The following is a 230,686-nucleotide window of genomic DNA, read 5'->3' as shown; positions in this document are numbered from 1 at the left end:
TGCTGCTGTGCTGGGGTCAGGTGTCATGGGTTCAGCCATTGCAGCTCACTTGGCTAACACAGGGATTCCAACCTTAATGCTTGACATCGTACCAAAGGAACTGACGGAAAAAGAAGAGAAACAAGGTCTGACACTGGAAGACAGGAAGGTGCGCAACCGTATAGCTGAAGACAGCAAGAAAGCACTGTTAAAACAAAAACCAAGTCCAATTACAACGAAGAAAAGCCTGGAACTGATTACGACAGGTAACATGGATGACGATATGGAAAAGTTATCGGAAGCAGACTGGATAATTGAAGTCGTCGTGGAAAATCTGGACATTAAGAAAAAAGTATATGCCAAAGTGGATGAACACCGTAAAGAAGGTGCGATTGTCAGCTCAAACACATCAGGTATTTCTGTAGAGGCGATGGCTGAAGGCCGATCCGAGGATTTCCGCAAACATTTTCTCGGCACACACTTTTTCAACCCGCCCCGTTACTTGAAACTGCTTGAGGTGATCCCTGCAAAAGACACGGATGCGCAAGTACTTACATTTATGAAAACCTTTGCAGAAGATACGTTAGGAAAAGGTGTCGTGGAAGCAAAAGATACACCGAACTTTATTGCAAACCGGATTGGAACTTACGGCCTTCTTGTTACTGTAAGGGAAATGCTGAAAGGAAATTACAGTGTAGGAGAAGTGGATTCTGTGACAGGTCCAATGATCGGCCGTCCGAAAAGTGCTACTTTCCGCACCCTTGATGTAGTTGGTCTGGATACGTTTGTCCATGTCGCGAAAAATGTATTTGACCAGGTGGAAGGGGCAGAAAAGGAAGTATTTGATGTGCCGGAATTCATGAAAACGATGAATGAAAAAGGCTGGCTCGGGGCCAAGAGCGGGCAAGGGTTTTTCCTGAAGAAAAAAGGAAAAGACGGCAGTGTTATTTACGAACTGAATCCGGAAACACTGGAATATGAAGACCGCAAAAAACTGAAAACAAATGCAACAGAAACAGCCAAACAGGAAAAAGGATCAAAGCGTAAATTAAAAACACTGGTATCAGCAAAAGGCGACAGAGCCGGAGATCTAGTCTGGTCTGTTATTAAACCTGCATTAATATACTCCGCAGAGCTTACAGGAGAAATTGCAGATGATATTCTTTCCATCGACAAGGCAATGAAATGGGGATTCGGCTGGGAAATGGGTCCATTTGAATCCTGGGATGCCATCGGTCTGAAGGAATCAGTGAAACGCATGCAGGAAGAAGGAGAAACCGTACCTGAATGGGTGCGGAACATGCTTGAAGCAGGCAATGAATCTTTTTATAAACGGGAAGATGGCAAAGTATATTACTATGATCAGGGTGAATATAAACAACAGCAGTTCAATCCGAAAGAAATCAACCTGAAACGCTTAAAAGATACAAAAGGTGTCATTAAAAAGAATGCAGGTGCCAGCATGGTTGATCTGGGAGACGGGGTTGCAGCGCTTGAATTCCACTCCAAGAGCAATGCGATCGGTCTGGACACCATGCAGATGATTAATTTTGCCATTGAAGAAGTGGATAAAAATTATGAAGGGTTAGTGATTGGAAACCAAGGTAAGAACTTCTGTGTGGGTGCCAACCTGGCATTAATGTTAATGGAAGCACAAGATGACAATTTCTTTGAGCTGGATATGGTTGTCCGTCAATTCCAAAACATGTCGATGAACATTAAGTATTCCAATAAACCGGTAGTAGCCGCTCCCTTTAATATGACACTGGGCGGCGGTGCGGAAGTTTCCCTGCCGGCAGCAGCAATCCAGGCATCCCCGGAAACATACATGGGACTGGTTGAGTTTGGTGTTGGTTTAATACCGGGCGGCGGCGGAACAAAGGAACTCTACCTGAAAGAACTACGCAATCTGCCGCAGGGCATTGATTTTGATTTGACCAAAGTAGCCAATGATGTTTTTGAAAAAGTAGCTATGGCGAAAGTTTCCACGTCAGCGGAAGAAGCCCGGGAAAATGGCTTCCTGGACTCGGGGGATGCCATCAGTAAAAATGCAGATCATCTGCTGCATGATGCAAAGGAAAAGGTATTGGCCCTGGCTAGAGCCGGCTACGTGGCACCGCAAAGGGAAAAAATCCCGGTTGTCGGAGACGCGGGCTATGCAGCCATGCTGCTTGGTGCAAAGTCACTTCAATTCAGCGGCTATGCGTCTGACCATGATGTGAAAATAGCAGAAAAGTTAGCATATGTATTATCAGGCGGACGTATTAAAGAAGGATCCGTTATCGATGAACAGGCAATGCTTGATCTGGAAAGAGAAGCGTTTCTGAGTTTGATAGGTGAACCGCTCACACAGCAAAGGATGCAGCACATGCTGCTGAAAGGAAAACCATTACGCAATTAAAAGAAGAGGGGGAAGAAATGTGAAGGAAGCAGTAATTGTTGCAGGTGCAAGAACCCCTGTAGGCAAAGCCAATAAAGGGTCGCTCGCAAATACAAGACCGGATGATTTGGCCGCATTGACCATTAAAGAAACATTGAAGCGGGCAGATAATTATGATGGAAATATTGATGACGTGATTATTGGCTCTGCCATGCCGGAAGCAGAACAAGGTATGAACATGGCACGCAATATTGCCGGACTTGCAGGACTTAAAAATGATGTACCGGGAATTACGATTAACCGCTATTGTTCCTCCGGGCTGCAAAGTATTGCTTTTGCAGCGGAGCGGATTATGGTTGGAGCCAGTGATACAATCATAGCCGGTGGAGCAGAGTCAATGAGCCTGATCCCGATGGGCGGGCATGTAATTAAACCAAATCCAAAGCTGGTACAGGATGCTCCCGGTTATTATATGGGGATGGGACACACGGCTGAAGAAGTGGCAAACCGTTTTAATATTTCAAGGGAAGATCAGGACAGATTTGCTGCGCAAAGTCATCAGCGTGCGGCAAAAGCAATAGAAGAAGGTAAATTCAAGGATGAAATTGTACCTGTCGAAGTAACGCAGCGCTTCATTGGAGAGAAAAATAAGGTAGAAGAGAAAACATCTCTCTTTGAGATGGACGAAGGGGTACGTGCAAATACAACACCGGAAATCCTGGCAAAACTGCGCCCGGCATTTCATGCAAAAGGTTCAGTAACTGCAGGGAATTCCTCCCAAATGAGTGACGGGGCCGGGACAGTACTGGTCATGGACAGGGAAAAAGCGGAAAGCGAGGGGCTGACGCCACTTGTGAAATTCCGCTCCTTTGCAGTAGCTGGTGTAGAACCGGAAATCATGGGCGTGGGGCCTGTGGAAGCTATACCAAAAGCATTGAAAATTGCCGGCCTTGATTTATCGGATGTTGGTTTATTCGAGCTTAACGAGGCGTTTGCTTCCCAATCTGTCCGTGTCATTGAAGCATTAGACCTGGATACGACTAAAGTTAATGTCAATGGCGGAGCAATTGCGCTTGGCCACCCGCTCGGCATGACCGGGACAAAGTTGACACTGACACTGATTAATGAAATGAAGCGCCGCAGCGAGCAGTTTGGTGTTGTAACCATGTGTATTGGCGGAGGCATGGGTGCTGCCGGTGTCTTTGAATTACTATAAATCTGAGGGTTAAGCAATAACAGCATGAAAGAATAGTAATCTCCAAAACTACTTCCATTGGAAAGGAAAGATGAACATGAGTGAAACAAAAGACAAATTATTTAAAGGTGGAGGCTTCCTTGTTGAGGACTTAACCGGTGAGGACGTTATTACACCGGAGGATTTTTCAGAAGAACACCATATGATTGCCAAAACAACGGAAGACTTTGTGACAGGAGAAGTCCTGCCTAAGGTGGACAATCTGGAAAATCATGAATTCGAGCATTCGGTGGATTTATTGAAAAAAGCCGGGGAACTCGGATTGCTCGGGGCTGATGTGCCGGAAGAATATGGCGGACTTGGACTCGACAAAATCAGCTCCTCTTTAATTACCGAGAAATTTTCCCGCGCAGGCGGCTTTTCCGTAACCCACGGAGCGCACGTTGGGATCGGTTCCCTGCCAATCGTGTTTTTCGGAAATGAAGAGCAAAAACAAAAATATTTGCCGAAATTGGCAACAGGGGAACTCCTGGCAGCATATGCACTGACTGAGCCGAGTTCGGGTTCGGATGCAATGAGTGCCAAAACAACCGCTAAACTAAATGAAGCAGGCACCCACTATATATTAAACGGGGAAAAACAATGGATTACCAACTCTGCTTTTGCAGATGTGTTTATCGTTTATGCAAAAATAGATGGGGAGCATTTCACCGCATTTATCGTGGAACGTGGATTCCCGGGTGTTTCCACAGGGCCGGAAGAAAAGAAAATGGGAATTAAGAGTTCGTCCACCCGGACATTGGTGCTTGAGGATGCGGAAGTCCCTGTTGAAAATCTGCTTGGTGAAAAAGGCCGCGGTCATATCATTGCATTTAATATTCTAAACGTGGGACGCTATAAGCTTGCGATCGGTGGTGTCGGCGGAGCAAAACGGGGAATTGAACTGGCCAGTAAATATGTAAATGAGCGCAAACAGTTTGACACACCAATTTCCAGTTTTTCTTTAACACAGGAAAAGCTCGGCACCATGGCAGCGGAGACTTATGCTAATGAGAGTTCAGTTTACCGTACAGTCGGCCTGTTCGAACAGCGTATGGGTTCCTTAACAGAGGAACAATTAAAAGATGGCCGTGAAGTAGCCAAGGCGATTGCCGAGTACCAAATCGAGTGTTCCATGAATAAATATATGGCGACAGAACTGCTTGACTATGTAGCAGACGAAGCTGTGCAAATGCACGGCGGCTACGGTTTCATGCAGGAATATGAGGTGGAGCGCATGTATCGCGATTCCCGCATTAACCGTATTTTTGAAGGAACAAATGAAATCAACCGTCTGATTGTGCCCGGTACATTGCTGAAAAAAGCAATGAAGGGCGAACTTCCGTTATTCCAGAAAGCACAAAGCCTGCAGGAAGAAATTATGATGATGATGCCTGAAGAAGTAGGAACAGAGGCGCTGGAGCAGGAAAAACATTTACTCACCAATGCGAAGAAAATTGTTCTGCTTGGAGCGGGACTGGCAGCACAGAAGTATATGAAGGAAATCGAAAACGAACAGGAAATTCTGGCCAACTTGGCAGATATGGTGGCAGAAGTATATAACATGGAAGCAGCCATCCTGCGTACAGAAAAGGCAATCAGCAAATCCGGGGAAGAGAAGAACAAACAGAAACTTCTGTATACCCAAGTATATGCACAAGAAGCATTTAACCGGATTGAAGCAGACGCAAAAGAAATTCTTATTGCTGTGGAAGAAGGCGACTCACTGAGAATGATGCTTTCCTCCCTGCGCAAGCTGACACGTCATACACCAACAAATGTTATTGCCAAGAAGCGTGAAATTGCTGCGAAGATTATTGAAGAAGAAAAGTATGTAGTTTGATAGAAAAAATATTAATCAATAGTTCCAGCAATAAGGTAAAATAAATTACAAACACCACCGTTCAGGTTGAATCTATAGGTTCCAACCTATCAAAAAGATAAAAAATGACTGACAAGTTGCAGGTTAATTTGTCAGTCATTTTTTATTGAGGCGGGAAAAATGGAATCCATTTATAAGTGTAAGTAGCCTTCCTATTGGAGAGAGAGCATTTTTCCTGATAAGCAAATGTTTAATATGCATCATCAGGGGAATTTAAAGAATAGCCAAGAAAATATATGGAAGGAGTTTTTTCATTGGGTATGACAGCAGAAAAACAAGGGAAGGCAAAAACAGGGTTGATTGTTGCGGGAGTAATTGCAGGAGCATCTTCATTAGTTCTTCTAAATAGCAATGCACGCGAAAAAGTAAAAGATACTTCCAGGAACATGAAGGATTCCATAAACAAATATACAACAACAATTAAAGAAGATCCAAAGGGTACTAAGAAAGCGGTTATCAATCGTATACAAAATGCAACAGATATTTCCAAAGAAGCAATCAATAAAATACAGGCGATATTGGATACACAGGGTAAAGAGATTAAAGACACAACTCAACATGTTGTTGAGGAATCAAAAGATGTGGTGTCTTCCGCGAAAGACGCACAAGGTGAATTAGCCGATGTCAAAGAGAGTGCAGTGGAGGCAAAAGATGAATTATTATCTGCCAAGGACGACGTAAAGTCTAAAGTTGATTCCAACAGCAAGGAGAAACAAAAGCCAGCTACCGACCATACGATTACAAAGACACCAGTCAATTAAACATTTCTAAGACTGTGGAAGGATCTGTTCATTTATGAAACAGAATTTTTCAGCCAGCTGCCTGTGAAGATCACCTGTGTCCTCCAGCTCCTGCTCCCATTATGACCTTATGAATTTCCTTTATGTACACTGAATTGAATGGAAGAATGAATAGCTGCTAACTGATGGGTGCTTTTCTTTAATAAGAAAAAGCACCCTTTATTGTTGAATTTAGAGGTAGTTCAGCAAAAGTTTTCACGCTTCCTGCTTCTGTCTCTTTTATTTATTCATGAAGCAGTTTTAACACCATTTCTAAAAGTGAATTTGTAGCCTTCCCTCCATCCACTTTGCTATAATGAACTTGGATGAGACAAAGGAGGTTCGTTGTTATGGCACTGCAATTTTACTGGTACCCTAAATGCGGTACATGCAGGAATGCGAAAAAATGGCTGGATGAACATGATATTGCATATGAAAGCATACATATTGTGGAGAACCCGCCGTCCCAAAGTGAGTTTGAAGCTTTTATCGAAAAAAGCGGGCTGCCTGCCAAAAAGTTTTTTAATACGAGCGGGAAAAAGTATAGAGAATTAAATATAAAGGATAAAATAAAAGATGCCGGGACAGAAGAAATGGCACAAATACTGGCATCTGACGGCATGCTGATCAAACGGCCGATTGTTACTGACGGGGAGAAGGTAACTGTCGGTTTTAAAGAGGAAACATTTGAGGAAACATGGCTGTAAAAAAGACTGGATAATCGGCTGATTAATTAGTATAGTTGAATTACGATTAATTATTGGAGGGATTAATATGAGTTTACCGAAGGACTTATTATATTCCAAGGAACATGAATGGGTAAAAAAAGAAGGGAACAAAGTACGTATCGGGATCACGGACTTTGCTCAGGATGAGCTTGGGGACATTGTATTTGTTGAACTTCCGGAAGTGGGTGATGAGCTCGAATTGAACGAACCGTTCGGAAGCGTGGAGTCCGTGAAAACAGTTTCCGAATTGTATGCACCAGTCAGTGGAAAAGTCGTGGAAGTCAATGAAGAGCTGGAGGACAGCCCTGAATATGTAAATGAGTCACCATACGAAAATGCCTGGATGGTTGTTGTAGAACTGGCCGATGAATCCGAACTGGATGATCTGCTGTCAGCGGAAGGCTATGAAGAAGAAATAAGTGAATAATTAATCCATCTGTAATCCGGCTGACGTATATGTGTCAGCCTTGTTTTTATTATTTATTTTAGTAGAGGTGCTATAACAGCATGATGCATGCGCCGGAAAAAATTATTATTGTGGAAGGATTGACAGATAAAAGAGAGCTCGATAAAGTAATTGCCGAGGAGCTTACGATTATCTGCACGAACGGCACACTTGGTGTGGAAAGATTTGAAGAGCTTCTGGATGAATATGAACTGGATCATAAAGAGGTTTATATTTTCACGGATGAAGATGAGCCGGGGATACAGCTCCGGAAACAGCTGGCAAGGGAGCTTCCGCATGCGGAGCATATTTATGTGAGCAGTGAGTACCGGGAAGTTGCCACAACCCCCGGACATGTTTTGGCAGCAGCACTTTTAGGTAAACACATAAAAGTGGATCCTTTTTTTCTGATTGACAGAGAATGAGAGAAACCTATTAAAAGCAAAGGTGATATTTTTGAAACAGGCAACATTAGAGCAACTGGAACAGAATGATTACTTATTATATATTTATACCCCTTTTTGCGGCACCTGTAATTTAGCCAGAACCATGCTGGAAAAAATTGAATCTGTCCATCAGGAGGATATTTTTTATGAAATGAACGCCTCTTTTTACCCGGAATTCATGCAGGAGAAAAAGATTGAAAGTGTCCCGTGTCTGCTTATAAAAAGAGATGGCAGGATACAGGAAAAAATATATACTTTTTATTCGATCCCCAATATTTATACCTATTTATATGAGTACAGACCGGAAATGTTTACGGGGAAATAAGCAGCTATGGTGAATGATCCATAGCTGTTTGATTTTTTAAATAGTGAGGTAGACGGCTGCAAATTGCAGTGAGATAAAATTATTAGATGAAAAATAAGGGGAAATGGGATGAATCAAAATCGCAGTGATTCTGTTTTCATTGATGCCCTGCTGGCATATATCGATATTGACATTACGAAAGGGTATCTTTACTCCTGAAGCTTCACTTTTTACACCGGCAATAATTCCTAATTGACACTTGGCACATAAAGTGCTATGATACTAGTTATTAATCAAATAAATCTTTATCTCTTATCCTGAGCGGTGGAGGGGCTGGCCCTGTGAACCCGCGGCAACCTTCAAATCCTGTATTTGAAAGGTGCCAATTCCTGCAAAGCAATTGCTTTGACAGATGAGAGAACGTAAAGGCCGATGATTGCGTCTTTCTGTTCTCTTGCAGAAAGGCGTTTTTGATTTTCGGAAGAGATAAGTTAGGGGGATTACTGTGATATCTATCGAAGGGTTGAGTAAGATATTTACCTCAGATAAGAAAAAAATAACGGCTGTAGATGATTTGACCCTATCGATTAATGAAGGTGAAATCTTTGGTGTCATCGGCTACAGCGGGGCGGGAAAAAGTACGTTTGTCCGGCTGCTTAATCGTCTGGAGGAACCGACCGGCGGCCGAGTAGTCATGGGCGAAAAGGAAATTACTACATTAAACAGTAAAGCGCTGCGACTTACCAGGCAGGATATTGGAATGATTTTTCAGCATTTTAATCTGCTCTGGTCACGGACAGTGGAGGATAATATTGCTTTTCCGCTTGAAATAGCGGGAATTTCCAAAACAAAACGAAAGGAAAAAGTGCAGAACCTGATCAATTTGGTTGGCCTTTCCGGCAGGGAAAAAGCATATCCTTCCCAGCTGAGCGGCGGGCAAAAGCAACGGGTTGGCATTGCAAGGGCCTTGGCAAATGACCCAAAAGTCTTGCTGTGTGATGAGGCTACTTCTGCGCTTGATCCGGAAACAACCAACTCCATCCTGGATTTGCTTGTGGATATTAATGAGAAGCTTGGATTAACCATTATATTAATTACCCACGAAATGCATGTCATTCGCAAAATCTGCAATCGGGTGGCCGTAATGGAAAGTGGGAAAATTGTGGAGCAAGGTGATGTACTGGATGTTTTCTCCAAACCAAAGCAGCTGGTGACAAAGAAATTTGTGGAGCAAGTCATGGGGACGAATGATGAAGATGACAGTATGGATTATTTGCTTCAAACGTATGAAGAGGGAAAAATCGTCCGGCTTCATTTTGTAGGGGAAATTACCAATCAAGCCTTGATCAGCCAGCTTGCAAAACAATTTGAAATTGAGATTAATATCCTGCAGGGGAAAATTGCCCAAACCCAGGCTGGTGCCTATGGAACATTAATTGTGCAGCTCGAAGGAAATGAAGAGGAAATAAATAAAGCTACCAGCTTTATTCAGGATGAAACCTCTGTGGAAATGGAGGGATTCGGAAATGGGTGATTTCTTTTCCAATCTGGATACACAGGATTTAATCGAGGCTACGTATGAAACATTCTATATGACAATAGTTTCTCTGGCAGGCACACTTATTTTGGGAATTATGCTTGGTCTGCTGTTATATATGACCGATAAAGACGGGATTTGGCAAAACAAATACTTAAATCTTATTACGGCCGCCGTTGTAAACGTATTTCGGGCCATTCCATTCATCATTTTGATATTATTATTATTTCCATTTACCAACTTACTGGTTGGAACACTCCGCGGGCCGACAGCTGCCCTGCCGGCTTTAATTATCGCATCGGCCCCTTTTTACGGGCGGCTTGTGGAAATTGCCCTAAAAGAAGTGGATAAAGGTGTCATTGAGGCAGCAAAATCAATGGGAGCAAAAACAAGGACGATTATTTTTAAGGTGCTGCTTCCGGAATCCATGCCGGCACTTGTCTCGGGCCTCACGGTCACAGCCATCGCTTTAATCGGCTACACAGCTATGGCCGGTGCCATCGGGGCAGGCGGACTTGGAAACTATGCTTATTACTTTGGATTCCAGCGCAGGGATTGGGACATTGTGCTTGTATCCACAGTTCTCATCGTAATCATCGTATTTCTGTTCCAGTTTATCGGTGATTACATTACGAAAAAACTGGATAAACGATAATGAATAATTAGGTATAATCCTATTTATAATAAAAACAACATCAAAGGAGAAGAATAATCATGAAAAAATTACTAGTATTTTTATCTGTTTTATTTGTTTTCTTATTAACTGCCTGTGGAACAGATTCTGATAATGATACAACGGAAAACGACACAGCAGGTGATGCAGAAACAACTGAGGATGCAGCAGAAGAATCCGAACCAGTGGAAATTACAATAGGCGCTTCGAGTACACCGCATTCGGAGATATTACAGGAGGCGCAGCCGCTGCTTGAAGAAGAAGGTATTACGTTAAATATTGAAGAATATCAGGACTATGTTTTCCCGAATGATGACCTTGCAAACGGGGACCTGGATGCGAACTATTTTCAGCACATCCCATTTTTAGAACAGACGATCAGTGATACAGGGTATGAACTGGATTATATTGATGGCATTCATGTGGAACCGATGGGTGTGTATTCCCAGGGCATTGAAAGTGTGGAAGACATTCCTGACGGTGCAGAAGTAATCATCAGCAATTCTGTGGCAGACCATGGCCGTATTTTGGCATTATTTGAATCAGAAGGACTAATTACACTTCCGGAGGGTGCTGATCCTGAGGAACTTTCCCTGGACGATATTGAAGACAATCCGAAGAATTTAACTTTCTCTCCGGATGTAGACCCTGCATTCCTGCCAGAACAATATTTCGCTGAAGAGGATGCATTGGTTGCCATTAATACCAACTATGCAATTGATGCTGATCTTAACCCGCTGGAGGATGCTTTGTTCATTGAAGGGGAAGATTCTCCATACGTGAATGTAATCGGTGTGCGTGCTGAGGACATGGAGAATGAAGCTTTGAATAAGCTTGTGGAAGTCTTGCAATCCGAGGAAATCCAGAACTTTATTTTGGAAAACTATGATGGGGCTGTTGTTCCGGTTGGCGGAAGCAATTAAATCTGCAAAATTTAAGCATTATACACCATATGCGAGCAAATAGTCAAATGTTAGTGAATGAGTATAACAGTAAATGTTCCATTCAATGATATGTTTGGTAATCGTGTCAAATCCGTTTAAATCCACATTGTAAAGGGAATCGTCCTTATGATAACCTTGATATTGTCATAAAACGAAAGGATGGTTCACTATTCATAGTGGCATACGCGTGAATCACACGCAGGAAATGGAAAAGGCAATGCAGCAGTCCCATAAAATGGGGTTTGCAGAGTATGAAAGAAAATTGGAAAACCGCCTTGACGTGGAAAAAAGAAGAGAGAAAGAATATGAAGCATGTAAACATTTAACCACTGATATTGATAGTCAAATTCACAGATAATAATTGACAAAAAACTGATGCTCCCCCGATGGAGCATCAGTTTTTTTGTTGCTTTGAAAGGAGTTTGTTTGCTTCTTTGTGTGCCGCGTGGGTTTCCAATTTATTTTCTGACCCGCCTGCGTTAGTAATGAAATAATTGAGAATGATGAAAGATAATTAAAATATACAGACAGACATTTATCACATCATCAGTATATTTATCTAATGCGATCCTCCGTATCCGCATCAAAGAAATGCGCGTTTGTCATGTCAAATGCCAGGTTCACTTGCTTGCCTCCTGAAACGTCGGTGCGGGAATCAACCCGGGCTACAAAATCCTGCTCATCTATTTTGGAATAGAGATAGGATTCCGCTCCCATTAATTCTGCCACATCAATGGTTGCTGTGACGGTTGATCCAGGATTTGCTTCGAGAAATTCGGTATCATCATGGATATCCTCCGGGCGGACACCTAAAATAAGATCTTTCCCTTCGTATTTCTGATCCTTTAATAACTTCAATTTGTCCTCTGGAACTTTAATTTTTACATTACCCAGATCAAAGAGACCCTCTGTCAGTTTACCTGAGAAAAAGTTCATGGAAGGGGATCCGATAAATCCGCCGACAAATACATTTTCCGGCGCATCATATACTTCTTTCGGCGCACCGACCTGCTGGATAATGCCGTCTTTCATTACTACTAGTCTGGTGGCCATCGTCATTGCTTCCGTCTGGTCATGTGTTACATAGATCGTTGTAGTCTGCAGGCGCTGGTGAAGCTTTTGAATCTCTGCACGCATTTGTACACGCAATTTGGCATCCAGGTTGGACAATGGTTCATCCATTAAAAATACTTTTGCATCGCGCACGATGGCTCTTCCCAAAGCGACACGCTGGCGCTGCCCGCCGGAAAGCGCTTTTGGTTTACGGTCCAGGTATTCTTTTAATCCTAAAATTTCCGCTGCATTATCCACCCGTTCTTTAATTTCGTCTTTTTTAAATTTACGGAGCTTGAGACCAAAAGCCATATTGTCGTAAACATTCATATGCGGGTACAGCGCATAGTTCTGGAAAACCATTGCGATATCCCGGTCTTTCGGTGCCACCTGGTTCATTTTTTTATCGTCAATATAAAATTCACCTTCCGTAATTTCCTCCAGACCGGCAATCATTCTCAGCGTAGTGGATTTACCACAACCGGATGGACCGACAAATACAATAAATTCCTTATCCTGAATATGTAAATTGAAATCATCCACAGCCAGTACATCTTTGTCATACACTTTTTTAATATTTTCCAATCGTAATTCAGCCATTCTTTTCCCCCATCTCTTTACATGTTATATTCATTGTATAGAAATGAGGAATCTATGAAAATGGTAAACATGCACAAAGCTGCGATTATTCTTTGTGCATGTTGGCAAGTAATGCTAAATATACCGTGAAAGCCTGATGGAACTCGCGGACATCCATGCCGGTTTTTTCCTGAAATTTGTCCAGTCTGTACTGAAGGGTATTCCGGTGCATGTATAATTCTTTCGCTGTAAGTGTGATGTTTAAATTACAGCGGATAAAAGTTTGTAATGTATGAAGGAAATCTTCCTCATCCGCAAATTCTTTTAATACAGAGGCCGCGAGCGAGTGTTTAAAACTGTCTTCTGTCTGGTCTATTAACATAAAAGGAACAGCTTCCGCATAAGTTATTACAGACTTACTTGTATAGGCGAATATGCTTTTTGCACCCTGTATTATGGAGGTATAGTAATCTTTTACGTTGTATAAATCATCCATATAGGCACCGACAAAGAAATGAATCGCACCATTTAAATCACTCATTAAAATATCAATAATCTGTTCGTAGGAAATTCTTTCGTCCGGGTGTGATTTTAACTCATCCACCATTATTCCCTCATGTTCATTTTCCCAGAGAATTGGCACAGGTTCAGGAAATAATTCATGGATCGCCGTTTTAAAAGCATGGGCGGAAATCTGATTTTTTTTGATGGAAAAATAAACAAAGCGGAACTGAGCTTGTCTTGTCATGTCAATAGCCGGCTCATTCTCATCGTGATGCAGGATGTTCAGCCATTTCTTTTCTGCTGTAGTTGGAACAGGTATTCTGTTGTTATATGGTGATAAAAAAGCTGTAAGCAATTTGATGTCTTTTGCCGTTAATTCCTTTTTCTCTATTCCGATTATTTCCCCGCTGTCTGTCAGAAACCATTGATAGGAACCAGACAATTCCGATTTTTTTTCATTGCAGCTTACCAGGGAGGGAAAGATCTTTTGAAGGTGATTTATCATGTTTGGCAACCTCATTTCTTTGAACTTTATGCTTGCTTGAACAGGAAAATAATGTATTTCCCTTCTTGCTATACATGGCATCCTCAGTTTGTTATAGTTGATGGGAGCAAAGACGTAATTCGGAGGAGGGTTATATATGCCTAATATTTATGATAGTGCATATGATTTGGAAAAAGCAATCCGAGAGAGCGATGAATTTGATAATTTGAAAAAGGCATATGATGCGGTCATGAATGATCCGGAAGCAAAACAGATGTTTGACCGCTTTCGCCATATCCAAATGAACCTGCAGGAAAAACAAATGCAGGGCGAAGATATTTCAGAGGAGGAAGTGGATCAGGCCAGACAGGTTGTGGAACTGGTACAGCAGCATGAAGGTATTTCGAAACTGATGGAAGAAGAGCAGCGTTTGAACATGGTCATTAACGATATAAGCCGTATTATTACCAAACCGCTGGAAGAATTGTACGGGACAGATGAACAGAACATGTAAGTAGTGTTTACATAGAGACTCGCAGGGAAAAGACTGCGGGTTTTATTGATTTTTTTTCCAATTTTATATTGTGAATAGTAACTGACAAGGCTTGGAGTTTTTTTCTGAGTCTTTTTTATTTTGATGTTTAGTGATAAGAAAACACCATAAATAGATAAAACCTTCAGATAAAAAGGTTTTTCTGGATATGGTGAATCTGTTATATTTTCATTTAGGATTACTCCCCGTTAAGTCCTCACCATACAGGTAATTGCGATTAACTTTGATTTGTTTAAACAGACAAAACGTTCCCATACATCTCATCATTTATATGAAGATCAAGAACAATTCCAATTGACGAATGTAATGGAGTTTCATTTCCTTGAAATGGGAAAGTTAATAAAGCATTGGAAAAAGGATAAACTGGATCCATGGAACAATACACTTGCAAAATGGCTCTTGCTGCTTGGCAATGGGAAGGTCTATGAAGTTATATATGATGCAGCGCAGCGTGAGGCGGAATTGCGAATACAGGAAGCAGAGCATAAAGCAGAGGAAAAAGCACAGCAAAAGATAAAGGAAACGGAACGAAAAGCAGAAAGAAAAGCAGAAAGAAAAGTAGAACAAAGAGCAGAAAACATTGATCGTCGGCTGTTGGAAAAAGGCATGGAGATTAAAAACGTTGCAGAGGCCACCGGACTGGAAGAGAATAAAGTGAGAGAAATACACCGGGATGTGCAGAACTAACACCTGCATCACATATATTGAAAGAAGCATGTTCGACCGGGAGCATGCTTCTTTTTTCTGTATCAAAACGCATTATTGAAGGCTTCCGCTAAAATTAGGCAGAAAAAATACATCCTGTAAAATTTCTTTAAGCAGGATTCTCGCAATAGATGTCGAATTATGTAAATGAGGTCACTTTATATAAGGGGGAACAGCTATGAGTCTTGTGTCATTTGAAAGTAAAAATAATATCTCATACATTCATTTCAACCGTCCGGAACGGTACAATGCATTGAATAAAGAAATGCTGAAAGAGCTGCTGAAAGCGGTTGAAAAAGCTGAACAAAATGAAGATCAGATTTTAATACTTTCCGGTGAAGGTAATGCTTTTTGTGCAGGTGGCGACATTTCCATGATGAAGGATTTTTCCGAGAAAAAGTTTTTTGATGAGGTTATGGATACTATTGGAAAAATTGCTTTGAAGTTATATAGGTTGCCAAAAATTGTTGTTTCGGCGATCCAAGGTTCAGCTGTCGGGCTTGGACTCAGCCTGGCACTCTGTGCTGATTACGTTATTGCGCAAAATGATGCCAAGCTCGGCATGTTGTTTATCGGCATTGGATTGGCCCCGGATGGAGGAGGACACTTCTGGCTGCAGGAACGCATTGGCACGCAAAAAGCAAAAGCATTCACCTGGGGGTTGAAACAGGTAGAAGGTGCAAAAGCAAAACAAATGGGTCTTGTGGATATGATTACGGATGAAAAAGTAGGGGATTTTGCCAAGGGGTTTGCTGATAAACTGCTGACTACACCAATTATAGCCATGCTGAAAACAAAGCAAATTTATCATGCTGCAAAAGAAAAAGATTTGATCTACTATTTGGAAGAAGAGAAAAAGGCACAGTGGGAACTGCGGGGCACGGAAGATCATAAAGAAGGCGTTGCGGCTTTTCTTGAGAAGCGGAAGCCGGTATTTAAAGGAAAATAGGAGTGAGAAAAAAAACGAAACTAGTGTTTGATCCGATTAACTGGGTTGAATATCAAACAGTGCTAACAAAAAAACAATCCGGCAGAATGGACAGTTGCTTAATCATTCCGCTGGATTTTTTTAGATCATTCATGTACGATATTTCCTTCTTTTGACAGCTTTTCAGGGCGAACCAATTCAGTTATAGCACTAGCGCTGGTTTGCTGCGTATCAGTAATAACACTAGCACTGGTTTGTTGCGTATTCTCTGGGCTTTCTTTTCCTTCATCAATTTCTTCCGAAGTCGTAAATTGAAAAGAGCGTTCCGTCTCTTTCAGTTCAGCAATGGTGACCGAATATTCCTGTTTTGTATCGTCACTTTCAACATTTTGATGATTAACATCAATTCCGCCGCGCTTTAGTACCATATCAGTTATTTCCACTTGGTTTAATCCATCCTGTCTATGTCCAGCAACAATCACGACATACGTTTTGTCATCGACAAGGAATACTTTATTCTGTTCCTCCGTTTCATTCCTATCCAGCCATTTTTGAAGACGGTCCGGTGCCTGCTTTGGATCAATCACCTGGAAGTGGACAGGTATAGATTTTTGCTCCGTTAAAAAGCCTGATTCAAGTCCAGATCCTCTGATGATATCGTTAAAATGTTGGACGCTAAGGTTTCGATTTTCCTGTCCTGTTTCGTTTGAATAGAGGCCGTTCTGTATGGTTTCCAAGTCTTTTTTCAAGTTTTGCAAGTATCGTAGTTCCGCGTCGGTTAATGTACTACTATCAGCAAATTGGTTTATAGGATGGTATGCAAAAATGGACATATGACTAAAGATTTCTCTATCAACAAAATGGCCGCCGGCATCCAATACGAGATCCGTCTGTTCCAGATTCTTTTCGACCTGCAGCAGGGCCTGTTCCAAATCGTTTCCTTCCAGCTCATGTTCCAGTACTGAATCCAGGGAACGCCTTGCTGCCTCCAATTTAGAATAAAACTGGTTCAAAAAAGATTCAAACTGACGTTGACTTTCCTGCTTACTTTGATATAACTGCACACCTGTGATGATGAGTGCCATAGAAAGGATAATCAACAAATAGGTTTTTATTTTCCCAAATAATCCTTTTTTCATTGCCAACACCTTATATAAAACAAACTTTAATCCCCGGGAAAAATTCCCCTTAGACATTCTATTCGACGTGAAACTACTAAATTCCTTCCCGTGCAAAAAGATATTCTGAAACTGTTTTACTGCTTCACTCTTGCCATAAACAAATAACCGATAATCGCCAGCAGCCGCATCTTATCCTCTTTGGAAAGGTTATCTGATAATTCGACAATATCATTTTGTATATCTCTGAATATGTTTGTGTACTCATGAGGAAACTTTCCATTATAAAAGTACGCCCATTGATTTCCTTTTTCATCATCCCAGCTGAAACTCCCGGAAAAACCGGATGCTTGAATCGATAGGAGCGGTTCTCCCTGCTCGTTAAACAATTTGCCTTTAATCTGAAATAGAGATTTCAGTTCCTCCTGTATGTAGATGCCAATGTCTTTTTTTTCCTGGTTAAATATGGTCAGTTTCGTTTGCTTCAGCCACCCATTTTTTCGGAAAGTAAACAGGGTTTCTCCCTTGTTGGATATAAAACCATAAGTTAACGGCAGGAATTCGAGCAATGCTTCGTAAAAAATCTGAAAAGGGTAAATCCACCATGGAATATCCAGTGGTTTCACCGCACCAATAAAGTTACCGTTTTTCTCAAAAATAAGTAATCCTGGTGTGAAAGATACATCTTTTTTTATTACTGCATGATTCGTTTCCAGTAAGTCCTGCTTTGAATTGGGAATTTCCACATCTTTTACTTTCTTATAATGGGAACGGCTCTTCATGATAATGGAGAAAATCAATCCAAGCGGTATGAGGAAAAACAACATTTCCAGCCATTCACGTGATGTTGCCGGTGTCTGAAATATTAACCATAATAAGATAATCAGTATAATGAATCCCAAGAAAAAATATCCCATCTTTTCCCTTCGTTTGTACATTTTTGCGATCAAATTATATCCCCCACTCTGCATATATTTGTAACTTGTTTGAACTGTTTTTGATGGCGATCTAAACATAACAGGGGTAGCGAGCTTAAGTATATGTAATTTAATTAAATGCCAGGTTTACCGCGTTTTAAAAAAGAAATTATAGAATGATCATAACACCGGCGAACAGGAAGAGAATATGTAATGCGATAAGTATGTACTTTTTTCTCTCTTTTCCCATGCCGGCAAAAAGAAAGCCCAAAAGAGGGATCAAAATGATTCCCAATATAAAAAGAAATCCTAAAAACCCACTTATATACTGTTCCAAGAATAAGCCTGCAGCATACCAAATCAAAAATAGCAGGAGGAGCAGGAAAGAGAACTGATGCATTTTTTTCCCGAAGTCCTTTACCCAATCTTCGGCTACCCGAAAATAAAAGTCTTCTTTGTTTTTATTGCCATGATTAACATCAAATGCAGATACCAGCCTCTGCCCATTCTTTGATTGGGCAGGTATTTTGCCTTTAGATAAATCATCATTCAGATTATGATATTGTACAAGATTTTCTTCATATTGTTTCAGGATCATGCTGATATTGACATTTGTTTTGCTTTCTTTTAACTCAGACCCTTTGGACTTAAGCAGAGAGTATAGGGAAAATCGGGTTATGACCATGTGAATTCGTGATAATAGTTTTTGTAACACTTATAAATACCTCTCTTTATGCAAGATAAAAAATGGTGGCTCAAGTTGAATAGTTAAACAGTGGCCTACGGAGATGGGAATATGATGAGTTAAATAGAATTAGATTTTGATAGCCATACCCATTCGCTAATGTAGTATTGTCCCAAGCTCACGAAACCATCCCGAAGTCACAGGGAATACATTTCCATTCTTTGCAACTTCGGGATAGTGTTGTTCATTGACTTACCTGTGAAATAAGATCAATTTGGCTTCCGGTGATACGCAGCGATGGGTTCTTTCGGTGTGGCCTTCTTCCTCTAACCGGGCTTGCCCGATTTCTTTTGCTTCCTGATCATTTTTTGCCGTAAAAGATTCATCCAGCAATTTTTCCCCCGATTGATCAAATACTGTTAAAGCATATGTTCTTTGCATGTTTTTTCCTCCCTGAAGTTCTGTCAATTCAATGTGATTCCCTGATGCAGAAGTATTTCATTCTGATTCTATCGTACATATATTTTCGGAAAATGAAAAGTGAAATGGAGCCGCAGCCGAGATATAAGAGTTTTTAAGATTAAAAGTAATTTATTTTTAACCAAATGTTAAAAATATTTGACATAAGGTAAAAAATACATTACTTTATATACAAAGGAGGTTATACAGTTGCCTTTGAAAGAAACAGGTACACTTCAAAATCGCATTGCGGTGCTTCGGGCGGAAAAAAAATGGTCGCAAAAAGTAGTGGCAGACAAATTGGGAGTCAGCAGACAAACAATTATTTCGATGGAAAACAATCGATATAATCCGTCTTTGAAATTAGCTTTTGAAGTAGCGAATCTATTTGAGAAGGACATCAATGATGTTTTTCAGTACATTACAGAGGGATGTGAGGAATGATGGAAATGATAAAAATTATTACGTATATCATTTTTGTGGCAGTATTCTTATTTTCTCTTTTCATCAGTTTTAAATTCAGTTTTGGTGAGGAAGGAAAGGATGAACGCGGACAGCAAATTCTCAACCAGGCGTATATGATGGTATTCCCTATTTTTCCAATTGCCTGGCTGCTGACGGAATTGTATTCTGATTTCATTTCCACAATAGATTATGAAGCTTATAGAATGATCATGTGGATTATTGTAGTCGCAATATTTATTGTACATGGAATGGCAATTTTAATACTGAAACGACGGAGCTGAGTCTGTTAAAAAATCCGTGATGAATCTTAGTGAATTCTCTTTTTGCCATGAAGGAAATCGCAAGTGCGAAAGGGGAGATGAAAGGCAACAAGATCGTCCAGCCGGTAAAATAATGGATTGGTGCCGGAAATGCAATAACACCAAAAGTGATCGTTAGCCGCAGCTTTTTTTTATCCCGCATATAGTTAATGAGAGTCCAACCACCATCATTAGACGAAAATAAAACCGTCTGCCAATTCATGAGCGCTGCACTTGCCTGATTCTATTCCAATTTATACGGAGTGTAAGGGAATTTTTACCGTGAGACAAATACATGAAACTATTTTCTCGGACATACGTAACAAAGAGCAGGGGGAGGAGATTGAAAATGACACTACTATTGGAAAATGTAACAAAAAGATTTGGGAAACACACTGCAGTTAACCATCTTTCGCTTAAAATTCCAGAAAAGGAAATGTTCGGATTTTTAGGCGGGAATGGGGCAGGTAAAACCACGACCTTCCGAATGATTTTAGGGTTGCTGGACGCAACGGAAGGCAGCATAACATGGAACGGCGAGCCAATCAATTATGATAAAAGCCATGTTATCGGGTATTTGCCTGAGGAACGGGGATTGTATCCGAAATTAACGGTAAAAGAGCAGCTGATTTATCTTGGTAAATTAAGAGGAATGAATAAGAATGATGTACTGACAGAGCTGGACAGCTGGCTGGAACGGTTTAAAGTGCCGGAATACTTAAATAAAAAGGTGGAAGAATTATCGAAAGGAAACCAGCAAAAAATCCAGTTTATTTCCGCTGTGATACATAAACCGGAATTGCTCATTTTGGATGAGCCGTTTTCCGGGCTGGATCCGATCAATGTGGAAATGCTGAAAGAGGCAGTGGTCGATTTGAAAGAGCAGGGCACTTCGATTGTATTTTCTTCGCATCAGATGGATCATGTAGAGGAAATGTGCAAGCATTTATGTATTTTACATAAGGGCAGTCCGGTGGTACAGGGGTCATTGCGTGAGGTCAAAGAATCTTTTGGAAAGAAAAACCTTGTTGTTCATGCAGCTTTTCCACTGGAATTTCTTCGTGATTATCGTGGTGTCGTCTCTTATAAAAAGACAACGGAAGGATGCGAGCTTCAAATAGAAAATGAAGAGGTTTCCCAGGAAATATTTGCAGCATTGCAGGGAAAAGGGTTCATCCGTAAATTTGATTTGGAAGAACCATCATTAAATGATATTTTCATTGAGAAAGTAGGTGCTTCCTATGAATAAATTTTGGATCATCATGTCTCATACATATATGTCCAGGGTGAAATCAAAATCGTTTGTCATCAGTACAGTGATAACTTTATTATTTATCGTTGGGCTGGCTAATTTTCAGTCGATCATAGAAATTTTTGCGGATGAAAGTGATGACAGGATTGCTGTAATGGATGAATCGAATGAACTGCTTGAACCATTCAGCCGGCAGGTGGAAGCTTCAGGTGAATCCGTTGAAATGGTTTCCTTTGACGGAACGGAGGAAGAGGCTAAAGACATGGTGCAGGAAGGTGAATTTGATGCACTCATGACATTAACATTAAATGATGAAGAAATGCCGGAAGCAACCTATTATGCTAACAGCATTTCAGGGAATGGAAATCAAACTATGCTGGAGATGCAGCTTCAACAACTAAAAGTGGCGATGGCGACCCAGCAGTCCGGAATTGATGCCGAGACATTGGCTGCAATCCAGGCGCCTGCAGCATTTCAGACTGTTGCACTTGATGAAGGTTCCAGAACAGAGGAAGAACTGAGCCAGGCAAGAGGAATTGTCTATATTATGCTGTTTCTCCTTTATATGGCTGTCATTGTCTATGGTCAGATGATCGCAACTGACGTGGCAACGGAGAAGTCATCCAGAGTGATGGAAATTCTTGTTTCTAGCGCGCCGCCGGTTACGCATATGTTTGCAAAAATCATGGGTGTAGCAATGCTTGGCCTGACACAGGTTGTGCTGTTTGTCGGTGTCGGTTATGCACTCATTGCCTCTAAACAGGATGAATTGACCGGCGGGTTTTTTGAAGTGTTTGGCATTCAGGATACTTCCATATCCATCTATATTTTTGCCATCGTATTTTTCATATTGGGTTATTTCCTGTATGCTACCATGGCCGCTATGCTTGGGTCATTGGTCAGCAGGGTGGAGGATGTGCAGCAATTGCTCATGCCGATGATTTTCCTGATACTAATCGCCTTTTTCATTGCGATGTTTGGCATCGGTGTACCGGATTCCACCTTTGTTACGATCAGTTCCTATATTCCATTCTTTACGCCTATGGTAATGTTTCTGCGGGTTGGCATGCTGGATATACCGGCATGGGAAGTGGCACTGTCGATTGGTATATTAATTGGAACGATTGTCGTGCTGGGACTTATCGGTGCACGTGTATACAAAGGCGGTGTTCTGATGTATGGAAAATCATCCTCTTTGAAAGACTTTAGAAAAGCAATGGCTCTGTCTAAAAAGGATAAATAGAATGCTATGGAGGTATGGGATGAAAAACAATAGAAGTGCAGACGTAGATAAATTCATGGAAGAATTGCCCGCAGATATAAAAGAATTGGCCGAAAAGCTGCGGTATATTATCCATGAAGCGGATGACAATCTGAAAGAGGAAATAAAATGGAGAAAGCCCTGTTTTAGCAAGGGTGGCACAGACATATGCTACCTGCAGACAGCAAAAAAACATGTGAATCTTGGGTTTTATTTCGGGGCGAGCCTTCAGGATGAAGGTAACCTTCTTGAAGGAGAAGGCAAAAAAATGCGCCATATACGGGTCAGGAAACCGGAAGAAATTCAACCTGATAAGTTTACCGCTTTGATTCAGGAAGCAATTGCATATAAAAGCTGAGGTAGTCAATAATAGTCCGGTTCTTGATTGAATCGGGCTATTATTTTTGAGTTCTGATTGAAATTACATATTTAATATAAATGTTGGTGTCCAAATACAACATCCCGGGTATGATCATGTTGCTTTTCGTTTAATGAGGTACCCGATACGCCATCTCCATGCCCTTATTATTCTTATTGCTAAATATTGCAGCTGACGGCCGAATTCATAACATTGCTCCGAACTTCCCCGGCACCATGATTAAACTGGTATTCCCGGAAGATAGAACGTGCATTCTGTTCCGGGGTTTGCTAAAATAGAACACAATCATATCGTGTACGGGAGGCAGGCTTATGACAAAACAAATTTCCTTTATTCACGCGGCTGACCTGCATTTGGACAGTCCTTTCCGTGGTTTGGCGCATACACCTGATTCTATTTTTGAAGATATCCGGGAGAGTACGTTTAAAGCTTTCGGCAAGCTGGTGGATACAGCGATTGAGATGCAAGTGGATTTTGTATTGATCACCGGTGATTTATTTGATAATGAAAAACAGAGCTTAAAAGCACAGGTCCGGCTTAGAAGAGGATTTGAAAAACTGGACCAGCGTGGTATTTACGTTTATCTCTCATACGGGAACCATGATTATATAAAAGGAAATGTGCATCCTGTAACTTATCCGGATAATGTTTTTATTTTTCCTGGAGAAGATATCAGTTATTTCCCTTATGAAAAAAATGGAGAGATACTTGCTGCAATTTACGGGTTCAGCTATGAAAAACGTGCTGTCACAAGCAACAAAGCAGCTGAATTTTACATACAGGATGAGGACATTCCTTTTCATATTGCCATGCTGCATGGAAGTGTGGAAAGCAATACCGAGCATGATACATATGCCCCTTTTCAAACGCGTGAACTATTAGAGAAAGGCTTTCATTACTGGGCACTTGGCCATATTCACAAGCGGCAGACACTGACAGCTGATCCGCCTGTAATATATCCCGGAAATATTCAGGGAAGAAACCGGAAAGAAACAGGGGAGAAGGGGTGTTATCATGTTGTAATGACAGAAAATGAGGTGTCCATGGAATTTATTCCTTTACAGGCCATTCAATTTCTTTCTGTTGAAATAGATGTGAGCAGCTTAAAGGAAATTCATCAGCTTGAAAAGACTATTCATGACAAACTGAATAAAATGAAGCTTACGCAGCCTATGCTCGTTGATTTAAGCCTTTGCAGCAATAATTCCCTGCTCCGGAAATGGGAAAATGACGGCCTGGTGGAAGAAATTATAGAATTGATAAATGATGTAACGGTTTATGATAAAAATTGGCTTTTCATTTTTAGACACCGCAACCGGATAAATGACATTTCAGAAAGCATATGGAAGGAAGATCAATTTTTTGTTGAACTGCACCGCCAATTTTCGGAGACTGCTGTTCAGCCTTTTCTGAAAGAGTTATATCATCACAGGCGGGCAAGGAAATATGCAGCACAGCTGACAGAGGATGAGGAACAGGAAATTAAACATAAAGCAGAACAGTTATTAATGCATGAACTGCTGAAGGAATGAGGTGAAATAGATGAGAATAATAAGCGCCACTATCTATGGATTCGGAAAATGGATTGATTATACTATTGATTTTCACCCGGAAGGATACACCTGTATTTACGGGGAAAATGAATCGGGCAAATCCACACTTCATCAGTTTGTACTCTTTATGCTGTTTGGACTCCCCCCGAAACAGCGCCAATTTTACCGGCCTAAAACAAGCGGGAAATTGGGTGGAAGATTGACCGTGGAAGTTGCCGGGGAAGGAACTTTTATTATTGAACGGATGGATGAAGTGAATAACGGTGCGGCCGTCTGTTATACAAATGATGGGAAGGCCTATGATGAAGACTGGCTGCAGGCCAGGTTAAAAGGGATAACGAAGAAAACGTATCAGTCCATTTTTTCTTTTTCTTCCACTGATCTGCACATGATTCACAATATGAAAGAGGATGATCTTGCAGAAGTGCTTTTAGGAATCGGCATGACCGGTTCTAATGCAATTTATGCGGCTGAAAAAAGACTGGATGACCAAACAGGGGAACTATATAAGCCAAAGGGAACAAAACCGCTGATCAATAAGCAATTAACCACACTCGACAACTTACATACTCAGCTTCGCCAGGCGAAGGATACCGAGGATACGTACAAGGGATTAAAGGAAAATCAAACCTATCTTCAAAAAGAAATTTCGGAGTATCAGGAAAGGATCGGCAAGGAAAGAAAAGCGTTAAAAATGATAGAAAAAGAGCAGCAGGCACTTCCCTATATAAAGGAATATTTGATGACAAAGGAAAAACTGAGAGCATTTCCACATGCCCTGTATTTCCCGGAACAAGGAATACCTAGACTGGAGAAAATTAAAGATAAATTGCTTCCGTTAAGAAGTGAGCAAAGTATTTTACAGGAAAACCAGCACAAAGTTGAGCAGAAAATGAAGACATTACAGCAGCAAGTGGACGAATTCCCGTGGGATCAGGTCAACGAATTACTGCAAAAGAAAGGTTCCTGGGAACTGCGGAATAAAGAATTTAAACAGCATGAGGAAAGTATTCAGAAAGTAAATATAAAAATAAAACATGAAATGGATCTGCTTGATGTTGCTGTCAGTTATGAGGAGCTTGAAGAATTGCATTTGCCTTTTCACATCGAAAGAGCGTGGCAGGACCTGAAAGAGAGCAATGAAACATTCAGGCTGGAAAGAGAAAAAACGGAGCAGGAAATAGAAGAATTGGATAGACAGGAGCAGTTTGTAAAACAGGAAAAGACACAATTGGAAGCTGAAATATTACCGGAACACCATCAAAGGGAGCTGCAGGAAAAAATACGGAGTTTTCAGGAACAAAGCCTGGCAATAAAGTGGAAGAAAAATGCTGTACACCAAAAAGCCCAGCTGGAGAAAAAGCAAAAACGGGCAAATGGGATGTTGACAGGAAGCATATCAGCTGGACTTGTTGCCGGCATAACAGGATTTTTTCTTGATACACCTATGCTGTATTTCTTGATGATGACATTTTTTGTATTCGGCATCATCATATGGTATAGCGAAAGAAAATCCAGTGAGACAATGGCTGCAATGCTTCAGCAGGATATGCGCGAAATACAGACACAGAATATCACAGCTGAAGAAGTGGAAGAAGCAGCGCAGCTTTTATCCCGCAATGATAATCTGCTGTTTGACTGGAGAGCTTTGGAAGATCAGGAGAAAAACCTGAATCTTCAGCGGATCAAATGGGAAGAAAAAAGGAATTTTATGAACGAAAGATATAATAGATTGCAAGAGCAAATAGATGCACAAATGGATAAATATCCATTTCTTGCACATTTGGAAATACGTTTCTGGCCGGAAATGTATCACCGCTTAAAGCATATTGTTCAGCTCAGCCGGGATAAACAGAACATCAGACAGGAAATGACGAAAATAACAGAGGAGAATATGCATTTTCAGGAAGCATTGAATACTTATTTCGATTGCGATAAAAAGCTGCCATTGGAGACAATGTTGGAAAAACTTGAAGAAAATCGGGAAAGTTCGATAAATAAGCAAAAGCAGATTGCTTACTTCAAAGACCAGCTGCAAGAAAATGCACAGTCACAGGATAGATTGAAACGCCAATTGCAATTTTATGAAAATGAAAGGACTGCTTTATTGGATAGCGCAGCAGTTTCTACAGAGGATGACTTTTATGAAAAAGCAAAACAGATGGAGGAACAAGCCAAATATAAGAAAGAAAAATGGAAAGCAATAGAACAGTTAAATCGCATTTTACCGGAGGCAGACCGGGAGAGACTTTTACATGACGTCCCGGAGGAAAGCTCTTTAATAGACAGGAAGCATCGTACGAACACAGCAGTGGAAAAACTGGAAGCCTCATTGGAGCAAAAACGTAATGAATTGGCCCGGATTGAGGCAGAATTGGCACAGCTGGAAGCCTCGGAAAGCTACTCGTCTCTCATGCATCAAGTGGAAATGGAGAAGGAAGAACTGAACCATCTTGCAAAAAAATGGGCTGTATTAAAAACGGCGAAAGAGATGCTTTTGGAAACAAAAAGAAATTACAGGGATAAGTATCTTCATAAAGTAATGAACAAGACGACGGATTATTTTGCAAAATTGACAGGCGGCAGCTACACGAAGGTATTTGCGCCTGACAGGCAAAATTCCTTTTATGTTGTGGCAAGTGACCTTTCTAGATACCATGTAAATGAATTATCCAGAGGGACCATTGACCAGCTCTATGTTTCATTAAGATTGGCTATCAGTGATATTATGAGCAAAGAATACCGCATTCCATTTATTATCGACGATGCCTTCATTCATTTTGACGGGGTCCGGACAAAGCGAATGATGGAATTGCTGCATGACATATCAGGGTCCCGGCAGATGATTGTTTTTACCTGCAAAAAGGAGATAGCAAACTTGGCACCGCCTTCGCAAACAATTCAGCTGGAATTAGTGAGAGAAAAAGAAGTGCTTTCAGCAAAACAGTAACTGTTCAAGGAATACCGTTCGCATAAATGGAAAAATAATGATAAACTAATTCCATATTATTATTGCACTTGGAGGGAGTCCATTGCCGGAAAACAACGTGACTCAGGACTGGGAAAAATATGATGAAACCCTGGATAAATTTATACAGGTGATTGCCAAAAATATGAATTTATACGGTATTACTTCTTCTGTAGGGAGATTATACGGTGTATTATATTTTGCTGATGAGCCTATGACGTTGGATGATATGCGGGATGCGCTTGTTATGAGCAAAACGAGTATGTCTACCGGTGTCAGAACTTTAGGGGATATGAAAATGGTGGAACCGGCGTATAAAAAGGGAGTAAGAAAAGACCTCTATCGTTCGGAGGAAGACTGGTACAAATCGTTTACCTCTTTATTTGGAAATCGCTGGAAAAACCATACGGAATCCAATATAGACGAAGCCGAAGAAGCGATGGAGGAATTGAAAAGGATTTATTCGGAAACAGCAGATGAAACATTAAAAGAAAAAATATCCAGTGATATGGAAAAGCTGCGTAATGCAAAAAACTATTATGAATGGCTAATGAAATTTATCCGGGTAGTGGAGTCCGGGGAAATTTTTGAATATATCCCTAAAAATGAACAGTAAAAGCAGATTGGTTCCTGCGCAGGGATAGGCACACAGTGAGTTCCAAATACTGTCGTTGGGAGAGATTTCAGCACAGTCCTAAATCCTAACGTTAGGGCGAGGATTCAGCACTGCCCAGGGCCAATCTTATATATATATACAAAGATTGTTTGTTATCCAAGGGGGAGAAACATGAAAAAAGGAATAGGCAATATGGGCGTTGGGGATGCGTTTGATGATTTTATGCTGATTAAAGAGGTTTCCAGGGGAGTAACCAGTAACGGGAAACCTTTTTTGACTTTAATTTTGCGGGATGCCACCGGGGAAATAGAGGCTAAACTGTGGGACGCAACCAAAGAGGACGAAACCTTGTTTGTACCGGAGCAGATTATAAAAATAAGTGGGGAAATCAATCAATTCCGCGGAAAATCACAGCTGAAAATTATGTCGGTAAGGTTAGCTCAGCCTACAGATAATGTCTATGTTACCGACTTCGTGGAAAAAGCGCCTGTTGAGAAACAATTTTTAACGGAAAGACTGACAGAAGCCATTTTTGAAATGAAAAATCCTGCGCTCCAGCGGATTGTAAGAGCTTTTATTAAGAAGTATCAGGAAGCACTATTAACATACCCGGCAGCAGCCAAAAATCATCATGAATATGCTTCCGGTCTGGCTCATCACATTGTCAGTATGCTTGCCATTGCAAAAGAGCTGCATAAGCTGTATCCCGAGCTCAATAAAGATCTGCTGTACGCCGGGATTATCCTGCATGACCTTGGTAAAATAAAAGAGCTGTCCGGCGTGATTACCACTTCTTATACGGTGGAGGGAAAATTATTAGGTCACATACCGATGATGGTGGAAGAGATTGGTGTCATGGCAAAGGAGCTTCAGATTGAAGGAGAAGAAGTAATGGTATTACAGCATCTTGTGCTCAGCCACCACGGGAAGGCAGAATGGGGAAGTCCGACTCCTCCGCTCATAAAGGAAGCAGAATTGCTTCACCTTATTGATCTGATCGATGCGAAAATGAATATGCTGAACAGGGCATTGGATAAAGTGAAACCGGGAGAATTTACGGAGAGAATGTTTGCGATGGACAATCGGGCATTTTACAAGCCATTATTCGAGGAAAATTAAGGAGACGTCATTTTTTCTTTTTCTTGTTCATATACTCGTATTGGGAATAATGGACAAGGGAGGCAAAAAAGTGATTCTTGGTATACCTTGGTGGGTTTTTATGATGATACTTTTTATTTTCTTAAGCGGATTTATGGCATATCGTGCGATGAGGGCAGAACAAAAACTGGAACAGCAATTTATTGAAAAAGAGGGCCGAATTTACATGGAACGGATAGAGGCAGAAAGAGAAGAAAGAAAAAGACAAACTTCAGTATAATAGAATTTCCTTTCCGGAAGATGGTTTCATCAGTTATTTTTATACCGTCCATGAAGCAATATAGGGTAACCTCGGTTAAACAAAAACAAGGCTAATATAATGATTTATATTAGCCTTGTTTTATCAGTGCCTTCTTCCTTATCCTTGTGATTCATCTTCCGCTTCATCAGCTTCTTCCTGTTCAAACATATCTTCAAATTCACTGATTTTTACTTCCACGTTGGACTCCTGAATTAAGTTATTAATTTTTTCCTGTGCTTCCATTGGATCCATTCTCTCGTTAAGCAGCTGACGGCGAATTTCTTCTTCCATGTCTTCCAGTTCGCCAATATCTTCTTCGGATTCGCGAATATCATTTACTTTAATGATATGAAAGCCGTGCTGGGTAGCAACAGGATCACTAATTTCTCCCTCTTCCATACTAAAAGCAGCATCTTCAAATTCCGGAACCATCATTCCTGTAGAAAAGTAACCCAGGTTTCCGCCATCTTCCGCATTGGATTCATCTGTCGAGTATTCGCTTGCGAGTTCATCAAAATCGTCTCCATCGTTCAGCCTGTCCAGCACTTCATTTGCTGTTTCTTCATCATCAACCAATATATGCTGGGCCTCGATTTCGGTGTTCATACGGTCATATCTTTCCTGGATATCTTCATCGGTTATTTCAATATCTTCGGAAATAGCCTGCTCTTGTAATAAGCTAAGCCGAAGCACTTCACGCAATTGATCTTCGTCCTGGATTCCCTGCTGCATCATCCACATTTCAAACTGTTCACCCAATTGCTCCCGCATGGATTCAAGCTCTTCTTCTACTTCATCTTCGTCTATTTCATAATTATCTTCGAGTACCTGAATGGTAACCAATTCATTCAGTACTGCTTCTCCATTCCGGTTTTTTAATTCTTCATAAAACGCTTCTTTTGTAATATCTCCTGCATCACTTTCTACAACCAGTTCAGAATCTGAATCGGCACAGGCTGCCAATGTTAATATTCCTGCTGCCAGGGCTGCAGTAATTGCTGTTTTTTTCATCCATGTACACTCCTATACTTTTGCTCGGGTTTGTCACTATGGTTAAATATAACATATTTTGCTGTAAAAATAACAGTCCTTTGTGCATTAATATGAAAATTTGTATATCCGCAACTAAACTGTAACATTTAGTATTCTGACATATGCATTGACTAATAAAATGACAATCATAATATTTGTTACACGAAAAATTTTATTCTGCTTGGCAGCTTCCATTTCCGTTTTGGTGCAAAAGGAATGTGCTAATGAATTAAAGATGAATAATACGAAAAATGCATAAATGATAAATGACCAGCTCATTGTAATCCCCCCTAAAAAAACGGATAGCTATACATTTATTTTATAAATACCATATTCCTAACTTTATCAAAAGATTATCAATATGAACAGTGTCAATATGGTTTTTTTAATACAAGTACTTTTTTTCCGTTCATTTTAGTGAAGCAGGTAAATATAACTTTTTTTGTTTGTGTTAATCTCGTATAATTGATATAAGGTGTTACTAAAGCTGAAAGAGAGGTATTTTACATTGAAAGAACCAAAAGATGAGACAGCTTCCTTTCATGTACAATTACTTTCTAAAATACTCAATTTGGATGACTATCCTGTTGTTAAGTTAATTATCGAAAATAATTTGTCCAAAGAAGAATCTGAGGAATTATTTCTGCTCTTGAACAAGCTGAATGATCAGTATGAAAGACAAAAGGAGGAAGGATTTCTTGATTTCACCCCTTTACTTGTAGAATATGCAGGAATGCTGAACGAAAAACTTGATCCGGATAATACAATAGCTGCACTGCGCCAGGAAGGGCATTACCCTGATTTAATGCGGGAATTCAGTAAAATTATTGACATGGACAAAAGAAAAAGCCAACGAAGATCGTGAAAAGGCAATCACTTCTTTGTTGGCATTTTTATGCTCCCATATGTTCTTTCCTCTTCTATTTTTCCTCCACTTTCATTTCCTTAAACAACAACTCAATACGGCGGTGGAAATCAATAATGTCTTCCAGCCGCTCTTCTATCGTCTTGATTTCCTCTGAAGAATAGGCTGATTTATTTTCATCAATAGAAAGGTTAATTTCTTTTAATGACTGCTTTTGATGACTGGTAGCATCTACCCATCTGCTGATATAGGAATTCATAAAAGCCTTAAACAACTGGGAATTTGCCTGGTAGTGGTCCTTTCTTACGCCTTTTTTCCATATCCTGGTCACCAGATTTAAATCCGACAGGCTGCGAATGTTTGTACTCATTGATGTCTTGCTTTTCCCCAAAGCAGATGCCATTTCATCCAGTGTAAGGGCTTTTTCCGAGATATATAAATATGCAAATAATCGTGCTTCTGATGGAGATAAATCAAACATTTCCAGCGTTTTTGCAAACTCCTGCATGATTTTATCTGTAAGCTGTTCTGTCCGAGGTTGCTTCATAGTATCACCCTAACTGTTGTTAATTCAAGGTTACACTAAATTTAAAGTTATTAAAAATGGATAGTTGGGGAGTAAATGGGAGATATTATGTGTTAATAAAAGCATAAGTCGTATAATTTTCATACAGAATAAACTGTACATAAAATTTATACTAAAATAATAGATTTTAACGTTTGAATTGTACAGATAAAAAGTTTATAGTATTGGAGTAGGTCAAACGGTACGGACTTTAATATTGAATTATATATAAAAACAGCTACAAGTACGTTTACATGCTTTTTGACTGAGTATATGATACTGGGAATAAAGCCATATTTTGAAGGGGTGAGAAATTTGTCGATCATTGAAGCGAAGAACCTGTCCAAGGTCTTCGGTAAAAACACAAAACAGGCAGTAGAACTATTGGGTAAAGGCTTATCCAAAGAGGAAATACTAAAAGAAACAGGCTGCACTGTCGGGGTAAACCGTGCAACATTTTCTGTTGACCCGGGAGAAGTTTTTGTTATTATGGGCTTGTCAGGAAGCGGAAAATCCACATTGGTCCGGTTAATCAACCGGCTGATTGAACCAACGGAAGGAAGTATCCTGATTGAAGGAGATAACCTGGCAACGATGGACAAGAAAGAGCTTCGTAATGTACGAAGAGATAAGCTGGGTATGGTTTTTCAAAAGTTTGCATTGTTTCCGCACCGTACCATTCTGGAAAATGCTGAATTTGGTTTGGAAATCCAAAATGTACCCAAAGAAGAACGCAGAAAAAAAGCGACAGAAGCATTGGAATTAGTTGGTTTAGGTGGATATTTGAATCAAAAGCCAAGTCAGCTTTCCGGGGGAATGCAGCAGCGTGTTGGCCTTGCCCGGGCGCTTACAAATGATCCGGAAGTACTTTTGATGGACGAAGCCTTTTCTGCATTGGATCCACTAATTCGCAAAGATATGCAGGATGAGCTGATGGATCTGCAGGCGAAAATGCAAAAAACGATTGTATTTATTACACATGACCTGGATGAAGCATTAAGAATAGGTGACAGGATTGCACTGATGAAAGATGGATCCATTGTACAAATCGGAACGCCTGAAGAAATTCTGGTACATCCGAAAAATGATTATGTGGAAAAATTCGTAGAAGATATTGATCGTTCCAAAGTATTAACGGCACAGCATATTATGAAGCGTCCTGAAACGGTTAATATTGAAAAGCATGGCCCTCGTGTGGCATTGGAACGCATGAGGGAAGAAGGGTTGTCAGGCATGTATGTGGTGGACAGCAAACGGAATTTAAAGGGATATGTTACAGCTGACGATGCTTCTAATGCAAGAAAGAACAATATTAACGATTTAAAAGAAATATTAACGAATAATATACCGAAAGTAGATAAAGACACATCATTAAACGACATTTTTGATCTGATCCATGATGCACCAATGCCGGTAGCTGTTGTGGAAGAAGGAAAACTGATTGGAATTATTGTACGGGGTGCTGTTCTGGCTGCACTATCCAGTGATAGTGAGGTGAATATGGAAAATGCTTGATAATATGTTGGAATTTATACCGAGTATACCACTTTCAGAATGGACCACCAGAGCTACAGATTGGATTACAGATAAATTTGCTATATTATTTGATCCAATCAAAGAACACTTTGGTAATTTTATGGAATTTACCTCTGAGGCTTTACTTGCGGTACCAGCTGTTTTAATTATACTTTTAGTTGCTGTAATTTCGTTTTTTATTACAGGGAGGAAATTTGGACTTGCGGCATTTTCCATTGTCGGTCTGTGGTTAATATATAATCAGGGCTTATGGGAACATTTAATGAGCACCTTTACACTGGTATTATTGGCCAGTTTATTATCTGTCATTATAGGTGTTCCGATTGGCATACTAATGTCGAAAAGCAGAATTGCCGAGGCTATTTTTACGCCAATTCTTGATTTCATGCAGACGATGCCTGCATTTGTTTATTTAATTCCGGCAGTTGCGTTTTTCGGTATCGGAATGGTGCCGGGGGTGTTTGCATCCTTGATTTTTGCGACACCGCCAACGGTTCGTTTTACGAATTTGGGAATTCGCCAGGTTTCAAAGGAATTGGTCGAAGCTTCCGAAGCATTTGGAAGCACCGGCGCACAGAAATTGTTTAAGGTTCAGCTGCCAATGGCCAGAGCAACAATCATGGCTGGTATTAACCAGACAGTAATGCTTGCTTTATCCATGGTAGTTATCGCCTCTATGATTGGTGCACCGGGTCTGGGAAGAGAAGTCCTGTCGGCACTCCAGCGTGCACAGGTTGGACCCGGGTTTGTTGCAGGTGTGGGTATTGTTATTCTTGCAATAATTATTGATCGAATTACACAGAATATGAACAAGGATAAGAATGCTTAACATTGTTGGTATCTTTTCTTGAACAAGAAAAGTTTCCATATAAATATAATTTAGGAAAAGGGGAGTTCATATTTATGTTTAAACAATGGAAACGTCTCGGCCTTGCTGCCGGACTTTCATTAACATTATTTGCTGCGGCCTGTGGTGGCGGAGCAGAAGATGACACAGGAGATAATGGAGACACAGCAGGTGACGATGGTGAAGCCACTGGTAATGGCGGTGAAATCGAATTAGTTTATGTTGAGTGGGATACAGAAGTTGCGTCCACGCACGTCATTGGTAAAGTTTTGGAAGACCAGGGTTTTGATGTTACTTTGACCCCGCTTGATAATGCTGTCATGTGGGAAGCTGTAGCAACCGGTGAAGCAGATGCCATGGTAGCAGCCTGGCTGCCGGCAACACATGAAGCGCAGTACGAAGAATATGGAGATCAAGTGGATGAATTGGGTGTAAACCTGGAAGGTGCAAAAATTGGTTTAGTTGTGCCTGAATACATGGATGTAGATTCCATTGCGGATTTGGATCAGGAAGCCGGTCAAATTATTACAGGAATTGAGCCTGGTGCCGGTGTAGTAGCAGCTTCAGAACAAACACTTGAAGATTATGATAATATGGCGGATTGGGAAGTACAAACATCTTCCAGTGGTGCAATGGCTACAGAACTTGGAACAGCTATCGGCAATGAAGAAGAAATTGTTGTTACGGGCTGGTCCCCACATTGGAAATTTGCTGCCTACGACTTGAAGTACCTGGAAGATCCTGAAGGAACTTTTGGGGAGGCAGAAACCATTGAAACGATGGCGCGTGAAGGGTTGGCAGAAGACATGCCAGAAGCATATTCTATTCTAGAGAACTTTTATTGGGAAAGTGAAGCAATGGAAGAAGTAATGCTTGAAATCTCTGAAGGAACTTCCCCTGAAGATGCAGCAGCAGCTTGGGTGGAAGAAAATCAGGATGTAGTGGATGAATGGGTTCAATAAGTAAAAATTTGGAGAGGCTGATACAAATTGTATCAGCCTTTTCTCTTGCACAAAAAAGTTATAAACGCAAGTGTATTTGCAAGTGTGGCGGGCGAGGAACAGCAGTACCGCGGTCCCAAATGTTTATGATGGGGAGGAAATACTGTACCGCAGTCCAAAAGAATTAAATTTGAACAAATACAAAAAAATGAGCGAATACGTGTTTTCTAAGGTAAAATAAATTTTATTCCGGGTAGGAAATTATTACTTTCAGCAAAAAAGCCTTCTCATATAGAGAAAGCTTCATTTTTACTGACTTTTAACTTTTTCTTCAAGTTCTTTTAAACTGGTTTCAATCTGAGCCAGGTAGTTATGGATATTTTCCTGATGGGGTTCCACTGTTTCTTTCCAATCCATCACGGTTTTTTTCATTTCCTGTGTTAAATCTTTAACAAGGATACTTCCTTCCTTTGATGTTTTAAAAAGCTGATCTTTAAGACGCTGGCTGTCCTCTTTCAGGTTATTGACCAGTACTTTCCACTCTGCCCCTTGACCCTTTACCCGGTTTCTCATGTCTCTGCCGGAAGCCGGAGTTGTCAATAATGTAGCGGCTACTGCTAATGAACTTCCGGCCAGAAAGCCAAGGAACAATGATTTCCCTTTTGACATAAAGTTTTAACCCCTTTCACTTCTTTTCTATACCTTTTCCTCATTTAGAGGTAGTATCAAACGTTATTTGTATTTTAGAATAAATTGGCAGGCGGAAGCTTTCGCAGAACTATATCTTATACCTTGTTTATCTTCTTGTCTGCAAAAAAAGAAAGCCTCTGACAAACAGGTGCCAGAGGATGCAATTTCTTTCGTTTACACAATTTCGATTGGACGAGATCTTTTTAGTATCCCTTGCACTATTGGATAAACAACGGCCATGATGAGGGTGTTTACTGCCGCAGCAGGTAAAACAACACCAATAAATAATGCAATAAATCCGCCTTCCATTAAACCTACAATGAACAATGCAATGCTCAGGAAGATGGAACCACTGACCATTGTTCCTACGGCTGTCAATACCGGTGCGCTGATATGGCCTTTTACTTTATTTCTGATTAATAAAAATAAAGCAAAGAACACTAGTGCTGTAATCGGCTTATCAATGAAGTTAGCAATTTGTCCCCCAGGTGCAGCAGTTGTTAAAGCGGAAATCACTCCCGTGGCAAGTGCCAGAATAACAACATATTTCAACTTAGGAAATAATATAATACCTAAAAACATCATTGCCAAAATCATATCCGGTTTTACTCCGAATAAAATAGGCGGTACTACAGCATGCAGCACGGCACCAATACCTACCAGCAGTGACAAAATGACCAAAATTCTCGTATTCATTTTTTACCTCTCCTCTTCTGGCTATACTCGTCTTTTTTCCCGCTCTTTGGCAAAAGAACGGAAGATTCGTTTTCCAACTGTACACTCATTGTCAGCTGCGAAAACTTATCATTATTATAACAGATCATGGACGGAATAAAAAGGTTTATTCAAATTTTTATAAGAAAAGAAAGAAAATTTGCTGATTTACTCCTCTGAAGGAAATATTAATGATATCCAAGCGTTTTTTACTTAACTCGCCTACTAATTTCTTCAGCCATTTCCTGTAATTTTTCCGATGTGTAATCATCATTATGTGTCACCCAATTAGATGAATATCCATCCCCATCACCATAGCGCGGTATGATATGAATGTGGAGATGAAATACGGATTGATCTGCCGGTGCTTCATTATTATTTAATAAATTCATGCCAATTGGTTTATATGTTTCTTTTACAGCATTTGCAATTACCGGAATTCTTGCAAATAACTCTCTGGCCACTTCCGGAGGGGTTTCGTAAATATTTTTCGTATGTGTTTTGGGAATCACCAATGTATGACCTTTTGTAACCTGGCTAAGGTCAAGAAAAGCATAAACATGCTCGTCCTCATACACTTTTGCGGAAGGTAAATCTCCATTAATGATCTTGCAAAATATACAGTCTTCATGCGCCATTATTATCACAGCTCCCTATCAGTTTGCCTTCATTGTATATAGGAATCACAGATAAAGTAAAGTATTCTGTATCTTTATGTGTTTTCATGTAAAGTAAAAATGAATATAGGCCAAAACAAAACAGGACTGGCCCTGACGGACCAGCCTGTGGTGAAAAGCGGAGATGAGGGAAATAATCTAATGTGGGGACTTCGTAATGCATATGATTAAAAAGCTTTTACGCAATTTAACCTAATGATTACAAAAACCTTTTTGCCGGTAACCCATTTCGGTGAGTCATCTTCCGCCAAAAGGGTTTTATTGCATTAGATTGTTTTCTGAAACACCTTTCATGTGATTTACAAAACTTATATTAGAATATCGATCACTAACACCTCATTTGTGTAAAATTACACGAAAGTTCATTAGTTCCGATCGCTAACACCTCATTTTGTGTTTGACACTTTTGGTGTATCTCCGCTTTTCATTAACTAGTCTGTATCTTTTGCTGCAAAAATATACATGAGGAAGTGAAAAAAATGTCGTTTCCCGTCTTACGGTTTAGTTGGGATTTTCTTTTTAGTAATGGTAAAATTAATTACAAAGAAAGAGGTGTACTGTCTTGGAACCATTATTACATATAGAAAACCTGCATGGAGGATACACACATAAGAATGTTTTACATGGGATTTCCTTTGATGTAAATCCCAAAGAAATTGTTGGTTTAATTGGTTTAAACGGTGCAGGGAAGAGTACGACCATTAAGCATGTCATCGGGTTAATGCATGCCAAGAAAGGAAAAGTAGCTGTTAATGGACAAACCTTTCAGGAAAACCGTGAATATTACCGTTCACAAATTGGCTATATTCCGGAAATGCCTATCTTATATGATGAGTTAACCCTATATGAACATCTTCGTTTGACTGCAATGGCTTATGGGATTCCGGAGGATGCATTTGAGAAGAGGGTGGATATCTTAGCAAAGGAATTCCGTATGGAGAAAAGGCTGCACTGGTTTCCTGTTCATTTTTCCAAAGGAATGCGGCAAAAGGTAATGATTATGTGTGCTTTTTTAATTGAACCTCCATTATATATAGTTGATGAACCATTTGTCGGGCTGGACCCATTAGGCATCCAATCTTATTTGCAAATGATGGGTGAGATGAAAAATAATGGCTCCGGTGTATTGATGTCAACGCATATTCTGGCAACAGCGGAACGGTATTGTGACCGATTTGTTATTTTGCACGAAGGAAAAATCCGGGCTATGGGGACCCTGCAGGAATTACGTGAAAGCTTCCATATGCCTGAAGCTGCCCTTGACGATCTTTATGTGGAGCTGACAAAGGAAGAAGATAGCCATGTTTGATTCCCATGCTTTTTATAAAAAAAGGATTTCTGCTCATTTAAAAGAGACAAGCAGATATTTACGTTATATTTTTAACGGACATCTTGTAGTAGCCATGTTCTTTTTCATTGCAGTGGCGGCATATTACTACCAGCAAGCCTTGACCGGACTGCCGGAAGATTTTCCAACCTCCATGATTATTGGCATTGCTTTTGGTCTGGCCGCAAGCTATAGTCCCGTCCGTACATTATTAAAAGAGCCGGATCTGGTTTTTCTAATCGCGGCAGAAAGTAAAATGAATGCCTATTTCCGGAATTCACTTATATACAGTTTCCTCATTCAGCTGTACGTTATTTTACTGATAGCTGCAGCGCTCGGACCACTATACTTGGCTTCTTTTCCCGAACGTGCAGGTAATGTATATTTGCTGACGGTTGCAGTTTTGCTTATTTTTAAACTTGGCAATTTAATTGCAAATTGGTGGATGTTAAAAGTAAGAGATCCGCGAGTGAGGCAGCTTGAGATGGGTTTTCGAATCGTGCTGAATGTGGCTGTGTTTTATTTTGTTGTAAATGGTGATATGCTTTTGGCCGGAATAACAACAGTATTTTTTGCGGCTGTATTTCTTTACGATTTATCCTTGGCCGGAAAGCAGACGGGTGTTAACTGGAGTCTGCTCGTGGAAAAGGATAATCAGCGAATGCAGGCATTTTACCGGCTTGCCAATATGTTTGCGGATGTACCGCATTTAAGGTCGCCAATTAAGAAACGGGCATGGCTTGTCTCGCTTTTCGGTAACTTACCCCTCATGAAAAAACATACATATGACTATTTATACCGGCTTACTTTTATTCGCAGCGGGGATTATCTCGGCATGTATTTCCGCTTAATACTCATTGGGCTGATCGCGATTTATTTTATTCCAAACGTGCCTTTGAAAGTGCTGCTTGGTGTTTTGTTTTTGTATTTGAGCAGTTTTCAGATGATGAGTCTGTACAAGCATCATCGCACCATTATATGGCTGGATCTTTATCCGGTTGATCCCAATATACGTAAAAAATCGCTGATTAATTTGCTGTTTCAATTAACTTTGATTCAAGCTGTCCTATTTTCGCTGCTGTTTTTAGTGATGCAATTGTATATGTTTTTTGCAATTATGCTCGTTTCGGGGATCATTTTTAATTATGTATTTATTCATGGGTATGTAAGACGAAAGCTTGCGTAGCCATGATGATAACCAGCATTAAAAATTTTTTCTAAAACCCTTCAAGTTAAGTCTTGAAGGGTTTGTCTTTATGAGGATAATCGCGGGTCCGCCAGCAGGCGTTCAATTTCTTCCTTATGGTGTGTTTCATCGGAAATTAAATCTTCCAATTTTACGACGAGTTCGGTGTATCCTAATGCATCTGCCTGTTGTTTCCGTTTTTCGTACCGCTCAATTGTATCTGATTCTGATTTTAATGTTGCTTCCAGCAAATCCTTCACCTCAGTTGGCTGGGGTACTTCAGCAGGTGTTGTTGTCGGTGTGCCTCCAAGTGACTTGATTTTTTCCGATAAATACAAAGCATGCCCCAGTTCATCCGTTATTTCCTCTTCAAAAAAAGGTTTCAGTGCAGACCGGTATAAACCGGACACGACAGAAGCGCTGTACGTATATTGAATTACGGCACCATATTCATGTGCCAGATCTTCATTAAGCCCATCAATTAATTTCTGTACTTCTTTATCCATTGTTAAAACCTGCCTTTATCATTTATTCTATTCATATAGATGTTTATTCCCTGTTATTGAAATTTAAAACGGGGATGCAGCAGGAGAACCGTCCCGTTGTTTCAGGAGGAGATGGAAATGAGATTTAATCGGAATTATTGGATCATATCAATTTTGCTTATGGTTGTTTTATTGGTAATTGGTGTGTGGGTTGTACGGATTTTGGGCGGGAATATGCCCTATATTGATGTGTGGACCAGGGGGCCGGTGGAACTGCTTAGTGATACAGTTATTTACACTATTTTCCGGAATATTACGGAGTTGGGTTCCCAATGGTTTCTCGTACCATTTGTCATTACAGCCGGGATTATTATATGGATTGTTTATAAAGATTGGCTTCCCGCTTTCATATTTTCCGGTGGCACATTACTCTCCCATGGACTGAATTTATTGATTAAACATCTTGTGGAAAGAGAACGGCCGCGCATTCTTGAAGCTGCCAATGCGGAAGGTCACAGTTTCCCCTCCGGACACGCGATGATATCTATGGTCTGTTATGGATTATTGGCTTATTTTATTGTAAATAGAATAGCTTCTGCAAAGTTAAAATTGGCTGTGCAAATCTTTTTTTCAATACTCATTTTTTTAATTGGGATAAGCCGTTATATCATAAACGTTCATTTTCTTACAGATATTATTTCGGGATTCGTCATCGGGTTTCTGTTGCTTGTCGGTCTTATCTACCTGTATGAATCACTTCGCAGGCGTAAGTCTCGGTCCGGGGACTGAGATGAAAACAATCTTCAGTTGGTTCCTCTATAATTAATCAGCAAGTAAAATAAAAGTATGTTTCATCGAGGGGGCCGCTATGAGGAGAGATGTCCATACCAAATCAAATGAAAGCAAAGCTTCTGTCTTTAAATCCGCAATTATTTGCTTTTGTTTTTTTAGCGCATTATTTACGCTTTCGTCACCTGGATATATTATATATATTTTATCGCAAATGATCATCATGATTAGTGGTATAATTATTACACTCATTGCATTATTTAACCTTAAATACAAAAAGATACTAGCTTTTCATAAAGGGTGAAAAAATTGAGGAGACTTATCCGTTATTTCCTGGCGATATTTTTAATTGTAATTGGAATTATGCTGGTGCTTACTAATTTGAATTTAGTCAATTATGATTTCGGCACTGCTTGGGCATATATTTACCCCATATTTTTTGTTGCCATTGGCTTGAAATGGCTGTTTGATTATTTGAGAAAAAAAGGTGGTACCTGGGTGTTTGGGTCTTTTTTTCTCATCTTTGGAATACTGCTGCTGCTTGACCGTTTTGATATCATTTCGTTTGTGTTTCGCGACGTTTTGAAGTTATGGCCATTATTAATCATTTATATTGGTTTTATGATTTTCGGAATTACATCGAACAGAGTGATTATAGTGGGAAATAATAAAGGAAAGAAAAAATATTACAGCCCCAATAAATCATTTGTTGGATCCCATGAATATAATACACCTAATTGGAAAGTGGAGCCGATTAATCTGAGCAATATGGCCGGGGATTTCTATTTTGATTTTACAAAGGCATATATTCCGGAAGAAGAAATTCCTGTGATGATCAGCTCAATTGCAGGGGATGTAAACATTATTATGCCGGAAAATGTAGACTTCCGAGTAAGTGCATCAGTGAAAGCGGGAGAGATTGATGTGGCGGGTCAACATGTTGATGGAATTCATCGATCACTTGAATTTGAAACAGTAAACTACGAAAACGCTATACAAAAAATTGACTTTATCATTAAATTAAAAGCCGGATCGATTCGGATTGACCAGGCATAAAGGGGATTAAAATGAAGAGAAGGTTTTCAAGTATACGATTTCTGTTTATCCGTTCCCATTTAAATGGATGGTTTATTACAACGGTTACCATATTGGCGATTCTTTTAACTGTTTACGTACTATTTAGTCCTGGATGGCTGACGGCCGGAAGTATCTTTTTATTTATATCATTATATATTGTTTTGGGAATCATCATTGCTATATATACAGGTTTTACCACAAGCGGCAACTTGAAAACAAAGATGGATGGTATTTCTGTTGTAATAAAACATTTCGCAAATGGCAATTACAATTCCAGGCTGAGTTATGTGGAGGACAGTGATGAGATTACCAGAATCGGGGATGAGCTGAACGAACTGGGGGAAAAACTGGGGGAGCAGGTGAAATCACTGCAGCGAATGGCAGATGAAAAATCTGAATTGGCAAAAACTGCTCACAAATCAGCAGTAATTGAGGAAAGGCAGCGATTGGCCCGTGATTTGCATGATGCTGTAAGCCAGCAGCTGTTTGCCCTGACGATGATGTCGGAAGCGGCATTGAAGCAAATAGACAGAAGCCCTGAAAAAGCAAAAAAGCAACTAACGGAAGTGGTTAAAGCAGGAGCACAAACGCAAACAGAAATGCGTGCACTGCTGTTGCATCTGAGACCTGTACAATTATCCGGCGATTCATTGCAGACAGGGATACAAAAGCTCGTTGAAGAATTGAAACAAAAAAGCCGGATTGAATTCCAGCTGGCGCTTGAAGCAAATCTGATGCTCTCCGAAACAGTGGAGGAACATGTATTTCGGATTGTGCAGGAAGCACTTTCAAATATTTTGCGTCATGCCAATGCAACTACGGTAAAAATTGAAATTTTCGCCAGGTCCAGGGAGTTGTTTGTGCATATACGCGATAATGGCAAAGGGTTTGATCTGGAAGAGGATTCGGAGAAAAAAACTTCTTACGGCCTGAAAACAATGCGGGAAAGAACGGAGGAACTGGGGGGCAGATTCACCATTCGTACAAATATTGATGAGGGTACGTATATTGACATTCGAATACCAATGTAAAAAATAGGGAGTGGGGTAAATGGTGCGGGTAATTGTTGTGGATGACCATGAAGTGGTACGGAAAGGAATTATAGCATATCTGGAAACAGATGATGAGATTGATGTAGTTGGGGAAGCATCAAGCGGAAATGATGGAGCAGCTTTGATTATTGAAAAAAAACCTGAGGTTGTACTAATGGATTTGATTATGGAAAATGGCACCGGCATTGAAGCAACAAAGCAGGTAATTGAAGATTACCCGGAATGTAAAATTATTATCCTTACAAGCTATTATGATGATGAACAGGTATTCCCGGCCATTGAAGCAGGTGCGTTCAGTTATATTTTGAAAACCTCATCAGCTACTGAAATTGCTGATGCCATTAAAAAAGCAGCTTCTGGAGAAAATGTCATTGAACCGAAAGTAGCAGGAAAAATGATGACTAATTTCCGGCGGCAAAAAAGAAAGCTTCATGAGGATTTAACGGAAAGAGAGCTGGAGGTACTCATATGTATCGGCAATGGAATGACAAACCAGGAAATCAGTGAAAAGCTGTACATTGGCATTAAAACAGTGAAAACACATGTGAGCAATATTTTATCCAAACTGGAAGTCCATGACCGGACACAGGCAGCTGTGTACGCCCATAAAAACCAGCTGATAGGATGAATGGCAAGCGGAAACGAAAAAAAACTCTTTATTTACTAATCGTAACCTTGTATAATAAAAATTGTGTTTGGAGCTTGTCCAAATAAATATAACAATAATATCGGACAGGCCTTTTGTTTTCTCACCAAATTGTTTGTATAATACTAATGTATACTTTAGAGAGGAATCTTCCATATGTCGAATTTGACAAAACGGGCAGAAAACCTGTTAATGCTGATTTGGGCACAGGCATTTATTGCATTGGCAGGCAGTTTGTTTTATTCGGAGGTTTTGGGCTACATCCCTTGTGAGCTGTGCTGGGTACAGCGGATATTCATGTATCCGCTTGTCGTCATTTATGGTGCAGCCATGTTTAAAAAAGAAATATCTGTCGCATTACCCGGGTTAATTTTAAGCGGAATTGGCATGCTTGTATCCATTTACCACTATCTGGTGCAAAAACTCCCTGTGCTTCAATCTGCAGGTGATGCATGCGGACTTGTCCCATGTAATTTCGAGTATGTGAATTATTTTGGATTTATTACTATCCCATTTTTAGCGGGTACTGCATTTATCGTTATCTTTATTTTACATCTGTTTCTGTTGAAAGAGCAAAGGAGGAAGGGCTAATGCAAAAAAAAGTGTTAATCTTCATTGGAGTAATCGTTTTATTATTCGGGGCTTTATATTTTGTTGTTACTTACCAAAACAATCAGGCAATGGAAAGCAATGATAACCCATATGGTACAACAGACTTGGAGCAGCCGACTGTTGACCTGCTCGGGGACCCAAATTATGATAATATCATTTTGCCGGATGAACTCAGTGAACAAGTTGATGGAGGAGAAGAAGTGACAGTTTATTTCTTTAGTCCAACCTGTCAGTTCTGCTTAGATACAACGCCTTACCTGAAACCACTGGCGGAAGAGAATGATGTGGATATGAAACAATTCAATTTACTGGAATTCGGACAGGAAGGAAATCGCTATGCGATAGAATCCACCCCGACACTAATTCATTATGAAGATGGAGAAGAGGTTGCCCGGATTGTTGGGCAGCGTCCTGAAGAAGAATTTCAGTCATTCTTTGATGAATACGTCAATGATTAATAGAGCGGAAATAAAAAGCCATCAGCTGTGCGGGAGCTGATGGCTTTTATGAATGCAGAATAGCATCCAGCCATAAATTATTCGTACAACTACATGACTCACAAAAGATGATTACGCAATCGTCTGTGATTCCGGAACATTGTCAGAATAGTTAAGTCTGTTTCAAATTCATTCCGTTTCTTCCTCGTCCTCAACCAGCATCTTATATGCAGTGATAAATGGTCTGTCTGCAAAATAGGCAGGCGGTTTAGTTGCCTGGTCTTTATGAGCCTTTTTAAATTGCTCGGATTCCTTCCAGTTTTCAAAATCGCTGACAGATCTCCACTGTGTCATGACCACGTATGTATTTCCCTTTTGGGGTCTTAAAAAGCGGAAAGCCTGGAATCCCGGCATATTGTCTACTGCATTTTTCCGGTTTTTAAATCTATCTTCAAACGGTGCTTTTCCATCGTCGGTTACAGGTATATTGTTCATCACCACATAACCTTCTTCCTGCAATTTTCCTGTTTGAATCAGTACTTCATATCCGCGTCCAGCTGAAAATACATTTTTATTTACACCTTCATAATAAGCAAGTGCCCCGCTGGAACTCGTCATTAAATAAAATTCAATCTCCTGATGCTTATCTCTCAGTTTTTTCAAAAATTCTGCAGTACCGTTAGTCATAAAGGCTTTCATGTAAAAAAAACTCCCTTCCATTTATAATAGTACCCGAGAGAAGCAGGGTTTAGTCAAATGATAACATAATTCCCTAAAACTTTATGTATCTCGCAATCTATCGTATAATAATAATGGACATTGTGTAGAGGTGAACACAAAAGCATGAAAAAAAATTTTAGCATATCGAAGAAAATGAAATGGTTGCTATATAGTATTAGCGCAGTACTGCTATTGGGTTTTATCGGTTTTTCTTTCATTTTATTTGGCGGCAGGTTGGTGGTTGATGAAGAGCGTCTTATATTGGACGCTGCCACAACATTGGAAACAAGAGAGGGAGAAGTGATTGGAAAACTATATAACGAGAACCGGACACTCCTTCCTATTGATCAGATTCCCGAACATGTTCAAGAGGCTTTTATTGCTATTGAAGACAGACGGTTTTATGATCACGCAGGCGTTGATTTTAAATCGGTTGTAAGGGCGGTGGCCCGGGACCTGATAGCGATGGAAAAGAAAGAAGGTGCCAGTACCATTACGCAGCAGGCTGCCAAAAACCTGTTTTTAACTAATGAAAAAACCTGGATGCGTAAAACAAAGGAAGTCATGGCAGCTATATATCTCGAACAGCAATATTCCAAAGATCATATTCTTGAATTATATTTAAATGAAATTTATTTTGGGAATGGTCTATATGGAGTGGAAGCTGCCTCCAATTACTTCTTTTCTAAACCGTCAAGAGATTTAACTATTGCAGAAGGAGCCATGCTGGCAGGACTCGCTAAAGCTCCCAACGGCTATTCGCCAATTGAATATCCGGAAAAAGCACTTGAAAGAAGAAATGTGGTACTTCATTCCATGGAAAGCACCGGGATGATTTCTGCGGAAGAAAAGTTACAAGAACAAAATAAATCACTTGGATTAAATGTGCAAAACAGGCAAGAAATGCCATGGCTGAATAGTTATATAGATCTTGTTGTCCAGGAAGCGCGCGGAGTGCATGACCTATCATTGGAAGAATTGCGCCGCGGCGGGTATCGAATTATAGTAAATATGGATGAAATAGCACAAAAAGCGGCATATGACCAGTTCCAGAATGAGGAATATTTCCCAGGCAATACAGAAGGGGTCGAAGGTGCTTTCATTATGATGGAGCAGGAAACAGGCAGAATTGTGTCAGCTATTGGCGGAAGGGATTACCAGCAGGGTGACTTGAATAGGGTGACCGTAAACAGGCAGCCCGGTTCCACCATAAAACCGATTGCTGTCTACGGGCCTGCCATGATGCACAGCGATCAATTTACCCCTTACACACTTATACCGGATCAGTTAACGGAATATGATGGTTATAGTGCGGCAAATGTTACAAATACTTATGATGGGGCAATAACATTATATGAAGCCATTGTAGATTCAAAAAATGCTCCATCTGTATGGCTGTTGGATCAAATTGGGATTCCGTATGCCAAAAAGTTTTTGCAAGAAATGAACATTACTTTGGAAGATGATGGCTTGGCGATTGCTTTAGGCGGATTATCGGAAGGGATTACACCACAGCAATTGATGGAAAGTTATTCGGGTTTTTCCAAACACGGTGAGGTGATTGATTCTTATACAATAGAAAGGATATACAATAAAGAGGATGAACTGCTTTTTCAGGCAAATCCAAAGACAAAGGAAGTATTTACGCCCCAGGTAGCCTGGAATATGACGGAAATTTTGATGGAAACTGTTAAAAAAGGAACAGCCTCTGCGGGAAACTATGAAAAGGCCCTGGCCGGAAAAACCGGTTCCACCCAGCATCCTTTTGTGGAAGGCAAAACGAAAGATGCCTGGTTTGCGGGGTATACGCCGGAATATGTTGCAGCTTCATGGGTGGGGTACGACAGATCAGATGAAGAACATTATCTGACAGGCGGGAGTGAATATCCTACAAGGCTGACAAAAGCAATTTTAACGGAAATGGATAAACAGCAGCCCTTGGCAGACAATTTTACAAAACCTGGTAATGTGACAGCTCTACCTGAACCGATTCAACTCCCGGAAGTAACAGAACTAGAAGCAACGTATGCATTTGGAAGCCTTTCCCTTATACAGGGCGTATTAAAATGGCAGGGTTCTGAGGATGATCGGATAGTTTACCGGATTTATGAGGAAAGGGATGGAATTGATAAACGAATAGGAGAAGTTGAAGGGGACACAGAGTTCATTTTAGATCAGGCATTGTTTAATTTGGAAAGCTATTATGTGGTGCCATTCAATCCATTAACCAAAGAGGAAGGACAAAGATCCCCCTCCGTTTCTTTTGCAGGGTAAAGGAAAGCATTCCAGATGTTTTCAGAAGTGTTTCATTTGCCTATAATAAGTATAGTAAAGCCGTTAAAAAATGAGGCAAATTCATGACAATCTTTTTACTATCCTATACAACTGTGAAATTAAAAGATATAGTTAGAAATGGTTGAGAACAACTTAAAGGGTGAAAACATGGTGAAAAAGTTAAATGATACGATACTAAAAGCGTATAATGGGGAGAAGACGGACTATACCCCTGCATGGTTTATGCGTCAGGCCGGGAGATCCCAGCCGGAATACAGAGAGCTGAAGGAAAAATACTCCCTGTTTGAGATCACACATCAGCCGGAGCTTTGTGCTTATGTTACCCGCCTTCCTGTGGAACAATATAACGTTGATGCAGCGATTTTATATAAAGATATTATGTCTCCGCTGCCTGCGATAGGAATCGATGTGGAAATCAAATCAGGAATTGGCCCGGTGATTCATAACCCGATTGAAACGATGCGTGATGTGGAAATGTTAGGGAAAATTATTCCGGAAAATGACGTTCCCTACGTATTGGATACGATCCGTATATTAACGGAGGAACAGCTGGATGTACCGCTGATAGGATTTACCGGTGCACCATTTACATTAGCAAGTTATATGATTGAAGGCGGTCCCTCCAAAAATTACAGCAAAACCAAGGCTTTAATGTATCGTGATCCGGCAACTTGGTTTGCATTGATGGATAAGCTCGCAGACATGAGCATTACCTATGTAAAAGCCCAGATTAAAGCCGGCGCAAAAGCCATCCAGGTTTTTGATTCATGGGCAGGTGCTTTGAATACTGCGGACTATCGTACCTTTATTAAACCGATTATGAATAGAATTTTTACAAAACTGAAAGAGGAAAATGTACCCCTTATTTTATTTGGCGTAGGAGCAAGGCATCTTTTAATGGAATGGAATGATCTGCCGGTAGATGTCATTGGGCTGGATTGGCGCACTTCCATTACCGAGGCTCGTCAAATGGGAGTATCGAAAGTGCTTCAGGGCAATTTGGACCCGGCTATTTTATTAGCAGACTGGGATACAATTGAAACCCGAACCAAAGATATACTGAATGAAGGGGAATCACAGGGGAAATATGTATTTAATCTGGGACATGGCGTTACACCGGATATCAAACCTGCTACTTTAAAAAAGCTAACTGCTTTGATTCACGCTCATTCTAAACAGCAATAATCTACAAAAGAGGTGCTTTAATATGGAAAAAAGAAAAATTGGACTACTTGTAATGGCTTATGGTACACCGTACAAAGAAGAGGATATTGAACCATACTATACGCATATCCGTCATGGAAGAAAACCCGAGCCGGATGCACTTCAGGATTTAAAGGACCGCTATAAGGCAATAGGTGGTATTTCTCCATTGGCTAGAATAACAGAAGAACAGGCATATGCTTTGGAAAAAAGTGTGAATGATGCACAAGATGAAATTGAATTTAAAGTTTATATTGGATTAAAACATATCACGCCATTTATTGAAGATGCAGTGCAGAGTATGGCGAAGGATGGCATTAAAGAAGCAGTATCCATTGTACTTGCACCGCATTACTCCACTTTCAGTGTGAAATCATACAACGGACGGGCACAGGAAGAAGCCCAAAAGCATGGAATCAATATCGTATCAGTGGAAAGCTGGTATAATGAACCCGGCTTTATTAAGTTCTGGGCAGATAACATTCGGGAAATTTATGCCAGCATGGATGAAGCAGAGCGGGATAAAGCAGTGCTTATTGTCTCCGCACACAGTCTTCCTGAAAAGATTCTAAAAGACGGTGACCCTTATCCGCAGCAGCTCGAAGAAACTGCAAAATTAATAGCCGAAGAGGCCGGCGTGGAAAATTATGAAATAGGCTGGCAAAGTGAAGGAAACACACCGGATCCATGGCTCGGACCGGACGTCCAGGATTTAACCCGGGATCTTTTTGAACAGGAAGGCTATACATCTTTTGTATATGCGCCTGTAGGATTTGTGGCCGACCATTTAGAAGTTTTATATGACAATGATTATGAGTGTAAAGTGGTATGTGACGATGTAGGGGCAAATTACTACCGTCCGGAAATGCCAAATGCGGAGGCGCAATTTATTGATACCTTGAAAGATGTTGTATTAAGAAAAGTAAAGAGTGAGGCTTAATGGCAAAAAATAAAAATATAGTCATTGCAGGCGGCGGAATAACCGGTTTATCCGCTGCCTACTATTTGCAAAAGCAAATCAAAGAAAAAAATCTTCCCTTTACAGTACAGTTACTAGAGGCAAGTGACCGCTTAGGCGGGAAAATTAAAACTAAAAAAAAGGACGACTACATCATTGAACAAGGACCGGATTCCTTTTTGGCCAGGAAAGAGCCTGCAGTAAAGCTTGCAAAAGAACTTGGCCTGGAGGACGATCTAATTCGGAATGGAACAGGCCAGTCCTATATTTTAGTTCGAAATAAACTGCATAAAATGCCGAGTGGTGCGTTTATGGGAATTCCAACACAGGCTAAACCATTTCTCTTTTCAGGAATTTTATCCATGAAAGGGAAACTGAGAGCAGGTGCGGATTATGTCCTCCCAAAAGGAAGAGCAGTAAGTGACCAGTCACTGGGAGGTTTTTTCCGCCGCCGGTTTGGTAATGAGCTGGTGGAAAATCTGATTGAACCGTTATTATCGGGAATTTATGCAGGGGATATTGATGACATGAGCCTGATGGCTACATTTCCAAACTTTTACAATTTGGAACAAAAGCACAGGAGTCTCATCAAAGGTTTGCAGGAAACGATGCCTCCCCCGAAAAAAACAGGAGGCAAAAAGCCCGGCATGTTTTTTTCTTTTAAAGAGGGTCTCGAAGTATTCGTAAAAGAAATAGAAAAAAAGCTGGATAACGTAAAAGTAAATGTAAATACTGCCGTGGATCATATTGAGAAAAAGGGCAATTTCTATCATTTGCTTTTAAGCAATGGCGAAGCAGCAAAAGCAGATGCGATTATCATGGCAACCCCGCATTACACGCTGCCAAAAATATTCAGCCAATATGAATTTTTGAAGACATTAAATGAAATTCCTTCCACTTCAGTGGCAAACGTTGCGATGGCTTTTGACAAATCTGCCATTAAAAAGGATATTGACGGCACGGGATTTGTGGTTTCCAGAAATAGTGATTACCGAATAACTGCATGCACATGGACGCATAAAAAATGGCCTTCTACCACTCCGGATGGAAAAGTGCTGCTGCGTGCGTATGTCGGAAGGCCAAATGATCAGGAAGTGGTCAATTATTCAGATGAAGAAATCACGGATATCGTGTTGAAGGACTTACGAAAAACGATGAAAATTAAGAAAAAGCCTGAATTCAGTGTTGTTTCAAGGTGGAAGAACGCCATGCCGCAATATACTGTCGGCCATAATGAACGTATTTCCGCGATACGTGAGGAAGCAGCACGCTCCATCCCGGGAGTATTTCTAACAGGAAGTTCTTATGAAGGAGTAGGCATTCCGGATTGTATTGGCCAGGGGGAACAGACTGTCCGGGAGGTTTTGGCGTATTTACTGTAAAGTATTGAAGAAGAAGTTTTCATTGATATAACCATGTTCAAAGTCTGGTAAACTATAATCATATTGCAACATAAAAGGCATGTGAAACCTGATGGTTTTACATGCCTTTTTCTGTACCTGTTCCGTCCGGTTTTGGCTCTTAAATTTTACATAGACGGGAGTGGATGAAGAGGATGGAAGAACAGGAACTTTTTTTGTTTGCAACATAAGCGTCCGAACAGGAGAAAAACACACCGAACGGAACGAAAACCCAATTGTTTCTAATATAGCTGCCTCCAAGGATGTGTTTAAGCTGCCTTTCTAAGTCCCTGCTTCTGTCTTTCACATCAGGTGTCTTCTTTATTGGTTATTGCCGGCTTCCATGTATTTAACAACCAAGACAAATGAAGGTTCATTTTTAAAAGGTATAGAACCGTGTGTATATACTACCTGTATTTTTATTTTTAAAATGAAACAATATCGTATGTTTGGCCGTACTATAGTCAGGAGGTTAAAAGAATGAAGCGATTTATTACCGGATTGATATTGATATTTTTGTTATTTATTACAGCTGCATGTTCCGATGAAGAATCCTTTTCCATTGATCAAGTTGCTATTAATGCACAGATAGCAGAGGATGGAGTAATCCATGTTCAGGAGCTTTTTACATATACCTTTCAAGGTTCATATGAGGGTATGACCCGTACCATAGACTCAGATGTTTCTAATTTTAATGCGTATCTTGCGGAAGGCAATGATCCGTCTATTTCAACAGATCGTCTGGAAGCATTGGAGGTTGAAGAAGAAGATGGGGCATATTTAATTTATTCTGATTCAGCAGATGAAACAAAGAAGGTGGTTTACAGCTATCAGGTGGAAGGTTCAGTGAAAAAATTTGCAGATGTAGCAGAGCTGGAATATGCTTTTTTTGATGAATCAAATGAAACAGATTTAAATAATGTGGAAATTACCATTCAACCACCATCAATGAATGTGACAGAGAATACACATTACTTTCTGCATGAGGATGAAACAGGGAACATTACCGCAGCGGAAAACGGTATTCAATACACCAATTCAGTATTACATGCCGGGGAAAATTCCGTCATTCGCTTCATCTTCCCAGCAGAACAACTCAATAATATGGAACTGGATAATGATAAAGAGATGGAAGAGGTAATTTTGGCGGAAGAGCATGATTTGGCGGAACGGAAAGAAAATCTTGAAGTAAATATGGAAAAAGCTGTTCCAATCATTTTTGTGCTGCTTGTGGCAACTGTAACTGCCGCCATAATTTTACTAATAATACATCCAAACCGCTATCGTGGTGATAAGAGCCAGGATAAAATGCTCAGGCTGCTTGAAAAAACTGATCCGTTATTTGTAAAATATCTTCACGGGTATTTACAACTACCCCATGATAGTTTTATTTCTGCATTGTTTTCATTAAAACAACGGGGCATTGTAAGTCTTGAGGAAGTTCCTTCAAAAATAAAAGAAGAGGATAATACATTCCGTTTTACCTGGGTGAAAGAAGATGCCAGGGTGGATATGGCTGATTCGTATTTAAAAGCCTGGTTATTTACGGAAAATGATAGGCGCGGTGACTATTTTCTGCTGGAAACGCTGATTGACCATAAAGATGAACCGGATGAGGTAAAGGAAGAAAAAGCAGAGCAATTTCAAACTAATTTCGATAAATGGTCCGGTTTAGTAAAGGGAAAAGAAGGTTTTCAGGGGTTTCGCCATACTTTTAAAGGATTCGCGTTATTTTCCATCCCTTTGATCGTCAGCTCATTTGGCTTATTTTACTACTTTACCACTATTGATACACTAAGCCCGACAGAACAATGGGCCATGCCTGCTGTTTTGGGTGTAATGGCGGTTATAGCACTTTTATTCAGCCGTAATAAATGGGTATTGACAGGCTATTATTTTCTGGCCCTGATGATGTCTGCAGTTGGATTTACAATGACAAATGCAGTAATTTTAACATTAATTTTTTATTTTGTTTCACTCATTTCAATACTTATTGTTCCTGAATACTACTGGAATAAAGATATTAAAAGGTTGAAATATGCTATGAAAACAGCATACTCTTTATTTAAAAATAAACATTACCCAATTGGATCTGATCAAAGTAAGATCGAACGAAGGCTCGAATATGCAATTATTTTGGGAACAGGAAAATACTACGCAGAACAACTGGGGGAAGGCGAGGATTTTTCCCATTTAAAGGCAATAAATCCTTTATTATATAATCCTGTTTATGCTGCAACAGCTTTCAGTACAAATAATCTCATCTTATATACCGACGCAGCTGCATCTTCCGGCAGTTCAAATACTGCATCCCCGACCGGGGGCGGGGGAGCGGGTGCTTTTTAACACGCTAAAAGCAGAGGAATCCGGGCTGGAAAGCAGGTTTGGGAAAGCCGAAAACTTTAAATTTTCAAGTATATAAATTACTAACGCAGCAGATGAAGAGCGGATTTTAAAAAACCAGAAAGGGGGGCTGCACCCTATCTGGTTTTTTTGTGCATGGGACAAGCATGGAATTTCAGCAGAGGAAGCTGCTTCGCACAAGCTAAAATTTTAAATTTAAAATAAAGAACTGACATATTTGGCCCGCCGTTCTGCAAATCATTCGGTGCAGCACCCGCTGGCACATTAACATGAAGCGTATCCAGGAGAAGACTGCCGGAGTCTTTCAAGGCTCACTTCAATAAAAAATGAGTGAACGCGGATTTTTGAATGGATATATTTAAAAATAAGTATAAACTTCCAGCTTACGAAAGATAAGACATCAGTAAAGCTTAAATGCTAAAGTCACTTATAGCTTTTTTCCAGTTCATCAACAAGGGACCCTACGAAATCAACTGCTTGCTTTATTGTCTCCGTATTTGTCATGTCCACGCCTGCCTTTTTAATCAGATCAAGTGGTTTCATTGTGCCGCCCGCGCTTAACACTTCAAGCCAGCGGTCGACTGCAGGCTGCCCTTCTGTGCGGATTTTTTGGGCCACGGCGGTAGATACTGTCAGACCCGCCGAATAGGTGTATGGATACAGTCCCATATAATAATGCGGCTGACGCATCCATGTCAGTCCTGCTCCTTCATCGAATGTAACTGCATCCCCCCAGAAGTCTTCCAGTGCTTCTCTTTTTTGTCCGGTCAAAACAGATTCAGTTAAAGGTGTACCTTCTTCTGCCAGTGTATACACTCTCCGCTGGAATTCCCCTTCCAATAAATGGGTAACAAAATTATGGTAATAGGTGCCCAGAAGCTGTGACACAATCCAGCGTTTCATTCTTGGGTCCTCGGTCTTTTCGGTTAAATGATTGGCCAGCAGCAGTTCATTGAGGGTTGATGGTGCCTCCACAAAATAGGTGGAAGGGCGTGTATTCGCCAGTGTCTGTTTCTTTCCAGCCAGATAAAAATGTCCTGCATGGCCCAGTTCATGTGCTAAAACAAATGCACCGCGCATGGTATCGGTCCAGGTGATCAGGATATATGGATGGATGCCATAAGGACTTGAACAGAATGCGCCGGTTGCTTTTCCGACATTATCAGCGTAATCCACCCAGCGTTCATTTATGGCCCGCTTCATTATTTCTGTATAATCCGGGCCCATGACCTTGAGAGCCTCCAATATTGTGGAAGTTGCTTCTTCGTATGTTGTTACAGGGTTGAACTCCGGATCAATTGGTGCTTTCAAATCGGAATAATGCAGCGCTTCCAATCCAAGTTTCTCTTTCTTCAGTTTTGCATAACGTCTCATGTGCGGGGCAAGTGCCTGCTGAAGAACGTCTAATTGGTTGTAATACATTTCCTTTGTTACCTGTTGCGGATGGAGAAGCATGTCTGTAACAGAATCATAGGATCTGAGGCGTGACATCGTTATTTGCTTGGTTACCTCTGTTGCGTAATTTGCTGCGATTGTATTTTTATATTGGTTTAATGTTTTTGTAAAAGATTTATAGGCGTTGCGCCGCAGGGTTGTATCTGACGTTAATTCATAGCGGTCTTCATATAATGCGGCTGACATAGGATGTTCTTTTCCGTCTTTATCTGTAATCGGGTTAAATTCCATGTCTGAAGATTTGCTCCGGTTATAAATCATATATGGTGCATCATGAACCTCTTCCAGTGCGGCTAAAGTTTCTTCCACATCCGGCGCCAGTGTATGTTTCTTTTTCTCCAAAGCTTCCTGAAGCACTTTATCATAGTTTTTTAAATTCGGTTCCTCATTCATAAACTGTTTTATTTTCTCTTCCGGAATTTCCAGTAATTCTGTTTGAACAAAGGATAATTTTGTGCCGATTCCTGCCAGTGCAGCCGCTACTTTTGCAGCATCACGCTGATTGCCGGGATCACTTCCATCACTGCTCGCCCGTAAACTGGCATAAGCGGAAACCCGAGTAAGGCGCTGCTGATATGCTTCCAGAGCTGTCAGACAGTTCAGCAGCTCATCCGCACCGGAAGCCATCCTTCCTTTATATTGCTCGACTAGATAGATCTCTTGCTGCAGGTTATGTAATTCTTCATTCCAAGCATTTTCTGATGCAAATAAATCTGTCAAATCCCAGGTTTGCTCTTCTGGCACATCGGAGCGACGCCATCTTTTTACGGTGGACATAACCATTCCCCTTTCGCTTAATTATTTCGAAACTCAAATAATTATATCATTCCATTGAATTTAATCCAAAAAGAAAACAGCTATTATAAAACAGCTGTTTAAAGTTTGGACATAATATAACAGTTCAGGCTATAAAATGGTAACTACAAAGAAGGCTTATCTTGCAGGGTGATCACATTCATCACAGAGATTGCCGTAGCAATCAGCTTTTTCATGCATCTCATGGCCGCATTTGGTACATTTTTTCTTAGGCAGATTTCTAAAGAATTCAACAATGTTAACCATTTGTCAATCCTCCTCGTTGTGTTTGATTAATAACATTGTATTATAACAGATTTATTTTTGCAACCCTGTTTTATAACATTTTATCAAAAAAATAATAACAACTATTTTTTCTTTTAACTCATCACCGCTTTCTGGCAAGGAATGAGAGGATTTTTACGTCAATCGTCCACTCATCCCAGCTATCTGGCAATGAACGAGAGGATTTTTACGTCATTCGTTCACTCATCACCGCTTTCTAGCAATGAACGAGAGGATCTTTACGTCATTCGTCCACTCATCCAGCTATCTGGCAATGAACGAGAGGATTTTTACGTCAATCGTCCACTCATCCCGGCTTTCTGGCAACGAACGAGAAGATTCTTACGTCATTCGTTCACTCTTCCCCGCTTTCTGGCAACGAACGAGAAGATTCTTACGTCATTCGTTCACTCATCCCCGCTTTCTGGCAACGAACGAGAAGATTCTTACGTCATTCGTTCACTCATCACGCCTATCTGGCAACGAACGAGAGGATTTTTACGTCAATCGTCCACTCATCAGCATGATCTGGCAAGGAATGAGAGGATTTTTACCTCATTCGTCCACTCATCACGCCTTTCTGGCAACGAACGAGTGGATTTTTACCTCATTCATCCACTCATCAGCATGATCTGGCAAGGAACGAGAGGATTTTTACGTCATCACCGCTTTCTGGCAACTTACATACCATACATTTTCCCTTCAGAATAAAAAATAACCAATCACTCCCCTTCTTAATAGCCTTGCTTATAAGGAAATGATAAGATACAGGAACAATAAGTTTTACAGGAGGAAGAGTCCGTGGAATATGATGTCGTTGTCATTGGTGGCGGACCATCCGATTAATGGCAGCCATTGCTGCAGCAGAGCATGGTGCAAACACATTGCTATTGGAAAAAGGAAAAAAGCTTGGCAAGAAGCTTGCCATATCTGGAGGCGGCAGATGCAACGTGACTAACCGTCTGCCCAAGGACGAAATAATTAAGCATATCCCTGGAAATGGCCGGTTTTTATACAGTGCTTTTTCCGTGTTCAATAATGAAGATAGTATTGCTTTTTTTGAAGATTAAGGTGTAGAGCTGAAGGAAGAAGACTATGGACGCATGTTTCCTGTTTCCAATTCGGCAAAATCTGTCGTTGATGCGTTGATACACAGGCTGGATCACTCCTGGTAACAGTGCAAATGAATACAAAGGTGGAAGCTGTGCACGATGACCAACATGTTCATACTGTGATACTTTCCACTAAAGAAAAAATAAACACAAAAGCAATTGTCATTGCAGCAGGGGGAAAAGCTGTGCCGTATACCGGATCTACCGGGGATGGCTATGCATGGGCCAAAAAAGCAGGCCATACCATTACCGAGTTATACCCAACCGAAGTGCCGCTCATCTCAAAGGAGAAGTTTATGCAAAGAAAAGATTTACAGGGACTCTCTTTACGCGATACAAGGACTCTCTTTACGCATGGCACTGTCAGTAATTAATCAAAAAAATAAGCCTATCATCACCCACCGCATAGATATGATACTGTTTATAAACACAAAAGTATTGAGGAGGAAGGAAACATGAAGCTTACTGTAGTCGGTTTCTGGGGAGGGTACCCTGCAAAAAACGGGGCCACTTCCTGTTACTTACTGGAAAAAGATGATTTTTCTTTCATCATTGACGCGGGGAGCAGCTCATTATCAAAATTGCAAAATTACTTGTCTCCGGCAAATCTGGATGCTGTCATCATTTCCCATTATCATCAGGATCATATTGCAGACATCGGTGTGCTGCAATATGCCAGGCTGGTTAACTATTATGTAACAGGGGATCAAAAAGTGCTCCCTGTTTATGGACATAAAGAGGATCGTGCAGGTTTTCAATCCTTAACCCATAAATATACAAAAGGAGTTGCTTTTGACCCCGACAGTCGTCTGGAGCTGGGACCATTTTCAATTACTTTTCTAAAGACAAAACACCCTGTACCATGCTATGGTATGCGGATTACGGACGGGGAAAAAACGATTGTCTATACAGCTGACACTTCCTATAAAGAAGAGTGGATTGATTTTGCTGCAGGTGCAGATTTACTCATTGCCGATTGTAATTTTTATGCAGGAGGAAATGCATCACAGGCGGGACATATGACGAGTGAGGAAGGCGGAAAAATTGCGGCCGCGTCTGCTGTTAAAGAGTTAATGCTCAGTCACTTGCCGCAATTCGGCAATCGTCAGCAATTAATAGAAGAAGCCAAACAATTTTTTCAAGGAAAAATCAGGCTGGCAGAAGAAGGTTTGGTGTGGACTTAAAGCTGTAACTTTTGATTAGAAAAATCTTTTACATTACAATTAAATAGAGGATAATACTAGGAGGTAAGTGAAAAATGAAATTTATTGATAATCATGGTATTACTGATCCACGAATTAACCTGGCCATTGAAGAATATATTTTGCAAAACTTTGGTGAGAAAGATACATATCTGCTGTTTTACGTAAATGAACCTTCCATCATTATTGGCCGAAATCAGAATACAATTGAGGAGATTAACACAGAATATGTCGATGAAAATAATATAAAAGTGGTTCGACGTCTATCAGGCGGAGGCGCTGTATACCATGATGAGGGCAACTTAAATTTCAGCTTTATAACAAAAGATGATGGAGAGAGCTTCCAAAACTTTGCGAAATTCACAAAGCCGATGGTGGAGGCATTAAATAAATATGGTGTGCCGGCAGAAATGCAGGGAAGAAACGATCTTGCAGTGGAAGGCAGAAAGATTTCCGGAAATGCCATGTTTTCCACAAAAGGGCGTATGTTCAGCCATGGAACGCTAATGCTTGATTCAGAGATAGAAAACGTCGTTTCCGCTTTAAAAGTAAGGAAGGAAAAAATCGAGTCTAAAGGAATAAAATCGATTCGCAGCCGGGTAGCTAATATTTCTGAATATCTTGAAGAAAAAATTACAATGCAGGAATTTAAGGAACTTATTTTGCGCCATGTATTTGATGTGGAAGATACTGCAGATGTGCCGAGATATGAATTAACGGAGGAAGATTGGAAAAACATCCACAAAATATCCGAGGAACGATACCAAAAATGGGACTGGAATTACGGAAAGTCGCCTGATTTCAACATTCAGGAATCCCATAAATTTGACGCAGGTTTAGTTGATGTTCGTTTGGATGTGAAGAAAGGGATCATCGAAAACTGTAAAATATACGGTGATTTCTTTGGCATTGGGGAAGTAAAGGTGATAGAAGACAAATTAAAAGGTGTGCGCCATAACCGTGAGGCGATCGAGGAAGCGTTGGCAGATGTCGATGTACCGCACTATCTCGGGAAAATCTCCAGGGAAGATTTTATTAACTTAATCTATTAATTTCTCATCAGACTGTCTATATTGGCAGTCTGATTTTTAATGTTGTGCAGCCTGCGGAGATGTCAGCAAAAATCAATAAGGATTGAATTTTATAATTAAGCATGAAATAATTAACATTACTATACCTATAGTATTACTATGGTTAAATAATTCAAACAGGAGGGAGTTCATTAATGATGACAAAAATGTTAGAGCTTGAAACGAAAGAAGATAGAATGGAGCTTCTGTCCCAAACAGCAGCATCTTTTGTTGAGCGTGCGAAGAAGCATGATGAAAACGCAACTTTTCCTTTTGAAAATTTTGAAGACCTGCATTCGATTGGTTACCCGTCACTATCCATTCCAAAAAAATATGGCGGAGGGGGCATCCCGCTGGATGAATTATTGACTTACCAGCAAATTATCGGAAAAGCGGATGGTTCCACAGCATTATCCATCGGCTGGCACATGGGGATAATGAAACACCTTGGGGAAAACGAGGTCTGGAAGGAGGAAACATATGCAGCTGTAGCGAAAGATGTGATCGAAAACGGCGCCCTGCTTAATAATGCAGCGACGGAACCGGCAACAGGAAGCCCAACCCGGGGAGGCAGACCGGGAACGAGTGCTATACAAGAAGAAAACGGCTGGATAATCAACGGCCGGAAAACATTTACTACAATGGCTCCGGTTCTTCAATACTTTGTTGTCAGCGCATCTATAGAAGGGACGGAGGATGTTGGCAGTTTTCTTGTTAATCGGGACCAGGCAGGAGTGAGCGTGGAAGAAACATGGGACTCCATTGCCATGCGCGGGAGCGGCAGTCATGACCTTATTTTGGAAAATGTGAAGGTGGAAAAAAATGACCTGGCAGAAATGCTGTCATCAAAGAAAAGGACCCCTGCCGGCTGGCTTCTTCATATTCCTGCTTGCTATCTGGGGATTGCGCAGGCCGCCCAAAAAGAAGCAGTGGAATTTGCCATGAATTATTCTCCAAACAGTATTTTAGGTACTATTTCCGAATTACCCAATGTGAAAAAGAAAATGGGAGACGTCGAGCTTCTTCTTATGGAATCCAGGCATTTTCTTTATTCTGTTGCAAAAAAATGGGATGTAAGCAGTGAAGATATACGGAAAACAATGGGCGCGGAGCTGGGAGCTGTTAAACTGTCTGTCACCAATAAAGCGGTGGAGGCTGTGGATCTTGCTATGAGAATTGTCGGTGCGCGGAGCTTGTCTCAACAAAGCAATCTCCAGCGTTACTATCGCGACGTGCGGGCTGGTCTTCACAATCCGCCGATGGATGATATGACAATCATGCAGCTTGCTGATCAATCCATTAAAAGCTTGCAGTAAGAAGGGGGATAAATTTTTAAACAAGAAGTAAGTACAAAATATGCAGCGTAAAGATTTCCGGAAGAAATAAAAGTCTGTTCTGGTTAGAGTCTTTTGATCCAGCTGCCAGTATCTAGTGTGATGAGTAAACGAACGAAAGATGCGATTCTATTCGTGCACTCATCACCTCAATGAGTAACGGAATGAAGGTGTTTTTTCTATGCTGATGCCTCGACAATTGCAGAAAAATTTCTATAGAATCATAGGAAATGTGACAACGCTTCCACTTGAATATTAAAGTCTGGTAATTTATAATAGAATGGCAGCAAAGAAATGAATGATTATTCATTCATAGGAGGTCAAAGTATGAATCTAAGTGATCAATTGGCTGTTACTGCAGGAAAAATGCCTGAAAAAGCAGCTTATATTTTCCAGGACAAAGAAACCAGCTATCAGGAATTGGAAGGTGCAGTAAGAAAGTTTGCTTCCCGCATGAAAGAATTGGGCTATAAAAAAGGAGACCATATTGCCCTGGTTGTGGGGAATAGCCCGTATTTTGTCATCAGTCTCTATGGTGCACTGCGGTTGGGACTTGTCGTCATTCCGATTAACCCATTGTACACGGCAAATGAAATGACGTTTATTTTAAGAAATGGTGATGTAAAAGCAGTCATCACGATGGATGTATTACTTGAAAAATTTGAAGGCATCAAAGAAGAATTGCCGGATATAAACCATTACATATCCTGTGAATCCGGCAGCAATGAAAAATTTGAAAAAAGTACGCTTCACCCAAAATTGAGATCGTTTACACAATTGGTTCAGGAAGGCAGCACGGACTTTAAAGGGCCGGATTTGATGGATGATGACTTAGCACTTATTCTGTATACTTCAGGCACTACCGGAAGGCCGAAAGGTGCGATGCTCTCCCATAAAAATCTGTACTCCAACGCCAAGGATGTAGCAGACTATCTGGCTATCAGCGGAGAAGATAAAGTCATTGCGGCATTGCCGATGTTCCATGTATTTTGTTTAACCGTAGCATTGAATGCCCCGCTGATGAATGGGGGAACCGTCGTAATTCTGCCGAAATTTTCCCCGCAGGAAGTATTCCGTCTGACGAAAGAATATGGTACTACTGTGTTTGCCGGGGTTCCTACCATGTATAATTATCTGCTGCAAAGCGGGCAAGAGAATACGGATATATTCTCGGATATGCGTTTGTTTATTTCCGGCGGCGCATCTATGCCGGTAGCATTATTGAAAGCATTTGAACAAACCTTTAACGTGCAGGTCCAGGAAGGCTACGGACTGTCCGAAGCCTCTCCGGTAACTTGTTTTAACCCGCTGGACCGTCCGCGGAAACCGGGTTCCATCGGCAGGAGCATCGTTAATGTGGAGAACAAAGTCGTCGATGAATTCGGTGAAGAAGTCGAGACCGGGGAAGTGGGGGAATTAATTGTACGGGGACCGAATGTTATGCTCGGTTATTATAAATTGCCGGAAGAAACAGCAATGACATTAAAAGATGGCTGGCTGTATACAGGAGATATGGCTCGTATGGATGATGAAGGATATTTTTATATTGTTGACAGAAAAAAAGACTTAATTTTAGTTGGCGGATACAATGTGTATCCAAGGGAAGTGGAAGAAGTTCTGTACTCTCATCCGAATGTCAGTGAGGTGGCGGTAATAGGCGCTGCCCATGAAGAAGCCGGGGAGGTTGTCATAAGCTTTGTTGTTACCGATAATCCGCAATTAACCGAAGAAAATTTAATAGACTATTGTAAAGAACAGCTGGTAAATTATAAAGTCCCGTCAAAAATAGAATTTTTGGATGAATTGCCGAAAAATACGACAGGAAAAATACTCAGAAAAAATCTTCGGGACAAAGTAACAAATTAAAGTAATGAACATATATTGACTTTAGACATAATCTGGGGAGGTTGCTCCCCGATTTTTTTTGAAAAAATGCAGATTTGGAATGAAAGATCGCTTTCCAAAATAAAATAATTCTCTGCAGAAAGGTATGATTCATAAGATAAAAAGCCAGACTATACATAAAAGGAGTGTGCTTGTAATGAATGAGAAAAAAGAAAATCCGGAATTGGCTACATTCACTTTATTGAACCCTGACTTTTCTGTTTCGGGAACTAAACAAACAGAAGACGCAAAGAAAGACAGTAAGCAGAACATAAAATAATGTAAAATATTCAATAAAATTTAATTTTCTACTATCTTTTTATATGAAGTTTTGGTAAATTAGTAGATAGCTACTTTCTTTCATTGCTTAAAAATGAAAGGATGGATGAAATGTTTTACGATTTATATGATACAGCTCCGGAAATCACTCCCGAAACAATGGCTGTGATTACACAACGGGATAGAAATGGCAATATAGCATCACAGGTTTTTGAAGAAGAGACGGATTATGTTGTCCATCGTTCCCCAACCAAAGTGATTGAACAAGCCTGCAAATTTTTTGGGTCCAGTTTGAAGGGAAGACAGGAAGGCACCCGGGATGTTTGCGGGATCAATTACAAATCTCCAATTGCCATTGATCCCTTGAGCGGTATGTATTTCTTTCCCACCACATCCCCGGTAAACACCTCGTGCTCATGGATCGCTCATTCCCATATTGAACATGTACGTAAAGCAGGTAAAGGCACGGAAATTATTTTTAAAAATGCCCAGCAGGTATTCCTGCAAATTTCTTATGGATCGATTCAAAACCAGATACAGCGGACGGCACAATTTCGCTACATTCTCGACCACCGTATCAGGTATTTGAAGAAACATGCCGGCGGGGTGGTAGCAGAGCCTTTTGCATAAGTTCCAGCAAAATTTCCTCCACCTTTTTTCTGATGGCCGGATTAAAAAAGTTCCGTTTTTCTTCCAATCCATTACAGACTAATAAATAGGTGGTGAAAGAATCGTTTTTATGCAGTCTTACAACTTGCATGCTTTTTTGCATCATGATTTTCCTCAATTGTTTTCGTTCATCAGCTGCAATAAACAGCATTCTTTCCAATAACTGCCGGAAGTGTTCCTTAATTTTAAATGGGCCGGCTTTCACATGCTTCATGTCCTGCTCGATGACAACCATTGCCATGGATAAAAAAAGAAAACGAAGCGCAACCCTTGAATCATTCTCCTGAAGATACCGCATAGTTTATTCCCTCCAAATCAGGAACAAATGTTCTCTTTTCTTTATTATATGCAAAACCAACGGAAAAATACAATAGAAAAATTATACAGCGGTGAAAAGAAAGTAGCTGTTCCGTTGTTTTGACTAGGCATACATGAAGGTTTGGATTAAAATAAAAATAACTGTATTATCCGGCCGATGAAAGGAACTTAAAATACATCTTGCAATTGCTACATTCAAAAACACGGTTGACAGTTGACGTAAAAGGACGGCAAATGGAACATGGAAAGTCTCCCATTTGTTTATTTGCGCCGCCTCTAAATAGTAAGGAGTTTTCGCTACATGTATGTAATGACCATCCAGCTTTCTGATTGGAAAACCATGCTTAGAAGCAATGATTTTGACGAATATATCATGGAATTGTTGAACTCTTATGAGTCACTAGGACCATTGCCTGGTTTTTTGCTGCCATTTATTGAAGCATTTCTTCCGTTCCTGCCGCTGGTTGTTTTTGTTATTGCGAACGCTGCTGCCTACGGTCTGCTGGAAGGATTTATCTTGTCCTGGACAGGTGCCTCTGTTGGAGCCGTGATGGTATTTTTAATAATCCGCAGGCTTGGGAACAGACGAATATTTAAGAAAATCCGGAATAATAAGCAGGTTGGAAAAGTCACGTCCTGGGTGGAGAGACATGGGTTCGGACCACTGTTTCTGCTTCTGTGTTTTCCGTTTTCACCATCTGCTGTGATTAATGTTGTCGCAGGATTATCAAAAATCAGTATACAGCAATTTGTCCTGGCTGTGTTTTTGGGAAAGGCAGTCATGATTTTTTCCATTTCTTATATCGGTTCAAGTATTATGGAATTTGCACAGCATCCGGTTCGAACCATTGTCGTTGGGTTATGCATTTTATTATTCTGGGTGATTGGCAAATATATTGAGAAAAGGCTGGGGAAAAAGTCGTCAATCAAGGGCGGGACCAAGCTTAAGGAGGATTAAACAGCCAATAAAAAGGGTAGAATGATTTTTGGAGGAAGATTATCATGAAAAAAATTAACTACCCAAGATTGGTTTTAGTTATCGGCTTTGCATTGGTGCTTGCTTTTATACTGAGAGCAGCCATATTTGCAAATTACTCTGTTGTTGGAGAATCGATGCAGCCGACCTTAAATGATGGAAATTTATTAATCGTAAATAAAGTGATTTACGACCTGCAGGAGGCGGAACGATTTGATGTGGTCGTATTTCACGCAAACGAACAAGACGACTATGTGAAAAGAGTCATCGGAACACCGGGTGATCGAATTGAATATAGGAACGATAAGTTATATGTAAACGGTGAATATGTAGAAGAGGAATTTTTGGAGTCATATAAATTAGCAAGCAGCTCTGTCCCTTTTACAGAAGATTTCACGCTGGAGGAACTAACAGGTGAAACAGAAGTGCCTGATGGAAAACTATTCGTTCTTGGAGATAACCGGCAGGATAGTCTGGACAGCAGGTCATTCGGTTTTATTGATCAGGAGACTGTGGTAGGGAAAGTCGGCATGACATATTGGCCGCTCCCAAAGGCAAGTCTTACATTGGGTAAATAGCTATGGAGAAGCTTCCATCTTTGGTAAAATAGAAGATGGAAGCTTTTTTCTTCAGGATAAAAGGATTATGATTTTATATAAAATGAAATAAAAACAACAGATGTAGCCGCGTCCGGCCTATACGCTGCTGAAAGGGCGCTTACATCTTTGTAATGAATGGAGGAGTCAGCATGGGAGTCCGATTTCTGATTGGCAGGGCCGGAACCGGAAAAAGCGGAAGAATATTGGATGAAATTAAAGAAAAATTGTTTGAGGATCCGCAGGGACCTGCCATTTTTTATATAGTACCGGATCAAATGACGTTCCAGCAGGAATACACGCTGTTTCGCGATGAACATATAACAGGAAGCATCCGCGGGCAGGTAGTCAGTTTTTCCCGGCTGGCGTGGCGGGTACTGCAGGAAACTGGCGGGAGTACCAGACAGTTTATCAGTTCTGTTGGAACACAGATGATGCTGCGGAAAATCATTGAGGAGAAAACCGGAGACTGGCTTACTTTTGGAAAAGCCATTGAGAAGCAGGGATTTCTGCAGCAGCTGGAAAACATTATTACCGAGTTTAAACGCTATAATGTGACACCTGAATTGCTTTATGCCCAAATGGAAGAAATTGATAAGTTTGTACATAAAGATCCAAAGGAGATCGCACTGTTAAATAAACTGACTGATCTGTTGTATATCTATGAAAAGTCACTTTATGCTCTCCAGGAAAACTATATTGACAGTGAAGATCAACTGGAGTTGCTGGCCGAAAAGATTGAAGTGTCCAATGTACTGAAAGATGCGGAAATTTATCTAGACGGATTTCATAGTTTTACTCCAAGGGAACTGCTTGTCATCGAAGCATTAATGAAAAAATGCAAGCGTATTACTATCAGTCTTACATTGGATCAAGCCAGCGGGCCTGCAGCAGCCTCAGAACTTGACCTGTTTTACAAGACGGCTGAAACATATGATATCCTTACCCAAATTGCTGAGGAAAATGGCATTCGGGTTGAGGAAACGGTTGTTTTGGATACTAAAAATGGGAGATTTAAAGAACGTCCCTACTTTGCGCATTTGGAACAACATTTTAACACGCTGCCCTCTCCAAAGTATGAAGGAGATGTACCCATCCGGATTGCAGAGGCGGTACATCCCCGGGCAGAAGTGGAAGGAGCGGCACAGGAAATTATCCGGCTCGTCCGGGATGAAAATTATCGCTTTCAGGATATTGCACTTCTTATCAGGCAAACAGATACGTATAATGATTTAATTTCCACGATATTTGCCGACTATGATATCCCGGTGTTTATTGATGAAAAACGCACGATGATCAATCATTCACTCATTGAATTTATTCGTTCCGCCTTGGATATTGTAGAGGGGAATTGGCGGTATGATGCTATTTTCAGGGTACTGAAAACAGGATTTATTCCAGCCTCGGACAAGCAATACCCGCTTACAAATGACGCCATTGATGAACTGGAGAATTATGTCCTCGAATATGGCATACTTTCCAGGGAAAGGTGGATAGGAGAGGAAGAATGGAAATTCCAGCGTTTCCGCGGCTTTGAACAAAAAGGCCAGACAGATGCAGAGATGGAAATGCAGAAGAAAATTAATAAATACCGTAAGCAGGTAGTGGAGGCACTCTTCGATTTTGATGAAGCTATCCGAAATGCCGGTACGGTGAAAGCGTTTTGTGAAATAACATATTTGCTGCTTGAATCTCTGGGAGTGCCCGACCGCTTGGAAAAAATGCGAACGTTATATGATGACCAGGGGGAAATTGAAAAAGGCCGGGAACAGGAGCAGGTATGGGATGCTATTATTCAGCTGTTGGATGAAATGGTGGAAATGGCCGGCGAGGAAAAAATGACACTGGCAACCTTTCGCTCTACATTGGATGCCGGATTTGAAGCATTAAAATTTGCCCATGTGCCGCCAAGTATGGATCAAGTGATTGTAGGAACCATTGATCGTTCCCGGATCAGCGGTATAAAAGTTGCCCTGCTGCTTGGGGTTAATGAAGGTATCTGGCCGATGAAACCGCCTGCTGACGGAATTATTAATGAGGAGGAGAGAGAGCTTCTGGGAGAACATGGGCTGAAACTGGCGGAAAGCAGCAGACAGCAGCTGCTGGATGACTGGTTTTATATGTATACCGCTTTTACAGCCGCCAGGGACCAGCTTTGGATCAGCTATCCTTTGAGTGATGAGGAAGGAAATGCAAAAATGCCGTCCCAGCTTATTAAGCGGATGGAAGATTTATTCCCGGTCTGCTGTGACCATATGTTATTGCAGGATCCTGAAGAATTAGTGGATGCGGATCAATTTATTACAACTCCATTGAAAACAAGATCCGCCCTGACGGCACAGTTAGCAAGATACAGAAAAGGCTACCCGGTGAAGGAAATATGGTGGCATGTATTAAACTGGTACGTGGAAAACCATCCGAAACCCAGCACAACCTATAGAATCCTGCAAAGCTTATTTTATCAGAACAGGCCGGAGGATTTATCGGAGGATACGGCAGAAAAATTGTATCCAAAACAGGTAAACGCCAGTGTGTCCAGACTTGAAACGTACTATCGCTGTTCCTATCAGCATTTTGCAAAATACAGTCTGCGGCTGGAGGAGCGTAAGACGTATAAACTGGATGCGCCGGATATTGGTCAGCTCTTTCATGAAGCATTAAAAACAATTACCGAGTGGATTCAGGAGGAAAACAGGGATTTTGCGGCACTGTCCAAGCAGGAAACAGATCAATATGCGAAAAAGGCGGTTTCTCAGCTTTCTCCTGTCCTGCAGCACCAAATCTTACACAGTTCCAATCGTTATAAATATATTCAGCAAAAATTGCAGCAGGTGATAGCCAGAGCGGCTTTTGTATTAAGTGAGCAGGCAAGGCAGAGCCGATTTTCACCCATCGGTCTTGAACTGGGATTCGGAAAAAATCAAACGCTTGACGCGCGGACCCTGCCGTTGCCAAATGGGTTTGAACTTGTGCTTGGCGGACGGATTGACCGGGTGGATAAAGCGCTGAATACAGATCCGCTGCTATTAAGAATTATCGACTATAAATCAAGCTCCAAAGGGCTGAACCTTGTGGAAGTGTACTATGGACTGGCCCTGCAGATGCTGACATATCTGGACGTTGTTCTTTCCCAATCGGAAAAATGGCTCGGTGTGAAGGCCACTCCCGCAGGCGTGTTGTATTTCCATGTGCATAATCCGATGATCTCCGGAAATGATAGATTAAATGAAGAAAAAATAGAAAGAGAGATTTTTAAGAAGTTTAAAATGGACGGGCTGCTTTTGTCTGATGAGGAAGCAGTAAAAATGATGGACACCAAGCTGGAACAGGGATACAGCCAAATTGTGCCTGCAGCCATTAAAAAAGCGGGAGGATTTTATAATTCCAAAATTGCAGATGAGGAAACCTTTGAAAAACTGCAATCCCATGTGCAAAATCTGATGGTGGAAGCAGGCGTGGATATTACCGGCGGGCGTGTTCATTTAAACCCTTATAAACATAAACAGCATATTGCCTGTACTTTTTGCCCGTTCCATTCCGTCTGTCAATTTGATCCGTCATTGGAAGAAAATAATTACCATCATTTATCGGACATGAAAGATGAGGAGATTTTAAGAAGAATAGCTGAAGGGAGGGAAAGCTGATGGTTAAATGGACAAAGGAACAGGAAGCAGCCATTTATACATCAGGAAAGGATGTGCTTGTTGCAGCCGCAGCAGGGTCCGGAAAAACAGCTGTACTCGTGGAGAGAATCATTCAGAAACTATTAAATAAAGAAAATCCCGTGGATATTGATAGCTTGCTTGTCGTGACATTTACCAATGCTGCTGCCCAGGAAATGCGCAATCGGGTAGGAGCAGCTTTGGAGGAAGCGGTCGCAGCCGACCCGTCATCCATCCATTTGAAAAAGCAGCTATCCCTTCTCCAGCGCGCTTCGATATCCACCTTGCATTCCTTTTGCCTGGATGTGGTGAAGCAGCATGCTTATTTATTGGATTTAGACCCTTCATTTCGTATTGCCAACGAAATGGAGGCAGATTTGCTGAAACAGGAAGTCATGGAAGAACTCTTTGAAAAATGGTACGGTGAAGAGAATATAGAAGAAGGATTTTTTGCTGTCGTGGATCGCTTTTCCAATGACCGCAGCGATGAGGCTGTGGAAAAGTTAATTCTGTCACTGTATCATTTTGCAATTCAGAATCCGCAGCCGGATGCCTGGCTGGATGAACTGGTGACAGCGTACAATATTAATGAAGACTGGCACGAATCGCAGCTGGCATGGTTAGAAGTTATTAAAAGAGAAGTGAAAAGCCAATTTGCTGCTGTACAGGATGAAATGCAGCTGGCTATGGATATAGCAAAGGAAGCAGATGGTCCATCTCAGTATATAGACACCATCCAAAAAGATTTTGAGGCTTTGCAGGTTGCTTTGGATCTTCTTGATAACTGGGATGATTTACAGGAATTTATGTCTTCCAGCACATTTGTCCGATTATCCGGCAAAAAAATGGAATGTGACGAAGAAAAGAAAGCAAAGGTAAAAAATCTGAGAGAAAGCTATAAAAAACGCTGGAATAAAGTGAAGGACCAATGGTTTAAACGGAATCTGGCCAGCCATGTTAAAGATATGCAGGAAATGGCTCCGGTTGTAAAAAAGCTGACAGAGCTTGTGAAAACCTTTAAAGATCGATTTACACAAATAAAAAAAGAAAAAGCCATCGTGGACTTTTCTGATCTGGAACATTACTGCCTTTCACTGTTTTTGGATGAAACTTCAACAAGTGATAAACTATTGCCATCTAAAGTTGCCCGCTACTATCAGAATAAATTCAGTGAATTATTGATTGATGAATACCAGGATACGAATCTGGTGCAGGAGACACTTTTAACCTTAATCAGTGATCGGACCGGTCCGGGAAACATGTTTATGGTCGGAGATGTGAAACAGAGTATTTATCGTTTTCGTCATGCGGAACCAAAATTATTTATCCAAAAGTACAGAAACTTTGCTGAAGAGACAAGTCCGGCAGAAAGAATTGATTTGGCAAGTAATTTTCGCAGCAGGGAGCATGTATTGGCAGGGGCAAATTATATTTTCCGGCAAATTTTCGATCAAGAGCTGGGGGAAATCGACTATGATAAAAATGCCGAATTAATATACGGAAATAAAATGTATGACGACCTGCCTTATGCCAAGCCAAACCCGGAACTGGTCATCATTGACAGAGAAGCGGAAGAAAGTCCGGCCGTTTCAGAGGATGAAGAGGATTATCAGGATTTGGAAAAGGCACAGCTGGAAGCCCGTGTTTTCGCAGAAAAAATAAAGTCCTGGATCGGTCAAAAAGATGGAAAACCGCTGCAGGTCATGGATAAAGCAACCGGAACACAGCGGGACTTCCAGTACCGGGATGCGGTCATATTACTCCGGGCGATGAGTAATTGGGGACCGGTAATCGTAGATGAGCTGAAAAAACAGGGTATTCCTGTTTATGCAGAGCTCTCTACCGGGTATTTTCAAGCGATCGAAGTGAAGGTAATGATCAGTTTTCTAAAAGTCATAGACAATCCAAGACAGGATATTCCGCTTGCCTCCGTATTGCGTTCTCCGATTGCAGGGTTAAATGAAGACGAACTGGCAGCAGTCCGTCTGGCAGACAAAGGCGCTTATTATTATGAAGCCGTAAAAAAATATACGGAGACCAACCGTGATGATACTGCGAATAAAATTGATGATTTCCTGGAAAAATTGGAGAAGTTCCGATTCTCCTCAAGGCAGGGTGCGTTATCGGAACTAATCTGGAATATTTATATGGAGACAGGTTATTATGATTTTGTCGGCGGGATGCCGGGAGGGCGTCAGCGCCAGGCCAACCTGAGGGCACTTTACGACCGGGCAAGGACATATGAAGAAACCTCATTCCGCGGATTGTTCCGTTTCCTGCGGTTTATAGAACGGATGGAGGAAAATGATGATGACCTCGGTGCGGCAAGAGCTTTGAGCGAACAGGAAGATGTCGTCAGAATCATGACTATTCATAAAAGTAAAGGCTTGGAATTCCCGGTTGTTATTTTAGGAGCCATGGACAAACAGTTTAATATGATGGACTTAAATCAGCAATATTTGCTCCATAAGGAAATGGGGTTTGCTTCCAAGTATATCGATCCTGTAAAACGCATTACGTATCCGACGCTGTTTTTCCATGCGTTAAAACAGGAGAAGATAAGAGAGCTTTTGTCGGAGGAAATGCGTGTTTTATATGTAGCATTAACAAGGGCAAAAGAAAAACTCGTCATGGTTGGAAACGTTAATTCACTGGAAAATAAACTGAAAAAATGGGAAAGAATGATGGATCATGCAGAATGGGTGCTGCCGGCACATTTCAGGATGGAATCCAAAACTTATCTGGATTGGGTAGGACCGGCCTTGATCCGTCATAAAGACAACAGCATACTGCGCAGGGAAGAAGAATTGATTTCAGGTTTAAATGATATCAATTTGGATCCATCCAAATGGGAGGTCTCCATTATGCACGGCAGTGAGCTTGCCAATTTGGAAGCAACCCATAAAGAAAAACATGAAAACTTACGGGATGCTATTTTGTATTGGAAAAAGGCACCAGTTTCTGATGAAACCCTGGAAACAGAGGTGGATAAACGGCTATCCTTTGAATATGCTTCAAAAGAAGCGACAAGACTCAGGGCAAAACAAACGGTAACCGAGATAAAAAGACAGCGGGAAATCAAGGATGAATATGCAGCAGATCAGCTAGTTCAGCAATATAGGACGCCCATTGTAAAACGGCCGAATTTTATGCAGAAGGAAAAAACCATTACGTCGGCGGAAAAAGGAACAGCAATGCATACGGTCATGCAGCATATACCGCTGGAGAAAGTCTTAAATGAAGAAGAAATTGCAGCATTTGTGGAGACGTTAGCAGATAAAGAAATATTAACGGAAGAACAGGCGTCGATTATCGATGTTTCTGCAATAGCCTCATTTTATGCTACACCAATAGCCGAATATATAAGAAAGGCCGGACCTGTATATCGTGAAGTTCCTTTCAGTCTTACCATGCCTGCAAATGAAGTGTATGCAGGTTTGGCAGATGGCACGGAAGAACAGGTGCTGATTCAGGGAGTGATTGATTGCCTTATACCGAAAGACGGCGGCTGGATCGTATTGGACTATAAAACAGATGCTGTTCCCGAAGATGTGGATGCTGCGACAAAAAGTACGCTGGCAAATCGGTATGAAACCCAGTTAAACCTGTATCGGCAAGCTGTTGAACAGATCTGGAAACAGCCTGTAAAAGAAGCATATCTGTATTTCTTTTCCAGACAGCTTCTGCTTGAAGTGCCTGGTGAGTAAGTTTTTAAAGGTCAACCTTCGTATGGGGGTTGGCTTTTTTTATGGGAGGCTGAAGCGCGGGAAAACGATATTAAATTTTCTATCAACCAAAAAGATCGTCTGAATTTTTAAAACATCAAAACTGAAAATAATAGCAGCCCTCATGGACAGATTACAAAAGATTATTTTTAGATTCTCCATAAATTCTCTCCTAAGTTACTCCAATCAAGTGAAAATGTCTTTGACGTTCAAATTATTGTCATGTTTTTCACTGCGGTTATAGTGAAAACAGGGTTTACTTCTTTACAATAACTTTCCAGAAAAAAGTAAAAACCGATGTAAACCTTGTTAAACCAGAGTTTACACTATTTTTGCCGCAGGAATAATCGGTGAACAAATTGTGAAGAACCATTCTGGATATCATTCTATTTTTTTCTGCACATGTGATTTAGTTCACTTCCCGAAGATGCGATTCAAATTATTATAGAGTTAAGAAATCAAAAGGGAGGTTGACTTGAATGGAAACAAATCTTGGAAAGCAACCGGAAGAAAAAATGGAAACACAAGAAGAAACAGATGCTCTAAAATCAGCTTTATATTCGTCCTTACTATTTGTAGGTGGAGGAATTGTTGCTTTTATCATCTTATTATTAGCAATTTATATGATCAGATTATAAAGAGATTACAAGGAGGGTGTAAACATGAAATTGCCACGTCAGGAAGAAATATGGTTAGTTATTAGTGTCGGAGTACTTGTTCTTTCCATGGTGATCACCGGCTACCAGGCTTTCGCCCTTGGAATGACGCCGCCAAGTGGTACAGAAACAATTGATCCGCAAAAAGTGGATGAACATGAAGTATTTTCCGAGCCGGGAGTATACCAGACAGGTGAAAATGAATATGAGGTTGTCATGACATTGCAGATGTTCTCATTTACACCGGGAGATATCGAAATCCCGGCAGGTTCCACTGTTGAATTTATTATGACATCCAAAGACCTCGTACACGGATTCCAGATTGCCGGAACTAACGTCAATGCGATGGTAACACCGGGACATATACAAACAATCACGGAAACATTTGAAGAACCCGGGGAGTATCTGGTTATTTGCAACGAGTATTGCGGGGCAGGACATCAGCATATGAGCACAACTATTACGGTGAAATAAGGAAGGGAGGAAAAATATCATGGAAGCAGCAACTTTAAAAGAATCTTTTATTGATAAAACGAAAAGTAAATTAGGTGTTAGTCCGGAAGATTCAAGATTGTCTTTAACTTATTTGAGTTTAGCATTCATTATCCTATTTGTCGGCGGATTTCTTGGATTGGTACAGGGATTGAACAGAGCAGGATTATTTGAGCTGCCGCCCTGGTTTGACTATTACCAGGTGTTAACCTCACACGGAATTCTTTTAGTCCTTGTCTTTACCACATTATTTATGACCGGATATTTTTACGCTGGGGTCTCCCACGTACACGGAGGGCTTTCTCCTAAGGTCAGAAAAATGGGATGGACCGCATTTGGCTTAATGGTTTTCGGTGTAATTATGACAGTAGCAACTGTTGTTGCGGGAAATGCATCTGTCATGTATACATTTTACCCGCCAATGCAGGCCTCACCATGGTTTTACGTTGGTTTAACCATTATGGTAGTCGGTATCTGGGTAGCAGCTGCGGGAATTTGGACATCTGCTGTCCAATGGAAAAAAGAAAACAAAGGAAAGCATTTACCGCTGTTTACCTACTTTGGTGTAGGTGCCTACCTGCTCCTATTTCTGGGAAGTCTTGGCGTAACTGCAGAAATGGCCATGTTAATTCCATGGGCTTTTGGATGGGTTGAAACAGTAAACGTCATGCTCAGCCGTACATTATTCTGGGCATTCGGCCATACAGCTGTTAACGTTTGGTACCTTGTTGCGGTATCCGCATGGTATATAGCAGTTCCTAAATTTGTCGGAGGCAAACTGTTTAATGATACATTGGCTCGAGTAGTTGTTATTCTTTCCGTAGTATTGAACGTTCCTGGCGGATTCCACCACCAGATCATTGACCCGGCGATCACGGAAGGCGTTAAGTTCATGCACGTATTCATGAGTCTATCCATTGCACTTCCATCACTTCTTACTGCATTTGCAATGTTTGCTGTATTTGCAAGAGCAGGAAAAAGAAAGGGTGCCAAAGGGATCTTCGGTTTCCTTAAGAAATTGCCTTGGACAGACGTCCGCTTCCTCGCTCCAATGATTGCGATGATCGCATTTATTCCAGGCGGAGCAGGCGGTATTGCCCAAACAAATAACCAATTAAACCAGACTGTGCACAATTCACTTTGGGTAGTTGGTCACTTCCATCTAACTGTAGGGGTCACCGTAGCATTAACATTCTTTGGTATCACGTATTGGCTGCTGCCTTATTTGACAAAGAGAACACTTACGCCAAGGTTGAATAAATTAGGGGTAATTCAAACATGGATATGGACGATTGGAATGCTCTTTATGTCCGGAGCCATGCACTGGGTTGGACTATTAGGTTCACCAAGAAGAACTTCCTTCTCCACATATGGGGATAACGCAACTGCGTTAAGCTGGGATCCATACCTGTTCTTACTTGCAATCGGCGGAACGCTCTTATTTATCGGTGTAGCATTAATGGTTTACATTGCATTCCACTTAATGTTCAAAGCACCAAAAGGTGAAACAGAATTCCCGATCGCAGAACGGGAAGCAAACGATATTACAACCCCGAGATGGACAGAACGCTGGGGACTGTGGATTGTCGTAGCATTCGCTGTTATATCCATGGGTTATGTCATACCGGTTGTTGAAATGATTGTTAATGCACCTCCGGGATCACCGCCGTTTCAACCTTGGTAATTGACAAAATGAAAGTATAGAAAGCTGATTAAAAGAAGAGATAGTCGCGGCGGAAGGCTATCTCTTCACCATTATTACCCCGCAATAATTCATCATTGTTTATTTAGGAACCAAGAAGCTGATAACAGCGAATTTTAATGAATTCCTCTTAAGCACATATTGCCTCCTGAATCTATTAATAAAACTTATGTAGGATGTGATCATTATGATCAAAAATAAACATAATACCATTGCGCTTATTGTAGTTGTTTTGTTTGGCATAGGATTATTCTATGCCGGTACCGATGGTTTTACAGCCTATACTGCAGAAACAGCGAGAACCAATCAATTAATAGATGATCAGCCAGCTTTTCCTTTAGTTACATTAGAGGACAGTAATGAACGAACGTATGATTTTACTGAGTTTGAAGGAAAGTATGTATTTGCTACATTTATTTATACTTCATGTACAGATGTCTGCCTTGAACTGGAAGTAAACCAGGCGGGAGTTTATGACCAGATTCCCGATGAATATATCGGGGAAGATATTGTATTCCTGACGATAAGTTTTGATCCTGAACATGACACCCCGGAAGTCCTGGACAAATATCGAAGCTATTTTGAAGCGGATGGAGAAACATGGAGGATGGCAAGGATTCCTGATCAGGAGCAGCTGGACAATTTACTGAATGAATTTGGCGTCATAGTTATACCGGAAGATAACGGACATTTCACGCATAACTCTGCATTTTATTTAGTGGATCCTGAAGGTTACTTAATAGATGTCATGGACTATACCTTAATTGATGAAGCTGCTGATAAGGTTAATTCCATTCTTAAAACAGAAGAGGGGGACTAAACGATGAGACAGGCCAAGTATGGTATCATTCTGTATATATTCCTGATGCTCCCTCCTGTAGTAACATTGTTTGAATTTAATATGACGATACACATGCATATGCAAATGCCGTTATTGGCAGCAGCTGGTATGTTAATGTATCCTTTTTTAAAGCAGAAGTTTCCTGGATTCTTTGAAAAATATAATAAAAATGGAATTCCCGGCATCATATTATTTTTAATTGTTGTGAGTTATTGGTTATTGCCGCGTGCAATGGATGAGGCACTTACCATTCCTGCAGTGGAAATATTTAAATTTATCAGTTGGCCATTTCTTGTAGGTGTTCCATTGCGCGACAGCTGGAGCAAATTCTCTGTAATGGGTAAAAATGTTGTATTGGGCATTCTTAGTATATTATTTGTGTTAATGGCAGTTATATATATATTCTCTGATTCGCAATTATGCAATAATTATCTAATCGTAGAGCAGATTACCTTGGGCTGGGCCTTCGGATTCATCGCATTAGCACTGATCATCTATATTGTTCAGCAGTTTTTCATAGACCATTCAGAGTATGAGGAATAGACAAAGAATAAATTTCGGATAAAACGCGGCTGTCTGCCATTTGAAGGCATCCGCTTCTGTTTTTGCCTGGGAAACTATAGAATTTTTAACCTATGGACAATTTTCAAGGTAAGCATAGCGGCGCTTTTGTTCGTTTGAAAAAATAATCCTGCATGGTCGCCAAAATCCTTTTCATTCTTTATAATTGATAAGAGACTGAATGTTTCAAGGAAGATTTGGAGGTCTATGCATGAAGTCGGCTGTTTCACCAACGAATGAAAAAAATCGGCTTATATGGATTGATGCTGCGAGAGGGTTTGCTGTATTTGGTATTTTTATGGTTAATATTGGGGCATTTTCTGCTCCCTGTTTTTTATATGGGGGAGGGGATAATGCATGGACATCACAGGCAGATCAATTTATGCAGGCTTTTATTGATGTGTTCTTTCAGGCCAGTTTTTACACTTTATTTTCTATTCTGTTCGGATTCGGTTTTCAGTTGCTGAGGGACAGACTGGCAGAAAGAAATGCTGCTTTGTATCCAGTATTGCTGCGCAGAATTGCTATACTGATCGGGTTCGGATTACTGCATTCTTTTTTGCTTTGGCATGGGGATATTCTGCTGTCCTATGGACTGATCGGCTTTTTACTGTTCTTTTTCTTTAATTTAAAAGATCGCACATTGCTGCTGTGGGGAAGTGTTCTGCTGTTTGGCACCGTGGGCTTATTTACCCTGCTTTTATATCAAGTCAGGGATTATCTCGATTGGTATAACACGGAACTGGTTAATCGGGCTCTCGAAAATTATCAGGACTCCAGTCTTTTGGTTATCCTTACGCAAAATTACAATGACTGGCTGTACAGCAATGGAGGGATGGCCTACTTGCCTTTAACAGGAATCCTGCTGCCTTTATTTCTGTTTGGGATGTATCTGGTAAGGAAGAGAGTGCTGCATGAACCAAAGAAACATTTATCAACGCTAAAACGATTATGGATGGTTTCATTTATTTTATTTTTTGTTTTCAAATTGGGTCCATATGTATATGGAAATCCCGACTGGTTTTCTTACATACAGGATAATATTGGCGGAACTGCTTCGGCCATATTTTATTTATTATCCATTACGTTAATGTCACTTACGAAAATAGGAAAAAATTTAATTTTACCTTTTGTACATGTTGGAAGAATGGCATTAACCAATTATATCTTCCAGTCCGTGATTAGTTTTACATTATTTTACGGTGTTGGCTTCAGCCTATATGGGTCGGTTAGTCCGGTGATGGGATTTTTTATTGTCGTTGTCGTGTTCATTTTTCAGATGATAGTCAGTAAATGGTGGATTCAGCAATTTCGTTTTGGCCCCCTTGAATGGATATGGAGAAGCTTAACTTATTTTCAGGCACAGCCGTTTCGCAGGCAATGAAATCGGTCAAATACCAATTAGGAAGAATAGAGCTTTTCTTATAAGCTGCTAACATGTAAATTATAGGATTTTTTTGTGGAACATGATATGATATCCTTAGCCTTGTATGGAATTGGAGGAATTAAAACAAATGACTCATATGCATATTACCGGCTGGGTGCTTGCACTTATCCTATTTATCGTTGCATTGGTAATGTATAATCAGGGGAAAGCGAAACCCGGCAAGATATTACACATGATCTTAAGACTTGATTACTTATTTATTTTGTATACTGGCGGAGATTTAATTGCCCATTATTTTGGCGGCAGCAGCTTGCTTCCGGAAGCCATTGTAAAAGGGTTAGCCGGTATATGGGTGATTGCAGCAATGGAAATGATTCTCGTCAGGAACAATAAAGGGAAACCGACAAAGAGTTTCTGGATTCAGCTGATTATTGCCCTGCTTATTACATTAATACTAGGATTCTGGCGGCTGCCGATGTGAAATAGTTTGGAGCAGGGGACGGTTTATCTGTATCATGGAACAGGTAAACCGTCTCTTTATTTACGCCATCCGCGAAGACTTCAAATATGAAGGATTTCCGACAATTCCCCGTAATTTGTTGACTATTTATCTGATACCCCAATAATAGAAAAAGAGCAGTTTTAATAATTGGAGGACATGACTATATGAAAAAAATTATCTTTTCTTTTTTTATAATTTTACTTTTTATTAATTTGATTCCCCCGGCAGCAAAGGCAGCTGAGGGCGAGAGCCGGATTCAGGGTGAAATTATATACAATATCCTTGTGGATCGGTATAATAACGGTGACTTTGAACGGGATGACCAGGTTGACGTAGAAGACCCGTATGCATACCATGGCGGGGACCTTCAGGGTGTAATCAGGAAGATGGATGAATACCATGAGCTTGGATATACAGTTTTGTCACTTTCCCCAATCATGGAAAATGCTCCCGATGGTTACCATGGCTATTGGATAGAGGATTTTTATGAAGTGGAAGAACAATTTGGAGAAATGGATGACTTACGTGAGTTGATTGAAGAGGCCCATGATCGTGAAATGAAAGTAATATTGGAACTTGTCACCAATTATGTCGCTGCAAGCCATCCGATCACTGCTGATCCGGAAAAGGAAGATTGGATTGACGGAGAAATGACAGTTGAGACTGACTGGACTGAGAATGCAGCAGCCTTAAACCAGGAAAATCCGGAAGTGCAGGAATATCTTATCGACGTTGCGTCTCATTGGATGGAAGAAACGGACATTGATGGTTTTAAGCTTCATGCCGCAGATCAAGCTGATCCTGCCTTCATAGAAAATCTTACCTCTGAATTAAAGAATAATAACAATAATTTCTATGTGCTTGCAGATATATTGGATCCAGATGCGGACATTGGCCATCTTCAGGAAAACCCAAATATTGATGCAGTGGATAATTATCATATGATGGAAGCTATTACTGGGGTTTTTGCAGAGGAAAAACATCCGGTTTCAGAAATTTACCAGGCATATGAGGAATATGGTACAGAGAAAGATATCATATTTGTAGACGACTTTTATACAGAACGTTTTACACAATTATTTGCGGAAAATGGCCGGAATTCAATGACGACGTGGACATTGGCTCTTACTTACATGTATACTTCCCCCGGAGTTCCTTCCCTTCTGCAAGGTTCTGAGCTGCCTATGTTTGGAAAAGAAATCGAGGATACGAGAGAGCTTGTCCCATTTCATAGCGGGGAGCCTGATCTGGATGAATTCCATAACAGGATTTCCTCACTGCGTGCACAATTTCCTGCCCTGGCGCATGGAGATTTTGAATTGGCAGGCTCCAGTGGTGCCATGAGCATTATGAAAAGGACCTTGGACGGAGAGGAACTGTATATAGCAATCAATAATGACACAGAAACCCAGGTTGTTACCTTGGATGGGATTGATGAAGGAATGCAGCTAAGAGGGTTTTTGGAAGACCACACCGTTCGGGAAAATGATAACGGTGAATTTAAGGTCGGCCTTGCCCGGGAATCGGCGGAGGTTTTTAGAGTACAGCCTGATACAGGGATTAATTGGGGTTTTATTTCCTTCGTTGCCGGAGTCTTTATCCTATTTGTTGTAGCTGTTATTATATTGAGCCGCAAACAAAAACAAAGAGAAGCACAAGACCAAATAAATAAAGCGTAACCTTTGCTTAACTGCGGATTGGGTCGTGCAGACTTCCGAGTCCTTGGCGACTCTAGTATTGGGCAGTTAATTCAATAATAAAGCAGGCTGATGCGTTTATTCAGCCTGCTACTATGATGCCGCCATTGACATGAATCGTTTGACCGCTGACATAGCTGGCATCATCTGATGCCAAATATACATAAGCCGGAGCAAGATCCTGCGGCTGACCCGGTCTTTTCATCGGAGCATTTCCGCCAAAGCCGTCCACTTTTTCCCTGCTGAAAGAAGCAGGAATAAGGGGAGTCCATGTCATTCCGGGTGCAACGCCATTAACTCGGATACCTTTTTCAGCCAAAGATTCGGATAATGACCTGGTAAAAGAAACGATAGCTCCTTTCGTTGCAGAATAATCTATTAAATCCTTGCTGCCCTGGTAAGCAGTGATGGAGGAGGAATTAATGATAGAACTTCCCTCTTTTAAGTTAGGCAGTACAGCTTTAGTAATATAAAACATACTGAACACGTTTGTGCGGAAGGTTTGTTCCAGCTGTTCACTGGTAATATCCATAAAGCTGTCCTGCGGATGCTGTTCAGCAGCATTATTTACGAGGATATCAATTTTTTTAAATTTATTGATTGTTTCTGTTACAGCTGCCTCACAAAAGGATTGATTACCAATATCCCCGCTGATTAAATGACACTTCTGACCTTCCAGTTCAACAAGCCTTTTTGTTTCTTCTGCATCCTCATGTTCATCCAGGTATATAACAGCTACATCGGCACCTTCTCTTGCAAAGTGTACGCTTACAGCCCTGCCGATGCCGCTGTCACCTCCTGTAATGAGTGCTGTTTTGTTTTCCAGTTTGCTGCTGCCTCTGTAATTGTTCCGGATGACAGCAGGCTCCGGTACCATTTTGGATTCCACTCCCGGCTGTTTATGCTGACTTTGTGCCGGAGGAGTTTTTTTACCGTCGTTTATTTCCATACCCATTTATAGCCCACCTTATTGTTTTATGTTTACTTCCATCTACCCGGAATTAACATAATTCAATCATGGGATTTAACTGCTGATTTTCATAAAAAAAGCAGTTTTTGTTTACTCGTTAAAAACTGCAAAACATTGATTGACATTACTTTTAAGAAACATATTCATGTGAAGAGACAGCACCTTGTTTTCGTAAAAACATATAAATTTCCCTGTAATAGATAATATCAATTTCACCATGGATATATTTTTTTTGATAATAATCCAACAGGTCATTTACGGAAGCAGGTGTATAATTGCATTCATCCTGATAGGTATGGACCAACTCACTTATCAACATCATATACCCCCCTGAATAAATTATTGCAGATAACAAGGGATAGCGCTTATCTGCATTAGGATGTACACACACTTGGCAATTGGCCAGGCTGAATGGTACACTTACTGCTATATTATTATGAATGAAAACTATTGGATATGCTATTTATTCCGGAAAAATGACAACCATAATGTTCCTATTCCCAATGTCAGTATAACGCTTGCTGTAAACAGTCCCCCGGTATATAAAGGCAGTCCCGGAATTTGAAGCCATTCGGTTAGACCCTGGCCAAATAACAATAATTCATTTAGAAGGAAGCCAATGATAAAGATAATTGCGCCGTAAATGGTTAGTTTTGTGCTCTTCAATAAATCTTTCATTAAATACTGGGTAAGAATAAATATGCTGACAAACCCAAGCAAGGTAAAATGCAAATAACCGATAATCACGCTTCTGGAATCATATATCAGCGGAAGCAGGGGGGGAATAAGCAATCCTGCTTCCATTGTACTTTTCAAAAATAGCAGCAGAAATGAAAGAGAAAGTGAAATCATGGTGAGCTTCGAATATATCGTTTTAATGTGATGATAGGATTTTACATAAGCATAAAGGATATAAATAATACCTGTCCATTGGCCGATCCCGCCAATTCCGGCAATGATATCAGCAGTGATCCCTAAGTTTTCCACCCATAAAACGGATAAAAGATAACCCGGGAATAAGGCAATAAAATAAAGCCAAAAACCAATTCTCAGCGCCGAATTGAATAAATTGATTTTTTTCAAATGGAGGATCAAAATAAATAAACCTATCAAGAATAACAGTAACCAGCCATTATATTGAAAATGTAAATAAAAATAGATTGCCATTTCATATAAGTTGCTTCCTTTCTTTCCGGAAGCGGAAATATAAGCTATAGCAAAAGGACCAAATGAAGAAATGATTAATGCAATTAATGCTCCGTTGATAAACAGCTTGGCCGTATTTGGAATGGAAAAGTTCGATTTTATCCTGCGGTAAATAAAGATGGCAGCCCAGTACTCTACAAAAATATGAATAGTGGAAAGAACAATGGAAAACAGTGCGTATCCCTGATAAATAAAAGCAGCAAACATAAGAACTGTTACCACAAACAGGGTAACTGCAATCGCAATGGCCTGCTTCTTTTGCTTTAATTCCTGCCAGATATTATTGAGAAAAATGACAAATACTCCCAAAAAAGCCCAGCCCAGGATAGCTAAATGGGAATGACCATGCAGGATATTGGAATACTCTACAGGGAAATCGGGGTAGTATGCATAAGCCCGCATCCACACGCCGGATAAAGCAGTTATTATAAAAAGGATAAATGTAAAATGAATGATATATTTAGGCATCACAAATCAACTCACTTTGAGATAGTGTGTATATTACTATCATCTATTGTGAAGTAAATTTATTTAATGCTGTGTGCGGAATATCAATAAATCACAAACGAATTATGACGGAAAAAGTACAATTTCAGCTGTTCATTAGCATAACTCGCACCCGTTTTTTAGTGAATGGGTTAGTTTTTCTTATACTTAATACCTAAAAATTTTCAACTTACTGGAATTCACTTCTTAGTTATATTTTTATGCTTTCTCAACATGAAATAAAAAGACCCAGCCTGAATGGCGGCTGGATCCTCTATTGCTGCATAGCTGCAGGTATAATAAGTTTATATTTCTTTCTTGTTTCCGTATAAAGCTCAGTATAACGTCAGATGAATTTATTCTGTTTTATTCAAGAAAAATACAGAAAGGGTTCCGGGTCCAACATGGGCTCCGATCACGGAGCCGATCATTTCTATCAGAATGTCATTTGCTCCGAATTTTTCTTTAATCATCCCTGCCAATTGTTCTGCTCTTTTCAGGTCATCAGCATGACTGATTCCAATTGTCTGATTAGTAAAGTCTGTTCCTCTTTCTTCCATTAACTCCACCATTCTTGACAGAACTTTTTTAGAACCCCTAATTTTCTCAAGCGGAATAAGCTTTCCATCTTCCACATGCAAAAGCGGTTTGATTTTGAGAAGAGAGCCTACAAATGCCTGCGTTTTGCTTACTCGTCCGCCGCGTTTTAGGTATTCCAGATCATCAACCGTAAATACATGTTCCATTTTTTTGGCATGATTAGTGCCTGAAGCTGCTATTTCCTCAAGCGTCGCTCCGTTTTTCGCCATTTCTGCTGCATGGAGGACGACAAGTCCATATCCAATCGATGCACATTTCGTGTCGATTACTTGAAAATCAGCATCCGGAAATTCTTCTTTTACTTCCTGTTCCATCATTTTTGCTGTCTGATATGTACCTGATAATTCAGAGGAAAAGGCCAGATAAATAAATGGCTTGTTTTCCCTGGCATAGGAAGTGAAAACTGTTTTAAATGTTTGCGGTGATACCTGGGAGGTTTTCGTCATTGCGCCTTTCCTCATTTCATCATAAACAGTTTTCGGATCGATATCGATAGCGTCTTTGTAATCTTTATCATCCAGGTGAACAGTTAATGGTATCATTTCAATATCATTTTCGTTATAATGTGTAGTTGATAAATCACAAGCTGAATCTGCCATTATTTTTACCGTCACTTTTTCTCACCTTCTTTATTATATATTTCTTTAAGTTTAAAGCTTGCTGCAAATATAGTCAAAGCATATTGCATGATTATTTTGCAGTTTTAAAAGTATTTGCATAAGTGGGCAGTAAAAGCCTGAAAGTGGTATGCCACAGTTAGAAAGTGAATTTTTCACTGGGCTGAGCTTTGTATTCCAAAAAATATAAGACCGTCTGGGAAAACGGTAAGACCAAGGCTGCTGTTAAGGTTTTCGGCAACATCCACTGGCTGAAGGTATACACTGGGAAAGTTTATCATTTTTAACCCGGCGAAATGTACTTTCAGGAACCCCTTTCGTGATAAACCAATTTTTTAATAAGGTAAAAGAAATCATTTGTTTTTGGTTGATACGGAAACGATTGCGCAGGTTTGTTTTAAACAAAAATAGTGAAAACTTGAGATATGAATCTTTATATGTTGGTCTATGGGAGAATAATTTTGGAAGGAGGTAAAATATGTTTCTAATCGAGGCAAAACGTATTGTTGGTGTTATGTTTGGGGCATTCTTAAATGCCATATCACTAAATTTTTTCCTCATAGGTGCAAATGTATATGCAAGTGGCTTTACCGGGTTTGCCCAGCTGACATCAAGTTTTTTCCATGACTTTGTAGGGATTGGTATTAGCACAGGGATCCTGCTTGCTTTATTTAACATACCTGTTGCCATTCTCGGCTGGTTTAAGGTGGGCAAGGGCTTTACTGTATACAGTGTTGTTTCTGTTATGTTCACTACATTTTTCCTGGAATTGCTGCCAATTATTGTTCTATCAGAGGATATTATACTTAACGCAGTTTTCGGCGGTGTGATAGGAGGAATCGGTGTCGGGCTGACGCTGAAAGTTGGGGCTTCTACAGGTGGCATGGATATTGTGGCAATGATATTGTCCCGGATGAAGGACAAACCGATTGGAACTTATTTTATGATTTTAAATTCCATTATCATTGCGTTGGCGGGGATCCTGTATGAGCCGGAGAATGCCTTGTACACACTGCTTACATTATATGTAACTACACGTGTTATTGATGCGATTCATACACGTCATGAAAAGGTGACTGCAATGATTATTACGCATAAAGCGGACGAATTGCAAAAAGCGATCCACGGGACAATGGTCCGGGGTATTACCATTTTGCCGGCAAGAGGCGCTTATACGAAATCAGATAAACATATGCTGTACCTTGTAATAACCCGATATGAGTTATATGATTTGGAACGTATCGTCAGTGAAATTGATCCACAGGCATTTACAAATATAGTACAAACAACAGGGATATTTGGATTTTTCAGAAGAGATTAAAGGAGAGTAACAAAATGAGATTTATTTTGCTGATTATAGCCATCTTGTTCTTGGCAGCTTGCGGAAATACAGAGGAATCAGTTGATGAAAATGATGCTGAACAGGATGAAGCAGGCGTTGATTTTCGGAATATAGATGTACAGACGGAAGATTTGGAAGTTAATGTAACTGGGCAGGCAAGCACAGATTCTAATGAATTTTATTACAGGGTGGAAGAGGCGGGGAATGTGATTTTGGAAGAAGCGCGCGTATCCCTGGAAGAAGCGCAGACTGACTGGAGGGAATTTGAAATAATGCTGGACTTATCAGAAAAATATTCTAATAACAACGAAGAGCCGCCAATTATTTTGTTATACGGAAAAAATAGTGAAGGGGAAATGGTAAATCCAAACTATATCCCGATTGATTTATAAAAGGAATAGTCAGGTTTTAAAAACTAAACCGGCAAGCGAAAGAAAGTATCTTGCTTTATGGTTTAGTTTTTTCATTGCCCAAAAATAATTAATGATGTCTTCCAGGAAGAATCAATTTCATATCACTTTTTACTATTGTTGGTGTTGATATAAAGCTGTCTTCAAACCTTATTAAAATCTGCTCTGTTAATAAAAAAGAGGCACCTGCTTACACAAGTGCCTCTCCATTGTGCATGTCAGCAGACGAAACTGCACCGGTTCTGCCTGCTTTCTATGTAGATTAATATCCGTGTTTTTCAAATACTTCTTCCACTTTAGGTGTCACTTCGTCCCATTCTGCATCAAACTGCTTATTTACCGTAATAAAATTTTGGTAACCGAAAACGTTGTCCACTCCCTCCAGCTCCATCAGGTCATTTAAAATTTCATGTTCACTTTTATCACCTGGCATTACAGAGATGCTGCTGGTACCTTCAAAAATAAGTTTATCCGTAGTGAATTTAATTGCATTCGGGTTTGGTGTCGCTTCAGCACGAATTCCCATTAATAAAACCTCCTTATGTCTACTCATCCTTATATTAGCAGAAAAAGCATCATTTAAAAAGAGATTAAATGCATAGGCGAAGAGGTTGGAATGGAAAAAGGACTGCCCCCTAAAAAAGGAGGCAGTTCCCACCCTTGTGTACCATAGTAAATCCGTTTCATCAACAAATGAAGTGGAAATTACATTTACACCGGGTTTGCAGAGGTTATTGCATTTCGTTATGCTGTCTCAATTGGTTTTCCAGCTGCTGCAATTGCTGTTTTTCTTCAGGTGTCGCCTGATTATAGGCTGACTGAATGGCATTTTGAACAGCCTGTTTGTCCTGAGCGTTTGCTTGGTTGTTTTGGTTATTCATGAAGTTTGTGACAGCATTTTTGGCCTGTTGAAATAGGTTATTATTATTGTTTTCCAACTTAAAACCCTCCTACAGTATGGTGATCTGCTTCCTCATGTTTACGTTCAGCTTCAGAAAAGCTTGACCTGTAAGGAAACCGCTCATCATGTTTTTTGATAGAATCAGCGCTCTGTTGACTAAATCGTTTCGACTTACTCTTTTTTCCCACGATGATTCCTCCTTCACAAGGACTGAAACAAATCTTAAGCTCAGGGCTGCAGCAAAACAGCATGACTGCAAACGGACAATTACCTGTCCGTGAAAAAAGTGAACGCATATATTGCGTTCACTTATAGTATGAATGGCAGGTGTTTTTCTATAGCAAGTAATAATTGGCAGATAAAATTGTTTTCATCCGGTGGCAAGTCAGCAGCGGCATTTCTATAAATGCTGAGTTTACACGGCGAAAATACAAAGGGAAATACTGTTAAATGGGCCTACAATGACCTCGCTTTAAGTTTTAAATAACGCTCAAGAAAATTTCCGACGCCATCTTCTTCATTGGTGCCTGTGATATGTTTAGCAACTGATTTAAGTTCATCTATGGCATTTCCCATAGCCACTCCTACTCCGGCATAATCAATCATTTCCAGGTCATTGTCTTCATCTCCAAAGGCAATAATCCGCTCTTTTGGGATATCAAAATACTTAGCAATTTTATGCAATCCAACCGCTTTGTTCATGCCTTTTTTTACTATTTCAATGATATTCCAAGGCGCCCCCCATTTCCGGTGCTCTATCAGTTCGGCGTGGAAATTGTCCAAATGGTTTCGCAGCTCATTGATATGATCTTCTCTTGGGTAAATCAGGACAGAAGTCGGGTCTTCGGACAAGTTATTTTTTACGTTGCCGATCCTAAATGGCGAGTGGTCCGGCATGGATTGAAAAATTTCCATGATTTGCGGATTATATTGATCCAGGTAAACTTGATCCATGACTTCAGCCAGAATATTATTTACATTCAAATCATAGCATGCATCAATAATCTGGTGTGCGGTTTCCATAGGCATCGGATTGTGAAGAGCATCCCATTTATTATCTCTCGGGTGATGGATTAACGCCCCGTTAAAATTAACCATCGGGGTATTTAAACCGAGCGCCTCATAAAATTCAATACTGGCTCGATGCGGTCTCCCTGTAGCAATCACCACGATATGGCCCAGCTCCATGGCAGTTAATATGGTTTCTTTTGTACGATCGCTGATCAGTTTCATATCCGTTAAAAGTGTACCGTCCAGATCAAGCGCAATTAAATGTCTTCTTTGTTCCATTCCTCTCACCTCGTTTACCATAGTTTATAGGGGAATAGAAGTGATGTAAAGTAATTATTTCTCTGCTTTGTTTGCAAACCAGGTGATAAAGGAATTAATATAAAAGAAATAGAACGTTACAAAGGAGAAGAATAATGATCGGTATATTTGAAGAGCAGCTGAATGACATTCCGGTATTACACGTCGTGGAAGCGGCAAAAGAAAAAAAAGCACTGCCGACGGTAGTTTATTTTCATGGATTTACAAGTGCCAAAGAGCATAATCTGCCATTTGCCTACCTGTTGGCTGATAGTGGGTATAGAGTAATCCTTCCCGACAGCCAATATCATGGAGCAAGAGAAATGAAAGAGGTGTCTTCCGTTAAAAAGCAGGTTTCCTTCTGGAACATTGTCATGAATAATGTAGTCGAACTGGAGGAAATGAAAAAAGAATTGGACAAAAAGGAATTGATCCTGGATGAAAGAATAGGCATAGCAGGAACAAGCATGGGGGGAATCACGACTTCTGCAGCGCTTTCCCAGTACTCCTGGATAAAAACTGCGGCTATTCTGATGGGATCCCCAAAAATAACTACATATGCCAAAACGTTGGTTGACAGCTTTAAAAAAACAGGTAATCTGCCTGTAACTGATGAAATGATTGAGGAATTATATGATGAACTGCAGCAGTACGATTTATCATTAAAGCCCGAAAAGCTAAATAACAGACCACTGTTATTCTGGCACGGAGAAAACGATGCTGTTGTCCCCTTTGATCACTCCTATACGTTTTATGAGGATGCCTCCAAGCTATATGAGAATAAAGAAGACATATATTTTATAAAAGAAGCCAACCGGGATCATAAAGTAAGCAGGCATGCAGTACTGGAAACAATCAAATGGTTTAAAAAACACTTGTAGTGTGAGTAATATCATTTAAAAAGATAAGAAAATATGTTTAAATATAGGTAAGATGATGAAGGAGGGATGATGGATGGACGAAGCATTAAAAGAAAATATGATGGGTGCGCTTGAGAACGTAATTGACCCTGAGTTGGGTATTGATATTGTTAACTTGGGCTTGATATATGATGTTGATCTGGATGATAATGGACTTTGTACCGTGACAATGACATTAACCGCCATGGGCTGTCCGCTTGCAGGCCATATTGAGCAGGATGTCCGTCACGCGCTTGCAGATATTCCGGAGATTAAAGAAATAGAGGTAAATATAGTCTGGGATCCGCCTTGGGGCAAAGAAAAAATGTCCCGCTACGCAAAAATTGCACTGGGCATACCGGATTAATAGGAAAAGGTTAATTCATGCAGAATGGATTAACCTTTTTTACACATAAGGAAACAACCATGGTGAGCCAATAGGATATCACTGCCCCGGTTTACAAAAACGCCCATTTTATTCGAAAGAGTATAGTTTTCATTTGGATGGTTTTACCAAAAACAAAAGACGAAAGATTTCAATTTTTTAAAGCGGACGAAGAAAACAAACCCGGGCGGTGTAGTAAAAGGAAGAGGGAACAGTTTTTTATGAAATCTTTATTGAATAAGTCTTGCTGCCAAAAATATATGTCAGCAAAAAGTAAAGTAATAAAAAAATGAGGAATGTACATGCATGCGAGCAAGCCTTTTATCATCTGCCAAATTGCCGGTTATAAAAATGCTGGGAAAACAACTGTAATAGAAAAACTGATTCGCTACTTTACTGTATTAAATAAGAAGACCGCTACGTTAAAGCATCATGGACATGGAGGGGAGCCGAAGCAAGTACAGGGTACAGACAGCATTAAACATTTAGAGGCTGGCTCGAGCATCAGTGGAGTCCAGGGGGAAAAACAATTCCAGCTGTCAATTGCAGATGTATCGGATTTTTCGTTGGAAAAGCTTATTTCATTGTATACTTTCATTCCGGTTGATATCCTTTTAATAGAAGGCTTTAAGCAGGCAGGTTATCCAAAAATTATTGTTTTAAAAAACGAGGAAGACAAAAAACTGCTGGCACTGTCCAACATTATCGCAGTTATTTACTGGGATGAAGATATCTTACTGTCTGATGATAAAAAAATTTTTAGGATGAAAGACTTGGATAAGGAATTGCCAAATATAGCCGCATTAATTTTAGGATTAGAGGAAATGAGGGGTATATAGCGCATGACCAGGGACTTTTGGATTACAGAAGCACCGATAGAAATAAATGATGTTGTTAAAAAGGTGACGAGGAGAGAAGCGGGAGCCATCAGTACGTTTATTGGAACAGTACGGGAATTCACCCACGGAAAAAGGACATTATATCTGGAATATCAGGCCTATAAACCAATGGCAGAAAAAAAACTGGCACAAATCGGAAAAGAGGTAGAAAACAGATGGGAAAACTCCGCCTGTGCCATTGCCCACCGGATCGGCAAACTGGATATTTCGGATATTGCGGTGGTTATTGCTGTCTCCACTCCACACCGCAAAGATGCATTTGAAGGAAGCAGCTATGCAATTGAACGAATTAAGGAGATCGTTCCAATATGGAAAAAGGAACATTGGGAAGACGGGGAACTATGGATTGGGGATCAATTGGAAACAAAATCATATAAGGATAATTTACCCCGGGAGGAGGAAATGGGTGATGATTGATGTTTTATTTTTTGCTGAATTACGGGAGACAGTCGGAGAAAATAAGCTTTCCTTTGATGTGGAAAATATTACTGTAAACGAATTAAAATCAACCTGGCTGCAGAAGTATCAGGCTGAAAACCTGGATAAGGCCATGATCGCGGTAAATGAAGAGTATGTGGGAGAAGAAACTGTTTTACGCAGGGGAGATGTCGTGGCCTTTATCCCGCCTGTCAGCGGGGGATAAAACAAAGGACGCATTTTTTGAGACTGGGACAAAACAATTTTAGTAAACAGAAACCCGAACATCCTTATACACTAAACTAAATACCCGCTCCGAAAATATACAGGCTTTCACCACTTTCCCAAGTGCGACATCCGCTCAACTCCCTTTGGTCGTTTTCCCGGTGTCTGCTTTGCCGCGGGCGGCTGGTAAGCCTCCCCGTGGGCTTCGTGTTGCAATTATCCCAGTGGTGCAGCACTCCTCGCAAGTAAAGATTGCTAACTCGTCTTTAGGGGTCTTACCGATGCCTTTGCTCCCGCAAATCTTTCCGGCGGGACGATGAACCGCTGTACCATAGTCCGAGGAGTCTACGTATATTTCCGGAGCTAATAGGTAGATTGTTCGTCTTTTCTATGCTTACTCAGTGTTCTGTCTCAGCCTCAGTGTGAGCCTGCGCTTTTAATAAGCCCGGTTTTCTAACGTTCGATCAGCCAAAACCGAGCATTTCTTTTGCTTTATCACTCATTTTGCCCGGGTTCCATTGGGGTTCCCAAACGAGGTCCACTATGACTTCACCGACTTCTGCTACCTGTGATACACGATATTTTACGCCGTTTATAATACTGTCGTGCATGGGACAGCCGGGTGTAGTAAGTGTCATTCTAATGATAACATCATGATCCTCATATACACCTATACCGTATACAAGGCCCAAATCCATAATATTAATTCCCAGTTCGGGATCAATCACTTCAAATAGAGCAGCTCCAACTTTTTTTTCCAGTGACATCATAACACCTCTCTATTTTACTAATACCATGATAATGGACAGCACGTAGGCAAGGGATGTAATCGCCAGCAACCCCTGAAATATAAATACAATGCTGCCGATTTGCCATAGTGCGCCCGCGGTTAGTCCAATTACACTTACAGAAAAACCAATGAAAAGAATTACACTTAATCTTTCATTTATCATTTCTTTCAGTGTAGGCACTTTTTCTTTGCCGATCCGTTCTGAATACTTATGTGTCCACCATAAAAATGGCACGATTTTATACAAGTAGCCAAGAATGCTAAAAACAATCCATCCCATAATATAAAGGAAAACGAGCCAGCTCCATATATTTTCATTGTTGATATCAATTAAATTCAGCAGCACGGCAAGAAAATGGATAACCAAACCATTTCCAATCGCAATTAAAGAAAAGATGAATGGCTTGTCCAATTTTTTCTTCACACGTTTTGCAAGTATCTCCTGAATATCCAGAACAAAAAAACCAAACCCTGAGAATAAGAGTATCCAGGCAATAGTATCAAGGTATGGAAAAGATATCCAAAAAGAAGCAATTAATACACTTAATCCGCTAATATACGTGATAAAAGCAGGTTTTGCCCATTTCATAGCGTATCCGTGTGACAGGCTGAACATGGGTACAAGTTTATAGGAAAACCCGAAAATTAGTAAGCTGAACCATCCCGCAACTCCCAAAGCAATGTGTGAAAAAAGTATCAGCTGATGCTCCTCTATGCCGCCATAAGCAATACTCCAGGCTAATAAAAATCCTGCTGCAATAGTGAGGAAAAAGCTTGAAATGGCTGCTAACACAAAACAGGTGATCATGGTTTTGTTTTCCTGTTTAAGGATTGTCTTCCACATTTGCAGTATAAACAACAGGATACCGAGGATGACAGGGATACCGCCGTATATAGCATAATCGGAGGCTGTTCCCAATAATACAGAAAACAATGTGATGCCAATAATTGTAACCACAAGCTGTACAAAACCTAATTTTTGACTCCATATGGGTGTTAAGAAAGCAACAGGTACAAGCTGGTACATTGCTCCCATCGCGATCATTGCTGCATAGCCCAAAAGCAGAAAATGAGCACCCATCCATATATCCGGAATGCGGAACTGCCCTGCTGTCAGCAAATCACTATTAAAGAAGAGAATCCATTGAGACGTCACAAGTGCTAAAAGGCCATACAAGATAAAACCGAGCGGCAGCTTAATGTTTGTTTCAGAAGCTAAACCCGTTCCAGATACCATCCTACTCACCGGTCTTCGTTATATTAATTTGGTAGCTGCCATCTTCCCGCGGCTCTGTTTCATGGCAGTAGCCCAGTTCATCCAGCTCTTCATATAAAAACATAGGTCTGCGGTCATTTATAATGGAAAGGGATTCTCCCGGATTTATTTTCTCCAATGCCTTTAATGTGCGCATCATTGGCTGAGGCGGCTCGAGTCCGCGGTTATCAATGACCATTATTCTGCTGCCTCCTTTTTCGTATACGTTACTTTCCAATGCTCCTTCTCCACTTGTACTGGATCGTTTTCAAATCCCTTGCGTGCCAAGACATTATGCAATGGCTCCGGGTTAAAAGGTGCATGTAAAATAAGCCCCTGTCCTTCCTGTAAGCCGCTAACGGCCCCCATGATCTTATCATAAGGTTCTTTTTTTAAGCGTATATCTTCACGGACATCCAATTCTACAAATGTTCCTTTTTCCATAACATTCACCCCTAAAAATTGAGATTAACTATATCATAATCATTTTTTAGAAGAGAGTAAGTGACCAATGTCACAAAGCTTTTTTAAAAGAAGTTTTGTACAGTTTATTATTTATGACAGAAACCAACTATATAAATCATGTTCCGGAGGTTGCTTCTCAAGTACATGGATTCCATATTTTACATAAAGCATGTCCCCGAGATCGTTTCTTACGTACATGAAGGACGCAGTTCCCTTCAATTGAAAAGGTACCGCCAATGTTTTTTCATAATGCATTCTAAAATTAGAGTAGGCAAAAAGGGTATTTGCTAAGGGGACGGCTGGGGGATTTTATTATAATAAAAAAGTGACCAAATGATGGCCACTAAAACAATTCATCTTCCAATGCGTCGTTATCCAATACCATGAAGCCTTGCTTATTTGTCTCAATTAATTTCTTCTTTTTGAGCTGGGTTAATGTTCTGCTGACTGTTTCCCTGCTTGATCCAATCATATTTGCCAGCTCCCTGTTTGTAAACTGCGATTTGATCACCGTTTTAAAATCACCTGCTTCTTCACCATAATTTTTTGCCAGCCGCAAAAGAAGCATAATGATTTGTTCATACGTATTATGCAATATTTTTTCCTGCAGTCTGCTTTGCAGATCAACTATTTTATCACCAAGTACACGGAAAAGCTTAATACATATTTCAGGGTGTGTAATGAGGAAGTTTTCGAATGACTGAATCGGAATAAATAAAAGTTCGGAATCCTCTGTAGCCTGTGAATGGGCAGGGTAATCATCCTGTCTGAAAAAACCCTGATGCGGAAACATGTCCCCGCCTTGCAAAATGTTTACAATCTGTTCTTTTCCATGTATGTCTGTCTTATAAATTTTAACCTTGCCTTTATGAATGAAATAAACATTGTTTAACGGGTCTCCTTGCATAAAGATATGGGAGCCGGAACGGTAGGTTCGATTTTTCGCGATTTCAAGAATCGGTTCCATTTCAAAATCAGTCAATCCCTTAAATAGTGGGAAGGATTGCAGTAATTCCTGGGTGGATTGCATGTTCACGTTCATTTTAAGCTCCTTTCTGAATTAAGGCTTTATAATGAATGGCTGTATCATAAATAAGTCCCTTATTTTCTATATTTGCCGGATATGTTTAGACGGCTAAACTCTCTCTATTTTTAGTTTACCACTTTCGCCAGTACAATTTTAGTAAAAGGTTATTTAAGTGATAAAAATCATATGGCGATGGTGCTGTTCATCACTGTGTTTTTCCATCGTACATCTTATGATGGAAGTGTAAATGAAAATACGTCATTAGGAGGGTTCATAATGAGCGACATACAATTTGCTGCGGAAGTCCATGCACCTGACATAGAACCAAGAATCAGACACCCAAGAATTTTTGAAGTATTTGACGGTTTAAAAACCGGTGATTTTATGCAGCTGACAAATGATCATGATCCAAAGCCGCTCCAATATCAATTTATGATAGAGCGTGGTGAAGACACATTTTCCTGGGAGTATGTAGAAGAAGGACCTGATATTTGGAAAGTTATTATAGGAAAAAAATAAATGATATCCTAAAGGTTCTGAGCTATATGGTTCAGAGCCTTTTTATAAAGTTTTCCAGCTAATATACATTATATAAAAAGTGGGGAAGTAAATATGTGTCGATTTTTTGAAAGGTGAGGAAACTGTGAAACATATCACACCCTTAAGGCTTTTGAAGGCGTAAAGTTTAACTATAGCTTATAAAGGAGTGGTAATATGTTTCCAAAAGATTATAATGAAAATCCTTTTATTGTTATTTGGGAACTGACACGTGCATGTGAACTAAAATGTTTACATTGCAGGGCGGAGGCGCAATACCACCGGCACCCGCTGGAACTGTCATTTGAAGAGGGAAAGAAATTAATAGATGATATTTACGAAATGGATAATCCCATGCTTGTATTTACAGGCGGGGACCCATTAATGCGGCCGGATGTTTTTGATATAGCGGAATATGCAGTAAAAAAAGGTGTTCGCGTATCCATGACCCCATCTGCAACGCCAAATGTCACAAAGGAAGCGATGGAAAAAGCGAAGGACGTCGGGTTGTCCAGATGGGCATTCAGCATTGATGGTCACTGTGCAGAAGTACATGATCACTTCCGCGGTACAGCAGGATCATTTGATTTAACAATGAATGCCATCAACTATTTGCATGAACTGGAAATGCCACTGCAGATCAATACCGTTATCTCCCGATATAATTATGAATACCTGGATGAAATGGCGGAAATGGTGGAAAAACTTGGGGTAGTATTATGGAGTGTGTTTTTCCTTGTACCTACCGGACGTGGGAAAGAGTCGGATATGATTTCTCCGGCAGAACATGAAAAAGTATTGCGCTGGCTGTATAAACTGTCAAAGCGTGTTCCATTTGACATAAAAACAACTGCTGCCCAGCATTACCGCCGTGTAGTAATACAAAATAAAATAAGGGAAAACAAAGGAAAAAGCGATCGCAATCACATCTATTATGAGGATGCCCTTATGAAAGGTGACACCGGAAAAATCGATGGCCTGGGACGTGCTCCAAAGGGAGTCAATGACGGAAACGGTTTTGTGTTTATTTCCCATGTTGGCGATGTTTATCCAAGCGGTTTATTGCCAATCAAAGCAGGAAATGTGAGACAAACGCCACTGGCAGCCATTTACCGTGAATCAGAGGTTTTCAAGAATTTGAGAAACCCGGATAAATATAAAGGGAAGTGCGGCATCTGTGAATTCAGGCATGTTTGCGGCGGCTCACGATCACGTGCTTATAATGTTACAGGTGATTATATGGAAAGCGAACCGTATTGTGTATATATTCCAAAAGCGATGCGGCAGAAGAGAAAATCGGCAAAAGCATAGCTGGTCCCATTATATTCAGCGTGAAAATTTGAAAATTATTTTTCGCGCTGTTTTTTAATGGTTTAGCGGTAAGGCAGTACATATACCGAAAAGATACATGGCAGTCTTGACACTACGTTAGATTTGCTGCCGGCATGTCATCGATACTACTATAGAGAACAAAATCATTGCATGGTGCCGTTAAAATCACAGGTAATGTCTTTTTTAGTGACCGGATTCTGCTGTATTAAATGATAAAATCCCCCATCAAACGATGAGGGAATGCAAACTTTTTTATAAAAATAAAATAACGAGGAAACCGACAATAAAACAATAGTAAGCAAAATATTTTAAATTTCCTCTTCGCATGATGTTAATAAACCATTTAAGGGCAAAATAAGAAGCAATAATGGATGCCATAAATGCAATGGCATACGGAATCATCAAGGTGTCGAATTCCGGATCACGAATAATGTCCGTGACAGATAATATTGCAATCCCAAGGCTTACCGGTATATATAGCAGAAAAGAGAATCGTAATGCTGTATCCTGCTTCATGCCAAGAAGCATGGCAGCAACAATTGTAGCCCCGGAGCGGCTGATCCCAGGGATCAGGGAAACTGCCTGGGCAAGCCCAATAACAACTGCATCCTTCACAGTCAAATCCCCATCATGTTTCTTGCCGCGGAGATTCCGGATGATCCATAAAGCAACCCCGGTAATCAGCAGCGTGTAGCCAACGGTTGCTACACCACTGAGCTCTTCACTGATGACATCCTCAAAAAGCAAACCCAATATTCCGGTTGGGATGGTAGCTATAACCAAAAATACGATAAAACGGAAATCCTCTTTTGCAGAATCCTCTTTTTTTGTTATGTACAGCAGGCCATTTTGTATAAGCCGTATAATATCTTTGCGATATATTATCAAAACAGCAATTAGCGATCCAATGTTGACCAATATTTCAAAGGATAACCCATCAGCAACCACACCAAAAAGATCCCGAATAATTACTAAATGTCCGCTGGAGGAAATTGGAATTGGTTCTGTAAACCCCTGAATAAGGCCTAACACCAAATATTTAATTAACGTCCAAAATTCATTCACCATTTCCATGAATAATTCACCTTCTTCTAAGCCGCTATCCCTAAATTGAGTCACCAACCCATTTATGATTGAATAGTCTAGTTGGTGAGGGAGCTGATAAAATTGAATTCAAATCATAATAAAATGTATCAATTATGTAAAGAACATATGCATTCTTATGTCTTAGCCGAATTAGTTGATGGTACGAAAGTAGATGGAATCATTACAGGATTGGATAATGAATATGTATATATGGCTGTCCCGCTGGAACATCATGAACAGCATCACACCCAGGCCAATCCGTTTGAAAGTTCTTCCGGCCATCGATATGGCTTTCCGGGCTATGGTCCCGGCTTTATTCCCGGACCTGGCTACGGTTACGGTTACGGATTTCCGCCCAGAAGATTTCGCAGACTCGTGCTTCCGCTGGCTGCACTTGTTACATTAGCTGCTTTACCATGGTATTAACGGCAAAAGTTAATTATGTCCCAAATTACAGGCAGATTCCTTTTCTTTATGAAAACAAAACCCTTGCCCGTTCATCCTTAAAGGCAAGGGTTGATTGCATATCAAAATTGTCCGTTATATTAACTTTCTTTCTCGTCTTTTAATACACCATCACCAAGCAGAAATACTGCCAGGCTGACAATGATGATAAATGCAATGGTGGCTGATACACTGAAAGGTTCTGCCGCCATACTTGATAATACATACGACAGAACAACACCTATTAATGCTGCCCAAATAAATGTCATTACATAACGCATACATTCACACCTCTATTTTATCGAAAAATCCGCTATTAACACATATTTAAGTTTATCAAACTCAGAGAAAAAAGAAAAGCATTTATTCCATTAGTTTATTTTGTATTCTGCAGTGGACTTTAGATCATACTTTAGGATCGGGACGGCGTAAAGGATTTCTGAAAATGAACAAAACAAGCGAAAAAAATCTGTAAGGGGGAATTGTGGTGACTTTTTTGGTGAATAATTGTAATCATTGGATCAGCTATCATATTATCGATGAGCTTTTAAACAACGGGTACGAAGTAGAAGGTCTGAAAAATGGGGAAAAAAATGAACATTTACTCATGTATTTTGGCAGAAACAGTCACTTCTCCCTGTCGGAGAATGATAAAACAAAACAATATCACACTGTCATCTCTCTAAATAACCCGCTGCCCGGAGTAAAATCAAAGTATGTGCATGTAATAAACCCTGAAGGCCATCGTAATGAAAAAGAAGGTGTATCCTTTATTCAGGCACCGCTGCTATTTGGTGAATGGATGCCAATGAATGAAAAAGGTATGTATGTTAATGAAAAGTTTATTCCTTTTGATTCGGAGCATTTTTTGACTAAGTCCATATATATAAAGGATTTTACCAAAGCATTTGTCCAGTGGATACGCTCGGAAAATAAAATTACGAATTTGGATATCCTATCAGAAAATAACAGAAATGAATGGTTAAAACTTGAAAGTTCCACCTATCTTCGTGACAATAGACCTGTAAAAGAACAGTTAGCCCGGGTAATTGAGCATTATAGGATGTATAAAGAAATGTACGATTGTAAATAAAACTTTAGACGGGCGCGGTTAACTTTAGGCTGATATCGGTATAAAATAGAGCAGATCATTATTGGACAGCATGGGGGTGCTATGGTGAAAAGCATGTTAACAGTTATAGGAATGAGTATTTTTTTATTTACGATTACAGGCTGTGCCGACCGGCAAGATGAAATTCAGAATGTCGGGATGCTTATCGATAGCACTATAGAAGAACAGCCTTGGGGAGAAAAGGGATTGGCCGGGTTAACTGCAATCGGTGACAATTATGATGTGAATGTCTTTTATGAGGAAAATGTAATGACGCAGCAGGATATTATTCGTGCGGTAGATGAGTTCGTAAATGATGGTGTAAATTTGATTTTTGGGCATAGCAGTATTTATGGCCGCCATTTTGCTGAGGTTGCCAAAAATTACCCAAATGTGCATTTTGTCTATTTTAATGGTGGCTATTTTGCGGACAATGTAACCAGTTTAAATTTTAATGCCCATGCGATGGGTTTTTTTGCTGGAATGACTGCGGGTGAAATGACTGCAAATGATCAAGTCGGAATTGTTGCTGCATATGAATGGCAGCCTGAAATTGAGGGATTTTATGAAGGGGTGAGTTTTCAAAACCCATCAGCGGAAGTTCACATGGAAATCATTAATGACTGGAATGATGCCCAATCAGCTGTGGATATTTATGAAGATATGAAAAATGATCAGGCAGATGTAATTTACCCAACAGGTGACATATTCAGCAGAACGATTATTCAGGAGGCCAGCAAGGACAATTTATATACTATTGGCTATGTGGAGGATCAATCAGGCATTGGCGGGGAAATGGTTTTAACGAGCACGATACAACATGTGGACAAGCTTTATGAAATAATTGCGGATGAATTTAATAATGGAGATTTAAATGGCACGATTAAGACATTTGATTTTGAGGATGAAATTATTTCACTCGGCGAGTTCAGTCCGCATGTACCGGACGATTTCCAGGATAATATCAATGAAGCAGTTCAGTCGTATAAGGAAACCGGATTGCTGCCAAATGAAAGCTGAAGTAATGTGTAAACAGGGGAATAGTTTTGCCAAAGTCTTGAAAAGAGGAGAAATATACATTAAAATTAGTACCAAGTCATAATATTTGATAATAACATAACGTGTTTAAGAGGAGATGGAAATATGCAAGTAGGTGTATTAGGTACTGGCCATTATGTCCCTTCAAAAGTAGTGACCAATAAAGACTTGGAAAAAATAGTAGATACCACGGATGAGTGGATCAGGACAAGGACGGGGATAGAAGAGAGAAGATTTGCAGAAGATGATGTTACTACTTCGGATATGGCGTTTCATGCGGCGGAACAGGCATTGGAAGATGCGGGTCTCGATGCAGCGGATATTGAGTTAATACTGGTTGCCACTGTAACACCTGATACCGCATTTCCATCTGTAGCTTGTATTATACAGGATAGACTGGGAGCAGAAAATGCTGCCGCAATGGACGTCGGTGCAGCCTGCGCCGGATTTATGTATGCAATGATTACCGCCAAACAGTTTATTGAAACGAAGGCTTATAAGCATGTTCTGGTAGTAGGAGCGGAAAAACTGTCCCCGATTTTAAACTGGGAGGACCGAACAACTTGCGTGCTTCTCGGGGATGGTGCTGGTGCGGTAGTAATGAGTGAAGTCTCTGAGGATAAAGGAATTTTATCTTTTGAACTGGGAGCCAAAGGAGCCGGAGGAAAAGATTTATTTCAAAATAAACAAGGTTATTTTGAGATGAACGGCCGTGAAGTATTTAAATTTGCAGTAAGACAAATGCCTGAGTCAACAGTTAATGTTGTTGAAAAGGCTGGATATGCCAAAGAAGATGTGGACTTTCTCGTTCCTCACCAGGCCAATATCCGGATTATGGATGCGGCAAGGGAGCGAATTGGGATATCAAGGGATAAAATGGCAGTGACGATAAATAAATATGGAAATAACTCCTCTGCCTCTATACCTATGGCTTTATCACAGTCTGTAAAAGATGGTAAAATAAAAGATAATGATTACATTGTATTAGTAGGTTTTGGAGGCGGCTTGACGTGGGGGGCGGTTTCCATGCTCTGGGGGCGCTGACAGGGAATCCCACAAGGCAGCAGTGTTTAATCTTGACACATGATTTATTCCTGCAATGAGGAAATCAGTGCTTTTCAAACAGGCAGGGTGCATATGTTGTGATTGTATAGGAGGAAGAACGGTATGGAAAAAAGAAGAGTAGTCATTACAGGACTTGGTGCTGTAACACCGATGGGCAATGACACTAAAAGCTTGTGGAAAAATGTTGTGGCAGGGAAATCCGGTATTGATTTTGTAACTAAAGTGGACAAAGATGAGTTTCCCACGAAAATTGCAGCGGAGGTCAAAGATTTTGACCCAACGCATTACATGGAAAAAAAAGATGCGAGAAAAATGGATCCTTTTACACAATATGCAGTTGCTTCTTCAAAAATGGCAGTGGAAGACGCCAAGCTTACCATTGATGACTCGAACGCGCATCGGGTCGGTGTTTGGATTGGATCCGGTATTGGCGGGATGTCCACCTGGGAAGATCAGCATGAAAAATACCTTAATAAAGGAGCCAGACGGGTAAGTCCATTTTTTGTACCCATGATGATTCCGGACATGGCTGCTGGGCAAGTTTCGATTCAGCTCGGTGCAAAAGGGATTAATTCCTGTACGGTAACTGCCTGTGCATCAGGCGCCAATTCTATTGGGGACGCGTTTAAATCTGTTCAGCGCGGGGATGTTGATTATATTATTGCGGGTGGAACAGAAGCCCCTATTTCCAATATGTCGTTTGCCGGGTTTTCATCTGCGAAAGCTTTATCTACTGCGGAAGATCCGCAGAAAGCAAGCCGTCCCTTTGACAAAGAACGTGATGGATTTGTAATGGGCGAAGGAGCCGGAATCCTGGTACTTGAGACATTGGAAACAGCACTGGAGCGCGGTGCGCATATCTATGGAGAAATTGTCGGCTACGGAGCTACCGGCGATGCCTATCATATTACAGCTCCGGCCGAACATGGGGAAGGGGCTGCCCGTGCCATGCAGCATGCACTTGATGATGCAGGGATTAACCCAAATGAAATAGATTATATAAATGCCCATGGCACAAGTACAGCGCTGAATGATAAATATGAAACAGAAGCAATTAAAACCGTCCTCGGCGATCACGCCCAAAATGTTTCCATTTCATCGACCAAATCCATGATGGGACATTTGCTTGGAGCTGCAGGCGGTGTGGAAGCAATTATTTCTGTTAAGTCAATTGAAGATGGCATCATCCCGCCAACTATAAACTATGAAAACCCTGATCCTGATTGTGATTTGGATTATGTACCAAATGAAGCAAGAAAACAGGATGTAAATGTGGTTGTGAGTAATTCATTTGGTTTTGGCGGGCATAATGTTGCACTTGTCTTTAAAAAATATGAATAAGAGAAATAGCTGCTTTAAAGACTTCTACAAAGCCGATTGGTGTATGCTGATTGGCTTTTTTGTTTTGGTTTATGTTATTACCGAAAGATTCGAGCCTTCTAGCTTCTAACAGACTGTAGAAGACAGTAGAGAGATGTTTTTCCCTGTGATGAATATCCGAAAAGAGGCTCTATAGAACGCCACTGGAAAACTTGCTGTAGCTGACTTTGTTCCCATTTTCATCATTAAATCCCGGGGAAGCCCAATTCAAACAGAAAAATAGAAACCACTCATCAAACATGGTGTACAAGCATATTATTCTATTAAATACCTTGATCAAAAACCAGCAATGCTATGGAATAAAAAACTTTATAAAGATATTCTGGGTGGGTGGTTAATAAATGGGATATATATTTATGTTTCTAATAGGGTTTGGACTGGCAGTTACAGGGGGAGTAACCCTTATTGCCTACATGAATTTCCTTCCTGCTGGTCTTTCCTGGGGTGACTATTTAATTTTCATATCAGGCAGACCGGAATGTTACTTCCTCCCATTGGGCTTTATCATCATGGCTTTTGTCATTTATCGTTTTCCAAACAGCAGCTAATCTTTACGAACTTAGAATATTTTTCTAAATGATGGTCATAATGTATTTTAAGTTACGTTTTAAAGAGAGGGTTGTTTATGTTATATATGCACGACGTATGGGTAAATTGGTTTGAAGGTGAAGAAAATGGTTATAATGTCTGTTATTTTCATGAATGGCGCAAAGAAGACGGTATTGAACTTCTCGACCAGGTTCCCCTATTGTATATAACAAAAGAATTGTACAAGTATATTGAAAACGATATGCATGATTTGCCTAAAGAATTGCTGGATACGATTTACAGACGTGCGTACATACGAAAAGGACATGAAAGAACGGTATTGGATTATTCCTGCATTGTAACAGATGGTGATGATATTGTTGCTTTTGATACGATCGGTTATGAAATCCCTGTACGTAAAAGCAGGTTGATTCCAAGGCAGGAGCAGCTTGTTTTTGACATGATCAAAGGTTCAAAGCAGCAGTCATTCAAGTATGATGGAGAAAATTACAAAAAAGAATACCATATGCTATCGCCCGAACCTAAGGTCATCTTTGGATTAACTAGAAGGGAACGTCAGTTAAAGCAGCTCCTTATGATGGGATTGGATCAGCTCCGTACGACAAATAACCTGGAGGAGCTGAGGTACTGGCTAACCGAATGGGATCCTAAAAACTATCCGTTTATACGTTTTATGGATGAAGATAAAGTATGGGAAGCTTTGTATAACGGAATCAGGGAAGGGTGGAGCCCGGCCCATGAAGATCTCTGTGCAAAGTTAATTAAGGGCCAGCCATTCCTGGAAAAAATGTGGGAATTTGAAAATGGGAAAGAACAAAATGCATCAAAACAAAAATGAAACTTACGTCTGTTTTATAGGTGAAAGGGCGTCTTATTTCTAAGGCGCCCTTTGGTATGTTACTTTTTCTTTATCACTCTTCCCAGCCCCATTGCCTTTTTTGCTTTGGCTACCGTTTTATTTGCTGTAAGTGATGCTTTTTCCCTTCCGTTATCCAGGATATCATCCAGTTCATCGGATTCCATTAGGGCATCGTATTTTTCCTGAATTGGTTTTAAAATGTTTATGACAGCTTCAGCAACTCCCTGCTTGAAATCACCATAACCTCTGCCTTCATATTTTTCTTCCAATGTCTTTATTGATTCACCGGTACAGCTTGAATAAATGGTCAGCAGATTAGATACACCAGGCTTGTTCTCTTTGTCAAATTTTACGACTCCCTCTGAATCCGTCACAGCACTCTTGATTTTCTTTTCAATTTTCTTTGGCTTATCCAGCATGGAGATAAAACCTTTTTCATTTGTATCCGATTTGCTCATTTTCTTCGTTGGCTCCTGCAAAGACATGATTCGTGCGCCAACTTTAGGGATACGCACCTCAGGTATGGTAAAGATATCGTTGAAACGATTGTTAAAACGCTGTGCAAGATCTCTTGTCAGCTCCAAATGCTGTTTTTGATCCTCACCGACAGGTACTACATCTGTTCTATAAAGCAGGATATCGGCAGCCATTAAAGCCGGATATGTTAGCAAAGCAGATGAGACACCTTCTTTGCCTTCCGACTTGTCTTTAAACTGCGTCATTCGTTCCAGTTCCCCGATATAGCTGATGGATTGCAGCATCCAGCCGAACTGGGTATGGGCTGGTACTTCTGATTGGATAAATAAAGTTGATTTCTTCGGATCGATTCCGGAGGCCAAATATAAGGCAGCAAGGGAACGGATATTGTTACGCAGTTCCAAGCGGTCCTGCGGCACGGTAATGGCGTGTTCATCGACAATACAAAAATAACACTGATAATCATCCTGCAGCTGAACAAACTGCTGAAGCGCACCTAAATAATTTCCAAGCGTCAATGTACCGCTTGGCTGGATACCGGAAAAAATTGTTTTCATTTGAATTCACTCCATTTTCTTATTTTATATGCTGTACTGGGATTCAGCTTATTTTCCACGTTAAGAAACAACCTTTGCAGCGGGGAGTTTGCCGGCACTATCTATCTTGAAGACAGCTAATTTCATAGGAAAGCGTATGGCCTTCATTACTATGGTTAAATTAATGCTTTTGTTCAGCACCAAACAACTGTACTGCAGGTCTGAAGATTAGGCTTCGAGAAAGCTGAATTTTTTAGTGCTAACTATACGTTAACTAACGCTTTCACTAAAAGACAAACGACTGCGAGTTTTTCCAAAACATAAAAAAAGCCCATTTATCCCTTAAAAAGGGACGAATGAACCGCGTTGCCACCCTGGTTATCTTAACATATGCAAGATCACTTTATTTAATATTCAGCTCCAAAGTCCAATTCCAATTTACCTTGATACTTGTTTTCACCAGCCACAAGCTCTCTTAGAACCATTGGGCAAATTGTACTCCTTCTTCTTCATTGCCGGTTATATTGAGTTTTTTTCTATTATATATTTCATTCCTATATTGTGCAAGTAAATCCGCGTTAATAATAAGTATTTGTACCTCTTCCTTAAGGACAGGAAATGATAATATAATCTTTTTACTTGTAAAGGGGCAAGTATACAAAAAAACCAGGTCTGATAGAGACCTGGTTTGTAATTATAAGTTATTCGTGACGTCAGCATTTGCCCGAAGTTCTTCTACAAGTGTCTGGTAGGCTTCTGTTTCCTTTTGGGCTATTACTTGTTGTGTCAGTTGAGGTTCCATTTCTTCATAAGATGGAACTTCTGCATCTTCGCCCTGCTGCTGTTCCATGGAAGCTGAATATGCTTCATAAAGCTCTTGAAGTTCATCTTCTGTCGGCTCCATGTCACCGGATTCACTTGCAATAAGCGCATCTACTTTCACTTGTGTCTCAAGGTCAGATCTCACTTCGTCCTCTGTTACACCCTGTTCTTCCAGTGCAGCAAAGAAGTCATCCTGAGAATTCAGGCCATTTTGTTCTATAAGTTCATCAAGTGTTTCATTAACATCATCCTCTGATGCTTCAAAACCTTGATTTTCGGCTTCCTGGATAATAAGCTTCTGCCCGATCAAAGCGTCTGCAATCTGTCCCTTTAATTGATCCTGATCCACTTCCTGACCGGTCATCTGGGCTTGCATCATTGCCTGCTGGAACTGACCTACATATGTGGATTCAAATTCATCCCTTGATATCTCTTCACCATTTACTTCTGCTACCACATCCGGGATGTCCTCAAGGTCAGGTTCAGGCATTTCTGCCTGTTCAGTACCTTCCTCCTGAGCTTGTCCTTCGTCTTCGGCAGAGTCCTCTTCCTGTGTTTCTGATGCCTCATTACTGTCCTCCGCTGAGTTATCCTGTTCTTCATCACCACATGCTGCTGTGAAAAAGACAAGCAGTAAGAGGGATAAACCAAGCAACCATTTTTTCTTCATCAACGTTCTCCTTTCACTCTTTGTTGTGGTAATTGTAACAGATTATTGTTCATTGTAAAACCTTCCATTATTAATAAAATAGCAGAATCTACATTAAATATGGAGCTTCATGACTGTTATAAGCGGATTTTGAGGATGATTTTAGAAATTGTGTAAAAATTGTATAAAAACTGTGTAAATTGTATGACAGACATTGGCGGAGCCTATTAAAGAATATGAAACGAGGTTAGCCGTCTAATTTTCACTATTACTCAAATTGTTTCGGAACAGCCTTATACCCATCACCAAGTTAAAAGCATGAAAATCTGCCCCCGGTGCAATATAAAAAGGAACAATTTCAATACATTTACTTATACTATTATATGAACATATGCTAATATATACATGTATAGAGGTTTATGTATCTTAGGGAGGTAGTTTGTATGATGGCACATAAGGAGCCTGAAGAGATAAAGAAGGGTGAACTGGATAAGTACACACTTAACCTTGTTTCCCAAACATTTAAAACATTAGGTGATCCAACAAGAATCCGTATTCTCCATTTACTTTTTCAAAAAGAATACTCTGTTAATACAATAGCTAAAGTACTGGACCTGCAGCAATCCACCGTCTCTCATCAGCTGCGGCTGTTAAAAAATCTGCGGCTTGTGAAATATAGAAGAGAAGGAACTACTTTGTATTATTCACATGATGATGAACATGTCATCGATATTTTAAAACAAGCTATTGACCACGCGAGTCATCATTAATAAATATAAACAGAGAACGGAGGTGTGACCTTTGGGGTTGGATCATGATCATTCACATGGCAGTAATAAAAAGGCATTAAAAATAAGTTTTTTCATTATTTCATTTTATATGGCAGTGGAAGTCATTGGAGGGTATCTCACAAATAGTCTGGCATTGTTAGCTGATGCCGGCCATATGTTAAGTGATGCTGTTTCATTGGGGATAGCATTGTTGGCATTTACATTTGGAGAGAAAGCAGCAAATTATTACAAAACATATGGGTACAAACGTTTTGAAATATTGGCTGCAGTATTTAATGGGGTAACGTTAATACTGATTTCCGGTTTCATTTTTTATGAGGCATATCATCGTTTTAGTGATCCTCCGGAAGTTGCTTCAACAGGTATGTTAATAATCGCTGTGATTGGTTTTTTTGTTAATGTTTTGGTTGCATGGATGCTAATGCAGGGAGACACGAAAGAAAACCTGAATTTACGGGCTGCCTTCCTTCATGTTTTGGGAGATTTATTAGGGTCGGTTGGTGCGATTATTGCTGCTTTGCTGATGTTGTTGTTTGGATGGGCATGGGCAGATCCATTAGCAAGTGTTATTGTTGCTGTTTTAATACTAATCAGCGGCTGGAGAGTCTCTAAGGATGCCATCCATGTTTTAATGGAGGGAACACCGAAAAATATTGATCTGGATGAAGTGATTGAAACGATAGTAAAAATTGATGGGGTCAAAGATATACATGATCTGCACGTCTGGATAATTACAAGCGGCAGGAATGCTTTATCATGTCATGCGGTGGTTGACGGTGATAAATCGGTAGATGAATGCCAGACTATCCTGCGTACCATTGAAGGAAATTTAAAAGATAAAGGAATTGGGCATATTACCATTCAATTGGAAAATAATGACCACCCGCACGATGATTTATTAATGTGCCAGCATGTAGGAAAAGAACATTAAAAATATTTTAGGAGGATGATTATGCGCACAATTTTAGGCCATCATCATATTTCCATGATTATTAAAGACGCAGCAGCAACAAACAAGTTCTATAAGGAAGTTCTGGGTTTACGGAGGGTCAAAATATCTGTTAATCAGGATGATCCTTCCATGTACCATTTGTTCTACGGTGATCTAACCGGCAGTCCCGGCACAGAACTCACCTTTTTTGAAATGCCGGCAGTTGGAAGAACGCATCGGGGAACGAATGCCATTACAAGAATCGGATTGCTTGTTCCATCTGCGGATAGTTTAATGTACTGGAAAGAAAGATTTGAATCCCTTGATGTCAAGCATGGCAGTATCACAGAGTACGCCAGCAGGGAAGCATTACCTTTTGAAGATCCGGACGGGCTTCGACTGGTTTTGGTAAATAAAAAAGATGATACAGTACCTCGCTTTTGGCAGCCCTGGGAAAACGCTGCTATTGATAAAGAACATCGGATATTAGGTATGGGAACAGTGGAAATAACTGTTCGGGATATAAATAGTACGAAAAAAACATTGAAAGAAATTTTTGAATATAATGAAGCGGGCCCAGCAGAGCACGGAATCATTCTGCGGGCTGGGAAAGGAAAAATCTATAGTGAGATCCTTTTAAAGGAAGAATCGGGGTCCGCTGAAAGACCTGGAAAAGGAAGTGTTCATCATCTGGCAATCCGGGCAAAAGATGTAGAAGAACTCCATATGTGGGATAAAAAAATAAAACAAAAAGGCTTTGTATCTACAGGAGTCATTGACAGGCATTATTTTCACAGCCTCTATTTTCGTGATGCCAACAGAATTATGTTTGAAATTGCGACAGATGGGCCAGGATTTACGGTGGATTCCAGTATTGAGAATTTGGGAAGCAAATTGGATTTGCCGCCATTTCTGGAAGATAAACGTCAGGAAATTATGGATAAATTAAAGCCGATCGAGTGACTAAAAGCACTTTATCTATTTTAAAAAAATGGTATATTATATGGCGTTAACGCAGGGGCATATAACTGAAAAGAATTAATACAAAAGTATAATCTATTCAGTTAAATTCACGCTCTGATAAGCGGTCGATGACAAGCATATTCCTGTTTTATTTGCTTACTTTTTTGTTGCTGATATTTTGGATGCCATCATGTATTGGTTTTTGAAAAGGATCTCCCATAAATGCGAAATGTTAAAAATACGATTACCTGGGAATGAATAAAATTGTCACAGTAAATTCATTGAATTTTATACCATAGTGGGGTATAGTATAAGTATAGAAATAATAAGGTAAGGACGGGGTCTGAATGGATAAATTTTTACATGATCATCCGGTAGTACCCAGAACAGATGCTGAAAAACAGGCAGTCGTCAATCGTCTGAAACGAATAGAAGGACAAGTTCGCGGTATTCAAAAAATGGTTGAAGACGACAGATATTGCGTAGATATTTTAGTCCAAATCAGTGCCATAAATGCAGCCTTGAAAAAGGTTGGATTTTCTCTCGGGGAAAGGCATGCGAAGCATTGTGTAGCCAGTGCAGTGAAATCCGGAGAAGGAGACGAAGCAATCGAGGAACTGCTTGAAGTGTTAAAGCAATTTTCCAAATAGGGGGTGGAAGGACATGAGTGAAGCAAAACATTTAACAGTAGGTGTGACAGGGATGACCTGTGCCGGGTGCTCCTCCAGAGTGGAAAAAGTATTAAATAAAATGGATGGTGTGGAAGCACAAGTGAATTTAACTACTGAAAAAGCAACGGTTAATTATGATCCTGCCTCCGTTACAGTTGAGGATATTACCTCAAAAATAGAAAATATGGGCTATGGGGTGCTGACCCAAAAAACTGAATTTGATATAGAGGGAATGACTTGTGCAACTTGTTCATCACGGATTGAAAAAGTGCTGAATAAACAGCCCGGAGTTAAACAGGCCACTGTCAACCTGGCTGCTGAAAGTGCCGTGGTGGAATATAACCCGAATACCTTGGAAATTCCCGATATCATTGGCAGAATAAAAAAGCTGGGCTACGGAGCAAATGAAAAAAGTGATACAGGTGACGCGTCAGAAAACCAGAAAGAAAAGCAGGTTAAAGAAATGAAATTTAAGCTGGTGCTGTCTGCATTGCTGTCGCTGCCCCTGCTTGTAACCATGCTTGATCATCTTTTAGGAGTTAGTTTACCGGCTTTATTTATGAACCCCTGGTTTCAATTTGCCCTGGCAACACCAATCCAATTTTATGTTGGCCGGCAGTTCTATACAGGCGCCTATCGAAGTCTGAGGAGCGGCGGGGCCAATATGGATGTACTTGTTGCACTCGGTACAAGCGCCGCTTATTTCTACAGTTTGTATGAAGCATTTTTAACGATTGGAAATCCCGGCTATATGCCGCATCTATATTTTGAAACTAGTGCTATTATCATTACATTGATTCTGTTTGGTAAATACCTTGAATTGACTGCCAAGAGCAGAACAAAAACAGCAATTTCCAAATTGCTTAACTTACAGGCAAAGCAGGCCCGTGTAATAAGAAATGGCGAAGAACAAATGGTGGCAATAGAGGAAGTGCGGAGCGGGGACCATTTAATTGTAAAACCCGGTGAAAAAATACCCGTTGACGGTATTATCGTAAAAGGGCGCACTTCTGTGGACGAGTCTATGATTACAGGAGAATCCATTCCGATAGAAAAAAACATGAATGCAGATGTTATTGGTTCCACCATGAATAAAAATGGAACAGTGGAAATGAAAGCAACCAAAGTTGGAAAGGATACAGCACTGGCTTCCATTATTAAGGCAGTGGAGGATGCACAAGGGTCCAAGGCACCGATCCAGCGGCTTGCAGATGTAATCTCCGGATACTTTGTTCCAATCGTAGTAATTATAGCCGTTCTGACATTTATTGTTTGGATTACACTTGTTTCACCTGGAAATTTTGAACTGGCATTGGTGGCCGCTATTGCAGTATTGGTTATTGCTTGTCCGTGTGCACTGGGGCTTGCTACACCAACATCCATCATGGTTGGCACAGGTAAATCAGCGGAAAACGGGATACTTTTTAAAGGCGGAGAGCATTTAGAACAAACCCATAAACTTAATACCATCGTTTTTGATAAAACCGGAACGATTACAAAAGGGAAACCGGAAGTAACCAACTTTACCGGTGATGACGTAACGTTGCAGTTCTTAGCAAGCGCGGAAAAAGGGTCAGAACACCCATTGGCTGAAGCGATTGTTGCCTATGCCACCGAAAAGGGAGTCGACATGCTGGATACAGATGACTTTACTGCTATACCCGGCCATGGTATCAAAGCTGCTATTTCAGGTAAAGAAGTACTTGTAGGGACTAGAAAGCTTATGCGTGATCATCATATTGAGATGAGTAACGTCGATAAAAAAATGGCCGAATATGAATCAGAAGGTAAAACGGCTATGCTCATTGCTGTGGATGGCAGGTTCAGCGGAATTGTGGCTGTAGCCGATACCGTGAAGGACTCAGCTATTGAAGCCGTGAAACAACTGAAAGAACAAAACCTGGAAGTTTTCATGCTGACAGGTGATAACGAAAGAACTGCAAAAGCGATTGCCAAGCAGGTTGGAATCGATGAAGTGATTGCCGAAGTTCTGCCGGAACAAAAGGCAGATAAAGTAAAAGAAATTCAATTACAGGGTAAAAAAGTGGCTATGGTAGGAGATGGTATAAACGATGCGCCGGCACTGGCGACAGCCGATATTGGCATCGCCATCGGAACAGGGACTGAAGTTGCCATAGAAGCAGCAGATGTCACCATTTTAGGCGGTGAATTGCTTCTCATACCAAAAGCAATTAAAATGAGTCATGCAACCATAAGAAATATCCGGCAAAATCTGTTTTGGGCATTTGCCTATAATAGTGCAGGAATACCTATTGCAGCTGCCGGATTGCTCGCACCATGGGTTGCAGGTGCTGCCATGGCGTTTAGTTCAGTGAGTGTTGTTACTAACTCCCTTCGTTTGAAGCGGGTTAAAATATAAAATTATTGAAAGGGGAAATAGACCATGAAGGAAGCAACATTGGGTGTTAAAGGAATGACATGCAATCATTGCGTGGCGTCTGTGGAAGGGGCACTGAAGAGTTTGGATGGTGTTTCGAATGTTGACGTAAACCTGGATGCAGGCAAAGTTGATGTGAAATTTGATGGTGCCAAAGTATCGAAGGGTCAATTGGCAGAAGCTGTAGAAGATCAGGGTTATGATGTAGAATAATTATGCCTTTTTGGCAACAAATTATATTACACTGTATTTCAGGATAGCAGGGACATGTAAAAATATCCTGCTATTTTTTTGTACTTCCTGAGGAAATAATAAGGTATAGGAATTAGTATATCTTATTGTTGATGTTATTTTAAAAAGGGAAAAATAGGATTGAAAAGAGGAAGAATGGGGTAAAAAGTTAAAGAATATTTGACAGATAATAAAAGTATTTGCCAGGTAAATCGCAGGAGACAATACTGGGAAAGTTTTTATAGTACTTATTTTGCGGTTGTAAAAGAAGTAAACTGGAAATAATTAATCGACAAATATTTACTTTTTTAATTTAAAATCAACAATATATCCGTTATACTAGTTTTAAATAAAAATGGGAGATTGATAGTCATGGGGATAAAGCAAATCACGATTACATTATGTTCTCTTCTGCTTGTACTATCTGTTCCGGTTACAATCAGCGGGGAAGATGAATCTACAGCAAGTTTACATAAAGAACGGCATACTGCAATAGAGCAAATTGACACGGAGCAGCAAATCAGCCGCTTTACATTTGATTCAGGCTATACATTTGAATATCCGGATGCAGTGAGGGGAATCTATGTGACTGGGAATTCGGCCGGCGGCAGCCGTTTTGAAGATCTGCTGAACCTGGTCGATAACAGTGATTTGAACTCCATGGTTATTGATGTTAAGGAAGATCATGGGAATCTTACCTTTCTGCCTGAAGAAGGATCTCCATATGAAGATATTGCTATGAATTATATCAGTGATCCGGAGGAAATGATGCAGGTACTGGAAAAGAAAGAGATCTACCCAATAGCAAGAATAGTGGTTTTTAAAGATAGCGTTCTGGCTGAACAAAGACCTGATCTGTCGTTCACAAAAAACGGTGGGGTCTGGATGAACAATAAACAGGAAGCTTTTGTCAATCCGTTTGAAACAGAGGTTTGGGAGTATAATGTGGAAATTGGCAAAATGGCTGCCGAAATGGGATTTCAGGAGATTCAATTCGACTATGTACGCTTCCCTGAAGGCTTTGAACATCGGGATGAAGAATTGGATTATTCACTGGGTGATTACCAAAATGCGGATATGGATAATGTTAAACTGCGGGTAGAAGCAGTGACGGATTTTGTTGCATACGCACGTGAGGAGCTTTCCGACTATGATGTCGATGTTTCCGTCGATATATTCGGCTATGCTGCCACCCTGGAAGAAACACCTGGTATCGGCCAAAACTTTTCCAGAATTTCCGAAAACGTGGATGTAATTTCTTCCATGATTTATCCGAGTCACTGGACACCGCATTTTGGCATAGAGTTTCCGGACAGGGAACCATATCAGCTTGTGACAGAATATGCCAAAGTGGAAAATGATGTGCTAGGTGCATTGGACAACCCGCCACTGTCCCGCCCGTGGCTGCAGGATTTTGAAGCGCCATGGCTATATAATGGACCGCCTCAGGAATATGGAGTAAAAGAAGTGGAAGCACAAATCAGAGCTTTATATGAAAACGGGATACATGAATTTTTATTATGGAATGCAGGCAATGTCTATACAGAGGGTGTTGACTACAAAGCCGGGCTTGAAGAATAGAAGATTAAAAATCCGATTATATAAGAAATGAATAATTATGCAGGTAAAAAGGGGTCTGGAAATTCCAGGCTTCTTTATTTTTATGTCACGGATTTTTTACCGGGAAATTCAGCGGGAGAATCTAAAATTTTAATTTTTAAGTATAGGATATAAATGCAGAAGACTTTTTCCATCGTTTTATATGCAAATTCGAACACGGGCATCTTCAAAATTCATACTTACTTCCAAAAATGCGAAGCACTGTTGGTTAAATTTAAAAAGCTTATTAGGAAAAATACGTCATTTTTAAATAATCCGGTGGAAAACAGGGTTATTTTATGTGTGGTTTAGTTATTATCATATTTTGAGCGAAAATGGTAATAGTAATAAAGCATACACTTTTAATGGGATTTCACAAACAGTTTCTTATTCGTTATACTGTAGCAGACTACGAAAAATGAGGAGTAGATCAATGAATTGGTATGAAAAGCTGAATAAGTATTTTCCTGTGGAAGAAATGAAATCAAGAGAGCATATGGAAAGGCTTTTAGAAGAAAAGGGGGACGTCTACTATAAGGATGAAAGTCCCCAACATGTCATGATGTATGCCGAGTTTGATTCATTTATCTTTATAGATTATGTATGGGTTTCATCGGAAACAAGGGGCCAGGGAATTGGACACCAGCTCATCGAGAAATTGAAGGCAAAGAATAAGCCAATTATCCTTGAAGTGGAGCCTATAGACTATGAAGACAGCGATACGGAAAAACGGCTTCACTTTTACAATAGAGAAGGATTTACCCACGCGCAGTCAATTGGATATAACAGGCGCTCTCTGGCTACAAATGAAGAAACGCCGATGGAAATATTGTACTGGTCACCAGATAATGATTCTGAAGAAGTAATTTATGAACAAATGAAGAAAATGTATGAAGATATACACACGTATAAGGATGAGGAAATTTACGGGAAGTCATACCAGCCGGTTGACGAAGTATTGGTATATGATGAAAGCCGTGAGTGTGAGGATATTCTAAGCAGTGTTAATGTAACGGAACGGGCATAAGTTTTCATTAGGCCTCCCATAAAAAAACGGGGGGCCTATTTTCATGTATTGTTATAAGAAAAGCACTTTTTGTATTGGTACACACAGACGTTCGTTGCTTAAATATTCGTTTGATTGAATAAAAAAAACATTTAAATTATTTTCTTCTTTTTTCAAATAACAGGTTTAATTAATAATAAATAGGGTAAATTACAACTATCGAACAAAAAACATTTCATGAACTTTTGAAAAAACCCTTAATTTTATTGACGATGCACTATCATTTAATTGACAAACATAGTATAATATACATAGATGCTATTTAAAGTGATTTTAATTTAATAAGCAATGAAAAGTTTGTGAAATGAATAAAAGCTATCGAGGAGTGAAGCTATTAATGGTAACACTTTATACCTCACCAAGTTGTACATCTTGCAGAAAAGCGAAAGCGTGGCTGGAGGAACACGACATTCCTTTTAAGGAGCGTAATATTTTTTCTGAACCGTTGACATTGGACGAGATAAAGGAAATTTTGCGTATGACGGAAGATGGAACCGATGAGATTATTTCCACCCGTTCCAAGGTTTTCCAAAAGCTGGATGTGAATATTGAACAGCTGCCGATGAAAGATCTTTTTCATCTGATACAGCAAAATCCGGGTTTATTAAGAAGACCGATTATCCTGGATGAAAAACGCCTGCAAGTCGGATATAACGAAGATGAAATAAGACGCTTTCTTCCAAGGACTGTCCGGACCTTTCAATTACGCGAAGCCCAGCGGATGGTCAACTAATTTGTTGAAACCTCAGTATACTGCCAAGGGATTCTTGAAAGTACATTACTTTCTTAGAATCCCTTATTTCTTAGTTTTAAATGTAAAGGCAGAAATGAATGGTGATTTTCTTCCAAGCAAAAAATGCAAATCGCACCGACCGGTCTTTTTTTTTGATAAAAGCGCCTGCAAATCTCCAGGAAATTTTATTTAATATAAGTAATGGAAAAAGGAAAACGACTGGCTGCTAAATCCGGCTGATGATCTCCTCGATGAAAATCAGTAAAAAGCATTATATTCACAAAAAAATAGTGACAAATCCGATGAAATGGTTTAGAATATGATATTAACCATTTCATATATTTTGTTTAAAAAATGGAGATTTCTTTTTAGTTTGATGAACTTTTCATTTTCTAGGCATATTCATTTTCATTTTGCGCAGGGTATCATACAATAACAGTAGAAGGAAAATATAGCTTCAAAAACAACATAATACAGCATTAAAAGAAGCAGCTTCAAAGCAAAATAGGAATGGTTAGAGGCCTGCAGTACAGGGTAATGAACTATAAGAAAATATATGTTAATCATAGATATATAATTAAAGGGTGAAGCTTATCTCTTACCTAACCTTTAAAGAAGGGAGAGAATGAACAATGGAAATAGAAAGAATTAATGAGAATACTGTAAAGTTTTATATTTCATATCTGGATATTGAGGATCGCGGATTTGAACGGGAAGAAATATGGTACAACCGAGAAAGAAGCGAGCAATTGTTTTGGCAAATGATGGATGAAGTGAATTATAAAGAGGATTTTAATGTGGAGGGCCCGCTTTGGATTCAGGTACAGGCAATGGAAAAAGGATTGGAGATCATTGTAACAAAGGCACAGGTATCCAAAGACGGAGAAAATATTGAACTGCCATCAGACGATGAAGATAGTGAAGAGGCTCCGGAAGAAAAGAAAATAGAAAATATGCTTGAAAATAAATTTGGAAAAAACAAGAAAAAGCAAAATGATAAAGATGAAAACCTGTGGATCATTGTCAGCTTTAATGATTTTGAAGATGTTATTCAGCTCAGCCATTACTTCCGTGAATCCGGGGGAACAATAAAAGAAACACTTTATTATCATGGCGGCAAGTATTACTTGTATTTGGAGTTTTCCCAAACTATTTTGGATGATCACATCCAGGAGAATCTAATTAGTCAGGTATTTGAATTTGCGGAGGATTCCGATGTGACCATTCATTTTCTTGAAGAATATGGAAAAGTTGTTTTTGAAAATGATACTTTTTCACAAGTCAGGTCTTATTTTCCAGCACATGTATAGACACTCGTTAAGGAGTGTTTTTCTTTTTTAATAAGCCAATACGAGGAAATGCATTTCAAAAGCAGGTTTGAGGCAGTTGCCATTTTTAAGTTTAGTACAATAAAACTTATGTTTACGCTAAAACTCGCACGAATCCGGTTTTTTCTTATAAAGATACCGTTTTTTGCAGGGAATCAGCCTTCGTTGTCGAAATATAGATAATGGAGGTGTTTTTTAATGCTGCAGGCAAAAACAAAGGACGGAACACTTGTCACCCTGTCTATGCTGACAAAAGGAGAGATTTCTAAATTAAGAAAAAAAGGGGTGTTATTTTACTGTCCGGTATGTCATCAGAAAGTACTTATGAAAGCAGGCGTAAAAATGATCCCTCATTTTGCCCATCAATCACTCACTGCATGTCCTTCCGGAGAAGGAGGAGAGGGCATTTACCATGAGACAGGCAAATTACTTCTTTACGAATGGCTGAAGCAACAAGGAATTTCTGTGAACCTTGAGGTTTACCTGCCTGAAATCAGGCAAAGACCCGATTTATTGTTGAGTGTTCTTGATAAAAAAATTGCCGTCGAGTTCCAATGTGCAGCCGTGTCCATGGAAGAGGTCGTCAATCGGACTTCAGGCTATCAATCAGCAGGAATCATTCCAATTTGGATTGTTGGAGGGAATCGGCTGCAGCGGACAAGCACAACCCATTTTAAGCTAAATCAGCAGATTCTTCCCTTCATTCATCAATTTTCTTCAAATACTAATCCCGCATTATTTTTCTTCTCCAGTGAGACCCGCCATTTTATTTTAATACAGGACATTTATTTAACCGGGAAAACATTGGCGATGGGTAAATTTTTTATCCGCCGGCTGGAGCAGCTGTCATTTAAAGACCTGTTTAAGGAGCATGCATTCGTTCCCGGAGAGTTTTTTAGACTGTGGGAAAAAGAAAAGTACAGATTTCGGCTGAAACAATCCCGGCGGCTTTATGGCCGGGAATTAGCCTGGCACCAATGGCTTTATAGCAAAGGAGTCCATCGGGAAGTGCTTCCCGCATTGATTCATCTTCCGGTTCCCCATCAATTTAAAATGAAGGCATCACCCTGGAATTGGCAAAGCAGAATAATCTTTGATGTAATTGATCCTATGGCTGCGGGCAGACTATTTTCTCCTAAAATGGTTCACCATTTATTGAGTTCTCATCTTTATCCTTCAAACAGCTTTCCTTTAATCCATGCAGGTATAAATCCGATAAGTGAATACCTTAAACTTTTATCCAATTTGAATGTGATTCAACGTGTTCATGACGGAAAATTTATGAAAACAAATCCGGTGTACAAACCGGAAACGATTGAACAGGCAATAAACGAAGACAAAAGATTACTTTATTTATTGGCAGAAAATAAAATGTTCAAGCATGACAAGTTGTCTAAATAAAACAAAATAGAGGCATGATTCCACATTAATTCGTTATACTAAGTAAACAGGAGATGTTAGTTAAGAGCAAAAGGAGGAATTTTTTAATATGAGTAATGGAGCTAAGGAGTTGCCGAAACGCAATGAACTGCCGGAAGAAAGGACCTGGAGATTGGAAGATATATTTGAATCGGATGATTTATGGGAGAAGGAACTAAACAGTCTGCAGGAAGATATTAAGCAATTTGAAGAATATCAGGGGAAATTAAGTGAATCAGCTGACACCCTGCATGAGTTGCTAAGTTTGCAGGATGAGCTTTCCGAGCGGATTGGAAGATTGTATACATACGCCCATATGCGCTATGACCAGGATACAACAAACTCTTTCTATCAGGGACTAAATGCACAAGCTGAGACCCTTTTGACTGTGGCATCCAGTGAAATGAGTTTTATTACACCGGAAATTTTGGAGATGGATGAAAAGAAAATAGAAGCTTTTTTGAAGGAAAAAGAAGAATTGCAGCTGTACAAAAAAACACTGGATGAAATTACCCGACAGCGGCCGCATGTTTTATCAAAAAGTGAAGAGGCACTGCTTGCTGAAGCTGCAGAACCAATGTCCACGCCTTCCCAGACGTTCAGTATGCTGAACAACGCGGATCTCACCTTTCCGGCAATTAAAAATGAAAATGAAGAAGAGGTGGAGCTTACCCATGGACGTTATATTGGTTTTTTGGAATCTGAGGACCGCCGGGTAAGGAAAGATGCATTTAAAGGGATGTATGATACTTACGGAAAGTTCATCAATACCTTTAGTTCCACTTTAAACGGGAATATTAAGAAGGATAATTTTTATGCAAAGGTGCGTAATTATGAATCAGCGAGACAGTCTGCCCTGGACAGTAATAATATCCCGGAAAAAGTTTATGATAATTTAGTGGAGGCGGTGAATGAAAAGCTGCCGCTTCTGCACAAATATGTAAGGCTCCGAAAAAAAGTATTAAAACTTGATGAATTGCATATGTATGATCTTTTCACACCACTAGTAAAAGATGTAGATATGAAAATACCTTATGAGAAAGCACAGAAGTATGTTTTGGAGAGTTTAGCCCCACTTGGGAAAGAGTATGTAAATATCGTAAAAGAAGGTTATGAAAACCGCTGGATTGATGTGGAGGAAAATAAAGGAAAAAGAAGCGGAGCATACTCATCCGGTGCCTATGGAACCAATCCGTATATTTTATTAAACTGGCAGGATAACGTAAATGACATGTTTACCTTGGCACATGAGCTTGGACATTCCGTGCACAGTTATTATTCCCGAAAACACCAGCCATTCCGCTATGGGAACTATTCCATCTTCGTGGCAGAAGTAGCTTCTACAACAAATGAAGCACTATTAAATGATTACATGCTGAAATCTCTGGATGATGAAAAGCAAAAGCTATATATACTGAACCATTTTCTTGAAGGCTTCCGCGGCACTGTATTCCGCCAGACGATGTTTGCTGAGTTTGAGCACGATATTCATGTACGGGCTCAAAACGGAGAAGCACTGACAGCCGATAAATTTACGGAAATTTATTACGATCTGAATAAGAAATACTTTGGAAATGATGTAGTTTCCGATGAAGAAATCGGGCTGGAATGGGCAAGAATTCCTCACTTTTATTACAATTACTATGTGTATCAGTATGCAACCGGATACTCTGCTGCAACTGCATTAGCGAACCACATCCTGGAGGGCAAAGCAGGTGCTGTTGACCGGTATCTGGAATTTCTGAAAGCAGGAAGCAGTGAATACCCTATAGAAGTATTGAAAAAGGCAGGCGTAGATATGACGTCGAAACAGCCAATTCTTGATGCATTAGCTGTTTTCGGGGAGAAATTGGATGAAATGGAAAAGCTGTTATCCAATGAAAATAGATAAAAAATCAGGAGGACCTTGCGGGTTCTCCTGTTTTCACCTCATTCTGCGCGGGGTTCGTTTCTGATTGGCAAAGGAATACATTGTCAGGTAGATCGCAATGAAAAGTAATGGCAGTGTAATGTAGAGAGGGATAAGTGACATTAAACCGAGTATGTTTAGAAAAAAAGCAAACAACGCCAAAATAAGAAACAGGAATGGGAATATTTCTTGCATAGCCGTTTCACCCCCTTTCCGTTTTTTAAAAGCAGATAAGAAAGTATAAAAATTAAATTAACTGTATAAACGCAAGGTCCATTAAGTTAAAGATTGTTGGCGCAAAGTTTTGCCATACAAGCTTTCTTATCTTTTAATACAAGGTATGAAACTGAAAAATAAAATAGAAGTGACACTTTTGTGAACTAATGCACATAATGATTGAAAACTTCCTTTTTCCCTGCTACAATTAAATTGTAAGTTGAAACAAACAAAACCCCTTTGTTTGATCATGAAACTTTCTCCCATCCCCCTTTGTTTAATACAAAGAGAGATTCTTAAAGGATGTACGCTGCCCCGTACATCCTTTATTTTTTGGTTTAATAATGTATATCAGGCGGAAATAGTCTAAGAAAGATTTCAGAAGGTACAGCTTTAATCTAGGGAAGAATGAATGAAGAGAAACTCGGTTGCCTTCGTTGTCTGATTCCGCTGTTGAGTGAACGAATGGAGAGAAATCCGCTTCGTTCATTGCCCGATCCCGCTGATGAGTGAACAAATGGAGAGAAATTCGTTGCCTTCGTTAGCAGATCCAGCTGATGAGTGAACGAATGGAGAAAAATCCGCTTCATTCGTTGCCCGATAACAGTGATGAGTGAAGGAATGGAGAGAAATTCGTTTCCTTCGTTAGCTGATCGCGCTGATGAATGAAGGAATGGAGAAAAATCCGCTTCGTTCATTGCCCGATCCCGCTGATGAGTGAAGGAATGAAGAAAAATTCGCTTCTTTTGTTGTCAGATCCCGCTGATGAGTGAAGGAATGGAGAAAAATTCGCTTCTTTCGTTGCCCGATCCCGCTGATGAGTGAACGAATGAAGAAAAATTCGCTTCCTTCGTTGTCAGATCCCGCTGATGAGTGAAGGAATGGAGAAAAATGCGCTTCGTTCATTGCTCGATCCCGCTGATGAGTGAATGAATGGAGAGAAATCCGTTGCCTTCGTTAGCAGATCCAGCTGATGAGTGAACGAATGAAGAGAAATCTGCTTCCTTCGTTGTCAGATCCCGCTGATGAGTGAACGAATGGAGAAAAATTCGTTGCCTTCGTTGCCAGATAACAGTGATGAGTGAAGGAATGGAGAGAAATCCGCTTGGTACGTTGTCTGATCCCGCTGATGAGTGAATGAATGGAGAGAAATTCGGTACCTTCATTGTCTGATCGCGCTGATGAATGAAGGAATGGAGAGAAATTCGCTTCTTTCGTTGTCAGATCGCACTGATGAGTGAATGAATGGAGAGAAATCCGCTTCGTTCGTTGCCTGATCGCACTGATGAGTGAATGAATGGAGAGAAATCCGCTTCGTTCGTTGTCTGATTCCGTTGATGAGTGAAGGAATGGAGAGAAATTCGCTTCGTTCGTTGCCTGATAACAGTGATGAGTGAACGAATGAAGAGAAATCCGCTTCGTTCGTTGTCAGATCGCGCTGATGAGTAAAGGAATGGAGAGAAATTCGCTTCGTTCGTTGCCTGATAACAGTGATGAGTGAAGGAATGGAGAGAAATTCGTTTCCTTCGTTAGCTGATCCCGCTGATGAGTGAAGGAATGGGAGAGATTCGGTACCTTCGTTGCCTGATCGCACTGATGAGTGAATGAATGGAGAGAAATCCGCTTCTTTCGTCGTCAGATTCCGCTGCTGAATAAACGAATCGGGAAATTTCAACCGTATTTTTTTCCTCATAGTATCGGTCAGTGAACGAATGCAGAAATCAAATATTATTCAAAAAGACCATCCATATCGGTCATAAACATATCCCCTGAGACTTCAAATAAAGCAGCACTGTATTTCAGCATCATACCCAAATGTAACCTTTCCTTTTCAAAACAAAAAATAAGCCTAAATAATAAACAGGCTTACTCTCATTTAATATATTTCCAAAATGTCCCGTATTTTACCGGGATTCTTTTTACTTTTCTTTTTAATTGCAGCTTTTTCATTTCTCTTTCCGCTTTTGATAGCGTCCAGTTATAAACGATGGCAATTTCGTTTGTGCCTACCACATCATAATAGTAAAGAAACCCTTCCAGCGGCGGTTTTTCTGAGGGAATAATCGGCTTTTTTAAAATTTCCTCAAGCACTTCTACATAAATTTCATACGGGTATAAACCGGACACTTTAATACCTTGTTCTTCGCTGGACTGATTGAAAAAAACAATGGAGGGAATAAAGTCAATTTCCATCTCCTGTGTCAGTTTTAAATCGCATTGAAAAGCCTTTTTAGCTGAAGCTGAATACAAGTCATTTTCAAATTCATTAACATCTAAATTTGCATCTTTCGCACAGTTTATTAACACTTCTTCATCTGCAATATTTTGTTTATATAAAAAAGCATTCTCCTGTATCTTTCTGAGAAAAACCTTTCCTGCTTTCTTTCCTTGAAGTTCTGCTGCTTTAATTGACAGGGAAGCCATCCATGGGGAAGAGACCGGATTTTCAAACCATAAATCGCCATCACAGCTCATGCCTGTTCGCTTTGCTGTTCTCTCCCAGATATCCCTTATTCTTTTTGGTCTGTCAAATATATCATTATTTAATGAATTCAAATGCCCGCTGACAACGGGGTGAATTGTAAAGAAGCGTCCATATTCAATTTGCAGTTTTTTTAAATAAGGTTCCAAAGACCAGCATTCAGGGCAAAGAGGGTCAACGAATACATACATTTCAATCGGTTTTTGAACATAATTGAAATAGCCATATTCTTCCGATGTGCTTTCATTATGAGCGCTTTTCAGGCCCTCCAGAGTCCAACTCACATCGATGCTCCTTTCTCTTATTCCGGTGTGTTCATCATATGGTTTGCGGTCATCGTCAATTTTTCAAAAATAGCTGAGCGGATTGGTTCTTCTATTTCTGCTTCTTCGAGTGCGGCCTCCATGCATTCCAGCCAGGCATCTCTCCGGCTCGGTGTAATTTCAAACGGCAAATGTCTTCTTCTCATCATAGGATGTCCTCGTTCTTCCGAAAAAAGCCTTGGACCTCCAAAAAATTGAGTTAAAAATAAACGCTGTTTTCTGGCAGTCTCGGTTAGATCTTCAGGAAAAATAGGTGTGAGCTTCGGATGTTTCCCAACCCGTTTATAAAAGAGGGTTACCAGCCGGTCTATGGTTTCAGCTCCACCAATCGCTTCATATATGGTACCGGATTTTGTTTCCATGCCTATTCCCCTTTAATAGGTAGTGTATATATTGTAGCAACGGACTGAAAGAGTAGCAAATAATCTGATTGTATACGAGTCATTATTTATAATGTTGAAAAAAATCGTTCGATTTTGTTGGGTGTTTTTCTTTCTGGTATATTATACTTTTCTAACAATGCATCAAATACTCTTTTGCCCGTCTGCTGTGTAGCCGCTTCAAGTTCCAGCTCATAATCTGCTGTTCCATTATAAGTGCTGTAATCCAGTACAAGCAGAACTCCCTCGTAGTTCGTCTCTCTCCGTACCGTCTTTAAACTCCCATAGTAAATTAGATCCTCAAATGATACGTTTAATTTTTTCAATTGCTGACTTACTTCACCTTTAAATCTTAATTGCCCTTTTATGATGGCTTCTGCTTCCTGTTTTGTTAATAAGTCATGCGTTTCAAGCAATCCAACCTTTTGGGGTTCTTTTAGCGTCAGCCGCCAGGCATCGTTTTTCTCCCTGATGCGGAGTGCGCTTTTATGGTTTTTTAAAGCAAAATCCTTTGTTTCAAAATAGTAATTTGTTTGGATTTTACCACCCGGGGGGAAAGGTAAATAATATAATAATTGATTAAATTCTTTTTCTGTCAGCAGATTTTTATATTCTATTTCAATTTCCTGTGCCATAAGTCCCTCCAAGCGGAAAAAAATAAGGTACTATTGATTATGGCAAATGTAATAAGATTAGGCAATGAATAGCTATTATAGTATGATACAAATAGGAAGATTTTCATCAAAAGTTATAAACCTTATTTCTGGATTTAACTGGAAATGAGTTTCGTACATAGGTGGTGTGGAAGTGAATTGGGAAGCTAAACTGGCACCTTATGCACAGGTCGTGGAAGAATTAAAAGTGAAATTAAAAGGGATACGCAAACAATATGAATATGAATCAAGACACTCTCCCATTGAATTTATTACCGGCAGGGTGAAGCCTGTTTCAAGTATTTTGGAAAAAGCGGAAAAAAGAAACATACCGTTGGATCAGCTTGATCAGGAAATACAGGATATAGCCGGATTGCGGGTAGTATGCCAATTTGTGGATGATATATATGAAGTGGTGGAAATGATCCGTGAGCGGAATGATTTTACAATTATTGACGAGAGGGATTATGTTTCACGAAAAAAAGAGAGCGGCTACCGTTCCTATCATCTGATTATTGAATACCCGGTGGAGACGATATCCGGCATGAAGAACCTGCTTGCTGAAATACAAATTCGTACCCTGGCGATGAATTTTTGGGCAACGAATGAGCATTCGTTAAACTATAAGTATAAAGATAAAATTCCTGCTGACATAAAAAACAGACTGCAGCGGGCTGCCGAAGCGGCATTTAAATTGGATGAAGAAATGTCGAAAATCAAGCATGAAGTACAGGAAGCACAACGGATTTTTCACCGAAAGTAAACAAAAGGCGAAAAAGGGGATGAATGGGTTGAAATTTAAGGTTGTTTCCAGAGGGGACAAACGATCAAATGAAATAGAGGCTACCATGAAACAGTATTTAACGGATTTTAATCTGGAATATGACAGGGAAGAGCCGGATCTTGTTATTTCAGTTGGAGGAGACGGGACATTTCTGGAAGCCTTCCACAGATATATTCACCGGCTCGATAAAACTGCATTTATTGGTGTACATACCGGTCATTTGGGCTTTTATGCAGATTGGACGCCGGATGAAGTGGAGAAACTAATCATAGAGATAGCCAAAACACCATTTCAGATAGTGGAGTATCCTTTGCTGGAGGTAATTATACGGTCAACAACCGGTGGCAGTGAAGACCGGTTCCTGGCACTGAATGAAGCGATGATCAAAACGGCTGATGGATCTGTTGTATTTGATGTGGAGATAAAGGGTGAGCATTTTGAAACTTTTCGGGGTGACGGATTATGTATTTCTACTCCATCCGGCAGTACAGCCTACAATAAGGCACTGGGCGGGGGCATCATTCATCCATCCATTGAAGCAATCCAGCTTACAGAGATGGCATCCATTAATAATCGTGTTTTCCGGACGATCGGATCTCCTTTGATCCTGCCAAAACATCATACATGTTTATTAAAACCGACAGTGGATCGGAGCTTTTTAATCGCTATTGATCATTTCACGGAAACATACACGAATGTAAAATCCATTCAGTTCCGTGTTGCGGAGGAAAGGATCCGCTTTGCCAGATTCCGTCCATTTCCTTTCTGGGACAGAGTCCGTGATTCCTTTGTCGGAAATCAAAAAGTTTAAGGTATTATGAAGAAAGTGAAGGATGGACTATGGAATGGAAAATAGCTGAAAAACATGACGGAATGACGATCCGTGATTTTTTACAAACTGTCCATGGTTTCTCCCGCCGGATATTGAAGGCAATCAAATTGGATGGCGGAAAAATCACGGTGAATGGGTCGACGGTAACGGTTCGCTACCGTCTGAGTGCGGGCGATAAACTGATAATTGAATTTCCGCCTGAAATAAAAGGAGCGTACATGCGTCCGGAGGAAATTGATTTGGACATCGTTTATGAGGATGCAGATATTCTCGTTATTGACAAGCAGCCCGGAATGCCGGTGGTTCCTTCCTTTCAGTATCCAGCAGGAACCGTTGCCAATGCTGTATTGGGTCATTATGAAAAAAATCATATTCCATTTACGATTCATACGGTAACCAGGCTGGATCGAAACACCTCCGGCCTTATGCTGATTTCCAAGCATCGCTACAGTCATTCCATTTTGTCACGCTTTCAAAAGTCCGGAGAAGTTCACCGGAGCTACCAGGCAATAATTGAAGGCAGGCTTTCGGAAAAAGAGGGTACGATTGATCTTCCAATCGGAAGAAAAGAAGGGTCTATTATTGAGCGGATCGTTGTGGAAAATGGAAAAAGAGCAGTCACCCATTATAAGGTGATCCGGGAATTCCCCGGCTGCAGCCTTGTCCAGGTTAAACTGGAGACAGGCAGAACCCACCAGATACGGGTTCATTTTTCCTATCTGGGCTACCCTCTTCTTGGGGACACACTTTATGGGGGGAGAATCGGTCAAATAGATCGGCAGGCTCTGCACTGTGCTGAAATTGGCTTTCCCCATCCGGCCACAAGAAACTATATGCAGTTTGAATCAGGTCTGCCCGGCGATATGGAGAAATTGATTAGATCAAATTCTTGATTAAGCCCGAGGTCAACCAGGATCCTGTCCTGAACAATCCGAATCGAAGTCTAAAATATAATCAGTTCTTAACAAAATGACATCTGGAAAAGAACGCAGCATCGAAGAGGAAATTGTGTTAAAAGTGCATGCCATGATTAAAAACAATGGAAAAAAGTATGCATCTTATTTCTGCTGAAGCAAATCCAGCATTACTGACCTTAGTGCGATAAAACACACAATGACGCTAATGGACGGGCTGAAACTTTTCTTCTGTAAATGGCTGTCCGGACGGCACGGAGATTGTTGCTTCTTCCGGTAAACGGAATGCGGTTAATGCATTGCCAAAAACACAGCCTGTATCAATATTAATCGTCCGATTCACTATCCTTGGTTTCTTAACAGGAGTGTGACCGTAAACTATCCACTGGTCTCCCTTATAATGCTTTGCCCAGTCCCTTCTTATCGGGCGGCCGTCAGCATGTGTCTCTCCTGTAATATCGCCATAGAGCACAAAGGTTTTTACCTTTTTATCTTTACGCCCGATAAGAGATTCTTTAATACCTGCATGAGCAATAACTGCTCCTGCATCCGGAAATTGGAGATAAAGCGGTGCAGCTTCATATAATTGCATGAATTGATCCCGAATCGTACTTTTCTCACCGGAATTCAGTGCTTCATATTCCGCCGCGGTAGTTTCAAGTCCATTATTCAGTTTCACAGGATTTCCTTTGAAAAAACGGTATAATTTATTACAATGGTTTCCCGGCACATAATATGCATTTTTACGGACGACCACCATATGATAAACCAATCTGATTACTCCAAGGGAATTTGGGCCCCGGTCTGTAATATCGCCTAGAAAAACCGGTGTCCTGCCTTCCTTGTGAATATACCCGGCGTTGTTCCATTCATAGCCCATTTTTTCAAATAGTTCATAAAGCTCATCCAGACACCCATGAATATCTCCGATAATGTCCATCTTCATATAAAAAAGCCCCTTTCCCTTATTATTCATTTGAAATGCAGCGGTTTATCTTTATTATATATACTGTTTCTTTTGCGGCAAATTAAACGGGACTGAAAAGATTAATCATATTAAGTTAGGTGGAAAAATGATAAAATGATTGTTGAAACGGCAACAATAGAAATGCAAAACCGGTTTGCTCGGGTATAAGAAAAGGATGTGAGTGATTATGGTACCTGCAAATAAGTATGATGAAATTTATGAAGTACAATATGAAAAAGATTGGGAAAACCTTAATAATGCGCTGGAAGAAGACAAACTGGAAGACTTCCGAATAAATTTCCTTGGCATGCATCCTTACGATCAGGCTGTATTTTTCAGAGAACAGACTAGAAAACACCGGCTGCAAGTATATACCTATTTATCTCCGGAAGAAATGTCGGAGATCATGGAAAGTCTGGATTTGGAAGAAACTATCGTGTTTATACCCGAGATGGACCCGCGATTCGCTGCCATGGTACTTGCGGAAATGGCTGTGGATGATGCGGTAGATATTTTAAATGAACTGGATAAAGACAAGGTAGCAAGCTACCTGACCATTATGGATAAAGAAGCAGCAGATGAGATTAAGCATTTGCTCCACTATGAAGAAAAAACTGCCGGCAGTATTATGACAACCGAGTTTGTTTCTATTTACAAAAGTCAGACTGCCAGGCAGACGATGCAGCATTTGAAGGAAGAGGCTCCTGATGCTGAGACCATTTATTATTTATATGTGCTGGATGAGACTAAAAGGCTTGTTGGTGTACTTTCCTTGCGTGATTTAATTATTGCCGAGGAAGATACGTTAATCGAAGAAATTATGAGTGAAAAGATAATAGCAGTTTCAGTTGCGAAAGATCAGGAAGAGATTGCACAAATGATGCGGGATTATGACTTTCTTGCTCTGCCGGTAGTAGATTTCCAGGATCACCTTCTGGGGATTATCACGGTAGATGATATTCTGGATGTTATGGAGGAGGAAGCAAGTGAGGATTATACCAGGCTTGCTGCAGTAACAGATACTGAGCGGGCAGATGATAATGCATTTATCTCCGCAAGAAAACGCCTTCCATGGCTGATTATATTGCTGTTTTTAGGCATTCTGACAGCCAGTTTAATCGGCCGTTTTGAGGAAACACTGAATCAGGTTGCGATATTAGCGATTTTTATCCCGCTGATTGCAGGAATGGCAGGAAATACAGGGACTCAAGCGTTGGCAGTTGCTGTTCGTGGCATTGCAACAGGTGATTACGGAAAACAGGGAAAAGCAAGGTTGATTTTCAGGGAAGCAGGTACCGGCCTGATTACTGGAACAGTTTGCGGCATTGTCATCACGCTTGTTATTTATCTGTGGCAGGGTGATATCTTTTTAGGCTTGCTTGTCGGATTTTCCATTATGGCGACATTGGTTGTTGCTACGTTAGCCGGTTCACTTATTCCCATGCTGATGGCCCGCCTGAACATCGATCCGGCGGTAGCCTCTGGTCCGTTTATAACCACAATTAACGATATTATATCCATCCTCATCTACTTTGGCATGGCCACTGCGTTTATGCAATTCTTAGTATAACCATGGCACCTGTTTTACGGATGCTGTGTCAATGCAATAGGAAAAGTGGCTGGGACAGAACACTGAGTAAGCATAGAAAAGACGAACAATCCACCATATTAGCTCCGGGAATATACGTAGACTCCTGGGACTATGGTACAGTGGTTCCTCGTCCCACCGAAAAGATTTCGGTTTCTGTTTACTAAAATTGTTTTGTCCCAGCCTTTTATTTTGTAGTAAGCCTCCAAAGTTAATATACAATTTATACGAACACTCCCTGTTGAACGTTTTATTTATATGGTTCATATACTTTAAGGAGGAAGTCATGTAAGGAGAGGATGTGGATGGTGAAGAGGAAATATGCAAGAAATCCAATGCTTTATATTCAACAGCCTGATAATAAATACCCAAAAGCTTCTATGCAGCATAGTTATAGAACCAAAAAAGTCTCCACCAGTAAAAGTTTAGAGGGAGGTTCTGTCAGGAGCCGCAGTTTCTTTGATGAAGAAAGAGAAGCGCGTGAATATGAAGAAAGTATAGTATTTGAAGAAGAATTAAATGAAGACGATGACCCGCAGGTTCATAGCGAAGATAAAAATGCCCGGAAAAAATTTAATGATCGCACACTGGAGGAAAAAATAAAGTATTTTACGGATGCCCCTTCCTACGCTCCAAAGAAAAAATGTGAAGTTAAAACGGAAAATAAAATATACCGGGGAATTATTATGGACAGGGACGAGGAGCACGTATTTATCAAGCTTGCCAACAGATCAAGAGCGGTGAAAATCATGATAAATGAAATAAAAAACATAAAACTTTTAGGTTTTTCGTAAGTAAGGACAGAGGCTGTCAGCAAATAGTTATATCTTTTGATGACAGCCTTTTTTTGTTTATTTCTCCCATTAAAATTCTTGGATCCGGGACACAGGAAGAGCAAATTGCGATATGAATAATTTGTAAACTAAAGCTATATAACTTTATCGTGATGAAATTTAATCAATCGCTGCTTATGTTTACCTATTATTTGCAAGGGTATAATTAATAATATCTATTTGAAATTTATTTCGCGTCAGGATCTGAATGATTTTATGAACTACCAGAAATGGACAGCCTGAAAAAAGCAGTAATTTTACCTGAAATAAGGGACGGCTTTTTCAATGATCATCCATTAAAGGTTTATATAGGAAGTAACTGGAACCGGATATACCATTATTATTTAGAGGGAGGAATAAAAAATGAGAGCAGAACAACATCGTCATACTCAACACGAGGAAACGGCAGCATTTATGGTAAACCATCTTGTAGCAAACCTAGGAGTACTAAATGTAAAACTTCACCAATACCATTGGCATGTCCAAGGACCGCATTTTTTTACGCTGCACGATAAATTTGAGGAATTGTATAACGAAGCTGATACGTATTTTGATGAATTGGCGGAAAGGGTATTGAGTATTGGAGAAACACCATACTCTACGTTGGGGGAGTTCCTGGAGCATGCTTCCATTTCAGAACAGACTTATGATAAAAGTTTAAGTGACCGGCAAATGGTGGAAAATTTAGTTGGTGATTATCGGACTATCCGGGATATAACCACAAAAGCCATCGAAATTGCCGATAAAGAAGGCGATGCTGTAACTGAAGATCTCATGACGGATTATAAAGGAAGTATTGACAAAAATATCTGGATGCTTCAAGCCTATTTGGGAAAAGGTGCATTAGAAGGGGAAGACTAATAAAGAAATGATTTCCTGTTAAAAACTTCAGAAGGAAATCAATCTGTTTAATTATCTTTCCAAAAATATAAGGGGCTGGCCCAAAGGTCATATCTTAACCTTCTGGGACAGCCTTTACCTTAAGCAATATTTTGCTTATATAGTGGAACTAAGCCTTTCATCATAAACGATTTTGCAAAGTCTGTTTTAAAGAAATTAGTTAATTGCATTTATTGCCGGCAGACATGTTACGTGGCAGAAGCAGTCTAAGTCTACAGTCATGCAGATTCCAGTAGCGCGTAATGGTTTAGTATCCTGGTCAACCGGGCTTTTTGGATCTCTGTCCTCATCTTTAGGGTCTCTCAGCAGCTCAACAACTGCACAGCAATCGTCATCTACTTTTTTCACCCGGAAATAAAAGCTGCCCATGATGTCTCCAATGCGGTCCTGCAATGCACCAAAACCTTTAAACGGTTTGCAGTCTCCTTTACAGTAAAGAATCACCGGTACAGTATCCAATCCGTTTGTTACGTCAGTCTCCCCCAGTAAATCACTGATAGACTGCTCACAGCTGGTATCACAGCAAGTTTCAACTACATCTTGTTGTGCCTCAGCAATTTCTCTAAGAATGTCACATACACAATGTCCAGTAGCATGCTCTTTTCCACAACCCATGAATTATTACTCCTTTCAAGTGGTATTGACTCAGTTGTCTCTAATAGAATATGTAGACGCATAATGTTTGTGTAGGCGTACATAATAAGATACTTGCATAATTATTTAAGAAATTCAGGGCTGATGACTATATCGGAATCAATAATTATACATAGACTATTATCGATAAAAAATATTTGGGAGTGATTCATTCATGTCTGATAAAAAACAGGTTATTCATGTAAAAGACCTTGTTATTAAAGCAGATAATGTTGTCTTAGACACACCTCAACGTCACCGCCCGCCGCGTCACCCGCTTTTCGGATTTCCGGGAGATAAGAGACAAGAAGAAGAAAGGGAAAGTGAATCATCAAGCTCCAGCTTTGACCTGGAAAGCAGTGATGAAAAGGGAAAAGATGATGATAAGAGGAAACCATTTTCATGGATATAACAATAACATGAATTATTTTGAAGCAGCTGCTTGTCTGGCTGCTTTTTATTTTAAGGTGTTTTGCGGGAAATAAAAAAGTAACCATGATTGCAGATAACTTGATCGAATCACATTCCAGGCGGGATTAACTGCTAATTGCTTTATATAGTCCTTCTGTTAAGAAATTTCCAAAAAGCCTTGACAATAAACAAAATTCATATAAAATTAAAAAAACAGGTTTAATTATTTTTATGCAGGGTATATATAAGTAGCCAATATTTTCACATTCAAAGGATGGGAGGCTTATCGCATGGGTTACATTTTGCCAATTGAGCATCATATCTATATGGATTATCATAACCGGGTAATCAAACAAAAGACGACCCCATATATAATTGAAAGGCCGTTCCGTGTCATCCTTGAAGAAGAACATCAAAGGTTATCAAGTGAATATGAGAGAATTAATAATACGTACCAAAAGACCTCCCCGCCAAATCCCCATAAACAGGAAGAACCGGACATGAGGTGGATGGGGAAGGGTAAACATGTGAGTGAAAAAATATAATGATCAGATAAAAAACTCCCGTATCATACATGAAAGTATGCCGGGAGTTTTTTATTCAAATTTCTGGTGATTGCGGTTAACAAATGGCAGGATAAATAATTTTTTCCCTTTATTATATTCCGCATAGAAAACATCTTCCACGCTTTCATAATCCTGTTCTTTCAGCTGCTCCACGAGCCATTCTTCTGTGAGGTTCTTTTCCTTAAGATTATCGTAAATTATTTCGCCGTCATTAATTAGTGTTACAGATATATTAACTTCCTGCGGAGAAATTTTCATATCACTCTTTGTAGGTGTTTGGAAAGGAGACTTTTTTAAAACAGAAACAGTTCCATTTGTTTCTAAAATGGCATGTTCCACTTCTTCCAGTGAAAAAATATCCTTTGCTCTCAGGAGAAGCCTGAGCTGATTTATATCAAGATTATTCTTTTTCATTACATCCCGGATCAGTTTTCCGTTATAAATAATGATGTCCGGGCTTCCTTCCAGCAGCATCCGTGTTCTTTTAAATTTTTGGGTAACGATTTCCGTAATGTATAATAAACCACCCCAAAGGGTTACGACGAAGGCAATTTGGGGAATGCCCGCCTTTTCATCAAATAAAGCATTTCCGACGAGTTCTCCAAGGATTAACGCAGAAATGAAATCAAAAGGTGTGATTTGGTTAATCTGTGTTTTACCTAAGATTTTAGTAAGTACAAACAGTGCAACGAAGCCGAATAAAGTATCGGCAAGCATGGATAAATAGCCTGTCACAGGGATCAGCTCCTTTTCACAGTCAGCTCTTAGTGTAACCCCTAAAGGAAATCCAATACATGATTTGCACCTGCATTATAAAAAACCCCTTCGCTTCAAAAAGGGAAGGGGTATAACTATAATTCTTTTATCATTGTAACATGCGGTATGCCTGCATCCATAAACTCCCCTGATACAGTATGGTATCCAAGGTGTCCATAAAAACCTTCCGCATGTGTTTGTGCGTTGAGTTTTGCTTTCTTATAGCCTTTTGCAATCACTTTCTCTTCCATCGCTTTGATGATTTGCTGTCCATAATGTTTTCCCCGATGTTCTTTCAGGACACAGATTCTTTCCAATTTACCATATTCATCGGTAAAACGCAGTCTGCTGGCTGCTGCCGGCTTGCCTGCTTCATATCCGATAAAATGAATGGAAGTTTTTTCATGCTCATCTATTTCTTCTTCTGGAGGTACTTCCTGTTCTTCCACGAATACTTTCATACGGACATGATAAGCATCATCCATCTCCTGATCTGTCTCTGCAACTATTATATTCACACTTTTTCCTTTCCGAAAACAAAGGTTTCGTGTACGGTCCATGACCCATTTTCCAACTGATACAATAATTGAAATCGATCTATTGTATCCTCAAATTGAATATTCCTCATGCCCAATTGTCCAAAGACATCGGAGTACTCATCATGCGACAGTTTTTGAGCGATGGTAATATGCGGAACAAAGCTGTGCTCCTGGTTTTTGGGAAATTTCCCTTCTTGCATTTTTTCATTCAGATCCTGCAGTACCTGGATCGGCTCCACTTTAAAATAAATTGTGTTTGTTACTGGAGCAAATGTACTTACTTTGTTTACATTAATGGTAAAAGGTTCTGTTTCGTTAGCAATTTTTTTAAGTTCAACTATCAGTTCGTCAATAAGCTCTTCATCTGCATCAAATGACTCTTTCAGCGTCAGGTGCGGCGGTATTAATGCATAGTGAGGATCATAACGCTTTCTGTACGAATTTGCTTCATCCTGAACAGATTTCGATGGGAAAATAGCTATTCCGAATTTCATCATAAAACCCTCCTTTAATTTTTGTGTTTAATGTGACATTGATCCTGTTATGTTTGAGTTATTTATCCATTATAACAAATAATCCTCCATAATGAGAGAGTTTTTTGACAGATAAGAGAATGCAGCACTTTCTTATCTGTCTATATGCTGGAAACATTTAGGTGAAACCCTTGTCGTCCCAATGAATACGACACCTTCACGATAGCCGGGTTTCCTCATACACGTCGTCTCAGGAAAAATGGCTAAACATCGTTTTCAAAACCCGTTTCATGTCATTTTGCCAGTATTTCCATGTATGAATACCGCCTTCCAGTTCGTGGTACGTATAACTTGCTCCTTTCTCGAGCAGAAGCCTGTTTAACTCACGGTTTGGTGCCACAAAGTCCATGGTCTGGTTGTCTGTCATTTTAACTTCTGTTTCCTCTGTGCCGATTGTATGATAAATATCCATAGAATGTAAACTTTCTGTGTTATTTATGGTGTTGAGCACCGTTTTATCTACGTAAGGGGATTGCATGATTACCTTGCCAAAAGTATTGGGATATTTCACCGCTGTCATGAGTGCAAGTGTGCCCGCCAGTGAATCTCCCATCAGGGCTCGTGTATATCCCATATGATAGGTCGGAAGTTCATCATCCAGCAGGGGTACTGCCTCACGAACTAAAAAATTCGTATAGGCTTCATTTTGCTCTCCTGCAGGATGATATTTTTTTCTCCGGTCGTACTTGTCCTGATAATGGATACCGACAAATACTGTATTGGTTATTTCTCCGGCATCGTGCAACCGATCGCTTAATGTAGCTATTCTGCCCATTTGGAAATAGTCATTCCCATCCTGCATAATACATACCGTGTATTTATAAAGGTCCGAAAACTTTTCCGGTTTGAAAATTTTGATGGTCATTTTTTCATTCAGATATTTACTTTCTATTTCCCTCTCTGTCATTGTCCCTTTTCTGCCCATTTATAACACCCCAAGCCTATACTTTTGCTTTTATGTTTTTCTTTCGTTTTCCAACTCCATTATAATCATAATCCGCCCGCTTTATCTAATAATTGACCTCTGTAAAGCTCATAATAGTTGCCGCGCTGATCAAGCAGTGTTTCATGTGTGCCTTGTTCTATAATTTCACCATGCTCCAGCATGATAATTTTATCCGCTTCCTGAATCGTATTCAGGCGATGGGCGATCACAAAGCTTGTTCTTCCTTGCATGAGACGTTTTAGTGCATCCTGAATTTTAATTTCCGTAATGGTATCAATATTACTGGTTGCTTCATCTAAAATGAGAATGGAAGGTTCAGCGAGCAAAGCCCGGGCAATCGTCAAGAGCTGTTTCTGACCTTGGCTGATGCCGCTGCCTTCCTGATCAAGCAAGGTATCATATCCATCGGGAAGTTTTTTGATAAAGTCGTGCGCATTTGCATCTTTTGCTGCCCGGATAACTTCCTCATCATTGGCATCCAGTCTGCCATAGCGGATGTTTTCCCGGATGGTTGCATGAAATAAAAAACTGTCCTGCAAAACAAATGCCATGTGACGGCGGAGACTGGAACGTTTAATGTTTTTTAAATCCGTCCCATCTAACGTTATATTCCCCTCATCGTAGTTATAAAAACGTGAGATAAGATTAATTATCGTTGTTTTTCCTGCACCGGTATGACCGACAAAGGCAACAGTCTCGCCCGGTTTTGCCTCAAAATTGATATCTTTTAAAATTGTTTCGTCCTCATATCCAAATGATACATTTTCAAATTTAATATGTCCGTCCGTTTCTCTGATTTCCTTCGCATGCAGTTCATCCGTTTCCTCTTGCTTTTCATCGATGACATTAAATACCCTTTCTGCACCCGCTATTGCGGAAAGCAGCATATTAAACTGATTGGAAAGTTCATTTAAAGGTCTGGTAAACTGACGGGCATATTCGGTGAAAATCACGATAATCCCTACCGTGATCATGCCGTTAATGGCAAGCAGTCCGCCAACAAGGGCGATTAAAGCAAAGCTGAGGAAGTTCAGCATATTCATCACCTTTGGAATAAACCCGGAAATTGTCAAAGCCCAAAACCCGGAGCGGTTCAGATTATTATTCCGTTCTTTAAATTCACCGATGACACGTTCTTCCTGGGAAAATGTTTTTACAATATGCTGACCGGATACGATTTCTTCCACATAGCCATTTACCTCGCCCAAATCATTTTGCTGCAGCTTATACAGCGGCCCGGTTCTTCTTGTAATCCAGCGCATGCCGAGAAACATGGCCGGGATAATCGACATTGTTACGACAGTGAGCAGCGGGCTCAAATAAAGCATCACGGCAACCGTGCCAACCAATGTCAAAACACTGGAGAAAATCTGAATGACTGACTGGTTCAGCGTATTATTGACGTTATCAATATCATTGGTAATCCGGCTCATTAATTCTCCGTGCTGCCGTTTATCAAAATAGGAAATCGGCAGTCTGTGAAATTGATAAAAGAGATCTTTCCGCAGTGAATGTACTGTATTTTGTGCGATACCGACCATCCAGAAGTTTTGCAGGAAGATGGAAACGGAGTGAAGCACGTAAACAATGAATAGCCAAATAATCAGTGTGACGAGACCGGTACTTTCTCTTGTCACAATAAAGTCATCGACAGCCATGCCGATCAAAAATGGACCCAAAAGCGCCATGGCTGAACTGATAAGCACCATGAGGATCACTAGAATCAATCTGAACTTTTCACGCGACAAATAAGACCATATCCGTTTGATGGTTCCTGCAGCATTCTTTGCTTTTCTTTCCTTATTAATGTCAATCGTATCGAGTGGAATTTTTTCGTATTGAAAAGGTTCTTTCAACTGGTTACTTTGCATATGCATACTCCTTTCCAAATTGGGATTCCACAATTTGTTTATATAAAGCAGAAGAGGCAAGCAATTCATCGTGTGTCCCGACAGCAAGAATTTCTCCATCATCCATGAGTAAAATGCGGTCGGCACTTTTGGCGGTCGAGATCTTTTGTGTGATAATAAGTGTGGTGCATTGATAATCCTGAATAGCTTGAAGCAAACGAGATTCAGTAGCAAGATCCAGTGCACTTGTACTGTCATCCAGCATCAAAATTTTTGGTTTGCGGATGAGTGCTCTGGCAATAGAAATGCGCTGTTTTTGACCGCCTGATAAATTTACCCCTTTTTGCCCGACTTTTGTTTCATACTGATTCGGCAATTGCAAAATCGTATCATGAATTTGCGCATCCGTTGCTGCTTTAACAATTTCTTCTTTTGTGGCGCCATTTTTTCCCCAGCCGATATTATCCGTAATCGAGCCGGTAAACAAAAGCGGGCTCTGGGGAACATATCCAATGCTTCCGCGGAGTTCTTCCATCTTATAGCTGCTGGTTTCTTTTCCATCAATAAAAATATTGCCCTTTGACGGTTCATAAAGCCTTGGAATAAGTTGAAACAAGGAGGTTTTCCCTGAGCCTGTAGCACCGATTACGGCAAGTTTCTCCTGAGCATCAACTGTAAAGGAAACATCTTTTAAAGTGTTTTTTTCCGCAGACGGGTATTGGAAGGAAACATGCTTGTATTCAATTTTGCCGTCTTGCACTTGTGCATTTTTGCTTACTTTCCCTTGATCGGCTGTGTCCGTATCTAATGTCAGAACCTCACTTAAACGATTTGCAGATGCTTTCATTCTGGAAAATGCCATAATAATAAACGTAAACATGGAGATCGACATGGCTACACGCATCGCGTAATTCACAATTGTAACCACTTCCCCAACGGTAGTCTGACCGGCAGTTGCCTGCACATTGCCAAACCAGATGATGAAAATAAGGCTCAGATTCATCACAAATAATAAAATTGGCATAGAAGATTCCACGAAACGGAATGTCCGGCGTGTACGGGCTGCAAGCTCCGTGTTGGCATCCATGAATCGGTCTTCCTCATGCTTCCGCCTGAAGAAAGCTTTAATCAGCCGCATGCCTGCAAGGTTTTCCTGCATAACACGGTTGACATTATCGACACTTTTTTGAACTTTATCGAACATATTTCCGGCAACCTTCAGCACCCATAAAAGAAACAGGATAAGCAGGGGAACAGTTACCAAAAAAATTAACGCAAGGCGGGGATTTACAATAAATGCCATGATTACTCCGCCGATCACAATCAGCGGTGCTTTAGACATAATACGAAGTGCCATAAAAATGGTATTCTGAATTTGCCGCACATCGTTCGTAAAACGGGTAACCAGTCCGGATGTCGGATACATATTTAAATTGGCAAATGAAAAAGTCTGTATTTTTTCGAATAATTTTTCCCGTACATCCCGGGCAAACCCCCAGGCTGTGTGTGATGCATAAAATGAATTAATAATACCTGCAACAAAGGAGATAAATGCAAGGCCAATCATAATACTGCCCCACATGACAATATTGCCCATGTCCTGATTGACAACTCCATCATTAATCATCATCCCGAGGAAAAATGGAAGCAATAACTCGACGGAAAGCTCCACCAGCATCAGCAAAAATGCCAAAGCAGCAGGCAGTTTATATGGCTTTAAAAAAGAAAAAACAGTTTTCAAGACGACCCTCTCCATCTGCTAAAAATAAGTGTTATTTTATTATAATAAGAAAAACAAATATAATCCAACCTTTTATTTCGGGTTTCGAAATGTTTTTGCAACACCGTTACGGTTCTTGTGTTACAGGTGCAAATTTGTTTTAATAAACAGCGAGATTACTGATTTTGTGAACTTTGGCAATTTCACTCAAAATATATGTACTATCCTGACCCTCACTGATAAAACCAGGAAAATCCTTTATGAGTACTGAAATAAGTAAAAAAATAATCTTCGCCGTCATCAAACCGATTGGATTAGGTGCGATTTAAAGCGTTACAACCCTTTTGTCTTCTATTCAAATAAAAAAAGAACCCTTTTTTATTAAGGGTTCCGTGGTATGATTCCGATTGGGCTCGAACCAACGACCTCTACCCTGTCAAGGTAGCGCTCTCCCAGCTGAGCTACGGAATCGTATAGAAAATGTTACTAGAATTAATATATATAAAATGTGCCGTTCTGTCAATAGAAAAACCTGTTTTGAATAACCCTGCAGTAGGAAACATGGAGCAGGCACTTGGAAAATATATATAAAAAACCGGAATTTAATCCGGATTTTTATATTTGAAATATTATCGGCGCTAATGCTACGGTCTTTCCACACTTTAACAAAAAGAGGCCTCAGGACGGCAGGGGAATCATATTACTGATTCTGAATACCACTAATAGTGCCATCAAAAGTCATTGCCGCCTCCATATCAACAAAGAATAACACCATTGTTGCATCTTCATTTGCTGTCACGGGTGGAAGTTTCTGGTCGAGATCAGTGACAGCTTCAAACTTTTCAAGCGTGATATCCCCGATTGCCACTTCACCTCTCATCACATAGAGAAAAGGTTTAAGGCCTTCATAGACTGGCACTTCCAGCGATTGCCCGGATTTTGGATGGGCATCCAAAATATACGTGTTCTGTCTGACAATTAGAGGTGCCTCACTGCCGTCCGGTCCTGCCATAAGGTACCAATCATCATTGGATTTTGGTTTTTCATGAAATTGGATATCAGGCGCGAGATGAGAGGTGTACGGCCTGACAAAAATCTGCAGCATTTCGACGTCTTCATTTTTTGCCTTTTCTTCATGCCAGAAGCTTTCACCGGCATTCATCAACATCAGCCTGCCTTTTTCAATCGTATCTTTAAACCCGCCCGAATCCGTGTGATAGGAAATTCCTTCCCAAACATAGCTTAAAACTTCATCGTTAACATGCTCGTGCATTTTAACCGTTAATCCCTTTTTCATAAAGGCATGATCAATGTTGGAAAGTGGTCCGAAAGCCATGTCTTGTGTATCTGTTTTATAGATTTTCCCTGGATGAATTCTTTTAATTGTAAAATAGCCTTTATGCGGCTCCGAATATCTCCCGGCTTCCAGCTTTCTAAGCAACATTTTCCCTCCGTTCTGTACCCCTTATATAAAGTATGAAGGAGAAAAAACAGGCTGGCAAAGAAAAAGATTGGCTGGTTGAAATGGTCTCCCTTTTTGCAGCCAAACTTAGTGGATCGACTATGTTTTTAAGTAGTTTTGACCTATATAATATTTATATTAACAGTATAAAGGTTCTGTTTTTTAGGAAAAGTGTTTTATTTCTATAAAATACTTGGTATGATTACCTCAAACTTTAAAGTTTTAACTTGAAATATATGGAAAACAAAGGGCGGATAAGCTTTATGACATATTTTATTCCCGATATTCTATGAATCTTGGAAAAAGGAATCTATTTTAAAAAGGAGCTGGACTTATTGACGAAAAGAATTTTTATTTTGTTGTCTCTGTGTTTAATCCTTTTAGTCACTCCCATGGTAAATGGAGAAATTGCTTTTGCCGATGAAGATGGACAAGCTGCTCCACTAAACCTGAATGGTCTTATTCCTGAAACTGCTTCGGAGTCTGCAAATATTAAGGTTGAGGAAGGCATGACGCAGCCGATTTATTCAACAGGTGATGTAATATTTGAAAATGTATATGTCGAAACAACGGTTGACAGTGATGCTGACGGAAAACCGGATCAAGTTGAAATTGAAATCATGCGTCCGAATACGGAACCGGGAATTCAGGTACCGGTCATATTTGAGATGAGCCCGTATCGGGGCGGATCAAATGCCATCGAATATTACGATATTGAACACGAGCTTTATGCTGTTGGAGAGCATCACATTTATTTCGATCAGTTTGAAATGGGTGAACGTATAGAGGAAGGAACGATTAATGCACAATTGGGCAGTTATGGAGATTATTATATTCCTCGGGGTTACGCTGTCATTTTAGGGTATAGCATCGGTGCCGGAGGATCGACGGGATGCCCGACTACAGGAGGGGAGAACGAGATTCTTGGCACGAAAGCAGTAATTGACTGGTTAAACGGAAATGCCCGGGCTTTTACACAAGATGGTGAAGAAGTTACTGCTGATTGGTCAACCGGTAATGTCGGCATGACTGGTGTTTCCTATAATGGCACACTCCCGAATGGTGTAGCCACAACAGGTGTGGAGGGGCTTCAGACAATTATACCGATCGCCTCCATAAGCAGCTGGTATGATTACTACCGCGCGAACGGTGCTGTATCCGGAAATCCTCAATGGGATGCTGACCTTTTGGCGGAGTATGTGATGACCCGGGATGATCCGCAGGTTTGTGAAGATGTACTGTCAGAGATGGTAGAAAATCAGGATCGTAAAACAGGTGACTATAATGATTTTTGGGAGGAGCGCAACTATGTTAAGGATGCAGGAGATATTAAGGCCAGTGTGTTCGTTGTCCATGGTCTTAACGACTGGAATACAAAAACGAAACAATTCTCCCAGTGGTGGGAGGCTTTAAGCGAGAATGATGTAGATCGAAAATTATGGCTTCATCAGGGGGCACATGAAACGCCCAGCTCTAATAATTGGCAGGAAACACAGCATAGATGGTTTGATTACTGGCTGTACGGTATTGAAAACGGAATTATGAATGAGCCAATCGTTGATATTGAGAGAGAGGATGGTACATGGCATAAACAGGATGCCTGGCCGGAAGATGAAATGAATGAAAAAACACTTTTTTTGAAGGCTGGAACAAATGGGGAAAGCGGTATTCTCAGTGGTGATTCCATTGTCCATAACCCCATGGATACTGAGTATTTTTTTGACAACCAGTCTATGAGGGATTATGGAATCATTGGAGACATGGAGTTAAGCAATTCTGATCGTTTAACCTACCTCTCCCCGGTGCTGACGGAAAAGGTTCGAATCAGCGGGACCCCAGAAATTACTATGGAGGCGAGTATTGACCGCCCCGTCACAAACCTGACTGTATTACTGGTAGATTATGATGGAGAGAGCCCGAAAATTATTACAAGGGGTTGGATGGATCCGCAGAATTTGGAGTCATCTTCCGAGTCAGTTCCACTAATACCAGATCAGAAATATTCTTTTACGTGGGACATGCAGCCGCATGATTATTTGTTCGAGCCTGGAAGTCAAATCGGTATCGTTATTGATCAGAGTGATTGGGGTCAGTATTACAACACCATTCGCCCAGAACCTGGTGCCAAGCTTACAGTAATACCGGCACTTAGTGAGTTATCACTGCCGATTATAGGAGAAGCTGATGCTTTAACGGTAACTGCAGAAAGTATGGCTTTATTGGTGGAACGCTTTGAGGAAGAAGGGGCATTCGAAAATGAGGACACAGTTCACTCCTTAAAGCTTCATTTAGCTTCAGTGAATCGTTTTGAGAAGCAGGAAGATGTGGACAAGGTTGTCCGGCATATGGAGAGAGGCTTTAAACAGCTGCTTGTCTATCAGATGGACAATGGATTGATTTCAGAGGAAGCTTACAGCACCCTTATGGCTCAAACTAATTACCTGATAAAAAAATGGAGGTAAGCGGGGATCATTGAGGAATTATCCGCGTTTCTGCTCAAACCAATCCCCGAAGGAGGTGATGGAAAAGTTTTTTCAAGGATTAGCCAATGGAGAATAATAAATTTTTGATCAGGGATGAGGCTAAGAAGGTGTCTAAAGATGCCGGCGATGAAGAAATGGGATGAATGAAAACTACTTCTGAGAATGAAGCATAAGTCAGATAAACATATTGTTATCAAATAATGGGGTGATGTTAATTAAAAAATATCTATTAGTAATCTTATCAGCAATTTTTATTGGCATAGGTATTACTGGATACCATGGGAACGGGTCCGTCTCGGCAGAAGAAAATGATTTGAAACCGGGAGATGTAAATGTCGTTCCTCTCCAGGAAACAGGACCTGCGGAAGATCGATTGAATTTAATTATTTTCGGTGACGGTTATACAGCTGATGAGATGGATAAATTCCGTGAAGATGTTGACCGAAATCAAAATGTACAGTGGAGTGTGGAACCATTTCGCAGCTACCGGAATTATTTCAATGTTTACATGGTGGAAACACCTTCTGCAGACTCCGGGATCAGTTGTGACCCGGATGATGAAAATATCCGCCGCAATACTGTTTTTAATTTAGAGTTTGATAGAAACTGCCCGGCCGATGAACTGGAAAGAAGAATTATGTATGGGGCGGGCGGATCGGAAAAGCGAAGTGAGATTCTCAGCGAACATGTAGCACCTGCATTGGATATCCCTGCGGATGCCCAAAACATGCAGACATTGATACTTGCTAATACTTCCACTTATGGTGGCATAGGAGGGACGCATGCCACTACTTCCGGCGGCAGCCCCCAGGGGCCTTTAGTTTCATTGCACGAATTGGGCCACTCATTGGGAAATCTTAATGATGAGTATGCTTACTATTATCGTGGAGAACCAGGCGGAGTACATCCGAACCAGGAACCAAGGTCTTTCCATCATACGCGGATGACTGCTGAGGAAATGATTGAAAATGAAGCCAAATGGTGGCGTTGGCTGGGGGAAGAAAGTGAATCCGGAGGTATTATTCGGGCAGCCGACCCTGATGGTTATGAAAGTGGACTTTACTATGACAGCAACGTCTGGCGGCCAAGCAAGCATTCGATGATGAGACATACCGGTTTTTATTTCGATCAGGTTGCTCGTGAACATATGACCCAAAGAATTACTGGGATGCGTAATCGCGGGGAAATGCCACTGTCTTCAACACCTGAAGGGGAAGTAGGTAGTGAAGATGTTTTATGGGTTGAAACTATGTATCCAAGGTTTCATGAACTCACTGTAACCTGGGAAATTAATGGGGAAGAAGTTACATCTGAACAGAATAGCCGCTATCTGGAATTGGCTGAGTTTGAGTTGAAGGTTGGTGACGCTATAAAAGTGACAGTGAGGGATCAAACTGAATTCGTACGTGATCCGGAGTTTCTGGAAGGACCGAGGATGACCCAAACCCGCGATTGGATTGTCGGTGAACCTTTGCCGAAGAAGGATACAGAGGTACAATTTACGAACCATGCATCAACAGAGCGCCCTCTTGCACATAATGAAATTGCTTATGTTGAAACAGCTAATCCAAATGACCGTGTATTGGAAGTAATGTGGGAGTTAAATGGCGAAGAGGTTATGGCTGCCCGAAATAGTCGGCTATTTGACCTGAGTGCTCAGGATCTTCCCGAAGGTGCTTCCGAGTTGGCTGCCATTGTGCGTGATCCCCAACAAACGGATGGAAACCCGGATACGGTGATCTGGACCGTTGACAATGGTATGCCAGAGGCCCCAAGAACACTTTCCGAGCCGCTTGCATCATTGTCTGAAGAAGGTAACCACAATGTGTACTTCAATGAGTTTGATATGACACTTGAACCAGAGGACGACCAGGAAGGTTTTGTTGTCGGTGAGCTTCGATTAAACGGAAATGGCTGGTACAATTACTTTGGATTCCCTGATGAAACCATTGATTCGCCATTTACATTCTCTCATTCTGGTACTGATATCAAGGAACTCACTTATGGAAACCTCGGCACGGGCGGATTATCAATAGTAACTTTTGAACGAACCTATACAGAGGAAGATCCAGGTGGAGCGTTTGTGCCCGGTTTCGGTACACACACCATTGAGCATCGCGCTATTGATGCTTCCGGAAATATCGGGACGGCTGAAGAATTCACTGCAACCGTATTGCCTGGTGAATCACCTGTATGTACTGAGACTATTTCCGGTGATCATAACGGTTCACTAGTAATAACTGAAGGTATTATTTGTCTTGACGAGGCTGTTGTTAACGGTGGTGTCGAAGTGGAAGACGGTGCTTCGCTTGTAGCTTTCAACAGTTCAATTAATGGTAGTTTATATGCTGACAACGCAAATACTGTGCAAATGTTTGGAACAACTGTGGGCGGTGCATCTACCATCAATGAAACAGCCAGTGATATCACACTTGCAGGGAATGAGTTTAACGGCAATCTCACCCTTTCTGATAATGTTCAGGTTTCCGCCAATGAGCAATATGGAGCATATGGACCTATATTTGCAGGAAACACGCTTAATGGTTCGTTGGTATGTAATGGAAATAATGACGATGTGACCGACTTTGGTGCTGCTAATGTATTAAACTGGCCTGCAATCGGGCAGTGTGCTGAACTTGGCGTTAGTGTTCCCAGCATTAAAAGCCTGGTGGAAGAACTGAAGGAAGAGGGAGCGTTCTCCAATGCAGCAGTCACTCGCGCTTTACAATTGCATTTAACGGCAGTGGCTCCTTATGAAAACCGGCAGGAAGGAGATAAAGTCATAAAACATATGAACGGTTTCCAGGTCTTGCTGGATCATCAACTAGCAAATGAAATGATCTCGGAAAAGGCATATGACAGACTAAATAATCAGGTTGAAGCATTAAAAAACGTTTGGAGATAGTTTATAAGAGGCGCTGTGAATGAGAAAAACGCACATTTTCCAGGCTTTTAGTGAATGTGTCAATTTTATTGTACTGAATGTTTTAAAGTTTCAGCGCGGGGGATTCACTACTCTGCGTAACAATAGTTCCTCGTTCCACGATAAACACTTGGGAATGCGGAACAGCAGATCTTCCTCTTATCTTTTATACGTGCTGAAATTTTATACTATTTTATTCGGTACCAAGGTGCTTTCACAGCGCACTTTTTAAAAAATGGGGGATAGATGTGAAAAAAATTTCATATTTAGTAGTCTTGTCCGTCTTGTTTTTGTCAATGTTTACCGGAGGGAATGGCTTTAATGTAATAGAACGTTCCACTGTATCTGCATCGGGAAATGAAATCGCCTTGAATGGTCTTATTCCGGAAACGGCTTCAGATTCCGCAAAAATAGAACTTGAAAATGGGATGACATCACCGATTTATGCAGCGGAGGACGTAATTATTGAGAATCTATTTGTAGAGACTGAAGTTGATAGCGATGGTGATGGGGAACTTGATGTTGTCTCCATTGAAGTGATGAGACCCAATACTGAACCTGGCATTAAAATTCCGGTAATATATGAAATGAGTCCTTATCGGGCAGGAATAAATTCGATTAATTTTCATGATGTTGATATAGACCTGACACCGGTCGGGAAAAATCATCAGGCAATCCCTTATGCATATGAAACACAAAGGCAAAATCTTGGCCGATTAGGAAATTACTATGTACCGCGCGGCTATGGGGTCATTCTTGGGGAGAGTATCGGATCTGGCGATGCAACGGGATGTCCAACCACGGGTGATGAAAAGGAAATTCTGGGAACAAAAGCAGTCATTGATTGGCTGAATGGAAATGCAAAAGCATTCAACGAAGAAGGTGAAGAAGTCAGTGCTGACTGGTCAACAGGAAATGTTGGCATGACTGGAGCTTCCTATAACGGGACACTTCCAAATGGTGTGGCCACTACTGGTGTTGAGGGGCTTAAAACGATTATACCGGTGGTTGCGATAAGCAGCTGGTATGATTATTATCGCGCAAATGGTGCAGTAGTGGCTCCGGGAGGCTACCAGGGTGAAGATGCAGATAACTTGGCAGAAGCAGTATTAACGCGGGAAAATCCTGAAGTCTGCGAAGATGTGATTGCCGAGTTATATGAAGGTCAGGATCGAACGACCGGTGATTATAACGACTTCTGGGCAGCCCGTGATTATTTAAAAAATGTTGATAAAATTGAAGCCAGTGTACTCGTTGTTCATGGGCTTAATGACTGGAATGTGAAAACAATGCAGTTTGCCCAGTGGTGGGAAGCACTTGGAGACCATGATGTCACTCGTAAAATGTGGCTGCATCAAGGTGGTCACGGCGGGACATCTGCCAATAACTGGCAGGAAACGGAAAATAGATGGTTTGACTATTGGCTGTATGGCATCGAAAATGGCATCGCGGATGAGCCTATGATTGATATCCAGCGCGAAGACGGCAGCTGGGATCAGGAAGCCGACTGGCCAGCGGTAGATATGAAGGAAGTTTCTCTTCATTTTAATGAAGCAAACGACGGAGAGGGCGGCATACTCACTATAAACGACAATGCTGGAAATGGAGAGGAAGTTTTTAGTGATGACCCGATGATTCGAGCAAATCAGCTGGCTGCTGATCCGCAATTAAATAATCCGAACCGTCTGGCTTATGTGTCACCGGCATTGACCGAAGATGTTCGTCTGAGCGGTATACCGGAAGTTAAGATTGAAGCGAGCATTGACCGTCCGGCTGCCAATTTGACTGCCCTGCTCGTGGATTACAGCGGAACTAGTCCAAAAATTATAACAAGGGGTTGGATGGACCCGCAAAATCGAAATTCCGTTGAACAATCTGAAGCGGTCGTACCCGGTGAAGTATACACATTTGAATGGGATATGCAGCCAAAAGATTACGTATTTGAAGCCGGCCACCAAATTGGTGTGGTAATTATGGCAAGTGATTATGAATATACCATTCGCCCGCCGGAAGGAACAAATATCACCGTACTGCCGGGTAACAGCAAGATCACTTTGCCGCTTGTTGCAAATACAGAAGCTATGAAAATAAGTGCAGCCAGTCTGGAAAAACTTGTTGGCCAGTTTGATAATGAAAATGCATTTTTGGATGAAGAAGCTGTTCGTGCATTACAATTGCATTTAAAAGCTGTTGGCCAATATGAAAACCAGGGAGAAGCTGAAAAAGTGGTCCGGCATATGAATGGTTTCCAGTTGCTGCTTGACTATCAGTTAAATGAAAAATTGATTTCCCGAGAAGCATATGACAGCATGAATATTCAAGCAGAAACCATGATTAATGAGTGGGATTAATATGAGGTGCTGCAGTGGCGGTGAAACGCTGCTGCAGTACATCCTTTTGGGTACCGCCTGATTTATTTCCCGGTTCCAATAAAAGACTAAAGTGTGTTGGCAAAATTCATCCAAAAATAATTTATAATGAAAAACAATCAAATTTCATACAGGGATAAAAAATATAATCATTAAAACAGTTTTTTCCTATTGGGATCATCTTATTTCCAGACCATCCTTTTATACCTCTTATTGTCACAGTTGATAACAGGGATTATGAAACATAATATGCTGTGAAGTGGTAATAATAAGGGGAATAAAATGAAGGAAATAGGTGGTATAATATGGAACAACAATTTGAACCAGGTGAAATTGTTTATGTGATCATTCGAAACCCGCATGCGCAGGATGTTGCGCATGTGCAACAGGCGGCAATTGTACAGCATCCCGAAGATCCTGATGAATTAGCGCTTTTTTCCCATGAACACTACTATCCACTTTCGGATGAATTTGCTATTTTTCACTCAGAAGACGAAGCTGAAGCAGCTTATCAGGAAGCTTTCGGCGGAGTGGAAGATGGTGAATTCCATGGTTAAACCGTTTATGCCTCAATTGGTTTACGCAGAACCGCGTGCATTGGAGTATCCAAATGGAAAAAGGCTAATTTCAAAATTCGAGGATATGGGAATAGAAATACGAAAAACCACTTCACACAATCAAATACGCAATCTGCCCGGAGAAAATCACTTTCAAAAATATCGCAATGCAAAGTCTACCTTAGTTGTAGGTTTGCGAAAAACATTAAAATTCGATACATCCAAACCCTCGGCCGAGTATGCCATTCCACTTGCCACCGGCTGTATGGGGCATTGCCATTACTGTTATTTGCAGACTACGATGGGCAGTAAACCGTATATCCGAACCTATGTGAATACCGGTGAAATTTTTGATGCTGCTCAAAATTATATGGATGAGCGGGCGCCGGAAATAACAAGGTTTGAAGCATCATGCACCTCCGATATTGTGGGGGTGGACCACCTGACACATCATTTAAAGGAAGCAATTGAGTTTTTTGGCAAGTCCAAGTATGGAAAACTCAGGTTTGTAACGAAATTTTCACATGTCGACCATTTGCTCGATGCGGAACATCGCGGGAAAACTCGTTTTCGCTTTAGTATAAATGATGATTATATCATTAAATACTTTGAACCGGGCACCTCCAGATTACATGAACGGATAGAAGCTGCGGTTAAAGTAGCTGAGGCAGGATATCCACTGGGCTTCATAGTTGCGCCAATTTATCTTCATGAAAATTGGGAAGAAGGATACTTGGAAATGTTCGAAAAACTGGAAGCATCCCTGCCTGAATTTGCAAGGAAAGATTTGACTTTTGAAATGATCCAGCATCGCTTTACGAAACCCGCTAAACGGGTTATACAGGAAAATTATCCAATGACTAAGCTGGAATTGGACGAATCTAAGCGGAAAACAAAATGGGGAAGATATGGGATTTACAAATATGTATACCGGGATGAACAGCATGAAGCGATCAAGGACACGATTGGCGGCTATGTAAAACGTTTTTTTCCAGAAGCGAAAATAGAATATTTTACGTGAATCAGCTTGTTCTCTTTCGTTAAACAGAAACCATATTGAGAGACCCCTTTATTCATAATAACTAAATTGAATAAAGAGGTCTTTTTGTTGATAAATACATACCTGTTTGCTTTATTGTACACTGCAATGCCAAACACTATTTGCCTGGTTTATTTTTTGCTCAGATTACACTGGATAGGATTTGTTTAAATTGAAATCAGAGTGAATATAGATAGAAGTAAAAAAAAGGAGTCCCGCTGAAAATTAAAAGAGGGATGGTTGATAACCACCCCTGAAAATATTACTGCAGATTTATTTTTATCATATCACCTGACCAAAAACTCGGTTCAAACTGCAACTGAAGTTCCGGGTCATCAGCTGGCTGTTCAAAGACAATGGTGCCAGAGACAGTACCGCCGGGAGCCAGTTCCCCTGATTCAAGTGCAGTATCACTATCAATAATGGTTAATGCCTGATCCACTATCTGTCCTTCACTATTTGCCATTTTAAAGTTAAACGGATTATAGGAGATGTTTTCTTCACCTGAATTTTCTATTTCAACATGAACAATTACGTATTCATTTCCTGATTTAGGCTGATCAAATTCATCCCCATCAGATTTTTCAACTTCTGTTACCGTTAAAACGTTATCTCCTAATTGGACTGCTTCCCCAACGGAAAATTCGTCCTCTGTCAGTTCTTCCTCGTCTGCTTCAGTACCTTCTTCTCCCTCATCCGTACTGTTATCTGATTCTGAAGCATCATCAGCAGCTTCTTCTGAATCTTCGTTTGCTACAGCTTCCGGCTCTGTTTGATCTTCTCCGCCGGTACCGGCTATACCTATCACCAAGACTATGATGATTAACCAAAACCACCACTTTTTATAGAAAGGCTTCTTCACCTTTTCAGACATAAAAAATACCCCCTGTATAATGTCAATATAAGTAAATCACGACTAAAGTATAACATAATTTCCAACTTAAAAGTAGTTCTTTAGATCTATTTGACTTCCAATATAAACCAAAAGATAGTAAATAATAACTGTTATAAGTGTTTTTGATTATATAAATCTTTTCTTTTCAAGAGAACAAATTCATTGTAATTTTTTCTTTTATATACGTGTTACCTTATCTTTATTAATTTGAAATGATTGAAACAATATATTAATACGGTAAATAAGATGTACTGCCCATCAATTCATTCAAATTTACGCTGCAATTTTTTCGTTAAAAAACCGGTTAAATGTGGAAAATAACAAAATTATTTTTGATTACATGTTTTGAAATTACTTGAAAAGGTAATCTATCAGTAAATTTAATATAAAGAAAGTTTGGTGATGCAGGTTGACAGAACAGCGGAACCAGGAGGAATCCGGGAACACGGCTCACCAATATGTTCCAACGCCTAATAACTCGTCCGGCATTAGACCAGCCTTGATAGGGAGTGCTGCCGGCATAGGAATTGGTTTATTGGCGAGTCCGGCTGCCGGAAGGAGTATGGCAGGTGCAATTATTCAATCTAAACTGTTGAGAAACAGTACGAGAGAGCTTTGCCGCAGTGTACAGGGAATGATCACCGAGCAGGCGGTATATTTGTTAAAACAGGGTGTGGTGAATTCGATTTACCAATACCGGGGAGAATTGGGACAACTTTTAAAGAGATCCTCTTCATCATCGGGCCCTCAGCAAAGCTTAAGTGAGGATCAATATATCGAGTTAAAAAAAGAAAATGAAAAGCTGAACGATAGACTGGGAAATATTGAAGAAAAATTGGATAGTTTATTGGAAAAATTGAAAGACAGTTAATGTGAAAGAAGGTGGAAAATGGCCGGACCGGTTAAAAAAACTGCAGGAAAAATAGCTAAGAAAGCAGTGGAAAAAGCACCGGATGAATGGAAGGAAAGCTTAAAAGAGAAGGCACAGGAGCAATCAGCCAAAAAAATAGAGGAAAAAGCGCAATCGAAAGTCATAAAGGCAGCAGATAAACTGGAAAAAAACAAAGCAGAAAATGCTGATAAAGTGCATAACAGAGCTGAGCAGGCAAAGGAGAAAACGCAGGATGCTTTATTGACATTGAGAGACAAACTGAAAAAAACAAAAGAAACTGGAGATATATTCCAGTCGAAATTGGAATCCTCCCGCGGTAACGACAAAAAGATAAAAGGAATTCACCAAATCAAAGGTGTTTCAGATATAAAAGGGATTTCCGGCATTAAAAGAGCTTCAAATATAAAAGGGCCGGCAGAAGTAAAGAAATCATCTGATGTCAAATCTTTATCTGACATAAAAAATCACTAACAGACGAGAGGAGAATGAATTATGGGTGTACAAAAATCAACAGACAGTTCAAGTTTGGCAGAAGTGATTGATCGAATTCTTGATAAGGGGATCGTTATTGATGCCTATGCGAGAGTTTCAGTCGTAGGTATTGAAATTCTCACAGTGGAGGCAAGAGTGGTCATTGCCAGTGTGGATACATGGTTGCGTTATGCAGAAGCAGTAGGTCTTTTACGTGATGAATTGGAGGATGAAGAGCTATCTCTTGAGAATCAGGAAAATGAACGGAATCCGCAATTCAGTATTTAATCATAGGCAGAAAGAAGCCAATTATTTTAGGCTTCTTTCTGCTGCTGTTACACAGGAGGCAGGCAATGGAGATTAAAGAGGTAATGAAAAATGTGAATAATTTTTTTGCTGAACATGTGGCACCCCCGCATAAAATCACAGCAGTGGAGCAAGGGGAAGAAGAAGGCTGGAAGTTGATGCTGGAGGTCATTGAAGAAAAAGAATATATGAAGAAATATGCTAAAGATGAAATGGTTGGCGTTTATGAGGTGAGTGTAAACGGCGAAAAAGAGGTTACTTCATTTAAGCGGCTGGATATACGCTATCGAAGCAAGGTGGAGCATTAATATAACGAGTGGAAGGTGGAATCATGGAAGGGCAGAAAACCGGAATCTATATTTTTTGCGGAATTCAAACAGAGGAAGAGACTGCATTCGGGGATTTTGAAATGGAAGGAGACACAAGAACAACTTTTACGATTCATTATAAAGATGCAGCCATGGTTGCTGCAGAGGTTCCCATGAAAATTTATCACCCCAATAAACAAAATTTAATGATGCATCAGCAGATTTTGGCCAGGGTAATGAAGGAAAATGATACGGTAATCCCAATCAGCTTCGGGAATATTTTTAAATCACGAGAAGATGTGAAAGTACTGCTGGAAAATCTTTATCCGCAGTTCGAGGAGCTCTTTCCCAAAATCAAAGGAAAGATAGAAGTGGGATTAAAAGTGATCGGTAAAAAGGATTGGCTGAGGAAAAGGGTGCATGAAAACCCCCAAGTGGGAAAGATAGCTCAAAGCGTTCAGCGAAAATCGGAAGCAGCAGGCTACTATGACAGAATTCAGCTGGGGGATGCAGCTCAAAACATGATCACCGGCCTGCAAAAGGAAATAGAAGCAGATATTTATACGCCACTGGAAACAGAGGCGGAGGCTGCTGCAATCAACGATCCGATCAGTGAAACGATGCTGCTCAATGCTTCCTTTTTAATCAACAGGGATAAAGAGGAAAAATTTGATGAACTGGTAAACGAAGCACATGACAAATGGAAGGATTATACAGATTTTAACTATACAGGTCCATGGCCTGCATATAATTTCATTAATATTCGATTGACCGTGGAGGAAGCATAATGCTGCATAAACTGGTAACCGCTCCATTAAAACTGGTAAAAACCGTCGGGGAAAAGGTACAGGAAGAAGTGGATAAAGAACGCTATGATCTGCCAACCATACAAAAAAAATTGGCACAACTGCAGATGAGTTTTGAACTTGGTGAAATTTCACAGGAAGAATATGAACAAAAAGAAGAAGCACTATTGGAACGTTATGAAGCTGCTAAACGAGAAGAACTGGAACAGTGGGAAGAATTAACGAAACAAAGGAATGAGTGAATATGGAGAAGAAAATATACTTATACGGTTTTATTCCAACAGAGGAATTGGAGAGGACGGCTTTACCGGAGCATGAAGGATTTGATGAAAAGGAAAAACTTATCTCCATTCAGGTGGACAGTATTACTGCAATTGTTTCCAGGCTGGATCCCGATGCTTACACGGAGATGGTCATTGAGGATAAAATCAACAATGATCTGGAATGGCTCCAGAAAAAAGCATACCATCATCACGAGGTTTTAATGTTTTTAAATAAAAATTATACAGTGGTACCTTTATCGTTTTGCACCATTTATAATAATCAGGATAGTTTAATAGAAACTGCTTCATCTCAAGCGCATGAGCTGGAGGATTCATTTGCGGAGATTGGCGGAAAAGAAGAATGGAATCTGAAAATCTACTACGATGAGGAAAAGGTAAAGCGATTGGTAACGGAAAACAACCCTGTCATGCAAAAAAAACGGGAGGAAATTAAAGAACTATCACCAGGAAGACAATTTTTTGAAAGAAAAAAGATAGATAGAATGGCAGAAAAGGAAATGGACAAGGAACTGAATGAGCGCTGCAATGAAATTCACCTGGAGCTTTCCGGCTTAGCTACCCGCTCGGATGTGAAAAAAACACTTGGCAAGGATGCAACCGGCAGGAAGGATAATATGAGCTGGAATAGTGTATTTCTGCTGCAGGAATCTGAAGTTGACAGATTTGTCGAAAAAGTGATGAAAAAAGACCAGCAGCTCAATGGATCAGGACTGAAAATGGAAGCAACCGGGCCATGGCCTGCATATCATTTTTCAAATCTTTCGAAGGCAGCAAAGTGAGGAGAGTTAAATGCCCACAGTAAGAGAAACAATCCAGGATAAAGAAGTTGGGTTAATTGATGTGCTGGATGTCATTCTTGATAAAGGTGTAGCGATTAGGGGTGACCTTATCATCTCTATTGCCGGAGTGGACCTTGTCTATCTGGATTTGCGGGTATTAATCTCATCTGTTGAGACATTGATACAGGCATATGAAAAGAATGATAGGGAAATCACCTCGGAACAATTCGATCAGGAAAGGAGAGCGATTGAAGATGCCACAGGGAACTCCGGGAAATGGAGAGATTAGCCTGCATTCAAATCCAACTAAGAGTTCAAGGATTGATCTTGATCCCGAAAAGGCAGAAGACGGGCTTGCGGAACTGGTAATGACCGTAATAGAGCTTCTTAGACAGATTGTGGAAAGACATGCAATCAGAAGGGTGGAAGGAGGCACACTTACAGAGCAGCAGATTGAAGATGTCGGAGTAGCACTGATGAATCTGGAAGACAAAATGGAAGAATTAAAGGATGTATTTGGTCTGGAAGCAGAAGACCTGAACATTGACCTCGGCCCGCTGGGAAATCTATTATAGGTAACTTCTGAAGCTTGTAAAAGGAGGCAGAATAAAATGGCAGTAGAACATCCCGTACAGACCAACAACCTTGTTGATGTGCTGGAAAAAGTACTGGATAAAGGTGTGGTAATAGCAGGAGATATCCGCGTAGGGATTGCTGATGTGGAATTAATCACGATTAAAATCCGCTTAATTGTGGCATCTGTTGATAAAGCTAAAGAAATTGGACTGGACTGGTGGGAATCTGATCCATATTTGAGTTCAAAAGCCAGTGAAAATAATACGCAAGTTCTGGAAGATGAAAACAATAGACTTAAAGAGCGTCTTGAGGCACTTGAAAATCAAATGGGAAATCAGCCTGAAGACAGAAGCAAAAATGGAGGGGTCGTAAATGAGCAATAATTCTCAAGAAATGCACCAGGATGCACAGTCAGGAAAAAAAGGGACAGTAGCCAGAGCCGCAGCAGGTGGATTGGTAGGAGCAGCAATCGGTTATATGTCTTCTGAGGAAAACCGGAGAAAATTAACCAATTCCCTTAACAAGGAAAACTTAAAAGAAAAAGGGAATAAAATCGGTACTAAGACAAAAGACCAGGTAAACAAATTAAAAGATGCAAGTATGGAAAAATCAGGCGAAGCAATGAATAAAATAAAATCTACGGCTGCTCAAGTCATTCAGAACGGGTCATCACAATCGGATGAAAAGGAAGAAGGCGGCAGTGGCACCGAGTTAAAAAATGGGCAGGCTGACGATGGTAATGAAGGTTTCGAAAACTTAAAGAAGGAAAATGAAGCATTGAAAGACCGGCTGGAAGGACTGGAAGAAAAAATGGACAAGCTGTTGGAGATAAGTGGAACAAGTCGGTACGACAGTCAACAGCAAGAGGAAGAGGAGCAGCGTGATGATCAAGAGGAGGAAGAAGAGGAAAATAAATCTGCATCTGCAGAAGGGAAGTCTGCCGGAAACAAAAAAAGTTCATCCGGAAAAAAAGCCTCAAGCTCCAGTAAATCCACAGGCAAAAAAAAGAAAGCTGCGGCAGATAAAAAAAGCAGTCAGAAGCAGGACAGCGACGAAGAAGAGACAAGCGTGACCAGTGATGATGATACTTCAGTATAATAAGCAAACCGAAAAGGGTGAACAATATGAGTGAAGAAACAAAAGACAATATACTGGCATATTTTGCAGCAGCAGCAAACAAACATGATTTTGAACTGGATATTTCATTGCTGATGAAGGGAGCTGTTGTCACGGGGACCCTGACTTCTGCTTCCTACTACTTTGAAGAATTAAGCAAATCATTCAAGGACGGGAGTGATGTTTCCAGACAATTGGCTGAGATGCTTTCAGAAACGGGAAAAGCAGCAGAATCAGGAGAAAATACAGAAGTGCAGTATATCCATTTGAAGAACACAAAAATTTATAATGGTGACAATAAGCCAACGCCAAGCAAAGGTAAGATTCTTTGGAGAGGCAAATTGCAGGAGGTTGACAGCTTTTTCCTTGGGAAAATTTCTGAACCAAAATCCTGACAGACAGTGTAAGTTTGATTATGCTTCCGGGTGCCATTGGATCCAGAAGTCCATGGCACTTTCGTTTTTGCACCTTATTTATCAGACATTAGAACAAAGCCGGCAAAAGCTCAGGCGCTTTTTTGTCGGCAAATTGGCTCGCCTGCTGGAATAAAAAAAAGAAGCGTGCCGTGTTCAGGAATAAATTGTTAATACGAAAAGACATGTCAGATAAAATCTCACCCGGTACAAATGAACTGATATCCATTTAAGAACATATTTTTCGGCACATGAATTGAAGTCGAAATATGGTAACAGAAAAACCATTCCATATCAGGTCGGGCTGTTTTCTCCCAGGCTGCTTTTCCAGTACATAAACCATTTCTTTACACTTGGACTAACTTCTAAACTTAATTCCTCCAGCGCTTTTGTTAACTGATTAAACTGCCTGTCTATTTGTAATTCCAATCCCAGTCTTGCATATAGTTTCATTAAGAAAAAGTGAGCCTCTTCCTCTTCCGGTATGGTGGTGCAAATTTTTACATACCATTCCTCCGCCTTTGTTAAGATATCTTGTTGATCATAATAACCTGCCATTTGATAAGCAGTTTTTAGCCATAACTGCTCTAATCGATATCGCTCCGGTTCTGCCCACAAATAATCATATGCTTCTAAAAAAGCACCTTTATATAATTTCATATTCTTTTCATAGTCGTGAATTGTTTCTGAAGTGAGTGAGGGAGAGGCATTTATTTTATTTTCCCACTCAACCAGATCAATAAAAACATTTTTTGCCGATAAAGTATAGCCCTCCCCCATGTTTTTTATAGTAAAGTGTTCACTGTATTTTTTCAGTGTTTTCCGTATGTGATAAATGGCTGTATATAGTTGGGAGTATGCTTTGTCTTCTGGAAAGTCTGTCCAGAGTAATTCGGTAAGTTCGGATTTACGAATTGTTTTGCCGCAGTTGTAAAGTAAGTATAGAAATAATTCCCGGGATTTAGTTGTTCGCCATTGAAGAAATTGTATCTTATTGTTGTCTGTTTCGAAGTGAAGCTCCCTTGATAGGTTCACTTTCAGCACATTGTTTTTATCAGGTTTATGTATTTCAACGTTTAAATTTGACTCCACTCTTTTCAATGTTTTTCTCAACCGATCCAATTGAATGGGTTTAAGCACATAGTCCAACGCATTTAACTCAAATGCTTGTACTGCATAGTCATTAAAAGCCGTTACAAATACAATTAAAACGTCTGCATTCACTTCAATTATTTTTTCAGCCAGTTCAAGTCCATTAATTTCAGGCATTTCAATATCTAAAAAAATTACGTCAACTTCATTCAAAAGGTTAGCATTCTTCTTGATGTTCAGGTTATTAAATTTACCAATTACCTTAATGCTGCCTATTTTGTTTAATTGGTGTTCCAGAAAATCCAAAGCAAGCGCCTCATCATCTATAAGAATTGCTTTCACAAATATCCCCCTTTTAATAAAGTCTTCTCTTATTGACTTTATGTTGCATATCTTCATTATACAATACTTATTTCCTATTATTAATATGTTTGTAGATATTTTGTAGAGTGTTACCTTATATAATGGTCACTTGGTACACCCGGTATTCATTAACGAAAGGAGTATGATGAATTGAATAAAAGATTAAGCATTCTGTTAATATTTATGCTGATCTTCCAGACCATGTCCAGTAACTTTATTTTACCTTCGCCAATAAGTGCAGAAGGATCCGGGCAAAGTGTTTTCACTGGAATATCATTCACAAATGAAGATGGAAAAGCAATAAATATTGACGAAGTAGACGGTGAATCAGCAGTGCATGTGCATATTGATTGGTCAATTTCGCATGCAGAAGTTGAGGAAGGAAGCACAGATTCAATGTTTCTTCCGAATGAACTACATATGGAAGAAGAACAGTACGGTGTATTAATATATGATGAAACGGAGGTGGGGACTTACCAAACTGCAACAGATGGAGTGTTAACAGTAACTTTTAATGAGAAAATACAAGACCATGCAGATGCAGAAGGTTCTATTATAATACAAGCCAAATCTCCAGGGGATGAAAAGATTCCGTCTGAGGAAAAAGGGTCAGAATCAGGGACAGATACTTCAGAAGAGGAAGATAATGCTGAGTCTGCAAACAAGGAAACGGGCGGAATGGAAGCAGAGACAGAGACTGCTGATCAAGAGGCAGCAGAAGATAAAGCTGAACATAATTTATTTGCCGGGGATCGCGACTCACAGCAAATCACAGAGAATATTATTGATGGAATAAAATTAATTAGAGATGATGGCACGGAATATGAGGAAGGAGATTTGCTTGAACTTGATGAAGATTTAAGGCTGGAATTAGACTGGTCTTTACCAAATGGTCATGAATATCTGGCTGGGGATACTTTTATATTTCAGCTCCCGGAACAATTAAATATTTATAACGAATTAACCGGTGATTTAGATGGATTTGGAACGTATCATGTGACAACAGATGGTGAAGTTACTTTTACATTTGGTGACAGAATAGAAAATGAATCTGTCGTAAAGGGTACGTTTTGGGTTGACACAGAATTAAATGAACAAACAATCAAGTCAACAACAGAAGAATTAGCGTTTACTATGAATGAGGATGTTATTGAAAGGTTCACAATCGACATCAAACCTGTAAATGGTCAGGCAATACAGAAGAATGGACAGCCGGTTGGCGGTAGCTTTAATACTGAAGAAATTGAGTGGACAGTCGTTGTTAATACAACAAGAGAATCGCTGGAAAATGCAGTTGTTAATGACCCTATCCTGGAAGGTCAGGAATTGGTTGTAGATTCCATTGATTTAAAAGAGGCGGAAGTAAATCTGCAGGGGGAAGTTATAGAAATATTAGATGGAGAAGTCTCCTTTTCGGATGAATCGACTGAGGAGGAACTTAAACTCGAATTGGGCAACACGAACAAAGCATATCAGCTTACATTCAGAACAAAAATGAAAGAAGCAGAAAAAGATACAGAGGGCTGGACGACTTATCAAAATACGGCGTATTTAAATTCAGACGGCAAAAATCAAGTACAATCTGGAGCATCAGTGGCTGTTGAAAGACCAGAATCTCTTGTAAAAACATCCACTGCTTTTAATAAAACTGATCGCTCAGTAGAATGGGAAGTAAATGCGAATTTTACTGAAAAAGAATTGAGTGCCGGGACTGAGATTGTCGATGAATTTACTTTTACGGTTGGTGATGAAGAAGTAGAAGATGTATTTGAAATCTCTTTAGACAATATCGACGTTCAGCAAGTTGACAGCTTTGATAATAATGGCGAAGCAGATGAAACACAAGATGCAAAAGATTTATTCGATATTTCAATAAGCGGAAACAATGTTACATTTACATTGAGAGAAGCTACAAATAAAGCATTTGTCATTAAATATAAGACAGCAGCAAAAGAAGGCGCTTATATTACAGATGACGGTACTATTTCCAACATCGTAGGAATCGATGGTAAATCGGCAACGAGTAGTCAGGATGTTGTTCAGCAGGTTGGTGCTAAATCGAATAGCGGCATTAACTATGAAGACAAAACTATTGACTGGACGATTACAGTAAATGGAGATAGTCAAAACCTTAATGGTTTTATTTTGACAGATGATTTTTCCGGAACGGGTCAGAAACTGGTTGATGACTCCATTGAGATTGTTCCTGAGGCAACTGATGCTGATATTAATCTAAACCCGGAAGGAATTCCTGATGGGGAAGGATTTATAATTGATTTTGGGGATATTGATAAGCCGTATACAATAACATACCAAACAAAATTCACGTATGACTTTGGCGGTACAGATGAAAAACCAAATTTCACGAATGGGGTTCATCTCTCATACACAACTGCGGATAATAATAAGTATGAACTTGATATTGGCGACAGCGTAGACCCGAACGAAGAGACAAAAAGTAATGGTGCAAAAAACAGCTCAGTAAATAATGAAACAAAAGAAATTACATGGATGGTAGACATTAACTACAACCAGTTAAATTTGGATAATGCACAGTTAGTTGATGAAATTGCAGTTAACCAATCATTAGTTGATGGCTCTGTGAAAATTTATCCAACTACCATAACCCGGGACGGGGAAATTCTTGTTGAAGAAAATGAAGTTGACAAATTTGAGGTGGATGTGACTGAAAATGAAATAAATATTGATTTTAATAACATAGATCAAAGTTATCGTGTTGTGTTTGTGACCAAAGATAAAGATGGTATCTATAATAGTGATGAAATATATGAAAACACAGCACAATTTAAACCGCGTGAAGGTGAAACGCATAATCTATCTGCAAATGCAACATTATCGAATCAAGGGGAATTTTTAGGGAAAAATGGGTTCCATAACATAGATGAGTGGACCATTGATTGGGAGCTTACTGTCAATCAATCGAAGTCCAGTCTGACTGACGTAACAGTTAAAGATGATCTTGGTGATGGAACACTGCAAATCTTATTAGAAGATTCGATAAAAGTAACCAAAGCGGATTCTGATGATGTATTAGTTGAAGGGGAAGATTATGAAGTAGAATTAAACGGGAATGCATTCTCTGTAACGTTTCCCGGTGAAATCACAGATACGTACACTGTAACTTATTCTTCTTATATTTTAGCTGATAAAACAGAGCATATAAGTAATGAGGCAGTTATTGAATCAGTTGATGAAATAATTACAGGGACTACGGAATCGGAGGAAACAGTTGAAGTAAGAATCAGTACAGGTGGCGGGTCTGGTGAAGGGACTACTGCCGGGCTTGTTCTAGAAAAGGTAGAAACAGATACCGATAGACCACTGGAAGACATAGCTTTCACCTTAATAAGAACTGTAGGTAATCAAGATATTGTCGTACGAGAAGGTACAACAAATGAAGAAGGTAAGATTCATTGGACTGGACTGCAGTATGGTGTATACACCTTAGAAGAGGTTATCCCGGACGGGTATTCAGGGGAAGAAACTCAGGAAATTAAGCTGTCATCTGATACACCTGAAAACATTCAAACAATAAAAATTGAAAATGAACGCCAAACAGGAACAGCAGTAATTGAAAAGGTTGATGCAGTAACAGGTGAAAAATTAGAAGGAGCAGTATTTGAGATTACGAATCTTGTAACAGGTCAAACTTACACACTTGCGACCGATGAGGAAGGAACAGTTTCACAAGATGTTCCATTTGGTGAATATACTGTGGAAGAGATAACAGCTCCAAACGGTTATAGAATAACAGAAGAAATAGATAATATAACCGTCGATATAGATGAAACGACTACAATTGAAGTTGCTAATGAAGCAATTACAGAAGTTACCGGTCAGAAAACCTGGATTACGGATGAAGGTGTCATTCTGCCTCCTGCAATAACAGTTGAATTGCTGGCAAATGGTGAGAAAGCAGACGAAGCAGAGGTCTCGGTAAATACAGATTGGGCATATAGTTTTACAAACTTGGATAAGTATGACGACAATGGTGTGGAAATTGAGTATACCATCGAAGAAGTGGAAGTTGATGGCTATGTTTCTCAAAAGGATGGATTTGATTTAATAAACATACAAACAGTAGATATTTCAGGGGAAAAGCACTGGGTTGAAGTAGATGATCAGTATCGTCCGGACTCCATAGTAGTTAATGTACTTGCCGAAAATGAAATACAGGATACCCAGGCAGTAGAGATGAATAGTGAAGGAGAATGGACGTTTACCTTCACGGACTTGCCTAAATATGACGAAGCCGGAAATGAGATTGAGTACACAATTGAAGAGGAAAATGTAGCAGGCTATACATCTGCAGTGGAAGGTTATACAATTACGAACACGCAAGAAACAACTGAACTTTCCGGTACAAAAACATGGCTGGATGATAACTCGGAAGACCGGCCGGAAGTTATAACAGTGCAAGTGAAAAATGGCGGGACAGTTGTACAGGAAAAAGAGATTACAGCAAATGATGATTGGAACTACACTTTCACAGATTTACCGAAATACGATAAAGAAGGAAATGAGATTACCTATACGGTTGATGAGACAGAAGTAGATGGCTATGAAAAATCAATCAAAGGTAACGATATTACTAACGTGCGTGTGGGAACAACTGAAGTAAAGGTGGCCAAATTCTGGAAAGACGAAGATCAAAATGACCGTCCAGAATCAATAACAATTAATTTACTTCAAAACGGGAATTTTTATAAAGAATATGAAATAACCAATGAAAATGCTTGGGAACTAACCATCACAAATTTACCTCAGTTTGATGAGGAAGGTAAGGAATATGAGTACACTGTCACGGAAAATGATGTACATGGTTATGCAGCAGAAGTTGATGGTTACGAGATTACCAATACACGTACGGAAGTAAAAACAATTGAAATTACAAAAACGTGGCTGGATGATGGTGCTGAGGCTCGTCCAAAATCGATAACAGTTGACCTATTGCAAGACGGAGAAGTTATCGCCACAGTCGAAGTAACAGCAGCAGATGATTGGAAATATAGCTTCACGGATTTACCGGCATTTGATGAAAACGGGGTTGCTTATACCTACACGATTCACGAACATGATGTGGAAGGTTACGAAACGGCGATTAACGGTTATGACATTACAAACACACGCATACCTGAAGAAGATGTAATAACACCGAAACCAAAAGACACACCTGGCAATACTGACAAAAAAGATATAATTTCAGGCGGCAAAGGTGATAAAGACGATCGTCTCCCGGATACATCAACAAATATCTTTAATGTTATCCTAATTGGTGCAGGGTTGTTAATCATTGGATTAATGCTTACACTGGTTTATCGTAATAGAAGGACAGTTTAATCCGAAACGGCCCCAACAAAAGGAATGAATTTAAAAAAGCTGCCATGTATTATTTATAAATGTATATGGCAGCTTTTTAACACATTATTGCAATAGCATTGATAATTCAATATTAGTGTTATATTAATCCTTCATGTTACCGGCGAAATAATTGCGGGTAGTGACATGCAGGCACCCTCATTTCGGCACCTGAAACCACACTGCGGAACCAATACCCGGCTTGCTTTCAATCTGCAGCCCCTTGCCATAAAGTTTTTTAAGCCGTTTGTTGGTATTTGCTACACCTATCCCATTTAGATGATGTGGCTGTTCGTCCAGAAGTTCATGAATCTTATCCTGATCCATACCTACCCCTTCATCCAGAATTTCAATTCTAAAGTGAAAATCGTGCTCCGTAATCCGCAGTGTTACTGTTCCTCCATTAAGTTGTTTAAGCACGCCATGTCTGACCGCATTTTCCACAAGCGGCTGGATCGTTAATGGCGGAATATAGAAGTCCAGTTCTTCTTTTATTTCCCATTTAATTTTTAATCGATTTCCAAAACGTGCTTGCTCAATATACAAGTAAGATCTGGTCAAATCCAACTCATTCTTAACCAGTATAAGAGACTCAGTATTATTTGCATCAAAGCTTCTTCGTAAATAATTTCCAAACTCATTCAGCAGCCTTGTCATTCTTTCCGTATCAATTTCACTGAGTGAAGCAATCGTGTTTAATGTATTAAATAAGAAATGCGGTTGTATCTGGGATTGCAGCCAGGCCGCTTCTAGACGAAGCTGTTCCTGGATGGATTGCCTTAAATTTGTTAATGCCCTTACTCTTGCTTTCAATTCCAATGCATCTACCGGTTTTACTATATAGTCATTCGCGCCTGCCAGAAAGCCGGTATTTATGTCTTCCAGCTGGCTTCGGGCTGTAAGCAGCAAAATAGGCAACTCGGAAATTGAAAATTTGTCTCGGATGATTCTTGTCAATTCATACCCTGACATGTAAGGCATCATTACATCAGAGATGATTAAATCAAGACCACCATTCTCAACCTGTTCCAATGCCTTTTCTCCACTCGCAGCACTGATGATTTCATACTTCGAAGACAGCATGGTGCTTAAAACTCTTATATTAACGGGGTCGTCATCCACAACTAATATTTTTGGTTTGCCGCCATTGATTGAAGGATCCTTATCGGAAACCATATACGGTGCGGAAACTTTTGGCCAGTCAATTGTATTTCCCCTTTCAATGGCAGCAGCTGCTTCCGGCTTCGCTTCTGGTTCATCACCAGCAGTCATTGACAGTGGGATGGAAAAAAAGAATGTTGTTCCTTTACCAATCTTTGAATCCACGAATATATCCCCGCCATGCAGTTCAATTAACTGTTTGCAAATATTAAGGCCCAAACCAAAGCCGCCACCTATTGATGTTATACTTGGATCCTCCTGTTCGTAGGGCCGGAAAATTCTTTCTTGCATTTCCTGACTCATACCAACGCCGGTATCCTTTACGAAAACAATAGCCATATTATTTTTATGTTCTGCAGATATAGTTATGCTCCCGCTGTTTGTAAATTTAACAGCGTTATGAAGCAAATTAAATAGAACCTGAATCAGACGATTTTCATCTGCATACATATTTGGAAAAGAATCAGGAATATCCAACTGGAATTTCATCTCTTTTTCTACCGTCATAAAACGAACCATATCCAGCGCGCCCTGAGCTATTGTACGCAGATCGATACTTTCCCGATTCAGCTTAATTCGATGCTCCCGCAGCCGTGTAATATCCAGCAGATCATTAAGTGTTAATGTCATACGCTGTCCAACATTAATCAGTAATTTCAGGTTTTCCTTATTTTCCGCTGATAAATTCTCTTGTTTATCATCTAAAATCGTCTGTGCAATATTAATGACACTGTGTAAGGGATTGCGTAACTCATGGGATGTATTTGCCAGAAATTGATCCTTATTTTTATCTGCTTCCTTCAATTCCTTAGTTTGCCGCTCATTCAATTTTGACATTTGTATGTGACGATTAAATAATAGCAGGGCAATCATAATAATAGTAAGAAGAAAATCAAATGGGTAGTACGGTATATCCACTACTTGTATCGTGATTAACCCACCCCAAAATATGTTCGAAGCATAGCTGGTAATGAAAAGCAATATAAAAATAGATTCCGAAGCATTTGCTCGAATCGCCCGTACAGTTTCGATAAATAGAAACGGAATAGCCAAAATATGAAATAACATGAGCATTCCTAATAGATAGCTATAATAATGAAAAGGAATAATGAATTTACTGATGACGATGAGTCCGTAAAATAGTAAAAGTATATAATAAAATCGGGATTTAACCTGAAATAAATGTTTAATGAAGACCAATAGACTGACTAATGTGCTAACGGATAAGAATACCATCAGTTTAGTGTGTGATATAAAGTCAATGGGTAAATAGAGTGCAACATCATCATCTATTAAAATCATAAAACCATGTAATAACAGCATAATGCCAAAAAACAGGATTTCTTTTTGATATTTCCCTTTACCCATAAAATAGATGCTGAATGCATATACACTATGTAAAAAGTAAATCGCTGCTACAATAATTTGCAGTATAACCGAAATATTACTCTCTTTGGCAATAGCATTTTCGGTACCAATTTGAATGGAATTGGAAATGCCGCCCTGTAAAGGTGTTTCAAAGTTTGATACATGTATCATTAGTTCAACTTCATTATTTTCCGGATGAAACAATGCATCAAATGGAGCATAAAAACCTTCCGACTGTTCAGCAGATGCAGCAGGGTTTCCGGCTTCAGCAGCTATTTGACCATCAATGTATACCTTGGCTGCGGTTGAAATCTCCTTCATCCTCACCCCGTACAGCAGGTTTGATTGCTTATCGTCAGGAAGAATGATTTTCAATACATATGTTCCATAACCATACGGGGAGTCATTTTCTTGTAGGCTGCGCCAATCCTCGGGAACAGAAATATATCTTTTTTCTTCAGTTTCGATGTCCGTGTCCGGTTGAATAAATTGGTCCGGATAAAATATCCATTCACCATCAAGCGTAACTGCCTGATTGTCAGTAAACTCCCAATCTGTAAAATCAATAACACCCTGTTCAGCCTGAGGGTGTTCGGGCGTTTGATGGTAAATCACCCAGCCGATACGAAAACTGGTCAGCATGAGGAAAAAGAACATAATAATGAGAAAGATTTTAGTTTTTGTTATCGGTCTGTCGCTGTTCATGGGCGGGTTCATTCCTTTAATACGGTTTCGGCTAGCTTCATTATGGCCCAATAACTTTACATTTACAAGCGTTCTTTTAGTCAGATGACTGCCAATATTACTTAGAGCACTTATGCTCGACGAAAATTAACAAACAGGGGAGAGACAAGCACTTATACGCACATGCTCTTGTTTTACTAACGCTTATTTTGTAACTATAATGAAAATAATCCAAGTGAATAAGTTCTTGGTTAATATAAAAAGGCAACAAATCATGCTGTCACTGCGGAAGCATGAAGGAAATAGATAGAACTGTGCCTTTGGCTAGCGGATACCAATTTCCATTGTAATTGGAAAGAATAATTCAAAGAGAGAAGCCTATTAAGGATACGACGGAAAATACAGACACAGTTGTATATCGCAAACGGATTGGAACAGTCTTATGAAAAGAAAATTTCTTTGTATTAATACATTTCAAAACGTGTTGAAGCAGATGATCTTGAATTATTGCACGCATAAAGCAGACAGTACAGTTTTGTAAGGAGTGGGTAAAGATGGAAGAAAACAGTCAAAAAGATAAATATGTTGAAATATGGGAAGACAATGTGAACATTAAGGATTTACTTATGGCTATGTCACTTTGTATCGGTTTTGCACTTGGCGGTTATCTGCTTGCATTCGGAGATACACCCCCGCTCATTTTTGGTCTTGCCGGTGCGGTAATCGGGTTTATTATTTCGAGTATACTCATTAAACCCAAAAGAAAATTGTCGATGCTGAAGGAAGGTGAAGAGTGATGGATGCAGTAATCATTATTCAAATGATTCTTGCCAGTATCGGGGGAGCTGTGTTATATACATTAATCGGGATTGCACCCGGTACAGATGAAACGGCAGTCCTGGCTCCCGTCACAATTGCCCTTGCACTTATCGGTCTGTCACCGTATGTGATTCTGGCCTTTTTTATATCAGCCATTGTAGCAAAAAAACTGAGCGACTCGATCCCCGTTGCTGTCGCTGGTATACCAGGCGGTGTGATGGCTGCTCCGATGGTAGAACATGCTATGGTACTGAAACAGTATGGACTGCCGGATGTGAGCATTAGAAAAATGGCATCCGGATCAGTGATCGGAACGATTGTATCTATTCCGGTCAGCTTCCTGATTGCCTATATGATTCTGCCGGTTGCAGATACACTGGCAGCGTATTCCGGCTTGATTTTCACACTTGGCGCCGTTTTTCTTGCATTGTTGACGCGCAATAAAGTGCTTTCACTTGTCATGATATTACCCTTTGCCATACTGATTATGGGTCTCCGTCACTTATACTGGGGTCTGGGAATCGTGCCGGAGGGGACAGACGTGTTTGTTTCATTCTTTTTGGGGATTACAATTGGACCAATAGCTTTTACCCTGTTTGAACTGTTAAACAAGCGAGTACGCCAAAACATGCCCCGTGTCGGCGACAAAAAAATCGTAATGAAAAAATCAAAAAAAGAAAAAGGATTTCCAAACCCGTTTAAGATCCTGACTGGGCAAGAATCGCTGACGTCAGCAATCGGCAGTTTACTCGGCTCTGTCACATTTTTTCTTACCCCGGTTGGCATGACGGTTTTCTGGGGGGAAGCTATTACCAGGCATATTAAAGATCCGGTTCAGCGGGCTTCCCGGGCCATATCGACAATGGATGGTCTAACGAATGCTTCCTATCTGTCAGGTACATTGATTCCGCTTATTGCCATTGGACTTCCATTATCTCCCATGGCCATTGGACCTGCAGCAGGGCTTTTTAATGCACCGCCGGTTTTTACTCCGGAGAATAACATACATCATTTGCTTTCTATGGGAGAAATCATGACAGCAACGATTATTGGGGCTTCTATTGCACTCATTCTGACCTTCTTTGTAACAATTAAATTTTCAACACAAATCTGTGCTGTCGTATTTAAATACATACCGCATGAAGCATTGATTGGCCTGTTTGCAGGCCTGGTTGTTATGCTTGCATTTATGGATGCCGGTGTTTTAAACATTTTTGGTACCATTCTCGTGGCACTTGTGGCCGGGCTGCTGTACAGAAATGGCGTCAACTACGGTGTCATGTTTATGGTTCTATATGCTGCACCATGGCTTCTTGGATGGTTTTAAATCTTAAATAGCACTTAAATTATGCAGGGGGAGAGAGTTAAGCCTCCTGCTTTTTAGTAATGTTCGCAGAAAAGTGTATATTATTATTCTGATTTTTAAGGAATTATTGGATGCTTAATAGATCTATTTAATCGATGGATTTTGGTTCTTAAACCTTTAAACTTTATTTAATTATGCCGAAGAATAAGTAAGCAATTAAGTTTTTAATCCGTGGGAGATGTATTGAAATGATATAAGGATAAGGTGATAGGGTGAAGGATGTTAGTTGGATGTTAAAGGAATTAAAAAAAAGCCTTTTATTCTGATTTAAGTGATGAGCAACTATTAGCGGCATATAAAAAACAACAAAATAAACAAGTTATTGTTAAGATTTTATATATGCTGAAATATGGAATAGCACATCGAAAAATAAATAATAAATGAGATGTTAATCATGATTAGGATAATGCAAATTGGAAATGACGGAATTTTCAATAATGGGCTACGCCTATTAATTGACAGTGAAAAAGATATGCAGGTTATCGGATTACTCAGAAATGAAAACCAGGAAATGAAATTGATCAAGGAAATGAAACCGGATATTGTTTTGATTCTTGTGCAAGACTCCGTTGTTAATATAATTAAACTCACGACTAATGTGAAACAGACACTGGATCATGTGAAAATAATTTATATATTATCAAATACTAGTAAGGATATTATTATCAAAGGAATCGAAGCAGGCGTAGACGGTTTTATTTTAAATCGATTTGATTTCAAAAGTTTTATTCATATCATTCGGGCTGTGTATAATGAAAATTATGTCGTTTCGGGTGAAATTGCCAAGGCTATTATCGATTATGCCAGGCCGAATGAAAAAGAACTATTGAAACAGAAACTTATAGATAGAGGCATCATTCCAACAAATAGGGAAATGGACATTATTTATCTTTTGTATAAAGGCAGGAAAAATAACGAAATTGCTGAAATACTGCAATTGAGTGAAAGCAGTATCAGGGATTATGTAAGCAATTCCTATAGAAAAATAGGGAAAAACAAACGAAAAGAAGTGGTTGATTTTCTAAACCATATAATGTTCAATACCCATTTATAAGCTTACTAAGATTACTTTATAATCGGTAAAAACCAAATATACAAGGGCTGGGACATAACTATAGTTACATGACATTTGTGCCGATGATGAAACGAAGTATTTTCCCGGAGGCTGGTGGTGTTCCACCCATGATTTGTTTGGATGTACTGCCAGTAGTTTACCCAACGGATTAATTGCATTACGGTCAAGTTTCTGACCCGTGCTCAAAAATTTGTTTTTACATTCTTTATCAAATATTGTTTTGTCAAAAGTAAGGATAGAATTAAAACAAATTCCCATACATTCATTAGTGGAGCATATGTCAGCCACATGCCTAAAATACTACCTAAAGTCATCACCACTATACCGGCAATGAGCCAATAAAAGCGAAACTTTATGAAGAAAATAATGCCGACGATACCAAGAACCAGGGTGATAATTATCACCATAAAAGGGCTGCCTGAATGTCCGGTACTATCGTATGTTAATATGCCGTTTTCCCAGGTTGGCTCCAGATTAAGCCCCCTAACTGAAGTGAAGAGTTCGTAGAGAATTAGCCCTGTGGTCAGAAGATATGCGAGCACTTTCCAGAAGGTCTTTTTGGCCCATGGTAAATGAGACCAGCTGCAAATACTCCAGGCGAAAAGGATGAGGGTAGGGGTAAATAGCGCATGTAACCAATATCGGATATAATTTAAATTCTCCAGTAGGAGTCCTTCACCAATAAAACTGCCGATGGCAATGATAACATTATCATAAATTAATCCAAAAATAACCAGCAACAGTACGTTGGACAGATTAAACAAGCCATCATTTCCGGAAAGTTTCAGAGCCCAAATGAGCAGAACCAGATAACCGAAACCGAGTGCGAAAAAAAGAAAAGTTTCCATTGGAGTCACATCCTTTTTTACTAAAGTCACTTTATTTTTGCAGCTTACTGCGGTCAGGCTGCTCCACCATGCATAACAACAGAAGTCTGTAGAGAATGTAGATTCCAATATATGATCCTGCCACAAGAAAAAAAGGGTTTAAAAATATCCCATGGATGGCGGTCATGAAGACCGTATCATCCTTAATAATCTGGTATATTGATAATGAAGATATATTTCCAAATACCAGTACGGCTACAATTGCTGCTGCATTATAAATGATTCTTAATCGTAACCAGCGCTTCTGGGTATAGAACATTATTAATGGAAGAATAAAACTTCCGGCAATCAGCATGATTCTCATGGTATCACCTGCAGTAAAATCAGTTTTCCTACATAGAATGTGCTCTACATGAAATTCTTATACAATCGCAATAATTAAAGGGGTAATTAATGAAAAGGGGAAGCACTGGGGTTCCAGGCTTCCCCTTTTTTTAGTAATTCTCAGTACTGCAGAATCATCGACTTGAATGATACCGCCAAGACTTTGCAGTCATTTATAATACAGAGAGATGTATCAGCTGCCCCTTTCCACGGCTTTCATATATAAGAAATCAGCAAACCTCCAACAGCACCAGCCAGCACAATAATCCATGGCGGCAATTTCCAGAACACCAACATACTAAACAGTAATGCAGCCAGTGCAAAATCGATTGGCGATAGAATAGAAGTCGTCCAAATCGGATTGTAAAGCGCAGAAATCAAGATACCCACAACGGAGGCATTTACTCCAAACAGTGCACCTTTTATTTTCGGATTGCTGCGCAGGGCGTCCCAAAATGGCAATGTGCCTAAAATAAGAAGGAATGCGGGTAAAAAGATGGCGAATGTAGCAAATAAACCACCTTGCCATCCATTAATCACAGCACCGATATACGCTGCAAACGTAAATAGTGGCCCGGGAACGGCTTGAGCTGCACCATATCCTGCAAGGAATTCCTGTTCTGTTAACCATCCTGCGGGAACGAATTCCTGTTCCAGAAGCGGCAAAACTACATGTCCGCCACCAAATACGAGCGAACCCGAGCGGTAAAAGCTATCTAACATAGCTATCCATTCTGCAGAAATAAGGTTACGAAGCATTGGCAGGACAATAAGTAATCCAAAGAATAAAGTCAGACAAAAGTATCCTAAACGGCGTGAAATAGGGAATTGTGTAACTGTTTGTTCATCAACGGTTGTGTGCTGCCTGTAGAGCAGGAAACCAGCCACTCCAGCCAATAAAATTACACCAATCTGAGTGTAGGCAGTTTGCCATAACAACGTAACAATCAGTGCAAATAATGCAATAGTTTTCCTCTGCAGGTCCGGTGTCAGTTTTTTAGCCATCCCCAACACTGCATGAGCAACAACGACAACGGCTACGATCTTTAATCCATTAATCCATCCTGCATCTTCTATTCCAAATGTATGAAGCAAAGAAGCAAAAATAATTAGTGCAATGACGGAGGGCAGAGTAAAGCCCAGAAAAGATATAATTCCTCCAAATACTCCTCCGCGCATAATACCGATACCGATTCCGACCTGACTGCTGGCAGGACCAGGCAGAAACTGGGCAAGAGCGACCAGGTCTGCGTAGCTTTTTTCATCCATCCATTTTCGTCTTCGAATGTATTCTTCGTGAAAATACCCTAAATGTGCAATGGGCCCTCCAAATGAAGTCAGTCCAAGTCTGGCGGAAACGATTAATATTTCCAGCCATGAATTAAATTTATTGCCTTTTTTTACATTCAACTTTTGCAGCCCCCTCTTAATTAATCCTTTACTTTTTTAAACAATTCATAAGGCTTAATGCGGGCCTGGTGAAAAACATCTCGCCTTTATTGGTTGCTGAAAATTTCCTTTTTTCCCCTTTTGTTCTTCTTTTATTCATAGTCCATCGTGGTGAAGGATGGGATATAAGATTCCTCTACCGATATCATATCCGTGTTACTGCGGTTCTTCATGCATCCAGGTACCATAAAAAGGAAGTTCTTTTACCATGGTGCTGAATGTATTTGCGTATTTGCATTAAACTTAAGAAGAGTTGTCTTCGTATTTTATCTTCCGGGTTAAGTAACTCCTTTTGTTATTGCAGGTAAGATTAGTGACCAATATTGTCAAAAATAGCATACTTCACTGGGGGATTCAATAAGTTTTACAAAACTTAAAAATTTTTACGTTTAGTTAACATTTAATATGGATTGGATAGTATTTAATCAAAAAAAACGCAAGATTGCAGGCAAAATTGCAGGGATAATATTGTTTATATAAGCAAATAACTATATACTTATACAAGTGGATTAGATATGGAGGAATTGATGTGCTGCAAACAAGTATTGAGATTAACAAGGCCGCGATAATACTAAAATTGCTTGGTGATAACACAAGGTTAACGATGATGAAATTATTAGATACACAGGCTTGCTGTGTCTGTGAATTTGTGGAAATATTTCAAACGAGTCAACCATCCATTAGCCAGCATTTACGTAAAATAAAAGACATAGGTCTTGTAAGAGAAGAAAGAAAGAGCCAATGGGTTTTTTATTCTCTGAATAAAAGCAGTGAATACTATCCATTTATTAAATCGATTCTTGAACAATTGCCCAATCAAGATGAAAAATTAAAAGAACTGGATGAAAAAGGTTCACGGATTTCCTGTTGTTAAATTGGAGGTATGGTTTTGTCAACAACGCTTATACTCGCGATAGTCATTTTTGCAGCGACCCTGGTTCTGGTAATTTGGCAGCCAAAAGGATTAAACATTGGCTGGTCTGCAACAGGCGGAGCTGTTATTGCTTTATTGGCAGGGGTAGTGGGATTTAGTGATGTAATTGAAGTAGTAGACATTGTATGGAATGCGACATTGGCATTTGTAGCCATTATTCTAATTTCATTGATATTGGATGAAATTGGGTTGTTTGAATGGGCATCCCTTCATATGGCGCGAATTGCAAAAGGCAATGGAATAAAGATGTTTGTGTATATTAGTATATTAGGTGCTATTGTTGCTGCCTTGTTTGCAAATGACGGAGCAGCATTAATACTTACACCGATTGTACTTGCGATGGTGCGTAATTTGAATTTTAAAGAGAAGATGATTTTCCCATTTATCATGGCGAGTGGATTCATCGCAGATACCACGTCACTGCCATTCATTGTAAGCAATCTGGTTAATATCGTTTCAGCAGACTTCTTTGGGATTGGTTTTGTAGAGTATGCCTCAAGAATGGTTATCCCCAATTTGTTTTCGCTGGCTGCAACAATTACTGTATTACTCATTTATTTCGGAAAAAACATTCCAAGCTCGTATGATGTTTCTAAATTAAGTGAACCAAAAGATGCCATCAGGGATCATAGAATGTTTTGTATATCATGGTATGTTCTTGGATTATTAGTGATTGGCTATTTTACAAGTGAATTTATTCGTCTGCCGGTATCCATTATTGCTGGAACCATTGCAATATTTTTCGTGATAATGGCTGTGCGCAGTCCTGCTGTTCATACAAAAGCGGTTATTAAAGGAGCACCATGGGATATCGTATTTTTTTCCATCGGAATGTATGTCGTCGTGTATGGTTTGGGTAATGCCGGGCTCACCTCTGCAATGGCAGGCGTGATTCAAACTGCAGCCAGTCAAGGGCTGTTTACAGCAACTGTTGGAATGGGTTTTATTGCTGCTTTCCTTTCTTCCATCATGAATAATATGCCAACAGTGATGATTAATGCTTTAGCCATAGCTGAAACAAATATTTCCGGTGTTTTAAAAGAAACACTTGTATATGCTAACGTGGTCGGATCAGATTTGGGGCCAAAAATCACTCCGGTAGGTTCATTAGCCACCTTGGTTTGGCTTCATGTATTATCTAAAAAAGGGATAAAAATTTCATGGGGAACTTATTTTAAAGTCGGGATTGTTTTGACCATCCCCATACTATTGGTTACGTTAATTGGTCTTTATCTCACACTTGCGATATTTTAAAAAGGAGAATCATTATGGCTGGGAAAACAATCTACTTTTTATGTACTGGAAACTCATGCCGAAGTCAAATGGCGGAAGGCTGGGCGAAAAAATATCTCGGAGAGGATTGGGAAGTCAGAAGTGCCGGTATTGAGGCACATGGATTAAACCCAGATGCAGTAAAAGCGATGAGTGAAGCAGGTATTGATATTACTGATCAAAAATCAGAGACGATTGATAATGAATTTTTAAATAACGCAACGATTGCGGTAACACTATGTGGTGATGCCAATGACCGCTGTCCTATGACTCCTTCGCATGTCAAAAGAGAACATTGGGGTTTTGATGATCCAGCCAAGGCAAAAGGATCAGCTGAAGAAATATGGAATACTTTTCAGCGTGTTCGTGATGAAATAGGCGAAAGAATTAAGCAATTTGCAGAAACAGAGGCAGAGGTATAATAGAGAAACTATTAATTCTTCGGTAACACCTTGACACAGTTCTTTAATATCAGCAGGATCTTATTTGAAAGCTGCACCAGCAGCAACTATTTTTTACAATATGCCAAATCCCCAAAGTATCCTCTTTCTTCTACAAAACTAGTTGTTTTTCAGGACAGTTTCTGACAGGCTTTTCGGAAAATATTTTATATAATGACTGAAAAGTGACTGAATGGAGTGCAGGATATGGAAACGGCTGTAAAAATTTATCAAACAGATTATGAGACGTTTGAGGTGGACAAGCTTGTTGCGGAAAAACTGACTGAGAATAATTTATGTTTTTATCGGTTTATTGGCGGCAACGCTAACGATACGGATAACCTGATTAATCAACTGGATGCATTAAACCGAAAAAAAGCCGTATTAATTGGGATTTTTCGTTTTCCCTTCGGCTTTGAGGGCAAAAAAAGATATCAGATTGCTGCAGCTCAATATTTCAGCATGAGAGAAATTTGTGATGCAGTAATTTATTTTTATAGTGATGCTCTCATGGAATCAATTGATCAATATGCGACTATCCATGAAGCAAATCGGACTTTTGACAAAATTGAGGAACAGACGATTTCAAAAATGAAGCAGATGGTTGAACAACCTGGTGAGATGAATATTGACTTTCAGGATGTCGAGGCATTTATTAACAATAATAGGGGGCACTTATTTTTGCATACAGTGGAAGGAGAGACATTTGATGAGCCTTTGAAATATCTTCTGTCTACACCTTACCTTCCCGAAGACTTTACGGATGGCAGGCAGCTGATGCTAAATATCGGATATGCAAGGGATGTTTTATATGGAGGCATATCGTCAAATTAATTTGCGATTGCATGACCTTTTCTCCAAAGCAGACTTGTTTAAAATAGGAACTTATTTTACGGACGAACCGGGAAATCATTTCAATATAACTTTGATGGTGAATGGGATTAAGGATCCGGTTGAATCGCCGGATACATATAAGAAAATGTCAATGTACAGAACCATGCTTCAAAAATGGCGAAGGATCAAGGGAAAAGGGAAAAAAAGATTCTTTTGATTTTTTCCTTTATCTGACAAACAGATTCCAGTGGTAAATGCAGCACGAAAAAAATAATGATTTTTTTATGTGAAAATGAGTTTAAAACAAATTTATGGACATAATAATTTTGAGTTAATTCTAAGTGGAATAAACATGTTTTCTTTCTATTATATTCCATTTGGAATTGCTTAGAATTTCTATACAAGGAGGGTTAAAAATGGCTAACAATAACAACAATCGGAACGATAACAGAAATCGTAACAGGGATAATAACCGTAACCAGAACGATAACGTTGAATTTGCAAATGAGTTCCTGGACGATAACAATTTAGAAAACGATAACAATCGCAACAACAAACGCAATAACAACCGTAATAACAATCGCAACAACAACCGCAACAACTAACTTATTTGTCCTGCAGAGGTGTACATCTCCGCAGGACAGGTTTATTAGCTGAAAATAAATTCCGTTTACTAATTTGCTGTTTGATAATCAACGGCTTTTCTGCCAATTTTTATCCTCCAGTTCTATTTTCCGGTTTTAAATTTACCATACATTACATAATCCTGAGTTGGGTAAGTGCTGGTAATGCCATTTTCGCTTCTGTAAAGATTGCTGTTTAGTTAGATATGATTTTTGCTAAGATATGAGATCATCATGGGGAGGGCATCCAATAAAATGAGTCAGAATAAGCAGGAGGAAAGCCTTGCTGACAACAACACCAAGGTTACGGATACAGAAGTACTGGAAAAATTAAGACTTCCGGTCTTTAAAAATTTAGTGCTGAAGAAATTGGCAGATCAAGTAATGGTCATCACAGGTGCCTCAAGTGGCATTGGGCTGGTCACAGCAAGGATGGCTGCTTCAAAGGGAGCTAAAGTTGTGTTGGCAGCAAGAAATGAAAAAGCGCTCAAACAGCTGACTGCGGAATTAAATGAACAAGGGCATCCTGCAATCTATGTAAAAGCAGATGTGGGCCGTGAAGAGGATGTGAATATTATCGCGGAGACTGCGATAAAGGAGTTTGGACACTTTAATACATGGGTAAACAACGCAGGCTTATCCATTTATGGACATGCAATGGAAGTTACTAATGATGATATAAGGCAATTGTTTGATACGAATTTTTGGAGTGTTGTTTATGGAACAAAGGCTGCAGTCAGTCATTTTAAAAAGGAAGGCAGCCCTGGTGCGATTATAAATGTAGGGAGTATTTTTGGAGACAGAGGGACTGTTATCCAATCCACCTATGCAGCTGCTAAATTTGCCGTGCACGGATGGACAGAAAGTGTGAGAATGGAGCTGGAAAAAGAAAATGCACCTGTCTCCGTCACACTTATTCATCCGGGAAGGATAGATACACCATATAATGAACATGCCAAAAGCTATTTGGACAAGCAGCCGGGACATAGAGGGATGATCTATCCGCCGGAAGCCGTAGCGGAGGCAATTCTTCATTCAGCGGAAAATCCCAAAAGAGATATGTATGTCGGATCACAGGCAAAAGCTGCAGCACTTCTGGGTACGCTATTCCCGCGTTTAACCGACAAAGTTATGGAAAAGGTCATGTATCCAACCCAACATCTAAATAAGCCATCCCAACCTATGGATGAGAATAATTTGTATCAGCCGGGTTATGGGATGCATGAAAGAGGCACAAATAAAGGGTGGAAAAGATCAGGCAGTATGTATGTAAAAGTGAGCAAATACCCCGTACTTTCTTCCATGATTGCAGTTGGAATAGGAGCAATAGCCTGGTCAGCATGGAAGCGGAAGTGATCTTTATTTGCTTATAAATTTTCTCCAATTAATTAGCATAATACATACACCTGATCCAATTGGAAAAAACGTACGTACTTATTCCCCGTTGTCGTATTTAATGCTTAGTTTTTCCCTATATGGCGAATGAAAAATCATTTACTCAGAAAATCCTCTTACCTTATACATATGAAGTTTTCCGCAGTAAGGCTCGTTAAAAAGCAGTTCATACAGTAAAACTTAAAGGGTTAGTGTTTTCCCATTCATTCCCCGCTTGAAGCAACAGCTTTTCGGAAAGATGCTTTCCAATAAATTGCATGCCAACAGGAAGTCCTTTTGAACATAAGCCTATAGGTACGGATAAGCTTGGTACTCCGGTTAAATTTATTGGGACCGTATAGGGCATACACCGGATTACCACTTCCAGGTTTTGTTCTACCCAATTTTCTGCATATGCTGGAGTAGTGATGGGAATAGTCGGGCCGAGCAGAATATCAACATTTTGAAATGCTTTGTCAAATGCTTTCACCATTTTTCTTCGCGCCTGTTGAGCCCGGATGTATTTAGGCGGATTCAGCAAAGTACCAGCCAGGAAGAAGGTGCGAATATCCGCAGAATAATCTTCAGGTCGCGTCTGCAGCCATTCATAGTGAGTATTGGCCGCCTCGCTGGTAACAATCGTATTACCGGAAAATGCAGACATGGTCAACTCAGGTATCTTCATCTCTTTTACCTCTGCACCTAAATATTCAAGCATTTCAACAGCATGATTAAAAAGTATTTCGACATCCGGATCCAATCCTTCCATATAATAAGTTGGAATTCCGATTTTCAGTCCTTGTATGCCTCTGCTTAAATTCTCCATATAATTTGGAACAGGGACTTTCAGGCTGGCAGAATCGTTCTGGTCATACCCGGCCATATACTGAAGCATTAGTGCCAGATCCGGGACCGATCTTGCCATTGGTCCTGCAGTATCCAAAGATGGTGCTGTTGGGAAAATACCATCTGTACTGACTAGTCCGTATGTTACTTTTAAACCATAAATTCCGCACATGGCTGCCGGCAAGCGAATAGAACCAAATGTATCTGTCCCGGTTGCCAGTGTCGCAAGTCCCGCTGCTAAGGCGGCACTGCTGCCGCCACTTGACCCTCCTGGCATATAATTAATATTCCACGGGTTTTTTTGTGTGCCGAAAAAAGGATTAGTGCCGGTTGAACCTGCCGCAAGTTCATGCATATTCAGTTTTCCCAGCATAATTCCCCCAGCATCAAGCAATTTTTTAACTGAAGCAGCTGTTTTACCAGGGATAAAGTCGGAGAAAAGCTTAGAGCCTACTGTAGTTCGAATGCCTTCAGTATAAAAATTGTCTTTTATGCCAACAGGGATGCCATGCATCGGCCCTTTGTATAAGCCTTGCATAATATCCCTTTCCGCTTTTCTTGCATCTGCAAGAGCGAGTTCGGGCAGGGGAGTAATATAGGATTCGATCGTTGAATCAAGTTGGTGTATGCGGTTTAATAGCTGTTCTGTCAATTCAACAGGTGAGAGCTGTCTGGATTCAATTAGAGGTGCGAGTTCTGTGGCTGCTGCAAAGGTTAGTTCCTTCATTTCATCAGCTCCTTGTCTACAATGGTAATTGGTGTTTCCATATTTAAATTGGGGAATGCATGAAGATACGCTGCGGATTGGTTCATTTCGCAAAACAGTTTATGAATAATGGGGATATCAGCCTGATAGGCAGGAAGCTCCCGGAGATATAAACTTTGTCTTATATAACCTTCATAATTCATTTGATTTGCCTCCTTATAAGTGTATGCTATTACAATATGAAATGGGCGCTGAAAAGTGCTGTATGAGCTGGCTTCAAAATAAATTTAAGTGATGTTTCTTAAATTATGAAGAAATAGATCCATGATCTGTCCTTCATTTCTGCCGATTTACCAGTTGGTTTTTATGCATTAAAATGTATGAATATAAATTAAAGAAAAAACACGATCGTAACATTTTTTCAGTTAAATAATAAATATAACAATATATTACCCGGGTTAATTTTGTGATAGGTCATATTGACTATTTTAAGTACTTTGTTGTTAATGCTTTTTAACCATCTTTATATTGGTGCTGTTTAATTTATTTAAACAAATTATTCAGGTGCAAACGCTATTAATTGTAATATATTAGGAAGAAAAAAATAGAAGGAATAAGGTGGTATTTTAAATAAAATGAGAATGGTAAAAAAACATGTTGTATATATGACGCGTTATTTGGTATAATTATACGAAATTTATATTTTTTAAATAATTCTGGGAGGAAGAGTCATGAAGAAAGTCTTGTATTCTATCTTTATTTTAGGTTTAATCACACTGGCTGCCTGTGGTTCAAATGAGAGTTCAGGAGATGCGTCAGATGAAACGGAAACGTCGGGAGCCGGAAATGAAACATATACGGTCGGTGCCACGCAAATCGTCGAGCATCCTTCACTGGATGAAGCGTATAATGGTTTCCAGGCAGCACTGGAAGATGCCGGGTTGAATGTAGAGTATGATTTTCAAAGTGCCCAGGGAGACCAAAATAATGTTGGGCCAATTGCGGGAAATTTTGTTGCGGATAATGTGGATTTAATTTTTGCCAATTCTACACCAAGTGCATTAGGAGCATTGCAGAGTACCAATGAGATTCCGATCGTGTTCACCTCTGTAACAGATGCCGTAGAAGCCGGACTTGTTGATTCCATGGAAGATGCCGGAGAAAATATTACCGGTGTGCTTGATCTGCATCCTGAATCCATTGAAAAGACGGTGGAATTTATTGATACGTACTTTGAAGGAGCAACTGTCGGACTGGTTTATAATGCAGGAGAACAGAATTCGGTTGTGCAAGTAGAAGCCGTACACGAAGCTGCAGAGGGAACAAGCTTAAGTGTTTCCGAAAGCACTGTATCCAACTCTTCAGAGGTACAGCAGGCAACGGAATCTTTAGTTGGAACAGCTGATGTATTTTTTATCGTGACGGATAACACGGTCGTTTCCGCATTGGAAAGTGTTGTCGGTATTGCTGAATCCCAGGGTATTCCACTTCTTGTCGGGGAGCCGGATTCACTTGGCAGAGGCGGCTTTGCTACATTTGGAATAGATTACTATTCCATTGGTTATCGTTCGGGGGAAATGGCTGCTGACATTTTGACAGGAGAAAAGACGACAAAGGATTTCCCTGTGGAATATCCACAGAACATCCAGTTATTTATAAATAGAGATGCCGCTGAAAATCAGGGAGTTGAATGGAATGACGAGTGGGATGATGAAGCGGAATTTGTGGACCCGGAAGAATAGAATACCTATCATCATTGTGTTGACAAAAGTCGATTATATTTCTGAGTATTCCTTGAGTTATTCGGGGCAGGCTGCAAAAGCTTGCCCTGTTTTGGCGGATAATTAACTTACTGTCTGCATAAACACAAGGAATCTTAATATTTGATGTACGAATACGGGCATTTAAATAATAAAGAAAAATTTGCTTTCAAGCACCCCTTTGGCGTGACAAATCAATTATTGAGCAAGTGGGGGTAGAAAGGGGGAACCTATGCTTATTTCACTTTTTGGGGCATTTGAATCAGGGATTATTTATGCCATTATGGCATTAGGTGTTTATTTGACTTTTCGTATCTTGAATTTTCCGGATTTAACGGTGGACGGCAGCTTTGTAACCGGGGCAGCCGTTGCAGCAATTTCCATTATTAATGGCATATCACCTGTAATAGCAACATTGATGGCTATTGCCGCAGGCTTTATAGCAGGCTGTTTAACCGGATTATTGCACGCGAAAGGCAAAATTAATGCATTACTATCCGGAATTCTTATGATGATCGCATTATATTCTATAAATCTGCGGATTATGGGACAACCCACGCTGCCGCTTTTAAGTGAAACAACGGTTTTTGATCAGCTGGGTTCATTCTGGGCTGCATCAGGTATTGATACGTTTATGAACGGGCTTCTGACATCTATGGGTATGGAAAATGTTCCCGGAACATGGGGCATTTTGTTCGTAATGATTGTGGTAACACTTATTATAAAATTACTTACGGATTACTATTTAAAAACTGATATTGGCCTGGCGCTTAGAGCAACTGGTGATAATAAACGAATGATCCGCAGCCTTTCCGCCGACACGGATACATTGATCATTTTTGGCGTTGGGATTTCAAACGCGCTGGTAGCTTTGTCCGGTGCTCTGATTGCCCAATATGGCGGCTTTGCCGATGTAGGAATGGGCATTGGTTTAATAATTATCGGTCTGGCTTCCGTCATCATTGGTGAATCACTATTTGGAACAAAAACGATTGCAAGAGCAACCATAGCTGTCATCGGGGGAGCCATTATTTATCGAATCGTTGTTACGATGGCGCTGCGGGTTGAATTTTTGGAAACAGGCGATATGAAGCTGATTACAGCAATCCTTGTTATTGCGGCATTGGTTGCACCAAAAATCATCCATTCCCGGAGAGAGAAAAAACGGCGGGCGAGAAAACGGGAAGAGCTTGCCAATTTGAAGCTGAAGGAGTTATAGTATGCTGCAATTAAAAGATATTTCCATCACGTTTAATGAAGGTACTCCCGACGAAAAAAAGGCATTGCATTCCATTGATTTGAATCTGGAAAAAGGAGACTTCGTTACCGTTATCGGCAGTAACGGTGCCGGGAAGTCAACATTAATGAATGTAGTCTCCGGAGGTCTCAAACCTGATGTAGGAGATGTTTTGATTAATGGCAAACAAGTCGTTGATTTACCGGAGTTTAAACGTTCTGGTTTTATTGGCCGGGTTTTTCAGGACCCTATGGCAGGAACCGCTCCATCTATGACCATTGAGGAAAATTTTGCTATGGCCTATTCCCGGAATAAAAAGAGAAAATTGCTTCCTGGTGTAACAGCCAAAAGAAGGGATTTATTCAGGGAGCATTTATCCACGTTGAATCTTGGGCTGGAAAATCGTTTGAATGCCAAAGTGGGTCTGCTTTCCGGCGGGGAACGCCAGGCCTTATCTTTATTAATGGCTACATTTACCGAACCGGATATTTTATTGCTGGATGAACATACGGCTGCCCTTGACCCTTCTCGAGCAGAATTAATAACTAAGCTTACCCAGGATATCGTGAATAAATTTGATTTAACCACGTTAATGGTAACCCATAATATGCAGCAGGCATTAGACCTGGGAAACAGGCTGATTATGATGGATAAAGGCGAAATCATTCTGGAAGTCTCAGGCAAGGAAAAACAGGAACTTACCATCGAGAAATTATTGCATGAATTTAAACGGGCACGCGGAGAACAATTTGAAGATGATCGGGCAGTGCTTGGATAAAAAGATGTTTGATTGCTTGCAGGAGCATTAAGCTCCTTAAACGGAACTTGTAATAAAAAAACAGGGTGTTTATTTTGGTTAGAATCACCCTGTTTTTTTATTAATCTGATTTCCTGCTGATATCCTTCTTAAAAAAATAAGTGTATCATTCTCTTTTATATTAAAACGTTTACCCAAAATATAGCATGTGCAATCTCACATGCTATATTTTACATATTAAGTTTACTCACCTGACATTAAAAATACTTTTCCGCTAACAGTTTTGCTGTTCGTGTAGCAAGTGCCTGTGTAGTAATAGTCGGGTTTGGACCGCCTAACGAATTATAATCAACACTGTTATCACCAATAAAAAGCCGTTTTACCTGATATGCTTCACAATTAGTATTAACTACAAACCCCATCCGCATCGTACTTTGCAAGTGGATATAATAGTTTGGCGGCTGGTCACTATTGTGCACTCTTTTTGCGCCAGCCTGCCGCAATATGTTTGTAGCTGTTTGTGTTAATTTCTCTCTTCTTTTTTTCGATGTTTGTGTCGGTATATAATGCACCCGAGCGACCTGCCCATGCTCATCTTTAATATGAGGGTCCAATTCGACCCGATTACGGTAATCCACCTCATCACCTGTCACAATCAGAAGTGTAAGGGTTCGGCCGTAATTTTCCATGGCATTTTCCAATTCGGCACCTGTGAGTCTGCCGCGTTGCTCCCACAGATCGTAATCATTGCTGTCAAGCCGGTTGTAGCCGTATTGACTGAAACCGAATAAAGTTTGTGCTGAAAGTCCCGGGCTTTCCCCTAAAGTTTCAATCATTCCGAGACCGGGATAGTCAAGCCTGGCAGCTGACGTGTGCCCAATAAATGGATTTGTCGCAGAGCTGCCAACAATATTCAACAAAGTCTCTTCATCAAAAGTTCCTGTTACTGAATTCATATAATGGTTGGTTAACCCCCGTCCTACCCAAGGATTATCAGGTAACCCGGAGTTTAACCACAGACGGGGAGTTTCTATGCAGCCGGCAGCCATTACCACAACCTTTGCGAAAAGCTCTTCAGTTTCCCCGGTCCATGTATCCCTGATCTGAACTCCTGAGGTTTGCAGGTTTCCGACCGCATCATATTCAGTCAAAACCTTTGTTACAAACGTATTTGGCCTGAATGAGACATTCCCTGTCTTCATTGCCAATGGAACATAGCTGACATTGGTGGAACGCTTTGCCATCTTTTCATAAGATGGACCATATGGACAGCCCTGGCCGCAATGTCCGCTTAATGTACATCCCTCCATATGACTTATTTCCTCCATGGAATAATCTGGACTCATTAAATTTTCATTAGGAGGCAGGATGGCGTTCGGCTGTGGACGGTATCCGATGCTGGTTACATCCAAAGTTCGATTCTGCTTGAATCCCGCTCTTTCCGCCCCGTAATAAAATAGTGCTTCTTTCGTCGTAGTAGGTGCAAATTCCACCGGCAGTGTCGCTTCCACTTTTTCATAATACGGAATGAGCTCATTGTAGCTGATTGGCCATTTGTTATCGATGGCTTCCGGAAATGCCCTGGGGGAGTTGGAATAGTAATGAAGTGTAGTGCCTCCAATTCCAGCACTCTGCCATAACACAGCACGGTCCGGAATATTTCTGAACCAGGGGCTTTTCCTGCGATCCGCCGGTCCCCATCGCAGTTTTCCGGTAATTAAGTCGTTCATATCATTTTCAAGTCGGGTGAGATGCTTCCGGTAGAGTGCACCATCCAAGTCCATCGGGTCGGAACTTTCTTTTGCCTTCCCGCGGTATTCATTTGGCTCAGGCCAATTTTTATTCCCATACCATGGACCGGCTTCCAGCACAAGGACTTGGATTCCCATTTCCCCCAGCTCTTTGGCTATTACCGGACCGCCGCCACCCGCTCCGATAACGATTACATCTGGATCTGTTTTCATATTCTCACCTCTGCCATTGTAAATAAAAAGCCGCGAAAATCACGATATCCTAAGGATACGCCGGGATATCCGGCCTGCTGCCAGCCCGGCGGGAAAAATTCGAGCCGGCGGTCATTTGGCGGATGTAACCGGCTAGAACCATACCCTGGCCACTCCGAATAATAACCAAACATCGAAAAACGGTTTAATGCGTCTATCACATGTTTGACCATTCCGCCATTATTCTGAAAGGGAGGAGGCAATAAATATAAGTCAATACCAAGGTTTTCCAGTGTGTATAAGGTTTGAAGCCGGTCTTCGCGGGAAAGCCTGGAAAACATACCTCCACCGGCAGACAGGGCTTGTGGCAGGGACTGTACCTGATGGGAATTTACAAGCTGAGTTGCTGCAGCGTCCAGCATAATGGCTGTGGGATAAGCTAGAGGAACGGAGTGTTGATAAAGTTGCTGCTGAATGGTTATGTACCGGTTTAAACCATCAGTTACATAATCGTGTACCTGCAAATCATTAGTATCATAAGAGTTTCCATATCCAAATTGATTTGCAGACGGCAGCAGGGCATCCGTAAGCGCCTGAAAATTTGCCGTTACATACTCTTCGTACTTGTCATGGAATTTGATAAAGCTTCACCTCTTTCCAATTTTACAAACTGTTACTATCATATTATTTCAATTGCTTTTTTATGATAAATCACGCGTTTAGGAGAATATCCCAATAGATTAATTCTTAAAAGTTATAAAAAATTGTTTACATACATACAGTATGTATGTTAAATTTAACTTAATAATCAAAGGAGTGAATTACATGAAAATCAATAGCTTTTATCCGGTAATCATGACGGACAAAGTAGCAGAGACAAGCTTGTTTTTTCAAAAGTACTTTGGTTTTTCAGCTGTTTTCGAGGCAGACTGGTATGTAAGCTTAATAAAAGAAACTACAGCATATGAACTGGCCATTTTGGATAAGCAGCACGAAACGATTCCCTTATCACATGCCAACGATGTAAAAGGGCTGATTCTGAATTTTGAAGTGGAGGATGTTGATCGGTACTACCAGCTTTTAATTAAAGAAAACAAACTCCCTTTACATTTAAATATCAGGGATGAAGCATTCGGTCAGCGCCATTTCATTACGAGCGATCCAAATGGTGTTCTGCTGGATATAATTAGTGTAATTCCGCCTGATGATTCGTTTAGGGAGAATTACCATGAACAGATCTGGGCGGAGAAATAATATGAATGATTATGTTCCTTTGAAACTCTACTTTAATGAGGAGTTAGCCTGCCGATTGGCAGCGTTAATAGCGCATCATTATAAAGATTTCGCAACTGAATCGTTTATTTCACGAGTGGCAGCAGGTGTGGGCGGGAAGGAACTAAAATCCAGGGTGGAAGTCATTACAGATGAGTTGAATAAACATCTTCCAATGGATTATCCTGAAGCTGCAAACATTCTATTGAAAATTTTGGGGCCGGAAAATGATACCGAAGATGGTATGTTTACCAAAGGATACTTTCTAATGCCGGTAGCAAAGTTTGTTGAAAAGTTCGGCCTGGATCATTTTGATCTATCCATGAAAGCTTTATATGAAATAACGAAGCGGCATACTTCGGAATATGCGATTAGACCTTATTTGCACCTGGATATTGACAGCTGCCTGGAATACTTTAAGAAGTGGACGGGAGATGCTAATCCGCATGTTAGAAGGCTGGTCAGTGAAGGGACACGGCCAAGATTGCCATGGGCGAAAAGGATTGAGCCTTTAAAAAAAGACCCTGTTAATAACTTATGCCTGCTTCAGCACATGATGAATGATCCTTCGCCTTATGTCCGGAAATCAGTGGCAAACCATATCAATGATTTATCGAAGGATTTCCCTTCCACTGTTACCGCTTGGCTGGAAGCATGCTTGCAAAAACCGGATAATATAAATACGAAAGTAGTAAAACAAGGATTGCGGACATTAATAAAAACGGAGAATACAGAAGCACAACGCTTATTTATGTTACTGTCATAAAGGTGGGAAGACATGAGAAAAACGAAAGAGGAAACGATCCAAACGATTAACCTGCTGTTAAATACAGCAAAACATTATTTCACTGAAAAAGGATATGCTCATGTGTCCCTGGAAGATATTGTTCAACAGGCAAAGTTAACCCGGGGTGCAGTGTATCATCATTTTAAGAATAAAAAGGGATTGTTTTTAGCTGTATTCGAAGACATTCAAAAAGAAATAGGAGAAGAGGTTGAAAAAGAAGCGATGAAAAGCGAGGATTTATGGGAACAGCTGCTGAATGGCTGCCGGGCATTTCTGAATGTCGCTTCACAGCCGGATCACAAAAGAATTTTATTAATTGATGGTCCCTCTGTGTTGGGGTGGGACACTTTTCGCATGATGGACCGGAAGTACTCCATGAATTCACTGAGAGAATTGTTGACAGCCATGCAGGAGCATAAGCTGATTCAAGTCACTTGCATCGATGCATTAACACATACGCTATCCGGTGCTATGAATGAAGCTGTACTTTGGATCGCGGAAAATAATGAAAGCAACGAGACTATAGAAGAGGTGATGAAAGTGTTGAAAGCATTAATGCTTGGAGTGAGAAGATAAACGGACGTCTATGACAACTTTTCCTGCCAGGCTGAAATCAAATATAATCATTATTGTAGAAAGGCATGTTTTCTTATTGAAGGAAATCGTGTCTTTTTATATTTGCCTGCTTACATTATGGGTATTATTACTGGTCGTACATTCCGGTTGTATAGACTTATCCATTGCAGCAATACTAATCCTATATATATTTACAGGAGGAAAGCAAATTGAGTCCTTCAGGTAAAATCAAACAGATGCTTAGGAACCTTTTTAATAAAAAAAAATCGTCCCAAACATTTAAAAGAAATGCGCAGCCTATTTCAAGCAATTTGTTCCTGAATGAAAAAACTATTAAAGAAAAACTGGGATCAAGCGATGATATTATGCTTACAAAATTTAATATTACAGTGGGTGACGGTCAGAAAATAAATGCATTAATGGTCGCTGTTGATGGACTGGTGGATGAAGATTTAAAACGTGAAAATATATTAAAACCTTTGCAGCTCAAATCCTTGGATTACAAGCCAAATTCCAATCTGGATCAGGTACAGGATCAGATGCAGGTGAAAAATATTGAGGTAACCAGTGATCTTCATGACGCACTGAACCAGGTGTTGCTGGCCAAAATGTTCGTTCTGGTAGATGGGTATGCAAAAGGATTGCTTATTAAAGGGGAAGGCTATGAAGTACGGGCAATTTCCGAGCCGACTAATGAACAGACTGTGCGCTCATCACATGAGGGTTTTGTGGAAAGCAATGGCGTAAATATGTCCATGATCAGGCGCAGGGTAGTTGATCAGAACCTGAGGTTCGAAAGCTTTGAACTCGGAAAGTTAACGAAAACAGACGTAAAGCTTGCCTATATAGAGGGGCTGACAGACCCAGGGATCGTACAAAGAGTGAGGCAGAGACTGGAACAAATTGAGGTGGATGCGATCAACAGTGACGGGGAAATAGAGCAGTTAATTGAAGATCATCCCTATTCTATTTTTCCAACTGTCGGAAACACGGAAAGACCGGACAAGGCTGCCAGTCTGCTGACAGAAGGCAGAATAGTTATTTTAACCTCTGGTACTCCAATTACGCTATTTGGTCCCAATTTGTTTCTGGAGAATTTTACTCATATTGAGGATTATACATCACGGCCGTATTATAGCTCTCTCGTCAGACTGACCCGGTTTATTGCATTTTTCATCAGTATTTTTTCACCGGCACTTTATTTGACAGCATTAAACTTTGAAAAAAATTTAATCCCGTCCGATTTGGTGGTTCCTATTATCCAGGCCCGCGAGCTTGTCCCGTTTCCGCTTGTGATAGAAATGTTGATTGCCGTCCTTTTATATGAAATTGTACGTGAAGCGGGAGTAAGGCTCCCACAATCAGTGGGATCTGCGTTAAGTATTGTCGGTGCTTTAATTCTTGGGGAAGTGGCGGTCAGCGCCGGCTTAATCGGTGCCCCGACGATTGTTGTCGTGTCTCTTTCCTATATTGCATCTTTTGTGATCACCCCGATAGCAGATGTTGTATCCATATTACGGGTGGTATTGATTGCTGCAGCCGGTGTATTTGGATCGTTTGGTATTGTCATGGTTTCGCTGGGGCTCCTGACCCATGGCGTAATGTTAACCTCCTTTGGGGTTCCCTATATGGCTCCCTTTTCTCCTTTTTACTTTAGAGACTGGAAAGATGCCTTTATCCGGGTTCCAACCAGGCTGTTAAAAAAACGGCCGCAAAGTATTCCTATGCAGAAAAGAGATCGTATCACATCTGTACCGGAGACGGAGGAAAACCAATGAAAAAGGGGTTCTCTTTTTTACCCATCCTAATATTGCTTCTTTTATCCGGCTGTTGGAATAATTCCGAGTTAGATGAGAGAGCGCTAGTACATGGAACCGGATTTGATATAAATAAGGAAACCGGGCAATTGGATGCCTATGTGGAAATAGTGAAGCCATCTCCGGGAGAAGGGGAAACCTTTTCGTCCAATGAAAATCTTGTACTGCAAATTGAAACGGAAACACCGCTGGATGGCGCCAGGGAATTAATCCGTTATGCAAAAAGAAGGCTATATTTTGGTCATACAAGACTGTGGATTGTCAGTGAAGATCTGGCCAAAGAACGTTTTGCACCTATTTTTGATGTGGTTCGGCGTGATCAGATGAACCGGCTGAACAGCTATGTATTTATAACGAAAAACGATATTGGTGAGCTTTTTAATACACCGACACTTTATGAAAATCTTACCTCCGATGAAATAATTTCCGGGCTGGAGCAGACAAAATATACGTCTGAATTCATTCCTGTCAGATTGTATGAGTTCATGGCCTTAAATGAAGAAGAGCTAGAAACATCCTACATGCCAATTATCAGTATTATCGAGAATGTGTCAGGACCCATTACTTCAATTGAAGGAACCGCTGTCATAAAGGATCAACGCATGGTTGGGGAATTAACGAATGAGGAAACAGTGGCATTAACCATTATGCTTAATAAAGCGGAAGGTGGTGTGGTTCCGGTGTCAAAAAAAGAGGACGAAATACTTTCGATGGAAGTAAAACAAAGTCATCTAACCGTGGAACCAACACTCAAAGGGAAGGACTTGCATGTCTCACTGAATGCAGAATTGGTAGGAGAATTAGGCGATAACATCATGCTGCACCCCGAATACATCAATGAGAATTTCATGCAGGAAGTGGAAAAATTAATAGAAGATGAATTAAAAAGTAATTTACGCGCCACACTGGAGAAACTGCAGGGAATAGAAGCAGATATTACGAATATCGGCAAGGAAACGTATCGGAAATACCCGCATGAATGGCGTGAAATCAAAGAGGGTTATCATGAGGATATTTTTCCGAATGCCACGATAGACATCCATGTAACTGCCGACATCTTTCATCAGGGGTTAATAAATAAAAGTTTAAATGAGCCACGTGAAAAACCGGAAAATAACCCATTTCCATTTTTGGAATAGAAGGAGGATCCGCATGCTTTCAAAATGGGAAACGCTTTTTCTGTTATTATTAACACTGCCTATTCTTGGACATGTTGTTATCCTGCCTTTAATGATTGACGTGGCAGGAAGGGATGCATGGATATCGATTTTTCTTTCCCTTCCATTTGCCTTTTTGTTTGCCCTGGCCATCTACTTTATAAAAATAAAGTACAGGAAATTGAATGTGAAGAAAATTTTTAAAGCCATTCTCGGTGAAAAATTTGGGAAAGTTTTCATATTCATTCTCATTCTGTACTTTCTTTTTATTACGGTTGTATCTTTATCCAGTTTTATTGATTTTGTCTATATTTTATTTCTGCCGGATACTCCCCCGATCGCTTTGATTATCTGGTTTCTCATTTTTATTATGTATGGTGCTTCCAAAAGGATAAAAGGGATTGCATTAACTGCCGGCGTTTTGGCTTTTATTGCCCTGACCACCGGAAATACGATTACTATTTTGGATTCACCATTGAAAGATTGGGGGAACCTGAAACCGGTTTTGGAGTTTGGATGGAGTCCTGTGCTGATCGGAACGTTAATTATCTGCAGTATTTGGATAGAGTTGATTTTTCTTTTACTGCTTCCGGTGAAAAATGCGAAAGAGAAAGGAACATTTCTCTTATGGTCCATAGGTATTCTTTTAAATGCACTGATGATGTTATCAACGACAACCGGTGTCATTACTATTTTTGGTCTCGGCCAGGCTGAAAATATGCTGTATCCGGCACAGGAAATTGTCCGGATCATTAATCTCGGATTTCTGGACCGGTTTGATGTGTATGGCATGGTTTTAAATGGTTTTGGTACATATATTCGCTGTTGTCTGTATTTTCGCCTGACATATGAACTATGTACCACGGAAAAATCCTCCAGAACCTACAAAAGGTCCATCTATATTTTTCTTGCATTCATTATTGCAGCCTTCTCAATTTATCTTGATGTGGAGCATTTTCGTGTGGAAAATGCAATTAACATTTATGTATATATGGTTGTGCTATTCCCCTTGCCGTTCATTTTATTGCTGCTGAGTTTGCGGAAAAAAACCTCTGTTTCTTGACGATGTTCGTTCGGACATGGGGTGAAAATATCATATATTCCTCGTCAGAAGCGTTATTTGTCTTAGCAGGCATGTTCGAATGGACAAAGGAAGTGGCGATGTTTGTGCAGAATGTATTAAAATAGAAAGAGAACCTGGGGAGAAGGATGTGACTAGATGAAAGTTATTATAATTGGAAGCGGGGTTATCGGTGCCAGTGCTGCTTATCATCTCGCGAGGCAAAATATTGATGTAGTCATGGTTGATAAGCATCATAAAGGGAATGCGACAGATGCCGGAGCAGGTATTGTTTGCCCCTGGATGTCAAAAACAAATAATCAGGACTGGTACCAGATGGCACGGATGGGAGCAAAATACTACCCGGAATTAATTGCACAGCTAAAAGAAGACGGAGAGACAAATACAGGATATAAACAAGTAGGTGCACTGGGTGTCAGTTTACATCCGGAGGAAATGGACAAAATGATGCAAAACCTGGAAAGTAAGTACGAGGATGCGCCGGAGATGGGTACTTTTAAACGGCTCAGCGGCTGGGAAGCAAAGGAATTATATCCTCCACTGAATGCAGATTTTGAAGCCGTCCATGTTTCCGGCGGTGCCCGGGTGGATGGCCGCCTGCTCAGGGATGCTTTAAAGCGTGCCGCACAAAAAAAAGGTGCTGCCCTGATTCATGGGGAAGCTGTGCTGATTAGCGGAGGAGAAAGGATAAAAGGAGTTAAAGTAAATGGGGAAACAATCTTTGCCGATACCGTTATAGCAACGGGTGGTGCCTGGGCGCCCGCACTTATGAATCCTTTAGGTCTTTCATTAAAAGTAATGCCGCAGCGCGGACAAATAGTTCATCTACGGTTACCGGAGACTGATACTTCCGATTGGCCCCTCCTGGTGCCGCAAAAAGGTCATTATATGCTTGCTTTTGACGATTCACGGGTGGTTGTTGGGGCAACCCGGGAAAATAAATCGGGCTTTGATTACAGGATTACAGCCGGTGGCGTGGCCGAAGTGCTGGATGAAGCACTTAGTGTTTCTCCCGATTTGAAATATGGGACGGTAGAGGAAATCAGGGTAGGTTTTCGTCCTATGGGACCGGATATGGCCCCTTTACTCGGTACTGTACAGCCATATAATAATTTAATTCTTGCTAACGGGCTTGGTGCATCAGGACTTACGGTAGGTCCTTACGCAGGTTCTCTGGCTGCTTTGCTTGCTGCAGGACAGGAAGTAAATATGGATCTATCGCCATACGATCCAATGCGCGCGATTAAGCAAATGCAATAAATGTTAAAACAAGCTGAAACCCCTTCTAACAGGGATTCAGCTTGTTTTTTTACAGAGCTTTTCCTGAACCAGCATATTTTCTTTGAAGAAAATACACCGTTCTATGTTCATTATTTTGCAAAACGATGATCACCGATGGTTAAAATGGTTTCTCTTGAAAAAACCCAGCTGCTTTCTGCTTTGTCGGGATTGTAAAAGTATAAAGTGCCGTTTCCCTGTCCTCTAAAAGCAATAGCTTCTTCCACTGCTGCCATATCTTCCTCTGTATATTCTTCATTGATGGTACCATCCAGTACTGGGGAAAACGCATAATACCCGCCTGTTCTTTCATAAATAACATCCCTTACTGTATCGGGAAATTCATTGGCATCCACCCGATTTAAGACAACAGTGGCTACTGCGACTTTACCTGCATAAGGTTCTCCTTTTGCCTCGGCATTAACAAGTTTAGCCATTAATTCCCGATCAGCATGGGAAACAGAATTTGGGATATCAATGGTTTCGCCTGCCATTAAGTTAAAGCCTGAACGGTTGTTGGCAATCTGCAGGTTTTTCATGGTAACCCCGTGTTCTTTGGCAATGGATTGAAAAGTATCGCCAGGCTCTATTGTATAAGAAGCAGCTCCGGCAATTGCGGGCATTAAAGCTAAGCTTAGCGATAGTGTTGCAGTTAATAGTATTTTATTTAATTTATTCAATGTGTTAACCTCCTGATTTCTCAGCTTAAAAATACTTACATAATAGATTAATAGATGTAAAACAATCTGGCATTAACTAAAAAATGGGAAATTTAGTGTGGAGTGTCTGATTCCATGACCAACCTGGTTTTACGGCAATCCAGGAAGTATTTTACAATACTTAATAAATAGCGTATTTTGGTTTTTATAGTAAATTCAGGTTGATTTGTTACAAACGTTATATTTTTGTAATCTCTGGATTATCCACCTATACAGCAATGTATCTGTATGAAGAGACAGCGTGGGTCTGATGCAGGTAATAAATGAATTTTAAGTAGTTAAATAAAATTGGTGGAAGCTAACTTAATATTACTTATCATGTTCAATTTATGCTTTGAAACAGATCGTTTGTTCTGTTATAATAAGAACAAACATTCCCGTTCAGGAGGAGATTTTTATGCAATCTACTTTGGTTCACTTTGTGGAGAGCCAGGAAAAGATTATGATATATTATTTGGATGCAGACGGAAATATAACCCAGCGAATTATAAAAGTTATTGACGTCCATAATGGCAATATGCTTGCTTATTGCTATTACAGAAAACGGGTGCGATCATTTAAGTTGGTAAATATTCTTTCCTGGGGGAAAATAGGGAGCGAAGCCAGTGCTTAGCATATATTAGGTTGTGCTAATAACTGGCTTGCTTTTTTGCACGTGAAGAAAAACTATGGCGGTTAAAAGTATGCTCATCCCATCTATTCCAGGAAAAGATGTAGTAAGATCCGGAAATTTTGGCTCCCTCATCTGCTTCTTTAGTACCGCGGTACAGCGGTTCCGCGCCCCACCATAAAAACCAATAGTAGAACTTATTTCAATTGCAATGTGCCGGGGAGTTATTTATAATAATAAGTAATTTAGCAATTACAAATTACTATAGCCTGGAGGTGAGTGTATGGCTAATCATAGTGAAGAGAAAGTGATACGGAACTATGATGCCGGTAAGTATGTTACTCCGGACGGGTATACGAGTGATATAGCAGTTTTTACGATTATCTCGGAAAAAAAACGGGAAGCGGGTAAAAGAAATATAAAGGAACCGGAGAACAAAATGTTAAAAATCATGTTAATAAAAAGAGCAGCAAGAGATGCAGAAGGTGAGCCAAACATAGAAGGCGGGAAATGGGCTCTTCCTGGCGGCTTTATTGACGGCAATAAAAAGGAAACAGCAATGGAAGCGGCGTTAAGGGAATTGGAGGAAGAAACAGGGGTAAAGGGACTGTTTTTAAAACATTTTTCTGTATATGATGAATTTGGAAGGGACCCAAGGGGCTGGATGATCTCAAGTGCCCACTATGCCATTGTTCCGGAACAGAAATTAATGAAAAGAAAGGCAGGAGATGATGCACAGGAGGTAAAGCTATTCACCTTGGCTGAAACTGAGCAGCTTGAGCTGGCTTTTGACCACCGGAATATCATTTCGGATGCTTTCGAAAGAATGAAGAAAGATATGGCGGAAACGAAGATTGCGGGAAATTTTCTTCCGGAAGAATTTACGCTTTCAGAACTGCAGCGTGTGTTACAAACGGTAACAGATACACCGAAAATCAGAAATAGCTCTGTATTTTTCTCAAAAGTTCCAAAGCTTGATTTTATTGATAAAGTTTATGATAAAGAGGGCAAACTGAAGAAAACAAAAAGAAATTCGTACAGGCCCTCTCAATTGTATAGATTTAATGATCGGCCGGCAGTTACTTCGATTTGGGAATAAGGTATAATAACAGTAATTTGTAATGTGGAAATTAATTAAAACATTTTTTTATAATCAGGAGGGTTTCATCATGCATTATAAAGATGACAGTTTAGCATTGCACACGGATTTATACCAAATAAATATGGCTAAAGCTTACTGGGATGATGGCATCCATAATCGCCGTGCAGTATTTGACCTGTATTTCCGCAAAAAACCATTCGGGAATGGCTATGCTGTGTTTGCCGGACTGGAAAAGGTCATTGAGTATATTCAAGACCTTCGTTTCAGTGAAACTGACCTAAACTATTTAAAAGATGAACTGGGCTATGAAGAAGCATTTATTGACTATTTGCGTACCATAAAGTTTACGGGGAACATACGGGCATTAAGGGAAGGAGAAATTGTTTTTGAAAATGTACCCATGCTTCGCGTGGAAGCAGGTTTAGCTGAAGCACAACTGCTGGAAACAGCACTTCTTAATATTGTTAACTATCAAACATTAATTGCTACTAAGGCTTCACGGATTAAACAGATTGTAAAGGATCAGACAGTGATGGAATTTGGTACTAGACGCGCCCAGGAAATGGATGCGGCAATATGGGGAACTCGCGCGGCATATATTGGCGGATTCGACGCTACAAGCAATGTAAGGGCTGCCAAGTTATTCGGCATTCCTCCTGCCGGGACCCACGCCCATTCCATGATTCAAGCATACAGAAATGAACGGGAAGCATTCAGAAAGTATGCAAACAGCCATAAAGATTGCGTTTTTCTTGTAGATACGTATGACACCATAAAAACAGGGATGCCCAATGCCATTGCAGTTGCAAAAGAATATGGGGATAAAATCAATTTCCTTGGTGTTCGCCTCGATAGCGGTGACTTGTCATTTCTGTCAAAAGAAGCCAGAAAAATGCTGGATGAGGCAGGTTTCCCCGACGCAAAAATATATGCTTCCAGTGATCTGGATGAATCGACCATTATGAGTTTAAAAGCACAGGGTGCCCAAATCGACGTGTGGGGCATTGGTACTAAACTAATTACGGCTTATGATCAGCCTGCATTGGGGGCCGTATACAAATTGGCTGCTATTGAAAATGAACAGGGAGAAATGGAGGATACGATTAAGCTCTCCAGCAATCCGGAAAAAGTAACAACGCCCGGACTAAAAAAAGTGTATCGTATTGTCAATCAGATGAATGGCAAATCTGAGGGGGATTACATAACGCTGGAGGATGAACAGCCTGAAGAAGAGGAAAGGCTCAAAATGTTTCATCCCATTCATACGTATATCAGTAAATTTGTAACAAACTTTGAAGCAGTAAACTTGCACCATGAAATTTTTAAGGACGGTAAGCTGGTTTATGAAACTCCCGAACTTCCTGAAATGCAGGCCTATGCAGCAGAACAATTAAATTTGCTGTGGGAGGAGTATAAGCGAACAGTGAATCCGGAAGAGTATCCGGTGGATTTGAGTGAAAAGGCCTGGAACAATAAGATGGATTACATCCACCTCGTCAGAAGCAAGGTAAAAGAGATGGTCGGAAATGAGTGAGCAGACAATTGAATATTTTCGACAGCTGAACCCCGGGAAAAATCTTACATCCTTGCTTCAAAAAGGAACAAAGGTAGGAGTATACGGTTCTTCCTTTGACCCGATTACGAATGTGCATTTATGGACAGCTTCTACCGTGGCCCATCGAAAAGGGCTGGATTATATTATATTCCTCCCTTCTTCTGATAAAAGAAGGGATAAGCAAATGGCAACAGTGGAAAAACATCGCGCGGCAATGGTCCGATTGGCAATTAATGATAACCCGAAATTCTTAATGGATACATATGAATTTACAGCACAGCCGGGAAAACACTATTCCTATTATACAATGGAGCATTTTAAAGCATTTTTGCCGGAAGCGGAACTTTTCTTTATAATGGGAGCAGATTTGCTTGCAGATATCGCAAAAGGAAAATGGATGATGGATGAACAGCTGATTCGCTCCAATCAGTTTATTGTCATGGCCAGGGAAAATATAAATATGCTTGAAACTATCGCAAAATCTCCATTGCTCAGAAATTACGATGACGGCAGGTTTCAGCTCCTGGATAAAGGGCTTGCCATGGAAATCAGCTCGACCTATATAAGAGAGGAATTTTCCCGGGGAGGGGAACCGAGGTACTTACTGCCCGAAAGCTGCTACAGCTATATTAAAGACCATCGATTATACCAAGGTGATGACAGATGATGAACAGCATTTATATTATCAGACATTGCAGCGCAGAAGGACGGGCTCCTGCAGCACCACTGATGGAAGAAGGATTTAAACAGGCAAAACAACTGAGTAATTTTTTTAAGAAGAGAGAAGGGAACCGCATTATTTCCAGCCCCTTTTTCGGGAAGTCAATCGATTGTACCGGTTGCCAGGCAAAAATTTACTGATTGAAAAGGCCAGCCGGTTGTCAGAACGGGTACTTAATTCAGTAAACATGCCGGACTGGCTGGATAAACTTAAAGCTGCGTACGACAATCCGGATTTGCCGTGTGCCGGAGGAGAATCCAGCAATGAACCGCATTGTTTGGGTAGTGGAAGATGCTGCAGAAGATGAAGAGGAGAATATTATTATAATAGCACATGGAAATATGAGGTCTTTACTATTAAAATAATATGTCAAGCAATTTGGTTTTCCGGGAAGAATTTGAGCCATCCGGACATTTTCTTTTTACAATTATCACATAAAGGGCACTCTGTAGAGAGACTATGGGAGGACGAACAAAAATAAAAGACGGGAGAAATTATAATGAAAGCAATCATATTCGATTTTGATGGAACAGTCGCTGATACCCTGCCGACAATCTATCATTCTTTTCAGACCATTTTTAAGCAATTTGATGATAAGGAACTGTCAGATGAAGATGTCAAAGCAATGTTTGGCCCCTCGGAAGTTGGGATTATCCATGAGAGGTTAAGTTATCAGGATAAAGAAAAAGCCATGGAAACATTTTATCGGGTTTATGCAGACAGCCATGCAGAACTTGTAAAAGAAAATCAGGAAATACAGGAACTGCTGAAATTTTTAAAGGAAAACAAATTTAAGCTTGGCGTTGTAACGGGGAAGGGAAGAAGCAGCCTGGATATTTCTTTAAAAATGCTCCATCTTGCTTCTTATTTTGATGTAACAATTGCAGGTGATGAAGTGGGGCATGCAAAACCACATCCGGAAGGAATACATAAAGCAATGGATTTACTGAATGCCGGGCCTGAGGAATCCATGTACATCGGAGACAGTGATGCTGACATTAAGGCGGGAAGCCGGGCAGGCGTGACAACGATTGGGGTACAGTGGCTGCCGGATTATCAGACACCGGAATTTGCCGAAGAGCCGGATAAACTTTTTAAAGATGTAGGAGATTTTAAGGAATATATAAAATCGTATATTTCCTGATTATCAGCTAAAGACGAATATCGGTATATAACGGGTTGGGGAGGGGAACTTTCTAAATGCGCTGTGGGGAATATAAACAGGGAAATGGCGAAACGTCCAATTTAAATCTGAATATGGTCCCCCCTTTATTCCCCCTTAAAAGTTATTACATTTTATATCATACCTTTTTGGCAGCATCATGACTTATTCTGGTCTGACAGGCACCCTGACGCCCAGGGAGCAGCTATGCTGGATACGGTGATTGTTTCCCCGGTTCGCTAAAAGAATGGGAATTCATTGTGAAAAAGTGAGCATTAAGAGGTAAAAAAATGTCCGCAACTAATTGGAAGCAGACATTTGACCAATACTCAAGTTATTTTTGATAAGGAATATCCAGCATCTCCGGGACGGTTTCAAACTCCAGTCCCTGATCTCTCAGGTTGGGAATGATTTGCCTTAAAGCTTCAATTGTGTTCGTCCTGTCACCTGACTCACTGGCTCCGTCATGCATAAGCACAATTGCACCTGGATGGATATTGTTGATGACGTTATAGGCAATGACTTCAGGCGGGTCTTCCTGCCAGTCAAGAGAATCTACAGACCAGCCTACTACGGTATAATCCATTTCACCCAGTTTTTCCAGCAATTCATCATATAAAAATCCATATGGTGCACGAAAAAGCTTGGGTCGATATCCCACTACAGAATTAATAATTTCTTCTGTGCGCAGAACCTCGGTTTCCAAAGTATCCATGTCACTTGCCTCTACCAGGTTCGGATGTCCATAAGTATGATTACCCACAACATGACCTTCGTTAACGATGCGTTGTAAAAGTTCCGGATAAGCTTCTGCTCTCGCTCCAGTAACGAAAAAAGTTGCCTGAATATCATGTTCAGCTAATAAATCCAGAATTTGCGGAGTAAAGCGCGGATCAGGACCATCATCAAATGTCAGTGCAACCGTATTTTCCGTTGGTGCGGCACTCAACACCAGGATATCCGGAAACCGCTGCTGTAAAATTACATTGGAGACAGGGTTCCGTATCCTTTCTTCATATTCCTCCCCATCTTCCAACTCTGGAATATTTTCCTGCTGGGCTGAACTTGGGTGTAATCCCAAGAATAGGGAACCGGCCAGCATAATTAATCCAATTATTGATAACGTCATGTTTTTACTCAATTTTATAACCTTCCTTTCTATTCCTGAAAACCTTTAAAATGATTGAAAAGCATTTTCAGACGTAAACTTTTCCTTCACGCACAGAGATGAATTTAAGTGATAGTCATGCAGGTGCAGGCTATTGCCCTTTTTAAAATTTATGAAAAGCCAGGTTTTCTAAAGGTTAGTTTATCCAACAGGAAAAATAATATGAGTGAGGTTGATAAGGAAAATAGATAAATATGAAAGAAGGGAAGATAACTTATGTCATCTTTGAGGTTGTAAGTTTAATTACACTAAAAAAAGGGACGTTCTTTTGCTTTTACAGCACAAGAACGTCCCATGCCTAAAATCGTCCGGAACGAAAAATGGCATACAGGATCCATATGAACATGCCGGCGGCAACAATAAAGCCGAGTTCGATGACTGGTATGTTCCAAATCGGGCTAGTCTGTCTAATAATGGCAGAGCCAATAATCAGCCCTGTCATAATGATGCTGAAAGCGAGCAATACAATACTGAAGGCCAGCCTGTTGCTGATTCTGTCCATTTTTTTCAGAGATTCTTCCAATTTTGGCACGGAAATTTCGACCCGTACTTTTCCTTTTTTAATTACCGATTTTACATCCTGGATATTTTTTGGAAAATCCTTCAGAAGTTCACGGTATTCAAATAGTTCATTCAGGAGGTTTTCTGCAATCCGTTTTGGCTGATATCGTTCCTTCAGCAGCTGTTTGCCAAAAGGTTCGGCCATTTTTATGATGCTGAGATCCGGGTCCATCCTTTCTACCATTCCTTCCATCGTCAGCAGTGCTTTGCCAAGAAGAGTAAGGTCAGCAGGAATTCGTATTTGGTGCTTATAGGCAACCGTAAATAATTCATTAATCGCATCCCCGAGACTTATATGGCTTAAAGGAATATCGTAATATTTATCCCTCAGGTTTTCCACGTCTCTATTTAATTCATTTATATTAACATCTTCAGGTATCATTCCCATCCGGTCTATTGCTTTAATGAGGCCTTCCGTATGTTGTCTTCTTAAAGCAATGACAAACATGGAAAGGCTGTCTTTCATTTCTGATGTCAGCTGTCCGACAGAGCCAAAATCAATAAATACTGTTCTGTCCCCCAGTAAAACCATTATATTTCCGGGGTGGGGATCGCCATGAAAAAAACCTTCTATAAATATTTGGTGAAACATGGCTTTTACAACATGCTCTGCGACCAGACCGGGATCATGGCCTTTCATTTCAAGTTTCTGAACGTCATCCAACTTTGTGCCGGTGATAAATTCTGCAGTTAATACGTGCGCTGTAGTATAATCCCAATACACTTCCGGCACATGAATATGGGAGTTGTTGCTGAATTGTTCTTTTATTTTTTCGGAGTTTCTTCCTTCATTTAGATAGTTAAGCTCTGTTTTCAGTGACCTGGCAAATTCCTCAATAATTTCCACGATGTTATAACGTGCTGCCATTTCCAGCCGTTTTTCCGCTATACCTGCAATATCCCTTAGTATCTCTAAATCTGTTTTGACATTTTCTTCAATGTTGGGACGCTGAATTTTTACCGCTACCGGTTCTCCGGTTTGTAATACAGCATAATGAACTTGTCCAATGGAAGCAGCAGCAACAGGTTTTTCCTGGAATTCGGAAAACATTTTTTCCACAGGTGCTTCCAGTTCTTCTTCTAAAATTTTCTTTGCTTCATCGGAAGGGAAGGGGCCTACATTACTTTGCAATTTTTCGAGCTCGATAATGATATCCTTCGGTAATACATCTGGTCTTGTACTTGCAAATTGCCCCAGTTTTACAAAGGTTGGACCAAGTTCTTCCATAAACAGGCGAATTCTTTCCCCGGTTGTTTTTTGTTTAATTTCTTTCTGCTCATTCAAGAAGACTCTTCTTGGCATGGAAAGAATTTCATGGAGTCCAAGTTCCATGGCAAGGTAACCAAAACCATACTTCGATAAAGCCTTAATAATATCTCTGTAACGCTGTAAATGTCTGATTCGTTTTTCAAAGATAAGAGATCCCTCCTTTCAGCAGGAATGTTCCTATGTATCCTAAAATACTTTTTTAAACCCTGCCTGCCGTAATACCGCATTTTGATGGATTGACTGAACCTAATGTCTTATTATATAAATGTACGGGTAAAGCTAATAATGTATCCCAATTATTTTTTACCCTGTTTTTAAGTAATTATAGCATTTTTCCCCTTATGAATCTGTTGATAATAAAAAAATACTATTTTTAAGAATGAAGCAGTACAATATATTATAGAAAATGTATTGGCTTAAAAATAATTAATTTGGCTACCAGAGGTGCTGTAAATGGATTTTAATATTGGGCCGCGTATGGTGAAAACGGGTCTGGCCGTTGCTTTGACTTTGCTTATCACCGGTATATTAAATCTTGAACTGGCCATTGTTGCAGCAATCGCGTCTGTAATCGCGATGCGACCATCCATCATGCGGTCTTATACGTATATTAAAGAGGTCGTTATATCCAATAGTATCGGCCTTTGTTTTGCCCTGGCCGGCTATTTTCTGCTTGGATCCCATCCGCTGTCGGTAGGGGCCATGGTGGTTCTTGCCATCGCCATTAACGTGCGGCTGGGTTTAACTAAAACGGTCAGTCTGACCACGTTAACCGTCGTCGTCATGATGATCGGAACGGGAGAAGGAATGACGTTTTCCTATGTTATCCAGCGGTTATCCCTGGTTGCAATCGGTGTATTGTCCGCTTTTATTATTAATGTGGTAGTTTTCCCGCCGAATCATGACAAAAATTTATTTAAAATGATTAAGAAGGCCAGTGAGAAAACGAATTTCCTCCTGCGGGTCAGTACAAACAATACGATGAGTGTTCCCCAGGTAAAAGCGGAGGATAAAGAAATGGAAGATATGATTGATGATGCAAAGGATTACTTTGAAATTATCTATGATGAACGAAACAATATTTTCATTCGCAACAGGATCCGTTTTTTCAGGAATATTATTATTTATAAACATATGATACAAGTACTGATTAAAAAAAAGGAATTGATCCGGCAGATAGAGAAGCATTTTGAGCAGATTGAGGAAAACGCCGGGAATAAAAAGTTTCTGATTAAAAAGCTTGTTAACGAAATAAGCAATTACAGTGAAAATATTGTTATGTTATATGAAGATAAAATTGTTATGGATAAAGACCTGCAAAAAGAGGCAAAAGCTGCCATGCAGATTACAATCAATAATTTGATAGATGAGCTGCAGGGTTCCGAGTTTGACAAATGGACTGTGGTTTTTCCGATTGCCAGCAGTATTATTGAGTTGTTTTATGAACTGGATAAACTGGAACGCTTTGTCAGGGGGAAAGAATTAAGCACGCAAAAACAGAAAAAAAAGGATTAATCCCGAGTATGCATACTCGGAAGCTGTAACGGGTACACTTAACTAAAGTTTAAATGATTTGTGGGAGTGATTTATATAGTTTCACAGGACAAGCTCGCTTACTATCAGCAGAAATATCCGATTCTTCAATACGTAATGACTAAAAAGCCTGTTCTATGGGAAAACCCTTCCAAAAAATCTGTGAAAGACCTGGAGTCAACGCTCAGCCGGGATGATATACTTGAAGCGGAAGAACTATGGCAGCGGTTTGCTCCCTTTTTAATGAAGGAATTTCCCGAGACGAGGGAAGCTGACGGAGTAATTGAATCTCCTTTAAGAGAGATACCGCGAATGAAGCAGGCTTTGGAAAACGAGTTTGGATCAGGGTTTTATGGAAGATTATTCCTTAAATGTGATAACGAACTGTCGGTTGCCGGTTCCATTAAAGCAAGAGGCGGTTTTTATGAAGTATTGTATTATGCTGAAAAATTGGCTTTGGAAGCCGGATTAATTACAAAAAAAGATAACTATGAAGCATTTTCCAGCCCTGAATTTAAAAGCTTTTTTCAGCAATATAAGATTGGTGTTGGTTCCACCGGAAATTTAGGATTAAGCATAGGGATCATGAGTGCTAAACTGGGATTTACCGTGTCGGTATACATGTCCCATGATGCAAAGCAATGGAAAAAGGATTTGCTTCGAAAAAAAGGGGCAAAAGTATATGAGTTTGATGGAGATTTCAGTAAAGCAATAAATGCCGGGAGAAAGGAAACGCTGGCTGATCCTAAGGGATATTTTGTAGATGATGAAAGTTCGAAGTATTTATTTCTTGGATACAGTACTGCTGCATTGCGTTTGAAGAACCAATTCGAACAGGAAGGAATACTAGTAGATGAGGAGCATCCATTATTTGTATACCTTCCATGCGGTGTTGGCGGTGCACCCGGCGGCATTACTTTTGGGTTAAAGCATGTTTTCGGGGATCATGTTCATGCTTTCTATGTTGAGCCTGTTCAATCAGCATCTGTATTAACCGGGCTGGTGACCGGAGAAAAAGATAAAATCAGTGTTCAGGATATTGGACTTGATAATAAGACAGAAGCGGATGGTCTTGCGGTTGGCAGGCCTTCGACTTTTGCAAGTGCGATCAGCGAGCAATTAGTAAGTGGGATCTATACTTTTGAAGATTCCATTTTATTCAAATTACTCGCGATGCTGGCAGATAATGAAGATATTTATGTAGAACCTTCTGCTGCAGCAGGATTAATTGGACCGTTCAAAGTATCCACTTCGGATTATATGGTAAATCAGCAGATTAGAAGTGAAAATGCAACGCATATTGCCTGGGCCACAGGAGGCGGTTTAGTTCCTGAAACAGAAATGGCTGATTTCTACAGGCGAGGCAAGTCCCGCTAAAAGAAAATAGGAAGAAAGACTTGTTTATGGATGGTTTTTTTGATAAAGTTGAAGTAACAAGTTCATATATCTTATTTTAATTTATTTAAAGTAAGGGTAGAGGCTGCAATGACCATCAGTACCTGTGAAGAGGAGAATGAGCTCCGCTGATTCATGGGAAAAGGGGGAATTGCCGAAGTGGATGGATGCTCATCATCCGGAAGCTGGTTCTGTTATTGAATAGATGCAGAATTGTCATATAGGAAACTATATGGAGGGCTATCATGCTGAGAACAAATTTGTTCTTTAAGCAACAGCGGCCTTTCGTTGTTGTTTTTATTTTGGCTCTCCACACCAACAAAATTTAAGAATAGGGTGTGAGATTAAATGAATTTCGGGAGTGTATTAACAGCAATGGTAACGCCATTCGATCAGAATGGGGAAATAGATTTCAATGCTGTGGAAAATTTAGTAAACCATTTGATTGCCAATGGCACGGACGGGATCGTAGTTGGAGGTACAACAGGTGAATCACCTACGCTAACCCATGAAGAAAAACTGCAGTTGTTTAATTTCGTGGTAAAAGCAGTAAATAAACGTGTGCCGGTAATCGCCGGAACAGGGTCAAATAATACGAAGGAATCTGCCGAACTTACGAGGGAGGCCGAGGTAAGTGGTGCAGATGGGGTCATGCTTGTTACCCCATACTATAACAAACCTTCCCAGGAAGGAATGTATCAGCATTTTAAAACAATTGCAGAAAATACTTCATTGCCTGTGATGCTATATAATATTCCTGGCAGAAGTGTTGTTAATCTGGAGCCTGAAACGATTATCAGACTTTCTCAAATAGAAAACATTGTTTCTGTCAAAGAAGCAAGCGGAGATCTTGATGCAGCAGCAGAAATTATCAGCCATACTTCCGATGATTTTAGTGTCTACAGTGGAGATGACAGCAACACACTGCCAATGATGGCAATTGGCGGAACTGGAATCGTGTCCGTTGCTTCCCACATTATCGGAAATGAAATGAAAGAAATGACAAATGCTTTTCAGCGCGGTAATGTTACAGATGCTGCAGCGCTGCACCGTCAGCTGCTGCCGATGATGAAGGTTCTGTTTTCAGCACCAAATCCAACCCCGGTAAAAGAAGCCCTGAACCGAATCGGTATCCCTGTCGGGGGCGTCCGCTTGCCGCTTATCCCGTTGAATGATGCAGCACGTGCTAATTTGTTTAATGTAATGGAAGTGTATGAGACGAAAAAAGCGGCAGGATATTAATATAGGCAAGAGAGCTTGATTCGATGCGGATTGAGCTCTTTTTGTTTTAGCCGGCGGATTTAATTAAAATAAAAGCTCTCCATCATAATGTTTCGTGGGCTCAAGGCCAAAATCGTTGGAAAATCGTATAAAATGTCTTCGAGGAGCGGTCTCAAGTCCAAAAATTGTCTACGAGGAGCAGCATCAAGGCCAAAATTGTTGTATAAGCAGTTGAAATGTCTTTGATGACCGGTCTCAAGGTCAAAAACTATTGTATAAGGAGCTGAAATGTCTTTGGTGAGCAGTCTCAAGTCCAAAAATTGTTGTATAAGCAGTTGGAATGTCTTTGATGACCGGTCTCAAGGCTAAAAACTCTTGTATAAGGAGCTGAAATGTCTTTGATGAGCAGTCTCAAGGCCAAAAATTGTTGTATAAGCAGTTGGAATGTCTTTGATGACCGGTCTCAAGGCTAAAAACTCTTGTATAAGGAGCTGAAATGTCTTTGATGAGCAGTCTCAAGGCCAAAAACTGTTGTATAAGCAGCTGAAATGTCTTTGATGAGCAGTCTCAAGGCCAAAAATTGTTGTATAAGCAGCTGGAATGTCTTTGATGAGCGTTCTCAAGGCCAAAAACTGTTGTATAAGGAGCTGAAATGTCTTTGATGAGCGTTCTCAAGGCCAAAAATTGTTGGATAAGCAGTTGAAATGTCTTTGATGATCAGTATCAAAGACAAAAATGGTTTGAAAATCGTATAAAATGTCTTCGAGAAGCAGCCTCAAGGACTAACTCCGTAAGATAAGCAGTCAAAATGTCTTCGAAAAGCCGAATCATGAACAAAGACATCAAAAAAGAGTCATGAAAATGTCTTCGAGAGATCCAACATGGTAATTAGAAGTGTTTTATTCGATGTTTCGTTCGTGATAACTGAGATATACCGTACTTTATGAGAGAGTATGAAAACGTTTAGGTAAGGTGAAACTTATTCCGTTAGTCTCAAGAAGTCCGCCATTATAATGACGAACTCATCTTTTTAGATCCAAATACTTTTATAAACTCCCTTGTATGACACCGGCAGGGGTTTTCCCCCACGCTTCCGTTTTGGCGCCGTAGAGTATCCATGGATCAGGAAGTTCAAACGCATGGTCAGCCGGAAGCAACTTTGCTTCCTCTCTTGTCAGATCCATCCAAATATAGGTTTCTTCCTCATTCTGTGCGGCAAAATTTCTGTAATCTTTTGATATGGTTTCCCACAGTCCTTTTTGGGAAGTAATATCCTTCCATGGATAAACTGCATGTAAATAATGATGTTTCTTTTGATCGGTCTTCGTAATGACAAAGCGCGTGTGATCCTCATTTTCATAAAAATTCCATTGCTTCAGGTCTTCATCATGAAACAGATATTTAGATCCGGGAAAAGGGTAATAGCATTCATAAGGAAAGGGCTTGCCAGATTTGATATATGTTTCCTCAAGCCATGCTTTTTTATGGTCAAGGCTTGTAATTCGATTCCATGGTTTCGCCTCTGTTTCCAGCATGGAAGTATCTTTAGTTACAGCCCCATGTAATTTTGTATATGTATCCAGCTGATTCTTTTCCAGCACCCGCTGAGCAGGTATATTATGTTCTTGGGTGTTTGCACCAACCCATACAATACTCTTTTCCTCGGATGCTTTATTAAAAACGTAAGACGTGAGTTTTGTCGAATAACCTTTTCCTTTAAATCTTGTGTCACTTCTTAAACGTCCTACCATCGCATAATGTTTTGCATAGATAGTATATCCAGCCATGCTGACAAGCCGGCCGTCCACAAATAACCCGAACAAGCGATGGGGAGGTGAGGAAAGCCGTTCAAATATGCGGATAACGTAATCATCCTCTATCCCGGTTTGCATGGATTCCACGGTAGGAAGGTCATGTATGTTCAGTTGCTTTATAAGCTCATTCATATGTAATTCCCCCAGCAGCAAGATGTATTTCCATATAAATTATAACTGTATTTTACTGAAGTTTAAAATAAAAGAAATCCAATAAAAAAAGAATCATTTTCCGATTCTCCTGGATAACGATTCTTTTTATGTTTGGTTTGGTATAATAAATCTTTCTTTGTTTTGGTTTTGCGTGTCCGCAGATCCAGTTCTGCAAATGGACTGCGATTGATTTCCGGGTTTAATCTGCCTTCCCGGATCAGTTTCTGCCGCTTTTTTTGTGCTTTGGATCTCGCCATTTTGATATGCTCCTTTTTATATTTATATTTTTTTCATTATAATGGAAGACTGCTTATTTGTCACATGTTCGGTAATACTGCCGGTTATGCTTAACCAATTAAGCAAAAGTGGAATGTAGTTAATGAGGGCGGGACAAAACAATTTTAGTAAACAGAAATCCGAACATCCTTAAACTTATGATTAAAACCCGCTCTGGAAATATCATCACTTTTACCGATAGTACTAGTCGCCATCCGATTAAACTACTTTGGTTGTTTTCTCGGTGGCTGCTTTGCCGCGAACAGTCCAGTGCCAAAACATCAACTATAAAAACCGCTTATCATGGGAATTTTACCTCTCCCATGATAAGCGGCTTCCGTAAATATTATTCAATTACTACATCATTCAGCATCATGATGCGGGACGGGTGCATCCAGAATCCTTCTGTACTATTATGGACTGCGGCGATATACTCGGTATGCCTCAAATAGGCTAAAGGTGCCTCTTCTACTTCTATCTCCTGGACTTCCTGATAAAGCTCAACTCTTTTATCCGGATCAGTTTCTCTTCTTGCTTCATCTATTAATGCATCGACTTCTTCATTTACATAAAAACTGCGGTTGCCCGGTGTTCCAACTGAATCGGAATGGAAAAGAAAATACTGGTTATAATCACCATCTCCGGTCATATTCGACCAGCCAAGAATAAACATATCATGATCCCCATTGGCTGTTCCTTCCAGATAAGCTCCCCATTCCACTACCTCAATGGAGACATCAATGCCTACTTCACTAAGCTGGGATTGAGCAACTTCAGCAGCATCCATCCTGGCCTGGTCATCATTTGTCCAAATGGTGGTTTCGAAGCCGTCGGGGTAGCCAGCCTCTGCAAGCAGTTCCTTTGCTTTTTCTACATCATAATCCAAACCTTCCAAATCAGGGTCATGCCCGATAACGGCAGGCCCTATTGGACCTTCTGCATAAACCCCGACGCCATTATATACATGATCAATGATTGTTTCCGTATCCAGTGCATGAGAGATAGCCTGGCGGACTAATTTATTATCAAATGGCTCTTTTTGCACATTAAAACCTATATAATCCACACCGAGTCCTTCACTGCGGTATAAATACATGTTTTCAGACTCTTCCACCTGAATAACATCATTCGTATTTATTGGTTCGGCAATATGCGCATTTCCTGTTTCAATCATACTGATTCTTGTCTGTCCTTCAGGGATAACTTTAAATGTTACTGTTTCTACGTTGGCAGGTTCGTTCCAGTAATCATCATTTCTTTCAAGAACAATTTCATCTCCCGGCTCCCAGGAACTGAAGATAAAAGGCCCGGTCCCTACAGGTTTTTCATTTAATAAAGTCTCGCCGCTTCTGTCAGCTTCGATTGCCTGTGGACTGATTATACCGCCGGAATAGTGGGCAAGATTGGCCAGCAGTGGTGAAAATGGATATTCAGTTGTAAATTTAATGTTGTATTCATCGACCACTTCAATTTCATCGATCATATTGAATAAATCTGCCCTTGGTGAAGCAAATTCTTCATCAACAACTCTTTCTAAATTTGCTTTTACAGCTTCAGCATTAAAAGGTTCCCCGTCATGAAATTCCACATCATCCCTTAACGTGAATTCCCATGTTAAGTCATCGACCCTTTCCCATTCTGTTGCAAGCCCCGGCTGGAATTCCATATTTTCATCCTGTATCACCAATGTTTCGAAAATTTTATTATGATATACGTTTGCTGATGGAATATCTGTACCCATATGCGGATCCAGTTCTGTTGCATCAGAGCCAACAGCGATGATAAGTGAATTGCCGCTGTCTCCTTCTTCTGTCGCTCCCTCGTCAGCCTCTGTATCCGGTTCACTGGCACAAGCGGCCAGGAGTCCAACTAGACCAATAAATAACATAAATGAAATGATTTTTTTCATAATGATCTCCTCTAATTTAATTATTTATTATTTGTAATTCTTTTGTTGCTTTCGTTAAGTTCTCAATCCCGTTTTCCCGGATAACAACCAGATCTTCTATTCTAACTCCACCCCATCCTGAGAGGTAGATGCCTGGTTCTACGGTGATCACCATCCCGGGCTTAAGTATCGTGTTATCTGTAGATCTCATCGCAGGGCTCTCATGAATATTCAACCCTAGTGAATGACCAAGACTGTGGCCGAAATGCTCCCCATATCCAGCATTGCGAATGATTGATCTTCCCACTTCATCCAGTTCATTGCATTTTTTACCCGGACCGACTTGTTTTAGACTCTCTTCCAGTGCTTTTGAAACAATGCTGTAAATTTCTTTTTGTTTCTCAGTCGGTTCACCAATAACTACTGTTCTGGTGAAGTCAGTATAGTAACCATTGACTTTAGCACCGAAATCCATTTTTACAAAATCCCCAACTTCTACTATTCTGTCAGTAGCTTGTCCGTGAGGAAGGGAAGATCTTTCCCCGGAGGCAATTACATGGTTTTCCTTGATACCTTCTGCACCATGTTTTTTCATAACATATTCAAGTTCTAATCCAATTTCCTTTTCACTCATACCTGGTTTAAGGAAACCGGTGATATGTTCGAAAGCAAGATCACAAATACGAATACCTTCACGAATATGATTGATTTCTGATTCGTCTTTTATCATTCTGATTTGCATAATATACGAATCTATTAATAAAAAATGGGCTTTTGGCAATTGTTTTTCGAGTTTTTTTAATGACCCAACGGGGAGTGAATTTTCTATTCCGATTTTGTGCAGATTCATTTTTTTCATTTGTTCCCCGACGCTTTGTTCCAGCTGGCCTCCAGGGTGCTGGATCACTTCATAATGGCTGGTGGAACTGCTTTTTGCATCATCAATATAGCGAAAGTCTGTTAACAGAATACTGTTAGTTTCAGTAATAATCAGAGCTCCGCTGCTCCCCGGAAAATTCGCAAAATAACGGCGGTTTTGTGCTGAGAATATCACTGCTGCATCCAGATTATTTTCCCGGATTGCTTTTCTGAGGCTTTTTATTCTTTGTTCTATGCTAATATAAATCACCTTCACTTCTTATTTTTGTTTTGCTGAATAAGGAATATTCAGCTTTAAAAATAAATTTTTCTAAAAAAAATAAAATTAATTAACAAATAGTATATTTAGGTTACAACAAAATGTCAATATATATATCAATAAAAATAACATATTGATGTTTAAAGGCGGTAATTGTTTTTATATTAATTGATATTATAGTTATACACTATCATTTTGTTTCTATATAATGGTATTTGGCAGACATATAATTTAATATGCCGGTATTTGGGGTGTTTAGCGAAAAGTGAAAGCGTTTTTCTTATTTTATATGTAATTGCACCTATCCTTTTAATAGAAATTGAAGTTATAATGAAAGATAATGATGTGAAGCGGGGAGATTTTTATGAATAAACGAAAATTAATAAAGAGAATAAATGTGGCATCGAAAAAAGTGGCTGCCGATTTAGTAATAACAAATGGAAAAATTGTTGATGTATTCAATCAGGAAATAATGGAAGGTGATATTGCCATTGCCGATGGAGTATTTGCAGGAGTTGGAGATTACGAGGGAAAAAAGACGATTGATGCAAATGGAAAATATATTTTACCCGGTTTTATTGATGGACATGTACATATTGAATCAGCCATGGTTACGCCAGATCAATTCGCACACGTCGTTCTTCCGCATGGGGTTACCACGGTAATCGCCGATCCACATGAAATTGCGAATGTAAGCGGGGCAGAAGGAATCGATTTTATGATCAAAGCGTCTGAAGATACTCCTCTAAATGTGTACTTTGGTATGCCTTCTTGTGTACCTGCAGCCCCCTTTGAAAGTAATGGTGCAACATTGCGGGCTGAAGAAATACTTCCTTTTTATAACCATCCAAGTGTAATCAGTCTGGGGGAAGTAATGGATTATCCGGCGGTTAAAAATACAGAGGAACAAATGCTTGAAAAGCTGCTGAATGCCCAAGAGGCAGGAAAAGTGATTGATGGCCATGCCGCAGGATTTGATCAGGTTGGATTAAATGTGTATATGGCTGCTCATATCCATAGTGATCATGAATGCACCACACCAGAGGAAGCAAAAGAAAGGCTGCAGCGCGGTATGTATGTGATGCTGAGGGAAGGGTCTGCTTCGAGAGATTTAAGAAAGCTTTTAAATGCTGTGAATGAGAAAAATGCCCGCCGGTGTTTATTCGTCACCGATGATAAGCATTTGGATGATCTGATGAAAGAAGGAAGTATTAATCATAATGTCCGGGTTGCAATAGAACATGGTCTAAGTCCAATTACAGCCATACAGATGGCAACAATCAATGCAGCAGAATGCTTTGGTTTACACAATAAAGGAGCGATTGCCCCTGGATATGATGCAGATTTTCTATTTGTAAATAATCTGGATGATCTGGATATAGCTGAAACCTTTGTCAATGGTGAATCCGTTGCTGCAAATAAAAAGGTTAAATACGAACAAGAGAATACTGTATCAGTATCATACCGGCTTACAAACAGTGTCCATATAAAAAATGTGACAGAAAAAGATTTGCAAATAACACTGCAGAAAAATCAAAAAGCAAATGTAATTTCCATTATCCCTAATAGTATTACTACAAAACATAAGGTGATGGCTGCAGATGTAAAAAATAACCTTTTTCAACCATCAGCTGAAAAGGATCTGCTGAAATTGGCCGTTTTAGAAAGGCATCGGGGGACCGGGAATATCGGACTCGGTATTTTACATGGTCTTGGTCTGAAAACAGGTGCCATTGCATCCACAATTGCCCATGATTCCCATAATATCATTGCTGCAGGGATAAAGGACGGGGATTTGTTAGAGGCAATACATTATTTAAAAGAAATAAACGGCGGAATAGTGGTGGTAAAAGAGGGGAAAGTATTGGCATCTCTTGCTTTACCCATTGCGGGACTCATTTCAGATCAGCATTTTCAAAAAGTAAATAAGAAACTGGGCATATTGGATGAAGCACTGGAAGTCATTGGATTTCAGCAGAACTTTAATCCATTTATCACCCTGTCATTCCTGGCTCTTCCGGTTATTCCCGAAGTAAAATTAACTGCCGGGGGATTGTTTGATACGAAGCAGTTTAAACATATTCCCATTTCAGCTGAGTAGATTCAGGAAAAGTACCTGTTACTTGCCTGAATTTGCATAGATAACGCGGTTTATTGCTGGAAGGGCTGTGAAAAAAGTGTTTCTTTTTTTCACAGCTCTTTCACTTTAATCATTAAATTTCAGCTGTGCACCTTAGCAGTTTAATAGTATGACATAAAGACTGTTGTGCATTTGAAGATAAGATACCGCTGTTACTGCAAAATGAAAGGACTGGCGGAAAGTTAGGCATTTGATATCCCGCAGACCTAAAAATCAATAGTAAATACAATACAGAACTATTATGATCGGGATTGTTTTAAACACTATCATAGTTTCCTGACCTAAAAAACCCCTTTATTTTATCCAATTTTATATTATAATAAGTTGTAAGCGTATACAGATTATAAATCTATGGAACGCTGTATTTATTTTTAAATAGTGAAAGAATCTTAGGAATTATGCTCAATGGGGGGATTGTAATGGAGCTGGTACTTCAACAAAAGCAGAAACTCAACTTAGTAATGACCATGGAATTGCGTCAGGCCATAGCGATATTACAATATTCAACGATTGAACTATACGACTATCTCCAAAAACAGGAGCTGGAAAATCCTTTAATTGAACTCTCGGACAGAGAAGACGTTCATTATGAAAAAGGAAATATTCCAGTTAAGCATACAGGTGCCGACTCGAAAAATCCAATTGATTTTTTACCGGATAAAAAAGCAGATGAAAGAGAAAAATTGCTGGATCAGGCTACCTGGCTGAACATTACGGATCAAGATAGGATATTGCTGAATTATCTAGTATTCAACCTGGACGAAAATGGCTATTTGCCGTTTCAGGAAGAAGAAATTGCTGCAGAGCTTGGTTTGGATATAGAAGTAGTGAAAAACGGCATTCAGATGCTGCAGACACTGGAGCCGGCAGGGGTGGGAGCAAGAAGTCTGGCCGAATGCCTTTATTTACAAGCAAGGGCGCACTATCCGGAGGCATCTATAACCCATGACATTATTAAAGACCACTTAGAACAGCTGGCAAACAAAAAATGGCACGACATCGCCAAATCATTAAATATAAAACTGGCTGAAGTGAAAGCAGCATTTGAATTGATCCGCAGGCTTAATCCAAGGCCATGCCGGCTGGATGATCAGGCAATCGAGTATGTAAACCCCGACGTTATTGTGGAAGAAGCTGCCGGCAAGCTGGAAGTTTACCTAAATGATAAGTATTTGCCTAAAGTAGAATTTAATCATAGCTATAGTAAGTTAGGTAAAGAAAATGCTTTAAATAAGTATATAAAAGATAAATACAAAAACTATCAAATGCTTATTAGCAGTCTGGAACAGCGGAAAAATACAATTTTAAAAGTTACGGAAGCGATTATAAATAAGCAGCAGGAATTTTTTACGAAAGGTTTTTCCGGACTTCAGCCATTGACATTGAAGGAAATTGCTGAAGAAATTGATATGCATGAATCTACCGTCAGCAGGGCAACGACAAATAAATTTATACAAACGCCCAAAGGGACTTTTGATTTCCGTATTTTTTTTACTTCAAAATTAAATACAGATAGCGGGGAAAATGCTTCCCAAACGAAAGTAAAGTTATTGCTGGAAGAACATATTAAAAATGAAAATAAATATAAACCATATTCCGACCAGAAAATAGCTGATTACCTTAAAACAAAAAAAGGGATAACCATTTCAAGGAGAACGGTGGCAAAATACAGGGAGGAATTAAATATTCCATCATCAAGCAAAAGAAAAAAGATAAAAATATAATAGGGCTGTGAATTGTGGGGAAACGCGATTCACAGCTCTTTTTTATTAAAGCATAACAGTACATGATTCCTTAAATTGCAAATAGAAATATCGCCAAGTCAAAACTTTGTGCAAAACGCATTATTAACTGAAAAAAAGGGATTATAAGTGTTAAGTAGCAGGTTTGTTTGGGATAAAAAAAGAATTAAAACGGGGAGAAATCCAGGGAATCCTGTTATTGAATAATGACAGATTGACAGTTAACAAACCCGCATGGCAGAATGGATATGCTCTACTGCTGATGCGGGTTATTAGTATATATAAGGTTCACCCTGAAATATCAGTATACATGTCTGTGCTCAATGAGTTATATTAACGCCCCACCAATTGCTGGATACTGCCGGAACAAAAATGCCGGCATTCTGTTCCTAATGTTCATCATCGTCTGAGTGCATGTCATCATGATCCATTTCCTCGTGATGATTGTCTTCTTCTTCCTCTACATGTGAATAGTCCCCGCCTTCACCGACTGTTACTTCCTGTTCCGGCATGGTATGCATATCCCTGGCTGTTACATGGACTTGAACATGGTAAATTCCATCCTTATCAAAGGTAGTTTCAGCCGTATAGGTGCCATCTTCATGGTTGTCAGCTTCCAGGAAATAACTATCATCTTTTTCTCCTTTTTCCCAGATTTCATACTCCACTTCATCCGCATCCGTAACAATCTCATCTCCATACGTTACTTCAGCAAGCAGATCCAGTGTTTCTCCTGCCTCTATACTGTCATTCACCTGCAAATCGACTTCAAGAACAGCCAATTCTTCTTCGGCGTCTTCGGTGCTGCCATTATTCTCTGTTTCCGCGTTGCCATTACATGCCGCTAAACCGAAGCTAAGCATAATCAGTAAAATAAACATAGCCAATTTCTTTTGCATTTATACACACTCCATTCTATTGTATTTATTTCATATTTATCGCCGCGAAAATTGGAAAGTACTGTTTTGCCGTGATAACATATCTACAATTCATTAGCTACTCTTCTCAAATCACCCATAATGATGTCAGTTTCCGAGGATTCAACACCATTATATTTCTTAAGCACTTCCCCTTCCGGACTGACCAGATAGAAGCTGGTGCCATGTGTAAATTGGTCATCACCTTCCGGCGGTTCCAATAAAGGAGACTGAAATGATTTGATTGATATTTCCTTGATCGTTTCAAAGTCATAGCCTGTAAGGAAGGTCCAGTTATCCAGGTCTGCATCATACTCAGCTGCATATTCACTTAACACATCGGGCGTGTCATAATCAGGGTCTACACTGAAAGAAACAAGTTGAACATCCAAGTTTTCTTCCTTTATTTTATCCTGCAGCAAAGACATGTTGGTTGACATTGGAATACAAACGGATGTACAATTCGTGAAAATTAAATCCGCAATCCACCATTCACCTTCCAAGTCTTCATTTGTGAGTGTTTCATTATCCTGTGTGGTAAATTCAAATGGTTCCATGTCACGCGCCATATTGGTTTCAATATTGTATCCTCCGCATGCGGTTAGAAGCAATAACAGCGTAATTAATAACAGCCGTTTTCCTAATTTCAATGTATGATCCTCCTTCATAAAATTGATCAGCTGGTTGGGCTGGGATGAGTGCATGATTGACCATGCATATCTCTATTATTTGTTTCCATTGCCTTTTCAAATGTATAAACAGTACCGCCAAATCCTTTTACAAATTTCTCTGCGTGCTCTTTCAGATTAAATGAAAGTACCTGGGGCTGACAGCATCCGACATGAATGGATGTATCCACAACAAATGCAGCCGAAGCAGCATTTGTTGTGGTCTGATTTAAGAAATCATAACATATGGCTTGTATTGCTTTTTCACGCAGCTGGTGATGACGGATAAGCCCGCAATGGGGGCAGCATGCTGTTTCAATCTTTGAATCGGGCAGAATAATGCGATATGCTAATTTTTCATTTACCGTTTTATGGCAGACAACACAATGATTTTCAGCAGCTTTATGAATGGGAATATACTTTATCGTAACCCCGCCAAATGTTTTCGTTAAATAGCCTTCATCAATTAAGGGCTTTAGGTCGCGATGAATAGTCATCTCCGAAACACCAAGAATTTTACTCAATTCTGATATCTTCATCGTATGCCTGTCGGCAATTAGCTCCCTTATCCGGTTACGGCGTTCAGCCGGAAACATATTATCACCACCATTCCTGACGCGTGTGAAAATATAACAAATTTAAACATCTCTAAACTAAGCGTATCAGCAGCAAATAACATAATCAATAACCAAAAATGATAATTATGTTACAGTTCCTTGAAGAAACGTTGAGAAAACTGTTTCAAAATGTAAGCAGTATATTTTGATTATACAGTCCTGGTTATAAAGCACCTTTTTAATATATCTTTTACATATTTATACATACTTTATACTTGTTTTACTAGTTTCATAGCCCATTTTGGACAAACTGCATTGTGTATTTATTTACTTACATGCTAAAATTATGTAAATTAGTAAAATTCTAATATAAATAAAGGGCAAAAGGGGTGTCTATCAATAATGACTTATTATATGAAAAGAAGTCAAAAAATTCTTTCCGTTATAACGATAATTTTATTATTATTATCCATTTTTACACCGAATGTAGCTGCTGCAAAAGGAAACCCGGGTTTTGATGCAAATTCACTGGAAGAAGATCTAATATTGCAGAAAGAACTGGAAGTGGAAGCAGAAACACATAAGACAGGATTAAATGAGGAATATGATATTCCTTTTTCCCGAAACGATGGACTGCCAAGAATGATGGATGGACTTGATAAAGAAATAAATACATTTGATAAAGACGCAGAGCAAGAATCTTCAAGAGAGCAGCTGGATGGAAAAGTTGAAAAAGGGCTTTTTGATCAGTTTGCAGATGAAGACACAGTCAGCGTAATTATTCATATGAAAGATGAACAGGATCAAGTAAACTTATTTGATTTGGCGGGCGAAGCGGCTGACAGGGAAGAAAGGATTGCTAGTGTACAAGGGCATCTGGAAAAGACTGCAGAAAAATCACAGGAAAAACTTCTCGCCGACATGGAGGAATTGGAACAAAAGCAACTGATTTCAGACATTCAGCCATTATGGATCATAAACGGGATTGCTGCAAGGGTGACTGAAGATGCTTTAAAAGAAATCGCGGAAAGGGATGATATAGAAAAAATTTTAAAGGAAGAAGTATTTGAAGTTCCTGAAATTACTGAGCAGTCAGTGCCGCGATTACCTGAATGGGGATTGGAAAAAGTGCATGCTCCGGATGTATGGGGACAGTACGGTATTGACGGTGAAGGAATTATCATAGGAATAATGGATACGGGTGTAGAAGGAACACATGATGCATTAAAACATAATTACGCTGGCAGGGACGGAAATCACGAAGCAGCATGGGCTGATTTTTCCGGACATGGTTATGAAACACCAAGGGACGGGAATGGGCATGGCACACATGTTGCCGGTACTGCTGTTGGCGGCGGGGAAGGAGAACCGATTGGTGTTGCCCCTGGTGCGGAGTGGATTGCAGCCAAAATTTTTAATGACAGCGGAGCAGCTGCAGAGTCGGGAATACTCCAGGCATTTGAGTGGTTTATGGCCCCGGGCGGGGATCCTGCAAATGCCCCGCATGTGGTAAATAATTCATGGGGCAATTCCAATACTTACAATACTGTATTTTATGAAAGTGTATTAGCGTGGAGGGCTGCCGGCATTATTCCTTTATTTGCTGCCGGAAATGATGGCCCCGGATCCCAAAGCATCGGTTCACCGGCAAGTTTTCCTGAATCAATTGCTATTGGAGCTACCGATGTAAACGACCAAATCGCTTCATTTTCCAGCCGCGGACCGGTTTACTGGGAAGGAGAACGTTATTTGAAACCGGAAGTTGCTGCTCCAGGCCATGGGATTTATTCAGCGTGGCCGGGTAATGGATATAACACTATCAGCGGAACTTCCATGGCAGCTCCGCATGCAGCTGGTGTAATCGCACTTGTTCTGCAGGCAAACCCTGATACAGACATCGAAGAAATGAAAGCTTTGCTGCAGGACACAGCACGTGCTGAACTGCATATGGGAGGACTTCCTAATGATGTATATGGCCATGGAATAATAAATGCTTATCAAGCAGTGACGGAAGCTGCGTATGCCGGTGAAGTTAGCGGGACCATTACAAATAAGGATGGGGAAGCAATTTCTGCTCAAATTACCATTGAACAGGAAAATATACAGGCTGAAAACAGAGAAGATGGTACCTTCGAATTTAAACTGAGGGAAGGGACCCACGATGTAATTGTAGAGGCTTTCGGTTATATAACAGAAAAGCAAACCATTACGGTAGTAAAGGATGAAACAACAGAAGTGATCTGGGAGCTGGAGGCTGCTGACCAATACAATCTGGAGGGATCGGTTACTGATGCAGACCAATATCCTGCAGCCCATGCTTATGTACAGGTAATAGGTACACCCTTTGCTTCTGTTCGCACAGATGAAAATGGAGAATTTGTTTTCCATGGGGTGCCGGAAGGCGAGTATGAAGTAGTGGTATCAGGTAAAGGGATTAACAGTTCCGTTAAAGAAGTTACAGTAAATGCGGATACTGTCATGGATTTTCAGGTGGAAGCAAGTCAATTACAAGCAGATGAAAGCTGGCTGACAAGCAATAACAATAATGCAAGGAATGCAGTAACTGAAGAAGATATTTCGTTAAATAGAATGGAGGAAAGCTGGAGTGCCAATCTGAACGGCAATATTATTTTTTCATCTCCGGCGGTAAGTGACGACACAATCATAGTAGCTGCTGACTCAGGGAATGTTCAAGCGCTGGATTTGGAAAATGGGGAGGAAAAGTGGACATTCCGTACCGGGATGATAAATCGTGCAACTCCGGCGATCCATAAGGATACCGTCTATATTACAGGTGGACAGGATGGTAAAGTGTTTGCACTTGATATTGTTTCCGGTGCAGTTAAATGGGAAACGTCAACTGGAAATGAGTCAATATATGAGACACCAATTTATGATGATGGTATTTTATATCTCACCTCAAGTACGGGCAATGAAACCGCAGTGACTGCCCTTTATGCAGAAAGCGGGGAAAAAGTCTGGGACACTGTAATTCAGGGTGACACCTATTTCGGTGGCGCTTTGACAGAGGAATATTTAATTATTGGCAGTATGTCCAGTCAAACCATGTATGCGTTGTCCAAAGAAGATGGCAGTGAAATATGGACAATGGAAATAGACGGGGAAGGTTTTGCATCTCATCCTGTTGTTGTGGGAAACATGATTTATGCGTTTAGTACGGATTTTGCCAGTAATGGCACATTACGGGCAATTAACGCGGATAGCGGAGAAGAAGTTTGGCAATATGAGAAAATCGGGGATACACAGGCTGCTTCCCCCGTAATATATGAGGATATCATTGTGGCGGGTTCTGCAAGCAATGCTTCTTTAAAAGGATTTGACCGCCATACCGGCGAATTGATTTGGGAGAATGACAATGTATCCACTGTTGTAAATAACGGTGCCGTGGCAGGGAACGGATTGTTATTCATTGCGGATAACACGGGTGCCTTAAAAGCTGTAGATATGTTCAGCGGCGAGCTCAAAGAACAGTGGCCGCTGGAAGCATCCAGCTCATCAACACCCGCGATCATCTCCGGTCAGGTTTTTGCAGCAACACAAGCGGGAATTCAAGCTTTCTCCTCGCCTGGTATACTTTCAGGTACAATACTGGATACAGATGGCAACCCTGTGCCCGGTTTTGCAAGATTAACTGGTACCGATCAGAAGGTAGAGGCCGATGAGGATGGCCGGTTTGAGTTAACTGTACTCCCTGGGGAATATAATGTTGTGGTGAGTCATTACGGAATGGAGCAGAAACATGAAAATATTCGTTTTCACTCCGGAACCCTGATCGAAAAAACATATACACTGGATCGTGTTGGTGCGGGTGAATTGACCGGACAAATTATTGACAGCCGATCAGGGGAACCAATTTCAGGAATGTCGATTCAAGTACAGGACACTGACCTTGAAACAGGGACAGATGAAAATGGGACGTTTTCCTTTGATTCCATTTTTGAGGGAACCTATCAGCTGAATTTGAAGGCAAGCGGTTTTTTGGAAAAGCAAACCTCCGTGGAAATTACGGCAGGGGAGATAAAAACCGTCAAATTGCATATGGACCCGATAGACGTGGCCGTGCTAAATGATTATGAAAATTCAATCAGCAGTCTATTAAATCAGCATGGTATCCCGGCAGAAGCAAAAGAGTGGGATACGATTGCAGAAGAGCTGCCTAACTATCAAGTTGTATATTTAAATGGTGCTTATACATCCGGCGGCTGGTCTCCGGAAAAGGAGCAGCTGGATGAATTAATAGAAAAAGCCAATGTGCAGGGAGTAAGTGTTGTCTTTGCCAATACGTGGGGACCGAACTATGGCTCGATACCTCATTTATCCGAATTTTATCATGATCCGGAAACGGTGCAGCATGACTATGAAAATACGAACGTTTCCCTTTTGATTGATCAGGAGCATCCGATATTGGGTGACAGTTCTGCCGGTGACAGGCTCATGTTAATGAACAGCGGAAAGGCATCCTGGTTTAATGGGTATTCAGGCCGCGAATTGGCAACGATTAGCAGCGGGCACCTGGGAGACGCTGGAACAGGAATTGCATACAAGCCGGTTACGCAGGATAGTGCCCATTTACTGCTTTCTACCCATGCAGCAGCATCCTGGAACTCTCCAATTCAACATTGGCTTCCTGTACAGCATGATATTTTGATTAATGGCATATCCTATCTGCTTGAGGATACATCCTACGGTCAGCTGGAGGGAAATGTGGTAAACCAGCAAGGGGATCCGCTGGAAGTAAAAGTGGAGGTTACGGAAACCGGTGTATATGAAACTACGGATGAAAATGGTGCATTTACTCTATTCCATGATGAAGGCACGTATGAAATAGAAATCCGCTCAGCCGGTTATGAAAGAGCACTGGCGGAAGTAGAGTTTGAGAATGGCAGAATAAAAACGGAAACCATTGAACTCGTTCCTGCCGATGAAGGTCAGTTAACAGGTACAGTAACGGACTCGATCACGACAAATGCTGTAGAAGAAGCAACTGTTACCATAACCGCAGCAGATGGTGAGAAAGTTGGAGAAACAACTACTTTAGGCAATGGCTATTATGAGTTTACTGATTTGGACGCAGATACCTATTTCATAGAATATCAGCATGAAAATTATGTCATTTCCAAACAGGAAATTGAAATCACCGGAAGTCCTGCCGAGGTTAATCAGGTACTGCACCCTGCCCCGCACGTGGGGATTCTTGGAGACAGGACAAGTGAAGATAGCCTGGCTTCCATCCTGGAAGCAGTAAATATTCCGTCTGAAAACCATTCTTCTATTGGCAGCATTACGGAGGAGATGGCAAACTATGATGTTATTTATTTCAATAGTGCTGCAGGAGTGAACGAGCATGACTTGGACAGGTTTGAAGAAGCCGCCGATGAACTGGGTGTGAGTGTTATTTATGGTGATACGTATTTTGGAAGCGGCGGGATCAGGAATTTGCATGATTTAAGAGAAGATCCCGCTTCCAGGGAAACCATAAATGTACGGACCAGCTCGGCTCAGTACGTGTTATATGAAAATCATCCCATCTTTCAACATCATGAGGAAGGAGATGCAATAAATATATTGCATCCGGATGGAAGCCGTGTCGGTACTTTCAACGAATATTCCGGATTTCCTCTTGCCGGCCTTACCCATGGGGAAATGGAAGCAGAACATGGGCTCGGTGTGGCCTATAAACCAAGAACCGGAAATAGTCTTGAACTTCTGTTAAGCGGGCATAGCATGGGGATTGCGCATACTGGTGAGGATTATACCGAGGAAGGTATTCAAATATTCAGAGATGCTGTGGTTTGGGCAGCGTATGAGAGCTTTAATGTTGTAAATGGATCGGTAACTGATGAAAATGGGGAACCGCTTAAGGCAGATATTTCCCTGGAAATTGACGGCAACATATTACAGGATACTACGACCTTTGAAGATGAGAAATTCAGTATTGCTTCACCTGATGGGGAAGCAGCTCTAACCATTTCTTCCTTTGGGTATGAGCCGGAGAATATTCCTGTACAAATAGATGAAAACCTGGAAACTATACAGGTGGAAATGCATCCTAAAAGTGACGTAGGCGCACTTGAAGGTTATGTAACCAATCAATCCCTGATGGACAGTATGGAAGATGTGCATATCGATATCATTGGCTATCCAAGAGAAACGTATACTGACTCGCAGGGCTATTATTATATTGGAAATCTGGAGCCGGGAACTTACGAAGCTGTCATCTCCAAGGAGGATTATTTAACGGAACGGGTCGTGGTGGAGGTGCTTCCGGGTGAAACAAAAACACTTGATATGCATTTGCGGCCGTCTCCAACAGTCGGCATTATTGTAGATACAACCTCATCTTCTGCCGTTTCACTGGCTGAGCATCTGCAAAATCAAGGATTTCATACTATTTCCATGTTCTATGATGATACGGATATGCTTGAAGAGGTGGACTTGGTTTTTGCTAACTCTGATTACGATAATAGTCTTATCCCGGATGAAAGCACATTTAAAGAGTTTACTGAAAAACTGGATGAGACGGAAACACCGGTCATCTGGACAGGTGATCATGGAGGAAGGGGAAGCATCCGCTATCTGGTTGATTATATGGAAGACCCGGGAATAGAATATCGCGGACGTGGTGCTGACAGTTCAACTGCCTATATTTTGGAGGATCATCCGATTTTTGAAGGGGTGGAAGAAGATTTTGAATTCACTACTTATGCCGGATATTATTACGGGTTTGATGATTATACTGGAACCATTTTAGCAGATTATGAAAATGAAGAAATTGAAGATGAAGGCAATATGATAGGCTTTAAGGGCCGAACAATAAATAGTGTGGAAATATTGCTTGGGGGAATGACGTTTAGCCGCGGCTTCCACTCAGAAAGTGAGCATTTTGATGAAAACAGGGAGAGGATTATTAATAACGCGATACTTTGGGCGATTGATAATAAGAAAAGCTATGCGGGAGAAATCCGCGGCCGGGTGGAAAATGACCTGGGTCACCCTCTTCAAGCAGTAATTACTGTGGAAGATACGGGACAAAGTATTTCCACTGATGATAAAGGGGAATTTTTCCTCGGTCTGCCTGAAGGAAATTACACGCTTTCCATAGATGCATTCGGTCATCTGGCGGGAACTTTTGAAGTAAGTGTGATCAATGGAGAAGTAATAGAAGATATTTTCCTTTTGCAATCGGAGAATAGTGGGGAGCTATCCGGAAAGGTGCGAGCTCATGAGACAGGCGATCTCATTCAAGGGGCAACCGTTGATGTAATTGGTACACCCCTGGAAAATGAAACAAAGGAAGATGGCAGTTTTACACTGGCAATTCCTGAAGGCAAATATGATATACGTGTTGCTGCAGAAGGTTTTCAGCCGAAAACGATTGAAGTATTGATTACGGCAGGGGAAACTGAAAATCTGGAAGTAACTCTAGCTGATTCCGAGAAGATTGCTTTTGTTGGAACAACTGTAAACCAAAACAGAGTCATCCCGTTTTTGGAAGATAATGGTTATGAGACGACTGGTTATACCGTCAGTGAGCATAATGAGTTAAGAGAAAATATGAATGACTATGCACTTGTAATAATGAACAATTCTGCAGCCAGTATAGGTGAGGAAGCATTCAATGACCTGGTTGATACGGCAGATGAACATCAGATCAGCATGATATTTGCCAGTCAGTATGGTACAACACCGATACATCAGCTGTGTGATTACTATAATAATCCTGAATCAATTTCACAAAGTTTTGAGCCGGATGTTATCGAATATGAGGTGCAGGAGGAACATCCAATATTTAGAGGGTTTGCAGAAGGGGAAACCATTTCTATATTGGAAAATCAGGGTGCAAACCAGCAATATTCCGTGTTTGAAGAATATAGTGGAACAACTATTGCGGATATCGTCCATCCGGATGAAGGAAGACTTGGTTCAGGACTTGCGTATGATTACAGATCAAGCAGCCACGCACATATTCTGTTGGGAAGTTTGGCATCCGGCGGCTATGGAAATCCGGATAACAGATGGACAGAAGAGGCAAAAACTATTTATATTAATGCCATTGATTGGGCAATTAATTCCTCTTTAGGTGAAATTACCGGTGTTGTAAAGGATGCCGATGGGGTGCCTATTGTAAATGCAACTGTAAGTATAGAAGAGGAAAATATTGCTGTTAAAACGAATGACCAGGGAAGGTACACGATTGGTGTTGGGACAGGCGAACATCTGCTTACGGTTTCAGCAATTGGATATGAACCAGATGAAGCGACAGTTGTAATAGAGAATGTTGGGGATACTGTTGAACAGAATTTCATGATGGAAGCCTCTAATAAAATGACATTATATGGAAAAGTAACCGAAGCAGGTTCTGAAAAAGGGCTTGAGGATGTGGGGGTCACTGTGGAAGATTTGGAAAATGATTTGGAGTATGCTGCAGTTACCGATGACGATGGCAACTACCAAATGGATGGATTGCTTGAGGGTAATTATGAAGTAACATTTGCAAAAGATGGATATCATCCTGTAACAGAAGAAGTAGCTATAGAAGCAGGGGAAAATACTGAGTTAAACGTGACGATCAGCTCCTATAATATCGCAGTAATCGGGGATTACAGAGGTGAAATCAGTACGTTGCTTCAGGAGCATAATTTAGCAGCAGAAACGGCAGATTGGAATATCATCGAGCATATCGGTTTATATGAAGCAGTGATAGTCAATACTGCCGGCACGATAGACGAGATGGAGGCATTAATTGAAGCAAGTGACGCCGAAGAAACGAGCGTTGTTTTTCTGGATACATGGGGAGCAGATGGTTCAATAAGGACCCTTGGTGAAGTGCTGGGCAATCCAGTGCTTGATAATCAGGGCTATGATGAAGGAGCGCCTGTCCTTCATTTGGATGACACCGAACATCCAATATTTGAAGGAATGGACGAAGAGATCACCATTTTGGAGGAAAAAAGTCCGTATGCTGCATTTGCCGACTATGAGGGTGAAATTTTAGCGAACCTTGAAGTGGATTCCGAAACACAGGGAGCGGCTATCGGCTATGATTTCCGGAGCAAATCACATGTACACCTGTTACTGTCCGCGTTTGAAACAAATAACATGGTAGGACCTGACCGCGGGTGGACATCGGAAGGGAAACAAATCTTTGTGCAGTCAGTAGAATGGGCAAAAGAAGCAGAACAAGAAGATGCTGATCCTGAATTGCCTTCCCCTCCGGTATGGAAAAAATCTGAAAAAGAGTTTCGCGGTAATGGCAATATTGTGGTCGGCGGCAAGGCAGATCCAAACACAACTATTCGGATTGTGACAGATGATGAAATCATAAAAGAAGTACAGACAAATCCAGGCGGCGTATTCACTGCTCACCTGCAACTGGAGGAAGGAACATATGAATTGTATGCAGAATCTGTCACTACGGTAGGAACCGTACGGAGTCTGGAACCAATGATTGCCACGGTGAAAACAAAATCCAATAATTGGTAAAACCAGGGAGCCCTGCATGGAGTACAGGGCTCCTCATTTTATAAAAATATTTTGATTAAACATTTTTGTTTTATGGCATTGCCTGTTGATATTATTCTGAATATAAGTATAATCTCAAGTTTGACAGTAAAAATCACAGAAATGCTTTAATACCAAGCGTTTCTGTGATTTTTTTAGTGCTCAAAAGTGAGTACTATTTGTGTTTTTTAACTTCTTTTAAAATTTTTTTCATTTTTTGTATCGGTACGATTTCTGTGTCTGTTCTGAATCCAAAAACATCATGTAATTTGTCTGTTAGATCTGTTCTGGTATAAGTAGGAATATAACCCTCGTTTGTAGCTTTCAACACACGCATTTCCCGTAATGTTTGAATGATTTCAAAACAGGTAGCTGACTCGTCAATTTTCTTTTCAATTAGGCGATAGGTCAATAACGACAGAAAGCATACTAAGAAGTGGGCCTTGATTCGCTCATCTTTCTGAAGGAAGACCGGTCGTGTTCGCATTTCACTTTTTAAAATGCGGAAGGTCTCTTCGATCTCCCAGCGTCGTTGGTTGATTTTAACGATTTCTCCTGGTGTGCTCTCCAGGTTTGTACACACACCATAAAAGCCATCAAATTTCGCTTCCTCATCAACGAGTGCTGAATTAATCGTGTACTTACTCTTTCCAGCAATCTCTCCATCTTCTGTGACATGTGTGGACTGTATAAAACGATCTGGTGAGTTTGCCCGTTTCTTCTCCATCCGAGAAGGATTATCCACTTTTTTCAGTGCACGATCTATTTGTTTTTCACGAATACCGGCTTGATAGCGTTTATGTTTCGGTGAAAAGGTGACGACCAATTTTTGTTCTAATCCATTTTCATTGATCCAGCGTTCTTTATGGTATACTTGCTTATCTTTTTCAAGATCAAGATCATTTAGATTGATTGTTTGTTTTCTTTTCTTAGTGGCCACTTTCTGTGTGGAATCTACCACCTTCCATCCCGAAGGATCCAAAGCCCACTCTTTCAAATGCTTTTTTAATTTTTTTATGGATTGGGTGGTGACAAAAGCTCGTTTGTTCATCGAATTGTACAATCGGTTTTCATGTGAAGAAAGCCCGGCATCTGTACAGACTACAAATTTGGATAGGTGAAAATCCTTTAAGATTCTTTTCTCTAATGGCTTTAATGTAGGCTGTTCATTTTGATTTCCAGGATTGATTACAAAAGCGAGCGGAAGCCCGCTTCCGTCCATGAATAATCCCATTTGGACGATTGGATTTGGGCGATTCTCTTTAGACATCCCATATTGCTTCAGCCCTTCTTCGTCTTCAATCTCAAAATAGAAATTTGTACAGTCATAGTAAAGAAGCTCTGTCTTTCGTTCAACGATGGCTGTACTATTTTTGTACACCGTCTTTTCAATGTTATCCGATTCCTCCGCTAAGATATCTAAGGCACGATAGATATGTTGCGTTTCTACCGAATGAGACTCCAATAAATCATCTGCCTTCTCTAACGTTCCTTTTTTTGAAGTTGGATGAATCACCCGCATGTATATGAGAAGGGCTAAAATCTTATTTAAATCATATGTAATGTTGTATCTATCTGATATCTCCTTACAGATTTTGTCTAATTTCAGTTGATAATAGATTGATTTCAAGAAAAGGTAACCAACGTTGAAAGACCGTTTTTCCCCTTTTGATATAGACTTTTTTGGGTTGTGCTTGATGAGAATTGTTTCTGACTTCATCTTTTTTTCTTCTGTTAATTTTTTTGCATATGCACGTGCCCATTCTTCAGGATCAACCCCAGGATGTCTTTCAAGAATTTCCTGCTCATTCCCTAAAGCTTCAACGACCTTCGTTGTTGATTTTCCATTAATATCTCTAACATTTTCAATAACAGAATAGGAGACAGAGTTCTTGGAAACACTTTTTTTAATACGCATAGACGTCCCTCAAATCCTTTAAGATAGCTCTATTATACCATAGTACTAAATAGTACTCAATAATAAAAACTAAAATTTGACAAAAAAATAAAGCCATCATTGGCTTTAAAGGCTATTTCTGCTTTTGTAAGTGTCAAACTCCCGCCGTACGGAGTCTGGAACCAATGATTGCCACGGTGAAAACAAAATCCAATAATTGGTAAAACCAGGGAGCCCTGCATGGAGTACAGGGCTCCTCATTTTATAAAAATATTTTGATTAAACATTTTTGTTTTATGGCATTGCCTGTTGATATTATTCTGAATATAAGTATAATTAAACTAAGCTTCTTTCTAAAGGTTCCTTTTTAAAATAAAAAGTGCGAACCTTTTTATTTATTTACATATGCCGCTTTCAGTGTACTAGTTAGAAATGACAGCGCATACAAAAGAAGCAGAAAAATATAGTAAAAAGACCTGCGGTAGTATGTCAATTAAAAATTAAATAAGTATTTAGTTATCAAGGTGCAATTTGTTGCA

General features: G+C 40.3%; 220 protein-coding genes, 1 tRNA gene, 3 pseudogenes, 2 riboswitches and 1 other annotated feature (1 of these 227 cut by a window edge). Of the genes and pseudogenes, 150 read left to right on the top strand and 74 right to left on the bottom strand.

Annotated elements, in window-relative coordinates; genetic code table 11:
- The 12 genes from GHD25_RS04195 to GHD25_RS04140 form a co-directional block, all read left to right on the top strand.
- A protein-coding gene (locus GHD25_RS04195; protein ID WP_164215099.1) for a 3-hydroxyacyl-CoA dehydrogenase/enoyl-CoA hydratase family protein crosses the window boundary here: on the top strand, window positions 1-2,380 show its 3' portion. 20 nt of this gene lie to the left of the window's left edge; the window shows 2,380 of its 2,400 coding nt (coding positions 21-2,400); its start codon lies off the left edge, out of view; it ends in the stop codon at window positions 2,378-2,380.
- A gap of 19 nt (window positions 2,381-2,399) precedes the next feature.
- A complete protein-coding gene (locus GHD25_RS04190) occupies window positions 2,400-3,575 on the top strand; it encodes an acetyl-CoA C-acetyltransferase (RefSeq protein WP_164215098.1) in 1,176 nt (391 codons plus the stop codon).
- Between the two features lie 76 nt (window positions 3,576-3,651).
- A complete protein-coding gene (locus GHD25_RS04185; protein ID WP_164215097.1) occupies window positions 3,652-5,436 on the top strand; it encodes an acyl-CoA dehydrogenase family protein in 1,785 nt (594 codons plus the stop codon).
- A gap of 293 nt (window positions 5,437-5,729) precedes the next feature.
- Complete coding sequence (locus GHD25_RS04180) at window positions 5,730-6,236, top strand: hypothetical protein (protein WP_164215096.1); 507 nt, start codon at window positions 5,730-5,732, stop codon at window positions 6,234-6,236.
- Window positions 6,237-6,604: 368 nt separating this feature from the next.
- A complete protein-coding gene (locus GHD25_RS04175; RefSeq protein WP_164215095.1) occupies window positions 6,605-6,961 on the top strand; it encodes an arsenate reductase family protein in 357 nt (118 codons plus the stop codon).
- A gap of 67 nt (window positions 6,962-7,028) precedes the next feature.
- Window positions 7,029-7,409, top strand: coding sequence for a glycine cleavage system protein GcvH (gene gcvH / locus GHD25_RS04170; protein ID WP_164215094.1), 381 nt, complete (start codon window positions 7,029-7,031; stop codon window positions 7,407-7,409).
- 80 nt (window positions 7,410-7,489) lie between these two features.
- A complete protein-coding gene (locus GHD25_RS04165) occupies window positions 7,490-7,852 on the top strand; it encodes a toprim domain-containing protein (protein WP_164215093.1) in 363 nt (120 codons plus the stop codon).
- A gap of 31 nt (window positions 7,853-7,883) precedes the next feature.
- Complete coding sequence (locus GHD25_RS04160; protein WP_164215092.1) at window positions 7,884-8,198, top strand: thioredoxin family protein; 315 nt, start codon at window positions 7,884-7,886, stop codon at window positions 8,196-8,198.
- 288 nt (window positions 8,199-8,486) lie between these two features.
- Window positions 8,487-8,596, top strand: a riboswitch (SAM riboswitch).
- An 86-nt stretch (window positions 8,597-8,682) separates the two neighbouring features.
- The gene (locus GHD25_RS04155) at window positions 8,683-9,711 is read left to right on the top strand and encodes a methionine ABC transporter ATP-binding protein (protein ID WP_164215091.1); all 1,029 of its coding nucleotides are present in this window, start codon (window positions 8,683-8,685) and stop codon (window positions 9,709-9,711) included.
- Entirely contained in the window at window positions 9,704-10,369 is a 666-nt protein-coding gene (locus tag GHD25_RS04150; protein WP_164215090.1) for a methionine ABC transporter permease, read from the top strand. The genes GHD25_RS04155 and GHD25_RS04150 overlap by 8 nt, the downstream gene beginning before the upstream one ends.
- 59 nt (window positions 10,370-10,428) lie before the next feature.
- Entirely contained in the window at window positions 10,429-11,310 is an 882-nt protein-coding gene (locus tag GHD25_RS04145) for a MetQ/NlpA family ABC transporter substrate-binding protein (protein ID WP_164215089.1), read from the top strand.
- A 208-nt stretch (window positions 11,311-11,518) separates the two neighbouring features.
- Window positions 11,519-11,689 (top strand): hypothetical protein, encoded by a 171-nt coding sequence (locus GHD25_RS04140; protein WP_164214905.1) that lies wholly within the window; start codon window positions 11,519-11,521, stop codon window positions 11,687-11,689.
- A 197-nt stretch (window positions 11,690-11,886) separates the two neighbouring features.
- Here GHD25_RS04140 and GHD25_RS04135 read toward each other — a convergent pair whose 3' ends face one another.
- Window positions 11,887-12,984 carry an ABC transporter ATP-binding protein gene (locus GHD25_RS04135; protein WP_164215088.1) on the bottom strand — a complete coding sequence of 366 codons (1,098 nt, stop codon included), beginning with the start codon at window positions 12,982-12,984 and terminating at the stop codon, window positions 11,887-11,889.
- A gap of 85 nt (window positions 12,985-13,069) precedes the next feature.
- Window positions 13,070-13,972, bottom strand: a complete 903-nt coding sequence (locus GHD25_RS04130; RefSeq protein WP_164215087.1) for a PucR family transcriptional regulator — start codon at window positions 13,970-13,972, stop codon at window positions 13,070-13,072.
- A gap of 136 nt (window positions 13,973-14,108) precedes the next feature.
- On the opposite strand from GHD25_RS04130, the gene GHD25_RS04125 reads away from it, so the two are divergent.
- The 3 genes from GHD25_RS04125 (at window position 14,109) to GHD25_RS04115 (ending at window position 16,158) form a co-directional block, all read left to right on the top strand.
- Window positions 14,109-14,465, top strand: a complete 357-nt coding sequence (locus GHD25_RS04125) for a YlbF/YmcA family competence regulator (RefSeq protein ID WP_164215086.1) — start codon at window positions 14,109-14,111, stop codon at window positions 14,463-14,465.
- 240 nt (window positions 14,466-14,705) lie between these two features.
- On the top strand, window positions 14,706-15,191 hold the full coding sequence (locus tag GHD25_RS04120) for a PD-(D/E)XK nuclease family transposase (protein WP_346426770.1): 486 nt from the start codon (window positions 14,706-14,708) through the stop codon (window positions 15,189-15,191).
- 196 nt (window positions 15,192-15,387) lie between these two features.
- Window positions 15,388-16,158, top strand: a complete 771-nt coding sequence (locus GHD25_RS04115) for an enoyl-CoA hydratase (RefSeq protein ID WP_164215084.1) — start codon at window positions 15,388-15,390, stop codon at window positions 16,156-16,158.
- Window positions 16,159-16,283: 125 nt separating this feature from the next.
- Here the strand turns inward: GHD25_RS04115 and GHD25_RS04110 are convergent, their stop codons facing one another.
- From GHD25_RS04110 to GHD25_RS04095, 4 genes are all read right to left on the bottom strand, one after another.
- The gene (locus GHD25_RS04110; protein ID WP_164215083.1) at window positions 16,284-17,333 is read right to left on the bottom strand and encodes a hypothetical protein; all 1,050 of its coding nucleotides are present in this window, start codon (window positions 17,331-17,333) and stop codon (window positions 16,284-16,286) included.
- A gap of 59 nt (window positions 17,334-17,392) precedes the next feature.
- Window positions 17,393-18,205 (bottom strand): hypothetical protein, encoded by an 813-nt coding sequence (locus GHD25_RS04105; protein WP_164215082.1) that lies wholly within the window; start codon window positions 18,203-18,205, stop codon window positions 17,393-17,395.
- Between the two features lie 136 nt (window positions 18,206-18,341).
- Window positions 18,342-18,887, bottom strand: coding sequence for a hypothetical protein (locus tag GHD25_RS04100; RefSeq protein WP_164215081.1), 546 nt, complete (start codon window positions 18,885-18,887; stop codon window positions 18,342-18,344).
- Between the two features lie 222 nt (window positions 18,888-19,109).
- Window positions 19,110-19,298 carry a YhzD family protein gene (locus GHD25_RS04095; protein ID WP_164215080.1) on the bottom strand — a complete coding sequence of 63 codons (189 nt, stop codon included), beginning with the start codon at window positions 19,296-19,298 and terminating at the stop codon, window positions 19,110-19,112.
- Window positions 19,299-19,532: 234 nt separating this feature from the next.
- Between GHD25_RS04095 and GHD25_RS04090 the strand changes: the two genes are divergently transcribed.
- The 10 genes from GHD25_RS04090 (at window position 19,533) to GHD25_RS04045 (ending at window position 29,487) form a co-directional block, all read left to right on the top strand.
- On the top strand, window positions 19,533-19,760 hold the full coding sequence (locus GHD25_RS04090; RefSeq protein WP_164215155.1) for a helix-turn-helix transcriptional regulator: 228 nt from the start codon (window positions 19,533-19,535) through the stop codon (window positions 19,758-19,760).
- Window positions 19,757-20,062, top strand: coding sequence for a hypothetical protein (locus GHD25_RS04085; RefSeq protein ID WP_164215079.1), 306 nt, complete (start codon window positions 19,757-19,759; stop codon window positions 20,060-20,062). Before GHD25_RS04090 ends, GHD25_RS04085 begins: the two co-directional genes overlap by 4 nt.
- Before the next feature lie 367 nt (window positions 20,063-20,429).
- Window positions 20,430-21,329: an ABC transporter ATP-binding protein gene (locus GHD25_RS04080; protein WP_164215078.1), complete on the top strand. Its 900-nt coding sequence runs from the start codon at window positions 20,430-20,432 to the stop codon at window positions 21,327-21,329.
- Window positions 21,322-22,575, top strand: coding sequence for an ABC transporter permease (locus GHD25_RS04075; RefSeq protein WP_164215077.1), 1,254 nt, complete (start codon window positions 21,322-21,324; stop codon window positions 22,573-22,575). Before GHD25_RS04080 ends, GHD25_RS04075 begins: the two co-directional genes overlap by 8 nt.
- Before the next feature lie 19 nt (window positions 22,576-22,594).
- Window positions 22,595-22,951: a DUF1801 domain-containing protein gene (locus tag GHD25_RS04070; protein ID WP_164215076.1), complete on the top strand. Its 357-nt coding sequence runs from the start codon at window positions 22,595-22,597 to the stop codon at window positions 22,949-22,951.
- Window positions 22,952-23,283: 332 nt separating this feature from the next.
- Window positions 23,284-24,504, top strand: a complete 1,221-nt coding sequence (locus GHD25_RS04065; protein ID WP_164215075.1) for a metallophosphoesterase family protein — start codon at window positions 23,284-23,286, stop codon at window positions 24,502-24,504.
- A 10-nt stretch (window positions 24,505-24,514) separates the two neighbouring features.
- On the top strand, window positions 24,515-27,475 hold the full coding sequence (locus GHD25_RS04060; RefSeq protein WP_164215074.1) for an ATP-binding protein: 2,961 nt from the start codon (window positions 24,515-24,517) through the stop codon (window positions 27,473-27,475).
- Between the two features lie 82 nt (window positions 27,476-27,557).
- On the top strand, window positions 27,558-28,109 hold the full coding sequence (locus tag GHD25_RS04055) for a GbsR/MarR family transcriptional regulator (protein WP_164215073.1): 552 nt from the start codon (window positions 27,558-27,560) through the stop codon (window positions 28,107-28,109).
- Between the two features lie 171 nt (window positions 28,110-28,280).
- Window positions 28,281-29,228 (top strand): 3'-5' exoribonuclease YhaM, encoded by a 948-nt coding sequence (yhaM, locus tag GHD25_RS04050; RefSeq protein ID WP_164215072.1) that lies wholly within the window; start codon window positions 28,281-28,283, stop codon window positions 29,226-29,228.
- A 70-nt stretch (window positions 29,229-29,298) separates the two neighbouring features.
- Window positions 29,299-29,487: a sporulation YhaL family protein gene (locus tag GHD25_RS04045; protein ID WP_276207793.1), complete on the top strand. Its 189-nt coding sequence runs from the start codon at window positions 29,299-29,301 to the stop codon at window positions 29,485-29,487.
- A 138-nt stretch (window positions 29,488-29,625) separates the two neighbouring features.
- Here GHD25_RS04045 and GHD25_RS04040 read toward each other — a convergent pair whose 3' ends face one another.
- Together GHD25_RS04040 and GHD25_RS04035 are read right to left on the bottom strand one after the other, a co-directional pair.
- On the bottom strand, window positions 29,626-30,519 hold the full coding sequence (locus GHD25_RS04040; RefSeq protein WP_164215071.1) for a peptidylprolyl isomerase: 894 nt from the start codon (window positions 30,517-30,519) through the stop codon (window positions 29,626-29,628).
- A gap of 114 nt (window positions 30,520-30,633) precedes the next feature.
- Window positions 30,634-30,819: a hypothetical protein gene (locus GHD25_RS04035; protein ID WP_164215070.1), complete on the bottom strand. Its 186-nt coding sequence runs from the start codon at window positions 30,817-30,819 to the stop codon at window positions 30,634-30,636.
- A gap of 229 nt (window positions 30,820-31,048) precedes the next feature.
- Here GHD25_RS04035 and GHD25_RS04030 point away from each other — a divergent pair, with 229 nt between their 5' ends.
- Window positions 31,049-31,405: a DUF1878 family protein gene (locus GHD25_RS04030; RefSeq protein WP_164215069.1), complete on the top strand. Its 357-nt coding sequence runs from the start codon at window positions 31,049-31,051 to the stop codon at window positions 31,403-31,405.
- A gap of 55 nt (window positions 31,406-31,460) precedes the next feature.
- On the opposite strand, the gene GHD25_RS04025 is transcribed toward GHD25_RS04030, so the two are convergent.
- Window positions 31,461-31,952 carry a GbsR/MarR family transcriptional regulator gene (locus tag GHD25_RS04025; RefSeq protein WP_164215068.1) on the bottom strand — a complete coding sequence of 164 codons (492 nt, stop codon included), beginning with the start codon at window positions 31,950-31,952 and terminating at the stop codon, window positions 31,461-31,463.
- A 333-nt stretch (window positions 31,953-32,285) separates the two neighbouring features.
- Here GHD25_RS04025 and GHD25_RS04020 point away from each other — a divergent pair, with 333 nt between their 5' ends.
- The 3 genes from GHD25_RS04020 (at window position 32,286) to GHD25_RS04010 (ending at window position 35,315) form a co-directional block, all read left to right on the top strand.
- Complete coding sequence (locus GHD25_RS04020; protein WP_164215153.1) at window positions 32,286-33,485, top strand: quaternary amine ABC transporter ATP-binding protein; 1,200 nt, start codon at window positions 32,286-32,288, stop codon at window positions 33,483-33,485.
- Window positions 33,478-34,335, top strand: a complete 858-nt coding sequence (locus tag GHD25_RS04015; protein WP_164215067.1) for an ABC transporter permease — start codon at window positions 33,478-33,480, stop codon at window positions 34,333-34,335. The genes GHD25_RS04020 and GHD25_RS04015 overlap by 8 nt, the downstream gene beginning before the upstream one ends.
- 74 nt (window positions 34,336-34,409) lie before the next feature.
- Window positions 34,410-35,315 carry a glycine betaine ABC transporter substrate-binding protein gene (locus tag GHD25_RS04010; RefSeq protein WP_164215066.1) on the top strand — a complete coding sequence of 302 codons (906 nt, stop codon included), beginning with the start codon at window positions 34,410-34,412 and terminating at the stop codon, window positions 35,313-35,315.
- Between the two features lie 288 nt (window positions 35,316-35,603).
- Here the strand turns inward: GHD25_RS04010 and GHD25_RS04005 are convergent, their stop codons facing one another.
- The 3 genes from GHD25_RS04005 to GHD25_RS03995 all read right to left on the bottom strand — a co-directional run bounded on the left by GHD25_RS04005 (window position 35,604) and on the right by GHD25_RS03995 (window position 37,336).
- The gene (locus GHD25_RS04005) at window positions 35,604-35,963 is read right to left on the bottom strand and encodes a YtxH domain-containing protein (RefSeq protein ID WP_164215065.1); all 360 of its coding nucleotides are present in this window, start codon (window positions 35,961-35,963) and stop codon (window positions 35,604-35,606) included.
- Between the two features lie 195 nt (window positions 35,964-36,158).
- Window positions 36,159-36,680, bottom strand: a complete 522-nt coding sequence (locus tag GHD25_RS04000) for a tryptophan transporter (RefSeq protein ID WP_164215064.1) — start codon at window positions 36,678-36,680, stop codon at window positions 36,159-36,161.
- A 227-nt stretch (window positions 36,681-36,907) separates the two neighbouring features.
- Window positions 36,908-37,336 (bottom strand): HIT family protein, encoded by a 429-nt coding sequence (locus GHD25_RS03995; protein ID WP_164215063.1) that lies wholly within the window; start codon window positions 37,334-37,336, stop codon window positions 36,908-36,910.
- Between the two features lie 601 nt (window positions 37,337-37,937).
- Between GHD25_RS03995 and GHD25_RS03990 the strand changes: the two genes are divergently transcribed.
- Together GHD25_RS03990 and GHD25_RS03985 are read left to right on the top strand one after the other, a co-directional pair.
- Complete coding sequence (locus GHD25_RS03990) at window positions 37,938-38,684, top strand: ABC transporter ATP-binding protein (protein ID WP_164215062.1); 747 nt, start codon at window positions 37,938-37,940, stop codon at window positions 38,682-38,684.
- On the top strand, window positions 38,677-39,888 hold the full coding sequence (locus GHD25_RS03985) for an ABC transporter permease (protein ID WP_164215061.1): 1,212 nt from the start codon (window positions 38,677-38,679) through the stop codon (window positions 39,886-39,888). Before GHD25_RS03990 ends, GHD25_RS03985 begins: the two co-directional genes overlap by 8 nt.
- Window positions 39,889-39,956: 68 nt before the next feature.
- Here the strand turns inward: GHD25_RS03985 and GHD25_RS03980 are convergent, their stop codons facing one another.
- Window positions 39,957-40,394: a ferritin-like domain-containing protein gene (locus GHD25_RS03980; RefSeq protein ID WP_164215060.1), complete on the bottom strand. Its 438-nt coding sequence runs from the start codon at window positions 40,392-40,394 to the stop codon at window positions 39,957-39,959.
- Window positions 40,395-40,511: 117 nt separating this feature from the next.
- On the opposite strand from GHD25_RS03980, the gene GHD25_RS03975 reads away from it, so the two are divergent.
- Window positions 40,512-41,162, top strand: coding sequence for a phosphatase PAP2 family protein (locus GHD25_RS03975; RefSeq protein ID WP_164215059.1), 651 nt, complete (start codon window positions 40,512-40,514; stop codon window positions 41,160-41,162).
- Window positions 41,163-41,195: 33 nt separating this feature from the next.
- Here the strand turns inward: GHD25_RS03975 and GHD25_RS03970 are convergent, their stop codons facing one another.
- Window positions 41,196-41,414 carry a hypothetical protein gene (locus GHD25_RS03970; protein WP_164215058.1) on the bottom strand — a complete coding sequence of 73 codons (219 nt, stop codon included), beginning with the start codon at window positions 41,412-41,414 and terminating at the stop codon, window positions 41,196-41,198.
- Window positions 41,415-41,471: 57 nt separating this feature from the next.
- Here GHD25_RS03970 and liaF point away from each other — a divergent pair, with 57 nt between their 5' ends.
- From liaF to GHD25_RS03945, 5 genes are all read left to right on the top strand, one after another.
- A complete protein-coding gene (gene liaF / locus GHD25_RS03965; protein ID WP_164215057.1) occupies window positions 41,472-42,218 on the top strand; it encodes a cell wall-active antibiotics response protein LiaF in 747 nt (248 codons plus the stop codon).
- An 11-nt stretch (window positions 42,219-42,229) separates the two neighbouring features.
- The gene (locus GHD25_RS03960) at window positions 42,230-43,270 is read left to right on the top strand and encodes a sensor histidine kinase (protein WP_164215056.1); all 1,041 of its coding nucleotides are present in this window, start codon (window positions 42,230-42,232) and stop codon (window positions 43,268-43,270) included.
- A gap of 19 nt (window positions 43,271-43,289) precedes the next feature.
- Window positions 43,290-43,919 carry a response regulator transcription factor gene (locus tag GHD25_RS03955; RefSeq protein ID WP_164215055.1) on the top strand — a complete coding sequence of 210 codons (630 nt, stop codon included), beginning with the start codon at window positions 43,290-43,292 and terminating at the stop codon, window positions 43,917-43,919.
- Between the two features lie 174 nt (window positions 43,920-44,093).
- Window positions 44,094-44,528, top strand: a complete 435-nt coding sequence (locus GHD25_RS03950; RefSeq protein WP_164215054.1) for a disulfide oxidoreductase — start codon at window positions 44,094-44,096, stop codon at window positions 44,526-44,528.
- Entirely contained in the window at window positions 44,528-45,007 is a 480-nt protein-coding gene (locus tag GHD25_RS03945; RefSeq protein ID WP_164215053.1) for a thioredoxin family protein, read from the top strand. Before GHD25_RS03950 ends, GHD25_RS03945 begins: the two co-directional genes overlap by 1 nt.
- Before the next feature lie 168 nt (window positions 45,008-45,175).
- Here GHD25_RS03945 and GHD25_RS03940 read toward each other — a convergent pair whose 3' ends face one another.
- Window positions 45,176-45,685 (bottom strand): antibiotic biosynthesis monooxygenase family protein, encoded by a 510-nt coding sequence (locus tag GHD25_RS03940; RefSeq protein ID WP_164215052.1) that lies wholly within the window; start codon window positions 45,683-45,685, stop codon window positions 45,176-45,178.
- A gap of 174 nt (window positions 45,686-45,859) precedes the next feature.
- Between GHD25_RS03940 and GHD25_RS03935 the strand changes: the two genes are divergently transcribed.
- From GHD25_RS03935 to GHD25_RS03915, 5 genes are all read left to right on the top strand, one after another.
- Complete coding sequence (locus GHD25_RS03935; RefSeq protein ID WP_240452210.1) at window positions 45,860-47,980, top strand: transglycosylase domain-containing protein; 2,121 nt, start codon at window positions 45,860-45,862, stop codon at window positions 47,978-47,980.
- 168 nt (window positions 47,981-48,148) lie between these two features.
- Window positions 48,149-49,186 carry a uroporphyrinogen decarboxylase gene (hemE, locus tag GHD25_RS03930; RefSeq protein WP_164215152.1) on the top strand — a complete coding sequence of 346 codons (1,038 nt, stop codon included), beginning with the start codon at window positions 48,149-48,151 and terminating at the stop codon, window positions 49,184-49,186.
- Between the two features lie 22 nt (window positions 49,187-49,208).
- Window positions 49,209-50,144 carry a ferrochelatase gene (gene hemH, locus GHD25_RS03925; protein ID WP_164215050.1) on the top strand — a complete coding sequence of 312 codons (936 nt, stop codon included), beginning with the start codon at window positions 49,209-49,211 and terminating at the stop codon, window positions 50,142-50,144.
- Window positions 50,144-51,544 (top strand): protoporphyrinogen oxidase, encoded by a 1,401-nt coding sequence (gene hemY / locus GHD25_RS03920; protein WP_164215049.1) that lies wholly within the window; start codon window positions 50,144-50,146, stop codon window positions 51,542-51,544. The genes hemH and hemY overlap by 1 nt, the downstream gene beginning before the upstream one ends.
- Window positions 51,545-52,042: 498 nt before the next feature.
- Entirely contained in the window at window positions 52,043-53,908 is a 1,866-nt protein-coding gene (locus GHD25_RS03915) for a DUF2207 domain-containing protein (RefSeq protein ID WP_164215048.1), read from the top strand.
- Between the two features lie 441 nt (window positions 53,909-54,349).
- On the opposite strand, the gene pepF (GHD25_RS03910) is transcribed toward GHD25_RS03915, so the two are convergent.
- Together pepF (GHD25_RS03910) and yhfH are read right to left on the bottom strand one after the other, a co-directional pair.
- Entirely contained in the window at window positions 54,350-56,164 is a 1,815-nt protein-coding gene (gene pepF, locus GHD25_RS03910) for an oligoendopeptidase F (protein ID WP_164215047.1), read from the bottom strand.
- Window positions 56,165-56,314: 150 nt separating this feature from the next.
- Window positions 56,315-56,443, bottom strand: coding sequence for a protein YhfH (yhfH, locus tag GHD25_RS03905; protein ID WP_164215046.1), 129 nt, complete (start codon window positions 56,441-56,443; stop codon window positions 56,315-56,317).
- An 819-nt stretch (window positions 56,444-57,262) separates the two neighbouring features.
- On the opposite strand from yhfH, the pseudogene GHD25_RS03900 reads away from it, so the two are divergent.
- The 7 genes and pseudogenes from GHD25_RS03900 to GHD25_RS03875 all read left to right on the top strand — a co-directional run.
- A pseudogene (locus GHD25_RS03900) lies at window positions 57,263-57,990 on the top strand (aminoacetone oxidase family FAD-binding enzyme); the annotation flags it as partial.
- Window positions 57,991-58,028: 38 nt separating this feature from the next.
- Entirely contained in the window at window positions 58,029-58,757 is a 729-nt protein-coding gene (locus GHD25_RS03895; RefSeq protein WP_164215045.1) for an MBL fold metallo-hydrolase, read from the top strand.
- Window positions 58,758-58,831: 74 nt separating this feature from the next.
- Window positions 58,832-59,827 (top strand): lipoate--protein ligase, encoded by a 996-nt coding sequence (locus GHD25_RS03890; protein ID WP_164215044.1) that lies wholly within the window; start codon window positions 58,832-58,834, stop codon window positions 59,825-59,827.
- Between the two features lie 176 nt (window positions 59,828-60,003).
- Entirely contained in the window at window positions 60,004-61,161 is a 1,158-nt protein-coding gene (locus GHD25_RS03885) for an acyl-CoA dehydrogenase family protein (RefSeq protein WP_164215151.1), read from the top strand.
- Window positions 61,162-61,506: 345 nt separating this feature from the next.
- The gene (locus GHD25_RS03880) at window positions 61,507-63,045 is read left to right on the top strand and encodes a fatty acid--CoA ligase family protein (RefSeq protein ID WP_164215043.1); all 1,539 of its coding nucleotides are present in this window, start codon (window positions 61,507-61,509) and stop codon (window positions 63,043-63,045) included.
- A 175-nt stretch (window positions 63,046-63,220) separates the two neighbouring features.
- Entirely contained in the window at window positions 63,221-63,343 is a 123-nt protein-coding gene (locus tag GHD25_RS20140; protein WP_276207792.1) for a hypothetical protein, read from the top strand.
- A gap of 110 nt (window positions 63,344-63,453) precedes the next feature.
- Entirely contained in the window at window positions 63,454-63,972 is a 519-nt protein-coding gene (locus tag GHD25_RS03875) for a competence protein ComK (RefSeq protein ID WP_164215042.1), read from the top strand.
- Here the strand turns inward: GHD25_RS03875 and GHD25_RS03870 are convergent.
- Window positions 63,920-64,309: a hypothetical protein gene (locus tag GHD25_RS03870; RefSeq protein ID WP_164215041.1), complete on the bottom strand. Its 390-nt coding sequence runs from the start codon at window positions 64,307-64,309 to the stop codon at window positions 63,920-63,922. The two genes, GHD25_RS03875 and GHD25_RS03870, sit on opposite strands and share 53 nt — an antisense overlap.
- 321 nt (window positions 64,310-64,630) lie before the next feature.
- Here GHD25_RS03870 and GHD25_RS03865 point away from each other — a divergent pair, with 321 nt between their 5' ends.
- The 12 genes from GHD25_RS03865 (at window position 64,631) to GHD25_RS03810 (ending at window position 81,108) form a co-directional block, all read left to right on the top strand.
- Entirely contained in the window at window positions 64,631-65,287 is a 657-nt protein-coding gene (locus GHD25_RS03865) for a TVP38/TMEM64 family protein (protein ID WP_164215040.1), read from the top strand.
- Window positions 65,288-65,331: 44 nt separating this feature from the next.
- A complete protein-coding gene (lepB, locus tag GHD25_RS03860; protein ID WP_164215039.1) occupies window positions 65,332-65,883 on the top strand; it encodes a signal peptidase I in 552 nt (183 codons plus the stop codon).
- Between the two features lie 170 nt (window positions 65,884-66,053).
- Window positions 66,054-69,545: a helicase-exonuclease AddAB subunit AddB gene (gene addB / locus GHD25_RS03855; RefSeq protein ID WP_164215038.1), complete on the top strand. Its 3,492-nt coding sequence runs from the start codon at window positions 66,054-66,056 to the stop codon at window positions 69,543-69,545.
- A complete protein-coding gene (gene addA, locus GHD25_RS03850) occupies window positions 69,545-73,270 on the top strand; it encodes a helicase-exonuclease AddAB subunit AddA (RefSeq protein WP_164215037.1) in 3,726 nt (1,241 codons plus the stop codon). Before addB ends, addA begins: the two co-directional genes overlap by 1 nt.
- 497 nt (window positions 73,271-73,767) lie before the next feature.
- Window positions 73,768-73,926: a hypothetical protein gene (locus GHD25_RS03845; RefSeq protein WP_164215036.1), complete on the top strand. Its 159-nt coding sequence runs from the start codon at window positions 73,768-73,770 to the stop codon at window positions 73,924-73,926.
- Window positions 73,927-73,950: 24 nt separating this feature from the next.
- A complete protein-coding gene (locus tag GHD25_RS03840) occupies window positions 73,951-74,418 on the top strand; it encodes a cytochrome c oxidase subunit II (protein ID WP_164215035.1) in 468 nt (155 codons plus the stop codon).
- Window positions 74,419-74,437: 19 nt separating this feature from the next.
- Entirely contained in the window at window positions 74,438-76,120 is a 1,683-nt protein-coding gene (locus tag GHD25_RS03835; RefSeq protein ID WP_164215034.1) for a cbb3-type cytochrome c oxidase subunit I, read from the top strand.
- A gap of 205 nt (window positions 76,121-76,325) precedes the next feature.
- Window positions 76,326-76,958 carry an SCO family protein gene (locus GHD25_RS03830; RefSeq protein ID WP_164215033.1) on the top strand — a complete coding sequence of 211 codons (633 nt, stop codon included), beginning with the start codon at window positions 76,326-76,328 and terminating at the stop codon, window positions 76,956-76,958.
- Window positions 76,959-76,961: 3 nt separating this feature from the next.
- Entirely contained in the window at window positions 76,962-77,522 is a 561-nt protein-coding gene (locus GHD25_RS03825; RefSeq protein WP_164215032.1) for a hypothetical protein, read from the top strand.
- Between the two features lie 229 nt (window positions 77,523-77,751).
- Window positions 77,752-78,924 carry a DUF418 domain-containing protein gene (locus tag GHD25_RS03820; protein WP_164215031.1) on the top strand — a complete coding sequence of 391 codons (1,173 nt, stop codon included), beginning with the start codon at window positions 77,752-77,754 and terminating at the stop codon, window positions 78,922-78,924.
- A gap of 130 nt (window positions 78,925-79,054) precedes the next feature.
- Window positions 79,055-79,408 (top strand): YisL family protein, encoded by a 354-nt coding sequence (locus tag GHD25_RS03815; RefSeq protein ID WP_164215030.1) that lies wholly within the window; start codon window positions 79,055-79,057, stop codon window positions 79,406-79,408.
- 185 nt (window positions 79,409-79,593) lie between these two features.
- Window positions 79,594-81,108, top strand: a complete 1,515-nt coding sequence (locus GHD25_RS03810) for an alpha-amylase family glycosyl hydrolase (RefSeq protein WP_164215029.1) — start codon at window positions 79,594-79,596, stop codon at window positions 81,106-81,108.
- A gap of 100 nt (window positions 81,109-81,208) precedes the next feature.
- On the opposite strand, the gene GHD25_RS03805 is transcribed toward GHD25_RS03810, so the two are convergent.
- The 4 genes from GHD25_RS03805 to GHD25_RS03790 form a co-directional block, all read right to left on the bottom strand.
- On the bottom strand, window positions 81,209-82,081 hold the full coding sequence (locus GHD25_RS03805) for an SDR family oxidoreductase (protein ID WP_164215028.1): 873 nt from the start codon (window positions 82,079-82,081) through the stop codon (window positions 81,209-81,211).
- A 145-nt stretch (window positions 82,082-82,226) separates the two neighbouring features.
- A complete protein-coding gene (gene yppF, locus GHD25_RS03800) occupies window positions 82,227-82,415 on the bottom strand; it encodes a YppF family protein (protein ID WP_164215027.1) in 189 nt (62 codons plus the stop codon).
- Between the two features lie 140 nt (window positions 82,416-82,555).
- Window positions 82,556-83,770 carry a hypothetical protein gene (locus GHD25_RS03795; protein ID WP_164215026.1) on the bottom strand — a complete coding sequence of 405 codons (1,215 nt, stop codon included), beginning with the start codon at window positions 83,768-83,770 and terminating at the stop codon, window positions 82,556-82,558.
- Window positions 83,771-84,144: 374 nt separating this feature from the next.
- Window positions 84,145-85,002: a DegV family protein gene (locus GHD25_RS03790; RefSeq protein ID WP_164215025.1), complete on the bottom strand. Its 858-nt coding sequence runs from the start codon at window positions 85,000-85,002 to the stop codon at window positions 84,145-84,147.
- Window positions 85,003-85,483: 481 nt separating this feature from the next.
- Here GHD25_RS03790 and GHD25_RS03785 point away from each other — a divergent pair, with 481 nt between their 5' ends.
- Together GHD25_RS03785 and GHD25_RS03780 are read left to right on the top strand one after the other, a co-directional pair.
- The gene (locus tag GHD25_RS03785) at window positions 85,484-86,326 is read left to right on the top strand and encodes a YitT family protein (RefSeq protein WP_164215024.1); all 843 of its coding nucleotides are present in this window, start codon (window positions 85,484-85,486) and stop codon (window positions 86,324-86,326) included.
- A gap of 14 nt (window positions 86,327-86,340) precedes the next feature.
- Window positions 86,341-86,739: a hypothetical protein gene (locus GHD25_RS03780; protein WP_164215023.1), complete on the top strand. Its 399-nt coding sequence runs from the start codon at window positions 86,341-86,343 to the stop codon at window positions 86,737-86,739.
- 280 nt (window positions 86,740-87,019) lie between these two features.
- On the opposite strand, the gene GHD25_RS03775 is transcribed toward GHD25_RS03780, so the two are convergent.
- The 4 genes from GHD25_RS03775 to GHD25_RS03760 form a co-directional block, all read right to left on the bottom strand.
- Entirely contained in the window at window positions 87,020-87,283 is a 264-nt protein-coding gene (locus GHD25_RS03775; protein ID WP_164215022.1) for a NifU N-terminal domain-containing protein, read from the bottom strand.
- 205 nt (window positions 87,284-87,488) lie between these two features.
- The gene (locus GHD25_RS03770; protein ID WP_276207791.1) at window positions 87,489-87,695 is read right to left on the bottom strand and encodes a DUF3813 family protein; all 207 of its coding nucleotides are present in this window, start codon (window positions 87,693-87,695) and stop codon (window positions 87,489-87,491) included.
- A 1-nt stretch (window position 87,696) separates the two neighbouring features.
- Window positions 87,697-87,846, bottom strand: a complete 150-nt coding sequence (locus GHD25_RS03765) for a hypothetical protein (RefSeq protein ID WP_164215021.1) — start codon at window positions 87,844-87,846, stop codon at window positions 87,697-87,699.
- 268 nt (window positions 87,847-88,114) lie between these two features.
- On the bottom strand, window positions 88,115-88,948 hold the full coding sequence (locus tag GHD25_RS03760; protein ID WP_164215020.1) for an HAD family hydrolase: 834 nt from the start codon (window positions 88,946-88,948) through the stop codon (window positions 88,115-88,117).
- A 134-nt stretch (window positions 88,949-89,082) separates the two neighbouring features.
- Here GHD25_RS03760 and yjfP point away from each other — a divergent pair, with 134 nt between their 5' ends.
- From yjfP to moaD, 5 genes are all read left to right on the top strand, one after another.
- A complete protein-coding gene (yjfP, locus tag GHD25_RS03755; RefSeq protein ID WP_164215019.1) occupies window positions 89,083-89,847 on the top strand; it encodes an esterase in 765 nt (254 codons plus the stop codon).
- 73 nt (window positions 89,848-89,920) lie between these two features.
- The gene (locus GHD25_RS03750; RefSeq protein WP_164215018.1) at window positions 89,921-90,232 is read left to right on the top strand and encodes a metal-sulfur cluster assembly factor; all 312 of its coding nucleotides are present in this window, start codon (window positions 89,921-89,923) and stop codon (window positions 90,230-90,232) included.
- A 320-nt stretch (window positions 90,233-90,552) separates the two neighbouring features.
- Entirely contained in the window at window positions 90,553-91,089 is a 537-nt protein-coding gene (mobB, locus tag GHD25_RS03745; protein ID WP_164215017.1) for a molybdopterin-guanine dinucleotide biosynthesis protein B, read from the top strand.
- A 3-nt stretch (window positions 91,090-91,092) separates the two neighbouring features.
- On the top strand, window positions 91,093-91,566 hold the full coding sequence (locus GHD25_RS03740; protein WP_164215016.1) for a molybdenum cofactor biosynthesis protein MoaE: 474 nt from the start codon (window positions 91,093-91,095) through the stop codon (window positions 91,564-91,566).
- Complete coding sequence (gene moaD, locus GHD25_RS03735; RefSeq protein WP_164215015.1) at window positions 91,559-91,792, top strand: molybdopterin converting factor subunit 1; 234 nt, start codon at window positions 91,559-91,561, stop codon at window positions 91,790-91,792. Before GHD25_RS03740 ends, moaD begins: the two co-directional genes overlap by 8 nt.
- A 463-nt stretch (window positions 91,793-92,255) precedes the next feature.
- Here moaD and GHD25_RS03730 read toward each other — a convergent pair whose 3' ends face one another.
- The 5 genes from GHD25_RS03730 to GHD25_RS03710 all read right to left on the bottom strand — a co-directional run bounded on the left by GHD25_RS03730 (window position 92,256) and on the right by GHD25_RS03710 (window position 95,337).
- The gene (locus GHD25_RS03730) at window positions 92,256-92,558 is read right to left on the bottom strand and encodes a metal-sulfur cluster assembly factor (protein WP_164215014.1); all 303 of its coding nucleotides are present in this window, start codon (window positions 92,556-92,558) and stop codon (window positions 92,256-92,258) included.
- Window positions 92,559-92,570: 12 nt separating this feature from the next.
- Window positions 92,571-93,818 carry a hypothetical protein gene (locus tag GHD25_RS03725; RefSeq protein ID WP_164215149.1) on the bottom strand — a complete coding sequence of 416 codons (1,248 nt, stop codon included), beginning with the start codon at window positions 93,816-93,818 and terminating at the stop codon, window positions 92,571-92,573.
- Between the two features lies 1 nt (window position 93,819).
- Window positions 93,820-94,035: a DUF2249 domain-containing protein gene (locus GHD25_RS03720; RefSeq protein ID WP_164215013.1), complete on the bottom strand. Its 216-nt coding sequence runs from the start codon at window positions 94,033-94,035 to the stop codon at window positions 93,820-93,822.
- The gene (locus GHD25_RS03715; RefSeq protein ID WP_164215012.1) at window positions 94,035-94,280 is read right to left on the bottom strand and encodes a DUF2249 domain-containing protein; all 246 of its coding nucleotides are present in this window, start codon (window positions 94,278-94,280) and stop codon (window positions 94,035-94,037) included. Before GHD25_RS03715 ends, GHD25_RS03720 begins: the two co-directional genes overlap by 1 nt.
- 364 nt (window positions 94,281-94,644) lie before the next feature.
- Entirely contained in the window at window positions 94,645-95,337 is a 693-nt protein-coding gene (locus GHD25_RS03710; RefSeq protein WP_164215148.1) for a Crp/Fnr family transcriptional regulator, read from the bottom strand.
- A gap of 267 nt (window positions 95,338-95,604) precedes the next feature.
- On the opposite strand from GHD25_RS03710, the gene GHD25_RS03705 reads away from it, so the two are divergent.
- Both GHD25_RS03705 and GHD25_RS03700 read left to right on the top strand, forming a co-directional pair.
- On the top strand, window positions 95,605-95,847 hold the full coding sequence (locus GHD25_RS03705) for a DUF2249 domain-containing protein (protein ID WP_164215011.1): 243 nt from the start codon (window positions 95,605-95,607) through the stop codon (window positions 95,845-95,847).
- 195 nt (window positions 95,848-96,042) lie between these two features.
- The gene (locus tag GHD25_RS03700; protein ID WP_164215010.1) at window positions 96,043-97,176 is read left to right on the top strand and encodes a TIGR04053 family radical SAM/SPASM domain-containing protein; all 1,134 of its coding nucleotides are present in this window, start codon (window positions 96,043-96,045) and stop codon (window positions 97,174-97,176) included.
- A gap of 273 nt (window positions 97,177-97,449) precedes the next feature.
- On the opposite strand, the gene GHD25_RS03695 is transcribed toward GHD25_RS03700, so the two are convergent.
- Window positions 97,450-98,262, bottom strand: coding sequence for an undecaprenyl-diphosphate phosphatase (locus GHD25_RS03695; RefSeq protein WP_164215147.1), 813 nt, complete (start codon window positions 98,260-98,262; stop codon window positions 97,450-97,452).
- A 102-nt stretch (window positions 98,263-98,364) separates the two neighbouring features.
- On the opposite strand from GHD25_RS03695, the gene GHD25_RS03690 reads away from it, so the two are divergent.
- Window positions 98,365-98,709, top strand: coding sequence for a hypothetical protein (locus GHD25_RS03690; protein WP_240452209.1), 345 nt, complete (start codon window positions 98,365-98,367; stop codon window positions 98,707-98,709).
- A gap of 119 nt (window positions 98,710-98,828) precedes the next feature.
- Here GHD25_RS03690 and GHD25_RS03685 read toward each other — a convergent pair whose 3' ends face one another.
- Window positions 98,829-99,008, bottom strand: coding sequence for a DUF2929 family protein (locus GHD25_RS03685; protein WP_164215009.1), 180 nt, complete (start codon window positions 99,006-99,008; stop codon window positions 98,829-98,831).
- 206 nt (window positions 99,009-99,214) lie between these two features.
- On the opposite strand from GHD25_RS03685, the gene GHD25_RS03680 reads away from it, so the two are divergent.
- The 6 genes from GHD25_RS03680 to GHD25_RS03655 all read left to right on the top strand — a co-directional run bounded on the left by GHD25_RS03680 (window position 99,215) and on the right by GHD25_RS03655 (window position 104,708).
- Window positions 99,215-99,820: a Rossmann-fold NAD(P)-binding domain-containing protein gene (locus GHD25_RS03680; RefSeq protein ID WP_164215008.1), complete on the top strand. Its 606-nt coding sequence runs from the start codon at window positions 99,215-99,217 to the stop codon at window positions 99,818-99,820.
- Window positions 99,821-99,901: 81 nt separating this feature from the next.
- Window positions 99,902-100,858 (top strand): BMP family ABC transporter substrate-binding protein, encoded by a 957-nt coding sequence (locus GHD25_RS03675; protein WP_164215007.1) that lies wholly within the window; start codon window positions 99,902-99,904, stop codon window positions 100,856-100,858.
- 123 nt (window positions 100,859-100,981) lie between these two features.
- Window positions 100,982-101,920 carry a beta-ketoacyl-ACP synthase III gene (locus GHD25_RS03670; RefSeq protein WP_164215006.1) on the top strand — a complete coding sequence of 313 codons (939 nt, stop codon included), beginning with the start codon at window positions 100,982-100,984 and terminating at the stop codon, window positions 101,918-101,920.
- 123 nt (window positions 101,921-102,043) lie between these two features.
- A complete protein-coding gene (gene fabF, locus GHD25_RS03665; protein ID WP_164215005.1) occupies window positions 102,044-103,282 on the top strand; it encodes a beta-ketoacyl-ACP synthase II in 1,239 nt (412 codons plus the stop codon).
- Window positions 103,283-103,662: 380 nt separating this feature from the next.
- Window positions 103,663-103,869 (top strand): hypothetical protein, encoded by a 207-nt coding sequence (locus GHD25_RS03660; RefSeq protein WP_164215004.1) that lies wholly within the window; start codon window positions 103,663-103,665, stop codon window positions 103,867-103,869.
- 77 nt (window positions 103,870-103,946) lie between these two features.
- Window positions 103,947-104,708, top strand: a complete 762-nt coding sequence (locus GHD25_RS03655; RefSeq protein ID WP_164215003.1) for a YjbA family protein — start codon at window positions 103,947-103,949, stop codon at window positions 104,706-104,708.
- 59 nt (window positions 104,709-104,767) lie between these two features.
- Here GHD25_RS03655 and trpS read toward each other — a convergent pair whose 3' ends face one another.
- Window positions 104,768-105,763, bottom strand: a complete 996-nt coding sequence (gene trpS, locus GHD25_RS03650) for a tryptophan--tRNA ligase (protein ID WP_164215002.1) — start codon at window positions 105,761-105,763, stop codon at window positions 104,768-104,770.
- 324 nt (window positions 105,764-106,087) lie between these two features.
- Window positions 106,088-106,264: a binding site (T-box leader), on the bottom strand.
- Between the two features lie 172 nt (window positions 106,265-106,436).
- Entirely contained in the window at window positions 106,437-107,234 is a 798-nt protein-coding gene (locus GHD25_RS03645; RefSeq protein WP_164215001.1) for a SurA N-terminal domain-containing protein, read from the bottom strand.
- A gap of 422 nt (window positions 107,235-107,656) precedes the next feature.
- On the opposite strand from GHD25_RS03645, the gene GHD25_RS03640 reads away from it, so the two are divergent.
- The 12 genes from GHD25_RS03640 (at window position 107,657) to pepF (GHD25_RS03585) (ending at window position 121,234) form a co-directional block, all read left to right on the top strand.
- The gene (locus GHD25_RS03640; RefSeq protein WP_164215000.1) at window positions 107,657-107,983 is read left to right on the top strand and encodes an ArsR/SmtB family transcription factor; all 327 of its coding nucleotides are present in this window, start codon (window positions 107,657-107,659) and stop codon (window positions 107,981-107,983) included.
- A gap of 31 nt (window positions 107,984-108,014) precedes the next feature.
- The gene (locus tag GHD25_RS03635; RefSeq protein WP_164214999.1) at window positions 108,015-108,935 is read left to right on the top strand and encodes a cation diffusion facilitator family transporter; all 921 of its coding nucleotides are present in this window, start codon (window positions 108,015-108,017) and stop codon (window positions 108,933-108,935) included.
- 21 nt (window positions 108,936-108,956) lie between these two features.
- Window positions 108,957-109,898, top strand: a complete 942-nt coding sequence (locus tag GHD25_RS03630; RefSeq protein ID WP_164214998.1) for a ring-cleaving dioxygenase — start codon at window positions 108,957-108,959, stop codon at window positions 109,896-109,898.
- A gap of 347 nt (window positions 109,899-110,245) precedes the next feature.
- A complete protein-coding gene (locus tag GHD25_RS03625) occupies window positions 110,246-110,548 on the top strand; it encodes a metal-sensing transcriptional repressor (protein ID WP_164214997.1) in 303 nt (100 codons plus the stop codon).
- A gap of 13 nt (window positions 110,549-110,561) precedes the next feature.
- Entirely contained in the window at window positions 110,562-112,949 is a 2,388-nt protein-coding gene (locus GHD25_RS03620; protein WP_164214996.1) for a heavy metal translocating P-type ATPase, read from the top strand.
- Window positions 112,950-112,973: 24 nt separating this feature from the next.
- Complete coding sequence (gene copZ, locus GHD25_RS03615; protein WP_164214995.1) at window positions 112,974-113,180, top strand: copper chaperone CopZ; 207 nt, start codon at window positions 112,974-112,976, stop codon at window positions 113,178-113,180.
- Between the two features lie 390 nt (window positions 113,181-113,570).
- Window positions 113,571-114,779 carry a putative glycoside hydrolase gene (locus tag GHD25_RS03610; protein ID WP_164214994.1) on the top strand — a complete coding sequence of 403 codons (1,209 nt, stop codon included), beginning with the start codon at window positions 113,571-113,573 and terminating at the stop codon, window positions 114,777-114,779.
- Window positions 114,780-115,230: 451 nt separating this feature from the next.
- Entirely contained in the window at window positions 115,231-115,824 is a 594-nt protein-coding gene (locus GHD25_RS03605) for a GNAT family N-acetyltransferase (protein ID WP_164214993.1), read from the top strand.
- Window positions 115,825-116,200: 376 nt separating this feature from the next.
- Window positions 116,201-116,596, top strand: a complete 396-nt coding sequence (gene spxA, locus GHD25_RS03600) for a transcriptional regulator SpxA (RefSeq protein ID WP_164214992.1) — start codon at window positions 116,201-116,203, stop codon at window positions 116,594-116,596.
- Between the two features lie 632 nt (window positions 116,597-117,228).
- The gene (mecA, locus tag GHD25_RS03595) at window positions 117,229-117,906 is read left to right on the top strand and encodes an adaptor protein MecA (RefSeq protein ID WP_164214991.1); all 678 of its coding nucleotides are present in this window, start codon (window positions 117,229-117,231) and stop codon (window positions 117,904-117,906) included.
- A gap of 216 nt (window positions 117,907-118,122) precedes the next feature.
- Window positions 118,123-119,325, top strand: coding sequence for a competence protein CoiA (locus GHD25_RS03590; RefSeq protein WP_164214990.1), 1,203 nt, complete (start codon window positions 118,123-118,125; stop codon window positions 119,323-119,325).
- An 88-nt stretch (window positions 119,326-119,413) separates the two neighbouring features.
- On the top strand, window positions 119,414-121,234 hold the full coding sequence (gene pepF, locus GHD25_RS03585) for an oligoendopeptidase F (RefSeq protein ID WP_164214989.1): 1,821 nt from the start codon (window positions 119,414-119,416) through the stop codon (window positions 121,232-121,234).
- A gap of 33 nt (window positions 121,235-121,267) precedes the next feature.
- Here the strand turns inward: pepF (GHD25_RS03585) and GHD25_RS03580 are convergent, their stop codons facing one another.
- The 8 genes from GHD25_RS03580 to GHD25_RS03545 all read right to left on the bottom strand — a co-directional run bounded on the left by GHD25_RS03580 (window position 121,268) and on the right by GHD25_RS03545 (window position 125,288).
- The gene (locus tag GHD25_RS03580) at window positions 121,268-121,447 is read right to left on the bottom strand and encodes a hypothetical protein (protein ID WP_164214988.1); all 180 of its coding nucleotides are present in this window, start codon (window positions 121,445-121,447) and stop codon (window positions 121,268-121,270) included.
- A gap of 419 nt (window positions 121,448-121,866) precedes the next feature.
- Complete coding sequence (locus tag GHD25_RS03575; RefSeq protein ID WP_164214987.1) at window positions 121,867-122,166, bottom strand: hypothetical protein; 300 nt, start codon at window positions 122,164-122,166, stop codon at window positions 121,867-121,869.
- Entirely contained in the window at window positions 122,114-122,374 is a 261-nt protein-coding gene (locus GHD25_RS03570) for a hypothetical protein (RefSeq protein WP_164214986.1), read from the bottom strand. Before GHD25_RS03570 ends, GHD25_RS03575 begins: the two co-directional genes overlap by 53 nt.
- Window positions 122,371-122,634 carry a hypothetical protein gene (locus GHD25_RS03565; protein WP_164214985.1) on the bottom strand — a complete coding sequence of 88 codons (264 nt, stop codon included), beginning with the start codon at window positions 122,632-122,634 and terminating at the stop codon, window positions 122,371-122,373. Before GHD25_RS03565 ends, GHD25_RS03570 begins: the two co-directional genes overlap by 4 nt.
- Window positions 122,631-123,143, bottom strand: coding sequence for a hypothetical protein (locus tag GHD25_RS03560; RefSeq protein WP_164214984.1), 513 nt, complete (start codon window positions 123,141-123,143; stop codon window positions 122,631-122,633). The genes GHD25_RS03565 and GHD25_RS03560 overlap by 4 nt, the downstream gene beginning before the upstream one ends.
- Window positions 123,144-123,340: 197 nt before the next feature.
- The gene (locus GHD25_RS03555) at window positions 123,341-124,234 is read right to left on the bottom strand and encodes a ClpXP adapter SpxH family protein (protein ID WP_276207790.1); all 894 of its coding nucleotides are present in this window, start codon (window positions 124,232-124,234) and stop codon (window positions 123,341-123,343) included.
- 17 nt (window positions 124,235-124,251) lie between these two features.
- A complete protein-coding gene (locus GHD25_RS03550; protein WP_164214983.1) occupies window positions 124,252-124,635 on the bottom strand; it encodes a globin domain-containing protein in 384 nt (127 codons plus the stop codon).
- A gap of 86 nt (window positions 124,636-124,721) precedes the next feature.
- Window positions 124,722-125,288 carry a CYTH domain-containing protein gene (locus GHD25_RS03545; protein ID WP_164214982.1) on the bottom strand — a complete coding sequence of 189 codons (567 nt, stop codon included), beginning with the start codon at window positions 125,286-125,288 and terminating at the stop codon, window positions 124,722-124,724.
- A 172-nt stretch (window positions 125,289-125,460) separates the two neighbouring features.
- Here GHD25_RS03545 and GHD25_RS03540 point away from each other — a divergent pair, with 172 nt between their 5' ends.
- Genes GHD25_RS03540 through GHD25_RS03530 form a run of 3 tightly spaced genes read left to right on the top strand, consistent with a single transcriptional unit; the run spans window position 125,461 to window position 127,815 of the window.
- On the top strand, window positions 125,461-126,069 hold the full coding sequence (locus GHD25_RS03540; protein ID WP_164214981.1) for a GTP pyrophosphokinase: 609 nt from the start codon (window positions 125,461-125,463) through the stop codon (window positions 126,067-126,069).
- A 28-nt stretch (window positions 126,070-126,097) separates the two neighbouring features.
- Window positions 126,098-126,901 (top strand): NAD kinase, encoded by an 804-nt coding sequence (locus GHD25_RS03535; RefSeq protein WP_164214980.1) that lies wholly within the window; start codon window positions 126,098-126,100, stop codon window positions 126,899-126,901.
- A gap of 29 nt (window positions 126,902-126,930) precedes the next feature.
- Window positions 126,931-127,815, top strand: coding sequence for an RluA family pseudouridine synthase (locus GHD25_RS03530; protein ID WP_164214979.1), 885 nt, complete (start codon window positions 126,931-126,933; stop codon window positions 127,813-127,815).
- A gap of 226 nt (window positions 127,816-128,041) precedes the next feature.
- Here the strand turns inward: GHD25_RS03530 and prpE are convergent, their stop codons facing one another.
- Window positions 128,042-128,782, bottom strand: coding sequence for a bis(5'-nucleosyl)-tetraphosphatase PrpE (prpE, locus tag GHD25_RS03525; RefSeq protein ID WP_164214978.1), 741 nt, complete (start codon window positions 128,780-128,782; stop codon window positions 128,042-128,044).
- A 208-nt stretch (window positions 128,783-128,990) separates the two neighbouring features.
- Here prpE and mgtE point away from each other — a divergent pair, with 208 nt between their 5' ends.
- The 3 genes from mgtE to GHD25_RS03510 all read left to right on the top strand — a co-directional run bounded on the left by mgtE (window position 128,991) and on the right by GHD25_RS03510 (window position 132,085).
- Window positions 128,991-130,373 (top strand): magnesium transporter, encoded by a 1,383-nt coding sequence (gene mgtE / locus GHD25_RS03520; protein WP_164214977.1) that lies wholly within the window; start codon window positions 128,991-128,993, stop codon window positions 130,371-130,373.
- 323 nt (window positions 130,374-130,696) lie between these two features.
- Window positions 130,697-131,185 carry a CotO family spore coat protein gene (locus GHD25_RS03515; protein ID WP_164214976.1) on the top strand — a complete coding sequence of 163 codons (489 nt, stop codon included), beginning with the start codon at window positions 130,697-130,699 and terminating at the stop codon, window positions 131,183-131,185.
- 402 nt (window positions 131,186-131,587) lie between these two features.
- Window positions 131,588-132,085 (top strand): Dps family protein, encoded by a 498-nt coding sequence (locus GHD25_RS03510; protein ID WP_205601319.1) that lies wholly within the window; start codon window positions 131,588-131,590, stop codon window positions 132,083-132,085.
- 195 nt (window positions 132,086-132,280) lie between these two features.
- Here the strand turns inward: GHD25_RS03510 and GHD25_RS03505 are convergent, their stop codons facing one another.
- Complete coding sequence (locus tag GHD25_RS03505) at window positions 132,281-132,739, bottom strand: CotY/CotZ family spore coat protein (protein ID WP_164214975.1); 459 nt, start codon at window positions 132,737-132,739, stop codon at window positions 132,281-132,283.
- A 193-nt stretch (window positions 132,740-132,932) separates the two neighbouring features.
- Between GHD25_RS03505 and GHD25_RS03500 the strand changes: the two genes are divergently transcribed.
- Together GHD25_RS03500 and GHD25_RS03495 are read left to right on the top strand one after the other, a co-directional pair.
- Window positions 132,933-133,169, top strand: a complete 237-nt coding sequence (locus tag GHD25_RS03500) for a hypothetical protein (RefSeq protein ID WP_164214904.1) — start codon at window positions 132,933-132,935, stop codon at window positions 133,167-133,169.
- 289 nt (window positions 133,170-133,458) lie between these two features.
- Entirely contained in the window at window positions 133,459-133,713 is a 255-nt protein-coding gene (locus GHD25_RS03495) for a hypothetical protein (protein ID WP_164214974.1), read from the top strand.
- Window positions 133,714-133,764: 51 nt separating this feature from the next.
- Here the strand turns inward: GHD25_RS03495 and GHD25_RS03490 are convergent, their stop codons facing one another.
- From GHD25_RS03490 to GHD25_RS03455, 8 genes are all read right to left on the bottom strand, one after another.
- Window positions 133,765-134,469: a DUF421 domain-containing protein gene (locus GHD25_RS03490; protein WP_240452208.1), complete on the bottom strand. Its 705-nt coding sequence runs from the start codon at window positions 134,467-134,469 to the stop codon at window positions 133,765-133,767.
- 116 nt (window positions 134,470-134,585) lie between these two features.
- Entirely contained in the window at window positions 134,586-135,008 is a 423-nt protein-coding gene (locus tag GHD25_RS03485) for a GNAT family N-acetyltransferase (protein WP_240452207.1), read from the bottom strand.
- On the bottom strand, window positions 135,005-135,523 hold the full coding sequence (locus GHD25_RS03480; protein ID WP_164214972.1) for a YjcG family protein: 519 nt from the start codon (window positions 135,521-135,523) through the stop codon (window positions 135,005-135,007). Before GHD25_RS03480 ends, GHD25_RS03485 begins: the two co-directional genes overlap by 4 nt.
- Before the next feature lie 229 nt (window positions 135,524-135,752).
- Window positions 135,753-136,487, bottom strand: coding sequence for an alpha/beta hydrolase (locus tag GHD25_RS03475; protein WP_164214971.1), 735 nt, complete (start codon window positions 136,485-136,487; stop codon window positions 135,753-135,755).
- Between the two features lie 65 nt (window positions 136,488-136,552).
- On the bottom strand, window positions 136,553-138,379 hold the full coding sequence (locus GHD25_RS03470) for an ABC transporter ATP-binding protein (protein WP_164214970.1): 1,827 nt from the start codon (window positions 138,377-138,379) through the stop codon (window positions 136,553-136,555).
- A complete protein-coding gene (locus GHD25_RS03465) occupies window positions 138,369-140,099 on the bottom strand; it encodes an ABC transporter ATP-binding protein (protein ID WP_164214969.1) in 1,731 nt (576 codons plus the stop codon). Before GHD25_RS03465 ends, GHD25_RS03470 begins: the two co-directional genes overlap by 11 nt.
- 377 nt (window positions 140,100-140,476) lie before the next feature.
- Window positions 140,477-140,549: transfer RNA gene (locus GHD25_RS03460), tRNA-Val, on the bottom strand.
- 229 nt (window positions 140,550-140,778) lie between these two features.
- Window positions 140,779-141,519 carry a pirin family protein gene (locus GHD25_RS03455; protein WP_164214968.1) on the bottom strand — a complete coding sequence of 247 codons (741 nt, stop codon included), beginning with the start codon at window positions 141,517-141,519 and terminating at the stop codon, window positions 140,779-140,781.
- 413 nt (window positions 141,520-141,932) lie between these two features.
- Between GHD25_RS03455 and GHD25_RS03450 the strand changes: the two are divergent.
- The 7 genes and pseudogenes from GHD25_RS03450 to splB form a co-directional block, all read left to right on the top strand.
- Window positions 141,933-143,723, top strand: a pseudogene (locus GHD25_RS03450) (Xaa-Pro dipeptidyl-peptidase); the annotation flags it as partial.
- Window positions 143,724-143,750: 27 nt separating this feature from the next.
- Window positions 143,751-144,002 carry an FIMAH domain-containing protein gene (locus GHD25_RS20365; protein WP_462943518.1) on the top strand — a complete coding sequence of 84 codons (252 nt, stop codon included), beginning with the start codon at window positions 143,751-143,753 and terminating at the stop codon, window positions 144,000-144,002.
- A 229-nt stretch (window positions 144,003-144,231) separates the two neighbouring features.
- Window positions 144,232-146,928, top strand: a complete 2,697-nt coding sequence (locus GHD25_RS03445; protein ID WP_164214967.1) for a M64 family metallopeptidase — start codon at window positions 144,232-144,234, stop codon at window positions 146,926-146,928.
- Window positions 146,929-147,242: 314 nt separating this feature from the next.
- Window positions 147,243-149,033, top strand: a pseudogene (locus tag GHD25_RS03440) (Xaa-Pro dipeptidyl-peptidase); the annotation flags it as partial.
- Window positions 149,028-149,297, top strand: a complete 270-nt coding sequence (locus tag GHD25_RS20360; RefSeq protein WP_462943517.1) for an FIMAH domain-containing protein — start codon at window positions 149,028-149,030, stop codon at window positions 149,295-149,297. The pseudogene GHD25_RS03440 and the gene GHD25_RS20360, both read left to right, overlap by 6 nt.
- 323 nt (window positions 149,298-149,620) lie before the next feature.
- Complete coding sequence (locus GHD25_RS03435; RefSeq protein ID WP_164214966.1) at window positions 149,621-149,872, top strand: transcriptional regulator SplA domain-containing protein; 252 nt, start codon at window positions 149,621-149,623, stop codon at window positions 149,870-149,872.
- A complete protein-coding gene (gene splB / locus GHD25_RS03430; protein ID WP_164215140.1) occupies window positions 149,865-150,893 on the top strand; it encodes a spore photoproduct lyase in 1,029 nt (342 codons plus the stop codon). The genes GHD25_RS03435 and splB overlap by 8 nt, the downstream gene beginning before the upstream one ends.
- Window positions 150,894-151,173: 280 nt before the next feature.
- Here the strand turns inward: splB and GHD25_RS03425 are convergent, their stop codons facing one another.
- Window positions 151,174-151,785 (bottom strand): DUF4352 domain-containing protein, encoded by a 612-nt coding sequence (locus GHD25_RS03425; RefSeq protein WP_164214965.1) that lies wholly within the window; start codon window positions 151,783-151,785, stop codon window positions 151,174-151,176.
- Window positions 151,786-152,215: 430 nt separating this feature from the next.
- Here GHD25_RS03425 and GHD25_RS03420 point away from each other — a divergent pair, with 430 nt between their 5' ends.
- The 12 genes from GHD25_RS03420 (at window position 152,216) to gvpU (ending at window position 157,739) form a co-directional block, all read left to right on the top strand.
- Complete coding sequence (locus GHD25_RS03420) at window positions 152,216-152,677, top strand: hypothetical protein (protein WP_164214964.1); 462 nt, start codon at window positions 152,216-152,218, stop codon at window positions 152,675-152,677.
- A gap of 18 nt (window positions 152,678-152,695) precedes the next feature.
- On the top strand, window positions 152,696-153,169 hold the full coding sequence (gvpQ, locus tag GHD25_RS03415) for a gas vesicle protein GvpQ (RefSeq protein WP_164214963.1): 474 nt from the start codon (window positions 152,696-152,698) through the stop codon (window positions 153,167-153,169).
- A 21-nt stretch (window positions 153,170-153,190) separates the two neighbouring features.
- Window positions 153,191-153,457 (top strand): gas vesicle protein GvpJ, encoded by a 267-nt coding sequence (gene gvpJ, locus GHD25_RS03410; RefSeq protein ID WP_164214962.1) that lies wholly within the window; start codon window positions 153,191-153,193, stop codon window positions 153,455-153,457.
- 65 nt (window positions 153,458-153,522) lie between these two features.
- On the top strand, window positions 153,523-153,783 hold the full coding sequence (gene gvpO / locus GHD25_RS03405) for a gas vesicle protein GvpO (protein ID WP_164214961.1): 261 nt from the start codon (window positions 153,523-153,525) through the stop codon (window positions 153,781-153,783).
- Between the two features lie 20 nt (window positions 153,784-153,803).
- A complete protein-coding gene (locus GHD25_RS03400; RefSeq protein ID WP_164215139.1) occupies window positions 153,804-154,571 on the top strand; it encodes a GvpL/GvpF family gas vesicle protein in 768 nt (255 codons plus the stop codon).
- Window positions 154,571-154,831 (top strand): gas vesicle protein GvpG, encoded by a 261-nt coding sequence (locus tag GHD25_RS03395; protein WP_164214960.1) that lies wholly within the window; start codon window positions 154,571-154,573, stop codon window positions 154,829-154,831. The genes GHD25_RS03400 and GHD25_RS03395 overlap by 1 nt, the downstream gene beginning before the upstream one ends.
- Window positions 154,832-154,833: 2 nt before the next feature.
- Window positions 154,834-155,652, top strand: a complete 819-nt coding sequence (locus GHD25_RS03390) for a GvpL/GvpF family gas vesicle protein (protein ID WP_164214959.1) — start codon at window positions 154,834-154,836, stop codon at window positions 155,650-155,652.
- Window positions 155,653-155,662: 10 nt separating this feature from the next.
- A complete protein-coding gene (locus GHD25_RS03385) occupies window positions 155,663-155,941 on the top strand; it encodes a gas vesicle protein (protein WP_164214958.1) in 279 nt (92 codons plus the stop codon).
- The gene (locus GHD25_RS03380; protein WP_164214957.1) at window positions 155,907-156,227 is read left to right on the top strand and encodes a gas vesicle protein K; all 321 of its coding nucleotides are present in this window, start codon (window positions 155,907-155,909) and stop codon (window positions 156,225-156,227) included. Before GHD25_RS03385 ends, GHD25_RS03380 begins: the two co-directional genes overlap by 35 nt.
- 36 nt (window positions 156,228-156,263) lie before the next feature.
- Entirely contained in the window at window positions 156,264-156,611 is a 348-nt protein-coding gene (locus GHD25_RS03375; protein ID WP_164214956.1) for a gas vesicle protein, read from the top strand.
- Window positions 156,601-157,326 (top strand): GvpT/GvpP family gas vesicle accessory protein, encoded by a 726-nt coding sequence (gvpT, locus tag GHD25_RS03370; RefSeq protein ID WP_164214955.1) that lies wholly within the window; start codon window positions 156,601-156,603, stop codon window positions 157,324-157,326. Before GHD25_RS03375 ends, gvpT begins: the two co-directional genes overlap by 11 nt.
- Window positions 157,327-157,352: 26 nt before the next feature.
- Entirely contained in the window at window positions 157,353-157,739 is a 387-nt protein-coding gene (gvpU, locus tag GHD25_RS03365) for a gas vesicle accessory protein GvpU (RefSeq protein WP_164214954.1), read from the top strand.
- Between the two features lie 312 nt (window positions 157,740-158,051).
- Here gvpU and GHD25_RS03360 read toward each other — a convergent pair whose 3' ends face one another.
- Entirely contained in the window at window positions 158,052-159,191 is a 1,140-nt protein-coding gene (locus GHD25_RS03360) for a response regulator (RefSeq protein WP_164214953.1), read from the bottom strand.
- 171 nt (window positions 159,192-159,362) lie between these two features.
- On the opposite strand from GHD25_RS03360, the gene GHD25_RS03355 reads away from it, so the two are divergent.
- On the top strand, window positions 159,363-164,573 hold the full coding sequence (locus GHD25_RS03355) for a Cna B-type domain-containing protein (protein ID WP_164214952.1): 5,211 nt from the start codon (window positions 159,363-159,365) through the stop codon (window positions 164,571-164,573).
- A gap of 177 nt (window positions 164,574-164,750) precedes the next feature.
- Here the strand turns inward: GHD25_RS03355 and GHD25_RS03350 are convergent, their stop codons facing one another.
- Window positions 164,751-167,825, bottom strand: coding sequence for an ATP-binding protein (locus tag GHD25_RS03350; RefSeq protein ID WP_164214951.1), 3,075 nt, complete (start codon window positions 167,823-167,825; stop codon window positions 164,751-164,753).
- Between the two features lie 533 nt (window positions 167,826-168,358).
- On the opposite strand from GHD25_RS03350, the gene GHD25_RS03345 reads away from it, so the two are divergent.
- The 3 genes from GHD25_RS03345 (at window position 168,359) to GHD25_RS03335 (ending at window position 171,043) form a co-directional block, all read left to right on the top strand.
- Entirely contained in the window at window positions 168,359-168,601 is a 243-nt protein-coding gene (locus tag GHD25_RS03345) for a hypothetical protein (protein ID WP_164214950.1), read from the top strand.
- Window positions 168,601-169,950 carry a tripartite tricarboxylate transporter permease gene (locus GHD25_RS03340; protein ID WP_164215138.1) on the top strand — a complete coding sequence of 450 codons (1,350 nt, stop codon included), beginning with the start codon at window positions 168,601-168,603 and terminating at the stop codon, window positions 169,948-169,950. Before GHD25_RS03345 ends, GHD25_RS03340 begins: the two co-directional genes overlap by 1 nt.
- A gap of 433 nt (window positions 169,951-170,383) precedes the next feature.
- Window positions 170,384-171,043: a response regulator transcription factor gene (locus GHD25_RS03335; protein ID WP_164214949.1), complete on the top strand. Its 660-nt coding sequence runs from the start codon at window positions 170,384-170,386 to the stop codon at window positions 171,041-171,043.
- A gap of 203 nt (window positions 171,044-171,246) precedes the next feature.
- Here the strand turns inward: GHD25_RS03335 and GHD25_RS03330 are convergent, their stop codons facing one another.
- The 3 genes from GHD25_RS03330 to GHD25_RS03320 all read right to left on the bottom strand — a co-directional run bounded on the left by GHD25_RS03330 (window position 171,247) and on the right by GHD25_RS03320 (window position 173,685).
- A complete protein-coding gene (locus GHD25_RS03330) occupies window positions 171,247-172,020 on the bottom strand; it encodes a hypothetical protein (protein ID WP_164214948.1) in 774 nt (257 codons plus the stop codon).
- Complete coding sequence (locus tag GHD25_RS03325; RefSeq protein WP_164214947.1) at window positions 171,944-172,255, bottom strand: transposase; 312 nt, start codon at window positions 172,253-172,255, stop codon at window positions 171,944-171,946. The genes GHD25_RS03330 and GHD25_RS03325 overlap by 77 nt, the downstream gene beginning before the upstream one ends.
- Before the next feature lie 236 nt (window positions 172,256-172,491).
- On the bottom strand, window positions 172,492-173,685 hold the full coding sequence (locus tag GHD25_RS03320; protein WP_164214946.1) for a chromate transporter: 1,194 nt from the start codon (window positions 173,683-173,685) through the stop codon (window positions 172,492-172,494).
- Window positions 173,686-174,253: 568 nt separating this feature from the next.
- Here GHD25_RS03320 and GHD25_RS03315 point away from each other — a divergent pair.
- The 7 genes from GHD25_RS03315 to GHD25_RS03285 all read left to right on the top strand — a co-directional run bounded on the left by GHD25_RS03315 (window position 174,254) and on the right by GHD25_RS03285 (window position 179,183).
- Window positions 174,254-174,598 (top strand): ArsR/SmtB family transcription factor, encoded by a 345-nt coding sequence (locus tag GHD25_RS03315; protein WP_164214945.1) that lies wholly within the window; start codon window positions 174,254-174,256, stop codon window positions 174,596-174,598.
- 15 nt (window positions 174,599-174,613) lie between these two features.
- Window positions 174,614-175,912, top strand: a complete 1,299-nt coding sequence (locus GHD25_RS03310) for an arsenic transporter (RefSeq protein WP_240452206.1) — start codon at window positions 174,614-174,616, stop codon at window positions 175,910-175,912.
- A gap of 14 nt (window positions 175,913-175,926) precedes the next feature.
- A complete protein-coding gene (gene arsC / locus GHD25_RS03305; RefSeq protein ID WP_164214943.1) occupies window positions 175,927-176,352 on the top strand; it encodes an arsenate reductase (thioredoxin) in 426 nt (141 codons plus the stop codon).
- 225 nt (window positions 176,353-176,577) lie between these two features.
- The gene (locus GHD25_RS03300) at window positions 176,578-177,204 is read left to right on the top strand and encodes an FtsZ/tubulin family protein (RefSeq protein ID WP_164214942.1); all 627 of its coding nucleotides are present in this window, start codon (window positions 176,578-176,580) and stop codon (window positions 177,202-177,204) included.
- Window positions 177,182-177,421, top strand: a complete 240-nt coding sequence (locus tag GHD25_RS03295) for a hypothetical protein (protein WP_164214941.1) — start codon at window positions 177,182-177,184, stop codon at window positions 177,419-177,421. The genes GHD25_RS03300 and GHD25_RS03295 overlap by 23 nt, the downstream gene beginning before the upstream one ends.
- Window positions 177,422-177,620: 199 nt before the next feature.
- The gene (locus tag GHD25_RS03290) at window positions 177,621-177,809 is read left to right on the top strand and encodes a hypothetical protein (protein WP_164214940.1); all 189 of its coding nucleotides are present in this window, start codon (window positions 177,621-177,623) and stop codon (window positions 177,807-177,809) included.
- Between the two features lie 273 nt (window positions 177,810-178,082).
- Window positions 178,083-179,183, top strand: a complete 1,101-nt coding sequence (locus GHD25_RS03285; protein WP_164214939.1) for an SDR family oxidoreductase — start codon at window positions 178,083-178,085, stop codon at window positions 179,181-179,183.
- Window positions 179,184-179,388: 205 nt separating this feature from the next.
- On the opposite strand, the gene GHD25_RS03280 is transcribed toward GHD25_RS03285, so the two are convergent.
- Together GHD25_RS03280 and GHD25_RS03275 are read right to left on the bottom strand one after the other, a co-directional pair.
- Window positions 179,389-180,774 carry an amidase gene (locus tag GHD25_RS03280; protein WP_164214938.1) on the bottom strand — a complete coding sequence of 462 codons (1,386 nt, stop codon included), beginning with the start codon at window positions 180,772-180,774 and terminating at the stop codon, window positions 179,389-179,391.
- Window positions 180,771-180,956, bottom strand: coding sequence for a hypothetical protein (locus GHD25_RS03275; RefSeq protein WP_164214937.1), 186 nt, complete (start codon window positions 180,954-180,956; stop codon window positions 180,771-180,773). The genes GHD25_RS03280 and GHD25_RS03275 overlap by 4 nt, the downstream gene beginning before the upstream one ends.
- A 528-nt stretch (window positions 180,957-181,484) precedes the next feature.
- Here GHD25_RS03275 and GHD25_RS03270 point away from each other — a divergent pair.
- The 3 genes from GHD25_RS03270 (at window position 181,485) to GHD25_RS03260 (ending at window position 184,528) form a co-directional block, all read left to right on the top strand.
- Window positions 181,485-182,495: an ABC transporter substrate-binding protein gene (locus tag GHD25_RS03270; protein WP_164214936.1), complete on the top strand. Its 1,011-nt coding sequence runs from the start codon at window positions 181,485-181,487 to the stop codon at window positions 182,493-182,495.
- 250 nt (window positions 182,496-182,745) lie between these two features.
- The gene (locus tag GHD25_RS03265) at window positions 182,746-183,732 is read left to right on the top strand and encodes an ABC transporter permease (protein ID WP_164214935.1); all 987 of its coding nucleotides are present in this window, start codon (window positions 182,746-182,748) and stop codon (window positions 183,730-183,732) included.
- A gap of 1 nt (window position 183,733) precedes the next feature.
- On the top strand, window positions 183,734-184,528 hold the full coding sequence (locus GHD25_RS03260; RefSeq protein WP_164214934.1) for an ABC transporter ATP-binding protein: 795 nt from the start codon (window positions 183,734-183,736) through the stop codon (window positions 184,526-184,528).
- A gap of 236 nt (window positions 184,529-184,764) precedes the next feature.
- Here the strand turns inward: GHD25_RS03260 and GHD25_RS03255 are convergent, their stop codons facing one another.
- Window positions 184,765-186,471 carry a GMC family oxidoreductase N-terminal domain-containing protein gene (locus tag GHD25_RS03255; protein ID WP_164214933.1) on the bottom strand — a complete coding sequence of 569 codons (1,707 nt, stop codon included), beginning with the start codon at window positions 186,469-186,471 and terminating at the stop codon, window positions 184,765-184,767.
- The gene (locus GHD25_RS03250; protein ID WP_164214932.1) at window positions 186,468-186,974 is read right to left on the bottom strand and encodes a hypothetical protein; all 507 of its coding nucleotides are present in this window, start codon (window positions 186,972-186,974) and stop codon (window positions 186,468-186,470) included. Before GHD25_RS03250 ends, GHD25_RS03255 begins: the two co-directional genes overlap by 4 nt.
- A 301-nt stretch (window positions 186,975-187,275) precedes the next feature.
- Between GHD25_RS03250 and GHD25_RS03245 the strand changes: the two genes are divergently transcribed.
- The 8 genes from GHD25_RS03245 (at window position 187,276) to GHD25_RS03215 (ending at window position 194,400) form a co-directional block, all read left to right on the top strand.
- Window positions 187,276-187,704, top strand: coding sequence for a VOC family protein (locus GHD25_RS03245; protein ID WP_164214931.1), 429 nt, complete (start codon window positions 187,276-187,278; stop codon window positions 187,702-187,704).
- A 1-nt stretch (window position 187,705) separates the two neighbouring features.
- Entirely contained in the window at window positions 187,706-188,488 is a 783-nt protein-coding gene (locus GHD25_RS03240; protein ID WP_164215137.1) for a hypothetical protein, read from the top strand.
- A gap of 12 nt (window positions 188,489-188,500) precedes the next feature.
- Window positions 188,501-189,085, top strand: a complete 585-nt coding sequence (locus tag GHD25_RS03235; protein WP_164214930.1) for a TetR/AcrR family transcriptional regulator — start codon at window positions 188,501-188,503, stop codon at window positions 189,083-189,085.
- Between the two features lie 209 nt (window positions 189,086-189,294).
- Complete coding sequence (locus GHD25_RS03230) at window positions 189,295-190,863, top strand: spore germination protein (RefSeq protein WP_164214929.1); 1,569 nt, start codon at window positions 189,295-189,297, stop codon at window positions 190,861-190,863.
- Window positions 190,860-192,041: a Ger(x)C family spore germination protein gene (locus GHD25_RS03225; protein ID WP_164214928.1), complete on the top strand. Its 1,182-nt coding sequence runs from the start codon at window positions 190,860-190,862 to the stop codon at window positions 192,039-192,041. The genes GHD25_RS03230 and GHD25_RS03225 overlap by 4 nt, the downstream gene beginning before the upstream one ends.
- Before the next feature lie 13 nt (window positions 192,042-192,054).
- On the top strand, window positions 192,055-193,122 hold the full coding sequence (locus tag GHD25_RS03220; RefSeq protein WP_164214927.1) for a GerAB/ArcD/ProY family transporter: 1,068 nt from the start codon (window positions 192,055-192,057) through the stop codon (window positions 193,120-193,122).
- Between the two features lie 2 nt (window positions 193,123-193,124).
- Window positions 193,125-193,247 carry a hypothetical protein gene (locus tag GHD25_RS20135; RefSeq protein ID WP_276207789.1) on the top strand — a complete coding sequence of 41 codons (123 nt, stop codon included), beginning with the start codon at window positions 193,125-193,127 and terminating at the stop codon, window positions 193,245-193,247.
- A 31-nt stretch (window positions 193,248-193,278) separates the two neighbouring features.
- A complete protein-coding gene (locus GHD25_RS03215) occupies window positions 193,279-194,400 on the top strand; it encodes an NAD(P)/FAD-dependent oxidoreductase (RefSeq protein WP_164214926.1) in 1,122 nt (373 codons plus the stop codon).
- Window positions 194,401-194,510: 110 nt separating this feature from the next.
- On the opposite strand, the gene GHD25_RS03210 is transcribed toward GHD25_RS03215, so the two are convergent.
- On the bottom strand, window positions 194,511-195,098 hold the full coding sequence (locus tag GHD25_RS03210; RefSeq protein ID WP_164214925.1) for a cell wall hydrolase: 588 nt from the start codon (window positions 195,096-195,098) through the stop codon (window positions 194,511-194,513).
- A gap of 436 nt (window positions 195,099-195,534) precedes the next feature.
- Here GHD25_RS03210 and GHD25_RS03205 point away from each other — a divergent pair, with 436 nt between their 5' ends.
- The 6 genes from GHD25_RS03205 to GHD25_RS03180 all read left to right on the top strand — a co-directional run bounded on the left by GHD25_RS03205 (window position 195,535) and on the right by GHD25_RS03180 (window position 200,269).
- Window positions 195,535-195,750, top strand: coding sequence for a hypothetical protein (locus GHD25_RS03205; protein ID WP_164214924.1), 216 nt, complete (start codon window positions 195,535-195,537; stop codon window positions 195,748-195,750).
- A gap of 280 nt (window positions 195,751-196,030) precedes the next feature.
- Complete coding sequence (locus tag GHD25_RS03200) at window positions 196,031-196,846, top strand: NUDIX hydrolase (RefSeq protein WP_164214923.1); 816 nt, start codon at window positions 196,031-196,033, stop codon at window positions 196,844-196,846.
- A 70-nt stretch (window positions 196,847-196,916) separates the two neighbouring features.
- A complete protein-coding gene (locus GHD25_RS03195; RefSeq protein ID WP_164214922.1) occupies window positions 196,917-198,383 on the top strand; it encodes a nicotinate phosphoribosyltransferase in 1,467 nt (488 codons plus the stop codon).
- Window positions 198,376-199,071 (top strand): nicotinate (nicotinamide) nucleotide adenylyltransferase, encoded by a 696-nt coding sequence (gene nadD / locus GHD25_RS03190; RefSeq protein WP_164214921.1) that lies wholly within the window; start codon window positions 198,376-198,378, stop codon window positions 199,069-199,071. Before GHD25_RS03195 ends, nadD begins: the two co-directional genes overlap by 8 nt.
- Complete coding sequence (locus GHD25_RS03185) at window positions 199,068-199,265, top strand: histidine phosphatase family protein (RefSeq protein ID WP_164214920.1); 198 nt, start codon at window positions 199,068-199,070, stop codon at window positions 199,263-199,265. The genes nadD and GHD25_RS03185 overlap by 4 nt, the downstream gene beginning before the upstream one ends.
- 356 nt (window positions 199,266-199,621) lie before the next feature.
- Window positions 199,622-200,269: an HAD family hydrolase gene (locus GHD25_RS03180; protein ID WP_164215136.1), complete on the top strand. Its 648-nt coding sequence runs from the start codon at window positions 199,622-199,624 to the stop codon at window positions 200,267-200,269.
- A 352-nt stretch (window positions 200,270-200,621) separates the two neighbouring features.
- On the opposite strand, the gene GHD25_RS03175 is transcribed toward GHD25_RS03180, so the two are convergent.
- Together GHD25_RS03175 and GHD25_RS03170 are read right to left on the bottom strand one after the other, a co-directional pair.
- Window positions 200,622-201,416 carry a polysaccharide deacetylase family protein gene (locus GHD25_RS03175; protein WP_164214919.1) on the bottom strand — a complete coding sequence of 265 codons (795 nt, stop codon included), beginning with the start codon at window positions 201,414-201,416 and terminating at the stop codon, window positions 200,622-200,624.
- Window positions 201,417-201,753: 337 nt separating this feature from the next.
- A complete protein-coding gene (locus GHD25_RS03170) occupies window positions 201,754-203,433 on the bottom strand; it encodes an ABC1 kinase family protein (protein WP_205601320.1) in 1,680 nt (559 codons plus the stop codon).
- Between the two features lie 306 nt (window positions 203,434-203,739).
- Here GHD25_RS03170 and GHD25_RS03165 point away from each other — a divergent pair, with 306 nt between their 5' ends.
- From GHD25_RS03165 to dapA, 3 genes are all read left to right on the top strand, one after another.
- Window positions 203,740-204,801, top strand: coding sequence for an FUSC family protein (locus GHD25_RS03165; RefSeq protein ID WP_164214917.1), 1,062 nt, complete (start codon window positions 203,740-203,742; stop codon window positions 204,799-204,801).
- 69 nt (window positions 204,802-204,870) lie between these two features.
- On the top strand, window positions 204,871-206,196 hold the full coding sequence (locus tag GHD25_RS03160; protein WP_164215135.1) for a D-serine ammonia-lyase: 1,326 nt from the start codon (window positions 204,871-204,873) through the stop codon (window positions 206,194-206,196).
- An 89-nt stretch (window positions 206,197-206,285) separates the two neighbouring features.
- A riboswitch (Lysine riboswitch) is annotated at window positions 206,286-206,465 on the top strand.
- 97 nt (window positions 206,466-206,562) lie between these two features.
- Entirely contained in the window at window positions 206,563-207,456 is an 894-nt protein-coding gene (dapA, locus tag GHD25_RS03155) for a 4-hydroxy-tetrahydrodipicolinate synthase (RefSeq protein WP_164214916.1), read from the top strand.
- 1,025 nt (window positions 207,457-208,481) lie between these two features.
- Here the strand turns inward: dapA and GHD25_RS03150 are convergent.
- From GHD25_RS03150 to GHD25_RS03135, 4 genes are all read right to left on the bottom strand, one after another.
- Entirely contained in the window at window positions 208,482-209,381 is a 900-nt protein-coding gene (locus GHD25_RS03150) for a GNAT family N-acetyltransferase (RefSeq protein ID WP_164214915.1), read from the bottom strand.
- 62 nt (window positions 209,382-209,443) lie between these two features.
- Window positions 209,444-209,659 (bottom strand): hypothetical protein, encoded by a 216-nt coding sequence (locus tag GHD25_RS03145; RefSeq protein ID WP_164214914.1) that lies wholly within the window; start codon window positions 209,657-209,659, stop codon window positions 209,444-209,446.
- A 365-nt stretch (window positions 209,660-210,024) separates the two neighbouring features.
- Window positions 210,025-211,587: a glutathione ABC transporter substrate-binding protein gene (locus tag GHD25_RS03140; RefSeq protein WP_164214913.1), complete on the bottom strand. Its 1,563-nt coding sequence runs from the start codon at window positions 211,585-211,587 to the stop codon at window positions 210,025-210,027.
- Between the two features lie 16 nt (window positions 211,588-211,603).
- Complete coding sequence (locus tag GHD25_RS03135; protein ID WP_164214912.1) at window positions 211,604-212,701, bottom strand: M24 family metallopeptidase; 1,098 nt, start codon at window positions 212,699-212,701, stop codon at window positions 211,604-211,606.
- A 367-nt stretch (window positions 212,702-213,068) separates the two neighbouring features.
- Here GHD25_RS03135 and ade point away from each other — a divergent pair, with 367 nt between their 5' ends.
- Window positions 213,069-214,805, top strand: a complete 1,737-nt coding sequence (ade, locus tag GHD25_RS03130) for an adenine deaminase (RefSeq protein WP_164214911.1) — start codon at window positions 213,069-213,071, stop codon at window positions 214,803-214,805.
- 458 nt (window positions 214,806-215,263) lie between these two features.
- On the top strand, window positions 215,264-216,568 hold the full coding sequence (rpoN, locus tag GHD25_RS03125) for an RNA polymerase factor sigma-54 (RefSeq protein WP_164214910.1): 1,305 nt from the start codon (window positions 215,264-215,266) through the stop codon (window positions 216,566-216,568).
- A gap of 407 nt (window positions 216,569-216,975) precedes the next feature.
- Here the strand turns inward: rpoN and GHD25_RS03120 are convergent, their stop codons facing one another.
- The 3 genes from GHD25_RS03120 to GHD25_RS03110 all read right to left on the bottom strand — a co-directional run bounded on the left by GHD25_RS03120 (window position 216,976) and on the right by GHD25_RS03110 (window position 218,767).
- Window positions 216,976-217,485, bottom strand: coding sequence for a FixH family protein (locus GHD25_RS03120; protein ID WP_240452204.1), 510 nt, complete (start codon window positions 217,483-217,485; stop codon window positions 216,976-216,978).
- An 83-nt stretch (window positions 217,486-217,568) separates the two neighbouring features.
- On the bottom strand, window positions 217,569-218,153 hold the full coding sequence (locus GHD25_RS03115) for an SCO family protein (RefSeq protein ID WP_240452203.1): 585 nt from the start codon (window positions 218,151-218,153) through the stop codon (window positions 217,569-217,571).
- 26 nt (window positions 218,154-218,179) lie between these two features.
- Window positions 218,180-218,767: a DeoR family transcriptional regulator gene (locus tag GHD25_RS03110; RefSeq protein ID WP_164214908.1), complete on the bottom strand. Its 588-nt coding sequence runs from the start codon at window positions 218,765-218,767 to the stop codon at window positions 218,180-218,182.
- Between the two features lie 375 nt (window positions 218,768-219,142).
- On the opposite strand from GHD25_RS03110, the gene GHD25_RS03105 reads away from it, so the two are divergent.
- Complete coding sequence (locus GHD25_RS03105; RefSeq protein WP_164214907.1) at window positions 219,143-228,232, top strand: carboxypeptidase regulatory-like domain-containing protein; 9,090 nt, start codon at window positions 219,143-219,145, stop codon at window positions 228,230-228,232.
- Window positions 228,233-228,425: 193 nt separating this feature from the next.
- Here the strand turns inward: GHD25_RS03105 and GHD25_RS03100 are convergent, their stop codons facing one another.
- A complete protein-coding gene (locus GHD25_RS03100; RefSeq protein ID WP_164214906.1) occupies window positions 228,426-230,168 on the bottom strand; it encodes an IS1634 family transposase in 1,743 nt (580 codons plus the stop codon).
- Window positions 230,169-230,686 lie beyond the last annotated feature (518 nt).

Origin of the sequence: Virgibacillus aidingensis (assembly GCF_010994035.1) — a bacterium.
Classification (GTDB): Bacteria; Bacillota; Bacilli; order Bacillales; family Amphibacillaceae; genus Virgibacillus_N.
The sequence above is the reverse complement of the archived record's forward strand: the minus strand, read 5'-3'. Positions and strand labels throughout refer to the sequence as shown.

What these genes read in the sequence shown, in the direction of transcription:
- GHD25_RS04010 (WP_164215066.1), top strand. Translation starts at nt 34,410, where the DNA reads ATGTTTAAACAATGGAAACGTCTCGGCCTTGCTGCCGGACTTTCATTA.
- GHD25_RS03175 (WP_164214919.1), bottom strand. Translation starts at nt 201,416, where the DNA reads ATGACGTTATCAATAATTGGATTAATTATGCTGGCCGGTTCCCTATTC.
- GHD25_RS03730 (WP_164215014.1), bottom strand. Translation starts at nt 92,558, where the DNA reads ATGTCACTGGAAAAAAAAGTTGGAGCTGCTCTATTTGAAGTGATTGAT.
- GHD25_RS03970 (WP_164215058.1), bottom strand. Translation starts at nt 41,414, where the DNA reads ATGAGTGTAATAATTATACCACTAATCATGATGATCATTTGCGATAAA.
- GHD25_RS03140 (WP_164214913.1), bottom strand. Translation starts at nt 211,587, where the DNA reads ATGAAAAAAATCATTTCATTTATGTTATTTATTGGTCTAGTTGGACTC.
- GHD25_RS03475 (WP_164214971.1), bottom strand. Translation starts at nt 136,487, where the DNA reads ATGGGCAGAAAAGGGACAATGACAGAGAGGGAAATAGAAAGTAAATAT.
- GHD25_RS03300 (WP_164214942.1), top strand. Translation starts at nt 176,578, where the DNA reads ATGGAAACGGCTGTAAAAATTTATCAAACAGATTATGAGACGTTTGAG.
- GHD25_RS03265 (WP_164214935.1), top strand. Translation starts at nt 182,746, where the DNA reads ATGCTTATTTCACTTTTTGGGGCATTTGAATCAGGGATTATTTATGCC.
- GHD25_RS04025 (WP_164215068.1), bottom strand. Translation starts at nt 31,952, where the DNA reads ATGAAGCAACCTCGGACAGAACAGCTTACAGATAAAATCATGCAGGAG.
- GHD25_RS03200 (WP_164214923.1), top strand. Translation starts at nt 196,031, where the DNA reads ATGGCTAATCATAGTGAAGAGAAAGTGATACGGAACTATGATGCCGGT.
- GHD25_RS03610 (WP_164214994.1), top strand. Translation starts at nt 113,571, where the DNA reads ATGGGGATAAAGCAAATCACGATTACATTATGTTCTCTTCTGCTTGTA.
- GHD25_RS03590 (WP_164214990.1), top strand. Translation starts at nt 118,123, where the DNA reads ATGCTGCAGGCAAAAACAAAGGACGGAACACTTGTCACCCTGTCTATG.
- GHD25_RS04075 (WP_164215077.1), top strand. Translation starts at nt 21,322, where the DNA reads ATGAATAAATTTTGGATCATCATGTCTCATACATATATGTCCAGGGTG.
- moaD (WP_164215015.1), top strand. Translation starts at nt 91,559, where the DNA reads ATGATTGATGTTTTATTTTTTGCTGAATTACGGGAGACAGTCGGAGAA.
- GHD25_RS03795 (WP_164215026.1), bottom strand. Translation starts at nt 83,770, where the DNA reads ATGCCTAAATATATCATTCATTTTACATTTATCCTTTTTATAATAACT.
- GHD25_RS03780 (WP_164215023.1), top strand. Translation starts at nt 86,341, where the DNA reads ATGAGATTTATTTTGCTGATTATAGCCATCTTGTTCTTGGCAGCTTGC.
- GHD25_RS03185 (WP_164214920.1), top strand. Translation starts at nt 199,068, where the DNA reads ATGATGAACAGCATTTATATTATCAGACATTGCAGCGCAGAAGGACGG.
- GHD25_RS03220 (WP_164214927.1), top strand. Translation starts at nt 192,055, where the DNA reads ATGCTTTCAAAATGGGAAACGCTTTTTCTGTTATTATTAACACTGCCT.
- GHD25_RS03105 (WP_164214907.1), top strand. Translation starts at nt 219,143, where the DNA reads ATGAAAAGAAGTCAAAAAATTCTTTCCGTTATAACGATAATTTTATTA.
- GHD25_RS03205 (WP_164214924.1), top strand. Translation starts at nt 195,535, where the DNA reads ATGCAATCTACTTTGGTTCACTTTGTGGAGAGCCAGGAAAAGATTATG.
- GHD25_RS03550 (WP_164214983.1), bottom strand. Translation starts at nt 124,635, where the DNA reads ATGGAAACAAAATCCGGTACCATATATGAAGCGATTGGTGGAGCTGAA.
- GHD25_RS03630 (WP_164214998.1), top strand. Translation starts at nt 108,957, where the DNA reads ATGCGCACAATTTTAGGCCATCATCATATTTCCATGATTATTAAAGAC.
- GHD25_RS20360 (WP_462943517.1), top strand. Translation starts at nt 149,028, where the DNA reads ATGAAAATAAGTGCAGCCAGTCTGGAAAAACTTGTTGGCCAGTTTGAT.
- GHD25_RS03895 (WP_164215045.1), top strand. Translation starts at nt 58,029, where the DNA reads ATGAAGCTTACTGTAGTCGGTTTCTGGGGAGGGTACCCTGCAAAAAAC.
- GHD25_RS03215 (WP_164214926.1), top strand. Translation starts at nt 193,279, where the DNA reads ATGAAAGTTATTATAATTGGAAGCGGGGTTATCGGTGCCAGTGCTGCT.
- GHD25_RS03565 (WP_164214985.1), bottom strand. Translation starts at nt 122,634, where the DNA reads ATGAAGGTACCGAATTTCTCTCCATTCATTCACTCATCAGCGGGATCA.
- GHD25_RS03825 (WP_164215032.1), top strand. Translation starts at nt 76,962, where the DNA reads ATGAGACAGGCCAAGTATGGTATCATTCTGTATATATTCCTGATGCTC.
- yppF (WP_164215027.1), bottom strand. Translation starts at nt 82,415, where the DNA reads ATGTTGATAAGTGAGTTGGTCCATACCTATCAGGATGAATGCAATTAT.
- addB (WP_164215038.1), top strand. Translation starts at nt 66,054, where the DNA reads ATGGGAGTCCGATTTCTGATTGGCAGGGCCGGAACCGGAAAAAGCGGA.
- GHD25_RS03345 (WP_164214950.1), top strand. Translation starts at nt 168,359, where the DNA reads ATGGAAGAAAACAGTCAAAAAGATAAATATGTTGAAATATGGGAAGAC.
- GHD25_RS03720 (WP_164215013.1), bottom strand. Translation starts at nt 94,035, where the DNA reads ATGGTCATTGATAACCGCGGACTCGAGCCGCCTCAGCCAATGATGCGC.
- GHD25_RS03260 (WP_164214934.1), top strand. Translation starts at nt 183,734, where the DNA reads ATGCTGCAATTAAAAGATATTTCCATCACGTTTAATGAAGGTACTCCC.
- GHD25_RS03890 (WP_164215044.1), top strand. Translation starts at nt 58,832, where the DNA reads ATGAAATTTATTGATAATCATGGTATTACTGATCCACGAATTAACCTG.
- GHD25_RS04085 (WP_164215079.1), top strand. Translation starts at nt 19,757, where the DNA reads ATGATGGAAATGATAAAAATTATTACGTATATCATTTTTGTGGCAGTA.
- GHD25_RS03845 (WP_164215036.1), top strand. Translation starts at nt 73,768, where the DNA reads ATGGAAACAAATCTTGGAAAGCAACCGGAAGAAAAAATGGAAACACAA.
- pepF (WP_164214989.1), top strand. Translation starts at nt 119,414, where the DNA reads ATGAGTAATGGAGCTAAGGAGTTGCCGAAACGCAATGAACTGCCGGAA.
- GHD25_RS03380 (WP_164214957.1), top strand. Translation starts at nt 155,907, where the DNA reads ATGCCACAGGGAACTCCGGGAAATGGAGAGATTAGCCTGCATTCAAAT.
- dapA (WP_164214916.1), top strand. Translation starts at nt 206,563, where the DNA reads ATGAATTTCGGGAGTGTATTAACAGCAATGGTAACGCCATTCGATCAG.
- GHD25_RS20365 (WP_462943518.1), top strand. Translation starts at nt 143,751, where the DNA reads ATGGCTTTATTGGTGGAACGCTTTGAGGAAGAAGGGGCATTCGAAAAT.
- GHD25_RS03285 (WP_164214939.1), top strand. Translation starts at nt 178,083, where the DNA reads ATGAGTCAGAATAAGCAGGAGGAAAGCCTTGCTGACAACAACACCAAG.
- GHD25_RS03945 (WP_164215053.1), top strand. Translation starts at nt 44,528, where the DNA reads ATGCAAAAAAAAGTGTTAATCTTCATTGGAGTAATCGTTTTATTATTC.
- GHD25_RS03580 (WP_164214988.1), bottom strand. Translation starts at nt 121,447, where the DNA reads ATGCAAGAAATATTCCCATTCCTGTTTCTTATTTTGGCGTTGTTTGCT.
- GHD25_RS03340 (WP_164215138.1), top strand. Translation starts at nt 168,601, where the DNA reads ATGGATGCAGTAATCATTATTCAAATGATTCTTGCCAGTATCGGGGGA.
- GHD25_RS03875 (WP_164215042.1), top strand. Translation starts at nt 63,454, where the DNA reads ATGTTTTACGATTTATATGATACAGCTCCGGAAATCACTCCCGAAACA.
- rpoN (WP_164214910.1), top strand. Translation starts at nt 215,264, where the DNA reads ATGGAGCTGGTACTTCAACAAAAGCAGAAACTCAACTTAGTAATGACC.
- GHD25_RS03480 (WP_164214972.1), bottom strand. Translation starts at nt 135,523, where the DNA reads ATGAAATTCGGAATAGCTATTTTCCCATCGAAATCTGTTCAGGATGAA.
- GHD25_RS03715 (WP_164215012.1), bottom strand. Translation starts at nt 94,280, where the DNA reads ATGGAAAAAGGAACATTTGTAGAATTGGATGTCCGTGAAGATATACGC.
- gvpO (WP_164214961.1), top strand. Translation starts at nt 153,523, where the DNA reads ATGGAGATTAAAGAGGTAATGAAAAATGTGAATAATTTTTTTGCTGAA.
- GHD25_RS03275 (WP_164214937.1), bottom strand. Translation starts at nt 180,956, where the DNA reads ATGAATTATGAAGGTTATATAAGACAAAGTTTATATCTCCGGGAGCTT.
- gvpT (WP_164214955.1), top strand. Translation starts at nt 156,601, where the DNA reads ATGAGCAATAATTCTCAAGAAATGCACCAGGATGCACAGTCAGGAAAA.
- GHD25_RS03325 (WP_164214947.1), bottom strand. Translation starts at nt 172,255, where the DNA reads ATGAGAATCATGCTGATTGCCGGAAGTTTTATTCTTCCATTAATAATG.
- GHD25_RS03640 (WP_164215000.1), top strand. Translation starts at nt 107,657, where the DNA reads ATGATGGCACATAAGGAGCCTGAAGAGATAAAGAAGGGTGAACTGGAT.
- GHD25_RS03530 (WP_164214979.1), top strand. Translation starts at nt 126,931, where the DNA reads ATGGAATGGAAAATAGCTGAAAAACATGACGGAATGACGATCCGTGAT.
- GHD25_RS03975 (WP_164215059.1), top strand. Translation starts at nt 40,512, where the DNA reads ATGAGATTTAATCGGAATTATTGGATCATATCAATTTTGCTTATGGTT.
- yjfP (WP_164215019.1), top strand. Translation starts at nt 89,083, where the DNA reads ATGATCGGTATATTTGAAGAGCAGCTGAATGACATTCCGGTATTACAC.
- GHD25_RS03570 (WP_164214986.1), bottom strand. Translation starts at nt 122,374, where the DNA reads ATGAACGAAGCGCATTTTTCTCCATTCCTTCACTCATCAGCGGGATCT.
- GHD25_RS03935 (WP_240452210.1), top strand. Translation starts at nt 45,860, where the DNA reads ATGAAATGGTTGCTATATAGTATTAGCGCAGTACTGCTATTGGGTTTT.
- GHD25_RS03705 (WP_164215011.1), top strand. Translation starts at nt 95,605, where the DNA reads ATGAGCGACATACAATTTGCTGCGGAAGTCCATGCACCTGACATAGAA.
- gvpQ (WP_164214963.1), top strand. Translation starts at nt 152,696, where the DNA reads ATGGCCGGACCGGTTAAAAAAACTGCAGGAAAAATAGCTAAGAAAGCA.
- GHD25_RS03195 (WP_164214922.1), top strand. Translation starts at nt 196,917, where the DNA reads ATGCATTATAAAGATGACAGTTTAGCATTGCACACGGATTTATACCAA.
- GHD25_RS03700 (WP_164215010.1), top strand. Translation starts at nt 96,043, where the DNA reads ATGTTTCCAAAAGATTATAATGAAAATCCTTTTATTGTTATTTGGGAA.
- GHD25_RS03660 (WP_164215004.1), top strand. Translation starts at nt 103,663, where the DNA reads ATGGGATATATATTTATGTTTCTAATAGGGTTTGGACTGGCAGTTACA.
- GHD25_RS03240 (WP_164215137.1), top strand. Translation starts at nt 187,706, where the DNA reads ATGAATGATTATGTTCCTTTGAAACTCTACTTTAATGAGGAGTTAGCC.
- GHD25_RS03445 (WP_164214967.1), top strand. Translation starts at nt 144,232, where the DNA reads ATGTTAATTAAAAAATATCTATTAGTAATCTTATCAGCAATTTTTATT.
- GHD25_RS03670 (WP_164215006.1), top strand. Translation starts at nt 100,982, where the DNA reads ATGCAAGTAGGTGTATTAGGTACTGGCCATTATGTCCCTTCAAAAGTA.
- GHD25_RS03280 (WP_164214938.1), bottom strand. Translation starts at nt 180,774, where the DNA reads ATGAAGGAACTAACCTTTGCAGCAGCCACAGAACTCGCACCTCTAATT.
- GHD25_RS03515 (WP_164214976.1), top strand. Translation starts at nt 130,697, where the DNA reads ATGGTGAAGAGGAAATATGCAAGAAATCCAATGCTTTATATTCAACAG.
- GHD25_RS03605 (WP_164214993.1), top strand. Translation starts at nt 115,231, where the DNA reads ATGAATTGGTATGAAAAGCTGAATAAGTATTTTCCTGTGGAAGAAATG.
- GHD25_RS03145 (WP_164214914.1), bottom strand. Translation starts at nt 209,659, where the DNA reads ATGGCGAGATCCAAAGCACAAAAAAAGCGGCAGAAACTGATCCGGGAA.
- yhaM (WP_164215072.1), top strand. Translation starts at nt 28,281, where the DNA reads ATGAAAAAAGGAATAGGCAATATGGGCGTTGGGGATGCGTTTGATGAT.
- GHD25_RS04110 (WP_164215083.1), bottom strand. Translation starts at nt 17,333, where the DNA reads ATGTCTAAGGGGAATTTTTCCCGGGGATTAAAGTTTGTTTTATATAAG.
- GHD25_RS03870 (WP_164215041.1), bottom strand. Translation starts at nt 64,309, where the DNA reads ATGCGGTATCTTCAGGAGAATGATTCAAGGGTTGCGCTTCGTTTTCTT.
- GHD25_RS03885 (WP_164215151.1), top strand. Translation starts at nt 60,004, where the DNA reads ATGACAAAAATGTTAGAGCTTGAAACGAAAGAAGATAGAATGGAGCTT.
- GHD25_RS04115 (WP_164215084.1), top strand. Translation starts at nt 15,388, where the DNA reads ATGAGTCTTGTGTCATTTGAAAGTAAAAATAATATCTCATACATTCAT.
- GHD25_RS03835 (WP_164215034.1), top strand. Translation starts at nt 74,438, where the DNA reads ATGGAAGCAGCAACTTTAAAAGAATCTTTTATTGATAAAACGAAAAGT.
- hemY (WP_164215049.1), top strand. Translation starts at nt 50,144, where the DNA reads ATGGCAAAAAATAAAAATATAGTCATTGCAGGCGGCGGAATAACCGGT.
- GHD25_RS04065 (WP_164215075.1), top strand. Translation starts at nt 23,284, where the DNA reads ATGACAAAACAAATTTCCTTTATTCACGCGGCTGACCTGCATTTGGAC.
- GHD25_RS04035 (WP_164215070.1), bottom strand. Translation starts at nt 30,819, where the DNA reads ATGAGCTGGTCATTTATCATTTATGCATTTTTCGTATTATTCATCTTT.
- GHD25_RS03390 (WP_164214959.1), top strand. Translation starts at nt 154,834, where the DNA reads ATGGAGAAGAAAATATACTTATACGGTTTTATTCCAACAGAGGAATTG.
- GHD25_RS04175 (WP_164215095.1), top strand. Translation starts at nt 6,605, where the DNA reads ATGGCACTGCAATTTTACTGGTACCCTAAATGCGGTACATGCAGGAAT.
- trpS (WP_164215002.1), bottom strand. Translation starts at nt 105,763, where the DNA reads ATGAAAACAATTTTTTCCGGTATCCAGCCAAGCGGTACATTGACGCTT.
- hemE (WP_164215152.1), top strand. Translation starts at nt 48,149, where the DNA reads ATGGTGAAAAAGTTAAATGATACGATACTAAAAGCGTATAATGGGGAG.
- GHD25_RS03740 (WP_164215016.1), top strand. Translation starts at nt 91,093, where the DNA reads ATGACCAGGGACTTTTGGATTACAGAAGCACCGATAGAAATAAATGAT.
- GHD25_RS03830 (WP_164215033.1), top strand. Translation starts at nt 76,326, where the DNA reads ATGATCAAAAATAAACATAATACCATTGCGCTTATTGTAGTTGTTTTG.
- GHD25_RS03685 (WP_164215009.1), bottom strand. Translation starts at nt 99,008, where the DNA reads ATGCGTTATGTAATGACATTTATTTGGGCAGCATTAATAGGTGTTGTT.
- GHD25_RS03725 (WP_164215149.1), bottom strand. Translation starts at nt 93,818, where the DNA reads ATGGTATCTGGAACGGGTTTAGCTTCTGAAACAAACATTAAGCTGCCG.
- GHD25_RS03255 (WP_164214933.1), bottom strand. Translation starts at nt 186,471, where the DNA reads ATGAAAACAGATCCAGATGTAATCGTTATCGGAGCGGGTGGCGGCGGT.
- GHD25_RS04145 (WP_164215089.1), top strand. Translation starts at nt 10,429, where the DNA reads ATGAAAAAATTACTAGTATTTTTATCTGTTTTATTTGTTTTCTTATTA.
- GHD25_RS03495 (WP_164214974.1), top strand. Translation starts at nt 133,459, where the DNA reads ATGGGTTACATTTTGCCAATTGAGCATCATATCTATATGGATTATCAT.
- GHD25_RS03675 (WP_164215007.1), top strand. Translation starts at nt 99,902, where the DNA reads ATGGTGAAAAGCATGTTAACAGTTATAGGAATGAGTATTTTTTTATTT.
- ade (WP_164214911.1), top strand. Translation starts at nt 213,069, where the DNA reads ATGAATAAACGAAAATTAATAAAGAGAATAAATGTGGCATCGAAAAAA.
- GHD25_RS03940 (WP_164215052.1), bottom strand. Translation starts at nt 45,685, where the DNA reads ATGAAAGCCTTTATGACTAACGGTACTGCAGAATTTTTGAAAAAACTG.
- GHD25_RS03645 (WP_164215001.1), bottom strand. Translation starts at nt 107,234, where the DNA reads ATGAAGAAAAAATGGTTGCTTGGTTTATCCCTCTTACTGCTTGTCTTT.
- GHD25_RS03100 (WP_164214906.1), bottom strand. Translation starts at nt 230,168, where the DNA reads ATGCGTATTAAAAAAAGTGTTTCCAAGAACTCTGTCTCCTATTCTGTT.
- GHD25_RS03235 (WP_164214930.1), top strand. Translation starts at nt 188,501, where the DNA reads ATGAGAAAAACGAAAGAGGAAACGATCCAAACGATTAACCTGCTGTTA.
- GHD25_RS03980 (WP_164215060.1), bottom strand. Translation starts at nt 40,394, where the DNA reads ATGGATAAAGAAGTACAGAAATTAATTGATGGGCTTAATGAAGATCTG.
- GHD25_RS04165 (WP_164215093.1), top strand. Translation starts at nt 7,490, where the DNA reads ATGATGCATGCGCCGGAAAAAATTATTATTGTGGAAGGATTGACAGAT.
- GHD25_RS20140 (WP_276207792.1), top strand. Translation starts at nt 63,221, where the DNA reads ATGAATGAGAAAAAAGAAAATCCGGAATTGGCTACATTCACTTTATTG.
- GHD25_RS03395 (WP_164214960.1), top strand. Translation starts at nt 154,571, where the DNA reads ATGCTGCATAAACTGGTAACCGCTCCATTAAAACTGGTAAAAACCGTC.
- GHD25_RS03915 (WP_164215048.1), top strand. Translation starts at nt 52,043, where the DNA reads ATGAAGCGATTTATTACCGGATTGATATTGATATTTTTGTTATTTATT.
- GHD25_RS03865 (WP_164215040.1), top strand. Translation starts at nt 64,631, where the DNA reads ATGTATGTAATGACCATCCAGCTTTCTGATTGGAAAACCATGCTTAGA.
- mgtE (WP_164214977.1), top strand. Translation starts at nt 128,991, where the DNA reads ATGGTACCTGCAAATAAGTATGATGAAATTTATGAAGTACAATATGAA.
- GHD25_RS04005 (WP_164215065.1), bottom strand. Translation starts at nt 35,963, where the DNA reads ATGTCAAAAGGGAAATCATTGTTCCTTGGCTTTCTGGCCGGAAGTTCA.
- GHD25_RS03810 (WP_164215029.1), top strand. Translation starts at nt 79,594, where the DNA reads ATGAAAAAAATTATCTTTTCTTTTTTTATAATTTTACTTTTTATTAAT.
- GHD25_RS03840 (WP_164215035.1), top strand. Translation starts at nt 73,951, where the DNA reads ATGAAATTGCCACGTCAGGAAGAAATATGGTTAGTTATTAGTGTCGGA.
- GHD25_RS03150 (WP_164214915.1), bottom strand. Translation starts at nt 209,381, where the DNA reads ATGAATGAGCTTATAAAGCAACTGAACATACATGACCTTCCTACCGTG.
- GHD25_RS03760 (WP_164215020.1), bottom strand. Translation starts at nt 88,948, where the DNA reads ATGGAACAAAGAAGACATTTAATTGCGCTTGATCTGGACGGTACACTT.
- mecA (WP_164214991.1), top strand. Translation starts at nt 117,229, where the DNA reads ATGGAAATAGAAAGAATTAATGAGAATACTGTAAAGTTTTATATTTCA.
- GHD25_RS04150 (WP_164215090.1), top strand. Translation starts at nt 9,704, where the DNA reads ATGGGTGATTTCTTTTCCAATCTGGATACACAGGATTTAATCGAGGCT.
- gcvH (WP_164215094.1), top strand. Translation starts at nt 7,029, where the DNA reads ATGAGTTTACCGAAGGACTTATTATATTCCAAGGAACATGAATGGGTA.
- GHD25_RS04015 (WP_164215067.1), top strand. Translation starts at nt 33,478, where the DNA reads ATGCTTGATAATATGTTGGAATTTATACCGAGTATACCACTTTCAGAA.
- GHD25_RS03505 (WP_164214975.1), bottom strand. Translation starts at nt 132,739, where the DNA reads ATGGGTTGTGGAAAAGAGCATGCTACTGGACATTGTGTATGTGACATT.
- GHD25_RS03425 (WP_164214965.1), bottom strand. Translation starts at nt 151,785, where the DNA reads ATGTCTGAAAAGGTGAAGAAGCCTTTCTATAAAAAGTGGTGGTTTTGG.
- splB (WP_164215140.1), top strand. Translation starts at nt 149,865, where the DNA reads ATGGTTAAACCGTTTATGCCTCAATTGGTTTACGCAGAACCGCGTGCA.
- copZ (WP_164214995.1), top strand. Translation starts at nt 112,974, where the DNA reads ATGAAGGAAGCAACATTGGGTGTTAAAGGAATGACATGCAATCATTGC.
- arsC (WP_164214943.1), top strand. Translation starts at nt 175,927, where the DNA reads ATGGCTGGGAAAACAATCTACTTTTTATGTACTGGAAACTCATGCCGA.
- GHD25_RS03880 (WP_164215043.1), top strand. Translation starts at nt 61,507, where the DNA reads ATGAATCTAAGTGATCAATTGGCTGTTACTGCAGGAAAAATGCCTGAA.
- GHD25_RS03385 (WP_164214958.1), top strand. Translation starts at nt 155,663, where the DNA reads ATGCCCACAGTAAGAGAAACAATCCAGGATAAAGAAGTTGGGTTAATT.
- prpE (WP_164214978.1), bottom strand. Translation starts at nt 128,782, where the DNA reads ATGAAGATGGACATTATCGGAGATATTCATGGGTGTCTGGATGAGCTT.
- GHD25_RS03290 (WP_164214940.1), top strand. Translation starts at nt 177,621, where the DNA reads ATGGCTAACAATAACAACAATCGGAACGATAACAGAAATCGTAACAGG.
- GHD25_RS03545 (WP_164214982.1), bottom strand. Translation starts at nt 125,288, where the DNA reads ATGGCACAGGAAATTGAAATAGAATATAAAAATCTGCTGACAGAAAAA.
- GHD25_RS03225 (WP_164214928.1), top strand. Translation starts at nt 190,860, where the DNA reads ATGAAAAAGGGGTTCTCTTTTTTACCCATCCTAATATTGCTTCTTTTA.
- GHD25_RS03620 (WP_164214996.1), top strand. Translation starts at nt 110,562, where the DNA reads ATGAGTGAAGCAAAACATTTAACAGTAGGTGTGACAGGGATGACCTGT.
- GHD25_RS04130 (WP_164215087.1), bottom strand. Translation starts at nt 13,972, where the DNA reads ATGATAAATCACCTTCAAAAGATCTTTCCCTCCCTGGTAAGCTGCAAT.
- GHD25_RS03995 (WP_164215063.1), bottom strand. Translation starts at nt 37,336, where the DNA reads ATGGCGCATGAAGACTGTATATTTTGCAAGATCATTAATGGAGATTTA.
- fabF (WP_164215005.1), top strand. Translation starts at nt 102,044, where the DNA reads ATGGAAAAAAGAAGAGTAGTCATTACAGGACTTGGTGCTGTAACACCG.
- GHD25_RS03350 (WP_164214951.1), bottom strand. Translation starts at nt 167,825, where the DNA reads ATGAACAGCGACAGACCGATAACAAAAACTAAAATCTTTCTCATTATT.
- GHD25_RS04095 (WP_164215080.1), bottom strand. Translation starts at nt 19,298, where the DNA reads ATGCAAAGAACATATGCTTTAACAGTATTTGATCAATCGGGGGAAAAA.
- nadD (WP_164214921.1), top strand. Translation starts at nt 198,376, where the DNA reads ATGAGTGAGCAGACAATTGAATATTTTCGACAGCTGAACCCCGGGAAA.
- GHD25_RS03805 (WP_164215028.1), bottom strand. Translation starts at nt 82,081, where the DNA reads ATGGGTATGGAAATAAACGACGGTAAAAAAACTCCTCCGGCACAAAGT.
- GHD25_RS04125 (WP_164215086.1), top strand. Translation starts at nt 14,109, where the DNA reads ATGCCTAATATTTATGATAGTGCATATGATTTGGAAAAAGCAATCCGA.
- GHD25_RS04070 (WP_164215076.1), top strand. Translation starts at nt 22,595, where the DNA reads ATGAAAAACAATAGAAGTGCAGACGTAGATAAATTCATGGAAGAATTG.
- GHD25_RS03575 (WP_164214987.1), bottom strand. Translation starts at nt 122,166, where the DNA reads ATGAACGAAGCGGATTTTTCTCCATTCCTTCATTCATCAGCGCGATCA.
- GHD25_RS04185 (WP_164215097.1), top strand. Translation starts at nt 3,652, where the DNA reads ATGAGTGAAACAAAAGACAAATTATTTAAAGGTGGAGGCTTCCTTGTT.
- gvpJ (WP_164214962.1), top strand. Translation starts at nt 153,191, where the DNA reads ATGGGTGTACAAAAATCAACAGACAGTTCAAGTTTGGCAGAAGTGATT.
- gvpU (WP_164214954.1), top strand. Translation starts at nt 157,353, where the DNA reads ATGAGTGAAGAAACAAAAGACAATATACTGGCATATTTTGCAGCAGCA.
- GHD25_RS03470 (WP_164214970.1), bottom strand. Translation starts at nt 138,379, where the DNA reads ATGCAAAGTAACCAGTTGAAAGAACCTTTTCAATACGAAAAAATTCCA.
- GHD25_RS03960 (WP_164215056.1), top strand. Translation starts at nt 42,230, where the DNA reads ATGAAGAGAAGGTTTTCAAGTATACGATTTCTGTTTATCCGTTCCCAT.
- GHD25_RS04135 (WP_164215088.1), bottom strand. Translation starts at nt 12,984, where the DNA reads ATGGCTGAATTACGATTGGAAAATATTAAAAAAGTGTATGACAAAGAT.
- GHD25_RS03985 (WP_164215061.1), top strand. Translation starts at nt 38,677, where the DNA reads ATGTTTGATTCCCATGCTTTTTATAAAAAAAGGATTTCTGCTCATTTA.
- GHD25_RS04060 (WP_164215074.1), top strand. Translation starts at nt 24,515, where the DNA reads ATGAGAATAATAAGCGCCACTATCTATGGATTCGGAAAATGGATTGAT.
- GHD25_RS03510 (WP_205601319.1), top strand. Translation starts at nt 131,588, where the DNA reads ATGAGAGCAGAACAACATCGTCATACTCAACACGAGGAAACGGCAGCA.
- GHD25_RS03655 (WP_164215003.1), top strand. Translation starts at nt 103,947, where the DNA reads ATGTTATATATGCACGACGTATGGGTAAATTGGTTTGAAGGTGAAGAA.
- GHD25_RS03500 (WP_164214904.1), top strand. Translation starts at nt 132,933, where the DNA reads ATGTCTGATAAAAAACAGGTTATTCATGTAAAAGACCTTGTTATTAAA.
- pepF (WP_164215047.1), bottom strand. Translation starts at nt 56,164, where the DNA reads ATGGTTATGTCCACCGTAAAAAGATGGCGTCGCTCCGATGTGCCAGAA.
- spxA (WP_164214992.1), top strand. Translation starts at nt 116,201, where the DNA reads ATGGTAACACTTTATACCTCACCAAGTTGTACATCTTGCAGAAAAGCG.
- addA (WP_164215037.1), top strand. Translation starts at nt 69,545, where the DNA reads ATGGTTAAATGGACAAAGGAACAGGAAGCAGCCATTTATACATCAGGA.
- GHD25_RS03955 (WP_164215055.1), top strand. Translation starts at nt 43,290, where the DNA reads ATGGTGCGGGTAATTGTTGTGGATGACCATGAAGTGGTACGGAAAGGA.
- GHD25_RS03785 (WP_164215024.1), top strand. Translation starts at nt 85,484, where the DNA reads ATGTTTCTAATCGAGGCAAAACGTATTGTTGGTGTTATGTTTGGGGCA.
- GHD25_RS04040 (WP_164215071.1), bottom strand. Translation starts at nt 30,519, where the DNA reads ATGAAAAAAACAGCAATTACTGCAGCCCTGGCAGCAGGAATATTAACA.
- GHD25_RS03435 (WP_164214966.1), top strand. Translation starts at nt 149,621, where the DNA reads ATGGAACAACAATTTGAACCAGGTGAAATTGTTTATGTGATCATTCGA.
- GHD25_RS20135 (WP_276207789.1), top strand. Translation starts at nt 193,125, where the DNA reads ATGTTCGTTCGGACATGGGGTGAAAATATCATATATTCCTCGTCAGAA.
- GHD25_RS03295 (WP_164214941.1), top strand. Translation starts at nt 177,182, where the DNA reads ATGGAGGCATATCGTCAAATTAATTTGCGATTGCATGACCTTTTCTCC.
- GHD25_RS03270 (WP_164214936.1), top strand. Translation starts at nt 181,485, where the DNA reads ATGAAGAAAGTCTTGTATTCTATCTTTATTTTAGGTTTAATCACACTG.
- mobB (WP_164215017.1), top strand. Translation starts at nt 90,553, where the DNA reads ATGCATGCGAGCAAGCCTTTTATCATCTGCCAAATTGCCGGTTATAAA.
- GHD25_RS03950 (WP_164215054.1), top strand. Translation starts at nt 44,094, where the DNA reads ATGTCGAATTTGACAAAACGGGCAGAAAACCTGTTAATGCTGATTTGG.
- GHD25_RS03775 (WP_164215022.1), bottom strand. Translation starts at nt 87,283, where the DNA reads ATGGGAATTCGTGCTGAAGCGACACCAAACCCGAATGCAATTAAATTC.
- GHD25_RS04080 (WP_164215078.1), top strand. Translation starts at nt 20,430, where the DNA reads ATGACACTACTATTGGAAAATGTAACAAAAAGATTTGGGAAACACACT.
- GHD25_RS03120 (WP_240452204.1), bottom strand. Translation starts at nt 217,485, where the DNA reads ATGCAAAAGAAATTGGCTATGTTTATTTTACTGATTATGCTTAGCTTC.
- GHD25_RS03245 (WP_164214931.1), top strand. Translation starts at nt 187,276, where the DNA reads ATGAAAATCAATAGCTTTTATCCGGTAATCATGACGGACAAAGTAGCA.
- GHD25_RS03165 (WP_164214917.1), top strand. Translation starts at nt 203,740, where the DNA reads ATGGATTTTAATATTGGGCCGCGTATGGTGAAAACGGGTCTGGCCGTT.
- GHD25_RS03820 (WP_164215031.1), top strand. Translation starts at nt 77,752, where the DNA reads ATGAAGTCGGCTGTTTCACCAACGAATGAAAAAAATCGGCTTATATGG.
- GHD25_RS03375 (WP_164214956.1), top strand. Translation starts at nt 156,264, where the DNA reads ATGGCAGTAGAACATCCCGTACAGACCAACAACCTTGTTGATGTGCTG.
- GHD25_RS03750 (WP_164215018.1), top strand. Translation starts at nt 89,921, where the DNA reads ATGGACGAAGCATTAAAAGAAAATATGATGGGTGCGCTTGAGAACGTA.
- GHD25_RS03625 (WP_164214997.1), top strand. Translation starts at nt 110,246, where the DNA reads ATGGATAAATTTTTACATGATCATCCGGTAGTACCCAGAACAGATGCT.
- GHD25_RS03815 (WP_164215030.1), top strand. Translation starts at nt 79,055, where the DNA reads ATGACTCATATGCATATTACCGGCTGGGTGCTTGCACTTATCCTATTT.
- lepB (WP_164215039.1), top strand. Translation starts at nt 65,332, where the DNA reads ATGAAAAAAATTAACTACCCAAGATTGGTTTTAGTTATCGGCTTTGCA.
- GHD25_RS03110 (WP_164214908.1), bottom strand. Translation starts at nt 218,767, where the DNA reads ATGTTTCCGGCTGAACGCCGTAACCGGATAAGGGAGCTAATTGCCGAC.
- yhfH (WP_164215046.1), bottom strand. Translation starts at nt 56,443, where the DNA reads ATGGTTAACATTGTTGAATTCTTTAGAAATCTGCCTAAGAAAAAATGT.
- hemH (WP_164215050.1), top strand. Translation starts at nt 49,209, where the DNA reads ATGGAAAAAAGAAAAATTGGACTACTTGTAATGGCTTATGGTACACCG.
- GHD25_RS03335 (WP_164214949.1), top strand. Translation starts at nt 170,384, where the DNA reads ATGATTAGGATAATGCAAATTGGAAATGACGGAATTTTCAATAATGGG.
- GHD25_RS04000 (WP_164215064.1), bottom strand. Translation starts at nt 36,680, where the DNA reads ATGAATACGAGAATTTTGGTCATTTTGTCACTGCTGGTAGGTATTGGT.